Origin of the sequence: Paenibacillus swuensis (genome assembly GCF_001644605.1) — a bacterium.
Classification (GTDB): Bacteria; Bacillota; Bacilli; order Paenibacillales; family DY6; genus Paenibacillus_N; species Paenibacillus_N swuensis.
Genome location: NZ_CP011388.1, coordinates 582,501 through 813,186 on the forward strand (window position 1 = coordinate 582,501; position 230,686 = coordinate 813,186).

At 49.9% G+C, this 230,686-nt stretch carries 189 protein-coding genes, 1 pseudogene and 3 riboswitches (2 of these 193 only partly in view); of the genes and pseudogenes, 57 read left to right on the forward strand and 133 right to left on the reverse strand.

Annotated elements, in window-relative coordinates:
* Positions 1 to 1,508, reverse strand: partial view of a hypothetical protein gene (locus SY83_RS02560; protein ID WP_068603972.1) — the 5' portion only. The gene continues 232 nt to the left of window position 1, outside the view; the window shows 1,508 of its 1,740 coding nt (coding positions 1–1,508); its start codon is at positions 1,506 to 1,508; the stop codon falls past the left edge of the window.
* Between the two features lie 145 nt (positions 1,509 to 1,653).
* Here SY83_RS02560 and SY83_RS02565 point away from each other — a divergent pair, with 145 nt between their 5' ends.
* Positions 1,654 to 2,418 (forward strand): helix-turn-helix transcriptional regulator, encoded by a 765-nt coding sequence (locus tag SY83_RS02565; RefSeq protein WP_068603974.1) that lies wholly within the window; start codon positions 1,654 to 1,656, stop codon positions 2,416 to 2,418.
* A 63-nt stretch (positions 2,419 to 2,481) separates the two neighbouring features.
* On the opposite strand, the gene SY83_RS02570 is transcribed toward SY83_RS02565, so the two are convergent.
* A complete protein-coding gene (locus SY83_RS02570) occupies positions 2,482 to 3,873 on the reverse strand; it encodes an NCS2 family permease (RefSeq protein WP_068603976.1) in 1,392 nt (463 codons plus the stop codon).
* A 122-nt stretch (positions 3,874 to 3,995) separates the two neighbouring features.
* A riboswitch (purine riboswitch) is annotated at positions 3,996 to 4,095 on the reverse strand.
* A gap of 114 nt (positions 4,096 to 4,209) precedes the next feature.
* Between SY83_RS02570 and SY83_RS02575 the strand changes: the two genes are divergently transcribed.
* Together SY83_RS02575 and SY83_RS02580 are read left to right on the forward strand one after the other, a co-directional pair.
* On the forward strand, positions 4,210 to 5,142 hold the full coding sequence (locus SY83_RS02575; RefSeq protein WP_068603977.1) for a helix-turn-helix transcriptional regulator: 933 nt from the start codon (positions 4,210 to 4,212) through the stop codon (positions 5,140 to 5,142).
* Between the two features lie 110 nt (positions 5,143 to 5,252).
* Positions 5,253 to 5,756, forward strand: a complete 504-nt coding sequence (locus tag SY83_RS02580; protein WP_068603978.1) for a DinB family protein — start codon at positions 5,253 to 5,255, stop codon at positions 5,754 to 5,756.
* A 49-nt stretch (positions 5,757 to 5,805) separates the two neighbouring features.
* On the opposite strand, the gene SY83_RS02585 is transcribed toward SY83_RS02580, so the two are convergent.
* The 7 genes from SY83_RS02585 to SY83_RS02615 all read right to left on the reverse strand — a co-directional run bounded on the left by SY83_RS02585 (position 5,806) and on the right by SY83_RS02615 (position 12,659).
* Positions 5,806 to 6,378: a hypothetical protein gene (locus SY83_RS02585; protein ID WP_068603980.1), complete on the reverse strand. Its 573-nt coding sequence runs from the start codon at positions 6,376 to 6,378 to the stop codon at positions 5,806 to 5,808.
* A gap of 69 nt (positions 6,379 to 6,447) precedes the next feature.
* Positions 6,448 to 7,986, reverse strand: a complete 1,539-nt coding sequence (guaA, locus tag SY83_RS02590) for a glutamine-hydrolyzing GMP synthase (RefSeq protein WP_068603983.1) — start codon at positions 7,984 to 7,986, stop codon at positions 6,448 to 6,450.
* A 138-nt stretch (positions 7,987 to 8,124) separates the two neighbouring features.
* Complete coding sequence (locus SY83_RS02595; protein ID WP_068603985.1) at positions 8,125 to 9,411, reverse strand: polysaccharide deacetylase family protein; 1,287 nt, start codon at positions 9,409 to 9,411, stop codon at positions 8,125 to 8,127.
* Positions 9,412 to 9,547: 136 nt separating this feature from the next.
* Positions 9,548 to 10,027 (reverse strand): thioredoxin-dependent thiol peroxidase, encoded by a 480-nt coding sequence (gene bcp, locus SY83_RS02600; RefSeq protein WP_068603987.1) that lies wholly within the window; start codon positions 10,025 to 10,027, stop codon positions 9,548 to 9,550.
* Between the two features lie 36 nt (positions 10,028 to 10,063).
* Positions 10,064 to 10,849 (reverse strand): ABC transporter permease, encoded by a 786-nt coding sequence (locus tag SY83_RS02605; RefSeq protein ID WP_068603988.1) that lies wholly within the window; start codon positions 10,847 to 10,849, stop codon positions 10,064 to 10,066.
* 6 nt (positions 10,850 to 10,855) lie between these two features.
* Positions 10,856 to 11,650: an ABC transporter permease gene (locus SY83_RS02610; protein WP_068603990.1), complete on the reverse strand. Its 795-nt coding sequence runs from the start codon at positions 11,648 to 11,650 to the stop codon at positions 10,856 to 10,858.
* Entirely contained in the window at positions 11,643 to 12,659 is a 1,017-nt protein-coding gene (locus SY83_RS02615) for an ABC transporter ATP-binding protein (protein ID WP_068610791.1), read from the reverse strand. The genes SY83_RS02610 and SY83_RS02615 overlap by 8 nt, the downstream gene beginning before the upstream one ends.
* Positions 12,660 to 12,794: 135 nt before the next feature.
* Between SY83_RS02615 and SY83_RS02620 the strand changes: the two genes are divergently transcribed.
* Positions 12,795 to 13,823 carry an LCP family protein gene (locus SY83_RS02620; RefSeq protein ID WP_068603992.1) on the forward strand — a complete coding sequence of 343 codons (1,029 nt, stop codon included), beginning with the start codon at positions 12,795 to 12,797 and terminating at the stop codon, positions 13,821 to 13,823.
* Positions 13,824 to 13,886: 63 nt separating this feature from the next.
* On the opposite strand, the gene metE is transcribed toward SY83_RS02620, so the two are convergent.
* From metE to SY83_RS02635, 3 genes are all read right to left on the reverse strand, one after another.
* Positions 13,887 to 16,169 (reverse strand): 5-methyltetrahydropteroyltriglutamate--homocysteine S-methyltransferase, encoded by a 2,283-nt coding sequence (metE, locus tag SY83_RS02625; protein ID WP_068603994.1) that lies wholly within the window; start codon positions 16,167 to 16,169, stop codon positions 13,887 to 13,889.
* Positions 16,170 to 16,285: 116 nt separating this feature from the next.
* Positions 16,286 to 17,197: a LysR family transcriptional regulator gene (locus tag SY83_RS02630; RefSeq protein ID WP_068603996.1), complete on the reverse strand. Its 912-nt coding sequence runs from the start codon at positions 17,195 to 17,197 to the stop codon at positions 16,286 to 16,288.
* A gap of 21 nt (positions 17,198 to 17,218) precedes the next feature.
* On the reverse strand, positions 17,219 to 17,737 hold the full coding sequence (locus SY83_RS02635) for a GNAT family N-acetyltransferase (RefSeq protein WP_068603998.1): 519 nt from the start codon (positions 17,735 to 17,737) through the stop codon (positions 17,219 to 17,221).
* A gap of 138 nt (positions 17,738 to 17,875) precedes the next feature.
* Between SY83_RS02635 and SY83_RS02640 the strand changes: the two genes are divergently transcribed.
* On the forward strand, positions 17,876 to 19,189 hold the full coding sequence (locus SY83_RS02640; protein WP_068604000.1) for a glutamate-1-semialdehyde 2,1-aminomutase: 1,314 nt from the start codon (positions 17,876 to 17,878) through the stop codon (positions 19,187 to 19,189).
* A 72-nt stretch (positions 19,190 to 19,261) separates the two neighbouring features.
* Here SY83_RS02640 and SY83_RS02645 read toward each other — a convergent pair whose 3' ends face one another.
* The 6 genes from SY83_RS02645 to SY83_RS02670 form a co-directional block, all read right to left on the reverse strand.
* Positions 19,262 to 20,689, reverse strand: a complete 1,428-nt coding sequence (locus tag SY83_RS02645; protein ID WP_068604001.1) for an ADP-ribosylglycohydrolase family protein — start codon at positions 20,687 to 20,689, stop codon at positions 19,262 to 19,264.
* Positions 20,690 to 20,722: 33 nt separating this feature from the next.
* Positions 20,723 to 22,888: a glucosidase family protein gene (locus SY83_RS02650; RefSeq protein WP_068604004.1), complete on the reverse strand. Its 2,166-nt coding sequence runs from the start codon at positions 22,886 to 22,888 to the stop codon at positions 20,723 to 20,725.
* Between the two features lie 164 nt (positions 22,889 to 23,052).
* Positions 23,053 to 23,934: an AraC family transcriptional regulator gene (locus SY83_RS02655; RefSeq protein WP_068604005.1), complete on the reverse strand. Its 882-nt coding sequence runs from the start codon at positions 23,932 to 23,934 to the stop codon at positions 23,053 to 23,055.
* Positions 23,935 to 23,960: 26 nt separating this feature from the next.
* Positions 23,961 to 24,899: a DMT family transporter gene (locus tag SY83_RS02660; protein ID WP_231891360.1), complete on the reverse strand. Its 939-nt coding sequence runs from the start codon at positions 24,897 to 24,899 to the stop codon at positions 23,961 to 23,963.
* Positions 24,900 to 24,991: 92 nt separating this feature from the next.
* Positions 24,992 to 25,855 carry an inositol monophosphatase family protein gene (locus SY83_RS02665; RefSeq protein WP_068604008.1) on the reverse strand — a complete coding sequence of 288 codons (864 nt, stop codon included), beginning with the start codon at positions 25,853 to 25,855 and terminating at the stop codon, positions 24,992 to 24,994.
* Between the two features lie 97 nt (positions 25,856 to 25,952).
* Positions 25,953 to 26,774 carry a sulfite exporter TauE/SafE family protein gene (locus SY83_RS02670; protein ID WP_068604010.1) on the reverse strand — a complete coding sequence of 274 codons (822 nt, stop codon included), beginning with the start codon at positions 26,772 to 26,774 and terminating at the stop codon, positions 25,953 to 25,955.
* 189 nt (positions 26,775 to 26,963) lie between these two features.
* Between SY83_RS02670 and SY83_RS02675 the strand changes: the two genes are divergently transcribed.
* The 3 genes from SY83_RS02675 to SY83_RS02685 are packed head-to-tail and all read left to right on the forward strand — an operon-like array spanning position 26,964 to position 28,921.
* Entirely contained in the window at positions 26,964 to 27,536 is a 573-nt protein-coding gene (locus SY83_RS02675) for a hypothetical protein (RefSeq protein WP_068604012.1), read from the forward strand.
* A 27-nt stretch (positions 27,537 to 27,563) separates the two neighbouring features.
* Complete coding sequence (locus SY83_RS02680) at positions 27,564 to 28,268, forward strand: YveK family protein (protein WP_068604014.1); 705 nt, start codon at positions 27,564 to 27,566, stop codon at positions 28,266 to 28,268.
* Between the two features lie 11 nt (positions 28,269 to 28,279).
* Complete coding sequence (locus tag SY83_RS02685; protein ID WP_068604016.1) at positions 28,280 to 28,921, forward strand: CpsD/CapB family tyrosine-protein kinase; 642 nt, start codon at positions 28,280 to 28,282, stop codon at positions 28,919 to 28,921.
* Here SY83_RS02685 and SY83_RS02690 read toward each other — a convergent pair.
* From SY83_RS02690 to SY83_RS02760, 15 genes are all read right to left on the reverse strand, one after another.
* On the reverse strand, positions 28,905 to 30,074 hold the full coding sequence (locus tag SY83_RS02690) for a DegT/DnrJ/EryC1/StrS family aminotransferase (protein ID WP_068604018.1): 1,170 nt from the start codon (positions 30,072 to 30,074) through the stop codon (positions 28,905 to 28,907). The two genes, SY83_RS02685 and SY83_RS02690, sit on opposite strands and share 17 nt — an antisense overlap.
* A complete protein-coding gene (locus tag SY83_RS02695; RefSeq protein WP_068604020.1) occupies positions 30,067 to 30,732 on the reverse strand; it encodes an acetyltransferase in 666 nt (221 codons plus the stop codon). Before SY83_RS02695 ends, SY83_RS02690 begins: the two co-directional genes overlap by 8 nt.
* Positions 30,729 to 31,340: a sugar transferase gene (locus SY83_RS02700; protein ID WP_068604022.1), complete on the reverse strand. Its 612-nt coding sequence runs from the start codon at positions 31,338 to 31,340 to the stop codon at positions 30,729 to 30,731. The genes SY83_RS02695 and SY83_RS02700 overlap by 4 nt, the downstream gene beginning before the upstream one ends.
* A gap of 1 nt (position 31,341) precedes the next feature.
* Entirely contained in the window at positions 31,342 to 32,505 is a 1,164-nt protein-coding gene (locus SY83_RS02705; RefSeq protein ID WP_068604023.1) for a glycosyltransferase family 4 protein, read from the reverse strand.
* Positions 32,506 to 32,560: 55 nt separating this feature from the next.
* Entirely contained in the window at positions 32,561 to 33,568 is a 1,008-nt protein-coding gene (locus SY83_RS02710; protein WP_082882267.1) for an NAD-dependent epimerase, read from the reverse strand.
* A 10-nt stretch (positions 33,569 to 33,578) separates the two neighbouring features.
* On the reverse strand, positions 33,579 to 34,697 hold the full coding sequence (locus tag SY83_RS02715; protein WP_197479947.1) for a glycosyltransferase family 4 protein: 1,119 nt from the start codon (positions 34,695 to 34,697) through the stop codon (positions 33,579 to 33,581).
* The gene (locus tag SY83_RS02720) at positions 34,652 to 35,590 is read right to left on the reverse strand and encodes a glycosyltransferase family 2 protein (protein WP_082882268.1); all 939 of its coding nucleotides are present in this window, start codon (positions 35,588 to 35,590) and stop codon (positions 34,652 to 34,654) included. The genes SY83_RS02715 and SY83_RS02720 overlap by 46 nt, the downstream gene beginning before the upstream one ends.
* Positions 35,580 to 36,995, reverse strand: coding sequence for an O-antigen ligase family protein (locus SY83_RS02725; protein WP_068604032.1), 1,416 nt, complete (start codon positions 36,993 to 36,995; stop codon positions 35,580 to 35,582). Before SY83_RS02725 ends, SY83_RS02720 begins: the two co-directional genes overlap by 11 nt.
* Positions 36,992 to 38,488 (reverse strand): flippase, encoded by a 1,497-nt coding sequence (locus SY83_RS02730; RefSeq protein ID WP_068604034.1) that lies wholly within the window; start codon positions 38,486 to 38,488, stop codon positions 36,992 to 36,994. The genes SY83_RS02725 and SY83_RS02730 overlap by 4 nt, the downstream gene beginning before the upstream one ends.
* Before the next feature lie 29 nt (positions 38,489 to 38,517).
* Positions 38,518 to 40,350: a nucleoside-diphosphate sugar epimerase/dehydratase gene (locus SY83_RS02735; protein WP_068604036.1), complete on the reverse strand. Its 1,833-nt coding sequence runs from the start codon at positions 40,348 to 40,350 to the stop codon at positions 38,518 to 38,520.
* Positions 40,351 to 40,469: 119 nt separating this feature from the next.
* Positions 40,470 to 44,840 carry a GH85 family endohexosaminidase C-terminal domain-containing protein gene (locus SY83_RS02740; protein ID WP_068604038.1) on the reverse strand — a complete coding sequence of 1,457 codons (4,371 nt, stop codon included), beginning with the start codon at positions 44,838 to 44,840 and terminating at the stop codon, positions 40,470 to 40,472.
* A 300-nt stretch (positions 44,841 to 45,140) separates the two neighbouring features.
* Positions 45,141 to 45,908, reverse strand: coding sequence for an enoyl-ACP reductase FabI (fabI, locus tag SY83_RS02745; RefSeq protein WP_068604040.1), 768 nt, complete (start codon positions 45,906 to 45,908; stop codon positions 45,141 to 45,143).
* A gap of 85 nt (positions 45,909 to 45,993) precedes the next feature.
* Positions 45,994 to 46,980: a UV DNA damage repair endonuclease UvsE gene (gene uvsE / locus SY83_RS02750; protein ID WP_068604042.1), complete on the reverse strand. Its 987-nt coding sequence runs from the start codon at positions 46,978 to 46,980 to the stop codon at positions 45,994 to 45,996.
* 145 nt (positions 46,981 to 47,125) lie between these two features.
* Positions 47,126 to 48,235, reverse strand: a complete 1,110-nt coding sequence (locus SY83_RS02755) for a D-alanine--D-alanine ligase (RefSeq protein WP_068604044.1) — start codon at positions 48,233 to 48,235, stop codon at positions 47,126 to 47,128.
* A gap of 61 nt (positions 48,236 to 48,296) precedes the next feature.
* A complete protein-coding gene (locus tag SY83_RS02760; RefSeq protein ID WP_068604046.1) occupies positions 48,297 to 49,286 on the reverse strand; it encodes an amidase domain-containing protein in 990 nt (329 codons plus the stop codon).
* A gap of 220 nt (positions 49,287 to 49,506) precedes the next feature.
* Between SY83_RS02760 and acnA the strand changes: the two genes are divergently transcribed.
* The gene (gene acnA, locus SY83_RS02765) at positions 49,507 to 52,233 is read left to right on the forward strand and encodes an aconitate hydratase AcnA (protein ID WP_068604048.1); all 2,727 of its coding nucleotides are present in this window, start codon (positions 49,507 to 49,509) and stop codon (positions 52,231 to 52,233) included.
* Between the two features lie 326 nt (positions 52,234 to 52,559).
* Here the strand turns inward: acnA and SY83_RS02770 are convergent, their stop codons facing one another.
* Positions 52,560 to 53,306 (reverse strand): IclR family transcriptional regulator, encoded by a 747-nt coding sequence (locus tag SY83_RS02770; RefSeq protein WP_068604050.1) that lies wholly within the window; start codon positions 53,304 to 53,306, stop codon positions 52,560 to 52,562.
* Positions 53,307 to 53,588: 282 nt separating this feature from the next.
* Here SY83_RS02770 and SY83_RS02775 point away from each other — a divergent pair, with 282 nt between their 5' ends.
* Positions 53,589 to 54,590 (forward strand): alpha/beta hydrolase, encoded by a 1,002-nt coding sequence (locus SY83_RS02775; protein WP_068604052.1) that lies wholly within the window; start codon positions 53,589 to 53,591, stop codon positions 54,588 to 54,590.
* Positions 54,591 to 54,654: 64 nt separating this feature from the next.
* On the opposite strand, the gene folE is transcribed toward SY83_RS02775, so the two are convergent.
* The 7 genes from folE to SY83_RS02810 form a co-directional block, all read right to left on the reverse strand.
* Entirely contained in the window at positions 54,655 to 55,248 is a 594-nt protein-coding gene (folE, locus tag SY83_RS02780; protein WP_068610795.1) for a GTP cyclohydrolase I FolE, read from the reverse strand.
* Between the two features lie 75 nt (positions 55,249 to 55,323).
* Positions 55,324 to 55,563, reverse strand: coding sequence for a YneF family protein (locus tag SY83_RS02785; RefSeq protein WP_068604054.1), 240 nt, complete (start codon positions 55,561 to 55,563; stop codon positions 55,324 to 55,326).
* A 107-nt stretch (positions 55,564 to 55,670) separates the two neighbouring features.
* Positions 55,671 to 56,699, reverse strand: a complete 1,029-nt coding sequence (locus SY83_RS02790) for an HD-GYP domain-containing protein (protein WP_068604056.1) — start codon at positions 56,697 to 56,699, stop codon at positions 55,671 to 55,673.
* 92 nt (positions 56,700 to 56,791) lie between these two features.
* Positions 56,792 to 57,961, reverse strand: a complete 1,170-nt coding sequence (queG, locus tag SY83_RS02795; protein WP_068604057.1) for a tRNA epoxyqueuosine(34) reductase QueG — start codon at positions 57,959 to 57,961, stop codon at positions 56,792 to 56,794.
* 16 nt (positions 57,962 to 57,977) lie between these two features.
* Positions 57,978 to 58,580 (reverse strand): signal peptidase I, encoded by a 603-nt coding sequence (gene lepB / locus SY83_RS02800; protein WP_068604059.1) that lies wholly within the window; start codon positions 58,578 to 58,580, stop codon positions 57,978 to 57,980.
* Complete coding sequence (locus tag SY83_RS02805; protein WP_068604061.1) at positions 58,580 to 59,131, reverse strand: DUF402 domain-containing protein; 552 nt, start codon at positions 59,129 to 59,131, stop codon at positions 58,580 to 58,582. The genes lepB and SY83_RS02805 overlap by 1 nt, the downstream gene beginning before the upstream one ends.
* A gap of 217 nt (positions 59,132 to 59,348) precedes the next feature.
* Positions 59,349 to 59,771 (reverse strand): GNAT family N-acetyltransferase, encoded by a 423-nt coding sequence (locus SY83_RS02810; protein WP_068604063.1) that lies wholly within the window; start codon positions 59,769 to 59,771, stop codon positions 59,349 to 59,351.
* A gap of 284 nt (positions 59,772 to 60,055) precedes the next feature.
* On the opposite strand from SY83_RS02810, the gene SY83_RS02815 reads away from it, so the two are divergent.
* Positions 60,056 to 60,238, forward strand: a complete 183-nt coding sequence (locus tag SY83_RS02815) for a hypothetical protein (protein ID WP_068604064.1) — start codon at positions 60,056 to 60,058, stop codon at positions 60,236 to 60,238.
* Positions 60,239 to 60,356: 118 nt separating this feature from the next.
* A complete protein-coding gene (locus SY83_RS02820; protein ID WP_068604067.1) occupies positions 60,357 to 60,971 on the forward strand; it encodes a superoxide dismutase in 615 nt (204 codons plus the stop codon).
* A gap of 124 nt (positions 60,972 to 61,095) precedes the next feature.
* Here SY83_RS02820 and SY83_RS02825 read toward each other — a convergent pair whose 3' ends face one another.
* From SY83_RS02825 to SY83_RS02865, 10 genes are all read right to left on the reverse strand, one after another.
* Positions 61,096 to 61,473: a hypothetical protein gene (locus SY83_RS02825; protein WP_068604069.1), complete on the reverse strand. Its 378-nt coding sequence runs from the start codon at positions 61,471 to 61,473 to the stop codon at positions 61,096 to 61,098.
* 89 nt (positions 61,474 to 61,562) lie between these two features.
* Complete coding sequence (gene mutY / locus SY83_RS02830) at positions 61,563 to 62,693, reverse strand: A/G-specific adenine glycosylase (RefSeq protein WP_068610797.1); 1,131 nt, start codon at positions 62,691 to 62,693, stop codon at positions 61,563 to 61,565.
* Between the two features lie 189 nt (positions 62,694 to 62,882).
* Positions 62,883 to 63,275, reverse strand: a complete 393-nt coding sequence (gene acpS / locus SY83_RS02835) for a holo-ACP synthase (RefSeq protein WP_068604071.1) — start codon at positions 63,273 to 63,275, stop codon at positions 62,883 to 62,885.
* A 421-nt stretch (positions 63,276 to 63,696) separates the two neighbouring features.
* Positions 63,697 to 64,173, reverse strand: coding sequence for a DinB family protein (locus tag SY83_RS02840; protein WP_068610799.1), 477 nt, complete (start codon positions 64,171 to 64,173; stop codon positions 63,697 to 63,699).
* 35 nt (positions 64,174 to 64,208) lie between these two features.
* On the reverse strand, positions 64,209 to 65,018 hold the full coding sequence (gene nadE, locus SY83_RS02845; RefSeq protein WP_068604073.1) for an ammonia-dependent NAD(+) synthetase: 810 nt from the start codon (positions 65,016 to 65,018) through the stop codon (positions 64,209 to 64,211).
* 119 nt (positions 65,019 to 65,137) lie between these two features.
* On the reverse strand, positions 65,138 to 65,572 hold the full coding sequence (locus SY83_RS02850) for a BrxA/BrxB family bacilliredoxin (protein WP_068604075.1): 435 nt from the start codon (positions 65,570 to 65,572) through the stop codon (positions 65,138 to 65,140).
* Between the two features lie 92 nt (positions 65,573 to 65,664).
* On the reverse strand, positions 65,665 to 65,811 hold the full coding sequence (locus SY83_RS22975; protein ID WP_157279771.1) for a hypothetical protein: 147 nt from the start codon (positions 65,809 to 65,811) through the stop codon (positions 65,665 to 65,667).
* Positions 65,812 to 65,891: 80 nt separating this feature from the next.
* Positions 65,892 to 67,370 carry an Lsa family ABC-F type ribosomal protection protein gene (locus SY83_RS02855; protein ID WP_068604077.1) on the reverse strand — a complete coding sequence of 493 codons (1,479 nt, stop codon included), beginning with the start codon at positions 67,368 to 67,370 and terminating at the stop codon, positions 65,892 to 65,894.
* Between the two features lie 152 nt (positions 67,371 to 67,522).
* Positions 67,523 to 67,828: a thioredoxin gene (trxA, locus tag SY83_RS02860; RefSeq protein ID WP_068610801.1), complete on the reverse strand. Its 306-nt coding sequence runs from the start codon at positions 67,826 to 67,828 to the stop codon at positions 67,523 to 67,525.
* A 75-nt stretch (positions 67,829 to 67,903) separates the two neighbouring features.
* A complete protein-coding gene (locus SY83_RS02865; RefSeq protein WP_068604080.1) occupies positions 67,904 to 68,743 on the reverse strand; it encodes a phytanoyl-CoA dioxygenase family protein in 840 nt (279 codons plus the stop codon).
* Between the two features lie 129 nt (positions 68,744 to 68,872).
* Between SY83_RS02865 and SY83_RS02870 the strand changes: the two genes are divergently transcribed.
* From SY83_RS02870 to SY83_RS02880, 3 genes are all read left to right on the forward strand, one after another.
* Positions 68,873 to 69,799: an AraC family transcriptional regulator gene (locus SY83_RS02870; protein WP_068604082.1), complete on the forward strand. Its 927-nt coding sequence runs from the start codon at positions 68,873 to 68,875 to the stop codon at positions 69,797 to 69,799.
* A gap of 94 nt (positions 69,800 to 69,893) precedes the next feature.
* Complete coding sequence (locus SY83_RS02875; protein WP_068610803.1) at positions 69,894 to 71,156, forward strand: BaiN/RdsA family NAD(P)/FAD-dependent oxidoreductase; 1,263 nt, start codon at positions 69,894 to 69,896, stop codon at positions 71,154 to 71,156.
* A gap of 13 nt (positions 71,157 to 71,169) precedes the next feature.
* The gene (locus SY83_RS02880; protein ID WP_068604085.1) at positions 71,170 to 71,439 is read left to right on the forward strand and encodes an excalibur calcium-binding domain-containing protein; all 270 of its coding nucleotides are present in this window, start codon (positions 71,170 to 71,172) and stop codon (positions 71,437 to 71,439) included.
* Positions 71,440 to 71,453: 14 nt separating this feature from the next.
* Here the strand turns inward: SY83_RS02880 and SY83_RS02885 are convergent, their stop codons facing one another.
* The gene (locus tag SY83_RS02885; RefSeq protein ID WP_197479948.1) at positions 71,454 to 71,906 is read right to left on the reverse strand and encodes a hypothetical protein; all 453 of its coding nucleotides are present in this window, start codon (positions 71,904 to 71,906) and stop codon (positions 71,454 to 71,456) included.
* A 131-nt stretch (positions 71,907 to 72,037) separates the two neighbouring features.
* Here SY83_RS02885 and SY83_RS02890 point away from each other — a divergent pair, with 131 nt between their 5' ends.
* Entirely contained in the window at positions 72,038 to 72,433 is a 396-nt protein-coding gene (locus SY83_RS02890; protein ID WP_068604089.1) for a hypothetical protein, read from the forward strand.
* Between the two features lie 14 nt (positions 72,434 to 72,447).
* On the opposite strand, the gene SY83_RS02895 is transcribed toward SY83_RS02890, so the two are convergent.
* Positions 72,448 to 72,822 carry a GNAT family N-acetyltransferase gene (locus SY83_RS02895; protein ID WP_082882270.1) on the reverse strand — a complete coding sequence of 125 codons (375 nt, stop codon included), beginning with the start codon at positions 72,820 to 72,822 and terminating at the stop codon, positions 72,448 to 72,450.
* Positions 72,823 to 73,117: 295 nt separating this feature from the next.
* On the opposite strand from SY83_RS02895, the gene SY83_RS02900 reads away from it, so the two are divergent.
* The 8 genes from SY83_RS02900 (at position 73,118) to SY83_RS02930 (ending at position 77,154) form a co-directional block, all read left to right on the forward strand.
* Positions 73,118 to 73,570 carry a hypothetical protein gene (locus tag SY83_RS02900; RefSeq protein WP_068604091.1) on the forward strand — a complete coding sequence of 151 codons (453 nt, stop codon included), beginning with the start codon at positions 73,118 to 73,120 and terminating at the stop codon, positions 73,568 to 73,570.
* Between the two features lie 411 nt (positions 73,571 to 73,981).
* Positions 73,982 to 74,425 (forward strand): Hsp20/alpha crystallin family protein, encoded by a 444-nt coding sequence (locus SY83_RS02905; protein ID WP_068604093.1) that lies wholly within the window; start codon positions 73,982 to 73,984, stop codon positions 74,423 to 74,425.
* Between the two features lie 65 nt (positions 74,426 to 74,490).
* The gene (locus SY83_RS02910; protein ID WP_068604095.1) at positions 74,491 to 74,706 is read left to right on the forward strand and encodes a spore germination protein; all 216 of its coding nucleotides are present in this window, start codon (positions 74,491 to 74,493) and stop codon (positions 74,704 to 74,706) included.
* Positions 74,707 to 74,726: 20 nt separating this feature from the next.
* Complete coding sequence (locus SY83_RS23225) at positions 74,727 to 75,017, forward strand: hypothetical protein (protein WP_068604097.1); 291 nt, start codon at positions 74,727 to 74,729, stop codon at positions 75,015 to 75,017.
* 71 nt (positions 75,018 to 75,088) lie between these two features.
* A complete protein-coding gene (gene gerPC, locus SY83_RS02920) occupies positions 75,089 to 75,529 on the forward strand; it encodes a spore germination protein GerPC (RefSeq protein WP_068604099.1) in 441 nt (146 codons plus the stop codon).
* An 18-nt stretch (positions 75,530 to 75,547) separates the two neighbouring features.
* Positions 75,548 to 75,835: a hypothetical protein gene (locus SY83_RS22985; RefSeq protein ID WP_157279773.1), complete on the forward strand. Its 288-nt coding sequence runs from the start codon at positions 75,548 to 75,550 to the stop codon at positions 75,833 to 75,835.
* 121 nt (positions 75,836 to 75,956) lie between these two features.
* Positions 75,957 to 76,478 carry a type 1 glutamine amidotransferase domain-containing protein gene (locus tag SY83_RS02925; protein ID WP_068610805.1) on the forward strand — a complete coding sequence of 174 codons (522 nt, stop codon included), beginning with the start codon at positions 75,957 to 75,959 and terminating at the stop codon, positions 76,476 to 76,478.
* 157 nt (positions 76,479 to 76,635) lie between these two features.
* Positions 76,636 to 77,154: an SMI1/KNR4 family protein gene (locus SY83_RS02930; RefSeq protein WP_068604101.1), complete on the forward strand. Its 519-nt coding sequence runs from the start codon at positions 76,636 to 76,638 to the stop codon at positions 77,152 to 77,154.
* 64 nt (positions 77,155 to 77,218) lie between these two features.
* On the opposite strand, the gene SY83_RS02935 is transcribed toward SY83_RS02930, so the two are convergent.
* The 12 genes from SY83_RS02935 to SY83_RS02990 all read right to left on the reverse strand — a co-directional run bounded on the left by SY83_RS02935 (position 77,219) and on the right by SY83_RS02990 (position 88,126).
* Positions 77,219 to 78,346, reverse strand: coding sequence for a peptidylprolyl isomerase (locus tag SY83_RS02935; protein ID WP_068604103.1), 1,128 nt, complete (start codon positions 78,344 to 78,346; stop codon positions 77,219 to 77,221).
* Positions 78,347 to 78,491: 145 nt separating this feature from the next.
* Complete coding sequence (locus tag SY83_RS02940) at positions 78,492 to 78,959, reverse strand: hypothetical protein (protein WP_068604104.1); 468 nt, start codon at positions 78,957 to 78,959, stop codon at positions 78,492 to 78,494.
* Between the two features lie 105 nt (positions 78,960 to 79,064).
* Complete coding sequence (locus SY83_RS02945) at positions 79,065 to 80,219, reverse strand: cation:proton antiporter (RefSeq protein ID WP_068604106.1); 1,155 nt, start codon at positions 80,217 to 80,219, stop codon at positions 79,065 to 79,067.
* A 199-nt stretch (positions 80,220 to 80,418) separates the two neighbouring features.
* Positions 80,419 to 81,846 carry a DUF1835 domain-containing protein gene (locus tag SY83_RS02950; protein ID WP_068604107.1) on the reverse strand — a complete coding sequence of 476 codons (1,428 nt, stop codon included), beginning with the start codon at positions 81,844 to 81,846 and terminating at the stop codon, positions 80,419 to 80,421.
* A 26-nt stretch (positions 81,847 to 81,872) separates the two neighbouring features.
* Positions 81,873 to 82,238, reverse strand: a complete 366-nt coding sequence (locus SY83_RS02955; protein WP_068604110.1) for an Ig-like domain-containing domain — start codon at positions 82,236 to 82,238, stop codon at positions 81,873 to 81,875.
* 7 nt (positions 82,239 to 82,245) lie between these two features.
* The gene (locus SY83_RS02960) at positions 82,246 to 83,190 is read right to left on the reverse strand and encodes an NAD-dependent epimerase/dehydratase family protein (protein ID WP_068604112.1); all 945 of its coding nucleotides are present in this window, start codon (positions 83,188 to 83,190) and stop codon (positions 82,246 to 82,248) included.
* Between the two features lie 24 nt (positions 83,191 to 83,214).
* Entirely contained in the window at positions 83,215 to 83,640 is a 426-nt protein-coding gene (locus SY83_RS02965) for a hypothetical protein (protein WP_068604114.1), read from the reverse strand.
* A 77-nt stretch (positions 83,641 to 83,717) separates the two neighbouring features.
* Positions 83,718 to 84,326, reverse strand: coding sequence for a TVP38/TMEM64 family protein (locus SY83_RS02970; RefSeq protein ID WP_197479949.1), 609 nt, complete (start codon positions 84,324 to 84,326; stop codon positions 83,718 to 83,720).
* Positions 84,327 to 84,348: 22 nt separating this feature from the next.
* A complete protein-coding gene (locus tag SY83_RS02975; protein WP_231891361.1) occupies positions 84,349 to 85,299 on the reverse strand; it encodes a hypothetical protein in 951 nt (316 codons plus the stop codon).
* A gap of 21 nt (positions 85,300 to 85,320) precedes the next feature.
* Positions 85,321 to 87,540 (reverse strand): heavy metal translocating P-type ATPase, encoded by a 2,220-nt coding sequence (locus tag SY83_RS02980; RefSeq protein WP_068604118.1) that lies wholly within the window; start codon positions 87,538 to 87,540, stop codon positions 85,321 to 85,323.
* A 57-nt stretch (positions 87,541 to 87,597) separates the two neighbouring features.
* Complete coding sequence (locus SY83_RS23440) at positions 87,598 to 87,798, reverse strand: copper ion binding protein (protein WP_068604121.1); 201 nt, start codon at positions 87,796 to 87,798, stop codon at positions 87,598 to 87,600.
* Positions 87,799 to 87,811: 13 nt separating this feature from the next.
* Complete coding sequence (locus SY83_RS02990) at positions 87,812 to 88,126, reverse strand: metal-sensitive transcriptional regulator (RefSeq protein ID WP_068604123.1); 315 nt, start codon at positions 88,124 to 88,126, stop codon at positions 87,812 to 87,814.
* 106 nt (positions 88,127 to 88,232) lie between these two features.
* Here SY83_RS02990 and SY83_RS22990 point away from each other — a divergent pair, with 106 nt between their 5' ends.
* A complete protein-coding gene (locus tag SY83_RS22990) occupies positions 88,233 to 88,400 on the forward strand; it encodes a hypothetical protein (protein WP_157279774.1) in 168 nt (55 codons plus the stop codon).
* Between the two features lie 52 nt (positions 88,401 to 88,452).
* Positions 88,453 to 88,548: a hypothetical protein gene (locus SY83_RS23740; protein WP_407944623.1), complete on the forward strand. Its 96-nt coding sequence runs from the start codon at positions 88,453 to 88,455 to the stop codon at positions 88,546 to 88,548.
* Positions 88,549 to 88,571: 23 nt separating this feature from the next.
* Here the strand turns inward: SY83_RS23740 and SY83_RS02995 are convergent, their stop codons facing one another.
* Positions 88,572 to 89,945 carry an aminotransferase-like domain-containing protein gene (locus SY83_RS02995; protein ID WP_068604125.1) on the reverse strand — a complete coding sequence of 458 codons (1,374 nt, stop codon included), beginning with the start codon at positions 89,943 to 89,945 and terminating at the stop codon, positions 88,572 to 88,574.
* 120 nt (positions 89,946 to 90,065) lie between these two features.
* Between SY83_RS02995 and blaOXA the strand changes: the two genes are divergently transcribed.
* Together blaOXA and SY83_RS03005 are read left to right on the forward strand one after the other, a co-directional pair.
* A complete protein-coding gene (gene blaOXA / locus SY83_RS03000; RefSeq protein ID WP_068604126.1) occupies positions 90,066 to 90,887 on the forward strand; it encodes a class D beta-lactamase in 822 nt (273 codons plus the stop codon).
* Between the two features lie 90 nt (positions 90,888 to 90,977).
* On the forward strand, positions 90,978 to 91,505 hold the full coding sequence (locus SY83_RS03005; RefSeq protein WP_068604129.1) for a hypothetical protein: 528 nt from the start codon (positions 90,978 to 90,980) through the stop codon (positions 91,503 to 91,505).
* A gap of 963 nt (positions 91,506 to 92,468) precedes the next feature.
* Here the strand turns inward: SY83_RS03005 and wrbA are convergent.
* A complete protein-coding gene (gene wrbA, locus SY83_RS03010) occupies positions 92,469 to 93,098 on the reverse strand; it encodes an NAD(P)H:quinone oxidoreductase (protein ID WP_068604131.1) in 630 nt (209 codons plus the stop codon).
* Positions 93,099 to 93,343: 245 nt separating this feature from the next.
* On the opposite strand from wrbA, the gene SY83_RS03015 reads away from it, so the two are divergent.
* The 3 genes from SY83_RS03015 to SY83_RS03025 all read left to right on the forward strand — a co-directional run bounded on the left by SY83_RS03015 (position 93,344) and on the right by SY83_RS03025 (position 98,850).
* Complete coding sequence (locus SY83_RS03015) at positions 93,344 to 96,217, forward strand: DUF3376 domain-containing protein (protein ID WP_068604133.1); 2,874 nt, start codon at positions 93,344 to 93,346, stop codon at positions 96,215 to 96,217.
* A 79-nt stretch (positions 96,218 to 96,296) separates the two neighbouring features.
* The gene (gene namA / locus SY83_RS03020) at positions 96,297 to 97,310 is read left to right on the forward strand and encodes an NADPH dehydrogenase NamA (RefSeq protein ID WP_068604135.1); all 1,014 of its coding nucleotides are present in this window, start codon (positions 96,297 to 96,299) and stop codon (positions 97,308 to 97,310) included.
* 601 nt (positions 97,311 to 97,911) lie between these two features.
* The gene (locus tag SY83_RS03025; protein WP_068604136.1) at positions 97,912 to 98,850 is read left to right on the forward strand and encodes a heparin lyase I family protein; all 939 of its coding nucleotides are present in this window, start codon (positions 97,912 to 97,914) and stop codon (positions 98,848 to 98,850) included.
* Between the two features lie 86 nt (positions 98,851 to 98,936).
* Here SY83_RS03025 and SY83_RS03030 read toward each other — a convergent pair whose 3' ends face one another.
* The 4 genes from SY83_RS03030 to SY83_RS03045 all read right to left on the reverse strand — a co-directional run bounded on the left by SY83_RS03030 (position 98,937) and on the right by SY83_RS03045 (position 105,034).
* Complete coding sequence (locus tag SY83_RS03030; protein WP_068604137.1) at positions 98,937 to 99,791, reverse strand: AraC family transcriptional regulator; 855 nt, start codon at positions 99,789 to 99,791, stop codon at positions 98,937 to 98,939.
* Positions 99,792 to 99,809: 18 nt separating this feature from the next.
* Positions 99,810 to 101,456, reverse strand: a complete 1,647-nt coding sequence (locus tag SY83_RS03035; protein WP_068604139.1) for a response regulator — start codon at positions 101,454 to 101,456, stop codon at positions 99,810 to 99,812.
* Positions 101,449 to 103,179, reverse strand: coding sequence for a cache domain-containing sensor histidine kinase (locus tag SY83_RS03040; RefSeq protein ID WP_068604141.1), 1,731 nt, complete (start codon positions 103,177 to 103,179; stop codon positions 101,449 to 101,451). Before SY83_RS03040 ends, SY83_RS03035 begins: the two co-directional genes overlap by 8 nt.
* Positions 103,180 to 103,309: 130 nt before the next feature.
* Positions 103,310 to 105,034 (reverse strand): extracellular solute-binding protein, encoded by a 1,725-nt coding sequence (locus tag SY83_RS03045; protein WP_068604143.1) that lies wholly within the window; start codon positions 105,032 to 105,034, stop codon positions 103,310 to 103,312.
* Between the two features lie 278 nt (positions 105,035 to 105,312).
* Here SY83_RS03045 and SY83_RS03050 point away from each other — a divergent pair, with 278 nt between their 5' ends.
* Both SY83_RS03050 and SY83_RS03055 read left to right on the forward strand, forming a co-directional pair.
* Positions 105,313 to 106,230: an ABC transporter permease gene (locus SY83_RS03050; RefSeq protein WP_068610809.1), complete on the forward strand. Its 918-nt coding sequence runs from the start codon at positions 105,313 to 105,315 to the stop codon at positions 106,228 to 106,230.
* A 37-nt stretch (positions 106,231 to 106,267) separates the two neighbouring features.
* Complete coding sequence (locus tag SY83_RS03055; protein ID WP_068604146.1) at positions 106,268 to 107,146, forward strand: carbohydrate ABC transporter permease; 879 nt, start codon at positions 106,268 to 106,270, stop codon at positions 107,144 to 107,146.
* Between the two features lie 219 nt (positions 107,147 to 107,365).
* Here the strand turns inward: SY83_RS03055 and SY83_RS03060 are convergent, their stop codons facing one another.
* The 7 genes from SY83_RS03060 to SY83_RS03090 all read right to left on the reverse strand — a co-directional run bounded on the left by SY83_RS03060 (position 107,366) and on the right by SY83_RS03090 (position 126,856).
* Positions 107,366 to 108,412: a glycoside hydrolase family 88/105 protein gene (locus SY83_RS03060; RefSeq protein WP_068604147.1), complete on the reverse strand. Its 1,047-nt coding sequence runs from the start codon at positions 108,410 to 108,412 to the stop codon at positions 107,366 to 107,368.
* Positions 108,409 to 109,479, reverse strand: a complete 1,071-nt coding sequence (locus SY83_RS03065) for a glycoside hydrolase family 88/105 protein (RefSeq protein ID WP_068604150.1) — start codon at positions 109,477 to 109,479, stop codon at positions 108,409 to 108,411. The genes SY83_RS03060 and SY83_RS03065 overlap by 4 nt, the downstream gene beginning before the upstream one ends.
* 192 nt (positions 109,480 to 109,671) lie before the next feature.
* Positions 109,672 to 112,254: a heparinase II/III domain-containing protein gene (locus tag SY83_RS03070; RefSeq protein WP_068604152.1), complete on the reverse strand. Its 2,583-nt coding sequence runs from the start codon at positions 112,252 to 112,254 to the stop codon at positions 109,672 to 109,674.
* Between the two features lie 17 nt (positions 112,255 to 112,271).
* Complete coding sequence (locus tag SY83_RS03075) at positions 112,272 to 113,969, reverse strand: Ig-like domain-containing protein (RefSeq protein WP_068604154.1); 1,698 nt, start codon at positions 113,967 to 113,969, stop codon at positions 112,272 to 112,274.
* A gap of 870 nt (positions 113,970 to 114,839) precedes the next feature.
* Positions 114,840 to 116,939, reverse strand: a complete 2,100-nt coding sequence (locus SY83_RS03080) for a glycoside hydrolase family 52 protein (RefSeq protein ID WP_407944608.1) — start codon at positions 116,937 to 116,939, stop codon at positions 114,840 to 114,842.
* A gap of 46 nt (positions 116,940 to 116,985) precedes the next feature.
* Positions 116,986 to 118,842: a hypothetical protein gene (locus SY83_RS03085; protein ID WP_068604158.1), complete on the reverse strand. Its 1,857-nt coding sequence runs from the start codon at positions 118,840 to 118,842 to the stop codon at positions 116,986 to 116,988.
* A 160-nt stretch (positions 118,843 to 119,002) separates the two neighbouring features.
* Positions 119,003 to 126,856 carry a 5'-nucleotidase C-terminal domain-containing protein gene (locus SY83_RS03090; protein WP_231891421.1) on the reverse strand — a complete coding sequence of 2,618 codons (7,854 nt, stop codon included), beginning with the start codon at positions 126,854 to 126,856 and terminating at the stop codon, positions 119,003 to 119,005.
* Between the two features lie 182 nt (positions 126,857 to 127,038).
* Between SY83_RS03090 and SY83_RS03095 the strand changes: the two genes are divergently transcribed.
* Positions 127,039 to 128,157 (forward strand): HupE/UreJ family protein, encoded by a 1,119-nt coding sequence (locus SY83_RS03095; RefSeq protein WP_068604162.1) that lies wholly within the window; start codon positions 127,039 to 127,041, stop codon positions 128,155 to 128,157.
* A gap of 107 nt (positions 128,158 to 128,264) precedes the next feature.
* The gene (locus SY83_RS03100; protein ID WP_068604165.1) at positions 128,265 to 129,023 is read left to right on the forward strand and encodes an alpha/beta fold hydrolase; all 759 of its coding nucleotides are present in this window, start codon (positions 128,265 to 128,267) and stop codon (positions 129,021 to 129,023) included.
* Here SY83_RS03100 and SY83_RS03105 read toward each other — a convergent pair.
* From SY83_RS03105 to SY83_RS03150, 10 genes are all read right to left on the reverse strand, one after another.
* Positions 129,011 to 129,562 (reverse strand): DUF3299 domain-containing protein, encoded by a 552-nt coding sequence (locus tag SY83_RS03105; RefSeq protein WP_068604166.1) that lies wholly within the window; start codon positions 129,560 to 129,562, stop codon positions 129,011 to 129,013. The genes SY83_RS03100 and SY83_RS03105 overlap by 13 nt on opposite strands.
* 18 nt (positions 129,563 to 129,580) lie before the next feature.
* Entirely contained in the window at positions 129,581 to 130,834 is a 1,254-nt protein-coding gene (locus SY83_RS03110; protein ID WP_068604169.1) for an ABC transporter permease, read from the reverse strand.
* Positions 130,831 to 131,538 (reverse strand): ABC transporter ATP-binding protein, encoded by a 708-nt coding sequence (locus tag SY83_RS03115; protein WP_068604171.1) that lies wholly within the window; start codon positions 131,536 to 131,538, stop codon positions 130,831 to 130,833. The genes SY83_RS03110 and SY83_RS03115 overlap by 4 nt, the downstream gene beginning before the upstream one ends.
* A 320-nt stretch (positions 131,539 to 131,858) precedes the next feature.
* Positions 131,859 to 132,185 carry a DNA-binding protein gene (locus SY83_RS03120; protein WP_331709979.1) on the reverse strand — a complete coding sequence of 109 codons (327 nt, stop codon included), beginning with the start codon at positions 132,183 to 132,185 and terminating at the stop codon, positions 131,859 to 131,861.
* The gene (locus SY83_RS23230) at positions 132,185 to 132,457 is read right to left on the reverse strand and encodes a hypothetical protein (protein WP_197479951.1); all 273 of its coding nucleotides are present in this window, start codon (positions 132,455 to 132,457) and stop codon (positions 132,185 to 132,187) included. Before SY83_RS23230 ends, SY83_RS03120 begins: the two co-directional genes overlap by 1 nt.
* Before the next feature lie 166 nt (positions 132,458 to 132,623).
* On the reverse strand, positions 132,624 to 133,049 hold the full coding sequence (locus SY83_RS03130) for a hypothetical protein (RefSeq protein ID WP_068604173.1): 426 nt from the start codon (positions 133,047 to 133,049) through the stop codon (positions 132,624 to 132,626).
* A gap of 137 nt (positions 133,050 to 133,186) precedes the next feature.
* Positions 133,187 to 133,645 (reverse strand): hypothetical protein, encoded by a 459-nt coding sequence (locus SY83_RS03135; protein WP_068604176.1) that lies wholly within the window; start codon positions 133,643 to 133,645, stop codon positions 133,187 to 133,189.
* Positions 133,646 to 133,664: 19 nt separating this feature from the next.
* Positions 133,665 to 138,527, reverse strand: a complete 4,863-nt coding sequence (locus tag SY83_RS03140; protein ID WP_068604178.1) for a DNRLRE domain-containing protein — start codon at positions 138,525 to 138,527, stop codon at positions 133,665 to 133,667.
* Between the two features lie 225 nt (positions 138,528 to 138,752).
* Complete coding sequence (locus tag SY83_RS03145) at positions 138,753 to 139,232, reverse strand: FixH family protein (protein ID WP_068604180.1); 480 nt, start codon at positions 139,230 to 139,232, stop codon at positions 138,753 to 138,755.
* 15 nt (positions 139,233 to 139,247) lie between these two features.
* A complete protein-coding gene (locus SY83_RS03150) occupies positions 139,248 to 140,624 on the reverse strand; it encodes a PepSY-associated TM helix domain-containing protein (RefSeq protein WP_068610813.1) in 1,377 nt (458 codons plus the stop codon).
* 217 nt (positions 140,625 to 140,841) lie between these two features.
* Between SY83_RS03150 and SY83_RS03155 the strand changes: the two genes are divergently transcribed.
* Positions 140,842 to 141,357 (forward strand): hypothetical protein, encoded by a 516-nt coding sequence (locus tag SY83_RS03155; protein ID WP_068604182.1) that lies wholly within the window; start codon positions 140,842 to 140,844, stop codon positions 141,355 to 141,357.
* A gap of 28 nt (positions 141,358 to 141,385) precedes the next feature.
* Here the strand turns inward: SY83_RS03155 and SY83_RS03160 are convergent, their stop codons facing one another.
* Together SY83_RS03160 and SY83_RS03165 are read right to left on the reverse strand one after the other, a co-directional pair.
* Positions 141,386 to 141,838 (reverse strand): hypothetical protein, encoded by a 453-nt coding sequence (locus SY83_RS03160; RefSeq protein ID WP_068604184.1) that lies wholly within the window; start codon positions 141,836 to 141,838, stop codon positions 141,386 to 141,388.
* Between the two features lie 135 nt (positions 141,839 to 141,973).
* Positions 141,974 to 142,969 (reverse strand): ABC transporter substrate-binding protein, encoded by a 996-nt coding sequence (locus tag SY83_RS03165; RefSeq protein ID WP_068604186.1) that lies wholly within the window; start codon positions 142,967 to 142,969, stop codon positions 141,974 to 141,976.
* 251 nt (positions 142,970 to 143,220) lie between these two features.
* On the opposite strand from SY83_RS03165, the gene SY83_RS03170 reads away from it, so the two are divergent.
* Positions 143,221 to 144,501: an IS110 family RNA-guided transposase gene (locus tag SY83_RS03170; RefSeq protein ID WP_068604190.1), complete on the forward strand. Its 1,281-nt coding sequence runs from the start codon at positions 143,221 to 143,223 to the stop codon at positions 144,499 to 144,501.
* A gap of 596 nt (positions 144,502 to 145,097) precedes the next feature.
* On the opposite strand, the gene SY83_RS03175 is transcribed toward SY83_RS03170, so the two are convergent.
* The 13 genes from SY83_RS03175 to SY83_RS03235 form a co-directional block, all read right to left on the reverse strand.
* Entirely contained in the window at positions 145,098 to 145,442 is a 345-nt protein-coding gene (locus SY83_RS03175) for a DUF3243 domain-containing protein (protein WP_068604192.1), read from the reverse strand.
* Between the two features lie 107 nt (positions 145,443 to 145,549).
* Positions 145,550 to 146,722, reverse strand: coding sequence for a response regulator (locus SY83_RS03180; RefSeq protein ID WP_068604194.1), 1,173 nt, complete (start codon positions 146,720 to 146,722; stop codon positions 145,550 to 145,552).
* Complete coding sequence (locus SY83_RS03185) at positions 146,719 to 148,512, reverse strand: sensor histidine kinase (RefSeq protein ID WP_068604196.1); 1,794 nt, start codon at positions 148,510 to 148,512, stop codon at positions 146,719 to 146,721. Before SY83_RS03185 ends, SY83_RS03180 begins: the two co-directional genes overlap by 4 nt.
* Positions 148,513 to 148,583: 71 nt before the next feature.
* Positions 148,584 to 149,381: a carbohydrate ABC transporter permease gene (locus tag SY83_RS03190; protein ID WP_068610815.1), complete on the reverse strand. Its 798-nt coding sequence runs from the start codon at positions 149,379 to 149,381 to the stop codon at positions 148,584 to 148,586.
* Positions 149,382 to 149,501: 120 nt separating this feature from the next.
* A complete protein-coding gene (locus tag SY83_RS03195) occupies positions 149,502 to 150,392 on the reverse strand; it encodes a carbohydrate ABC transporter permease (protein WP_068604197.1) in 891 nt (296 codons plus the stop codon).
* 71 nt (positions 150,393 to 150,463) lie between these two features.
* Entirely contained in the window at positions 150,464 to 151,825 is a 1,362-nt protein-coding gene (locus SY83_RS03200; protein ID WP_068604199.1) for an extracellular solute-binding protein, read from the reverse strand.
* 239 nt (positions 151,826 to 152,064) lie between these two features.
* The gene (locus SY83_RS03205) at positions 152,065 to 154,008 is read right to left on the reverse strand and encodes an LTA synthase family protein (protein ID WP_068604201.1); all 1,944 of its coding nucleotides are present in this window, start codon (positions 154,006 to 154,008) and stop codon (positions 152,065 to 152,067) included.
* Positions 154,009 to 154,040: 32 nt separating this feature from the next.
* Positions 154,041 to 155,192 (reverse strand): Ger(x)C family spore germination protein, encoded by a 1,152-nt coding sequence (locus SY83_RS03210; RefSeq protein WP_197479952.1) that lies wholly within the window; start codon positions 155,190 to 155,192, stop codon positions 154,041 to 154,043.
* 41 nt (positions 155,193 to 155,233) lie between these two features.
* Entirely contained in the window at positions 155,234 to 156,571 is a 1,338-nt protein-coding gene (locus SY83_RS03215; RefSeq protein WP_068604206.1) for a spore germination protein, read from the reverse strand.
* Entirely contained in the window at positions 156,568 to 157,671 is a 1,104-nt protein-coding gene (locus tag SY83_RS03220) for a GerAB/ArcD/ProY family transporter (protein ID WP_068604208.1), read from the reverse strand. The genes SY83_RS03215 and SY83_RS03220 overlap by 4 nt, the downstream gene beginning before the upstream one ends.
* A gap of 16 nt (positions 157,672 to 157,687) precedes the next feature.
* A complete protein-coding gene (locus tag SY83_RS03225; protein ID WP_068604210.1) occupies positions 157,688 to 157,906 on the reverse strand; it encodes a hypothetical protein in 219 nt (72 codons plus the stop codon).
* 149 nt (positions 157,907 to 158,055) lie between these two features.
* A complete protein-coding gene (locus SY83_RS03230) occupies positions 158,056 to 159,660 on the reverse strand; it encodes a response regulator transcription factor (protein WP_068604212.1) in 1,605 nt (534 codons plus the stop codon).
* A 141-nt stretch (positions 159,661 to 159,801) separates the two neighbouring features.
* Positions 159,802 to 160,479 (reverse strand): AlkZ-related protein, encoded by a 678-nt coding sequence (locus tag SY83_RS03235; protein WP_068604214.1) that lies wholly within the window; start codon positions 160,477 to 160,479, stop codon positions 159,802 to 159,804.
* Positions 160,480 to 160,610: 131 nt separating this feature from the next.
* Between SY83_RS03235 and SY83_RS03240 the strand changes: the two genes are divergently transcribed.
* Positions 160,611 to 161,468, forward strand: a complete 858-nt coding sequence (locus SY83_RS03240) for an aldose epimerase family protein (RefSeq protein ID WP_068604216.1) — start codon at positions 160,611 to 160,613, stop codon at positions 161,466 to 161,468.
* Between the two features lie 997 nt (positions 161,469 to 162,465).
* The gene (locus tag SY83_RS03245) at positions 162,466 to 163,086 is read left to right on the forward strand and encodes a DUF2238 domain-containing protein (RefSeq protein WP_068604219.1); all 621 of its coding nucleotides are present in this window, start codon (positions 162,466 to 162,468) and stop codon (positions 163,084 to 163,086) included.
* A 564-nt stretch (positions 163,087 to 163,650) separates the two neighbouring features.
* Here the strand turns inward: SY83_RS03245 and SY83_RS03250 are convergent.
* The 7 genes from SY83_RS03250 to SY83_RS03280 all read right to left on the reverse strand — a co-directional run bounded on the left by SY83_RS03250 (position 163,651) and on the right by SY83_RS03280 (position 172,750).
* Complete coding sequence (locus tag SY83_RS03250) at positions 163,651 to 164,709, reverse strand: glycoside hydrolase family 76 protein (RefSeq protein ID WP_068604221.1); 1,059 nt, start codon at positions 164,707 to 164,709, stop codon at positions 163,651 to 163,653.
* Positions 164,710 to 164,795: 86 nt separating this feature from the next.
* Positions 164,796 to 166,337, reverse strand: a complete 1,542-nt coding sequence (locus SY83_RS03255; protein WP_068604224.1) for a glycoside hydrolase family 76 protein — start codon at positions 166,335 to 166,337, stop codon at positions 164,796 to 164,798.
* Between the two features lie 15 nt (positions 166,338 to 166,352).
* Positions 166,353 to 167,285, reverse strand: a complete 933-nt coding sequence (locus SY83_RS03260; RefSeq protein ID WP_082882281.1) for a carbohydrate ABC transporter permease — start codon at positions 167,283 to 167,285, stop codon at positions 166,353 to 166,355.
* A 13-nt stretch (positions 167,286 to 167,298) separates the two neighbouring features.
* The gene (locus SY83_RS03265; RefSeq protein ID WP_231891422.1) at positions 167,299 to 168,177 is read right to left on the reverse strand and encodes a carbohydrate ABC transporter permease; all 879 of its coding nucleotides are present in this window, start codon (positions 168,175 to 168,177) and stop codon (positions 167,299 to 167,301) included.
* Between the two features lie 91 nt (positions 168,178 to 168,268).
* A complete protein-coding gene (locus SY83_RS03270) occupies positions 168,269 to 169,564 on the reverse strand; it encodes an ABC transporter substrate-binding protein (protein WP_068610822.1) in 1,296 nt (431 codons plus the stop codon).
* 73 nt (positions 169,565 to 169,637) lie between these two features.
* Positions 169,638 to 170,930 carry a glycoside hydrolase family 125 protein gene (locus SY83_RS03275; protein ID WP_068604226.1) on the reverse strand — a complete coding sequence of 431 codons (1,293 nt, stop codon included), beginning with the start codon at positions 170,928 to 170,930 and terminating at the stop codon, positions 169,638 to 169,640.
* Positions 170,931 to 171,565: 635 nt separating this feature from the next.
* On the reverse strand, positions 171,566 to 172,750 hold the full coding sequence (locus SY83_RS03280; RefSeq protein ID WP_068604228.1) for a GntR family transcriptional regulator: 1,185 nt from the start codon (positions 172,748 to 172,750) through the stop codon (positions 171,566 to 171,568).
* Positions 172,751 to 172,972: 222 nt separating this feature from the next.
* Between SY83_RS03280 and SY83_RS03285 the strand changes: the two genes are divergently transcribed.
* From SY83_RS03285 to SY83_RS03295, 3 genes are read left to right on the forward strand one after another with little or no spacing between them, the layout of a single operon-like run.
* Positions 172,973 to 173,869: an ABC transporter permease gene (locus SY83_RS03285; RefSeq protein WP_068604229.1), complete on the forward strand. Its 897-nt coding sequence runs from the start codon at positions 172,973 to 172,975 to the stop codon at positions 173,867 to 173,869.
* 32 nt (positions 173,870 to 173,901) lie between these two features.
* Positions 173,902 to 174,762 carry a carbohydrate ABC transporter permease gene (locus SY83_RS03290; RefSeq protein WP_068604231.1) on the forward strand — a complete coding sequence of 287 codons (861 nt, stop codon included), beginning with the start codon at positions 173,902 to 173,904 and terminating at the stop codon, positions 174,760 to 174,762.
* Between the two features lie 20 nt (positions 174,763 to 174,782).
* Entirely contained in the window at positions 174,783 to 176,288 is a 1,506-nt protein-coding gene (locus tag SY83_RS03295) for an extracellular solute-binding protein (protein ID WP_068604232.1), read from the forward strand.
* A gap of 79 nt (positions 176,289 to 176,367) precedes the next feature.
* Here SY83_RS03295 and SY83_RS03300 read toward each other — a convergent pair whose 3' ends face one another.
* The 4 genes from SY83_RS03300 to pdaA form a co-directional block, all read right to left on the reverse strand.
* Positions 176,368 to 177,609 (reverse strand): sialidase family protein, encoded by a 1,242-nt coding sequence (locus SY83_RS03300; RefSeq protein WP_068604234.1) that lies wholly within the window; start codon positions 177,607 to 177,609, stop codon positions 176,368 to 176,370.
* Between the two features lie 6 nt (positions 177,610 to 177,615).
* Positions 177,616 to 177,993 (reverse strand): hypothetical protein, encoded by a 378-nt coding sequence (locus tag SY83_RS03305; protein WP_068604236.1) that lies wholly within the window; start codon positions 177,991 to 177,993, stop codon positions 177,616 to 177,618.
* A gap of 161 nt (positions 177,994 to 178,154) precedes the next feature.
* A complete protein-coding gene (locus tag SY83_RS03310) occupies positions 178,155 to 179,114 on the reverse strand; it encodes an alpha/beta fold hydrolase (protein WP_068604238.1) in 960 nt (319 codons plus the stop codon).
* Positions 179,115 to 179,223: 109 nt separating this feature from the next.
* The gene (gene pdaA / locus SY83_RS03315; RefSeq protein WP_068604240.1) at positions 179,224 to 180,006 is read right to left on the reverse strand and encodes a delta-lactam-biosynthetic de-N-acetylase; all 783 of its coding nucleotides are present in this window, start codon (positions 180,004 to 180,006) and stop codon (positions 179,224 to 179,226) included.
* 238 nt (positions 180,007 to 180,244) lie between these two features.
* On the opposite strand from pdaA, the gene SY83_RS03320 reads away from it, so the two are divergent.
* Positions 180,245 to 181,501 carry an MFS transporter gene (locus tag SY83_RS03320; protein ID WP_082882283.1) on the forward strand — a complete coding sequence of 419 codons (1,257 nt, stop codon included), beginning with the start codon at positions 180,245 to 180,247 and terminating at the stop codon, positions 181,499 to 181,501.
* A gap of 68 nt (positions 181,502 to 181,569) precedes the next feature.
* Here SY83_RS03320 and SY83_RS03325 read toward each other — a convergent pair whose 3' ends face one another.
* The 4 genes from SY83_RS03325 to SY83_RS03340 form a co-directional block, all read right to left on the reverse strand.
* Positions 181,570 to 182,808 carry a multidrug effflux MFS transporter gene (locus SY83_RS03325; protein WP_068604242.1) on the reverse strand — a complete coding sequence of 413 codons (1,239 nt, stop codon included), beginning with the start codon at positions 182,806 to 182,808 and terminating at the stop codon, positions 181,570 to 181,572.
* A gap of 534 nt (positions 182,809 to 183,342) precedes the next feature.
* Positions 183,343 to 191,484 (reverse strand): Ig-like domain-containing protein, encoded by an 8,142-nt coding sequence (locus SY83_RS22995; protein ID WP_068604245.1) that lies wholly within the window; start codon positions 191,482 to 191,484, stop codon positions 183,343 to 183,345.
* A gap of 139 nt (positions 191,485 to 191,623) precedes the next feature.
* Positions 191,624 to 192,583, reverse strand: coding sequence for an iron-hydroxamate ABC transporter substrate-binding protein (locus SY83_RS03335; RefSeq protein WP_068610826.1), 960 nt, complete (start codon positions 192,581 to 192,583; stop codon positions 191,624 to 191,626).
* A gap of 178 nt (positions 192,584 to 192,761) precedes the next feature.
* The gene (locus SY83_RS03340) at positions 192,762 to 194,000 is read right to left on the reverse strand and encodes an MFS transporter (protein WP_407944609.1); all 1,239 of its coding nucleotides are present in this window, start codon (positions 193,998 to 194,000) and stop codon (positions 192,762 to 192,764) included.
* A 259-nt stretch (positions 194,001 to 194,259) separates the two neighbouring features.
* Here SY83_RS03340 and SY83_RS03345 point away from each other — a divergent pair, with 259 nt between their 5' ends.
* The 6 genes from SY83_RS03345 (at position 194,260) to SY83_RS03370 (ending at position 201,311) form a co-directional block, all read left to right on the forward strand.
* Positions 194,260 to 195,576, forward strand: coding sequence for a sugar phosphate nucleotidyltransferase (locus tag SY83_RS03345; RefSeq protein ID WP_068604249.1), 1,317 nt, complete (start codon positions 194,260 to 194,262; stop codon positions 195,574 to 195,576).
* Positions 195,573 to 195,800 carry a hypothetical protein gene (locus tag SY83_RS03350; protein WP_068604251.1) on the forward strand — a complete coding sequence of 76 codons (228 nt, stop codon included), beginning with the start codon at positions 195,573 to 195,575 and terminating at the stop codon, positions 195,798 to 195,800. The genes SY83_RS03345 and SY83_RS03350 overlap by 4 nt, the downstream gene beginning before the upstream one ends.
* Positions 195,797 to 198,169: a cyclic di-GMP-binding domain-containing protein, MshE-related gene (locus tag SY83_RS03355; protein WP_082882284.1), complete on the forward strand. Its 2,373-nt coding sequence runs from the start codon at positions 195,797 to 195,799 to the stop codon at positions 198,167 to 198,169. Before SY83_RS03350 ends, SY83_RS03355 begins: the two co-directional genes overlap by 4 nt.
* 16 nt (positions 198,170 to 198,185) lie before the next feature.
* The gene (locus SY83_RS03360; RefSeq protein ID WP_068604253.1) at positions 198,186 to 199,235 is read left to right on the forward strand and encodes a glycosyltransferase family 2 protein; all 1,050 of its coding nucleotides are present in this window, start codon (positions 198,186 to 198,188) and stop codon (positions 199,233 to 199,235) included.
* Entirely contained in the window at positions 199,228 to 199,650 is a 423-nt protein-coding gene (locus SY83_RS03365; protein WP_068604254.1) for a GtrA family protein, read from the forward strand. Before SY83_RS03360 ends, SY83_RS03365 begins: the two co-directional genes overlap by 8 nt.
* A gap of 65 nt (positions 199,651 to 199,715) precedes the next feature.
* A complete protein-coding gene (locus SY83_RS03370; protein WP_068610830.1) occupies positions 199,716 to 201,311 on the forward strand; it encodes a hypothetical protein in 1,596 nt (531 codons plus the stop codon).
* A gap of 1,179 nt (positions 201,312 to 202,490) precedes the next feature.
* Here the strand turns inward: SY83_RS03370 and melA are convergent.
* From melA to SY83_RS03390, 3 genes are all read right to left on the reverse strand, one after another.
* Complete coding sequence (gene melA, locus SY83_RS03380) at positions 202,491 to 203,996, reverse strand: alpha-glucosidase/alpha-galactosidase (protein WP_068604258.1); 1,506 nt, start codon at positions 203,994 to 203,996, stop codon at positions 202,491 to 202,493.
* A 127-nt stretch (positions 203,997 to 204,123) separates the two neighbouring features.
* The gene (locus SY83_RS03385) at positions 204,124 to 205,005 is read right to left on the reverse strand and encodes an AraC family transcriptional regulator (protein WP_068610831.1); all 882 of its coding nucleotides are present in this window, start codon (positions 205,003 to 205,005) and stop codon (positions 204,124 to 204,126) included.
* Positions 205,006 to 205,143: 138 nt separating this feature from the next.
* Positions 205,144 to 205,578 (reverse strand): EamA family transporter, encoded by a 435-nt coding sequence (locus tag SY83_RS03390; RefSeq protein WP_068604260.1) that lies wholly within the window; start codon positions 205,576 to 205,578, stop codon positions 205,144 to 205,146.
* Positions 205,579 to 205,730: 152 nt separating this feature from the next.
* Here SY83_RS03390 and SY83_RS23235 point away from each other — a divergent pair, with 152 nt between their 5' ends.
* Positions 205,731 to 205,898, forward strand: a complete 168-nt coding sequence (locus SY83_RS23235) for a hypothetical protein (protein ID WP_197479953.1) — start codon at positions 205,731 to 205,733, stop codon at positions 205,896 to 205,898.
* A 188-nt stretch (positions 205,899 to 206,086) separates the two neighbouring features.
* Positions 206,087 to 206,725, forward strand: a complete 639-nt coding sequence (locus SY83_RS03395) for a metal-dependent hydrolase (RefSeq protein WP_068604261.1) — start codon at positions 206,087 to 206,089, stop codon at positions 206,723 to 206,725.
* A 22-nt stretch (positions 206,726 to 206,747) separates the two neighbouring features.
* Here SY83_RS03395 and SY83_RS03400 read toward each other — a convergent pair whose 3' ends face one another.
* From SY83_RS03400 to SY83_RS03425, 6 genes are all read right to left on the reverse strand, one after another.
* Positions 206,748 to 212,834, reverse strand: a complete 6,087-nt coding sequence (locus SY83_RS03400) for an NEW3 domain-containing protein (protein WP_068604264.1) — start codon at positions 212,832 to 212,834, stop codon at positions 206,748 to 206,750.
* Positions 212,835 to 213,435: 601 nt separating this feature from the next.
* Positions 213,436 to 215,067, reverse strand: a complete 1,632-nt coding sequence (locus SY83_RS03405; protein ID WP_068604266.1) for a response regulator transcription factor — start codon at positions 215,065 to 215,067, stop codon at positions 213,436 to 213,438.
* Between the two features lie 110 nt (positions 215,068 to 215,177).
* Complete coding sequence (locus SY83_RS03410) at positions 215,178 to 216,905, reverse strand: cache domain-containing sensor histidine kinase (protein ID WP_068604269.1); 1,728 nt, start codon at positions 216,903 to 216,905, stop codon at positions 215,178 to 215,180.
* Between the two features lie 53 nt (positions 216,906 to 216,958).
* Positions 216,959 to 218,536, reverse strand: a complete 1,578-nt coding sequence (locus SY83_RS03415) for an extracellular solute-binding protein (RefSeq protein WP_197479954.1) — start codon at positions 218,534 to 218,536, stop codon at positions 216,959 to 216,961.
* 28 nt (positions 218,537 to 218,564) lie between these two features.
* Positions 218,565 to 219,437, reverse strand: a complete 873-nt coding sequence (locus tag SY83_RS03420) for a carbohydrate ABC transporter permease (RefSeq protein WP_068604271.1) — start codon at positions 219,435 to 219,437, stop codon at positions 218,565 to 218,567.
* Positions 219,438 to 219,463: 26 nt separating this feature from the next.
* On the reverse strand, positions 219,464 to 220,465 hold the full coding sequence (locus tag SY83_RS03425; protein WP_407944610.1) for an ABC transporter permease: 1,002 nt from the start codon (positions 220,463 to 220,465) through the stop codon (positions 219,464 to 219,466).
* Between the two features lie 178 nt (positions 220,466 to 220,643).
* On the opposite strand from SY83_RS03425, the gene SY83_RS03430 reads away from it, so the two are divergent.
* Positions 220,644 to 221,291 carry a GNAT family N-acetyltransferase gene (locus SY83_RS03430; protein ID WP_068604273.1) on the forward strand — a complete coding sequence of 216 codons (648 nt, stop codon included), beginning with the start codon at positions 220,644 to 220,646 and terminating at the stop codon, positions 221,289 to 221,291.
* 4 nt (positions 221,292 to 221,295) lie between these two features.
* On the opposite strand, the gene SY83_RS03435 is transcribed toward SY83_RS03430, so the two are convergent.
* Both SY83_RS03435 and SY83_RS03440 read right to left on the reverse strand, forming a co-directional pair.
* Entirely contained in the window at positions 221,296 to 222,405 is a 1,110-nt protein-coding gene (locus SY83_RS03435) for a hypothetical protein (protein WP_068604275.1), read from the reverse strand.
* 108 nt (positions 222,406 to 222,513) lie between these two features.
* Positions 222,514 to 222,658, reverse strand: a riboswitch (cyclic di-AMP (ydaO/yuaA leader).
* A gap of 31 nt (positions 222,659 to 222,689) precedes the next feature.
* Positions 222,690 to 223,547, reverse strand: coding sequence for a helix-turn-helix transcriptional regulator (locus SY83_RS03440; RefSeq protein WP_068604277.1), 858 nt, complete (start codon positions 223,545 to 223,547; stop codon positions 222,690 to 222,692).
* A 138-nt stretch (positions 223,548 to 223,685) separates the two neighbouring features.
* Between SY83_RS03440 and SY83_RS03445 the strand changes: the two genes are divergently transcribed.
* Entirely contained in the window at positions 223,686 to 224,465 is a 780-nt protein-coding gene (locus tag SY83_RS03445; protein ID WP_197479955.1) for a phytanoyl-CoA dioxygenase family protein, read from the forward strand.
* 16 nt (positions 224,466 to 224,481) lie between these two features.
* Here the strand turns inward: SY83_RS03445 and SY83_RS03450 are convergent, their stop codons facing one another.
* A complete protein-coding gene (locus SY83_RS03450; RefSeq protein WP_068604279.1) occupies positions 224,482 to 224,973 on the reverse strand; it encodes a DinB family protein in 492 nt (163 codons plus the stop codon).
* A gap of 42 nt (positions 224,974 to 225,015) precedes the next feature.
* Entirely contained in the window at positions 225,016 to 225,507 is a 492-nt protein-coding gene (locus SY83_RS03455) for a DUF4362 domain-containing protein (protein ID WP_068604281.1), read from the reverse strand.
* A 404-nt stretch (positions 225,508 to 225,911) separates the two neighbouring features.
* Here SY83_RS03455 and SY83_RS23745 point away from each other — a divergent pair.
* A pseudogene (locus tag SY83_RS23745) lies at positions 225,912 to 226,043 on the forward strand (transposase); the annotation flags it as partial.
* Positions 226,044 to 226,115: 72 nt separating this feature from the next.
* Positions 226,116 to 226,823: a hypothetical protein gene (locus tag SY83_RS03460; protein WP_231891364.1), complete on the forward strand. Its 708-nt coding sequence runs from the start codon at positions 226,116 to 226,118 to the stop codon at positions 226,821 to 226,823.
* A gap of 392 nt (positions 226,824 to 227,215) precedes the next feature.
* On the opposite strand, the gene SY83_RS03465 is transcribed toward SY83_RS03460, so the two are convergent.
* On the reverse strand, positions 227,216 to 228,133 hold the full coding sequence (locus tag SY83_RS03465; protein WP_231891365.1) for a nucleoside hydrolase: 918 nt from the start codon (positions 228,131 to 228,133) through the stop codon (positions 227,216 to 227,218).
* A 12-nt stretch (positions 228,134 to 228,145) separates the two neighbouring features.
* Positions 228,146 to 229,075, reverse strand: coding sequence for a ribokinase (gene rbsK, locus SY83_RS03470; RefSeq protein WP_082882288.1), 930 nt, complete (start codon positions 229,073 to 229,075; stop codon positions 228,146 to 228,148).
* Positions 229,076 to 229,264: 189 nt separating this feature from the next.
* Between rbsK and SY83_RS03475 the strand changes: the two genes are divergently transcribed.
* Both SY83_RS03475 and SY83_RS03480 read left to right on the forward strand, forming a co-directional pair.
* Complete coding sequence (locus tag SY83_RS03475; protein WP_082882289.1) at positions 229,265 to 230,044, forward strand: AraC family transcriptional regulator; 780 nt, start codon at positions 229,265 to 229,267, stop codon at positions 230,042 to 230,044.
* A gap of 48 nt (positions 230,045 to 230,092) precedes the next feature.
* Positions 230,093 to 230,238, forward strand: a riboswitch (FMN riboswitch).
* Between the two features lie 137 nt (positions 230,239 to 230,375).
* Positions 230,376 to 230,686, forward strand: the beginning of a protein-coding gene (locus SY83_RS03480) for a DMT family transporter (protein WP_068604283.1). Its footprint extends 673 nt past the window's final position; 311 of the gene's 984 nt are visible here — the first part of the coding sequence; the start codon lies at positions 230,376 to 230,378; its stop codon lies beyond the right edge, outside the window.

The following is a 230,686-nucleotide window of genomic DNA, read 5'->3' on the forward strand; positions in this document are numbered from 1 at the left end:
TATCCCGAAACTTCAGCATCAACCAACGAATAACTATAGATCAGACCGCCCGCGGACAGTTCATAGTATTCTACAACTGCTCTACATCCCCGCAAGGTATTGCCATGGTAAGTGACAGTAAACCTCACCCTCTCCTTAGACTCTTTCTCTATATGTAGAGATGCCTTCAGATCGGTACACCTTGAAAAATAAAAAACTTCTCCTTCAGGCAGGCTCCACCCAGGTCCCATCGTTGCGTGGACGCGGCCAAGATCTGAATTGATTTCGTAGTACTCTCCCGCTGACAACGGCGTTGAAAGTGCCAGCTCCGTTGGAAATCCAGCCCGGTGAAGCCTGCCAAGACCTGTAGCGTCGTATGCAAGATTGGCTAATGAATCGATCTGAACCGAATACCCGCCCGCATTGGCTATAATCATGTGGAAATCGTCCGGAGCGCGCCACACATATCCCCCCGTCTCCGCAGGACATGCATATTCCTCTATATCTTCTTGAGCGAACCAATAAGCCATCCCGATAAACGCACCAAACGTAATCATATATTTATCATAATACCCGTAAGGTTCTGTGCCGTGTTTGCTTTCAATAGGAAAGCGGTTTTTAAGGTGTCTGGGCGGTTCCATATCCAACCACCTCACGACAGACTCTACCGCAAGACTGGCCGCTCGCTTAAACTTACGCGCGCGAACATGATCTCCATAAGAGAAGAATCTTTTGGCTTCATATTCAGCGTTGGCCGCAATTAACGCCTCATTAAACAGAAACTGACTGCTTCTACCCCCATAAGGGAATTCATAAGCTGCCGATTGGGCGTACAACGTTACATTCCCGCCCAGTCTTAATAAATGATCCAACTGGTTCGCATATGGGCCTTTGTAACCGAACTCAAGCAACATTTGAACATGACAACGGGTTGTAATGTCATACAGCATCGGGCATCCGGGGTCCCTGTACATACCGGTCTCCGTGTCAAAATGTTGTATTTGGGCAGGCCAATGTTCCGCAAAATAATCTTTCGTATCCGTCAGTCCCCATTGCTCCCTGAGAAATTCACCTATCATATTATAGATATTTATATTATGGAGCTTTTTCTTGGAAGCTTCATCTTTTGCAACATTCCTGTAATTCACATAGGGATCAAGTTGTATGAGGAGACGGTCCCATTGATGCAACTCCACATCACCTAGTAATGAAGCATCTTTCATAATAAACAGCGAAAACATCATTTCTTTTATAGCAAAATCAGCCATATCATCGGGACGGGGTTGTACGATTTCATGGCAACATTCAGTCATCATCTGTTTCCAAAGCGATAGTAAATGCAGCCTGCGACCGCCGTGCAGCAAACAGGACAACACCGTTGTAAGACGTGAATAAGCATGAAGGTCCAACTCGCGTAAACCGTCCGCAGATTTCCTTCCCCGAATCTGTTCCAGGGTATAAGCATCGAAAGCCTTCTCCATTAGATCAAGATATTTGACTCGAATAGGTACATTATTTTCCTCAGTCATTGAAGGCTCCCTCCATAAATTCATGGCGTTCTCTCTTATTATATGGCCGATTTTGCGCATACACCATAAACGATAATTCTTTTGCCTTAACAAAAGTTAGATTTGGTATTAAGATGGAGGACAATACGTTCACAAGGGGAGAACCATGCATATTATAAGTGCCACGTTGTATGAGGAGAATGAAGGATGGGGTCACGCTTCTTTTGTCCAGGATTATGATTTGTTGCTTCTGGTGACGGGGGGAGAGCTGATTTATACGATAAATGGTGACTCGCATCATCTTTCGGCAGGTCATGTGCTTTTGCTGCCCCATGGAACACGAAGAGAAGGCGCCGGGGTTCGTTCTAAATCTCACCGTAAAATGGCTGTCCGATTTCAACAAAATGACGCCTCTTCCGACCTGCCGATGATCGCCATGCGGAAGCCGATTGTTTATCCGACTGCCAAGTTAAGCTTTTGGAATGATCGAATGTATACCCTTCTTAAACACTGGAGCGAGAAACAACCGTATTACCCCTTACTCTGCACCAGCATCCTCAATGAGCTCCTCGTCACCGTATATAATGAACATCATACCCATACCCATACCGTTAAACCGTACCTTCGAATGGTCAGAGAATACATAACAACTCATTTTAACAGTCCCTTGGATATTGGTTTTTTGGCACAATTGGCGGATAAGAAGAAGTCTTATCTCATTACCAGTTTTCGCAACCACTATGGGGAGCCCCCTATAGCATATATGCATCAATTGCGGATTGCCGAGGCTGAGAAACTATTGATTTCAACGAATGCGTCGATTGAGTCGATTGCGGATCAGTTAGGGTATTGTGATGCTTCTTACTTTAATCGGATGTTCCGCCAACGAGTCGGTTTAAGTCCGGCCAAGTACAGGTTGCAGCATAAATAGAATAAAAAAAAAGCCAACCCGGTTAAGAACCGAATTGGCTTTCTTCTATAACAATGCTATTTACTAACCCGCGCTTCCGAAGAAAGCATAACGTAATACAACCAGAATTGCCAGAACCCACATCAACCAGTGTACCTTATACTGACCTTTACCGCTGATGCTCGCTACCGATGCCAGAATCACGTAAGCCACGATCCCGAACGAAATTCCGTTAGCAATGTTATAAGTGAAAGGCATGAAGATGATCGTCAGGAACGCCGGAATCGCAACAACGTAATCTGTAAAGTCGATCTCTTTAATCGCTTGAAGCATGAGCAAACCTACAATGATCAGGGCCGCTGCCGTTGCGGAGCCCGGAATGATTGCCGCCAATGGCGCAAGGAACAGGGAAAGCAAGAACAGCGTTCCTGTTGTAACGGATGTAAGTCCTGTACGTCCGCCCTCAGCAATACCTGCGGAGCTTTCAACATAAGCGGTAATTGTGCTTGTCCCTAACAGCGCCCCGCCGGAAACACCGATTGCATCCACCATCATCGCTTTACCTACACGCTTATTGCCTTCTTCTTTGTTCTTCATCATGCCCGAACGGTTAGCCGTACCTACCAATGTACCGAATGTGTCAAACAACTCTACAAAGGTAAACGTTGCGATAACCGAGATAATACCTGCCGTCATCACACCCTCGAAGTCGAAATCCGCAAAGTTCAACTGTGTGAAGTCCGGAACCCAAGGCGTCATCTCCGTGGAGATTGGATTAATGTGACCCATTAACGCCGCAACGACTGTTGTTCCAAGAATACCGAACAGAATCGCTCCGCGTACTTTCAGAACCATCAGGATGGAAATCAGTACCAAGCCGATTAACGCCAGTTGAACATCTTTATTATGAAGATCTCCCATATGAAACACCGTTTCAAAATATAACAGATCCGTAAATTTGCCCTGCTCGATATCCTTCGTTGATTCAACCGCAACGGTCAGAAGTCCGCTGTTCTTGATTCCGATCATGGTAATGAAAAGACCGATACCCACCGTAATCGCATGCTTCAAGCTGTCCGGGATCGCGACAAGCATCGTTTGACGGAACTTGGTAACCGTCAGTAGAATGAAGATAATACCTGAAATAAAGACAGCGGTTAGAGCCATCTCAAATGTGAAAGTACCTTGTGAACCTAAGATAACTGCCGCAAAGTAAGCATTAAGACCCATACCCGGAGCCAAGGCTACCGGAAAATTCACGAACAAGCCCATAGCAATGGTCATAATTCCCGCCGCAATGGCCGTTGCCAAGAAGACAGGATACCACTCTACTCCTGTTGCTCCCGATCCGAATGCGCTCAGAATGTTGGGATTGACCGTAAGGATATAAGCCATAGCCATAAACGTGGTCAAACCTGCCATAATTTCCGTTCTTACGTTCGTACCGTGTTCTTTGAGTTTAAAGAAACGATCCATTGTTTTCTGTTCCCCCTGTAAAATAAATATATTGAAAACGCAAAAAACCGGAGTGCACTATATTGCTCTCAGGTTCCGAATAGATGGAAGCTTAAAACCGCGCACAAATAAGATGCACAACAGTATAAGACTTCCCCAATCGTAGCCAGATCATTACGGTGACCTTGTAGAAACTCCCGAGCCAATTCCCAGGATTATACGAAAGCTTTATGCAGTTATGAAGACCTATTTATCATAGTGCCGGTGTCGTATTTTGTCAACCTAAAATAACGAAATATGAGCATAGGAAAAGCAATTAATGTTCGTCTTTAGGTACTATTTGGAAGGAGGATTCTGTTGAAGATTCAAAGATTGCTAGGCATTACCATGCTGTTGCTCAGCCGCAAGAGAGTAGGCGCTCAAGAACTGGCTCACCGGTTTGAGGTCTCGCTGCGTACCATATACAGAGATATTGAGGGTATTAATGCTGCCGGTATCCCTATTGCCTCGTTTGCGGGGAGTGATGGCGGATACGAGATTATGGACGAGTTTCGTATAGAGAGACAGCTTGTCACCTACGATGATCTGTCGTTCATTGTAACGGCATTGAAAGGGATGCAGTCTACATTGCAGGACCAGCACATGGACCATTTGCTGGCTAAGATCAGCGCGCTGTTCGACAAATCCGACCGACAACGTTTGGAGGAGGAGGGAGAACAGCTGATGATCGGCGTGAACCCGTGGATGAGTGCGGTTGGGGATCAGGACAAGCTGGCCACGCTTCGGTTGGCCGCCCGGAACCGGAATGTGGCTTGGATTACCTATACAAGTTCGGAAGGAGTAACAGAGCAGCGAGCCGTAGAACCAATTGGGCTTGCCTGGAAAGGAAGCGCTTGGTATCTATACGCTTACTGCAGACTCCGAACGGATTGTCGAACGTTCAAGCTGTCCCGCATTCGTCACCTTCAGGTCGATATGGAAGTATTCCCGCGCCGAAAGGAGCGTTTGGAAGACCTCGATGCCAAGTGGGGGCAGAGGGAGCGCTCCTGCATCACCATGGTACTCCGCTTTCATCCGAGAGTCCGTGTTCGGGTTGAGGAATATTTTGGCCAGGAGCAAATTACGGTGGAGGAAGATGGATGGCTGCTTGTAAGATCGGAGCATCCTGAAGACGCATGGCTCCATGGGATGCTGCTTAGTTACGGACCGGATGTACATGTCCTGGAGCCGGAAACCCTGGCCGAGGAAATCAGCGGTCAAGCCAAACGTGTTGTTGAGCTGTACAAATAATTTTGAATAACTTGATATTTTCTGCTGACAACATGCTGTCAGTGGTTACATTGCATACTATACTTGTTGGACGAGTTTAGTGTTCATTGAATAACCAAGGAGGAATGATGATGTACACATCAGTGCAAAATTTTATTGCGGATTATACTTACGAGGCGGAGGGCACCCAGAAACTGCTGAATCTCTTGACTGACGAATCTCTTAAGCAAGAAGTGTTACCCGGTTATCGGACGCTTGGAAGATTGGCCTGGCATATCGTCACTACCGTTCCGGAGATGCTTCACAGAACAGGTCTGAAATTCGATGCGCCCTACATGGAATCCGATTCGCCGACGTCTGCTGCCGAAATCGCATCTACCTACCGGACGGCCGTTTCATCCATGCTGGAAGCCATTCGCACCCAATGGACGGAGGAGAACTTGCTGGAGGAAGTTAATCTGTATGGGGATTTGTGGAAGAACGGATTCACCCTGGATGTATTCCTGAAGCATGAAATTCACCACAGGGGCCAATTGACGATTCTGATGCGCCAAGCGGGTCTGACGATTCCGGGCATTTACGGCCCTTCCAAAGAAGAGTGGGCCGCGATGGGCATGGACGCTCCGGTTGTTTGACCGGGAGACCTCGAAAGAGGTCTTTTTTTGTTGCGGTCTATCCGTTAACTTATTTAAGAGTGGATACGTATTTCTTTAATGTTTCCCTGAACTTGACTAACTCTTCTTTGTGATTAACATTTAAAGTTACTTTTGGACCATAGCGATCGGAAACATAGTAAACCTTATCGATCAGAGGGATTAACGCTGTGATTTTTTTGAGTAGAGTCTGGTATTTAGTTCCGTCAGCTTCAGTAAACTGTTTATTTTCTATATAGCTTTGTTGCATATTTTCACTTATGGTCTTCAGGTCTTTAGTTATAGGGGTTAACAATTGCGTATTCACCGAACGTCCTACAGTATCCGAATAAGCTTCAATGACAGACAGTTTAGTATGAATCTCACGGATATGCTCAATCGTCAACGTGCCTGTTTCATTCTCAAGTATAGAGTCATAAGTACTCCTAACCATGAATAGGGAATGTCCCGCTATGCTTTCGACTGTCATTTTCATTCCATGATCTACTTTATAACGGTAGTTATTAAACATATTGGTCAGACCAATGAACAACACAATCATTAGCACGACTATGATTACTCGATTTTTCTTATCCTTATTTGTTAACGTTAGCAAGCTTGTCAAAAAATCGCCTCCTGAAATAAAAATACTCCCTTTCATCTTAACAGATAAAAGAGAGTATGATTACACTACCTATTCCCACTCAATCGTAGCCGGCGGCTTCGACGTTACGTCGTACACGATGCGGTTCACGTTGTCCACTTCATTGACGATGCGTACGGAAATCTTCTCAAGCACATCCCAAGGGATGCGCGCCCAGTCGGCGGTCATGCCGTCGATGGACGTTACCGCGCGGATACCTACGGTGTAGGAATACGTTCTTGCGTCGCCCATGACACCTACGCTCTTCATGTTCGGAAGCGCGGTGAAATATTGCCAGATCTCGCGGTCCAGTCCGGCTTTCGCGATCTCTTCACGCAGGATGTAATCCGAATCGCGAACAATCGTTAACTTCTCCTCCGTCACTTCGCCCAGTACGCGAATCGCTAGACCGGGACCCGGGAAAGGCTGACGCCATACGATTTCGGCAGGTAATCCGCACTCTTCGCCGACTTTGCGCACTTCGTCCTTGAACAGAGTTTTCAAAGGCTCCACCAGTTTAAACTTCATATCTTCAGGCAATCCGCCAACGTTATGATGTGATTTAATGGTTTGCGCTGTAGCGGTGCCGCTTTCCACGATATCCGTGTACAGGGTCCCTTGCGCCAGGAAATCGAAGTCATCGAACTGCGTAGACTCTTCTTCAAATACGCGAATGAATTCCGTACCGATAATTTTCCGTTTATGCTCGGGATCATCAACACCCTGAAGCTTACCTAGGAAGCGTTCCTGGGCATCGATTTTGACCACTTTCATATCAAATTTACCGACGAAGGTTTCCATGACGCTCTCGGCTTCGCCTTTGCGCAACAAACCATGGTCGATAAACATACATGTGAGTTGATCACCGATCGCTTTATGGATCAAGATCGCTACAACCGATGAATCCACACCGCCGCTTAACGCGCACAGCACTTTACGGTCGCCGACTTCCTCGCGGATTTCACGAATCGTGTCATCGATGAAAGTTTCCATAGACCAGTTGCCTTCACAGCCGCAAATCCGGTAAAGGAAGTTATGAATCATTTCGTTCCCTTGCACGGAGTGACGAACTTCAGGATGGAACTGCACCGCGAACATGTTCTTCTCCGGATGACTCATCGCCGCAATCGGGGCATGCTCGGTGGACGCGTCTACGACAAATCCCGCAGGAGGCTCAACCACCAAGTCCGAGTGACTCATCCACACGGTTTGTACCTTCTCCAGGCCATGAACCAGATGAGATGCATCTGTAAAGGAAACTTCCGCTTTGCCGTACTCGCGTTTACCCGCGCGTTCCACTTTACCCGATAACTGGTGAGACATCAGCTGCATTCCGTAGCAAATACCGAAAATCGGTATGCCCAGATCATACACGGCCGGATCCACCAAAGGTGAATTTTCTTCGTACACACTGGCAGGTCCGCCTGAGAAAATAATTCCTTTAGGATTTAATTCTTTTAATTTCTCCGCAGTTGTATTGAAAGGCAACAGTTCACTGTATACGCCCATATCCCGAATCCGGCGAGCAATCAGCTGATTGTACTGTCCCCCGAAATCCATAACGACGATCATTTCATTTGGCTTGTCCATCGGAGTCTCCTTCGTAACATTACTTGTTCTCTAATTTAATTGTTAATTATATAAAAGCCTGACGGACCCCGTCAAGGAACAGTTCTGAAGTAAGGACTCAACAGAAATTAATATGCTCTACATATTGGATAATTATGTTTATATCGAAGCAAACAAAGAATCCCCGTTCAAAATACTAAGAACTTCTGTCAGCGGAACATAAAGGCGGCCATCTTTCAGAATTCCATCCGTCGGACCTTCCCAGACCGAATCTGCTGAGTCTAGGGTATAACGCATTTCTTGTTCCCCATAATGCCAACTCACCTCATCGGTATCGGAGTTCCAAGTCAGATTGCCTTCCGTTTCGTTGGCTATAGATCGCAGCGCAACGAAGGCTTGTTCATTCTGATAGATCACCTCGGATTTCGGGAAACGAACCGATGCATCCCGCCACTTCGTCTCTAGATATCCTTTTGCCGGAGGTGCCGCCTGAATTTTTTCACGGACCGATACAGCGAGGTTGGGACCCTGGCTTTCTTTTTTCACTATGGGAGCAAAAGAACTCTCTCTGAGGAATTCCGCATACGACGTCGTCCGCTTCCACTTCGTCTGGGGACCAACCGCAAACACCACGGGCTTTACTTGTTCCGTCATGGCCGCGAAGTGATATCCCTTCTCTTTCAACATCTTGATAATGGCGGGGAGTGCCTTTACCGATTCCTCATGGCCTGTCCCGTCATGCATCAGCACTACCGCTTCATGCCCGAACTTGCTGGAGCGCACAGCTTCCACAATCTCGGATGCAGGCACATTGCGCCGTTTGGCATCCCGGCTGTCGATATTCCAGTCATGCACCTGATAACCTGCCTGGTCCATAAAGTAGAAATAGAAAGCATCGAAGTTCCGATACGTGCCGCCAGGTGCGCGCACCAGCTTCGGCGCCTCGCCTACCGCTTTCACAAAGGCGCGTTCCGTCCTTTGAATCTGCTCCCAGAACGCCGCGAAATCTCCATATATATCACTATATTCATGGTCATAGGTGTGGTTTCCAAGCGCGTGACCTTCCTTTAGCACACGACGCACATAGTCCGGATGCGCTTGGACCGCTTCGCCTAATTGAAAGAAAGTAGCCTTCACATCCTCGGCCGCCAGAATGTCCAGCACTTGCGGCGTCAATGCGCTTGGACCGTCATCAAAGGTCAGATACACCGTCTTTTGCTCCGGAACAACATAGGATTGCTCCTTCAGAATTCGTTCCCCGCGCGCTAACTGCTTGTATAATTCCTCACCCGACGCAACCGTTCTCCGCTGTTCCGCACGGACGCTGTCTTTCATAGCCGACAAAGCGATTACTCCTATACATCCAATCCACAGCAAAATTCGCAAAACGAAACCCGCAACCCCTGCCGCGCGCTGTAACTTCCGCAACCATCCGTTCCCGTCCATTCATCCATCCTCCGTTAATCGCTAAAGTCGTTTTACTAGAGGATATGGAAGAATCACAATAAATATACTATTGCATCTCTCATGCCAAAAGAAAAACCTCTCAGAGTCCGCTCTGAAAGGTTTAGTAGATGTGAATTTACAAGGCTTGAACAGCTTCCAATACATCGGCAATATGGTTCTTAATCTTCACCTTGCGCCATGCTTTTACTAGATTTCCTTCGGCGTCTATGAGGAAGGTAGAGCGCTCCACACCCATGTACTCCCGGCCATATAGCTTCTTTAGCGTCCATACGCCGTAAAGTTCACAAACCGCGTGATCCGCATCCGATAACAAAGGAAACGGCAGATCATATTTGGCGATAAACTTTCCGTGCGCCTTCAAATCATCCGGGGAGATGCCAATGACCTCGGTGTTGTGCTTACGAAACTGACCGTTAAAGTCTCTGAAATCACAGGATTCCTGCGTACAAGTCGGGGTGTTGTCTTTGGGATAAAAGTAAAGCACCACATGCTTGCCTCGGTAGTCACTCAGTTTAATGTCCGCCCCGGTAGAAGACGGCAATGTAAAATCCGGAACGGGCTGACCCGCTTCAAGCGGAGTCTGGGTTTGGGACATGCTGATTCACCTCTTATGTTATCATTTCGTTTCCAATTATGAACCTGCACCGCGGTAACGTTTCACACCGTATTTCCAGACCGTCAGACCGATCCATAGAAATACCAGTCCTACCACAGGCGTCAACAACGAGAAGCCGCGGGACACCTCTTTGTGAAGGAAGAACGCAGCCGGGTAAATGCCGACAAAAGCAAACGGCAGAATCCAAGTAAGCAAGATCCGAATCGCTTTATTATAGATGGTGACCGGGTAACGGCCGTAGTTCTGGATATTCCACATCAGGGGCAAAATACCGGTCGGCGCGTCCGAGAAGAACGCGATGGCCGTCAAAGCCGTATAAATGCCCATATAGATCATAGATGCCCCCAACACCATCACGATAAACACGAGAGGATCATACCACATCATCTGCAGATCCATCTGTGTCCATGCCCACCCCATGATGATCAGCCCCATCAGGGAACCGACCAGCGAAGGAGGGTCCATGTTCTCCAGCGTCACTTGAAACAGATTGTGAGCAGGACGGGTTAACACCCGGTCAAATTCGCCTTTCACGATGTATTTCTCGCTAAAACCCCACAGGTTAAAGAAACATGAGAATATGCCGTAAGGCACCATGAAAAATCCGTAAATGAAAATAATTTCTTCCTGCGTCCAGCCGCCCAAGAGCGTTGTGTGCGTAAATACAATCAGGATAAAGAATAAGTTCATCCCTTGAAACATCAGATCGGCGAGCAACTCCACCGCTAAATCCGCGCGATAAGTCAACTTGGTTTTTACATAGTTTTTGAAATATTCACTGAATAATTGAACGTAAAACATCTCTCGTTACCCCCCTTGCACGAACAGGCGCTGTCTGGCCGTACGCCATGTCAGACCGATCGGAATAATCAGCACCGCGAACCAGATAACCTGGATGCCCAGAACCTGCAGCGCGGCTGTACCGACCGTCTTGCCCGTGAACACAGAGCCCGGCAAATACGTGATGGCTTGAAACGGCAACCACTCCATCAGCGGCTTGAACCACCCCGGGAAGAACGAGATCGGGACAATTAAACCCGAGAATAAATCGACAATGACCCGCTTCATGCGCATCATGCCTTCATTATTCTCCACGAAGAAGGCGAACAATCCTGTAAGAATGTTAATTTGTGAATTAATCAGAAAACTGAAGAACAACATGACTAAGAAGATCGCCCAAGTGGCCGGGTCCGTCGGCAGCCGCACCGGAAACAGGAGCGTCACGAGCGCCATGCCCGGTATCATGAACAACAGGAAGCGGAAGAGGCCTTCGCCGAGTCCTTGCATCATTTTGACCAAAAGATAGTTGTACGGCCGGATGAACTGAATAGCCACGCTCCCGTCCCGGATATCATTCGCGATTTCCCGGTCCAGGTTGTTAAAGTAGAAAGCGCGGGCCATCCAGGATACAGCCACGTAAGTGGTCATCTGCCCCACAGACAGGCCGCCGAGCTGCTCCTGCGTTCCGTATATGGCTTTCCACAAGAAATAGTAGGCGCCGATATTAATGGCATAAATTAAAATACCGGAATAATAATTAACCCTGTACGCCAGCATCATCAGAAACCGGATCCGGATAAAGTCGGTATAGGCGCTAAGCATGAATCGTCTCACCCGCCGTACCTGTTCGGTAAATTTCGCGTACGATGTCGTCGGTATTGGTTTCAATGATCTTGATATCGCGAATATCGGTTGAACCTACGACACGGCTTAGCACATCGGATACATTCACTTCCAGCGGAATCCACACTTTGGCTGTAACTTCATTCTCCGGAGACCATTCCACGTTCAAGCCCGCAGTTAATAGTCTTAATTTCTCCAGCTCGTAATGCCCCGCGAATTGGAACTGAACTTCTTTCCCCTTGCCCCACTTCGCCTTCATATCGTCCAGTCCGCCGTCATAAATAATCTGACCGTCATCCAACATGATGACGCGGGAGCATAAAGCTTCGATATCTTGTAAATCATGGGTGGTAAGCAGAATTGTGGTTTCATAGCGTTGGTTCAGAGATTTCAGGAATTCCCGGATTTCTGTCTTCACCACAATGTCCAAGCCGATGGTAGGCTCATCCAGAAACAGAATGGCCGGATTATGAATAAGCGAAGCCGCCAGCTCGCAACGCATCCGCTGTCCAAGACTTAGCTTGCGAACCGGCCTGTTCAACAGTTCCTGAAGCTGCAGACGTTCCACAAGCTCGTCCAACCGGAGCTTAAACTCCCGTTCTCCCACACGATACACTTTACGCAGGAGGTTGAATGACTCAATCACGCCGATATCCCACCACAGCTGACTGCGCTGCCCGAAGACGACGCCGATATTCTGCACAAACTTCTCTCTGTCCTGATGAGGCACGAACCCGTTTACCCGGACGTCTCCCGAGGTAGGCACCAGAATGCCTGTAAGCATCTTGATCGTTGTGGACTTCCCGGCGCCGTTCTCGCCGATATACCCGCATATTTCCCCCTTCGGAATTTGGAATGAAATATCTTTCACCGCGGAGACATGCGTGTATTCCCGTTTGAATAAATCTTTAAGAGCGCCTGAGACACCCTCCCGATTTTTCTGAATCTGAAAGTCTTTTCTTAACTCGCGCACATCTATTGCATGCAACATTTGCAGAATCCTCCATCTTTCGACATATATTGTTTATCTTTTGTGGAAAAAAATTGCTCGTCCCCGTATAATAAGTGGGTATATGCATTTTACAGGTATCATTCGTGAACATCAAGGAAGGGAAGATACACTATGCGCAGAACGATCAAGTGGGGAGTTTCCATCCTATCCCTCATTATTATAGCTTTTGTGGCCTATTACGGGTATGGATTGTATAATGCTGCAGACAAGTTCAGTAAAGACCCGGATACATCCCGTTTCGGAGACTTTATACCTGTGAAGGAGCAGGAGCCGCCGAAATGGGAAGGCCAGGAGCGCGTGAACATTCTGATTCTCGGCGGGGATGAAAGAGGCTTGCGCGCAAACGAAACGCCTCGCTCGGACTCCATGATGGTCGCTTCCCTGGACCCGGTGACGAAGAAGGGCTTCATCTTCTCGATTCTGCGGGATACTTACGTTGACATTCCGGAACATCGGGATAATCGGGTGAATGTCGCGTTAACGCTGGGCGGTCCGGAGCTTGCGATGAAGACGGTCAGTGACTATTTGGGCATTCCCATTCAATACTACTTGTATACCGATTTCCAAGGCTTTATCGCATTGGTGGATTCCATCGGCGGGATTGATCTGGATGTGGAGAAAGATATGCATTATGTGGACGCTGCGGATGACCATGTTTACGATATTGATTTAAAGAAAGGCCTTCAACACTTGGACGGCAAAAAATCCCTTCAATACGTTCGCTTCCGCCACGATGCGCAATCCGATTTCACTCGTACGGAACGGCAACGTAAATTCCTGAAGGCTGTCGCCGATAAGATGCAAACGACGACATCGCTGATGAAGCTGCCGGATATTATGAGCGATATCGCACCGTATGTTGAGACGAATCTGTCGGTAACCGATATGCTCAAGCTGGGACGGCTGGGCTATGAGAGCAAGGCTTCCGGTGTGGAAACCGTGCAGATCCCGCCGTCAGAGCTTATCTATGATGACCGTGTAGGCGGCGCTTCCGTCTTACGGGCCGATGAGGACAAACTGCGCGATTATGTGCAGGAGCTGTTCGAAGCCGCACAGACGCCACCGGAGACGGAGCCCGCTGTGATGGGCGGCAATGACGGTGTGGACATCGTGGACACGGTGGGAACTTTGGCAGAGTAGGCACGGTAGAATGGTCAAAAAAAAAAGCAATCTCGCTGCGAGCGGGATTGCTTTTTTCGTATTCTATGAGTGATGCACACGGGCGAATTTCGTCGCCGCCACCATATTGCGCAAGGATGCAATCGTTTCACCGGCTCCGCGGGTTTTCAAACCGCAGTCCGGATTAATCCAGAACAAGCCTGGATCCAGCACACGTAAAGCGCGGTCAATCATGCTTGTCATTTCTTCCACGGCCGGCACCCTCGGACTGTGGATATCATATACGCCTAATCCGATACCCAACGGGTAGGTGTTCGATTCGAAGCTATGAATCAGTTCGCCATGGCTGCGGGAAGATTCGATCGAAATAACATCGGCATCCATCGATTCGATCGAGTTCATCATGTCATGGAATTCGCAATAGCACATATGCGTGTGTATTTGCGTGGAAGGCTGCACTGTGCAGGTGGTCATCCGGAAAGCTTTCACCGCCCAAGTCAGATACTCGGCTTGATCCTTCTCCTTCAACGGCAGCCCTTCGCGAACCGCCGGCTCGTCAACCTGAATCATGCCGATACCCGAGCGCTCCAACGCTTCCACTTCCTGCCTCAAAGCATAAGCCAACTGATAAGCAATCTGTTCCCGCGGCAGATCTTCACGGGTAAAAGACCAATTCATAATCGTAATCGGTCCGGTCAGCATCCCTTTCACCGGCCTTTGCGTCAAAGATTGCGCATACCTCGTTTCTTCAACGGTCATGCTCTCCGTAAAGGCCACATCTCCGTAAATAATAGGCGGCTTTACACAACGGGAACCATAGGATTGGACCCAGCCGTTCTGCGTAAACGCGAAGCCCTCAAGCTTCTCGCCAAAAAACTCAACCATATCCGTCCGCTCAAACTCCCCGTGAACGAGCACATCCAGTCCGATGTCTTCCTGCTCCCGAATCCATTCTCCAATCTGCTCACGGATGAAGTGATTGTACCGGTCAGGAGACCACTCTCCTTTACGCCACAACAAGCGGGCTTTACGTACTTCAGCTGTTTGAGGGAAACTGCCGATTGTCGTGGTCGGAAGAAACGGCAGCTGCCATGTATCCCGTTGAATCGCATGGCGTTCTGAGAAAGGCAGACTTCGCACGAGAGGTTGCTTTAATATGCCTTTCACCGCCTGATGGATGTCGGCTCGATTCCGTTCGTCGGACAGTTGAATAGCCTTATGCGCTTGTTGACTTCTATCCATATGCTCACTAGTTAATGTGTCACTGTCGGCGGAAGCGGCCTTTGTCAGAAGGACAAGCTCGTCCAGCTTTTCGTCCGCAAAAGCCAGTGCGTTCTTGAGATGAGAACCAAGCTTAGCTTCATGGTCTACGGTCACGGGAACATGAAGTAAACTGCAGGACGATTGGATGATCAGGCTATCCTCTGAAACGTAACGGCTGATCTCATCGATGATTGCCTTCTTATCGTGAAGCGATGCCTTCCAAATGCTGCGTCCGTCGATGATGCCTGCGCCAAGTATTTTGCCTGTGGGAAAACCGTGAACTTGTAGCGCCTTCATATTTCCGGCATACCCGTGAACGAAGTCCAGCCCGATCCCTTGAACAGGTAACGCGACGATGTCGGAGTAATGTTCCAAGGACTCAAAGTACGTCTGCAGCATCACGTTCAAGTTTGGAGCGGAAGCCGTAAGCGTCTCATAAATTCGCTTGAGCCTCGTCAAGTCGTCTTCGTCCAGCTTCGTTACGAGAATCGGCTCGTCCACTTGTACCCACTGCGCGCCTTCCGCGGACAATTCCTGAAGAACCCGCACATAAAGCGGGAGCAGCCGGTTAAGCCAGGAATCGATCTCGGAGGGATTGTATCCCTTGGACAACTTCAAGAAGGTTAACGGACCCAGGATGACCGGTTTACCCTCGATGCCAAGCTTCTCCTTGGCTTCACGGTAAGCGATCAAAGGTTTATTCTCTGTAAGCAGAGGCGATGTCCCGTTCAATTCCGGCACGATATAGTGATAGTTCGTGTTAAACCACTTCGTCATTTCACTAGCGGCCGCATCCTGCGTTCCACGGGCGATTCCGTAATAGACGGACAGGGGGACCGCTCCGCCCTGATATGAAAACCGCTCGGGGACAATCCCGAACATCGCCGCTGTATCCAGCACATGATCGTAATAGGAGAAGTCATTGACAGGAATGAAATCCACTCCCTTCTCCTGCTGTTTACGCAAGTGTCCCAACCGAATGTCCTGCATCTGTTGTTGAAATTCATGTTCTTCAATCCGGCCCGACCAGAACGCCTCAAGCGCCTTCTTCCACTCCCGGTTCTCCCCGATCCGCGGATAGCCTAACACACTGCTTCTAACCATCTTGTATACCCCTCTTCGAATGATTTTGATAAAAAAGGTAGTTGTTACAAGAAAGATATCACGGAATGCCGGCTATAATGTAAATCCATTAACCTATATCTGATTATAGCTTCAGACTATACCAAAGCGGGATGCAAAACCTGATGAAGCTCCTCAATATACGCCAGACCCAGCTTGGAAAGCGAGGCATTGCGATGGGAAATCCACCCGACATGAATCGTTTCATTGCAATCCAGAGGAACCGGAATAATCTCATTGCCATTCAGATCCGCGCTTAGCACCCCTGTGGAAATCGTGTACCCGTTCACGCCGATGAGCAGGTTAAACAGCGTCGCCCGGTCGTTGACACGAATGCTTTTCCGATGGGTTAATGTGCTGAGAATTTCCTCCGAAAAATGAAAGGAATTGAAGTCTCCTTGGTCAAAAGAGAGATAAGGATAATCCTCGAGCTGCTCGATGGTCACCACGGATTGCTTCGCGAGCGGATTGCGGATGCTGATGAATATATGCGGTTTGGCCGTAAATAAGGGGGTGAATTGCAGATTCTCGGTGCGCAGCAGCTTGTTGATTACTTTCTCATTAAACTCATTCAGGTAGAGGATGCCGATTTCACTGCGTAAACTTTTGACATCCTCAATGATTTCGTAGGTCTTCGTCTCCCGCAATGCAAACTCATATTCGTCTTGGCCGTGATCCCGCACCAAATTTACAAAGGCGTTCACCGCGAACGCATAATGTTGTGTAGATACGGAAAAATGCTGCGCTGAGGGCTTGGCATTAAGGTAACGGCTTTCCAGCAGCTCTGCCTGTTCGACGACCTGACGCGCGTAGCTTAGAAATTCCACACCCTCCTTGGAGAGCGAAATCCCTTTATTCGTGCGGTCAAAAATCGTAATGCGCAGCTCCACTTCCAGATCCTTGATGGAGTTGGACAGACTGGGTTGGGAAATAAACAGCCGCTTGGATGCCTCGTTGATGGATCCTCTGTTCGCGACCTCGATCACATATTTGAGCTGTTGCAGCGTCATTGGATATCCCCCTTTGGCGATCTAAATTAACTGTTTTATTAAATACAACAACAATTCATCATCCACCCTTACTGTCTCTCCCGGTCGGACTGCATTATTTCCATACATCAGCCCCTCACCATCCAAGACATAACCTCTTTGACCGTACATTCTTTGCGCATTGCCGTAATCTTTATAAAGCCCTACACCTAGCCCAACATAACTTGAATTCTCTGCCGCAATACCTTCTAATCTATCAAAAAGTGCTGATGCTATTCGTTTATTTCTGTACTGGGGAAACACGTTTAAATCGTTAATCTCGGGAATTTCCCTTGATACAAAATGAGGATACTTCGATATGTAAAGTAAATGACAGCAACCTGCCAGAATTCCGTCATAATAAGCTAATAGGGTTACTCTTGTGCCATTCTGATTTTCTTCTAGGCAACTCTCGTGATACCTGCTTTGCGTGAACCATGGATAATATTTTGCAAATTCCGTATTCAACATCTTTACTTCATTCATCTCTGAAAGTTGCTTTATAGAAATTCTCTCATTCATGAAGGCACTCTCCTTATATGAAGTGACTAAAATGCACCTCATTATAGCATTTTTTGCTAATTGGTATGGCGCGGTGGGAGAGGACTGTTCTTTTTGATACAATGAAATACAGCAGGTCAGAGGAAGGATGTTGTCACAATGATTCGCACGCAATCGGAAAAACTGTATTCACAGGCATTGGAACATATCGTCGGCGGGGTTAATTCCCCTTCCCGTTCCTTCAAGGCGGTGGGCGGCGGCGCCCCCGTCTTTATGAAACGCGCCCAAGGCGCCCACTTCTGGGACGTGGACGACAACAAATACATTGATTATCTCGCCGCTTACGGGCCGATTATTACAGGACACGCGCATCCGCATGTTACGGAAGCGATCGTGCGCGCGGCGCAGAACGGGACGTTGTACGGCACGCCGACGGAACTCGAAGTCGTGTTCGCGCGGATGCTGAAGGACGCCGTCCCGTCCATGGACAAGGTCCGCTTCGTCAACTCCGGCACGGAGGCCGTCATGACCACAATCCGCGTGGCCCGCGCCTATACGAAGCGGCACAAGATCATCAAGTTTGCCGGGTGTTACCACGGCCACTCGGACCTGGTGCTCGTCGCCGCGGGCTCCGGCCCGTCCACGCTGGGCATCCCCGACTCCGCGGGGATCCCGCCAAGCATCGCCCAGGAGGTCATTACGGTGCCCTTCAATGACCTGGACGCGCTCCGCGAAGCGCTTGAGCGCTGGGGCGACGACATTGCCGCGGTGATGGTCGAGCCGATCGTCGGCAACTTCGGCATGGTCATGCCCCACGTCGGTTACCTCGAGGGGCTGTGCCGGCTGGCGCGTGATAACGGCTCACTTGTCATCTACGATGAAGTGATCAGCGCGTTCCGCTTCCATTACGGCACAACGCAAACCTATGCCGCGGCGTTCAGCGATTTCGCCGCGATCGAGCCGGATCTTACCGCGCTCGGCAAGATCATCGGCGGCGGACTGCCGATCGGCGCTTACGGCGGCAAGAAGCACGTGATGGAGCAAGTGGCGCCGCTCGGCCCCGCGTACCAAGCAGGCACGATGGCCGGCAACCCGGCCTCCATCTCGGCGGGCATCGCCTGCCTGGAGGTGCTGGGGCATCCGGGCGTGTACGACGCGATGGAAGCGTTGGCCGCGCGGTTGGCCGGCGGCATCGCGGAGTCTGCGCGCCGGCATGATGTGCCGCTGACGGTCAACCGCATCGGCGGCGCGTTCTCGACGCACTTCTGCGCAGGCAGCGTCACGAACTACGAGGAAGCGCAGGCTTCCGACGGGGAGCAGTTCGCCCGCTTCTTCCGGGCGATGCTGGAGCGGGGCGTGTGCCTCGCCCCGTCGAAGTATGAGGCGTGGTTCCTGACCACGGCGCATACGGATGCGGACATTGATTACACGCTGGAAGCGGCGGATCAGGCGTTTGCTTCGATGCGAGGATAACAAAAAAAAGCGAGTCTCCGGGTTTGTTTAAACTTCGGGACTCGCTTTTCTAGTTAAACTCTGCCTATTCGACTAGGCTTTCACCGTGAAATTCTGGGTATCCCCTTGCACGCTTCTTTCACGTACGGCATCCTTTGGAACGGAGGCGCGCACAATACGGCTCATCTGGTACATTCGTTCGGCAAACGCGCTAATTCGGGTCTCTTTCTCACCGGCAACTGTAGTATAGAACGTATCGTTGACCGGCTTTAGCCATTTATCAGGAATATTGCGGTATCCGGCCATGACGCCTGCCAAACAACCTGCGGTTGCTCCCGCACTGTCACAGTCCCATCCCTGCATAACCTGTGTGCATATTATTTTTTCGAAATCAACGTGTCCATACGAATCGACCCCATGAACCAAGGAATTGACGACAGAACAGCTTTCGTTAAATGTGCCGTTAAAGCCAAGATATCCCCATTTTTGATCAATTCTGTCGTACACTTTATGCCAATCCTTCTCTTCTATGGACCATTCCAAAGCCTCTCTCATACAAGCTGCATACCGGGAATGCCGCGGTAATTGATTGATGCCTGCTTGCACGACCTTAACCGGGTCTTGTTCATGAAATGCTGCGGCAAGGGAAGCCGCAACCCACATTTCGGCGTACAAGCCTGTCTTGGCATGCGTAAGGCGCCCGTCCCGCCAGGCCATATCTGCCGCCAATGCCATCCTTCCGGGATTCACAAGACCGAAGGAATCCCCCCGAATCATCGCGCCGATCAACTCCTCGCCGTCGTTAAACAAAGCTACAAATTGATCCCATTCCTTCCCTACAGGCAAACTGTTGTAATGGTTCCACCATAAATTGGTTAATAGGCAGTATCGCGTATGCTCCGGCCCCCAGTTCCAGCCGTAAGGGATATTCTCCTTCCACAATGAGGCCATATCTTGTGTCCGAAATGCCGCGCCGTATTGCTCCAGCACTTTTAATCCCAACACCATATAGTTCAAATCATCGTCAGCCTGCACATGGGTCACGAAACCCTTCGTACTTTCCATGCAATCACGGCGTACCGGGCTTACTTGACTAGGGCTATAGGCAGGGACGAAATCCCGCAACGGCCATGCGTCAACCCCTTCCAGGTAAGAGCGGATGTCCTTTAAAGTCCAGCCCATCTCCAATGGCTTGCCTAGAATGCACCCCAACATTTTTCCATATACGCCGCCATAGATCTTATCCCGTATTTCCATCTCATTAATATAAAGTGTTGCTTCGTCCTCTCGGTTCAGCGGTCGTTCCTCCCGGATTTCTTCCAGATGGTTTGGTTCATGATATGGAAAGTCTCCGCGCATCGGTACGTCGATGATTGAATTTCCAAATTCGAGTAATGCATCGTAACTGTCGGGTATTTGGTCAAGCTTCTCCTGCAAGCCTAGTATTTCATGACCTTGGGTTTCAAGCATGGAGATTCGATTGGAGCATGTTTTGCGAAGCTCAGAATATGGGATTAACAATAGTAACGCCTCCTATGAAATATATAGTTAATGTTATTGAACCGTAATTTTTACATCACCGTGATCTCTGTAGTGTTGAGCCCCAATGATGAACGACTCTCGGTGTTTAAGTCCGATACTCGTATCCATCTCAACCTGTTTCCAAGGAAGCCTCACATCAATCTCCTCCGGCAAACGGCCCTTCTCATGAAAATGAATGAAGAGTTCAACTTTACCTTCATCAACGCAATGAATTTGAACATCGACCGGTCCGAAGCTTGTTGGCATTTTTAACACTTCAATCGGAGACGTAAGCTCCATCCATTCAGGAGGAACCCCTTCCCCCACGATAAGCGTCCGATCTTTCTCATACAGGATCAGATCACGGAGCAGCAAGAAAAGTTCTGACGATACCCATCCGTGCGGATGACGGGAAGGCAACTTGTACCAACCTTCAATGGTGCTCCAAAACTCGGCTACATCATGATTGTCTTCGAGCCAACCGAATAAATTATTCACATAATGGTGCTCCAAATAATAATGGACTGTCTGCAGCGCCTTCTCCGCATCACCTAAAAGCAGATAATTATGCGCCTGACCTAGTTCAAAATATTTCCATAACGGTTCCGGATTATAGGCGGCTTTCCCTTGCAAACGGTTTTTCTGCCACCAGGATTCAAATTTCTCCTGCACAAACACGTCGTCAGGCGAGAAGGCTTGGGTTGGCCAAATCGCGCACGTGACATCGCGCTCATTGTCTCCGAAAGCAGAACGTCCATATTCGCGCAGCGCTTCCTGAATCTGAATTGCCTCTTCCTTGTATCGCGCGCCGTCATCTTTCAAACCTAATGCCTCTGCCAATTCGCTGATTGCCTTAAGTCCGAGATGAGCAAACCCGTTTACCCATATGACTGGAATATGTCCATCCATCCGTCCTTGAATTAATCCGTCTTTGGCAGGCTCGCAAACCAAATCCATATTGGCAGAACTTCTTTGATTCGGCAAACGCATTTCCACATCATAATAGTGATACTCGGTTGTTTTCCTAAGCTTGACAATCCATTCGGCTCGCTCACGTAACGAAGGATAGACTTCTTCCAGCCATACCCTGTCCCCCCTTAGCAGATAATGCGTATAGTACGGCCAAATTCCCTCTCCGAAAGCGTCCCCTTCCGCACCGAATCCTCCCGCGAAGATTCGATCCTTCATACGTTCCAATTGTATTCTTACTTCATCGTGGAAACCTGCTTTATCCAAGGCATTCACTATATACACGCAGTCCCTTAACCAGAATAACGGATAAGTAATCGTAGCGATTCGGGCATCATGATCCACGCATGCAATCAACATTTGTGCCAAAATAGAATAGTACGCGTTAGTGTAACGAGCATCTGGAAGTTGAACCGTAACCTTCTTCAAGTTAGCTTCCCAATATTGCTTTACTTTCCCAAGCTTCAGTTCATACGGCTGTTCATGGTACTGTTCAAAACGTGAAAGGTAATCGTATTCCATCGGATGCACAAAGAAATTAAATTCAAACTCCTTCTCTTCCCCGGGTTTTAATTCAAGTGAATACCTAAATGCGCCGCTGCACAAGCCTTGTGAGTCCTCAACCCGGTCTTCAACCGGAAGCGTTCCTCCGCGGAGGAATTCCGAAATCTCCTTACCATCCCGATCAAATCCGCTGGTACCTATGTCTATCGGGGGCTGGTCAGCCAGCATCACGGTGTAACCGTTTATATCCGCTCGGCCCTTCATGTTCATAGCCATGCTTCTGATTTGGCCGCCTGCCGGGCCGTAGCAACGCAGCACAACAAACATAGAAACTTTCGAGACCGCTTCACCCTTGTTCGTCACGTGAATTTTCAACGTATTAACGATATTTTGCAAATCATACACGCTCTCCGCAAATAGCTGTTGCTGAACTTGGATGCCCGCGGCTTTCCATGTACTGTTGAGAATTGGCAAATAACCATCTTCCCACGCCCAATGCAGCCGATCCAGGGAGAATTCCTCCGGGGCATGTAATTTGTCGGCCATAGGGTCGTATATCCACAGGCTTACTCCGAATGTGCCGGCACCGGGAGAGAAACTGCCTCCAGGCTCGACAAACGTCTTCCTATGATCACGACTGTGCGGCAATCCAATGACCGTGTGCTGATCGGATCTCGGCGGAATCCAATTCGGGTGCGAATCCAGCAAATCCTTTAGACGACTCATTATTCTACATCCCTTCTTCACGCTTCTGCGTTAATTCGTATCTCTGTTATCAATGTACAAGAAGACGTGCAGGAACACAGTACGCAAAAGGCAGAAGTTATTATCATATCGGAACAAAAAAAAGGACCCTGTTGATTACAGGATCCCGGTGGTCATATCATGCCTTATAATGGTTCTTTGGGCGCCAAGCTTATCTGCATTCGATACTCCAACGGCGTAATACCCATCTCCTTCTTAAACCATTTATAAACATATTGAATGCTGGACAGCCCCAACAGATCAGCCATTTGTTCAATGGGAATGATTGTATCCGCCAGTAATAATTTGGCCTTTCGCAGTCTAATGCTGGATATCAATTCCGCTAATGTTTCCCCTTTCTCTTCCTTATACAAACGAGATAAATATTTAGGATGATAAAAGAAATGCTGTGCCACCAACTCTACGGTAATTGAATTGGAAATATGCGCCTCTACATACCGCTCAATTTCGGATAACACTTGACGGTTACGTTCTGATTTGTTCCAACTCGCGGGGATTTGTTTCGACGGGTTATCATTTACTTTACGATATAACTTAATATAAATTTCGCGAAGAATTCCGTCGATTACTGACAAATATCCTGCCTGCTGGGCCACAATTTCCCGACAAATGTCCTCAAACCTAGTTTGGATTCTTGAATGTCGATGAAATGAATGCCGGCCCTTCCACTCCTTCGTAAACGCATTTAATCGTTCTGCTCCCGCTCCATCATGTCGGATCATTAGAAACATTAACTCAAACGGAACATCCGCATCGTGTGTTTCAAAGTGAGGTGTGCCGGGAGGGATGACAAACAGATCACCGGCATGGGCCTCATAAGTCTCTCCGCCGATCTGATAAATGCCCGTTCCTTGAAAGACATAGCCGATTTCCAACTCCTCATGGGTATGCATCTCACATTCCCACCGATCCTTGGCTTCCGCCAAATGCATATAGATGCATTGAAGCTCAGTCCCCCAGAAACATTCGTCCAGTTCGGACGACGTCAGATGAGTTTGTCTAATCATGTTATCTCCCTCCTTGTGCTTGGAGCTTAAGCGCTCTCCTTCGTTACTGCGTCAACCTCATGCGGTACCGCCTGTTGTCCGTTACTGCGGATAAACAACCAAACGCCGCCGATCAATAAAACACCCGCACCCAGTTGAATAGCGGTCAACGCTTCGCCCAGCAGGAAATACGCCAGAATCGTCGCCCCGATCGGCTCTCCCAGAACGGACATGGACACTGATGTGGCATCCATATATTTCAGCAGCCAATTAAAGATGTAATGTCCCAAAATCGTCGGAACTACAGCCAAAAGGGCGAATACGCCCCAGTCGACCGCCTTATATCCAAAGAAGGCGTAACCCTGTATCAGGCTGTAGAGCGCCAGCACTCCGCCCGCCACCGCAAACACAGCAAAACTGTAGCTTACAGAAGACAGCTTGGAACGCAAGCTTTGCCCCAGAATCATATGCAGCGCGACAGCCGCCGTTCCGAGCACGGACAGCAAGTCACCTTGGAGTGCCTGGGGAGACAGTCCCCAATCCCCCCAACCGATGGCAATCGCGCCAACGACAGCAACAGCCATCCCTATGATTCGGGATAAGGAAGACCGTTGTTGAAATGCCCAGTACGAACCCAGCATCACCATGACCGGCTCCAAAGCCATAAAGGCGGTAGACGAGGCGACTGAGGTATATCGAAGCGATTCCATCCATAGCAGAAAATGAAGACCCAACGCGGCGCCGGATCCAACCAACAAACCGGTCGCTTTCCCTCCGAGAGTGAACATTTCCGAACCTTTCCTCCATACAAAAGGGAGCATCAGCACATTCGTCATCCACAGACGGTACATCGCCATGATGGCTACCGGCGCGGCGGACCATTTTACAAAAATGGAAGAAAAGGAAATGGCAATAATAGCTACGGCCAATATGAACATTAAAAGTAGAGGATTTAATCTGGACTGAGGTATAGAATTAGGTTTCAAAATGTGCGCTTTCTCCTTCAGATCACTTAGATTCCACTATTGTACTAAAAAAAGCGCTCATCGGGGAGATGAACGCTTCACATTATATAAAATTAGGATTTCGTTGCATCCTGAAGGGCTTGTGATAACGAGTCATGAATGCGGCCATTCGTGGTCAGAATGTTACGTACGCCGAGATGGTACGGATTGCCCTCAATATCGGTCACCTTGCCGCCCGCTTCCTGGATGAGCAGCGTACCGGCAGCCAGATCCCAGCTGCTTAGATTCATCTCCCAGAACCCGCTTAATCGTCCGGCAGCTACATAAGCCAAGTGCAAAGCGGCCGATCCTCCCGCCCGGATGTTACGGACTTGCGGGGCCACCGCTTGCAATTGCGCCATGTTCGCCGGATAGGCTGTGACAGGGTCCGCCGGAAATCCGGTTGCAAGTAAGCTGTCACTGAGCGTTGTTTCCTCTGAAACAGCTAACGTCCGATTACGAAGATAAGCTCCCTTGCCTTTCTCCGCCACAAATAATTCATCTCTTGAAGGATCATAAATCACGCCTACAATGACTTCGCCTTTATGGGCAAGCGCGATGGAGACCGAGTAGAACGGAAATTGGTGAACGTAGTTGGTTGTACCGTCAATGGGATCGACAATCCATAAATATTCCGCGGCGCTTACCTTCTCCAAAGCTTTCCTTGAAGCTTCCGGTCCCGCCTCCACCCCCTCCTCGCCAAGAAAAGCGTGATCGGGAAAGTGTGTCAACACCAGGTTGCGAATCAGCGCTTCGGCCCCCTTATCCATTTCCGTAACCAGATCCTGCCGTGAGTATTTCGTATCTAAATGGGTGTATGTGCCCAGCTTGCTCTTGATCCATTCTCCGGCTTTGGCCGCGCAGTTAACCGCAACCGCCGTATAGCTCTTGCTGCCGACTACATAAGGTACGGCCTTCTGATCCCCTACAGGTATCATTTACATTCCCCCTTCCACAAGTTTTACATCGTAATGTATACGCCTCAAACAGCAAATCGTTTCATTTCTATATATATCGGATGCTTTAAACTGGAAATTAAGCCCAATTCAAGCCTTCCGCGATCGTTTTGGCCGCAACACCCAGCATGGATATCCGCAATATCCATAGGAGTCCTTTGCCGCTCATCTTTCCAGCAATCCATGCGCCCAGCTTCCCTCCAAGCCATGCCCCCGGTGCAAGCGCGGCTACGCTCAGCCAATCCACGTCCCCGTTAAACATGTGCACGGAGCTGCCCAGAATGGAGGAGAAGAAGATGACGAACATGGATGTGGCCGTGGCAATATGAGCCGGGTACCCGAACAGGATTACCATGACCGGCACGAATAAAGAACCGCCGCCGATTCCGAACAGGCCCGAGACCAACCCTACGAAGAATCCCAGAATCAGAGCGGCAGCCACGGAATAACCGTAGGTGTACGTATGATTTTGGGCATCCGTAAACGATCTCTTAATGCTCCAGTGAATGTCCAAAGGCTTGATGTAATCCCTGGCGATGAGCAGTCCTGCCATAGTCAGCATAAAAAAACCGAAAATTAATTGAAACCGATCGGGATTCAGCACGCCGGTCAAAGCCGCACCCACCATGGATGCCGGTCCGCTTGCCGCAAAGTAGAGCCAACCGCCCTTATAGTCGATTTTCTTCTGTTTGCGAAATACCAGTGTCGATGATAAGGCGGTGATAATCAGCACCGTCAGGGAGGTGCCCACGGCTTCGGTTGCCGTATAAGCGCGATTCAGCAGTGAGGGGCCCAAATACATGAGCGCCGGCACTGTAATGATTCCCCCGCCCAGCCCCACAACACTGCCAAACGTCGCTGATAGGATGCCGATAAGTAACAGGAGCAGTATGGTAAGCATGAGGGACCTTCTTTCGGGATGAATGATTATGTTTATAGTACCATAGCAAGGGTTTGCGCGGCTGAATTTTACAGTATATCCGTATCTTAAAGCCTATACCGCTGTTTTGTGCCTATGATATAATAATAGTTAGTAAAATTTAGTGAATTGCTTAATGTTTATTCCAGAAACTAGGAATGGGGTGTGGACATGTTCGGAAACTATAAGCGACTGATTGAACGTTATAGAGAAGAGCGTATTTACATCTCTGAATTAGTATTCTCCCGTCTGGATGAGCCTCATGAATTTTATTTATTTCTGGCTGATTTCCATTGCGAGATCCGGGTACCTGTAGAATCGGTATTATCGATGAAACGTATACGTTCACGGGAAGAGACGCTCTATCATATCTCCGTAAGCCACGGAGGGGATCTGCTATTGATTGTTGATCATAACCGGGGCAACCATTATATATATTGCAAGCGCGAGAGTTATACCCGCTTATTGAAGCATCATAACCTCGGCACGGACAGCATTCAAACTGGCGCCCTGGCTTGGGTTGCAGTTTCCCAAGAGCCCGTTGAGGCGAATTCTAACAACTTTCCTTCCAATGAACCGGTTACCGAGAACCAGGTGTTCCAAGAGGAGCCGACGGTTAGCACGGGATCCGCCTCTAACCGTTTGCCTTTACCTCCAAGAGCGAACAGGCACAGCAATGACCGAATGCTCTCCTTTCGTACAGCCACTCAATATATCCAAAGCTTTTTTACTTATTTTTTCTAAACAGCATGTTGTGATCGGGAGAGAGTTATGAAAGCTATTCAAGTAAGTGAATTTCTGGCCCTGATTAGAAAGCGACTCGGGCTCATCGTTCTTGTGACCGTTATAAGTTCATTAACATCCGCGTATATCACTATGTTCCACATTACGCCTATATACTCTAATAGCTGTACCCTACTCGTAAATGAACAGAGTAATTCAACCGACAGCGCTCTTCGTTTCGATGATATTCTCCTTTATGAGAAACTGTTGGGTACGTACAAGGACATTCTTAAGAGCAACCGGATTTTGAAACCTGTCACCCAATGGTACGGCCATGGTTTGACACCGGAAGAACTGGCGAGTTTAACTCAAATTACCACGAATGTGAATTCCCAGGTCATTACGATCTCTGTCCGGTTCCATGACTATAAAGCGGCAACCGACTTAACGAACTACATAGCATTAACCTTTAAAGATAATCTGCAAGACATTATGTCGGTGGATAATGTACAGATTTTAGATGAAGCCGAACTGAGAGACAACCCTTCTCCTGTAAGTCCTAACTTTATTCTAAACATGGCGGCCTCGGTGTTCCTGGGCTTGTCCACATCCGTTGCGTTCATTTGGCTCAGCTATGTCATGGATTCCAGAATTAAGAGTGAAGATGATTTAAAGGACTTATTAAGTTATCCGCTTCTGGGTTCTGTGCCTTCCTATCCGAAATCCACCCGTAATCAAACCATGCATCGCTAACAGGAGCCCTCATGAGACGAAACAATACACTATCAAGTTCGCTTCACCCCAACGATTACGAAACACCTATTACGGAAGCTTACCGGACCATACGCACCGCCATTAAATTCGCCGCCGAAGATCAGAGCCGTAAGGTTCTGTTATTCTGCAGCTCTATTCCCGGTGAAGGCAAGACTTCCATTATAGCGAATCTGGGAAGGTTGTTTGCCCAGGATCATAAAGCGGTTCTGTTGCTGGACGGCGATTTGCGTCGGCCCCATCTACATTCCTTATTCGCGTTAAATAACCGTACAGGGCTGAGCTCTATATTATTGGGTTATTCCAACCCTGAAGAATCCGTGCAGTCAACACAGATTCCTAATCTGTCCGTTCTGACCGCAGGTCCGATCCAGCCCAATGCCGCCGAGTTGTTAGGCTCGCCTCGGTTAGAAGAAACCCTTTCCCTGCTTAAAGATGCCTATGACATTATCCTTGTTGATGCTCCCTCTTTATTAACCGTTTCCGATGCTCAGTTGCTGGCTCAGGTAGCCGACGGCATCGTTCTCGTCATCAGAAGTCAGGTCACCCACAAAGAACAACTAATAAAGGCTCAACAGTTTCTTGAGCCTTTCCGTCCTAAAGTATTGGGCGCTATCCTTAACGACCGCTCTTAATCTCGCTTCTCCGCCTCTTATATATGGTCTTCATGCTTTCGATAACCCGCTCCATATCCGCATCGGTCATCCCCGTCCCGGAAGGGAGGCACAAGCCTGTGTGATAAAGCCGATCCGATGTTCCGGTCTGTCCATGACGGTAATAGCGGCATCCTTCGAATAAAGGTTGCGCATGAAGCGGTTTCCAAACAGGTCTGGACTCAATATGGAGTTCAGCCAGCGCATGAACGAAATCAAGCGCGGTTAATCCGCATGCTTCGGGATCGATGGTCAGCGTAGTCAGCCAGCGGGTGCTCCGCCCATAGGAACATTCGGGCATAAATATGAAGCCGTCCAACTTGCCCAAGGCTTGTCGGTAAGACTCGAAAATCTCCCTTTTGCGCGCGACACGATCATCCAGCACTTTCAGTTGACCTTGACCTACCCCCGCCAACACATTGCTCATTCTGTAATTGTAACCTGATTCCTTGTGCTCATAATGAAGACATTGCTCTCTGGCTTGTGTAGCCCAGAACCGGGCTTTCTCCAGGTCCTCCAAGCGATCCGATACCAGCATGCCTCCGCCTGAGGTGGTTATAATCTTATTGCCGTTGAAGGAATAGATGCCGTATCGCCCCAAGGTACCGCTGGCTTTTCCTTTGTAGTGAGCGCCCAGAGACTCAGCCGCATCTTCAATAACAGAAACTCCGTACCGGTTACAAAGCTCCAGAATGGGATCATAATCCGCACTCTGCCCATATAGGTTCACCACTACCACCGCTTTAGGCAAGACGCCTGCTCGGTACGCATCATATAACGCTTCCTCAAGCGCAACTATGGACATATTCCACGATTCCGGATCGGAGTCGATAAAGACGGGAGTTGCGCCTAATTGAACAATAGGATTGGCGCTTGCGACAAACGTAAGACTGGAACAGAACACGGTATCCCCGGCTTGTACGTCCGCTAACCTTAGCGCCAGATGTATAGCCGATGTGCCTGAGTTTAAAGCAACGGCCCCCGCGGCACCTGCATACTCCGCAACCGCTTGTTCAAACGCGTTTAACTGTGGACCGACCGTAGAGATCCAATTCGTAGCAAATGCCTTTTGCACGAACGCCTCTTCATATCCGCTCATATGGGGAGCCGATAAGTAAATCCGGTTCTCATGCATCCGCTTTCCTCCCATTCTCTTGCCGAGTCTTGATGACCTTGGCCGGTACCCCGACAGCTATGGAATGAGCCGGGATGGGTGTGGTCACGACAGCTCCCGCTCCGATGACAGCCCCCTCATGGACGGTCAGTCCCGGAAGAATGACGGAGCCTGCACCAAGCTCCGCTAACGCCTCTACTGTGACCTGACCGGAAACCGAGGTTCCCGGCATGATCGAAGCATAATCATGAATAAGGCTGTCATGTCCGATGGTGCTTCCGTAATTAATCAGCACATGCCGGTCCAGTCGGACATCTGTACTGATGACCGTATGCGGGGCGACCAAGCATCCGGAGCCAATCTTAGCGGAGCCCGCTACGACCGCACTGGGATGGATAATCGTCGCAAACTTGCATGCGGGCCGTATGGATTCCATGCGCTCTACCAGATTCTGACGAACCGCCGAATTGCCGATGGCACAGATGAAATACACGTTCTCATCCACGTTGGCACAGACTTCATCCACGTTTCCCAATATGTTCATATGTTCATTTGCGGCATGATCGTCAGCGAATCCTAACAACGCCCATGGTTCTTGAAGGGTTTGGTTTACATCTTCAACCCATTGAGCCGTCTCCCTCGCTTGTCCTCCTGCACCTATTATAATCAATGGTTTCATAGGTCACGCTCCAGCCTGTTTGCATTCCCTGTAAATTTGGGCATGGTTACATGGGTTTCGTTAGCCACATTCTCTCTTCTTACCACAATGTTTATCGTTCGCAACATAATATAGAAATCAAGCTTCAAGGAGTGATGATCCACATACCAAAGGTCGTGTTCAAACTTCGTTTCCCACGTCAGCCCGTTCCTTCCGTTAATTTGTGCCCAGCCTGTAATGCCTGGCTTCACATCATGTCTCCGGTGCTGCTCCTTGGTGTATAAACTTAAGTATTCCATAAGAAGGGGGCGGGGTCCTACCAGACTTAAGTCCCCTTTAAGAATATTTATAAATTGCGGCAATTCATCGATACTGGTAGACCGTATAAATTTCCCGAACGAAGTCAGACGGAGCTCATCGGGAAGCAGTATGCCCGAAGCATCCTTGTTGTCGCTCATCGAGCGAAACTTGTAAAGCCCGAACGGTTTTCCGTACCTGCCGGGGCGTTGTTGTTTATACAGCACCGGCGAACCTAAGCGATAACGAATCAACAGAGCTACAAACACCATTAACGGCATGGCCAACAACAGAATCACAAGCGCTACACTCAAGTCTATTATCCGTTTCATCCTATGAAGACTCTTTGGTCAGAGAGTTGAACAGAGACAACTGCTTGCGAATCACTTCCTGTTCATTGAATCGTTCCACAGCGATTTCCCGTCCCTTCTTCCCATATCTGATCCGCATATCCTTGTCTTCAGTCAGCAGGTGCAGCTTTTCATATAAGGCATCCGCGTTTCGCGCCTCCACCAAGTATCCATTCATCCCGTTGAATACTTCTTCCCGGCAGCCCCGGATGTTTGTCGCCACCACGGGGAGTTCCATAGCCATGGCTTCAATAATCGAACGCGGCAGCCCTTCGCGATAGGAGGGTAATGTAAAGATGTCCGATACCGACATGATTTCAACAATATCCTTCCGGTAACCGACCGGCATAATCCCGGGATGCTCCATTTGCTCCCTTAACAAATGGATGCTTTCCTGATCGGGCTCGCCCTTAAATAATTCCCCGATCAGAATCAGCTTCACTCTCGGATTATGCTCGTAGAGTCTTTTGAATGCCTCGGTGATTTCAAAGATACCTTTTTCACGCACAAGTCTGCCTATGAATGTAATGACGATATCGCCCGGTTCAATTCGCAGCTCGGCGCGAAGTTCCTTCTGTGCCTCCGGATCGACCAAAGCTCTATTAAATTTGCCAAACAGATCTACCCCGTTACTAAGATGAATGATTCGTTCTTCACGCATGAAACGGCTTCTCTTGCATAACTCATAATCCTCTTCGCTTTGCAACAGAAGCCAGTTGGTGCAGAATCTCGCCATCCATTTCTCCAGTTGAAAGAAGAAGGTGTAGGTGGATTTGGACATCCCCTCATGAAAATAAAAGCCGTGGGCTGTATATAGAATATGACGTACGCCGGCAAGTTTGGATGCGATCCTCCCCAATACGGCAGCCACTGGTGTATGTACGTGTACCACTTCATAACGCTCTTTGCGAATGAGTTTGTAGAGTTGGTAGGTTGCTTTGATATTAAGGAGCGAGAATATTTTCCTTTCAAAAGGGATTTCGCGCATTTCCAAGCCTTCCTGGCGCAGAGCGGCAAACTTCCCGGTGTCGTTACAAGCGTTGTGTACCTTAAATCCGGCTTCCATCGATTTCAAGACCATCGGCTTCAGTAAAGCATCTGTAGAAACATCAATCGCACAAACTTGTAGTATCTTCGCTTTTCGCATTTCTTGTATCCCCTTAGCGTAGGTGTAGCCTCTGACTTGCTCTTCTTGCTCTTGGTCAAGTTGTGTAATACGATTTGTACCATTCTACGAATTTGCCGATCCCGTCTTCGAGTGTTGTTCCCGGCTGGAAATCGATTTCGCGGATAAGCTCTTCCACATCGGCAAACGTATCGGTTACATCGCCATTTTGCATCGGAAGAAACTCCTTGTTCGCCTGTTTGCCCAGTTTGCGTTCCAACGTTTCGATGAAATCCATGAGGCGGACCGGTTGATGGTTCCCGATATTGTAGATGCGATAAGGCGCCTTGCTTGTGCCGGGATGTGTTCCGTCGTCCTCCGGGTTGGGGGCAGGCTTCTTCGCCAACAGACGTACCATGGATTCAATGATGTCATCAATATAAGTAAAGTCCCTGCGCATGTTGCCATGGTTAAATACCTTTAGCGTCTCCCCCGTAACGATCGCTTTAGCAAATAGGAACGGCGCCATATCGGGCCTGCCCCAAGGTCCGTAGACTGTAAAGAAACGCAGTCCCGTCGTCGGTAATCCGTATAGATGGCTGTAGGAGTGCGCCATGAGCTCGTTGGCTTTCTTCGTCGCGGCGTACAGGCTCACGGGATGATCCACATGGTCTTGCACTCGGAAAGGCAATTGTTCGTTCGCGCCGTACACGGAGCTGGAGGAAGCATAGATCAGATGGGGTAAACCATGCGACCGGCAGGCTTCCAGAATGTTCAGAAACCCTACTATATTCGAATCGACATACGCCCTCGGATTTTCCAGACTGTATCTGACCCCGGCTTGGGCCGCAAGGTGAAATACGGTATGGACCGGATGATCGGCCAGAACAGATTCCAACCCTTCCCGATCCTCCAGGGACAATTCCATAAATGTAAAATCAGAAAACGGGAATAATTCATTTAATCTGGCCTTCTTGAGATTCACATCGTAATAATCGTTCAAGTTATCAATACCAATGACATGATGACCGTCCTTCAACAGTCGTAAGGACAGATGATATCCGATAAATCCGGCACATCCTGTAACGAACATTATTTTGCTCATAAGAACCTCCTTATTGGCTTGCCCGGCAATCCTCTTTGGCGACATTCCTTATCAGTTCCAAGAGAGATGCCGAGGTTTGCGTTAAAGCGTAGCTCTGCTCCACCCTGGCTCTTCCAAGGATACCCATAGTATGACGCATCGGGCCGCTCTGAAGCAATTGCCTTAATGCATGTTCCCACTCATCCGGGGATGAAGCCAGAAAACCGTTCTCCCCATGACTTACGATGTCCTTGTTCACGCCAACGGGTGATGCCACCACAGGAAGGAAACATCCCATATACTGTATCAGCTTAAAACCGCATTTCCCTTGTTCCCACGGGTTATTTTCCAGCGGCATGATGCCGATATCCATATGAATCAATTCGGAAATTTCCGTTTCCTCCGACCAAGGGATGACCTCAAAACAATCAGGTAAAGGTATGGCGGGTTTAGCTCCGACCAGTCTCACTTTGGAACCATACCGATCACACAACTTGTCCAAAAGATCCACGTAAGGATAGAGATACTTCGTTGTGGACGGACTGCCAATCCAGCCTATGGTCAGAGTCTCCGAGGAACTTTTCCTTTCCACAGGATATTTATCCAGATTAATAACCGTAGGTAGGATGTGACTGCGCCCGCCTGATTGTTCGGCGAATGCCGCAAGATAAGGATTACCCGCCACCACGAGCGCTGCCTTCTTCATGAGCTGCGGAATTTTACGCGATAACAAGGTTCGGACCCACTTCTTGGGGTGATGGTCGTAGTTGTGAAATATGGCATCATCATAGTCCAAAATATAAGGCGTACGCCCGTTCAGTAACATTTGTTCAATGGGGTGAGGAATCCACGGTAACGCTTCTTTCTCAATCCATATCAGATCATAGGAACGGGACCGCAACAACATGGTGATGCGCTTAAAGTAACCTCTCATACGCTCCAGCGTAACGGATTGACCGGCATATAGCCTATGAATATACCCATTACTCATCAGCGGGCTGATGGTCGCTTCAATCCCGTTCTTCTTGAGATCGTCCAGATACTGAAAGGTCCGATACCGGCTGCTGGCGGCTTGTTCGCCATATTTTGTCAGGAACAGTACGTTTAACTTCTCCATTGTCCCCTCGCCATTCCCGGAACTCTCTTCCACAGCCTGATATAAGCTTCCGTCGTTTCTCGTACCGTGGTCCATGATCCCTTAATCAATGCGTGAAAGCAACGAATGAGGGGTTCCCCAACTAACGTGCCGACCGTAATGAAGATGGCTTGTCCTATGGCAAAATGTTTAAATACATACCGAATCCGACTCCGCAACGAATACATCAACCGGGTGGCCTTCACCTGCTCCGAGGTCCCCCCGCCTTTATGATAAGCGTTCGCATCCGCCAGAAAGTAACTCGCATAGCCCGCATCCGCTACGCGCTTGGAGAAATCCACATCTTCCAGATACACAAAGAATTGTTCGTCAAATCCGTTTAATTGATGAAACAACGGTCTGGGCACCAGATAGAACGCCCCCATAATATGATCCACGCGTCTGTTGGTATCATGAGGCCATTCCGTCATCAGGTAATGATGAAACTTGCCGGGAAGCAACTTGTCTAAACCCAGAATCTTTACCCCCATCGATGCGAAGGTGGGAAAGCGGGCACAGGTATGTGAAACCTTCCCCTGCTCATTTCTCAATTGAACACCGACCACACCGACAGGTTCCGTTGTTGCGTCAAGGAATTGAGTTACCTTGTCCAACGTATCCGCATTTAATATCGTGTCGGGATTCAGAAACAACAGGTAGTCGCCGCTTCCTGAAGCGGCGCCTTGATTACATGCCGCGCCAAACCCGGCGTTAACGGTATTGCGTACGATCTGAAGCCGATAAGGAAGGGAACCGAGACGCTCCAGCGAGTCATCGGTGGAGTGGTTATCCACGACCGTGACGTTCTGCACTTGTTTACGGCCGGCATCATGCCGGAAGATCGACTGGATACAGTCGTAGATTTGAGCGCCTGCGTTCCAATTCACAATTACAATGTCAATGCCCATAATATCCTCTGTCCTTTGCCGGTCGTAAAGCCGTGTCGCGATCCAACCTAATTTTGTTAGCGTAAGAGATGCCGAATAACAACCAATATGTTAATACAATGGGCGTACTGGACATCTGAGCGAACATGTTGTCGATCAGGAACCCCAACATGCCAATGGCGCTGCCGAAGCTGTATCCTTTGACGAGCGAAGATGCCGTTCTGGTAAATACATAGTACGTGTTATAGAAGAAGAGGATCCAGATAGAAATATAAGTCAGGAAGAAGATGAGGCCATTCTCCACAAACAGCTCAAGAAACGTGTTCTCCGCGGTAAACGTGGTGGCATCTTGGCTTGCATAGGATTTCATATAAGCCGGGTATTCATATTTAAACCGGCCGGGACCGACGCCGAAGAACAGGTTCTCCTTAATCATCTGGAGCGCTGTGTCATATACATAGAAACGCTGAATGACGCTGCGGTCTCCGAAATCGGTCGTTTGCTGCAGCCTGTTCTGGAAGATGTCCGGAAGTAAAGGGAAGGCAACCGCAAGGAGCACGACAATGCCGATGCCCATCCATTTCACCCGTGGCTTAGTACCGAAGAAAATCAGGGTAATAAAGCTGATCCCAAGGCCGATCCACGCCCCTCTGGAGTAGGTGAACACAAGAGAAGGCAGAGCTCCAATCAAAAACAGGCACAATGTCCATTTCAGTTTACGATCCGGGTTGTAGAAGAGCATACCGATTGCAATACCAATCATAATAATTAAATATGCTCCGAAGTAAATCGGGTTATCGAAGGTTGAATAGACTCTTATTTTGCCAATCGTATACTCAAAGCTCGGTCCCCATGGTTGCAATGCCGCTATACTTGTGCCCACAACATACTGAAGAACTCCGTTATACGCGGTCACGATGGCTGAAACTAGCAATAGCAGAATGACTTTCCTTAATCGAGCCTCATGAGTTACATAGAACAGACCGATGTAAAACGTCATGAAATATACAATACTTTTGATCCACTCTTTCACCATGACCGAAGGGTCCACATTCGCATTAAAGATCAGGGATGACGTGGAGAATACAAACAACATGATAATGAAGGTATTACCTGAAGTTGAAGTCTGTTTATCCTGTTCAAACCAGAGGAGCATGATAAACGCATAGATGACCATGAGTTCATTGAGACTCAGACCTACACTGTAATAAATTTTAAATATCGAAAAGAACGGAATGAGCAAGAGCGTAACTCCCGTAAACGTTTCCCGGTAAAATAAGGATAACAGCAACAGTACACCCGCAAGCCACAAGACCGAAGTAACCAGGTTCACCGAAAGCAAGCCCAGGAACGGACCGGCGATATAAAGCCACTTCACGGAGATGATCCTGGAAGAAGACAGCGCCCCACTCCCGGCTAGCTTCATCCCGTAGCCCCCTCGTTCGCAGGAATTCTACGTGCCTTGCGAACATAAGGAATAACCATGACAGCATAAATCATGAGAATCAGTATGTAGAGAGAGACTTTCACCCCGCTGTGCAACTCCAACATGAACAGAGTGAAGAATCCCAGTAGGATGAACAGAGTGATGTAAAATGAGCGGATTCCCTCGACAGGTCCCGCCAATCTAAGCACAAAGCCCTGCAGGAGCATCAAGTCCGTGCCTACCCTCAGCAACCATGCGATAGCTGCTCCAACCGCCCCGAAGTTTAGGATGAGCATACAGCAGATCGGAAGATAGCCGATAATCTCCGCCAAATGCGCCTTGGCTGTCAGATCAGGCCTTCCTAGCCCCTGCACAAGCGCGTAAGGAATGTTGGCGATCCCGTTGAGGAACACGCCCATGGCCAGAATTTGCATCACGCGGTAACTTTGATCCGCAAACTCGACATTGAGCCAGATCTCCATTATTCCATGGGCAAAAGTGACGACAGTCAAAATCACCGGAAACATAGCCAGCATCGCGGCCGTCACACCTCTGAGATACAACGGGCCGATTCTGTCCGCCTGATGGCCCTTCATGCCGCTAAACGCCGGAAACAGTACACTGGACAGCGCGCTTGGAATCATAAGTATCTTGGTTACCATCTCATAGGGTGTGGCGTAGTAGGCCACTGCAGCGATTGAGGTTAAACCGCCCATTAACAACCTGTCCATGTAAACCATCATAGGGCTTAGCACATTCGAAACGGTCATCCACCCGGCAAAATGGAGTACTTCCCTGATCCGTCTGAACCGAATATGGGAAGGGTTGAGCATCTGAGCATTCAATCGTCGGCATAACAGGTATTGGACCATAAGAAATCCAAACCGGACGGCTACTAACAGACCGACAACGTCAACTAAGCGGTTGGAGTATGTAAACACCACGAACAGCGGTCCAAGGAACGTAATTAACCCCAACGGAAGTCGGATGGCATTGACGAGATCAAACCGCTCATACGCCTCCATGATCCCCTTGAGGGAAGCGGACAGTGTTAGAACCGGAATAGATACTGACAGGATATACATACTGTGGAGCGCTTCTTCTCTTAGGGCATCGGGTAAACGCATGACCGTATTGGCAATCCAGGGAGCCGTCAGAAACAGCACGGCGGCCCCCGTAAAGCCGAGCAACAGGATGACCGTTGTCGTTGTAGAAGCTAACTCGGCGATGTCCTGCTTGTGATTCAAGGCTCGCTTCTCGGCAATGATTCGTGTTAACGCTCGGCCCAGTCCCAGATCGAAGATACTGAAATACCCAATGATCACCCAACATAAGCTGAGTAGTCCAAAACGCTCCGTACCCATCCTCTCTATCAACAACGGAATGGAGCCGATCGCGACTAGTACCGGAAGTCCAATGCCCAACAAGTTATATATCGTGTTTTTGGTTATGGTTTGGGTACTCAGGTTATTCGGTCGGTTGACTTCGTTCATATGTATTTACCTTCTCCCCCTGAGAACAACTAGTTGCTTTGCAGTGCCTGATTACGATAGGAAGGCACGATGTAGTTCAGCGCGTCTTTAATCTGGTCGGCGTTCCCGTCAAGCAGCTTCTCCAGTCGCTTAATCTTCAGTTCCAGCTCGGAGACGCTCAGGTTCCCGGGTAATCCGATAAAGATCTGGTTATGCACCGTCTTGGAAATTCCTTCTTCGTTGGTCAACAGCTCTTCGTACAGCTTCTCCCCGGGCCTTAATCCCGTGTAAACAATATCAATGTCCCTGCCTTCCTCAAGTCCGGATAGTCGGATGAGATCTCTGGCCAAATCCACAATCTTCACAGGTTCTCCCATGTCCAAAATAAACACTTCGCCGCCTTTCACTAACGAACCTGCCTGAATGACAAGTTGGGAGGCTTCGGGTATGGTCATGAAGAAGCGATACATGCGGGGATCGGTTACGGTCACCGGGCCACCGCCCAGAATCTGTTGTTTAAAGAACGGAATCACGCTGCCCCGGCTTCCGAGTACATTGCCGAAGCGAACGGCGGCATACTTGGTCTGGCTGTGCGCACCGATCGTCTGGACGATCATCTCCGCCACACGCTTTGTCGCGCCCATGACACTGGTGGGGTTTACCGCTTTATCCGTAGAGATCAGCACAAACCGCTCCACTCGATTACGATCCGCGCATTCGGCCATAATCTTGGTGCCGATAATATTGTTCTTAACGGCTTCCGCCGGGTTGCTTTCCATTAAGGGCACATGCTTATGCGCAGCGGCGTGAAAGACGACCTGCGGCCTGTATAGTTGAAATACATTCTCTATTCTTGTCGCATGCTGAATATCGGCAATCACCGTTTCAATGCGGATGTGAGGCACAAGTCTCCTCAATTCGGTTTCAATGGAGAAGATGCTGTTCTCCCCATGACCCAACAGAACAAGGGAGCTCGGATGAAATTGAACGATCTGCCGGCATAACTCCGAACCGATCGAACCGCCCGCGCCGGTAATCAACACCGTCTTCCCCTCGATGTAATTGGAAATTTGCCGTTGGTCCATACGAATCGGGTCTCTCTGCAGGAGATCTTCCACATCTACATCTTTAATGGTGTTAATCGTAACTTTGCCGTTAATCAGATCGTCAATTCTCGGAATAATCTTTAGTTTGGCGGTTGTAAGCTTCGCCTGTTCAATGATGTCATGAATCGCTTTCTGAGGCGCGGAAGGGATTGCGATAATGATGTCATTAATGCCGTAAAGCTCTACAGCGGCCTGGATCCGCTCCCTGCCTCCAAGTACAGGGATCCCGCTGATCCTTAATCTGTGTTTTCTGGGATCGTCATCGATATAAGCAACTGGTTGAAGGGTGCGATGTCGTTTAAGCTCTTCGCATACCAACGTTCCGCAGCTGCCCGCGCCGATGATGAGCGCTTTTCTTAGCGTAGGGTCAGGAGTGTTGCGACGGTTTAACTTCACATGGACTCTCCAGAACAGCCTGATGGTTCCCGTTAACAGAATCATCGTTTCGAAAGAGAGGACAAATACCGAAAGGGGCACGACATAACCCAATATATAATAAGTGAATATGTAAGACAGCGCATTCCCGGCCATAACCGCACCAAAGATAAGCAACACATCCTCTACATTCGCGTATTTCCACATCCGATTATAGAAGTTAAATGCTATTAACAGCGCCGTACATATGCAAACCGTTAACAAGGCATTGATATAAAACTGATCCAAATAATGATCCGGAATGTCGCCGTAAAAGCGGAAAAAGTATGACAAAAAGATACTAAGTGTAACAATGAAAATGTCGACAATTAATAAGCTTAAGAAACGATAACGGTAAGTCATTAGGATCCACTGCCTTCTCTGGGGGAATTATGCGCTATTCGAATCCATGATATGAGAATGTAATAAACAATCATCCTCCCTCTGCCGAGAGGATGATTGTCCGGCTAATTCATTAAAGGTTACTCAAATAAAATCTGATCCGCATACAACGCTCCCGATCCGTCGCTCCCTGTTCCTGTGAGAAGCACGTATACCCTCGCGGTTGTAGTCCCGGCAGGAATGATACCGGTTTTGTCATAGCGGACATAGCCGCCGTTGGGTGAAGTAATGTCTATATATCCGCTACCTACAACTTGATTTACATTGTTATAGAAGTTAACAAATAATTGGGCTTTGGCATGATGCAATGACGTTACGTTCAGATCGCCGCCCAGTCTGTAAGGCCTGCCCGCTTCGGCCGTGACAATTTGCGAAATCATGACGGTTGCTCCGGGATAGAGGTCTGTCGCCGCCAGGGATTGCGCAAACTGACCGGATACAACCTGGCCTTCCGCCTTGTTCCATTGAGGGCCAGTCACCCCTTGCGACGCGTAAGGGATCCATGAATCCGCGGTTCCGTTATTGGCAGTATACTGTTCAAAATCTTTGTTCTTAAGCATCCATTTGGTTGTTGCGAAGTGGAGATCATCGACAACGACAGAACCGGAACCATGCTCCGATCCAGATCTGAGTATGGCGTAAACTCTCGCCTGAACCGCGGTTAACGGAATCGTGCCGCTTTTCTCCAGTGCCACAAACCCGTTCGTGGCAGAAACAACATCCACACTCGTGTTACCTACGATCTGATTGTTGCTATTATAGAAATTAATGAATAGCTGGGCCTGGCTACCTTGAATATGTTCCAGATTGAAGTTACCGGATAACTGGTACGGCTTTCCTCCTTGTACAGGAAGCAGCTGCCAAGCCATAATCGTATTTCCGCTTGCCATATTCTCCCCGGATAATCGGATGGCGGAAGTCCCTGAAGTGATCGGCGACTCCGTAGCATACACATTTCCGGTAACACCCGCGGGAATGAACTTGGTCCATCCTTCCGCAAACCCCGTCGTCGCGCTCATGTTCTCAAAGCTTCCGTTCATAAGCGGAATCCCTTCCGTAATGAACTTGAATTGATCCACAAACAGAGATCCCGATCCTTGCTCCGCGATTGCTCGGATCATGGCGTATACCCTTGCACTTGTAGCGGTTGCAGGGATTGTTCCAATCTTCTCAACCTTCCTATAACGTTGAGTAGGAGACAGAATATCCACATTGGCGCTGCCGACAACCTGGTTGTTGACGTCGTAAAAATTTACGAACAGCTGAGCTTTAGCGTTAGTAAGTTGCTCCGCCAGAAGTTGAGAGGACACATAATAAGGTTGATTCGGTTGCACATAGAACAACTGTGAAACCATGGCTGTTCCCTGGTTCGGCAACATGGAAGTGACGATCTTCTGCGCTTTGGCACCGGAGGCAACCTGTTCCCCCGTCAGCGCAAATTCAGTTAATGCTCCCGCGGGTGCAAATTTAGCCCAACCCTCGGCAACGTTATTGCTGCCTTCCGTTTCAAAGTCAGGGTTCAGCACAGCGTTGCGGCTAATGGCAAAAGCCATATTGTCCACGTATAATTTGCCGGATCCTTGATCCCCCGTAGCCCTCAGGATCGTATATACACGCGCGGTTGCGGCATCCTTCGGAATAAATGCCGACTTGCTTACCTTCGCGTAAGCTCCCGTGGCGGATTGGCTCTCCGCCGATGCGCTGGCAACGACCGCATTCTGCGCGTTGTAGAAATTCACAAACACCTGTACCTTGGCATTGGTGAGCTCCTCAATTCTCAGGGAAGCACTTAAATCATAAGGTTTGCCTGCGGGTACCGGAATCAGTTGAGAGATCATGACCGTTCCGTTCAAAGGGATGGCGGTGGCCGCAATCTTCATGGCATACTTGCCGCTGTCCACTGGCGCGATGGTTCTCTGGATATCCGCCGTCGCACCCGCGGCCGTGAATTTGGTCCAACCATCCGCAACAGACGCGTCCGTCAACAATTCGAACCCCGGGTTCACCAGATGATTAAACGGATCTTGCCCCGCGTTGGACGGCGGCAAGGTTACAGGCACGTTCAGGACCGCCTCAACCGGCGCCGAAGACGCGCTCTCTGTGCCGTAGGCATTGTTTGCCGTCACTTGATAATGAAGTTTGATCGGAGCGGTAATAGGCATATCTTTCAGGAAACTATCCGTAAAGGTTAGTGATGTGACCGGCCCATATACATTAGCCAAGACGGATTGGTCCGATCCGGGCAAGGTCCGGTAGATGTTATACGCCTGCGCTTGTTCGGAAGCGGACCAAGTCAACCTGACCTCCTTACCCGCAACCTCCGCCTTCAGATCGGCGGGAACGCGAGCGACGTTGGAATGCATGGTGAACGTCACCTTGTTGGAATAGTCCGATTCCAGAGCCTCTTCCTCCACTGCCGAAATGCGGTAAGTAAACGTGGTATCTTCAGTGTAAGTCGCGCCTATAATTTGCTCCAGCCAGCGCACGGAAGACGGCAGTTCCGCAATCAGCTGAAACGGCGCATCCTGTGTCTGACGGTATACTTTATAACCGACCGCGCCATCCACAGCGGACCAGTTAAGCTTTGCGACCGCCTGACTCAGCTCCCCTTCCAGCACGGAAGCACCCAAACTTTTCTTCAACGTTACTGATTGCGGCGTTGACATTAAGGATTCAGTTCCATAGGCGCTGATTGCTGTCACCGCGTAGTCATATAAGGTGTTCTCTGTATAAAATTGTTCTTTCAACGTGTTGTCAGTAAAGCTGGTACCGGCAATGACAGGTTCCGGAGTCAAGAGGACATAGTCTTCTGTCCCAGAGACCTTGCGATACACCTTGTAACCTGCTGCTCCATCGGAAGAGCTCCACGAAAGGCTTACAATTTTCTTGGATAGGGCCGCGTTAAGACTTAACGGGGAATCGGCCGTATTCTTGGGAAGCACTACTTCCGCCGGGGATGATTTCAACGACTCCCTTCCCTGTCCGTCCAATGCGGCAATGATGTAATATTGCTTCTTGTCCTTAGGTAAGCTGACGGCTACGGAAGCGTCTGTGTAAGGTGGCTCCAACACCCTGTCAAGCAATGTAAATCCTGTTTCTTTGGAGTCCGACCGATAAATGTGATACCCGGAAGATCCCTCCTTGGAACTCCAGTTTAATTCCACCTGATGATCCACCATCACTGCGACTATGCCGGAAGGCCCGGACGGAGGCTTAAGAACTACGCTCACCGGAGTTGATTTCGCGGATTCCGTTTGATACGGATTGACGCTGGAAATCGTATAATAATAGACTTTGTCTGAAGTTACATATAAATCTTGTAAGGAAGAATCCGCGAACTGATTGACCGCGACAGGCGCACTGTTCACCTTAGTAAACGGACCCTTGACGCTGCTCGATCGATAAACATTATACTGCGTGGCATTGGTCGCTTGCGCCCAGGAAAGGTGTATAACATTATTCTCATTCAACGCGGTTACTTTACTGGGAATCGCCGGCACATTGGATGGAATAACCACGGATTTCACGGCTGGCAGCGAGTTATTCTCCCATGCATCCACAGCCGTTACCGCATAGTAGTACCGTGTGTCTTTAATCACATGTTGGCGGTTGACGGGTACCGTAAATGCTGTGGACGTGACAGCATCGGACAGAAGGGTCTTCAACGGCGAAGACGCGCTTGTAGACCAGTGCACTTTATACTTTGCGGCGCCCGGTGAAGCCTGCCATTCAAGCTTCACACTTCCATCGGCATAAGACGCGCTCAGCTTCGCGGGAACTGCCGGCGGCAATTTCAAGATCATGACCGCCGCCGACTTGTTCGATTCCAGGTTAAATCGATCCACTGCAGTAACGAAGTAATACACAGGCGTCGAAGTCTTCACATTCAGGGAAGCGAAGCTGACATCCGTATAAGCCGTCGCTGTTAACGGAACCGGGCCGCTGATCAACTGCGCGTTGCCTGTCTTGCTTAAGGCTCGATACACCTTATAGCCTGTCGCATCCTTAGCGGAAGTCCAGGTTAACAGGATCTTGTCCGACGCGTTAACAGCGCGAACAGATCCCGGGACAGCAGCTGTATTCTTCGGGTAAACGGCGCTTACAGACACCGAACCCTTCGATTCCACACCGGCGGAGTCCGTGGCGGTTACATGATATGTAAACCTCGTATCCTTAGTAATCCCGCCTACGCCTACCAAATCCACATAACTCAGTTCTCCGTTTACTGGCGAACCGATGAATTCATATTTCTTGGTAACATTGGAGTATCGATACACTTTGTAGCTTTGGGCGCCTGCAACGGCATTCCAGCTAATGTTTAATTTGTCTCCGGTCAGCTTGGCTTGGACACTGTTAGGGGGTTGAGACGTAGTCGCGCCTGAAGCTGGCATTACGGCTAATAGCTGGACCGCCAATATTATTGAAAGGACTAACGAGAGCGTTTTCTTCATTCCATGACCTCCATAATAAGACTACTTGCAAAATATAAATAATATGTTGAAATATGATGTCGAAAGAGGATTGTAAAAGGTACGCATGTAGGACTAAAGTAGGGAACCTGTAGAGAGGATTTTAAATGTATAAATTTACTATATCATAGGCTAATCCTGGCGGTAAATACATATTTGGTCTCATTTCTGGCGTTATTCACATGTTTACATAAGCTTTAGAAACCACAAAAAAAATGCCTCCCGAATTGTCGCATTCAGCAACATTCGACAGACATTTATGAATCTCCTAGGTATTAAGAACTAACCCATAATGTGGTAGCCGCTATCCACATAAATCACTTCGCCCGTGATGCCGCGGGACAAGTGACTCAGCAAGAACATAGCCGTGTCCCCCACTTCAGCAACATCCGTAGTGCGGCGTAACGGCGCTTTCTCTTCCACTTGACGCAGAATCGAGTTAAAGTCCTTGATTCCCTTAGCCGCAAGGGTCCGGATCGGCCCTGCGGATACCGCGTTGACACGTACATTGTACTGTCCCAGATCCGCTGCCAGATAACGCACAGAGGACTCGAGCGCGGCTTTGGCAACGCCCATGACGTTATAATTCTTCAGCGCGCGTTCCGCGCCCAGATACGACATCGTCATGATGCTGCCGCCCTCGGTCATCAGCGGGTACATCCGTTGGGCGACCGCCACAAGAGAGTAGGCACTGATATCATGGGCAAGAGCGAAGCCGGCGCGGGACGTATCGACGTACAAGCCGTCCAGCTCCTCGCTCTTGGCGAAAGCAATGCTGTGCACAAGACCGTGCAATACGCCGAACTGTTCCTTCAGCAGACCAGCCAGAGCGTCAATGTTCTCATCTACAGTAACGTCGCATGGCAATACCGTGGAACCCGGAAGCGTATCCGCCAACTTCTTCACACGTTCTTGAACTCTCTCATTCTCATATGTAAACACAAGGCGCGCGCCTTGGGCCGCCAAGGATTGAGCAATCGCCCATGCTATGCTGCGATCATTGGCCACGCCCATTACAAGGATATTCTTACCTTCCAAAAGTTGACTCATATAGGTACATTCCCTTCTGTTGAAGTGCAGGATTTATGTAATTTAAGCTTTGTCCCCTTCAACGTACCCCATTTGAGCCTCAAATTCAAGCGAAAACTTCCACGGATGCTTGATTTATGCGTTTGATTCCGTCGATTTTCGGCAGTTCCTCCATCAGCCGGAATAACGCTTCATCCTTCATTTTGGCTTCAATCATAACATCCAGATAAGCCGTATCCGCCGCAATGTCCTTGAGGAAGGCTAATAATTGCTGCACATCCACATAGTCGGCATGACCGCGCGGATCTTTCTCGCTCTTGGGACTGGACACATGAATCTTAGGAGGAAGCGAGTCCATAGAAAACCCGCCCCTGTTCGCCTTCCAGGTTTCCAGCACACGGGTCCAGAAGCCGTAACCCGCATCACCCTCGTTATTAACGGCATGGTGGTGTATGTCCAGAACCATCGGTACGCCGACTTCCTCACAGACCGCGAGTGTCTCCAAAGCGTTGAACGTCTTATCATCGTTCTCAAGCGTGATGCGGCGAATGATGCGTTCCTCCAGCGCATTAAACTGCCGGACGAATCGCTTGCCCGCCACATCCTTGTCCCCGTAAGAACCGCCGATATGAATGTTGCACATCGCGGCTTCATCCAATCCCATCGCTTCCAGCATGCTTACATGACGGTCCAGGTCCTCCACCGATTTACGCAAAATATCTTCCCGGTGCGTGCTTAACACCGTAAAATGATCCGGATGAAACGATACCCGCATACCGTGCTCCTTGGCATAATCTCCTGTTGCCGCAAAGGACTCCGCAAGGGACGGGATCGGATTCCATCCTTCTAACAATTCATGGCCGAGCAACGGAATCAGCTTCGATGAGTATCGATAAACTTTGATATCATGCGCACGGTTGTGCTTCAGTAACCTTAAAGAATTGTTGATATTCTCCGCGGCGAGACGCTCCAGCTTACGAATGGCCGCTTCCCGATCATTGAGCTTGGCGAAGTTGGTCGCGGTCATGGTTTTGGAAGGTGAGGCGTTATGGACGACCGTCGACATCGCCACATAGCCAAAACGTACGATCATAAGTACCTCCGATTCAAGAGTAAGATAACGATATTTTGCCCGACAGAAGGAATATTTATTAAAGTTATACAGAAAGGGAATGAGATTCCATGCAAAAAAAGATCCGGAAGGTCACCCTCCCGAATCCTGTTATTCTGTATACATACTATTCATTCGTGTAATTAATTTTCTGTTTCTCGGCATGACGCTCGACCGCGAGACTGATTAATTGATCCAGAAGCTCCTGGTAGGACAAGCCGCTCTCCTGCCATAGGAGCGGATACATGCTGAACGGCGTAAAGCCGGGCATCGTATTCACTTCATTGATGTAGATATGACCGTCCGATTTACGCATAAAGAAATCCATCCGGGCAAGCCCGGAACCGTCAATGGCATGGTAAGCCCGAAGCGCCATTTCCTGAAGTTTAGCGGCGGTTTCATGCGAAATGTCGGCCGGAATGACCATAGCCGATTTGCCGTCGATATACTTGGCTTTGTAATCGTAAAATTCATTGGAAGAAACAATTTCCCCCACGACGGAAGCCCGCGGATCATCATTCCCCAGTACGCTCACTTCGAGCTCGCGCGCCTCGACATTCTCTTCAACGATGACCTTGCGATCATAACGGAACGCGAATTCCACCGCTTCAATGAACTCTTCACGGTTCCGGGCTTTGGAAATTCCCACGGATGAACCGAGATTAGCCGGCTTTACGAAACACGGATAACCGACGGAAACTTCAATCTCCATCAGGAAGAACGGACGGTCCTTCTCCCATTGCCTTCTTGTGAAATGGCGGTATACGACCTGCGGTAGCTGCTCATGCGCGAACAACTTCTTCATCGTTACTTTATCCATCCCCACAGCGGAAGCCAACACCCCCGCGCCTACGTAAGGAATATTCGCCATCTCGAACAGACCTTGTATGGTTCCGTCTTCTCCGAAGGTACCATGGAGCAACGGCAGCACTACATCCACTTTAGAGGCGACTTGCTGGCTGTCCGTACTGATGCTTTGATCCCCGAATAAGGACGGAATAGGCAAAACCGCGCCCTCTTGCGTATTCGCTTCAAATTTTAACAATGAAATATTCTCTACCGGCGCTGTCAGTTCGGCTCCCGTTCTCCACTCGCCCTCTTTGGTAATATAGAACGGTTGGATCTCATATTTAGAAAGGTCGAAAGCTTTAATTACGGCCAATGCCGTCTGCAATGAAACTTCATGTTCTCCCGATTTGCCGCCGTATACTAATCCGACCTTGATCTTTTTCCCCATCGGAACCTCCAAATGTAGTTAAAAATAATGTTGAATGTAAGTTGTTATAAACACAGATACTCTAAAAGAAATCAGCAATGTGAAAAAACCGGTATTGCGTACGGTCCGTCCAGGCGTAGGAATCCTTATAATCCCAGTAACGGCCTTTACTGTTGACCGTATGGGCATTCACAAGCGGCATGCCGTCAGCGTCCTTGCCTGTGACGAATGTGCTGTGCTGAAACCGCGAATCCCCTTCCCAGTCGTAGAAGATGACATCGCCGATTTCCAGCTCCTTGGCCGATGGAACCCGCTCCGCGCGGAGACCCCTGTTCTTGCCGCTTCCTCCGGTGTTCAGGTAGTTCTGAAGACTGTGCGAAACCGCCCAGCTGTAACTCCACAACTCCTGCTCTTTGTGCCGGCCGCGATACCACCAGCCCGTTCCTCTTTGTCCAGTATAATTCATCGGCGCCCCGCCTGCAAAGAGACATTGCGACACGAAACTTGTGCAATCCACCTCAAATGTAAGATATTCGGGATTCGGTTCATCCCAATAGCGGTCCGCATATTGTTTGGCAGCTTCACGGTTATAACGAATCGGCTCCCTAATTGCTCCTGAACGCGCAAGCGCAGAGGGGTTCATGAAAGGAACGGAAGCGGAACCGCCCATATCGGGAGGTGTCACCGTATTCTCCGCCGATAAAGCATCCACTCTCATAATCTTCCAACCAACCGAAGCTTTGACCATGTGCAAACGTTCAAGTTCATTCCTGAATTCTGTAATGGCCTGATCTTTATGTTCATATCTAAACTGTTGGGACAGTGCCAGTTTCACACGAACTTCCTGTGCCGAGGAAGAGGAGCTCACAATTCTGGCCCGCGTTTCCCTTTGCTTTAAAGTGACACCGCGTTTGGACGTGTTCTTACGAAGATTAAGCAAGCGGGCGGCGCGCTCTTGAAGATCGGCATCGTCGTACACCAGAGCGGTAAGTCCGTTGATTCCGTATTCCAATTCAGCCCTGTTCCTCTCTTGGACATAGCGGTACAACGTTGATTTCCAATCGGGTTTCATGCCTGTCCCTCCCGCTATTAATTAATAGAGTTAAGCATTTCATGAAAAAGTTACACCGCCGCATCTAAATATATGAACAAATCGACGCATTCATGATTAAAAATGGACTTTACTGCAGCCCCGCAAGAAGGTATACTAAAGGTAGTTGTTCATTTTGAAATCGTGTTTCATACAATGAAACAGGTGGAGAGCATTTTATTACTAGGAGGCCAAACTGTTTATGTCGAAAAAAGATCATTTTTCCGTACGGACTTCGTTGTCCGTAGGCGGCAAGGACTACCAATACTATCGTTTGCAAGGGTTGGAAGAGAAAGGCATCGGTCAGGTTACCAAGCTTCCCTTCTCTATTAAAGTGCTGCTCGAGGCGGCTGTGCGCCAATTCGACGGCAGAGCTATAACGAATGATCACGTGAAACAAATCGCCAACTGGGCGGACGGACGGGACAGCAACAAGGAAATTCCGTTTATCCCTGCACGTATTGTGCTGCAAGACTTTACCGGCGTTCCCGTTGTCGTTGATCTTGCAGCTATGCGGGATACCGTGAAACGCGCAGGCGGAGACCCGAAACAGATTAATCCTCTGGTTCCTGTAGATCTGGTTATTGACCACTCTGTTATGGTCGATGCTTTCGGCTCCAAAGACGCGCTCGAATACAACATGAACGTTGAATTCGAACGTAACAATGAACGTTACCGCTTCTTGCGTTGGGCACAAACCGCTTTTGACAATTTCCGCGCTGTCCCTCCGGCAACCGGTATCGTTCACCAAGTAAACCTGGAGTACCTGGCATCCGTGGCCGCTTGCAAGACCGTTGACGGCGAAACCGAAGTTTACCCGGATTCCCTCGTAGGTACGGATTCTCATACGACCATGATTAACGGTCTGGGTGTTGTAGGTTGGGGTGTCGGCGGTATCGAGGCTGAAGCGGGTATGCTTGGCCAGCCGTTATACTTTGTCACACCTGATGTTGTAGGATTTAAATTTAAAGGCCAGCTGTCTGAGGGCGCAACAGCAACAGATTTGGCACTGACAGTTACCCAGATTCTCCGCAAAAAAGGCGTTGTAGGTAAATTCGTAGAGTTCTACGGATCCGGTTTGGATTCCCTGAGCCTGGCTGACCGTGCAACGGTAGCGAACATGGCTCCGGAATACGGCGCAACGATCGGCTTCTTCCCGGTTGACGGCGAAACCCTTGCTTACCTGAGAGAAACAGGACGTACGGAAGAACAAATCGCTTTGGTTGAAGCTTACTATAAAGCACAAGGCATGTTCCGTGAGGAATCCACACCGGATCCCGTGTTCTCGGACACAATGGAGCTTGACCTTTCCACGATCGTTCCGTCCCTTGCGGGACCGAAGCGTCCTCAGGATCGCGTTGAGTTGACCAATATGAAGGACTCTTGGAATTCCATTATCCGCACACCGATTGATAAAGGCGGATACGGACTGTCTGACGAGAAGATCGAAGAGAAGGTCGAAGTGAAACACAAGAACGGCGATGTGTCCACGATGGGCGCCGGTGCCGTTGTCATCGCGGCCATCACTTCTTGTACGAACACGTCTAACCCTTCAGTTATGCTGGGTGCGGGCCTTGTCGCCAAGAAAGCGGTGGAACGCGGCTTGATGAAGCCGGGTTATGTGAAAACAAGCTTGACGCCGGGTTCCCTCATTGTAGCGGATTACCTAGACAAAACAGGCTTAATGGAGCCGCTTGAAGCGTTAGGTTTCCACGTGGCAGGTTACGGTTGCGCAACATGTATCGGTAACTCCGGTCCGCTTCCGGACGAAGTTAGTCAAGCTATTGCCGACAACGATCTGACCGTTGCTGCTGTGTTAAGCGGTAACCGGAACTTCGAAGGCCGCGTTCACGCTCAAGTGAAAGCGAACTACCTGGCTTCGCCGCCGCTGGTTGTCGCTTATGCGATTGCCGGTACGGTTAACATTGATCTGGCCAACGATCCGATTGGATACGACCAAGAGAATGAGCCGGTTTATCTGAAAGACATCTGGCCTTCCTCCGATGAGATTAAAGAAGCGATTCGCGTCGGTATGAGCCCGGATTCCTTCCGCGCCAAGTACAGCAACGTATTCAACGCCAACGAGCGTTGGAATTCCATTCCGGTGCCGACAGGCGAACTGTACGAGTGGGATAAGTTATCCACTTACATCCAAGAGCCTCCGTTCTTCCAAGAGCTTGGTACGGAATTGGATGACATTAAAGATATTCGCGCGGCAAGAGCGCTGGCCATGATGGGTGATTCCGTCACAACCGACCATATCTCCCCCGCGGGTAACATCAAGAGCGATTCTCCTGCAGGCAGCTACCTGATGGAGCATGGCGTGGCGAAAGCGGACTTCAACTCTTACGGTTCCCGTCGCGGTAACCATGAAGTAATGATGCGCGGCACATTCGCCAACATCCGGATTCGCAACCAAGTGGCGCCGGGCACAGAGGGCGGCGTTACGACTTACCTTCCGACAGGCGAAGTGATGTCCATCTATGATGCATCTATGAGATATCAGGATCAAGGCACGAACCTGATCGTGATCGCGGGTAAAGAGTACGGGACAGGAAGCTCGCGTGACTGGGCGGCCAAAGGAACTTTCTTGCTGGGCGTCAAGGCTGTTATCGCGGAAAGCTTCGAGCGGATTCACCGCAGTAACCTTGTGGGCATGGGCGTTCTGCCGCTTCAATTCCACGAAGGTATGGGTTGGAAAACGCTAGGGATTACAGGAACGGAAACGTTCGAGATTCAAGGTCTGGGTAATGCCGTTCAACCCGGCCAAAATGTGAAAGTCACCGCAACACGCGAAGACGGAAGCACATTCGATTTCGACGCTATCGTTCGTCTGGACAGCATGGTGGATGTGGATTACTACCGGAACAGCGGTATTCTGCAAACTGTCCTTCGTCAAATGATCGCAGGCAGCAAACAGTCCGTGTAATCATAAATTATCAAGCCCCGCGGGGTGCGCATCAGGCGCGCCTCGCGGGGCTTTTATATGTATGTGTGCGAGGCGGTTGTTAGTGGGATTATGGCAAACATTTACGTTGAGGAGCATTCTAATTTCGTTGAATTTAGGACTATATAAGACCATCTGGACAAATAAGGAAGCGATTTACCTTCGTGTGTTGTGAAGAGTGCACACGAAGGTAGTTCGCTTCCTTATTTCCGTTATATCATAGGATTGGCCTGAGATTAGAGTAATGACAATGGACCTCAAAGTAAAGTGTTACCGAGTGCTATGCGCTTCGGAGAAGCTTGCCGCTTTTAAGCTTTAACCATTCGGCCCAAGCGGGCCGCCGTTTCCATAAGAACCGGCGCTTGCTCCCTCATCACTTCAGGCGTCATGCGGCTGGAAGGGCCGGACACGGCCAGGACAGCGATTAGCTGCTGCGACCGATTCAACACCGGAACAGCGACCGCAGCCGCTCCGGGTTCCCGCTCCGCGACGCTGGTGGCGAAGCCAAGGCCGCGAATTTCATCCAACTGTTCGAGAAATTCGCTATGGGCTACATGCTCCGGCCAATGCTCGGAGCGCATGATTTCCGATCGGGTGCCCTCTTCTGCGAAGGCAAGCAAGATCTTGCTCGACGCCCCCACATAGAGGGGCATCCGGGCGCCGACAGGGGCTACCCGGCGAATCGCCTGATTGCTCTGTACAGCTTGAATCCTTACCCGCTCCTGACCGTCCCGTACATACAAACTAATGGTCTCCTCCAACCGGTCCCGAAGCGCCTCCATTTCAGGCAGCCATAGTTGGGACGGTTCGTCCGCATTCGACATATTGGCTGAGAGCTCCAGAATCCGCAAACCAAGTCGGTATTTGTCCGTAGAATCATCCCTGATGACAAAGCCTCTGTTCTCAAGAGATGCCAACAATCGATGAACCGTACTCTTATGTAACCCGACTCTGCCGGCAATCTCGGTCAGGCCAAGCTCCGTGTCATCCGTGAAACATATTAAGATATCCAAAGCGCGCTCTACCGCCCGCACCGTTAATTTCGAATCTTCCATCCGTATCTCCACCCTCCCGGGTTTGTTTCACTATATGAAACTGTGTACCATTAGTATAAACGATTTTTGACCGTAAAGTAAAGAAAATCCCTGTTAAATTACAGCTATATTACAAGCAGATTACATTTTTATCAGACCATTGACCCACGCGACTTTAGACCCTATGATTGAGATAATACAAACTACTAAAACGCTTTCATTCATAACTTATACATCTTTCTTCCCAGAAAAATGTCCCTTGCACCCAGGAAGCCGACTTAGCAACAGACAGGGGGATTCACCATGAAAACCATCATCTTTTCTCCGGATTTCACGCCGATTCATGATCTGTTCGACATCGTTAACGCACGCGTGCGCAAGCAGCCATTGCTGTTGGCATCTGCCTGCCTGATCCTGTTACTGAGCAGCTGCGCTATCGCATTTCACGCGTTTATCGCTTACCGTTTGCTCAACCCGATCGTTGCGCCTATCGCCTCCAATCCACTGCTCGCCAAGGGAATGCCCTATGAGGATGTCACATTTCCAAGCGTTAACGGAAAGACGCAGGTGAACGGTTGGTACATACCCTCTGAGAATTCGACACAAACCGTAATTTTCAGTCATGGCTATGGCGCTAACCGCGAAGAGTACTGGGTACCCATGTATGATCTGGCTGAAAAACTGCACCTGCAGAATTACAATGTGGTCATGTTCGATTACGGATTCGCCTCATCCGTCAGTAAACAAGTGGTGACCGGGGGCAGACAAGAATCGCAAGAACTGCTAGGCGCCGTGAAATTAGCCAAGGAGCGCGGTGCGGATAACATATATATCTGGGGCTTCTCTATGGGCGCAGGTACCGCATTGCAGGCCGCGCTGCAGACAAACGCCATCTCCGGGATGATACTGGACAGCACGTTTATTCTGGATCCTGACACGTTATATCATAACCTGAAGAAATACATTAACGTTCCGAAGTATCCTTCGCTTTCCTTGGTGCGCTGGTCCTTCCCGTTCTTGAACGGCCCGAGAATGAATCAGATTCCGTATGAGCGGGTGAAGTCGACGAATTACAAGATGCCGATCTTCATGATCCACAGCACGCAGGACGAAAAGGCTCCATACAGCATTGCGCAAGGCATTGCCAAGAATCAGAACGTAGAGAAAGACTCCAACTTCTGGCTTGTGGATGACTCTATGCACGAGCTGATCTACCGGATGCACAGCGAGCAGTATCTGAAGAAGACATTCTCCTTCTTGCGCGGAATATCGGATCCGGATGATGTGCAGTTGGCTTTGAAATAGGTTATACAAACAAAACAGCACCTTACCGCCATCTGGCGACTAAGGTGCTGTTGTTATGTTCTTGCTAATCCCTGATCAACGACAAGAACTCCGACCGCGCCGCCGGGTCCGTACGAAACAGACCGCGCACCGCCGATGTCATTGTCCTGCTTCCCGGCTTCTTCACACCGCGAGCGCACATGCACAGATGCTCGCCCTCGACCACAACCATGACGCCGTGCGGCTGCAACACCTCGTCCATAATGTCGGCGATCTCCGACGTAATGCGCTCCTGCACCTGCAGCCTGCGCGTCACGGCTTCAACAAGGCGCGCCAGCTTACTTAATCCCGCGATTTTGCCGCTAGGAATGTAACCGATGTGCGCTTTCCCGAAAAACGGAGCCATATGATGCTCACACTGGCTGTAATACACGATATCCTTCACGATGACAAGCTCTTCGTGCTTCTCGTCGAATGTAACCCCAAGCACATCTCGAGGGTTCACGGAGTACCCGCCGAAGATCTCTTCGTACATGCGAGTTACACGGGCCGGCGTCTCCAGCAGCCCCTCACGGTCCACATCCTCGCCGATCAAACGCAGAATCTCGCGAATATGCCCTTCAATCGCTTCCCGGTTCTCACCGACTTGATCATTCAGATAATCTTTAACTCCCGCCATCATTCAAAACCCCCTCCGGCTGCACCGTTGTTACCAATGCCTTCACAGAGGCCTTGTCTTGGCAGCTTGCATGATTTATTTAAATTTCTTATTATTGTTCTTCATAAAGTTCTGATTCTTCATCATACCCTGCATTTTGTTCATCTGTTGCTTGTTGAGGTTGTATCCCATCTGCTTCGCCATCTGTTGGATCATAGCTGGGTCATTCTGCATCTTCTCCATCTGCTTGCGGAGATACCATACGCCAACTAAAAACCCGACAACTCCGCCCACCAACAACGTCACGATCGGAATTACAATGTTGTACCATTCCACGGCTCGTTCACTCCAATTAATGTGTAATTAAGAAATCATAGCTATCATAGCATGTCCGTTCGCAGGAAACAATTCACGAATTAAGGGCATCTGTGCCCTAAACCCGTTTAAGCAATAACACTTTCGATGAAAATCGTCGTATGTTTGGCCAAATCTATTTCTTTCACTTCAAAATCATCATCCGTCCCGTTCACAACACGCACAATCGGCCGAGACGGCAACCCTCTGTGTTGTCCCACGACGACCCCCATCTCCCGCGAGGAAAGCCTTACCGAAACACCGGTCGGATACACCGAAACGGTTCGTAAGAAGTCGATTACTGTTTCACGGTCCAACCTCGATTCCGCCAGCGCCATCATATGCTCGCAAGCCTCATGGGGAAGCATCCGCTTGCCGCCGACACGCTCATCGTGCAACAAATTATCATACGTGTTCGCCACGGCTACAATCTTCGCATACAGATGAATCTGATCGGAACCCACCTCGCGGGGCACGCCCGTACCGTCCTCGGATTCATGATGTTGAAAGGCCACATGCGCAATCAGCAAATTGTACTCACGCTTGTTCTTCAGCAATTCAAATCCCCGCCAAGTATGATGCCTGCGCATATCCTCGCCGTCGTCGTTATAGCTGCCTACCTTGCCGATATCATGCAATAATGCGCCGATGGCCAGCTCCTTCAGCTGCCCCGCATTCAGGTTCCGGTTTAACCCCATCAGCACCGACATCATACACACATTCATCGCGTGGACGTACATCTTATTGTCCTCCGTACGGATATCGGTAAGATGGACCAGCAACTCCCGGTTCTTCATCACGTCATCCAACAACTGGTCCATCGTGAGGCTGACCGCCTTGGTGCTGAAATCCTTGCCGGAACGGAGCGCTTCCATCGTCTCGGCCATCCGCTTAATAACCGCGCGTTTCGTCTCGTCCGATATCATCTCTTCGAACTCGATATCTTCAAAGTTCGGATCCTTGATATACACCATCGTTACACCAATCCGCTTAAGCGTATTGATCATAAATACCGTTAACTGCACACCTTCCGAAAGCAACACCGTACCTGAGCTGGAATAGATGGTTTTACCCAGAAGATCGCCTTGCTCCACCGACTCAATATGAACACATTTCATTAGGTCCACTCCATGAATGACTTATTTACACAGATGTCTAAACTTTATGACAAAATAATCTAATTTCATCATAATACAAGTTCCCTTCGGAATCACCCTGTTTTTAGTTTATTTATAGCTTTGTGTAAAGCTTCGGTAACCTGCGGATCTTGCTCTGTAGCAACAGCCCGTTCTAACGAGTCACGGGCTTCCGCGGTACCGATTTTCCCGAGCGCCCAGGCGCAGGTTCCCCGAATCTCCGGCCGCACATCCTTCATCAGCATGTCCGTCAGCGCCGGAACGGACGTCGGGTCCTTGAAGTTGCCCAGCGCGATCACCGCATTGCGCTGGATTGGCTTCTTCCCTCGCCACGAGGCGGAAATTCCGCCGAATCGATCCTTAAACTCCTTGTTGGTCATCGTAAGCAACGGAACAAGCAATGGCTTGACCAACTCGGGATCCGGCTGCATATCCTCATGATGCGTCCAGTTCTTCTTCCGATTCTTCGGACAGACGATCTGACACGTATCACAGCCATACAGCCGATTGCCGATCTTCTCCATCATCTCTTCGTCCACCCAGCCCTTGGTCTGGGTGACGAAAGACACGCAGCGGGAAGCGTTCAGCTGCCCGGGGGCCACCAGCGCGCCGGTAGGGCAGGCGTCGATACAGAGCGTGCAATCGCCGCAATCCTCCGTAATGGGCGTGTCGGGGGCGAAGGGGAGATTCGTAATCATCTCTCCCAAGTACACCCACGATCCCCATTCCGGCGTGATAATGGCGCAGTTCTTGCCGCTCCAGCCTACGCCCGCCCGCGCCGCCACCGCGCGATCCACCAGAGCTCCGGTATCGACCATGCTTTCAAGGCGCGCCCCGGGAACCCGTTCCCGGATGAAGGCTTCCAGCCTTGAAAGGCGGTCGCGGAGCACCTGGTGGTAATCCCGGCCCCACGAGGTCCGGGAAATCATGCCGCGGCGCGCGCCCGGCTCGGACTTCGGCGGATTCGCCAGTTTGGACGGATACGCCACCGCTATCGAAAGGATGGATCGCGGTTCCGCGAAGCTGAGCTCCGGGTATACACGCTTGTCCAAATCCGGCTCCTCAAAGCCCGATTCATAGCCTTGCTCCCGGTGGTTCCGCAATATATCCTTCATCTCCAGAAACGGATCGGCCGTCGTAAACCCAATGGAATCGATGCCGAGTCCGGGAGCGGCTTTCTGGATGTCTTCTTTCAGCGTATGCCAGAACGCCGCCTCCTCAGGCACGCTCCCGGTCGTTGTCATGATTCTCACCTCGCTTCTACAAACTTCCAATTTGCCTCATTGGCCACAAGATAAAGTCCGCGCGCCCCTTAATCAACTCTTCGGAAACCGGCCCAAAAAACCGGCTGTCCTTGCTGGCGTAAAGATGACGATTATCTCCCATGACAAAATAGTGCCCGTTCGGCACGGTCATCGGCGGCACGTCATTCCCTTCCACTACAGTATCCGTATAATGTTCCATCGTTGTGACACCGTTAACCATCACCCTGTGGTCGGCAATTTCAATAGAATCCCCGGGCAGTCCGATCACACGCTTTACCAAAAACTTCTTCTTCGGGTCGGCGGGCGAAGGATCCTCCAGAATCACGACATCACCGCGGCTGGGACCGTCCCAGAGATACACCATCTTGTTAACGAAAAGCCATTCCTTCTCCTTCAGGGTAGGTTCCATGGAATGACCCAATACGGTTGAAAGGTTGAACACGAACAGGTGTAACGCAATAACCAAAAGCAGGGCGAAACCGATCGATTGAATCCATTCCGCCGCACTCTTCAGCGCCCCGTACTTGCCTGATTGCGCGCTTGGGGTTTCCTCCGCGGATTGCAGCTGTTCAGCACCGTCCGCCGGTCTGTAGTCCATCAAGCTTCCCCTCCGCTTAGCTTCCATGTGTTGTAATAGTGCTGCACAATATCATCCTGAAACGGCGGGATGCGATTGTTCACGCGCTCAAGCAGCTGTTTAAGCCCTTCTTGCACCTTATGCTCCACAACTTCGGAATAGTGCAATTTCAGTCGATGCGTGTCATATTCATCCTGATCCACAACCTGGATATCTCCGTTCGAGTGGCGAATGACATCCAAGTCATAATCGATATACGTAATGACATTCCCGTTCTTGTAGGGCGGTGAGGCGACGTTGCAATAATAACGCACCCCTTGATCTTCTATAAGCGCAACTACGTTAAACCATTGTCCGGGTATAAAGAAGGATACAGCCGGAATTCGGCTTACCCATTGCTTACCGTCGGCTTCCTGTATTTTCGTTTGGCTGTTGATCAGCACCAGCATGGATTCCGACGCATGGTCCTTATGCAGCATTACTTCGGGCACCAGCCAATTTTCCAGCCACATGCGGTGCAGATGACCGTCGTGTTTAAAACTCTTGATCACGGAAGACGAATAGGTTCCCATATTGTTAAAGCCCTCTATCTCTATAAGTTATAGCTATTATAGCACAAAACCATACCCTTTTGGGGTCTGCGACCCTTGCGTAAATCCCATAAAAACTTAACCCGGAGCCCTTTTATTTCATAACAAAAAAAGCACACCTGACAGCCCGTAAGGCTTAAGATCTGCTTAAACAATTCAAACCATTTCACGTTATTATTTCCGGCAAAAGCCGCACATGCTATCCAGTAATGATACTCAGCTTCTTAAACGATCTGAGAAAATCACTCGCCCGGTACCCCAAAGACTCGTAAAGCGGCAACAGAAACTCGTTATGGCTGTCAACGGACACCAAGATCCGACTTACCTTGCGTTGCACAAACTTCTGTTTCAGGTTTGCAATCAGTGCTTTGCCGATGCCTTTACGCTGGTAGGCTTGTCCCACCGCAATCCGGTAATAGTAGCCTTGATTGTTGTCAATCGTACCGATAATAATCCCGACAATTTCCTCATCGGACTCGGCTACGATCACAAGGTCGCTGTCCCATTTCAGTTGTCTCGCAAAAGCTTCCATCGTCTCGTCGTAACAGCTTTCCGTCAATACTTCAGACAGCAATTCCGTTACCGGAGCGTAATCTGATAATTGAAACGTTCGTAATAGCATCCTAGTCTCTCCCGTACTCTGGATATAGTGATGTCATGCGACAATACGACAAATCTCGATGATACATTCTAATTGTAAAAAAAACAGCGGAAAAGTCAAGAGAATGTTAACTAGAGGTTAATATACTAGTGAAAACGCTTTATTTTGACGTAAATGGGCGCAATTCGGCTGTTTTTGACTATATTTAAAGTTAATATTTTCAGAAAAGAATAAATTTCCTACTAATTTCACATGCTTTAATGTAGATTTTGATTCAATATGCCCAGGGAGGTGTAATTAGTACGATGTACGAAGGCAGGCCTTTTCAAGAGTTGATGGACACGCAAATGGAAGAATGGCAGCAGCATGAATTGGAATATCACCACAGTCAGATGAGTGATTACTCTCCTTGGCTCAATGCGCAAGGGACGTCCCTTCACGGGCAAATTATTAAAGAAATCGTAAATCGCGGCGGGATCGAGGATTAGCCGCCGACTTTAGAAACATACATGTTGATTTATTATATTAATTGGGTGATAATGTTGTTGAACGTCGAGCAGACGATTGTTTGCCCGGCCATTACATATTATTGGGAGGTAGTTTATTATGGCATTCGAATTACCGGCATTACCTTATCCGAACAACGCGTTGGAGCCTCATATCGACGAGCAGACGATGATGATTCACCACGACCGTCATCACAATACGTATGTAACCAACCTTAACGCGGCATTGGAAGGTCAAGCTGACCTTCAGAATAAATCCATCGAAGAGCTGATCTCCGATATTAACGCATTGCCTGAAGGCATCCGCAACGCGGTTCGCAACAACGGCGGCGGCCATGCGAATCATTCCCTGTTCTGGGAAGTAATCGGACCGAACGGCGGCGGCGAGCCTGCGGGAGCATTGGCTGATGCGATCGCAAGCGAACTTGGCGGTTTCGCGAAGTTCAAGGAAGATTTCGCGAAAGCGGGCGCTACTCGTTTCGGCAGCGGTTGGGCGTGGCTGAGCGTAACTGAAGGCGGCAAGCTTGAAGTTTCCTCCACTCCGAACCAAGACAGCCCGATTATGGAAGGCAAGACGCCGATCCTGGGTATGGACGTTTGGGAGCATGCTTACTACCTGAAGTATCAGAACAAACGCCCGGATTACATGAACGCGTTCTTTAACGTAATCAACTGGGACGCGGTTTCCGCTCGTTACGAAGCGGCTAAGAAGTAACTTGGATTTGACGAAGCGCCTCTTCACCTTTGGTGAGGGGCGTTTTTTTGATGCTTAGATAGGGAGCGGTACCCTAACCCAACAAAAAACCAGCCCGATTGTCGGACTGGTTCAGTCGTATATCTTAAGGGATTGGCGTCAATTGCGGGAGAAATGTCATTTCGGATTGCAGCGCTTTTTGGTTGGCGATCAGGTTGCCGTTAATGTCCAATGCGAATACGGTGGCCACCACTTCATTCGGCGTCGGTGTTGTCGCTTGGTATTGCACTTCATACCCGATAAATCCGAATACGCTGAAGTTCCGCAAATCAATGGTGTTCGCCGGAACGAAGAACACGAATTGATACAACGGCTCACGGATTAGCAGGTTATTTACATAGAACGCATGCATCTGGATGGTCGCACCGTTCACCAGGCTTTCATTGCTGATGCTCAAGGTATAACTCGCCGCCGTATTGCCGTAAACCCCGCCGTTGACAATAATGCCTGTTGTAAATGCCATGAAACTCACCTCGCTTTTACACATCTTATGCGAAGGTCACTTCTTGCACTTGGACAAAACAGGTATCCGCCCCGCAGGCGGTCCCCCATTTATTTCAAGTATTCCTTCACGATGCGAAGGAATACGTTCGGGAACGCGTACTCCCGCCAGGACGCGGCATCCACCCAGGCGCAGCCCGGGGGCGGCCCGCTGTCCCCGGCGCCCGCCGCGGCCGCGTCGGGGCCCGGGGCGAGCTCGCACACATACACCCCCATATTCCAATGAATATGGGAGAATGTGTGCTCCGCCAACATCAGCCAGCGCAGCGGCTGTATGTCCAGCCCCGCCTCCGCGGCCAGCCCCGCGCGCAGCGCCTCCCCGGCAGCCTCGCCGCCTTCGGCGAAGGCCATGCCCGGCTCCGGCGCCGCGACGTGCGGCAGTTCCCACATTCGCGCGAGCAGCCCGGTGTCCGGCCGCCTGCGAATGAGGAACTGACCGGCGCGCTCGCCGGTGCCGGCGATGACGGCCGCCAAGCGGTGCTCGGGGCGGGGCGGCTTAGCCTTCGTCTTGACGGGCAGGGACTCTTCCATGCCCTCAAGACGGCCGGCGCATTGCTCCATCACCGGACAGGTGAGGCAATGCGGCGACTTCGGCGTGCACACCATGGCGCCCAGCTCCATGAGGGCCTGGTTGAAATCGCCCGCGCGCCCTTCCGGGATGAGCTGATAGATCAAGCTCTCCATGTAAGCCCTTGTGCTGCCCTTCATGATATCTTCCTCGATCAGGAAGTATCTTGACAGCACTCGCATGACATTGCCGTCTACGGCCGGCTCAGGCTTGTTGTACGCGATGCTTAAGATTGCGCCTGCCGTGTAAGGCCCCACGCCTTTCAAGCCGGAAATTTCCGGCTTCGTATCCGGTACAATGCCGCCGTAGGTCTCCATCACTTCCCGGACCGCGGACTGCAAATTCCGTGCCCGGGAGTAGTACCCGAGGCCCTCCCAGGCCTTAAGCACCTCATCCTCAGGCGCATCCGCCAATGCTTCAATCGTCGGAAACTTCTCGATAAACCGATGCCAGTACGGAATCACCGTGTCGACCCGAGTTTGCTGCAACATAATTTCGGAAATCCAGATATAGTAAGGATTTTTGTTGCGCCGCCAGGGCAAGTCCCTTTTGTGAACATCATACCAAGCCAGTAAATTTGTACTGAAAAATCGTTGTCTCTGAGCTAAATCCATCATCTATTGTTACGGCATGCCTTGTCCCGACAAGCCTCTCCCTTATGATTTAATGTTTGTACTTAACGCAAATGAACCCGGCCGCCGCGGCTCGGGCTTGGAAGGTTGCAGGTGCTGAAACGGTTGCTGCGCAGTAGCTGTATCCATGGTGATGATAATCCTTTTTTTATCCAAGTTGAGTGTACGTGTTTAATTCTTCTCAATTACCGAGAAAGCCGAAGCGAGTGATTCGCTGTGCGTGATGCTGATATGAATATGCAGCGGCACGTTCGCCATACCCAGTCGCTGCAAGGCGCTTTCACTTAGCGTGCAAACGGGTTTACCCTGCTCGTCGGGCATAATTTCCACATCCTGAAACCCGGTCTTGCGTCCAATGCCGGAGCCAAAAGCTTTCACAACCGCCTCTTTAGCCGCAAATCGTCCCGCAACGAATTCCGTCAGTCTCCCGTTCGCCTTCTCTTGCGCATAATCATATTCAGCCTGGGTCAGCACTCTGCGCATGAACAGGTCTCCGTAACGTTGCTGCAGTGTTCTGTCTATACGCCTGATCTCGATCACATCATGACCAATTCCGATAATCATCCTGCATCCCGCCCTCTGGTAGTCTGATCGATTCCACTATACTTAAGTTTACACGATTTACCCGGCAAAATGAATCTTTCGTCCCCCCGCATGCCTATATATTGTTTCCAATATTCTAACGAATCAAGGAAGTTCTTAGAAGTTAAAAACGCCCGCTATGAATTTCTAACGAATCGTAAACGTGTTTAAGTATGGAATGAGCAGGAATTTTAGTGTTTTTAGACCTTTAAGCGTGAATACGATTCGTTAGAATTCATGATTTGATCATTTAGTGCTCTAAGGCTTCGCTGAGTTCGTTAGAACATATTACTTTTAATCCGTTCACTAAAAGAACGCCTCTGTGAAGAGACGTCCTTAACTTGTGTTCATCCAGTAACTTTATGATGTGTTTAGTTTAGCGGGATACCAAAAACCAATCCGATTACTTGCCCGCTACCAGTTTCTTATACACCTTAATCATGCTGATATGCATACCCTCATGGTACAGATTAAACGTGAGGAATTCTTCTATCGAACCTAAACGCATGCCCGCGGAAGTAACGTAAGGCGGATCAATCGTCTGATGCACCCGCTCCGGCAATGTCGTCTGGATGCGATGAAGCTGCTCTTGCAGCAACGTCTCCAGCTCCTGCAGCGTCGGCACGGGGTAATTAGTAGGGGTTTCCGGCGAAGTGCCGTTCCCAAATTGCTCGGAGAATCCGTCGGGGAGCACCATCGGCAGTCCCGCGAAATAGAAAGCGAATCGCTCCGTCACCGTATAAATATGTCCCAGCTGCCAGCGAATATGGTTCCGAAACCCTTCGGGAATCCGATTTCCCTCATCTTCACTCACACCTTGCATAAACTTCAACGTCTGTCCTCTTACAAAAGCCAGCTGTTCGAACAAATAATTCCCCATGTCCATCGTCCTCTCCCTGATTGGTTCTTACAAACCTAGATTCCCGGGATTGCCGTACGTTTGTGCTCCGTCTTGAGGTAATGGCGCTCCAGTTTCTCACGTGCCTCATCGTTGATGGTCTTGCCTTCAAGATAATCGCTGTTATCTTCATAGCTGATGCCGAGTTCTTTCTCATCGGTCTGACCCGCCCATAGTCCTGCGGTCGGCGCTTTGTCCAGAATGCTCTGCGGCACGCCGAGTAAAGCGGCAAGCTGTCGCACTTGACGTTTGTTCAGGGTGCTGAGCGGCGTAATATCCACGGCGCCGTCACCGTATTTGGTGAAGAACCCGGTAATCGCCTCAGAAGCATGATCGGTTCCGACTACAATCAGATTGAGGTCAAACGCCAAAGCGTATTGCATCACCATTCTTGTTCTGGCTTTCGTGTTGCCTTTGGCTTCCTTGCTGATGTGGCGATGGATGCCGAGCTTTTTGTACCCAAACTCCACTTCGAGCGCGATCTCATTGACTGTATCCTCGATGTTCGTCTCCACGGTATGCGTCAGGTTGAACGCCTCGGCCACCGCGTAGCTGTCCGCGATATCTTCCTGCTCCCCGTAAGGTTGAAATACGCCCAGCGTCATGTAATCCTGACCGCTTTCCTCTTTAAGCTCGTCCGTGGCTTTCTTGCACAACGCCGCCGCGACCGCGCTGTCAATTCCGCCGCTAATCGCAATGAGGAGGCCGCTGGTACGGGAATTCTTCACATAGTCCTTGAGAAAATTCACCCGCTTGCGGATTTCCGCTTCCGGCTCGATCGTCGGTTGTACGCCTAATTTGGCAATAATCTCTTGTTGCAGACTCATGGGTTCAGCACCTCTATTCTTGTTTTTCTTATATGTATTTTTTTTATGAATGCAAAATAGATAAAGAGAAAGCGAGCAGCTCAGATATAATCTGAGCGAACTCGCCTAAGGCAGCAGGCTTAATCGCAGTGTTTATCGAAAGCTTGCTTCAATTCCGCCGCGATTTCATCCGCACCGCGGTTCTCAATCATGTGACGCTCGATGAAATGAACCAGTTCACCGTTCTTCATCAGAGCGATGGATGGTGACGACGGCGGGTAAGGCGCGAAATATTCTCTCGCTTTCGCCGTTGCTTCTTTCTCCTGTCCGGCAAAAACCGTGTAGAGATGTGTAGGTAGCTTCTCATTCTCCAAAGCGCGTGCCACGCCCGGACGACATTGTCCAGCCGCGCATCCGCATACGGAATTCACGACAACCAGCGCCGTTCCTTCCGCGTTCGGCAGGGATGCTTCAACTTGCTCCGGCGTCAACAGCTCGGTGATTCCGAGTCTGGTCAGCTCTGTGCGCATAGGTGTAACCATATCCGCCATGTAACGTTCGAAAGACATTGACATCTAACTTTCACTCCTTCAAGGGAATAGGATTAGATCATAATAATTCTTATCTCCCATTATACATCCCCCCAGAATGAAAGCAAAGCGGGGAGTTAAACGGATGGGCGATTTTCGCCGTCCAGCTTCTTATCGTAGCCCGCATCTCCGGGTTGATGCTTCTTCGTAACTTGCTTGGAGTTTTCGCGGGCTTGCTCTTTTTCGGCTTTGGATGATGAATCGTTGGAATTGGTTTGTGCCATGGAAAATACCTCCCTTCTTCCTGGTAGGGTTCTTCCGTAGTATGGATCTTTTTGGCATAAAATATGTGGAAGACGCAAGCTCAAAGTTCAATCGTCTTGGTAGCTATGTTCTCGCAAAACTCACGATCATGCTCTACAAAAAGGATCGTCGGCGCGTATTCCAGCAACAGCTCTTCAATCTGCATACGTGAAATGACGTCAATGAAATTCAGCGGTTCATCCCATATAAACAAATGGGCGGGCTCGCAGAGGCTTTTGGCCAGGAGCACCTTTTTCTTTTGGCCGCCGCTGAAAGAGGAAATGTCCTTCTCAAATTGCAGTCTGGAGAAATCAAGCTTCCTCAGAATCGCTTTAAACAGGCTCTCATCAATCCCGTGATGCCTGGCGTATTCCGTCAGATCTCCCTGCAGATGGGAAGTATCCTGGGAAACATAGGAGATCCGGAGCTGGCTTCCCATCCGAAACGTCCCGGTATGAGTTATATCTTCACCGATGATCATTTTAATGATACTGGATTTACCCGAGCCGTTCTTCCCGTACAATGCAATGCGATCCCCCTGATCAATGGTAAAGATTATATCGGAGCACACTTTTCTGTTGCTGTATAAGATAGATACTCCTTCCAGTTCAACTAACTGGTTCTTATGATAAGAAAGTTGGGGAATCTTTAAGCTGTCTGAGCTTTCCACATTCTTTAGTAGCTTCGACTTTTCTTCCATGGCTGATTGCTGCCGTTGTTCGAGAGATTTGGATCGTTTCATCATTTTGGCTGCTTTATGGCCGATGTATCCTTTATCCACCTTGGAGCCGGAGTTTCTGGTGCCGTTCTTCGTCTTCTCCACCTCGTCCGACCAGTTGCTCGTTCTTTTGGCGGATTCCGCGAGGCGTTTCATATCCTTCTTCAACTTCTCATTCTCAGCCAGCTCATATTGATCCTGCTGTTCTTTGTTACGCCACCAATCGGTGAAATTGCCTTTTTGAATCTCAATGCCCGTTTTGTTAATGGAAAGAATATGGTCTATACAATTATCGAGAAACGCCCTGTCGTGGGACACGAGGATAAAGCCTTTTTTGCCGCGAAGATAGCTGCTCACCAACTCCCTTGCTTCCATGTCCAAATGGTTGGTCGGTTCATCGATTAAGAGAAAGCTGTTCTCCTTAAGAAATAGCGCGGCCAGCATCACTTTCGTCTGTTCCCCGTTGGATAAAGAGCTGAAAGGCCGGTACAACACATCCTCTGACAATTTCAAAAGCGACATTTCCCGCAGCAATTCCCAATGCTCATAGTCCGGACCCATATGCCTGATCACATCCAGCGTATGCTCCTCGGTATGTTCTACATGGAATGGAAAATAATCGAACGCCACGCTTGCCGTAATGTGTCCGCTGTAATCATACTTCCCTTGCAACAACTGAAGGAAGGTGGTCTTACCCCGGCCGTTCCTCCCCGTAAACCCTAGCTTCCAGTCCGAATCTATATGAAAACTTACGTTCTCAAAAATGTTATCGTAGCTCCCGTCATAGGCAAACGTTAAATCTGTAACCTGAATCAATGACATCAACGCATCCCTCCTACCCTTGTAGCTTAGCATAGCGGGCAATTGTCATAGTAGAGACTGTTCATCTATAGATAAAGTATCCGTTAACTGCGCATGCAAAAAAAAAAGGCCAACCAGTTAGAACTGGTTGACCTTTGTATCACCGTATACGATTAGCTCAACTTCGCAAGCAAAGCTTCCTTGCTTTGTAAGCCGACCAGTTTATTCTGGAGCTCGCCGTCTTTGAAGATCAGCAGCGTCGGGATGCTCATGACGTTAAATTGGGAAGCCAGTTCAGGCTGATCATCCACGTTAACCTTCGTAATATTCGCGCGTCCTGCCAGCTCGCCTGCCAGTTCATCCACAATCGGAAGTTGAATCTTGCAAGGTCCGCACCAAGGCGCCCAGAAATCTACCAAAGTTGTACCGCTGGCAATGGTCTGATCAAATGTTTCTTTCGTTAAGGCTGTTGCCGCCATGTTCATCATCCTCTCCAATGAGTATGATTTCATTATGCGGCATACACTTACTTTTGTCAAGTAACTACTTAATAGTTAACGCTTATAGATGACCGGGAAATATTCGCTATCGAACTTCTGGCCGTCATATGGACGAGGACCTAACAAGCGAACGTTGTCATGGCGCTGTACACCCGCGCGGTAGGCGGTGCCTCCCGGCATGACATGCGCGACGACGGACAGGCGCGGATCGTTCGTGCGGTTCGGACCCGAGCCGTGGAACGTTAAGCCGTGATGGAAGCTGGCTTGGCCCGCCTTCAGGATACAAGGCTCCTCCACCCATTCGCGATCGGCGGCATACTTCGCCTTCAACTCCTCCATATTCTGATTGAAGAAGGAATCGCTGTCCGGAATCAATCCCCACTTATGTGAGCCTAAAATCGTCATCATACCGCCGTTCGTCAGATCGGTATCCTGCAGCGCCACCCATACCGTGATCATGTCCGGCCGGGATGAGCACTGCCAATATCCGTAGTCCTGGTGCCAGCCTACGTTGCCGTCATTGGACGGTTTGTCGCCGATGCCCGGCTTATAGATGACCTGATCATGCCACAACCTGATCTCATCTTCGGCAAGCAAGTCCGCGCACAGCTCACCGATGAATGGATCCGTCACCGCCTTACGAACTTCATCGTTAATCCACCAACCGTTATCCAGCTTCCGAAGCGCATCCGGGTTCGCGCTCAGCCGGAACGGATTCATGGAATATCCGTCCCCGTCATAATCCCCAGCCCATACCCGCTCATGCGCCTGACGCAAACGCTCGATCTGCGCATCGTCGAACAGCTTAGGCGAAATCCAGTAGCCGTCCCGGTTGAAGGTTTCTTTGTCCGCATCGGTAATCTTGTATTGACGTTCTGCTTGTAGTTGAGTCATGATATTGCCTCCTCGTGTGGTATTGATGTCATCATACCGCAAGTAAAACATAGTTGACGTTCTGTTCCATACCGAGTAGTATCAGAAACATTCAAACGCACACAGTAACATAGAGGGGTGATGCTAATCATGAGTTCTGACGAATTAAACTCTTCCCCGCGTGCTCTTCCTTCCGGCGAATCCCGAGGCACTCGGTGGACTTACAGCATCGAGTACAATCCTTCAATCCCCTCAGTCCCTGAGTTTTTCATGCTTGGGTACGATGAGATTCGCAAAGCGCTGCCCCTGTTCCATCATGAACATCCGGGTTGCTACGAATTCGTGCTCGTGGAACGAGGAAAGGCCAATTGGGAGCTGGACGGGAAGGTATATGAAACCCAGGCGGGTCAAGTCTTTCACACCCGGCCCGGCGAGAAGCATCGCGGAGAATTCAACGCCATTGAACCCTGTGTGTTATGGTGGGTTATACTTAAAGCTCCGCAAACCAAGAACTGGCTGAGGCTGCCGATGCAAGAAATTGAGCGTATTGATGAGAGGTTGAAGCTTTTGCCCAGAATTATTCAAACAGGGCTGGCTCCTGTAGATGCGCTGCGTAAACTTAAGCTCGCCCTGAACCCGGAACATCCATACCGCAGCACAGCCATTCGGCACGGTTTACTGGACATTGTCTTATCCATTATCCAGCCCGTCACTTCTGATCAGGAAGTAGCCGAAGATCTCTCGCGCCAGTATGACCGTCTTATCAGCCAAATGGTTCATGAACCGGAGTGGCGTCCGTCCGTTGACGAATTAGCACGCGCCGCGGGCGTTAGCCCCTCTCATTTCTACCGCACTTTCCAAAAGCATACCGGCGAAGCCCCCATCACTTTCGTGGAACGCTTACGGATTAAGAGCGCTTGCCGTCTCCTCTCCGAAAGTCAGGATCCGATTACGGCGATTGCGTTCCGCTTGGGGTATCCGTCGAGCCAGCATTTTGCCACCGTGTTTAAACGATTTATGGGGATGACGCCAACGGCATGGCGCAAGCTGCTTCATGAACAAGGAGTTCAGGAATAATTATGTTGGTTGTGTGCGAGTCTCGATATTTTGATATTGATGAACAAATGAATTATTGTAGAGGTACCATTATGTAAGAATAGGAAGATGCATGTTGAATTATGATGTGATTGTGATTGGCGGCGGATCGGCGGGTTTGATGGCGGGTATTGCTGCAAGCGCGGGCGGCGCCTCGGTGCTGTTGATCGATAAAGGCGATAAATTGGGGCGTAAACTCGGGATCTCCGGCGGCGGGCGCTGCAACGTGACCAATGCCAAGGAATTGGATGAGCTCATTAAACATATCCCGGGGAACGGCCGGTTTCTGCACAGCGCGCTGGCGACGTTCAGTAATAAAGATATTATGGCTTTCTTTGAAGGTCTCGGCATACGGTTAAAGGAAGAGGATCGCGGGCGGATGTTCCCGGTCTCGGATCGGGCGAAGACGGTCGTGGATGCTCTGGTGAGTAAAGTGAAGGCGCAAGGCGTGAGTATTAAGACGAATCAGCCGGTGAAGGCGGTAATTTATGAAGGCGGCGCGGTGGCTGGGGTGAAGCTGGCTGGCGGCGAGGTTATCGGGGCGCGAGCAGTTATTATCGCGAGCGGCGGGAAATCCGTGCCGCATACGGGTTCGACCGGGGACGGTTATGCCTGGGCTGAGAAAGCGGGGCATACGATTACGGAGTTGTTTCCGACGGAGGTGCCGATGACTTCAGGCGAGAGCTTCATCCAGAGCAAGGAGTTGCAGGGACTGTCGCTGCGGGAAGTGGAGCTGTCCGTGTGGAATCCGAAGGGCAAGAAAGTGATTACGCATGACGGGGATATGATTTTTACGCATTTTGGCATATCGGGGCCGATTGTGTTGCGTTGCAGTCAGTATGTCGTGAAGATCATGAAGCAGTTTGGCGTGACCAAGGTGCCGCTTACGATTGACTTGTTTCCGGAGAAGAGCGCCGATGAAGTGTATAGTGAGACGCTGGCGCTGGCCCGGGCTGACGCGAAGAAACTGATCCGCAACGTGCTCAAGGGTTACCTGCCGGAGAAGCTGGTGCCGCTCATGTTACGCAAAGCGGGTTTGGACGGGGAGCTCACCTATGATAACATTCCGAAGGCGTTGTGGGTCGAACTGTCGAAGCTGATCAAGAGCTTTCCAATCGCGGTCAACGGGACGTTGTCGATTGAGGAAGCTTTTGTCACCGGTGGCGGCGTGAACCTGAAGGAGATTGATCCCAAGACGATGGAGTCGAAGTTGATGCGGGGCTTGTTCTTTTGCGGCGAGGTGCTGGATATTCACGGGTACACGGGCGGGTATAACATTACGGCGGCGTTCTCGACGGGGTATACGGCAGGGAAATGTGCGGCGGAGAGTTTGACATAGGAGGTTTCTGATTATGAAGAAGTTTACAGCAATGTTGGTTTCGGCGATGGTTGGTATGAGTGTGTTTGCGGGGTTTACGGATTCTGCGGAAGCAGCTCCTAAGATCGTTGAGTACAAGAACTGCACGGAACTGACCAAGGTGTACCCTGGCGGTGTCGCGCGTACTGCGTCGGTTAAGAATAAAGGCGGGAAGACGAAGAAGAAGCCCTTCGTCTCCAAAGAGCTATACGATGCGAATGATAAGAGCGATAGGGATAATGATTTGATTGCTTGTGAGCGATGAAGTATGGGATGTTGTTACTTATAACCTTCCTGCTGGTCGATCATAGTTAGTTTATTTAACTCTAAGTTATATTCTACCTTTGTAAATCCGTCTCCATAATAATCAATATAGAAAATAATCTTATTCCCTTGCATGATATTTCTGTATTCTTTCTCGCCGATTTTTATGATTTGCAACTTCTCTGTTTTTGTATAATTAGTGAGATTCTTAAAAAAGTAGATTTGTTGATTTTCATGGTCTAATTTAAAATTTTTAATTCTGTATCCTTTAGGATTGATGATATATAAGTCTCCATCGGCCGTCGTTGTAATTAACGTGTTTAAAATAATTTTATCTGTATTCTCTTCTTGTTTAGCAACAATTGTTGGGACGCCGTCGTTAAGTTCTACTGTGAACTCTTGAGATATTGTATCAGGGAGCTTAACGTCTTCGTTTAACCTTTTGTCTTTGGACAGGGTAAAACTCACGAACATTATAATAACAACTATCATAAGCCATGTTAACTTTTTAATTAAAAGTCGCCCCTTTAAGAAATGAACTCAACAGATCGTACGCATACTTACAGCATAATTTAAGACTACATAAGGAGTTTGTCCCCGTGAAAAAGAAGTTGCTTCCAACCCTTGCGGCCATGCTTGTATTCACAACACTTAACACATCTACGACGGCTTCACCCAGCAGTTGTTATAACAAAAATAAGTTCTTCGGCATTAACAGTAACGATCTCGACCAATATCCTGACATTGAGCAAATGATTAAGGATAAAGGCCAAGAAAAGTATGTTATTCGTGATAATAAAATCTCCGATTTTATGAAGAAAGAATTAGGGATTGAAGATAGGTTTACTCCGAAAATTAGCAATATTGAGAATAAGATAGGTAAAGAACAAGTTGACCGTATCCGAAAGGAATATGGCCTCGGAGATCCTCCCGAACCTAGAGTAAGTATGGGGCAAGTTATTCTAGTAGAGTTGGATTGCGGGAGAATAGAGTGAGGTTTCCCTCAACATTACAAATCTTGCGACAACCGAATCATATCTCGGCAATGGATGCCGTTCTCGTAAATGACCTCAGGATAATGTCTGACAAAAAAGTCTCTATCCACGCCAACGATTCTGAACCCGCATTTTTGATACAGATATAGTTGCCCCACACTGGAGTTACCGGTTCCGACTTCGATAGTTTTGTATCCACTTACCTTCGCGGTTTTAATGGCGTGTAACACCAGTTGCTTCCCAATTCCTTGCCCGTGCCTGGATTCCATGACCGCAATGTTGACAAGTTCAACCGTTTCCGGCCGAGTCGGAAGTAACACATACACCCCGATAATTTCATGATTTAGTTCAGCAACATAACATTCACCCCGCCGCAAATAAGTCTTCACAACCTCCTCGGAAGGGTGCCCTCATTTGGCACCTTTCAATATCTAACGAATGCTCATAGCACTATTCTAGGTAATTCGGCTACTCTCGGCAACATTTGGATGCAATAGTGATACTGCGATTCGTTAGAATTCACTAAACCCTCTTATTGGCCTTCTAAGGCTGTGAGGATTCGTTAGTAGTCAAAATGATGTAATCTATTAGTCAACACACAATAGGTGGCAGTACTTTTTTAGTTGTAATGAAACAAAATAGCATCCGCACTCGTTAGTACTGTAACGCTAGGGGGAGATGCACATGAAATTCAAGCTAGGACTACTATTGCTACTGAACTTACTGCTGCTAACAGGTTGTTTCACGGGGGAAAGTGGGCTATCCATCTCCAAAGAGAATCTAACCTTGGATAAAGTAACGAATGCCCTCAATGCAGAAGGTATTGAAATGGTCCCCGAGGATATCGAGAAAGACTGGAAATTACATCGTATTAAACCACACAGATTTTCTGTGACTCAACCGACCGAAAAAACAATAAACAAAGAGTATATCTCCGTTTACATCTATCGTTCTGAACAAGCCCGTATAAAAGGACTTCAGGATCTTAATCACCAAAAGCAAAAATATGATATGCAAATACCCCTCATTTACGAGCACAAAAATGTGCTCATCCTCTACTGGCATCACCAGAACGTAGACGATGCAGAGAACGCCAAGTTTAATGTTCAAATTAAACATGCCCTCCAAGGACTTTGACCTATACGGATGCCCTAGTCCTTGGAGATCAACTTGACCTTGGCGGCATCTGACATTTCCCCATCGTCCGCGCTAACGAATCCGTATATCACTATTTGTTCCTAATTGGCACTTTTCGAAATCTAACGAATGCTCATAGCACTATTCTAGGCAAAATGGCCATTATCGGCAACATCTGGGTGCGATAGTGATACTGCGATTCGTTAGAATTCGCTAAACCCTCTTATTGGCCTTGTAACGCTGTGAGAATTCGTTAGAATCCCCAGGTTACCGAATGTCCAGCAAAGTTACTTGAAGTCATCGCTCCACTGGAAGCTCACAGATGTTAATGCCACTGGGGCTTTTCTCCCCCGCACGCCCAGCCCGCCCAGCGAATATACTGCCCTTATGAACCCAGACGGAGGTCCCGCTATGAGTCCGTTCAATGAGAATAACCCCTTGCAGCCTTGGGCGCATTTTGAGCAGATGTTCGGGATGAAGCTTCCCCGCTTGCCCGGCGGCACGGAGCCTGAGGCGATTGAAGCCTATGTGAATGAGGTCATCGACCGCTCCCTGCCCTTGACTGCACCTGTGTATCCCAGAGCGCTGCGGGCCGAAACCTTCGAAACGCATAACAGCGTGATTGTGAAGATTCGTATTCCGCCCAAAATAAAACTGAGAAACCTGCGTGTGCTAATCCATCCCGGGCATATCAAGGTGGAAGGTCTTCATCGTTCAAGGCCTCAAATCATCAAGCTGCCCACACTCGTGAACAAAAAGCGCAGCAAAGCGGTCTACCGCGACGGCATCCTGCAAATTCAAATCCGAAAGCATACGGCGAACGGCGGAGGATATCACGAAGTTTATATTCGTTAAAGTCACATGTTCTGGGCGTATGCCATACCATATAACAAACACGGTTAAAAAGAGGGTGTGACCGCATGCCGAATGTATTCAACATCTTCAATATTAAGATCAACAACGTCTCCAGCAACGGTTCGGTCAACATGGGGAACACGATTCTGCGGGGCAACTCGGCGGATTCGAAGGAAGTGGGCGGCAACAGCGTCATCGGCGACGCCAGCCCGGCCTATCAGGTGGACCGTAACGTCGTAAGCGACCCGGATCTGATTGACCAACCTACGAGCTCCTTGTGACCCTGGAAAGGAACCCGAACATGAATATATCGATCCTGAATATCAAGATTACATCGATTAGCAATGTAGGATCTTTCAATATTGGCAAAACCATCATTTCGCGCAATCAAAATACATCCGTCTCCACCGGCGAAAATGCGGATGGAGGAGACGGAGCTACAGATGAACCCGGTACGGTTCCCCCGAAGCCGACAATAGCCGGTGCTGGCGCATCCGGCGCAGGAGCTGGTGCTGGTGCTGGAGCTGGGGCAGGCGCAGGAGCTGGCTCCGGTGTAGGCTCCGAGCCGTCCGGGGCAGGCACGGGCTCTTAGCCAATGAAGCCGACGTTACTGGCTAAGCGATGGTGATGAGCTGCAATTTAGCAGAAGTGAGGTGAGTGCGAATGAACCCCTTTTATCCCAAATTTTACTCCTATCCTCAAGCGAATTACCATCCATACTACAACACCTATCCGACTTCTCATCCCAATAACAGTACGCAGAGTAACACCCAGCCGTATTCTAATCCCCAAAACAACCCGTATCTAGTCATGTTGGAACAGCGGATTCGGCAGTTGGAGGCGAAGCAGCAGTTTTTGGAACAAGAACAGGCCGTGTTGAAAGAGCAGCTGCAGTCGATCAAGCCCATACACATTGAGAACATCAATTACAAAATCCAGGAGCTTACCGTAAGCGAGCTTAGCGGCACCTTGAATATCGGCATGACCGCGCTGACCGACCATGAGCAATTGCAGAAATGGTTGTCGGAATCGTCGGAATCGGGCGAGCCCGTGAACATCCAAGGGTTGGACAGTTCGCAATCAGCGGAGGAAGACCCTAATTAAATCATAACAGGTGAGAACATGAGTGCGGAACGTTGTTACCGATGCGGGCATAGACCGAAAGAGAAGGAGAAATTCTGTACCGCTTGCGGCGCCCCCCTGCTTAATCGATGCTCCAGTGACGGCGGACCGCTAGGTGATCCGTGTAACAAAGTGAATGCGGATTCGGCGGTTTTTTGCGCGCATTGCGGGTCCTATACTAACTACTACAAGATCGGCATGCTCCACTCCCTGTATGGCGAAAACAAGCGCGAGGAGCGGCATGATCCGGAGTTTCGACATTTTGAACATAAATTCTTTAGAGACTGATTCGCTTAAATTTCGTGCAAAAGGGGTAAAGTATCTTATTCTGAGCATTCTATGAAGAAGTTTGCTTTTCGAGAGGAGCTAGAATAAGATGACGCAAAGTGACAATACGGTTAAACAATCGGTGAAAAAGGTGGCCTTTCTGCTGGCCGACGGGTTTGAGGACTCCGAGATGAAAAACCCTTATGACGCAATCGTGAAGAACGGCAATGACGCCGTCATTATTTCGCTGAAAGCCGGGGATGAGCTCAAAGGCAAGAAAGGCACAATCCAATATACGTCTCATCTGGCGGCATCCGAGGCGCGAGCTGAAGATTATGCGGCTGTTATTATCCCGGGAGGCAAATCGCCTTCGCATTTGCGGGAGGATAAAGACATTCAGGCTTTCGTTCAGGCGGCTGACAAAGCGGGGCTTCCCATCTCGGCGATCTGCCACGGACCGCAAGTGTTGGCGTCTGCAGGATTGCTGCAAGGCCGCACGTTGACGGGATACGCCGCAATTGCGGATGAGATCAAGCAAGCGGGCGGCAACTATGTCGACAAGGAAGTGGTCGTGGATCGCAATCTTGTGACTTCACGCACACCGGAGGATGAGCCTGCATTTATTGAAGAGACGATCAATAAATTAGGTGTTAGCGCCTATTAGAATTTATGAATACAATAAAGAACCCGCTCATGAAGCGGGTTTTTTCTGTTTATGGAGTTATATGTTATCCAATAACAGTTAGAAAACCTTACCAAAGACAGATTTGAACCTACTCCTCTAAAATGGTTAAATGACTGTACTAAGGGGTTTTGTAAAAGTGAGTTCGATTTCATATGAGAAAGCAATTAAATTGTTAACGTATTTTGAAAAGCGAGAAGATTTATGGGCAATAGGTCCGTGCTCTCTAGAATTAATTGAAGCTGCACAGAAAGCATTGGGATTGAGCATATCGGGTTGTTATCTCGAATTTGTCCTCGAATATGGTGCATTATCATTTGGTTCTGAAGAAATAAGTGGAATAGTTAACGACGATTTTAAATTAACTGATGACTTTACGAATTCTTTTCAAACAGACGCAGTTAGTCAAACACTTGATCTGAGAAAAACAGGGCTGCCCCATCATTTATTTATGATTTATAACACAACATGGGGAGAAATATTCTGTCTGGATTACAGCAATATAGATGCATTTTCAAAAGAGCCTACCGTTGTTACCTATTATCTTGGCTTTGACCATGAGGCACAGAATTATGAAATTATTGCTAGAAATTTTGGAGATTTCTTGTTGGATCGTGTGACCGAAGCCATCTGTGTTAATGAGTGTGATGAAGATTGAGGAAGAAATAAAAAAGAAACTTGGGTTCATTTCTAAACCCAAGTCTTCCTCTGATGCACATTTATTAATTGCCTATCGCGGATACTTTCAAGCTTTTGATTAACCCCGGTAATTGTTCGGTAGTAAACTCCCCATATGCGCGATTGATGGCGGCTTCGAGAAGTGTCTCCTTCGCTTGGTCAAATGTCTGTACATTTCGCGCCGATACCTTCATGAGATGGTAACCGAACTCAGTTTCCACAGGTTCGCTGATCGTTCCGATAGGTAATGTCACAGATGCGTTCTTGAATGCTTCAACATAATTGGCCGCCAATTGGTTTTCATACGTACCTCCGCTGTCCTTGGAGCCGGGATCATCGGAGTATTCTTTGGCTAGTATCGCGAAGTCTCCGCCGTTCATCAGTTTCTGCCGCACTTCGTTCGCACGGGCCAGGGCATCTTCTTTCTTGCGCAGCTCCTGGCCAGTTGAAGCGTCTTTCAGTCCGATTAGAATATGGCTGACCGTCACAACGGTGTAGTCTGCAGGCTTCGCCAGCAATGCGGCGTTAAATTCGGCTCGCAGCTTCGCATCGGTAATCGACTTCCGCAACACACCCTGTGCTTCAATCTGCATAGTGATATATCGGGCTATGTCCGCTTCAACTAGTCCGTCTTTTTTCAATATGTCCGCAAGCGCCCCGACGAGTTGTGGTTTCATCTGAACCATTCGGGCAGCACTGTCGGTCTTGGCTTTATTTTTCACTTCGGCATCGGCCTTGGAAGCAAGTACTTTTAATGTGATGTATTCTTTCAGCGTTTTTTCCAAAAAGTCAGTGTTCGTCAAGGGTATTTCCGAGGACATAAACAAGCTTGTCACATTGAGAAATTTGAGGATTTCCCCTTTCGTCACCTGTCCGCCCGTATACACCGCTACCACTTCGTTCAACCCGTTGTCGCCAATGCGAATCGTGTTCGTTTTGCCATCCCAAATAACCGGCTTGCCCATAATCTTCCCGACCGTGCTCAGTTGAGCGTAGGTTCGTCCTTCGTGAATGAGTATATTCCCCGGCGCTTGGACTTCGGTTCCGTTATAGATCATTTTCACTTGTTTCGTCAGGGCCTCGACCATACCGTTACCCGCATACGCGGCCGTTCCCGTCAACAATGTTCCCGCTAACGCGCCAATCAGCAAGCCTTTATATTTATCGTTCATCATACAACTCCTTGCGGTTTAATAAGTACAACGTACTTATTCCACTTTTTTGCGCCGAATCCTTGTGTGATCAACACAAAAAACCGAAAGACGGACACCCGTTTAACAGTGTCGATCTTTCGGGTTCAGGGAACTCTATTCCGGTTTACGCGTGAACGTCGCCGGACAGGTAATCATAGCTTTCTTCGTAAGGCATATATTCGCCATCCTCGCGGCTCTGCAAGGTGTTGTCACTGTCGCCGCTGATATAATCTTCGCCTAAATCCTCGTTCACGATATGCGCCGGTATCACAATCTGATTCTCGTCCTCATCTTCGTCCGGCAGCCTTTGATCCGCTGAATGCACATAGGGTGCGATGCCGTGCAGATTGTAAGCCGCGTCGTTCACACCGGCATCCGTGAGCCCGTTCGATTGTTCGACGAGTCTGCCGCCGTAAGCTTGCGTAATCTGTAGGGCGGAAGCGAGGTCGTCTTCATGTAAATGCAAATGCAGCGAAGGCGTCTGGGCACCCTCATGGAAAACCGCGGAGTAGTCCAATTCCGTCAGCGTGTCATACGCCTTGTGAGCGGACAATTCATCAGCAAATTCAAACATAATCGCGTTGTAATGCACAGGCTGCATCTCCCTCGTTGTCAATTTAAACCAACTTGTAACGATGCTAGGATGTCCATGGGCTCTGCAAATTATGCATGCTTGCCGCATGCTCAATTCCGCCGCTTAAACCCGCCCGCTCACACGTTCAGGACGGGAATCGCCAAGGAACAGCTTCATCATCGGCGGCGTTACGATGGTGGTGACAAGCACTACCACGATGAGCACAGCGAACAGATCGTCCTCGAGCAGTCCCGCGTCCAGTCCGATCGCCGCGATGATGAGCGCGACTTCGCCCCGCGACACCATGGCCGCGCCTATACCCAGCGCGTTGCGGTTCTTGAAGCCCGCGAGCCTTGCGCCTAACGCGGATCCGGCAAGCTTCGTCACGATCGCCAGCGCCGACAGCCAGGTAATCAGCCACAAATTGTCGGCGATACCGTCGAACTTCGCGCTCACCCCGATCGACGTGAAGAATACCGGCACGAAGATCGAATAACCGATCGTCTCGACCTTCTCAAACACTTCATGCTTGTATTCGGTTACCGAGATGGCGACTCCCGCAATATAAGCCCCGATAATAGCTGCGACCCCCGCATACTCCGCCAAATAAGCGTAGAAGAAGCAGATGATAAGCCCTGCCGAGATGACCGACTCGGTTACCCGTAACGGTGCGAACCGCTTCAGCGCCCATGGCACCAGAATCCAGCCGAGGAGGATGGCGACGGCGAAGAAGAGGAATTTTTTGAGAATAATGAATCCTAGGTTCACTTCCCCGCCCGCCAAACTCATTACAAAAGCCAGCCCCACAATCACCAGAATATCATCAATCACCGCCGCGCCTAAGATCGTGGATCCCTCTCTGGACTTGAGCTTGCCCATCTCCTTGAGCGCCTGTACGGAAATACTGACCGACGTCGCCGACAATAGCAGGCCCAGGAACACGGCTTCCAACGGCGGCAAGTTCAAAATCAACCCCGCCCCGTAACCAAGCGTGAGCGGAACGATAATACCCGCCATACCTACAAACAACGACGCCTTCCCCGTCCGCTTAAACTCTTCCGTATCCGTCTCCAAGCCGGCGATGAACATGAGCAAAATCACACCAATTTGACTAAGCTCCTCGAGAACCTCCGTCGAATGAATGAGCCCCAGCACGGACGGTCCCACCACAATGCCGATAAGCAACTTACCGAGCACTGAGGGCTGTCCGAGCCGAACGCTGATGTCACCCGCGATTTTGGAGAAAATCAGAATAATAGCCAATTGAAGAATAAGCATGGAAATTCCACCTTTCTTGTCTACCCTAGGTTTTGGAATAATTTACGAAAACATACATAAAGAAGCCTATCAACCAACCGCCGCCGCGCCGAGTAATTCGACATAGCTGGCCCTTGGTGACAGGCTCCTCCAGATGATGCGTATATTAAGTTAGATTTTCTTATGGGGAAAAATGGGGCAAATAATCCGTTTCATCATATCACGTGGCGGATTCGCGCGCAATAGCGGTTAGGTGTACGCCGCCTAGCCAGCGATCAATGCCGTTTAATGTAACGGCATCGGCTTCGCCGCGCAGCGCCTGCAGGCCAACGGCCGTGATCTGGACGCGGTAGTCGTCCAGATCGGGGGCGCGGCCGTAGCGCGGCAGCTCTGTCGGCCCGGCGATCTGCAGGAGTGGCTTTGGATCGGATCGCATTCGGTCTAGGTAGCACCAGTACTGCAAATCGCCGAGGCCATAGCCCGGGTTCAGGCGGTGAATAGCCTGGAACAAGGGTGCGAGTCCTTGCGGTTGCTGGGGGGCGTTGGTAACTCCGTTTGCCACATTTGGGCGATATCCCGTTGACTCAGCTGGTGATGTTGTTGGATCTCCGTTTGCCTCGTTTGGGCGATATCCCGTTGACTCAGCTGGTGATGTTGTTGGATCTCCTTTTGCCTCATTTGGGCGATATCCCGTTGACTCAGCTGGTGATGTTGCTGGATCTCCGTTTGCCTCGTTTGGGCGATATCCCGTTGACTCAGCTGGTGATGTTGTTGGATCTCCGTTTGCCTCGTTTGGGCGATATCCCGTTGACTCAGCTGGTGATGTTGTTGTATCTCCGTTTGCCTCGTTTGGGCGATATCCCGTTGACTCAGCTGGTGATGTTGTTGGATCTCCGTTAGCTTCATTTGGACGATATCCCGTTGACTCAGCAGCTGGGGTGGCCGCTGTGAAATCCGCGGCCGATTCGATCGGCACGCCCGCCAGCAGAGCCAGCGTCTGCCGCTCCACCACCCCCAGCCCGCCGGGCCGGCTGGGATAGCGCTGCAGATGCAGCGCAAGCGCCGCCGCCAAATACGGCAGCGGCGCAAGATCCCGATCCCGCAGCAACGCTGGCACCGCTGCGGGATCGGGCGAGGCGTAAGCCGCCCAGGCCTCGGCGGCCAACGCCAACTGCACCGGCGTGACGGGCCGTTCCGTGCCGACCAGTCCGGAGAGCTGCGCCTCCGTCAGCTGGCCGAGGCCGTAGAACGGCTCCACGCCGGGGAAGCTGCCGATCATCAGCAGCTTCAACTTCTCATGCGGCACACCGAGCCGCCGCATCCGGTCCAGCACATACAGCAGGAGCGTCTGATCGAACAGGTCATGTTCGAACCAGAGCACGATCTCGGCGTATGCCGACCCGTCGCCGAGAGTCGCTTGCTGCTCCATCTGAGTTGCAATAAACTCCGCCGCCGGCACCCCCATCTTCTCCTCAAAGTACGCCGCCCGCCGCTCTACAAATCCCGTTTCATCCATATCCGCCTGGATCGGCCCGTCAATTAACATTTCCCGCCAAGCCAGCACTACCGCCTCCGTAGATGTAATAATCATACGCAGTTTATCAGCTACCGAATCTCCGTTGGTTAGATGAAGCACTTTTTGACCCATAATATCGCCCGCCTTAGCGTTTCAGCTCAATTCTCTGCCGTAGTAAATGTAAAAGTATGATGCCGTCTTCCCGCTTCCACCGTAACAACCACTTCACGCCCGGGCGCCAGCTCCTGTTCCGGCTTAAAGGAGATCCCTTGCTGATTTGCAGTGGTAGCCCCCGGAATATACTTATCGGGTTCATTCGCGTAACGAACAGGTATGCCCAGCATGTTCACTCGCGATCCCTTCCAATCCGCCGTGATCTTTACATCTCTTGGAACTTTGGTCGCTCCGTCAGCTGGATATGTGTGAGCGATCCAATTCTTCGACTGATATGCATCCCATGCAAACCAACTTACAACTCCAATCATAATGACTGCAAGAAATCCGATTTTCCTGTTACGCATCATATCCACATCAACCTTTCACAGTCGACCCGTTCAATTCCGTAATCAGCGCCCTCAACCATGCATCCAGATGTGTAAATTGATAACCGGCCTCAGCGGCTTTCGTCGTGTCCATATACCAGTCGTCCGGCACGCCGAACGGGGAGTTGTTGGCCGAATCCTCCACGGTTGCGGCCGTCTGTGCGGATCGCCCCAGCTCGTCCTCGATCAACCGAATCACTCCGCCCACGGAAATCGAACCGGAAGCACAGGCGTTGAACGGCCCGCTAACGTCCTGATCTTTCAGCCACAAGAGGAAATTTGCCGCTTCATCCGAACGAATGAAGGACATTCGCGCATCCGGATTCGGGATACCGATCGGCACACCGTCCCGCACACGGTTCATATGAAATTGCATACGCAGCGTGTAATCATCTGTACCCAGCACGATGGGAAAACGCACAGCGCAGACTGGAAAGTCGGCTTGTCGCATAAACACGGCCTCCGCCAGACGCTTGCCTTCCGCATAGTTATAAACGGCTTCCTTCAAGGGTTTGCCTTCCCCAAAGGTGAAATCGTCTTTCCCGCGGAGCTTCACAGGATATGTATAAGGGTCAAAATCATGCTCGCGCCGCGCCCCGGCACCGAACTCATAAACGGATAGTGTCGAGGTAAAAATGTAGCGTTTCACCTTCCCGCCCGCAAACGCATCGCAAGCATCCGCCGCAGACCCGGGTGAGTAGCATATATTGTCATATACAACATCCCAGCTCTTGCCCTCTGTAGCTTTCAGCAATGCCGCACGGTCCTCACGGTCCAGCTGCAACCGGGTTACACGGTCACCGAAATCATCCGGCGTCGTTCCCCGGGTTGCGATGGTCACGTCGCATCCTTGATCTAACAGGCGTTCCACCAATCTTTTGCCAAAAAAACGGGTTCCTCCGAAAATCAACACCTTACTCAACTGATCTGCCATACATATACCCCTCCCAGGTATTTATCATAAATCCTTTATCGCATTCTCCAACTGCTTACCGAATCGAGTTTCATCAGTCTTCGCCACCGCCGTGTTTGGCACCTCCGCATAATTGTACAGCACCAGCACATTGTCCGTAAAATAAACGATCGGTGCATGGGAGCTCATGATTTTTGGAGAATCTTCGTATGCCTTGAAGCCCTCTTCTCTAGTCTTCGAGTCCTTATAAAGGTACACATTCACTGCGGCATTAGAGCCTAATGAGTACCCCTGGGGGGTAATTTCTCCAAGCGGACGTTCAGTAACAGATGCATCTTTAGTAATCACTAGCCCAACTTGCCGAAAGGCTTTCTCCACATCTCCGACAGTGTGAACTTTAGCGGCTGAATCATTATTGCAGGCGGTCGTGAACATCAACAACATGCTTAAAGCTAGTATCCATTTGGTCATCGGCATCAAACTCCTTGTACTATGTTCAGCGGGGTCGGCGTTCTTACATAATAGATACGTTTATATGGTTGCAAAAGTTACTCCCGCCATCGACGATAAATGAACCAGACCATGAGCAGAAACACAACATACACCGTCAGGACAATGACCGCGTTACGCCAATTGCTAAATAGCTGATCTCCGACAATGGCGAACGTGATCATCACCGGCACCTTTCCAATAACCGTAGCAGTCAGGAACGTCAGGAACGACATTCGGCTGATTGCCGCGTACGTATTGATGGCCTGGGCCGGGAGAATTGGAATTAGTCTGGCGAACAGCAACGGTAGGAAGGGTCTTGTTTCGAATTTCGCCGTAAGCTCGGACAACTTCGCAGAACGGGAAATTCTGCTCCGGGCAGCATTCGCCATAACGTAGCGTACAATCGCGAACATGATGACCGCCGCGGCAGTGGATGCGAACACATTCAACAAACCGCCCGCAAGGAAGCCGAACTTAGCCCCAATTACCGCAGCGATCACACCGAACGGAATAACGGGTACCAGTCCAAGAAGAATCGCCAACAGGGTGATGGGCAGCAACTGAACTTCTTCCTCCTGGCTTAGCCAAGTTACAATCGGCTCCCTATAGGCAATAGCCGCAACAATCAAAATGAAATAGCTTAAGATCAACAGCTTTTTGGTCACAATGAATCCTTTCCTGCCACAATTAAGGCACTTCTACCACAAACGGGACGACAAAGACCTCGCCTTGATGCTGAAATTGCCCCCATATTTTATAAACGCCGCTTTTTGGAAACGAGGTTGCGAAGTTAGCCTCCGGGCCTGTTGCCCGTTCGTCCGTAGGATGGACATGCAGATACTGCTCGGTGTCCGCGCTTAGAATGACGACATGGCCGACAGCCCCTAGGTAAGGTTCCAAATCCGAGACGGGTGTCTGGTCGTCCGCGCGCCGAATATGAAACGATAGATTGGCGTCCATTCCTGCCATGAGATGGTCGATGTTGAGGGCAATTTCTTTGCCGTTGACTACCTTCGTGAGCTCCGATTCCGGCTCCATGGCTTTCTGTTGGGGTGCTTCTCCCGCGACCGTGATCCATTCGGTTTGGGTCATGCTCCCCATCCCTGTCGGGATAAAATCGGCAATGACTTTATACTTGCCTGCGGCAGGGAGCTTGGTTGTCACTTCAAACGTCCCTGCTTCCTTGTACTCCGGATGAATATGGTCAAAATACGATAAATCTTCGCTTACAACGATCAGATGCATCTTTTTTTCGTGATTGATATCAAATTGTTCGATTGCCTTCTCTTCATGATCCCGCAGCTCTATGGTGAGGGTAAGCTCCTCTTGCGGCTTAGGTGAAGACGCCGAAAGCTTCCACACGGCATGAACTTTGTGCTCATCCGCAGGGGATTGCGTCCGCTCCGTATGGTTCCCATGCCCCGCGTTCTTCCCATCGGCTCCGTTACCGGTCTTCGCCTCTTCCGCCTGGTGACCGGTTTTCGCATCGTCTGCCCCATGCGTCCCTTCGGCTCCATGACCGGCATTCGTCTCTTCCGTGCCGTGTCCCCCGTGCCCTGTGCCGGATCCGTCTTCGGATTTACCGCATGCCGCAAGAATGGCTATGGAAATGAACATCAAGATCGCTATTCGTCTCATGGTTTTCTTTCCTCCTGTGCGTTAAAGTTTAACCCGTTGCAAACGCAGCGCGTTCAGAACAACGGATACCGAGCTCAGCGCCATGGCCGCGCCGGCCACCCACGGGGCAAGGAATCCCGCCGCGGCAATCGGTATACCCAGCATATTGTAGGCAAGTGCCCAGAACAAGTTCTGTTTAATGTTAGCCATCGTTCGGCGGCTCATCATGATCGCTTCCGGGATACTGTTCAGGTCCCCCCGCATTAACGTAACGTCAGCTGCTTCTATCGCAATATCCGTTCCTGTTCCAATGGCAATCCCGATATCCGAGGTGGCCAACGCCGGCGCATCGTTGATACCGTCGCCCACCATGGCTACTTTACGCCCGGCTTCCTGAAGCTTGCGAACTTCATTCGCTTTCCCTTCCGGCAGCACTTCCGCCAGCACGCGTTGGATGCCTGCTTGTTTGGCGATGGCCTCAGCGGTTCGCTGATTGTCTCCGGTCATCATAATGACATCGATGTTCATTTCGCGAAGGCGGCGGACCGCTTCTCTGGACGTCTCCTTGATCGTATCCGCAACAGCGACCAATCCGGCGAATTGTCCGTCAATCGCGATGAACATGGCTGTTTTGCCCGATAACTCAAGCTGCTCTGCCTTCTTAACAGCTTCGGCGAACATGACCTTATTTTGCTCCAATAATCTGCGCGTTCCTACCAGAACCTCTTTGCCCTCTACAGTCGCCTTTATTCCGTAACCCGGCACTGCCTCAAAATCAGTCGCAGCCCCAATCTCGATGCCCCTTGCCTGAACTCCTTCCACAATCGCCTCCGCCAAAGGATGCTCGGAAGATTTCTCAGCCGCAGCGACTAGTTGAAGCATGTATGTTTCGTCCAGATCCGCCTGGTGCACAATTACATCTGTCAGCTCCGGTTTGCCTTTGGTGATCGTTCCTGTTTTGTCCAAAACCACGGTTTGAACTTGGTGCAAGCTCTCCAGATGTTCCCCGCCTTTGAACAAAATCCCGAACTCCGCCGCCCGGCCGGACCCCGCCATAATCGAGGTAGGCGTAGCCAATCCAAGCGCGCAAGGGCATGCGATCACAAGCACAGCAATAGCTTTCTCCAGTGCCGAAGCGAACACGCCGGGTTCAACAGCAAAATACCACACCAGGAAAGTAACTACAGCAATGCCGACCACGATGGGAACAAAAATACCGGAAATGCGATCCGCGACTCTCTGAATGGGTGCTTTGGAGCCTTGGGCATCCTCCACCACTTTAATGATCTGCGCCAATGCCGTTTTGGAGCCTACCTGGACAGCTTTAATGCGGAGTCGGCCGTTCTTATTCACGGTTGCGCCGATCACACGATCTCCCGCTTTCTTATCCACGGGCAGACTCTCGCCTGTCAGCATGGATTCATCCACAGTCGAAGCGCCGTCTATCACTTCACCGTCTACTGGAATCTTCTCGCCCGGTTTGACGATCACAACATCCCCAACGATCACATCTTCTATAGGCACATGCAGCTCCTGCCCGTCCCGGAGGATCAGCGCGTTCTTCGCCCCAAGGCTCATCAGCTTCTTGATCGCTCCCGAAGTTCTGCCTTTAGCCAGCGATTCGAAGTATTTCCCCAGAATAATCAAGGTAATAAGGATTGCACTCGTTTCGTAATAAAGCGAAGGCATATGATGGCCCTCCCCGCTCCCCGCCCAATCCAGCGTCAGATACAGGCTGTAGAAGTAGGCGGCCGATGTCCCGAGCGCCACCAGCACATCCATATTCGCGCTTCGGTTGCGTAGCGCTTTATAAGCGCTGATGTAGAACGGGAGACCCACCCCGAACTGAACCGGTGTAGCCAAAGCCAGCTGTACCCATGGGTTCATCAGGAATTCAGGCAGGTAAATCCATGAGGTAAAGGAGAAGTGGGAAACCATGGCCCATAACAGCGGCAAGGACAATACAGCGGATATAAGAAGCTTTCGCTTATGCGAGGAAATTTCTTGAAGTTTAGTTGCGTCTTGGTCGGATTGATTTTCTTTCAGCTTGGCTCCGTAACCTAGCTTATCTACTTTAAGAATCATCCCTTCCACGTTAACTTCGGCTTCACTGTACTCCACGGTTGCCGTTTCCAGCGCTAGGTTAACTGTGGCTTTATGCACGCCGGGCGTCTTGTTCAGCCCCTTCTCGATTCTCGTAGCGCAGGCTGCGCAGGTCATTCCCGTAATTTGCAGCGTCGTTTGCTTATTCTGCTCTTCCATGATTCCGCCTCCTTACTTAAGACAGCAAAAGCCACCGCATGCAGTGGCCTCTTCCTTTTAAACGATGTCGTAACCTTGTTCCTCAATCGCTTCTTTAATGGTTTCCAGCGTAACCTTCGATTCTTCAAATTCCACGGACACCGTGTTGCTTGCAAGATCAACAGTTGCCGTTGCGCCTGCTTCTTTAACCGCTTTCTCCACCGAATTTACACAATGGTTGCAAGACATACCTTCTACCTTCAATTTTACCGTTTGCATCATGACATCTCCTTTATTTCATCAGTTTCTGTATCGTAGTTAACAGCTCATCAATGACTTCGTCTTCGCCGGCATGCAATCGCTCGGTCACACAGGTTTTCATATGATTCTCTAATAACAGTTTACCTACGCCGTTCAGGGCAGATTGGATGGATGCAAGCTGATTCAGGACATCATCGCAATACGTATCCTTCTCAATCATGCCTTTCACCCCGCGAATCTGTCCTTCGATCCGATTTAGTCGGGATACCAGATTGGCCTTGGTTTTGTCCGAATGATGGCTCTTGCGTTCTGTACCGCAGTGATCTTTCATGTCGTTGGGTTCCATATCATCCCTCCTGTAATGATAATTTACCATACCCCCCTACCCTATGTCAAATTTAAAATAAACTTTTTTGTTATTCATCACCAAGAATGGTCAGGATGACTTAGTTGTGATGAGTCACGCACTTTATGAAAGACAACAGGCAACTATTGAGTTATACCAACAACTCGCTGTTGCAGAGAAAGAAAGTTTAGATCCTGCAATTACAAAAATCAATCATACGGACTTAATGAAAAAACTAAGGAGCCGGATTCATGGAGAAACAAGTTCCGATTAATTACCTTCCCTCTGCCGAGCAGGATCTATCGGATATTATAGACTACATTATGATGGATAATCCATCTGTAGCAGTCCGCTTATTTAGCAGAATAGATGAGAGTATCTCTACTCTTTCGAAATTCGAAGAGTACTTCATGGCAAGATGAAATACAATTTTTTGTTAATATAATCACTTAAACACCACTACCTCATGCTTTCTCTCACACAACCCCCTGATCCCCTCCGCTATGTTGCGAATCCCCTGCTCAATCAAATCCTCACGTACTTGAGAAACACTGATGCGAATCATCGTATCTTTAGCGAATGCCGGCAGGAACATCTTCTCCACCTCATCCACTTCCACATTTTCTTGCATCAGGTGTTGAATAAGTTCCTTGGCTTTGATCCCGCGAGGCAGCTCAATGGTGGAATAAAACCCGGATAATGCTTCCGAATAGAGAGCGGACACAGCAGGCAAATGCTTCTTATAAGCCTCTTGTAAAAGAATAGCTTTCCCCCTGTACAACTCTCTCATTCGTTGAATATGAGCTTGGAACATGCCGCTTTTCAGATAGATTTCGAGCGCGCCTTGCATCAGCAAAGGCGTATGTAAATCCGCGGCAAACTTGGCCCGCCGGAATGATTCGTTCATCGCTTCAGGCAGAACCGCAAGCCCGAGGCGGAGTCCTGGCAGCATGACTTTCGAGAAGCTTTTGACATAAATGACCCGGCCCGAAGGTTCGTACGCATATAGAGGATCCTGCTTCAAATTCACATCCAAGTCTCCCATATAATCATCTTCAATGATGTAGACGTCATACTGGCGGGCGAGCTCGACGATTCTGCGTTTGTCCTCATTCGTGTAGCTGTGCCCGGTAGGGTTGTGGAACCGTGAAACCATATAGAAAAACTTGATCTGATGATGTGCAAAAATATGCTCCAACCGCTCCAAATCGACCCCCGCGCCCGAAACCTCAATGCCGTACGCCTCCACATCATGATGTTGAACGGATTGAATAAAGCTCATGTGAGTAGGCTGCTCGAGACAAATGTTCGTTCGGCCATTCGGAAACGGAAGAGAGACGAAGAGGTTCAACGCTTGCTGAGAGCCCGATACCACCCAGATCCGTTCAGGCACGGTAAACACCTGTAGATCCTGCAAATGACGGGCAAGCTGCTGACGTAATGAATACAGTCCCTGAGGCTCGGAATATGTAAACATCTCCTCTTGATACCGTTCAATTGCCTGATTCATACAATGCTGGAAATCCCGATAAGGCATCGCCTCCTTGTCCGGACCGGCTGAGAGGAAGTCAATTCGGCTGGTGTTCCCGTTGTCAACGGCTCCGGTTGAACCGCCCTCCACAACGTAGTAACCGCTGTTCGGAACCGCGTAGATTCGGTGTTTACGTTCCAACTCACTGTAGGCTTTGATTACGGTGTTCATGCTGCAATTGTAGTCGGCGGACAGCGTTCGGATTGACGTCAGCTTGTCGCCTGGTTTCCAGAAACCCTGCTGTATGCGTTCCTCCATATCACATATAATCTGCGCATATTTTCTCATCGGATGCTTGCTCCCTTCCTTAACTGTATGGGTACACTCCTTAAAAACGTACCTAGCGGCCTCGAATCGAACTGCCTATACTGAACCTGTGAAACATCAAATGACAGGAGGAATTTTGCTATGAAAAAGGTAAACTTGATGATCTTGATGTTGATTTCCCTCTTAGTGGTAAGCGTAATTCATCCGGTTTCTTCGAATGCCGGCAACGCCGAATCCAAGAGGCTTCAGGTCGATCATTTGTTCCAAACTACGGATGGTACCATCGTAATCAAGAATCTCAGAACGGACAAGACCTATACGTATAACCCGGAACGAAGCGAGACGCGATACACACCGGAATCTTCTTTCAAAATCCCCAATGCTCTAATCGGTCTGGAGGAACAAGCGGTAGCGGACGAATACGAGGTGAAACGGTGGGACGGTGTCGTGCGGGCGTTTGAGACCTGGAACAGGGATCACTCGTTAGCCTCCGCCATGCGGCAATCAGCGATCTGGTTTTATCAGGATCTGGCGCGGTATATCGGGCCTGTTGCCATGCAGCGGCATGTGGATGAGATGCAGTATGGTAACCGAGATATTTCCGGGGGAATCGATACTTTTTGGCTTAACAGCAGTTTGAAAATATCCGCACGAGAACAGGTAGACTTTATCGAAGATCTGGTCGAAGAAACGCTCCCTGTTCAGAAACAGCATATGAAGACGGTGAAGAGAATGATGATCGCGGAAGAGCAGGATGAGTACACGGTTCACGGCAAAACAGGTACCAGACTATCCGACATGGGCCTCGGCTGGTTTGTCGGTTATGTGGAAACAGACAAGGACACTTGGGTGTTTGCGACCAATGTGGACAGCAGCGGGACGGTGGCGAGGAATATTACGATGGATTGTTTGGAAGACCTATTTTTGAGTACAAATGCACAGGAAATAGCAGGAAACCTTTGATATAATTGCAAAAGATCATGAGACACAATCAGAGGATGAGACATGTTGATAAAGATTAGTCGTAGGAGTAATCGCAGGTTCGCTGGTATTTTGGCAGGCGTGGTGATACTTGCTGTTATTAGCGCCATTGTGGCGTTGTATATCTACATTACGGTGGCGCCTGAACAAATTGGCTATGCCAGAGTAGACAGTACCCCGCTCACGGAGGAACATATAGGTCCTTATAAAATCGGTAACAGCATTTATGACGGGAAGTCTCCTCCGACAGCGGCGGAACCAACGGCTAATAACGAGGGCAGAGATGTTTACGCGGCCGGTGACGGTCTATACCTATACACAACTACAGGCGATTATGACATTATGGATATGACTGTGCGCGATCCAGGTCACACCACATCCAAGGGAATTACCGTCGGCAGCACCCGGGAGGACATTCGTACCGCTTACGGTAGGGAATACTCTAAACGAAGTGAACAAGGCGCTGATATTATGGTTTATTACGACAAATCGCATGCTCAGGCGCTCGAATTCTGGTTGTGGGAAGACAAAGTTGCTGAGGTACGCTGGAAAACACATTATGTGTTTAAGAGTCCTCCGGCCATATTGCGTTATTTGTAATTACCTTGGGCATAACAACCTGACTATTCACGCAGTCACCCATCATGAGAACAGTGTGGCCACCTCTAAGGAACTCAGCACACGCTATTTTGACCATATGGGCTCTTATCCTGCGCTAAGGAACTGACAGAGCGCTATTCGCACGAAACACCCCACTAAAACCTGGATAGCAGGCAAATAGCGTTTGTGGGGTTCGTTAGAATTATAAACCAGCCAAAAATAAGTAATTAGCGTTAACTGAGTTCGTTAGAGGTAATTCGGTTTATGGAGAATAACAAAAATTGCGTTATTTGTAACCAACTTGAGCATAACTAACTATTCACGCAGTCAACCATCATGAAAGCAGTGTGGCCACCTCTAAGGAACTCAGCACACGCTATTATGACCATATGGGCTCTTTTCCTGCGCTAAGGAACTGACAGAGCGCTATTCGCACGAAACACCCCATTAGAATCTGGACTGCAGGCAAATAGCGTTTGTGGGGTTCGTTAGAATTTTAAACCAGCCAAAAATGAGTAATTAGCGTTAACTGAGTTCGTTAGAGGTAATTCGGTTATGTAAAACAACTAAAAGTGAGATGAAGACGTAGGTAGAGTATAAATAAATGTAGCGGCCATCGGTCCCATAAATGATAATACTTAAGGTTAAAACCATCCCGATGATATTAAAAAACAACACTGAGCGCTTTATGGAGCAAAATATATTCAACAAAAAGAAGAGCATAAGGTTCAAACTATTAAATATCACAAATGGTGCGAGTAATATGAAAGAATAGATTAACCAGTATTCTTTTGGACTCCATACTATAGTAGTAACTAGGGTTTGCAAGACACTCAACAGTGGAGAAAATAATAACAAACCTAAAATCAATAGATTCTTGTTCACATTAGCTACCCCCATAACAAAGAGGTTACCTTAGGTCATGTACCCGAGGCAACCTCTGTTTGTTGTTGTCCTATATAATTAGCTGTTCAATCCGCGCAATGCCTCGGCCACTTTCGCCACGCGCGCGCCCAGACGGCCGGCCATGGTGAACTCCGGTTCCGTCGTTTGGCGCTCGTCTTTCGGACCCGCCACTGTAGAAGCCGCATAAGGAGATCCGCCGATGCCTTCGGTGGTGAGCTGCTCCGGATTCTCGCCGTACGGCAGCCCCACATAGATCATGCCAAAATGCATCAAAGCGATAAACGTTGTCACCGCCGTCGTTTCCTGTCCTCCGTGGATGGAGCCTGTTGAAGTGAATACACCTGTAGGCTTGCCTTCCAACGCGCCGGATTGCCATAGCGAACCAGCGGCCTCCAACACACTTTTCATCTGGGAAGGCATGATACCATAGCGCGTAGGTACGCCCCACAATATCCCGTCAGCCCACTTCAAATCCTCATGCGTTACCTCCGGTATATCCGCTTGCTTCTTCTGAGATTGGATATACACATCATCCTTCGACATAGCTTCCTTCACGGCATCAAACTCGGGCACCTTCACGATGCGAACTTCCGTTCCTTGGACGCCTTCGGCCCCTTTGGCGACCGCTTTGGCCATTTCAAATACGTGCCCGTGGGCGCTGTAGTAGACGATTAGTATTTTGCTCATATGATGCTTCTCCTCCTCCTCTTTCTTGCGAAAATTGGGATTGATCGGCAAACAGACCTCGGTAAGCAAGGGTCAGGGTTTATTAACCTTGTCCGGCGCGGGCGAATCAGAATGCGTTGTATGCCGGGCGTTCCTGAGTCATAGGGATAAGAGAGCATGTGCGGCTTGGTATGCAAAAAAAGGAACCGAACCCTCCGCGCAGAATGTGTTCTACATTAGAAATACTGCCTGATTGGAGTGACGTCATGACCGGTTCAAAAAATTTGGCCCAAGGTGAGTTGGATGAGGCCGTTGCTAATGTCCCTCCCCGCGAGATTCGCATAGGTTTGGTGCTGTATGGGGGCGTTTCGCTCGCGGTGTATATGAACGGGGTGGTGCAGGAGTTGCTTGCTCTCGTTCGTGCGCGCAGAGGCGCGGAGGCGGACCAGGAAACAGCTGATGCCGGCTGCGCTTATGGCGAATTGCTGGATCGTTTGGGCAGCGAAGTCATCATCGACATAGTGGCGGGCAATTCAGCCGGGGGGATCAATGGGGTGCTGCTGGCCAAGGCGCTGGCGACCGGAACGGATTTAAAGTCGGTAAAGCCCCTATGGCGGGATGTCGCGGACTTGAAATATCTGCTGGATCTGCGCGGCGGCGAACAGGATGCTCTGTTGAACGGGGAGTACATGTATCAGAAGCTGCTGGGGTGCTTCGAGGAGCTAAGCCGTCAGGCGGAGCTTGAGCCAGGGCTTACCGCCGAGCGGCGGAAGCAGATTGCCATGCTCGACTTGTTTGTCGCGGCCAGTGATATCCGCGGGCGGCGCTGGAGCTGGACCGACGGCAAAGGACAGGAGATTGAAGGCTTGCGCCACGGGGTGACACTGCATCGCAAGTATCGTACATTGTACGGCGGGGATGACAGCGGGGACGCGGATTGCGAAAGTCGTAACGGAATTGACAGAGACGTGGTAAGCGAGGACTGCGGAGGCGGGGATGGCGAGCAGGATAGTGGCGGAGACGCGGGCTCGGGTAGCGGTGGTGATGTAGGCAGGAACAAAGACCAAGAAGGCAAACGGCTCGGGTATGGTCGAACACGCGGCTATATGCACAATGACTTTCAGGGCGCCGCTCAAGACGATCTCCTCGCCCGCATGGCCCGCGCCACTTCGGCGATGCCCGGCGCTTTTCCCGGTCAGGCGTTCACCATGGAGGAAGTGTATGGCGCGAAAAACACCTACGATCAGCGGGATACCGTTTATCTCCATGACGGATTGTTAACGGATAACCGCCCTTTTCGCCCGGTGCTGGAGACCGTTATGGGCCGCGCGGCGGACCGCCAAGTGGACCGCTGGCTGCTCTATGTCGATCCGACGCCGGTCGATACGCACCTCAGCATGACAATGGATGCTTATCGGGCGAAGCCGAATGTGATGGAGGCGGCTTTGAGTTATTTTGGCGTGCCGCGGTATCAGTCGATTTATGAGCAGCTGAAGGCGATTGAAGCGTATCAATGCGACGTGGATACGTTGGGCGGCGTGCTGGATTTGTTGGAGGGCAAGAACGCGTTGACCCGACGTGAAGTGGACGAGGGCAAGGGGACGATGAGCGGGAACGATGATGGCGACGGTGCCGGGGGCAAGGGGACGATAAGCGGGAACGATGTTAGCAGCGGAGCCGAGGGCACAAGCGCGAAGAGCAAGACAAGCATCGGTGTCGAGGCGCTCACCGCGCTGCCCGGGTACTTGCCGTACTGCAGACTGCGGATTGAACGCCTCGAGCAGGATCTGCTCGGGGGCGCGCGGGCGTACTTCGGCAAGCACGGCGATTTCCGGGAGGCCGCCGACCGGGAAGGAGCGCCGCTCGCGGCTCTGCGGGCCGCGCTTTGGCGCATGCGTGCCGATGCAGGCACGCTCGTCGCGGGCATGGCGATGCCGGATGTCGAGTTCTACGCGCGGTTCTTTCTTTACCATGTAAAGAAAATCAACCGCGCCCTCGACGACCCCGGCAACGCCGCGGCGGCGCAGCGAAAGCGCCTCCTGGCGCGCAAAACGGCGCTCTGGGGCGCCGTCGACAGCCTCCGCCAGCAGGCGTGGCTGTGGTGGCACCTCGAGCGCGAGCTGGCCGCGCTTCAGCGGCGGCTGGCGCTGGCGCCGCCGGGCAGCGCCTTGGCGGCGCAGACGCGCGCCGCGATCGACCGGTTGCAGGCGGAGCTGCCCCGCCACCGGCCGCTGATCGAGGCGCTGGACCGCCTGTACCGGGGGGATGATCCCCGGCAGGCGGCGGAGCAAGTGATGCACTTCGTGGAACACGCGGTGCATCACTGCTTGCTGAACCTGGAGCATCCGGCCTTGATTCTCGAGGCCGTTGCTCCCCAGACGCGGGACCCTGATGCCGGTCCCGCACCGCACGTCCACGGCGCCGAGTTCACAGAGCGCTTGCAAAGCGCGCTGCTCGAGTTCCTGGCCGTCGACCTGTTCCTGTACCCGCTGACCTACAACGCTGTCGGCGAACTCAACCCTACCGCGCTGGTCCGGATCAGCGCGGGGGATGCGGCTACCCTCGGGCTCTCGGGCAGCGACAAGCTGGTGGGCGAGGATCTGCAAGCCTTTGCCGGCTTCCTCTCTCCTCGCTGGCGCGCCAACGACCTGATGTGGGGCCGGTTGGATACGGCCGACATTCTGCTCAACTATATGGACCGCACGTTCCAGCAACGTCTCAACCCTGACGACTCGGATACAGGTGCAAAACTCGCGGACTGGAATGCGTTTTTGCTGCGAACGCGGTTGAATCATTTTGTAACCATCATTAAGGAAGAAATTCCTTATGTGGACCCTAAGCTTGCCGAGTTGTTCCACTCCATACTGGAAGCTTTCCCCGGTTTGTCCGATGATGAGGAACGCCTGCATGAATTACGCGTTTTTTTTGCTGAACGGTACAAGGTCGGTCGTGAAACATGGCTGCATCTGCCTCTCTCCGTAACGGCTGGGAATGCGATGGATATGTTACATAACGCCTCCGCCGCGCTAAAAGGTCACTTCCGGAAGGCCCCTATTCCTTTAATTCTCCTTTGGATCGCGGGAATAGGCATAGATTTGGTGCGGTTGTTGATTAGGATTATTTTGCCACGGAAGAAATAGGGTTGGTTTTTGCTTATGGACATAAATTTCGCTATGATGAATTCAGATTCAACCTATATAGAAACAGGAGTGTGGAGATATGAGCTTGCTGTTTGAACCTTATACCCTGCAAGGGATGACGTTGAAGAATCGGATTGTCATGGCTCCTATGTGTATGTATTCTTGTGAAGACCGGGACGGGAGAGTCACGAATTGGCATCGAACCCATTATACAGCGCGTGCGGTCGGGCAAGTGGGACTCATCATTGTGGAAGCATCCGCTGTAACGCCTCAGGGACGAATTAGTGAGCAGGACCTTGGCATTTGGAGCGACGAGCATGTGGACGGATTAAGAGAAATTACGAACATGATGCATGCATACGGGGCCAAAGCAGCCATTCAAATCGCTCATGCCGGGCGGAAATCGACAGTGGAAGGACCGATTATTGCTCCTTCGGCGATCGCCTTTGATGACAGTTACCGGTTGCCGGAGGCCATGACGACGGAGCAGATTCAGGAAACGCTCTTTGCGTTTCGCGAAGGAGCTCGGCGCGCCAAGGAAGCCGGTTTCGATTGCATTGAAATTCACGGTGCGCACGGATACTTGATCAATGAGTTTCTGTCGCCGTTAACGAATAAGCGTGAGGATGAATATGGCGGGGACCGGGATAACCGATATCGGTTCCTGGAAGAGACGATTCTTGCGGTTAAAGAGGTATGGGCAGGTCCGTTAATGGTGAGGATTTCCGCCAATGAGTATCATGCGGACGGGAACACGTTGGATGACTTTATCTACTACTCACAGCGTATGAAGGAACAAGGCGTTGATCTGGTTGATTGCAGTTCGGGCGGTGTGGTGCCGGCATCCATTCAACCTTACCCAGGCTATCAAGTGCCGCTGGCGGAGGCCATTCGCCGGGGCGCCGATGTGCCGACAGGCGCGGTCGGGCTGATTACGAGCGGTGTGCAAGCTGAGGAGATTCTTCGTAAGGAGCAGGCGGATTTGGTGTTGTTGGCGCGGGAATTCCTGCGTGACCCCTACTGGCCTCGCACGGCAGCCAAGGAGCTTGGTGTGGAGATTGAGGCTCCTAAGCAATATAGTAGGGGTTGGTAGTATAATTAGCTGAGTTAACGGATTCCCATCACGGTTCGCCGATTACTGTAATTTAACTGTATTCGAGTTGACTGTTGTGGTAAGAGAACGATATGGGCTCTCGTGTCATCTACAGACATGGGAGCGAGTATCGTTTCTTTAATTTATACGCATTGATCAAATTACCGCTACCGCTCCTTTTCACTTTTCCCCTTCCACTAATCTCGCCCTCAACAGTCATTTGTAGCGATAACGCTACTAATCCGCCTTGACCAAGTAACACCTAGGACATTTGTAGCGGTAACGCTACTATTTCGATTCTACCTTCCAGTTATCACGCACTCTCTGGTCATTTGTAGCGATAAAGCTACTAATCCAACCAACCCAAGTAACTTCTACGCCATTTGTAGCGTTATCGCTACTATTTTACTTATATCTTCGACTCTTCCCATCCACTTTCGCTCACATGATCCCCCATACCCTCCACTACCCATGTTAAAAAAACACTATACGAATGTTAACAACGAGCTATATACGGTCACCTTGACCTAAACTTATACTTATATTTGTAACCGCTTACAAGAAAGTGTATTACAAATCCACCATCCAAAGGAGGTCACTTATGAAAGCGTTAAAACGAACACGCTTCGCTTTAACCGCACTGACTTTACTCACCCTGGGCACGTCCATGACATCAGCAAGCAGCTATCAACTGCAAGACACCTTCAACACCGGAACGGTGAAAGATTACAATGTGCTTGAAGGCTGGTACCAGTACCTGGAGACGGATCCGAATCAACCTGTGCAGGCCATCGGCGCATCCGGCAGCAACACGATGGGTAGCTACAGCGTCGTACCCAAACCCGGAGATACCGGCACAGATAAGGCCTTGAAGCTAGTGCTGAAAGCGAATCAGGAACACCCGGCCGGGACTTATCCCAATGGCGACCCGAAGTACAAATCCCGCTTCGAGTTCCGTTCCAAAGGCATTGCTCCGAGCGACCCGACATCCACTGATACCGCGGAACGGTGGTACATGTTCGACTTCATGATTCCGACGGACTGGGATGAAACAGACGGATGGCAGAATTTCATCGTACAAGTTTACTACGGGGACGGCAGCATCGGGCGAGGACCTTCACTAGGCATCACTTTGAGCAACGACGATATGCGTATCAACGGTAATAATTTCTGTAATGAAGATACCTCTCCCGGAACGGCTGTAACCACTCTTTGCAGCGACCCCTCCGCAAGGGATGAGCGTGAACTGTACAGCGAACAGATGATTAAAGGCGTTTGGCAGCGCTTCTGGGTCCACATTAAATGGAGTAAGGTCAATCCAAGCAAGGGAATTATTGAATTAAAACGGTCCACGGACGGAACAGACCCGACGACGAAAGGGTTATTGTTCCCTGCGGTTCGCGGCGTAAATACCGTTGGAAGCAAGTCAAACTATTTCAAGATCGGCAATTATCTGGGTGTTGGCTGGAACGATCGCGATCCGGCGCTGAACAAAGACAAAGTGATGTATTACGATAATGTGCGCATTTCCAAACCGTAACATTGTGAGCTCCATACTCATATCAACATAACGCGTTAACGCGCAATAAAGACCTGCAACTACCGCAGGTCTTTGTTGTGTCCGTACTATTTGGACAAAAAATTCAATCGATACTGCTCCGGCGTAACCCCCAACGTTTCCTTAAACTTTCGCCCAAAATGCGATGAGGTCTGAAAACCCACTTCAAATCCGATCTCCTTCACCGTCATATCCTTGAGAACCAGCAATTGCGCGGCCTCGTGAATCCGTCTTTCCATTAAGTAGTGCTGGATGCTGATGCCCATTTCTTTTTTGAAAAAATGACAGAGATAATACTTGCTCATATGGAGCGCCTCCGCAATATCATCCAGTTGACAGGGAGAGTTCCACACCGCGTTTAAATGTTCAAGAATGCGGCTGAGCGTAATCCCGCCCGGTGCGTGTTGCCAAGGCTGCGCTCCTTCATTCCCCATGTGTTCTTTACGTCCGATAAACAATAACAACTCCATCAAATAAACCTGCATGGCCATCTTCCCGCCCCAGCGCGGAACCGCTTGCTGCTCGTTCTGTAAAGCATTGAACATGCGCTGACATTCGGCCGACTCTTGCTTCGACAAACGAACATGATGACAATGTGCCGTTAGTTGATCCAGTTCTTCCCGGAACACGCCTTCACCTCCAGGAATAAATTCCGGCAGGAAATGAATGATCTTCCGTTCATAACAGCCCCGGCCAAGCTTCTTTAACTTATGGTAGGTCCCCCCGCGGAACAGCAGCACACTGCCGGAGGAAATCTGAATCACCTGATCCTCCATCATAAACCAGGCATCCCCGCTCACGACCCAAATCAACTCATATCCCGGGTGCAGGTGGTAGTTTTCAGGATACGCGCCGTCCTTTTTGTGATCCAACATGAAAGCATGTCTGTACAAGTGTTGAAACGGTTCCGTTTGTGCTCTCATCCGCATGTCCTCCCGTTGTTAAGTTGGTGTATTCTCGCGGTATTCCTGAGGTGTCAGACCGTATTGTTTTTTGAACACTTTAATGAAATAAGGAACGTTCTGGTATCCCAAATCTTTGGCGATTTCGTATACTTTATCATCACCCTTTTTTAGAATCAGCGCCGCACGGTCCATCCGGAGACGGAAAATATACTCACTGATGTTCTCCCCGGTCTCCTGCTTATACACTTTCGACAAGTATACCGGGTGCAGCCCGATCCAATCCGCTATGCTCTGAAGGGAAATGTCCGCCAAGTGATGCTCGACGTATTCCTGTACCCGTTGAATGACGGATACCCGGGTGTCGCGGCTCTCGCGCTGCATACTTTCTTTAATGGCATGTATGGAGCGGAAGGACCATTCCTTCAACGGTTTCACATGGCGAAACGAATTGCCCGACAATACCTTCTCATAATCATGGCCGATAATCTCATGGAGCTGTGTACCGTTACGATGCGCAATATAAGAGAGGGAGGCCGATATGGTATGGAACACTTCAAATAAATGTTCTGTTGAATCCTGCCACTCCTGCTCCAACTCCTGAAAGACGGATTCTAATTTCTCACAAGCCGCATCCCAACGCCCCGCTTCGAACAGATGAATTAACAGCGGCGGCTCGTATAAGCTTTGCACGGCATTAATCGGAACCGGCACGGATTGATCGGGCAACGTCATGAAGAGATCACCACTGGTTCCGACACCTTTGCGCAAAGCTGATACGGCGGCTTGATATAATGCCGGCACATGCGCGGGAAAGCTGCCCCAACCGCCGACAATAACGGAGATTCCGCCCTTGAGATACAATTTCACATTCACTTGAAGTTGTTCCGCGATGCGTTCGATTTGACGTTGCCTTCCTGTCTCATCTCCCGAAGATTCCCCGCCGGCACCGCGTTGGTCGTCCCCTATGGACTTCAACACCATAACAAGATCGTCGTGCGCATCTTTACAGGTCCAGAGATGATAGTGCGACTTGGAAATTTCCTCGGCAATATTGGTTACGGCATATTCAAGTAACGCCAAATGGTATGCGTCATGCTGTTGAAATTCTTCACCCATCCGAATTAACAGGAGGGCGAACGGTTCTTCGGACTCGAACGGGATGTGCAACAGCCGCATTTTATCCGCCAAGGCATCCTGTGAATAACGTCTGCCCTGCAAAATGTCGTTCAACAGATTGCCTTTTAACAAAGGTAAGTTCTCGTTAATGGTATACACCGCTCTTTGGTGTGAAGAGATTTCTTCCCATTCCTGTTTCAACTGCGACGTTACTTTACGAACGGCAGCCATCACATCTTCATCGCTGACAGGTTTCAATAGATAGTCGGCGGTCTGATGCTGAATGGCCGCCTGGGCATAGGCGAAATCCGCATGTCCTGACAAGAGAATACATCTTGTTCGGTTCCAGTCTGTACTTATTCGTTCCAACAATTCAATGCCGCTCATGACCGGCATTCGAATATCGGAAATGACAATATCAATCGTATGCTGTTCCATGATAAGCAGCGCTTCATTAGCGGAGTAAGCTTTAAACACTTGAGAGACATCGAGGTCGGCCCAAGGAATCGTCACGGCCAAGCTGTCTACGACATAGGCTTCATCATCTACCATCAGCAAACTATACATGTTCCGGTCCCCTGTTCCATTGGAGTATAACTCGTAATCCCTGCGGATCGACCGGTTCCAACACCAAACCGGATCCCTCGCCAAAGCGATATATTAATCGGTGATGCACGTTCCACACGCCGCATCCCATCTCATCTTCCAGGGCGTCATTCAACCCGTCTCTCAACTCTTGAAGGCGATCGGGAGTAACCCCTAACCCGTTGTCTTCCACGATCAGCCGGTAACACTCCGCTTGGATTTCTCCTGTAATCTTAATCATGCCCGCGTTCGGATTGCCTTCTAAGCCATGAATAACCGCATTTTCTACAATGGGTTGCAACAACAGTCTGGGTATTTCCATGTTCAGCATATCTTCAGGTAGATCGGTCTCGAATTCGAACCGGGGTGAACGGAGCATTTGGATCTCAAGATAATTGGTTACTAATTTCAGTTCATCGGCAATCGAGGCATAATCCTTCTCCACACGGGTGGTATATCGGAAATACTCGCCCAGTTTCAATGACATGGAAATAACCGCCTTATCATTCCCCATGCTGGCCATGCTCTTAATAAAGAACAGGCAATTATATAGAAAGTGCGGATTAATCTGTGCCTGCAGCTGCTTCAACGTCGCTTCCCGCGACCGCAGCCGTTCCGCAAACACGTTCTCAATCAACTCCTGAATCTGCATCGTCATTTCGTTAAAGCGAAGGAACAGATAATCGAACTCATTATGGAACTTGTGCGTTAACCGAACGGAATAATCCCCGCGCTTTAAGCTCTGGACACCTTTCGTCAGTTCACGAATCGGGACCCTGACATTGCGATAAAGCAAGAATGCCGCAGTTAAACTCATCGTTAACAGTAACCCGGTCGTCATATAGAAATAATTGCGATTCTCAATTACAGGGGACAATATTTCCTGCACAGGCACATAATCCACCAGGTACCATCCCAAATCCGGCGATTTCACATAATACACTTGATATTCCTCGCCGCCGAGGTTTAAAGTGGTTCGGCCGGCATCCGTTAAAGACAGGATGTGCAGCTTTTTCTGAATATCGTAGATCTTATCCGCGTCAGAAGTATGATTCACAATAGGCGTATAGTCAGGATGATAAAAAAACGGATCGCCTTTGGCGCCTTTCTTAAAGTCATTCAGCATACGAACCAAATTATTCACGTAGAAGCTCACTTCCACCACTAAATCAGCTTTAGAGAAATCCATATAAGCGGAAACGGGATTCAGTGTAAATTTCACGAATTGCTGAATTTGTTGACCTTCTACTTCAGTCGTCCGTAACGTCCATCTGTCCGATACGTTCCTCTTTAAATATGCAGCGTCATAAATACGAAAGTAGGTTGATGTCACTTCCTGCGCAGGAATGGAATACACGGAAATCTGGTTATCCCAATTCACGGATGCGCTTTGAAGCTCCAGCTTCTGAGCAACCTCTTTCTGAAGTTCAATTCTCTTATAGACATTCTCCATTAAATGAATCGTCTTGTAATCGAGGATGCTTGTTTCCCTGCTCAAAATCGTAGAGAACAGACCGAATTGTTCCAGATTCGTTTCCACCTGATTCAGCAGAAACTGAAGCCGGCTCATGCTTGAGCTTTCCAATTCATCCTTGATGACTTTCACACTGACTTGATTGCTGTACGTGTACAATCCCAGAATCGGCAACAGCAGCAGCAGAATCAGAATCATGATTTTGTTGAAAATATTGTTAGTAACGTTCATGTCAACATCTCCCCAACCCAATCATAACCTGAGAACTTCATGTGCTGAAGTCATTTCTATACATTCCTTACGCATAAGGGCAGAAATACCCAGTCTGCAGCCCTCGGGCCGGCAAACTGGGTCACCTGATTTATTTCCCTTGAACGGAAGTATACCACTCGTTTACTTCTTCAGAAATTTGCTTCCCGCCGGAGGACATCCACTTCTCCGTGAAAGTATCAAACGAATCTACAGGTTGCTCACCGTAAATAATCTTGTTGATCGTCTCCAGTTCCAACTTATCGACAAAGTCGCCGCGCATCTTCTGCGTCTTCGTCGGAGGACCTACAAACAAGTTCTGTTTGGCAATGTCCTTCTGGGACAAGACAATGGTAGCCGCTTCGATGACGCCCTCCGGCTTCTTCAACAAGAAGCGCTCGACAGGTGAAGCTGGGGCAGGATCTTTCGCCAACTTGGCGTAAGTTTCCATACGAAGGGATGGAATACGGATGCCGTCCGGAGTCAGTAAATACTTCGAGACCGTTCCGTTACCGCCAGGGATTTCATCCGCCTTGGTAGTCGGTTCCCCATTCACTTTGGCCCAGTCATATCCTTCGGCTAAACCCCATTCGAATTGACTGCCGAATTCCGGATTCGCAAAGTTATCGAACAGGTAATTCTGATACTCGAAGAACGCGTCAGGATGTTTGAAGTCCTTGTTGATCAATACCACACCGCCGCCTGCCCCGGAGCTGGATCTGCCTGCCAGACCGTCGGGACCTGTCGGCAGCGGATAAGGTTTTACGACCGCGTCTTTATTGTTCTTATACAAATCCGGTAACGGGAATTCAGGCATGTAGTGAGGACCGGAGATGATGCCCACCTTACCTGAAGTAAACTCGCTGCCCGCTTCCATGGAGCCCAGCAATCCTGCTTGCTCCGAAAGATAACCCTTCTTCATCCACTCGCTCAGCTTCGTCAATGCCGGCTTCATCTCGGGCTGCACCGAACCGTACTCTAGCTTGCCATCTTCGTTTAAATTCCATTGGTTTGGAATCGTACCGTAAGCCCCGAAGATGAAGCGGGCTTCACCCATGTTCTGCTTCAAACCTTCTTTAATACCCAATGCCAGACCGTACGTGTCTTTCTTTCCGTTGCCGTCCGGATCCTGATTGACGAAAGCGTCCATGACTTTCTCCATCTCGTCAATCGTCGTCGGCGCCTTCAATCCAAGCTTATCCAGCCAGTCCTGGCGAACCCACAGAACCGCATCGTTATGCATCTCATATTCCAGATCGGGTATACCCATCTTCTTGCCGTCTTTCATATAAGGCAGCCATACATTGGGGTCATCCGCCATCGCTTTCTTGTATGTTTCGGAAGCGTATTTCTCGAACAGTTCATCCACTTCCATGAACTTGCCTGATTCGATCAACTCGCTGCCCATTTCCTGACCTACGACCAGAATATCCGGGAGCTCCTTATTTGCGGAAAGGGCTAACCGAAGCTTCGTGTTAAACCCGTCATTCGCGTAGTTGGCGGTCCAGAGATTCTTGATTTCGATGCCAAGCTTCTCCTTGGCCCACTTATAGTGAACGTTGTCATCCATCGTTTCATTATTCTTGAATTTAACGGAGGCATCGATGCCCCGGACCGTCGTTATCGTAATCGGCGGATCGTACTTTCCGCCACTAAACGGCGCGGAATGTTTGCCGTCACCCTTGGATGCGTTTCCATCATTCTCGGCGGCGGTGTTGCCCGGCGCGGTTTCCTTCGGTTGTTCCGAGCTGCTGTTCGAATTGTTACAAGCTGCAAGCAACCCTAGCATTAATACTAAACTCAATAATAGAATCAGCGATTTGTTACGCATTGCCATTGAACGTTCCCCCTGTATACATAGATTTGTTTGTGATCACATGTTTATCATAAGGCTACATATGACAAGTAGAAATAACACTTCTGCAACATCGATAGTCGATTGTTAGCATTGCCCGTTAAATGTTAACAAAACACTATAGGGTTAACAGAATGCTGTATAAGACCCCTCTCATTTTCTGCATAATGAAGCATAGAAGAACGACCAAAGGAGATGAAAAGATGGAAACAACCCTACAACGACAAGACATCCATGATCCCGCCGTTACCGCCAAACGGATGAAAACGGCACGCGTGAAACACCGCTGGAACTTCAAGAGCACCTGGCCGCTTCATCTAATGGTGTTGCCGCCGCTGCTGTTAATTATTATTTTTCACTATGTACCTATGTTGGGTCTCGTCATGGCCTTTCAGGAATATAAACCCTGGACCGGATTTACCGGTTCCCCTTGGGTAGGACTGGATCACTTTAAATTCATGTTGGAATATCCCGACAGCAAGCAAGTCATCTGGAACACCGTACTTATTGCTTCATTAAAAATCGTCACAGGATTAATCGTACCGATCATCTTCGCCTTATTTCTGAATGAAGTGCGCAAGATGGCGTTCAAGCGCGTTATTCAGACGTTGGTTTACCTGCCGCACTTCCTGTCATGGGTTATTCTGGGCGGCATTCTGATCGACATGTTATCGCCGGAAGGCGGACTGGTCAACCGGGCGTTAGGCTGGGTCGGCATTGAACCCATCTTCTTCTTAGGGAATGGCGACTGGTTCCGGTTTACGGTGGTGACCAGCGACCTGTGGAAAGACTTTGGTTTCTCCACCATCGTGTTCCTCGCCTCGCTGGCGGGGATTAACCCAAGTTTGTATGAAGCAGCCGAAGTCGACGGAGCATCCCGCTGGAAACAGACGCTGTATGTGACGATCCCCGCTATGATTCCAATCACGATTGTTGTGGGTACTCTTGCGCTGGGCAACGTATTAAATGCCGGTTTTGACCAAATCTTCAACTTGTATAATCCGCTTGTTTATGAGAAAGGCGACATCATTGATACCTTCGTCTACCGACTGGGTATTATCGACGGGAACATGAGCTTCTCCACCGCCATTGGGATGTTTAAATCGGTCATCAGCTTCGTACTGATTGTCATCGCATACCGACTGGCTTATAAATACGCTAATTATCGTATATTCTAGTCCGCTTACCGCAAATAAGGAATAGGAGGATTCGCTCATGTATTATAAAACACCAACGTACCGCTTGTTCAGCATTTTCAATTATACGTTACTTGCCATCATCGGTCTTCTGTGTTTGTTGCCGCTTGTTCATATATTAGCTGTATCTCTGAGCGGTAAAGCCGCGGCCAATGCGAATATGGTAGCTTTAATCCCTATTGACTTCACCTTGGATGCATACGCCAAAACGTTAGACAACGACAATTTCATCTCATCCCTGTGGGTGTCGTTCAAGAGAACCATTCTGGGCACGGCCTCGATCATGCTCATGATTACGCTGGCAGCCTACCCCCTATCCAAGGATGATTCCGTATTCAAAGGCAGATCCATCTACACCTGGGTGTTCGTGTTCACAATGTTATTTAGCGGCGGGCTGATTCCAAGCTATATTCTCATTCAAAAATTACACTTGATGGATTCCATCTGGGCTTTGATTTTGCCTGGCGCCGTCAATGTGTGGAGTATGATTCTGCTCTTGAATTTCTTCCGGGGTGTGCCTAAAGAGCTGGAGGAAGCGTCCAAGATGGACGGCGCCGGACACCTGCGTACGTTATGGAGTGTGTACCTTCCGGTTTCCATGCCCGCGATCGCTACATTGTCGCTGTTTAGCATGGTGTTCCATTGGAACTCGTGGTTTGACGGCCTGATCTATATGTCGGACGGGAGCAACTATCCGCTCGCCACCTTCTTGCAGACTGTAATCGTGCAACTGGACTTCGATAACTTGTCGATGAATCCGGAGGACCTTGAGAATATTTCCAACCGTACGGTAAAAGCCGCGCAGATCTTTATCGGCGCCTTGCCGGTGCTGCTGGTGTATCCGTTCCTGCAGCGGTTCTTTGTGAAAGGAATTGTGATGGGGGCGGTTAAGGAGTAGTTGCGATGAATATTTCTGCTGTAACGAATCGTCATCACGCTAATTGCCCCATTTCTAGCTTTTTGGAATTCTATATGAGGATTCGTTAGCTGTAATAACTCCTTATGCTTGAACAAAAGAAAGCCGGCGAGAACTCGCCGGCTTCTTCTTTATCCAATTCCAACCTTTAAGCGCGGTCGCCCAGCCTGAGAGGCCTCGATAGAGGTTATTTTATATTCGTTAGGATCGTTGATCTTCTATCCACTCCGTGATCAGATACAGCGCCAGACCCTGTCCCCATCCATGCGGCAAATGAATCGGAACCGCGTTGTAGTCGGCTGCCGACTCGTAAATATCGGTTCCCGCCGATACGCCGTGCACCGTTCCGTAATCGTCAATCTGATGATTCACCAGTTGATAGAATGTCGGCTCCACTACGCTCCGATAAGATTCATCCAGCAAGCCTGCGCGAATGCCTCTTAGAATGCCGTAGGCGAATCCGCAAGATGCCGAAGTTTCCAAATAGCCGGCCGGATCATCGAGCACGGTATGCCAGAAGCCGGTCTCCGCATCCTGCAGCGGAAGTAACGCATCCACTTGCTGTCTGTAACGCTCAGCTATTGTGCCGTAAAGAGGATGTTCAGGGGTCAGAATGTCGGTTAACACTTCCGCGCAGGTTACGGTAATCCACGCATTCGCCCGGGCCCATTTCACCGCGGACATATGATTCCGGTTAACCTCGTTCCATCCGTGATAGAACAAGCCGTCCGCTGCCGATAGGTAATCCAGATGGTACACGAATTGTTCCGCGCACGCATCCACCAGCTCCGTATTCCCGGTCAATTTACCGTATTTCCCGATGAAAATGCCCGCCATGAACAACGTGTCCGCCCATACCTGCTTCGGCCACACATTCAGCGTCACCGTATGTTCAATCGCTCCCTTGCCGACCCGGGACGCTTCATTCAAAAGGTAATTGATGTTTTCTTCGCAGGCGTTAAGATAACGCTCATCCTGGGTGATGGTGTACAGATGCAGGAGTGTGACAGACAAAGCGGAACGATTGACGTTCCAGACGGGATAGTTAAGGCTCAGTTGGTCATTAATCCAGCTTTGGGCGAACATCAGAGTCTGGTCCCCAGTCAGGGCATGGGCACGGGTAACACCGGCCAAAGCAACGCCTTCGCCCCAGTCCCAGCGTTTCACGATATCCGCGAAGATGGCACGCTCCGCCACTTTGCGCACCAACACCTGCAAATCGGTTGTTGAAGTCGTTAACACATTCATTGGGAACCCTCCTCATGCAAGCTCTCATTCAGCAACATCAGCACAATGCCATAGGTGTATTGCATCGGGAAGTACGGAACCGCGAAGTACCCTTCCTGGGTCTGGCAGTCTGTACCGCCCGAAGCATGCAGGATGGTCCCGTCCTCTTCGAGATGATCGCGCGTAATACTGGCAACGATCTGCTGTGCCCACGCCATGAACTTCGGCTCCAGCAAGCCTTGCTTCACCCCGCGGATGGCCGCGTAAGCGAACAGGGCGGAGGCGCTGACTTCCACATAGGAAGCTTCCTCCTGCACATCCAGCAGGGTACGCAGCATGCCGTCTTCCATGCGTAGGTCGTAAGCGCTGTTCATCAACCGTGTGAACATCTCTTCATAGCGGGAAAGATCGTAGCTGCTGCTGCTGGTTGCCACGATTCGAAGGAGTTCAACCAAGCTGACGGCGGCCCAACCGTTGCCGCGGCCCCAGTGCTGACCCAACGGCTTTTGCTCCAGACAATGGTAACCATGGTAGAACAGGTCGCAGGAAGGATCGAACTGACTTTCGATATGGATATCGAATTGACGAAGCCCCTCCTCCAAGCATGCCTGATCGTTGTCATACACACCCATATCCAACATGAAGATACCCGACATGAATAACGTATCAATCCACAGTTGATTTTTGTAATCCTCCTGGCCGCCTTTCCAAACGTGCGCGAACCCGCCGTTGCTCGTCCTGAGCGCCTGATGTACGCACCAATCCGAATACTCTCTGCAAGCTTCAATGTATTCTTCTTCGCCGGTTAGTCTGTGCATGAACAGCAACACATTCGCCGGAGCCACCCAATTGACGGAATAGAAACGGCGCTTGCCCTTATTCTCCGCAGCCCAATTTTTGATGTATTCAAGCATATCAGCGTTTTCCGAAGTCTCATACGCCTTAATCATGCCCATGAGTCCGACACCTGTTTCCCATTCCCAATAGTGAAGATTGAAATTCCATTCCTCATGCGGCTTCGACATTTTCTCCCACACGCGGTTAGCGCTTTCTTGCAAATCTGCCGGCTGCATAACATTTGCGTTCATTGTGATCTCTCCTTGTCTAATTTCAAAATAGTTCAAACCTTTGGCTACCCTAATTATATCTCCAGCCGATGCTCTCCCTGTGTTCCGGAATTGCCTCCGTCATGTTCTCTGCTTGTTGTTCAAGCATTTCCAGCACAATGAAGACAAGAGAAAGAGGCTAAGCAAGGAAACTTGCCTAACCTCCCGCAACGGTTATAGAGGGACCGAGTATTGTTTCATCAAAAGAGTTACATAAGCCGTCATCGCTTGGGCAAAAGTTCTATCGATCTTCGTACCCGCGTACAGCTTCAGCGTGTTGTTAATCTGCTTTAATCGGGTGAGGGCCTTCGCCGGATCTTGTGCTTCTTCCCTGTACTTCTGCACCTTGACCTTCAGCTCGTTCTTCACGACAGGATCGGTGACCCAGCCTTTGGCTTCCGCGATCGACAGATGCTCCTCCAGGCTTGGCGTTCGCAATTGCAGATGATCGAGGTTGGATGCGCCGTTCAGCGTCGTCGCCGTCAGACGAATTCGATTCGAACCTGTCTTCAGCAGTGCGGCAACATTCGTTCGCTGCCAGTTCGTCCAGAGGGTGGTTGTCGGCAAAGACAAGTTGGATTCCACAATGACTCCGTTGACCTGAACCTCAACCGGCCGGTCCACAGCGCCTCCGTTCGCATATTGAACTTCCAGCTTGTATAGACCCTCGCTCAGGACGTTGACATCCCACTCCACGTAACTGCCAACCATATTGTTATAGTCCACAAAGCCGCTGCCGGTGAACCCGGAGTGGATATTGTCGATTTTGCCTTGCGAGATGAAAGCTTCTTCCGCCTCGTACAACCCTGCTGTGTATTGGATGTAGTATCGGGTCGGTTTCCTTATCCCGGCAGGATCCGTTACCTTGATCACCGCAATCCCGGGAATTTGTGCCGGTTGCTCCACGGTGACGGTGTATGCGCTCGAGGCTTGGATGGCGGGCGCCTTCGTTGAACCATACGGCAGTTGTTTAGTATAGCTAAACGTGTTCGGCTGGAAATTCGCCAATGCTTCTCCGTTTATGGTTAATCCGTTGATTGTCGCAAGTTCACGCTCATCAATTACCCAATCGGCAATGGGCTTCACAGCAGGAAGCTCCGTTGGAATCGGTTCGCCCGCGCTCAAAGGAACCATGACCACGCTTAAAGTCGTTTCTTGTGTATTCGTCAAGTGAATGGCCAGCTTCTGCACGCCTTCATTCGTCTTCTGAACTTTACCTCTCTCCAGGTTATACGGGAACTGGTTCGGATCCGGCGAAGTCGGCAGCGGCTTGGCATCCATCACTTGGAAAGCGGCCGGTTGCGGCGAAATAATCTTTACCCACAGACGTTTGTCATTCAGCTTTAACGTGGCCGAAGTACCATCGGGACCAAGCTCAATGTCCTGTTCTGTGTGCATGAACCACCAAATATCGGACGGCGTCTTCAGTTTCATTTCATCTTGAACGATGAACATCCTGCGATTATCCGTCATGAAGTAACCGCGTTTCATCTCATCCGCTTGGGCATGATAGGTCGACTGCATATCCACTACACTGTAGGCGCCTTGCGGTTTACTCACAAATTCAGTGATGGTCGAAGTGGCTCTCACATCCTGCGAGGGTTCCAACCCCGGGTTAATGACGATGGTGTTGTGACCCTCTTCGCGCTTGCGATAATAGTCCCACCTCGTCCCGCCCGGGTAGTATTCGCCAATCCCGCCGATACTGTAATCCTCCGGACCGAGATCCGTCGCCCATCTTACCCCCAGCGCATCCAGGACGAACGTTCCTACATCCAGATCGCCATGAACATGTCCGTTATGTCCTCCCTTAAACCCGGCGAACATGGTCTTCGGATCATACCAAGCGCTTCGCATCGTGCCTACCTCGGTACCCGCAAACTTGCGGTCGAGCGGGAAGTAGTCCGTTTGCGGCGTTGTGTATTTCTTTGGATCGTACCAAGCCAAACCGAAGGTACCTCCCCCGTCATTGCGGGTTTTGCGGTAATACCAGAGCAGATCCGGCTGCTCGTATTTATAAGCCATATAAATCATCGGAGCTCCTGTAATCTTGAGGGGTCCCCCGTCGCCGTAGTTAAACAAACCGTTCGTGCCTTCAATATAAGCCGGGTAATACCCGGTTTCGGCCAGTCCCGGAGCATCCGACAGCCCGAAGTCGCTGCCCAGTGCCGTATCTAACGCGGATAACATATAAGTCAAATACTCGGTTCCATAGGCCCAGTAGACCGGACCTTCGAAGTAGCCGCCGGCCGGCGCGTACAGCGGCAGGTAGTATTCATCTACCGATTTCATGGCGCCGATAATGGTCTTGCCTGAAATCGATTCATAGCCCGGCTCATCTCCGATTGCCAGAGCGCCCAAGGTTAAACCGCCGTTTACAACAGAATTCTGATTGTTCTCTCGATTAGCGAACACCGTTAGTGACCGATAATTTGGTAATCCGTATTGTAACGCCTTGTTTACCATCGCTTCGCGAATGATTGCCTTCTGTTCCTCAGTCCAGGCGTCATACATCCAGTCATAGGCCAAGGCAAATCCAGCCGTAATTTCGCCGGCATCCAGGAAGTGCGTATGGCTCCAGTCCTTGAAGTTAGCAACGGCCTGAATCTCTGACCAAGCCCTGTTCGCATACTTCATATCCTGGGTGAGCATATACGCCATGCCAAGATTCTGCAGGCGGGACAATACGCTTCTCGCCACATCCAGCAGGTCGCCGTCTTTATTCAGCACATAGGTATTGGGTGCCGTGGCCAGCACGCCGTTGGCGTTAGCGACTACAGAATCCGTATTCTTGTTAAAAAATCGTCCTCCCCATACAATTCGCGTTTCAAAGCCATTTCTTCCGGGGTTACCATCAGTCTCGGATGTTGCTTGTTCGGATGCTTCTCGCGCAAGATCGCAATAGCTTCCTGCGGTGTTACACCGTTATAAGCCGGGTCATACGTAATGCTCTTGGTGTCGTTGATGAACACTTTCGCAATTTGCGGATCCGCCTGAACGGTACTCGGTTTTGTTGTGAACACAATTTTCAGAAAGCGCGTGCCTGCCGGCAAATTCTCGCCTTCATATGCGTACAGCGCAAAGTGTGCCCAACCGATCTTCCCGACATCGGTCTTTCTCGGCGTAATTTCTGTATACGTCACATCATCGGGGGAAACAAAGAATTTCAGCTCCGATGCCGCTTTGCTCCTCTGGGCGTGGGTATTGATGATAAATTCACTCATGTCAATAGTCGTCTTATACACCATGGAAGCCCCTGCCGGCGCACTGCCCATCGCCACGCGCGTGAGGTCGTAATCATACTCGTTCGGCTTCGTCTTGTCGCCAAATACAAGGCCGGGTGTATATCTGTACAGCTTCGAAAAGTCCTCAAGCTCGTCGAATATAGCTTGGTCGACCGTAACGGATACCGTTGCTTGAACTTTCGCGCCTTCGGCATCCGTCGCTGTTACTGTGAACGTATCGCGGCCGAGATAACCCGCCGCGGGCGAGTACGTGTACTGTCCGTACACATTCAGGGTCAGCGAACCATGCGACGGCTGGTTCAGAACCGCATAGCTGTACGGACGTCCCTGATCGTCCGCGAAACGCAGCTGACTGCCAAGCGGCTGATTCACTTGGGTAGAAACGCTGATATCCCCGAGCGGAGTTAAGCCTGCCGCGGCGGAAAGCAGCTCAATCGTTGCCGTGGCCCGGTTCGCTTGCTCATCCTTGACCTCCACCTGAAAGCTGTCATTCTGTTTCGCGCCCTGGTTCGGTGTATAGGTCCACTCCCCATAGACGGATAAAGTTACCGTCCCTTGAACCGGAGGCGTCTTTAAGCTGTATTGCAGTGGGCCGCCTTCCGGATCGCTTGCTTTCACCTTACCGGCCACCGGCGTGTTCGGTAAATACTCCACTTGATCATCCTGCGTTACCGGCGGCAAACCCGGATCCGCCGGAGCGGCATATTGGATCTGGATGGCGCCAAGATAAGGATTGTATCCGTTCGGTTTGCTCGAGTAGACGATCTTTAAGAAAACCGAATCGGCAGGTACCGCACTCGTACGGTAAGCCACTTGTTGCCACGTTGCATCCTTCACGATCGTCTCCGCAGCCGCAACTTCCTGGTACGCGACACCGTCCGCGGACGTGTAAAATTTAAGTACGGATGCCGCGGCGCTTTTCAGCCGGTACGTATTTAAATCGAAAGATTGTACCGGTCCCGGGAGCGCATAAATGAGATGAGCGCCCGCCGCCGCCGACCCAATCTTGATCAGGCCGGCGTTGCCCAGTTCCGTTTCTTTGCCCGGCTCAAACGCCATCCCCGGGGTATGAAACTGCGTCTTGCTCCAATCTGTAAACTCGTCCGTAAGCGTATGGATTACGGGCTCGCTTGCCGCCCATGCCCCTTGACTTGTCCATGGCGCCAAACCTGTAAGCATAACGGCAACCAGCAACCACACGATCCAACCGCGAATCCTCTTGTTCAACTTTAATTCCTCCTCAAATAGTTAAAAATGACCTTCATCTTTATTGCCGATCCTGTTCCTCCTCTCTTAGCAAGAAAGCGTTTACCAAATTCATTGTTAGTATAAAGGACGCTCGCTTTCACCGACATAGCTGATTATTAAGGTCCATAGTCGATTTCCAACATTTGCGAGGATGAGCTTAACTTGGGTCTGACTCCTTCGCATACCTATCTACATTTACCACGAGGATGGGCGACCGTGTATCATGTTGCTCGCTCAACTGCCAAGTATTAATTGCATTTCAGCGCCAATGCTGGGTTATCCCGAAGAATCAGGTGAACATTATATTCATTCCAATGCTGGGTTATCCCCAAGAATCAGGTAAAAATAATATCCTTATGCTCAAACCTGCTGTTACTTATAAACAACACATTTCACGCAAACCGATGTGCTTACATGAACAGATTGCCTGACTCACGGACAAACATTTTTCAATTTCATATTGCCTTCTCTAGACACATTCACCCTCATTTTTCCCAAAAACAAAAATCACCTCATTGCCTTATTCAATCACACCACTGAGCTTTCGGGATAACCCAGCATTCCAGTCTTTAATCACACCACTGAGCTTTCGGGATAACCCAGCATTCCAGTCTTCGATCACATCACTGAGCTTTCGGGATAACCCAGCATTCCAGTCTTTAATCACACCACTGAGCTTTCGGGATAACCCAGCATTCCAGCTCTTCAATCACACCACTGAGCTTTCGGGATAACCCAGCATTCCGGTTCAAAATATAAAGTTTATAAAATAACAACGAATGCCCGCATCTGTTAATCCGGTTAATCGTTAACCGGATTAACATTCATGCAGGCACTCGCATACTCCAGCTACTCTGCCAACCATAAAATACAAGTAACACCGCGCGGATAATACTTACTGCCGTGGATGCGGCCGGCTACAATCTGGTCGCTCCAGCTGAAATAGCTGAGCTCCGGGTGAACGAGCCAACCAACATGTGCCGCATCCGCAGCCGCCCCTTGTTCTTCCCATGGAAGACCCAAGATCGCTCGGGCGTTGAATTGGTTCAGGTATATTTTGCTTAGCCAGGAATTATCGCTTGTGGAAGACAGCTTCCAGCCCCCGTCCTCGAACAAACAAGTTCCCGGAACGAGAATCGTCTCCAGATGCTTCTTTAATGTCCGGATGTAGGAACCATAGACGCCCGTTTCTTCAAGCGTATCTCTGCGGTTCATGATCCACGGGAATACCAAGCCTTCAATGGCCGGGATAATGCGGGACTCGTTGTTATGCTCCAGCACAGCGGGAATATACCCTTCCGATGTCATCGCGGAGGTCATGGTTTCCGCGCTTTTGAGCGCCTGTTCCCGCGCCAGCTTCGACTCGGCCTCAAGCCCCAGCCGGGCGAAGACGGTTTCGAGCGCGATGTAGGACGCCCATGTTTTGCCGGCTAAGTAAATATTATTTCGTGCTTGCCCGAGGGAAATATCCAGACTGTCGTACGTCGTGATTTCAGCCCCGCCCATACAACGGCTGCTGTCGAGGGACATGATGCCGTTCCGTTCTTCCGCCTGAGGATGATCCCGGTTCACCAGACTCTCCAAACAGCGGACGAAGGTCGCCTGATGCTTGTCTAACCAGGCATGGTCTTGCTCCTGCTCAATATAAGCGGAGGCGCACAGCACCCAGTTCACCAGCTGCTCATGGGTCATGTGGGAGAAACACCCGTCTATGCCGTGACGCTCATAGGAAGAATAATGAGGCCTCGTGAACGTATTGGCGAAGCCCATATCATGCGTAAAGCTGATGCCGCCCGGATACGCGCGCTCGTCTCCCGGAAACTGCACCGTATCCGTGTAACTGTATCGGTCTACGAAGAGGTCCAGCACATTGCGCACGACCCACGGATTCATCTTCAACTCGTAGAAGAGATGATCCACCGTCAGATCGAACGTGTTCATCATGCGGTATTCCCCTTCATTCACCACCCATAGCGCCTCGCCGTCCTTCTCCAGCAGCTGTGTGCTGCCATAGTAGCTTCGAATCGCATGAGCCATCATCCACTGTTGATCAGAGGAAAGATGCGGAGCGTGGATCAACGTGTTATTCTTCACACACTCTTGGGTAATCCGTTCCGCATGCTCTACGGCGTAAAAGGCCGCTTGCTCGATCGTCTCGAAATAGCGGTTGTAATAATATCGGGTAGCTAAACCGGCCGTGGCCGTGCCTTGGCGATGAAAGCAAACGGAGAACCGGTAGGTTGCTTTCTCTCCCGGAGGCGTGTCCATGATCAGCAGCCCTGCGCCGCCAAGCGCAAGCGCCCAATTCTCGCTGATCGGCTCCGTCAGGATGCTGTCCAACGAGAATCCCAGCGCGGAGGAAACTCGGTTATCGTCCGTTACGATGGCGGAATGCAGCCCTTGGCCGATGCCGATCAGTTTCCCGTCTGTTGTATCGTCGAGTCTACGCATGGAGCTGTACGGATCATTACCCTGATAACCGAAGAAGGCTCGGCGCGTCTTATTTCCCCGGAAATTGTCGATCGTTACTTCCGCCCAAACCGCAGGCACAATCGCGGATTTCACGTCCTCTTCAACCGTTCCTGCTGCTCCCGGTTCCAGAACAGAACGAACTTGGGAGTACAAGGTAAAGGTTAAATTTCCCGCGATCCACGTATCCGTGCACAGATTAAAGTCCCGTTGTACCTCGTCCGGAGAGAACGCGATATTCCGTGCCTGCTTCGAATTGTAATCCGGCGCGGAATCATCCAGCGTAAAGCGTTTGCGTTCATCTTCCGCTCCTGTAAAGAAAGGAAGCGACTGGAAGAACCCTTCTTCCTGTTCGATCCCGATATATACGTTCTGGTTTGCGGGACCGCGCATTTCTTGATTGATTCCGCCCTTGGCCCCGGGAAATCCCAAGGTAAAGCTGGCAAATGCCCCGATCGGAGAATGATGAGCGTTGTACATATGGGAGCTTGATGGCATAACGATTCACCCTTTCTTCTGAATGTGGTTAGAACTGAAGCTGGACGACCTGTCCCTTCCAAGCAATCTCATATAAACCGCTGAAACGCTCCGTCTGGCAAAAAACATTATCAAACCTCTTATAGTTCGCAATCGGCCATTCCTCGTTATTCACAAGGAGAGGTCCATCCCACCCGAACTCCATTCGGTTGCCGGACGGGGCAGTGTACTTTACCGATTGTTCGCTGAATTGAGGCCCATTGCGCACCAGATATTCCGCAAATTGCCGGAACGAGCCATGCTCGGCCGCGCTGCCCGCCTGGCAGATCCATATGTTATGCAACGCGTCGCAGATAACCTCCGTGCCGGTAAGCTCCGGATCCTCCGCCCAGCGGTACCCGTTTTGAGAGTACAGTGCGACGTAGCCTTCGTTTTTGCGTCCAAAAATCCATCCTCCTTCTTCCAACACTTCATCGAATTTCATTCTTGGGAAGTAGGCATGGGAATAAGGCACCCGGCTGTCCGCCGGAATGTGGTGGATGGCCATGAGACTGTTCTCCACTTGAACCGCGCGCGGAAACACATCATTGCCTGCCCAATAATCCGGTCTGCCGGTCTCTTTATGGGGAGCCCCCGGATGATTAACGAACACGACCGCGCCCTCATCCAGCGTAGCCTGCCAGATATGCTGCTGAAATCCCCGCTCCCCTTTTCGATAATCCTGCGCGCAACTGAGCATGTAATGCGGCGTCTTGTAGGTAATCTTGTTCACTTTGCTTAAATATGTACAGCCTCGGCATGGTTCAGGCTCCACTTCATTCTCCTCGCAAGCCTCGAAATAATCGATTTCACGGTCCAGTTCGTGATTCACTTGGATGCCGTACTTCTCTTCGATCTGTTTGTTCAGTTGCACGAGGGATTGGTGGGTGTAGGCCATATTTTTCCAGAAAAAGACCGCATCCTCCTCGCTCACAGTCCCTTTACCGAATCGAGCCGCATCTTCCACGTTAAAGCTCTGCTGCTCCTTGCTCTCCACTGTCAGCTCCTGATCCTCGGCAATCTGAGTGATGACGTCCGGACACTCGTACTTGCTTGTAGCCAAACAAACCCCGCCCAAATCCAGCAAGTTATCCTTGTAGCCCCCAATTCCCCACAACAGGTATTGCAGCGCGCGTGTGCTTTCCGTCTCGGGATTCAACAGCAGATGCGAATACGTTCTTCCATGAGAACAACCGTACACCCCTTTATAGGAGTTGACGGCCATCCCATAGCTCATAAGATCTAGCATCTGGCGGGCCTGGTGCCGAAGCGGCTCGGACGTTGCGAAATCATGGACGTTCAGCAAAGACATATAATTCTCAACCATATAAGTGTTGGAGTCCCATTCGGAGAAACCTACCATCGCCTTGGTCTGAATCCACTCCAGAATCAAAGCCTCCGCCGATGCAATCCAGTCCCGGCCCGTCGTTCCATGGGCGCTAAACGTTTCATCCGGATACCGTTGCCCCGCGAGCAACTGACATACGCGATAGAGCAACACATGATTTTCCGTGACAAAATATTGCTCCCCCGAATACCCATTGCGCTCCGCATCATACCAGTACTCGAATTCCAGCAGCACCCGCTTTGTTTCTTCTTTCAGAGCCGCACTCCACAGGGGACTGTTTCCGTACAGATATAACGTCCTGAGCACGATGTTGAGCGTAAAGTCCCCGCAGTCCAGCCGCTGATCCACGGTTTCCAGCATGTCTCTGTACTCCTGTTCATCCACTTCCAAGCCGGAAGCCAGCCGACTCAACGCTTGCGCAGCGATTCTGAATCGGTGGTCGTTCGTCTCCTTGCCGGCGCTGTCTTGCAAATACACTTGATTGCGCTGTTGTTGCTGCTGCGTTACTGCGGTTGACATTAACATCCCTCCGTATAGCTCTAGTGTCTTTACTGTAGCAAACCGGTTACCTGCAGGGTGTTCGATTATTGTTGGTTTGGTGTTCTGATCTTGCTTTTTTACGCAAAAGAAAAGAAGACCCACGCTGAGGCATGAGCCTTCTACTTGTAGCACACTAGATTTACTTGCTGAAATCGATCTTACTCAACATCCGGTTCAATAAAGCCGCCGCTTCCGCGCGTGTTGATGCTTGCTTTGGCTTTACGTTGCCGTTCACGCCTTGCATAATTGAAGCGTCGTATAGAGCCGACACCGCTTGCTTGGCCCAAGGACTGATCTTGTCGGCATCCTTGGCGTTTATTGCATTGCTGTTGTTTAATGGTGTGTTGTTGGCTAAGAACATGGCGTTGTAGAGCATAACGGCCATTTCTTCTCTTGTAATCAGGTGATTCGGATTAAAGCTCCCCTTCGCATCACCTTTTACCAGACCGTGTCCCGCCGCGGCTTCAACCGCAGATGAATACCATTGACCGGACTTAATATCCGTAAACGTGTTGACTGTTGCAGCCGTAGTCGTTCCAAGACCCATGGCTTTGGCGATCATCATCGCGAATTCTGCCCGGGTAATATTTTGATTAGGCTGGAACTTCGTTGCGTTGATCCCGGACACAATCATTTTGCCCGCCATGGATTCAATATCCGCTTTAGCCCAATGGTTGGTTATATCCGCAAAGGTTCTTGCGTTCTCCATAACCACAAATGTGCTGTTCGTAAAGCTGAATAGGTGCACTTTACCGTCGATCCACTTGAAAGGTATAGGCTCGTAAGTAACCGTACCGTCCGGCTGGGTAACTACGCGTACAACGGCTAAGCTTGCCGCATTGTCCGGTGTTTTCTTCAGTTCAACCGTTCTTTCAACGTATTGTGTAAAGGCAGCGACTTCCCGCTCCGGACCGTTATTGACGGAAACCACAATTGAGAAATCCACGGCTGCCAGTACTTTAATTCCTTTAAGCATCGCTTGCTGCTCCGCTTGTTCGTTGCTCGTAAGCTTGAACTTCACGGTTACATTCTCACCTTGGCCAACCGCCTTCTTGAGCTCTTCGACCGGCAGGATATACTGGCCAACAGGCGTGCTGACAACAATCTCCTCCGCTTTAGTACTGGTGAATATTTGCTCCACTGCATTAGGCTCTAGTTTAACTTGGTAACCGTCAACAGATGAGTCTTCGGCCTTCACAACTAGTTGAATTACACCATCTACGGCTTCATTAATATTGGATACGCTCAAAAGAATTACATCTTTACCATTCTCTTTAATCTTTTCTGTTTTATCTTTGTTGCCGTTGTTTCCATTGTTTCCGTTGTTTCCGTTGTTTCCATTGTTTCCATTGTTTCCGTTGTTTCCATTGTTGCCGTTGTTGCCGTTGTTGCCGTTGTTGCCGTTGTTGCCGTTGTTGCCGTTGTTGCCGTTGTTGCCGTTGTTGCCGTTGTTGCCGGTACCTAACTCCCTTATAATCCGACCCTCTACCTTCGGGGCAATAACCCCGTTAAAGCTGTTCATATGCTCAATGAAAATCTCGTAATCCGCAAACCCTAAATCCTCGCGGTACGATGTGCTTCCAACCACCGGCTTGAAGGAATTATAACCGTCTCCGCCCAAGCCTACGAAACTGTTCGTAGCCACCCGATATGTAGCTGTAAGATCCAAAGCTTCAAATCCGGTTCCGTTATGGATCTGCACATCATACACCCAGTTCCCCGCGGTACGATCCGGACTCCATTTGAATTTCATGCCCGCCACTTGCGGGAACTTACCCGGCAAGGAAGCCAAGGCCGCGCCGCTGACGCCGTTCTCCAGGCCATCCTTCAGCTGCTGACCCGTAACATCCAGCACATACAGCGTGTTGCCGAAAGGCATGACGGTCCGAAGCTCACCCATCGTAATTTTGCCTATATCAATGGAGCCCCGAATCCCTCCGCCGTTCATAATGGCTACATCCGCTTGCTTCAACGCCTTAGCTTTGGCCAGCATGCCGTCCGCGATAAAGTTACCCAGATTGGTTTCCTTCGCTCTGACATTCTCCCGCACGCCATCAAGCACAACGGTTGTCTCGCCGATCTCCTGGTTCTTCACTGCTTCCAGCTTGCCGTTATAGAAGTTCAGCATGGACTTAGCCGTTGCATCTTCAGGCACAGCCGCGTCCACCTTCAGCAAATTTCCTTGCGTTTCCGCGGGCAGCACGTTTCCGTCCTTATCAAAAGTAACATCCAAACGCCCCAAGAACTTGCCCCACTCGTTCGCTTGCACAATAATTGTCGGTGTCTGGTGCTGAGCATCGGTCACCACCGTAGGCTTCTCCAACAGCGTATGGGTGTGGCCTCCGACAATGACGTCAATGCCTTCCACCGCTTTAGCCAGCTCTTCGTCTCTGGAGTACCCCAGATGGGACACCACGATAATTTTGTTAATGCCTTGGTTCCGCAGAACTTCAACCGTCGCTTGAGCCGAAGCATTCGCATCGTTAAACGTAATGTTATCGCCCGGACTCGAGGTCTCTACCGTATCTTCCGTCGTTAGTCCGATGAGTCCCACCTTTTGCCCGTAAACGTTCATGATCACTGATGGGTAAATTCCTGCAACGGCGGTCGTTTTGGCCGCATTCGCATCAATGGTTATCTGATTACGCAGCAATGGACTCGTCAAAGGCTCCTGAGCAAAATCAACATTGGCGCTAAGCAACGGGAACTTGGCCTTACTCACAAACTCAGCCAGCGCCGCAGGACCTTTGTCGAACTCATGGTTACCGAACGTCATCGCATCATAGCCCATGTAATTCATGAACTCCAGATCCGCGAGGCCCATCCATTCCGTGAAGTAGAGATCGCCCGAGAACACATCCCCCGCATCAAGCAAAAGGCTGTCGCTAACCTCGCTGCGAATCTGCTTCACCAGCGTTGCCCGTCTGGCCACATCCGCCAAGTGCGCATGCGTGTCGTTCGTATGCATCAACGTCAGCTTCCATGGCTGCTCCAGGGAGTTGTCCGTGGTCAGCTTCAAATCTTCACCATAAATAATCCGCAAGCGATTGCCCAAAGCCCCCACCGACGCGATTCCGGCAGCTTCAATCCAATCCCCAGTCTTGAAGCGTTTTAAATTCAAAGGCAGATAACCGTCTGTATGCAGACGCGCCTGAACCCCTTTGTGCTCCAGCAAGACGTAACTGCCCGCATCATTAATCTCTTTTATCTGACCGACCGTCTTCACATATTGACCTGTATAAGCGCCGTCGGCCACCTGCTTAATTGTAGCCGCTTTGGCTTCTCTCTTCGTGCCCGGACCGGCATACAGAATTTGATACTTGAAGTTCTCAAAGCTCAGCTCTTTCTCGCCTTCAAATTCCGTGATTCCGCCTGTCGCGATCACTACCGTACCTACAGGCAGATCCTTGCCGCTGGCTCCAAAGAGCGCGATCCCGCCTGTGTCATCCTGAATATACACGGTGTCGAAGAACTTGCCCGTAGGCGCCGTCACAACCCCTTGAACTGTAACGACTTCGCCGGGTTGCGTGTTCTGCCTAACGTCAGCGATCGTTTGAATGCGATTATGCTCGGTCGCCCAATCGACCAACCGCAGCAAGAATGCCGTATTACTTACATCATTCACAATTTCAAAATCGGAATACCAATGCCTTCCGGAAACAATGACTTTACCGTTGCCAATGGTTTCTTTGGCGATTAAAGGGATCTTGGCTCCATCCGGCCCTGAGGTTTGAGCAGGATCGTTCTCTCCCCCAATGGCGCTATTGTACGTGTAAGATCCCGGTTGAACATTAAAGTTGTAGGAAGTGGCATTCCCCGCGACCAGCACTTCCAGATCCGTTGCCGCGTTGTTCTCCAAAGCTTGCATATCCTTGTTGACCAGAGAGGCTCCGCTGAAATAACGGATTGCTTCCATATTGTTGTTTAGTCCGCTCACCGTTGTCGGCATCGTCTTGGCGTAAACGGACCATTTCATGCCGCCGCTAAAGCTATCAGAGCTGTTAGGCTCATAAACATTATCGTTATTGATCCGAATGTTCGAGTCCAACTTCGTGAGCAACGGATTCAACATTGTTGCGCCGTCCTCGAACGTATGATTGGATTTACCCGAAACCATCAGCGATCCGCCGGCTTTCACCCAATCCGAGATGGCTTGTCTCTCCGCTTCCGTCATATCATTGGCCAGCGCGGTAGGCGTGTTCAGGATGAATAAATCGTACCCGGCAAGGGTGGCGGGCGTGATGACAGCTTCATTCATTTTGGCCAAAAAGCCGTACCGTCTCAGCAGCTCCGTAATATTCAACATCGCGCCGGGAACGTCTGCATTATTATGAAACTTGTCAATCAGCACTTTCTTGTTGTTGGATTTCACGATTGTCACGGTTTTGTTAATCTGGGTCACCGTGGTGATGTCCGGCTGCTCCGTCAACTTCGTAATGATCTGGACCTGTCCATGGTTAGCCGGCGTCCACTTGGCCGATACAGACTTCTTCCGATTCGGCGCCAGATAGTCCACCGTGCCTGAACCGATCAGGTTCGCCGGTGAAACGGAACCTTGGTAGAATTGAACCTCCAGGTTATTCGCGGCGTAGACGCCCATATTGCTGAGCTCCGCCGTCAACGTCGTTTCTTGCCCCGGCACGGTAGGATCCGGATTGACCGTAACCCCGACCAGCTTCACGTCGTTCTCTCCGCCAATGGTGAAGATCGGACTGGCTGTCGTCCACTTATCGCCTTTATGATATACCTTCACGACATACCAGTTGGCACCGTCACCCTTGGTTACTTTAGGAGTCCACGTTTCTTCCGTTAACTCGGCCACATCTTTGCTGTCAATGACCATACCCGCATTCGTAATCAGCTCCATGCGAATAATCGGATCGTTGGCATCTTTAACATGCACCTCGAAGTTAATCTCTTCGCCCTTGCTCACATTCAAGGTACTGCCCATCCAGTGACCGTTCGCTTTCACCTTGAGTTCGGTATCGCGGGCTTCGGTAGAGTAGAATCTGCGGTTCCGAATCGCTTCATAGAAAGATTCACGGGACAGATCCTTGGCGATGACCGCCGTCAGATTGTCCGGGTCGCCCCAGTTGGTGCTGTGATTATCTTGAGCATTACTTGCTCCTACATGCCAACCGTTGTCCAATGCTTTAAAAAAGTGGCTTTCCGCACGCGCATAACTGTAAGGCGGCGCCCCGTTACCGACCTCGATCATCGACATCATGTGATCAATGTCAGGATCGTAAGAAAGGTTGTTGAACGAATCGTTCGGCCAGTTCGGATGATTGAACGCCGCGATCGCGCCTTCTTGCTCGCCAAGCCAATCGTAGAAATCGGCTAAATCCGTCATGGTTTTACGTTCAACATATTTATCGGTATTAAATACATTGGAGTGACCCACATTGCTGTACGTCATCTCAAACCCGCGAAGGGCAAGGAAGTCGCTGTTAGCGGCGTTAAACGCATCCGCTTGCTGCTTGGTCAGCGCCCACTCGGAATTCGTTTTCTCTTCATATTCATTCTTGTTGGTAACATAAGTGTCGCCTTCAAATTGATTCGAATGATCTGTGACAATCAGATAATCCAGGTTGTTCGCTTTCGCTTTGGCAAAAGCGTCGGTCGGCGTTCCTGCGCCGTCCGAATACTGAGTATGCGCATGAGGGATGCCGAAGAACGTTTTCAGTCCCGCATCCGCAACGTTTTCCTGTACGAAGAAGTAAGATTTGTAAGTATTCAAGTTTGCATTGGTATCCGCAAGCGCGATTTCGAGTTTATGCTCGCCGATGGACAGATCCGTTGCCGGCGTGTAGCTGATGGTTCCGGCGGCTTCATCTTTGATTACAGAAGAACTGACATCCGTCCCGTCCAACTTAACCAATAAGCTAGACCAGTTCAGATCATACGAGGTCTTCTCCACTTTGGCCGAAATGACAGGTTTCTTGTTGTAGGTGGATTCCATCTTGCCTGGCTTCACCTGATACACGAGCGGAACCTGATCAGCCGCAGGCAAGTCTTTCACCTTCATATCTTCCAGCGAGCGCGGAAAAATTTGATATCCGGTTTTACGAACATCACCGGCGACAAATTGTCCCAATATACCCGTGATCTCGTAGGTTTCATCTTTAGTCAGCTTGTCGGTTGAGAAGCCGGGAACGGTAGTCATCACACGCATCGTCATGGATTTTCCGTCCGGGTCGGCAACGATAATGTTGTAGCCTCCGCCTGCAGCTGTTGCAGGAATGGTTGTAATCTTTGCCTCTGTTTTCACTAACTTGCCTTCCAGAGATTCGGCTGTGTCATAGTTTGTTAATTCCGCTACTGTTTTGGAGACTGCCGTTGGTGCTGTCTCTGTGCTTATTTTGCTGACAACAGCCTTATCCAGTTCGATCAATCCATTGTAATCTGTAATCTTGCCTGTTACTTCAACACGGTCACCCGGAGCAACCATGAGGGAACTGCCGTATACGTTAATGCCCGCTTCCTGATCCTGAATGTAGATGGATTTGTTGCCGATGATATTGTTACTTACCGTGACAACACCTTGTACCTTGTACTTCAACCCGTTGCCGTCGAGAACAGCAATTCCGTTGGAATCTACCGCTCTCAGATCCTTAATGCCGTTAACGGATGTAATCTCAATCGACTGAGTTACCGCGACACCCGGGCTTTCCGCCTTGGTTAGTCCCGCTTCCGTTACCGTTTGCGTTACATAAACTTGAGAGAGTTGGAGTGCGCTGTTATCAAACTTGAACTCAAATTTCCCTGTGTTCCCTGTCGCAATGGATGTCATTCCGTCGGAAGGGGTACCTTTAAACATTAATTTGGACCCAGACGCGGCTGGATTTCCGTTGTAAACCGAGATGGTTACACTTGTCGATCCGGTTGTGGCCACCGCTGATTTCATTTGCCCTGTAACGATGCCGAGACCTGTCGCGGCTTCAGTGTAGAACGTCACTCTGGAGCCGTTCACATCCGGAGATTGCGAACTGCTGGTGCCTGTCGCCTGGACAAGCACAGGCGCGCTTTCCGCAAGGCCCGGTGCCGTTGCGGTTACGTATACGGCTGTTTTCGCGGCAGCCGCGTTATCGATCGGCGCGAATCCAAAGACGCCGTAAGTGTCCGCGGTAACCGTCTGTACCGGGTTGACGCCTGCACCAGGCATGTCCAGGTACAGCTTCACTTCGGAGGAAGCCGCAACCGCGTAGGTTGTGCCTGTTACCGTAGCTGCCGCAGGGTTGGTGTTGTTGAACACCATTTTGGAAGCGTCAGGTGTGGTTGTAATTGTTGGTGTAGGGTTGCCTCCGCCTCCGCTTGTGACGGATGAGTTCTTAGGCGAAGGTGCGCCCAATGTGAAATCCGCACTATTGTTATTCGTGTCCCAACCGCTTCCGTTGCTCGTGTCGGATACGGCGTCCGTACCGGAGTTTGTTTTGCGGTGGACACTGGTTGTATTGGAAAGAGCAGGCGTTGCGGCCGTTTCAAAGGCATTTGCCGTTCCCGCACCAACGAAATCAACCACATTTGCGTCCGTTGGACCGGTAATGTTTGAAGTACTACTTACCAACGCCAATTTAAACTCTGTTGCGCTCATACCAATAGTGCCGCCTGCTACATCAGGCGAATTTAAACCAGGTGCACCATGTGTATTTGTACCTTTTGCTTCTTCAACTAAGAAATAGCTGTACGGTGCAATGGTACCTGTCAAGTTCGTTTTTAGTGGGGAAGTGAAGTTCCCCGTTTTGCTCGTATATTGCACTGACCATCCTGTCAAATCCACGGGATTGCTTGTAGGGTTATATAACTCTATAAAATCGTTACTAAGCTGTGCCCCGCTATTCCCTCCTCCGCCATAGGCTTCACTAATGACGACGTGATCTGCCTGAGCAGCCTCTGCCTGACCCATGAAGCCTTGCGGTAACAATGTCCCCACGATCATCAACAACGCCATCAACGCGCTGATTGTTCTTTTGCCCCGATTAAACCAATTCACCAATCTCTTCTCCCCCTCAAATGGATGGTTATGGAATCACCTCTTAATCTAGCAATCATTCATCAACGGGGTGTCATGCTTTTCTTAAAATCTTGTAAATATTACATTATTCGATCAGATTTAACATACTTTACTTATAATGAACTCATGGAAAATCCTCTATCTAAGGTGGTCAAAAAAATATGAAACGATTACGACGTTTATCCCGTTGGTTCCGTTCTTTTCGCCCTTTAACTCTATGTATGTCTTTCATTTTCCTGTTCTCCCTGCCTTCCGCCGTAATGGCGCATCCGCTTTCTACGAGTTTTACCGAAATAAACGTTGACGAGAAACATGTCGACGTTTCCTTCGCGCTGGACGAGCTGTCGGTTCTGGAGCAACTGCAGATTGACGCGAATCAAGACGGTCGGTTGGACCCTATGGAAACGGAAGCTCAGGCCGCTAACATTGCCGGTATGATCGAGCAATTTGTTACGATTCAACTGGACGGAATGTCCCAACGAGGGGAATGGCAGTCCGTCGAATACCGACAAAGCCAGGATAAGTGGGTTGTAGAAACTACGGTGCGCTATGCATTACCAGCCAAGTCGGAGCAATTAACCCTGCAAGACCGATTCTATGAAAATTCGCAGGAAAGCGTGGCCTACACCAACTTCGTCTCCATTGCCAAAGAGGGCCAAACGACTGAAACCATATTGAAAGGCGACGACCGTTCCTGGTCCCTTCCGCTTCAACAGGCAGAAGCCATGAACAACTCTTCTTGGTGGTCCTTCTTCAAGCTGGGTATGGAACATATCCTCACGGGCTATGATCATCTGCTGTTCTTATTTGCGTTATTATTGGCAAGACAGTCTCTCAAAGAGCATATTCAAGTGGTCACCGCCTTCACCATCGCGCACAGTATCACCATTACGCTTGGGGTCATGGGTATTGTAAGTTTACCGGGCCGGTTTGTGGAATCATTCATCGCATTCAGCATCTGTTACGTGGCGGCCGAAAATATTTTCCGTCGGAAAATCCAGCTCCGCTGGTCGCTCACCTTCCTGTTCGGACTGATTCACGGGTTGGGCTTTGCCGGAATTCTGACCGAGATGAACATTCCGAAGAGTCATCTGGCGGTCTCTATGTTAAGTTTTAATCTCGGAATCGAAGTCATCCAGATCGCGCTGATCCTATGTGTCGTGCCTGTTCTGCGTTGGGTGCAACAGAAGCAGCTTTATCCGGTGGCCGCCAACATCGCTTCCTCTCTAATCATCGCCATGGGCGGCTTGTGGTTGTTCGAACGGATCTTCTCCTCCTAACAACGGAGCGTAACTCCTGCCGTGAGCGGGAGTTATTTTTATTTTGGAACACAGTTGGATAAAGCACGTAACAGTACATAAATTACTGATGAATGAGGTGGGATGTCATGCGTATTGAACAATCCATTGTGAAAACGTCCAAAGGAAATGTGCAGTACCATAAGAGCGGTAACGGCGAGTGCCGTGTGGTTCTGATCAACGGAGGTTCGGGGCCGATCGAAGGCTGGATGAGGGTTCTGACCGACATTTCGCAGGCATCCACGGTGTTTGCCTATAACCGGTTAGGGGTCGCAGGCAGCGACAAACCGAAAGAATCGCAAGACGGCATAACGATCGTGGAAACGTTAAGGGAGGCTTTAACGCTTGCAAATTTCCAACCTCCCTATGTGCTCGTAGGACATTCGCTTGGGGGATTATATGCTAATTTATTTGCGCGGATGTACCCGAGTGAGGTTGCGGGGATCGTCTTTTTGGAAGCCAGTCATCCGAAAGATTTACTCCTGAACCAGCATCAGGGCAAGGTCGTGCGATGGTTGAACAAAGCACTTTCGATGTTCGATTCCTTTTCTCCAAGCAAAGCATTTAACGAAGTTCATTATGTGAACCAGACCGCTGAGCAAATCCAGCAGCTGGATGCTTTCCCGGAGGTTCCGGTGTATGTGGTAACGGGCGGCAAGGAAAACCGAATGATGCCTGAGGAGGCTCGAAAACAACGGCTTGCGAATCAACGGGAGTTACTCTCTCTGTCCAAATATAGCAAACACATCATCGCGAACAACAGCGGACATTTCCCTCAATTAACAGAACCCGCGCTTGTCATTAACACCATTAAAGAATGTGTGGAACAAGTTAATCATCGCGCCTGATAAGGCTCTACGCTGGCATCCACCAGCCTGTACATGCTGATTAATCCTGTCGCTTCATCGGCCTCTTCGCCAATTTCGAGCTTCCCGTAGGCCCACAAGGCTTGATTCGTGAAGTCAACGGATGCTCCATCTTTCACGTACACGGCGATGGCTTCCATATACTTGGGATTATCCGTGGAACAGAACGGACAGGCGGCTCCGGCCGTCGGCACCAGATAGATGAAACGGTTATCGATAGGCGTTAACTCGGTCATGTAGCCGTGAATACCCACCATCTTGCCGTGAAGTTCCGCCATGTCCGGGTTAATTTGACCGTCCCCCGTGGCGGAGGAGGTAAAGAAATCCTTGAACTGGATTTCGGTGAGACCGTTATCGGATGTGGAGACGGATTTGGAGATGGGTGAGACGTTGTTGGCGATGCCTGAAGCGGCGGGCTCCTGTGGATTGACCGTTCTGTCGTCCGTGCCGCAACCGATGAGCAACAGGAGTAAGGCTAGCATGGTTATGCTTGTTTTGATAATAGTGGACCCTCGTGTCATATGATGTACTCCCTTTTTTCAGTGTATGGAACGGAATCTGCCTTGGATTTGTCGATACGTAACCATCATCGGAATTAAAGCGATGAAGAAACCTAGCAGCATGAACATCCCTGCCGAACGAAGCATTGCCGGGTTTAAAGTCCAGGGCGGCAAAGACAACCCGAACTGAGACTTACTGTATACATCGATTCCAAGCATGAGCAAAAATGAGACGATTCCTCCGCCCGCGGTGCCAATCACCGTAATCAGCAGTGTTTCCAAAATTAAACATTGTAGGATTACTCTCTTCGAAACGCCAATCGCACGGAGCACCGATGTTTCTGAGCGTCTACGCTCGTGCGCGTTCAGCATCGTAAGAATAACCAGAATCCCCGCCAAGGCAATGGATATCCCAGATAAAACATACACCAGCTGCTTGCCCCAATCGAGATTGGCGAGTAATTTACGGAACGTTTGCACGGTATAGACCGCTTGAACTCCCTCCGCCGCATCCAACTCGGACTTTAGCTGCGGGGCATATCCCAACTGCTCAGGCTTGATCAGGATGGCCGTAATTTCGCGTTCGTGTTCTGATGCGGGTTCTTCTGGAGTAGTTTCAGGTGCTGTATGCGTATCTGTGGTCGAGCTTGGCTCCTCTTGATGTTCATGGACATGCCACACGCTCTCTAATGTGGTGAATACCGTCAGATCATCCGCATTCCCTGTCGGACGTAGGATGCCGACTACTTGGTGTTGCAGTTGGTCGTGCACTTCCGAAGACAAATCTGTCCCGTGATTGGAGTAGAACGTATCTCCCACCTGCAGTTTCAAGGTCCGCGCCGCTTCTGATCCGAGAACGACTTCACCCTCTTGGTGAAACCAGTTCCCGCCAACCAACTGAAATCTGGTCTTCATGCCGGCTCTATAGGGTTGAAAGTAGGCTTTCGTCGTGCCCACAATCGGAACACCGAGATAGGAGTCACCAAGAGCGACGGGCACAGCTTGTAACACACGCTTGTCCTGTTGCATCTTTTCATAAAGCTCATAAGAAATATTGCCCAAAGGCACGTCCATGCGCATCAGACTGCTCAATACTAGTTGCATCGAGCTTCCCTCTGCGCCGGCGACAAGATCATAAGTGGCGGACTGTCTCTTGATCGTTTCATCCAACCCGTTAGATAGAATTAGGATGGTAAATACCAATGCCGAGGCGACCATCATCGAAATCGCTGTAATGGCGGTTGTCGCCCAGCGCCCGCGCATGCTTAACAAGGTGAACTTCCATAGGGTCATAGCGCTGCCTCCGCAGTTAGAGCGTTGGTCTTCGCTTCTTGGAGGCGGGACATGGATTCCCGGCGGGGAAACTGTGCGGCCAGATGCTGATCATGGGTCACCATCAGGAGGGTCTGACCGGTTGCATTGCAAAGCTCGCGCATTTGCTCCACAATCTCCGCTCCCATCTGTGCATCCAGGTTGCCTGTAGGCTCGTCCGCAAGAAGCAGCTCCGGCTCATGCAGCATCGCCCGCGCTATCGCCACGCGTTGTTGCTCGCCTCTGGAGAGCAGACCCGCCTTGGTGTGCATGCGATGACCCAGATTCATACGGGTCAGCAGGTCTTTGGCCCGCTGCTGCGCTATTCCCGCCGGAATACCGGCTGCCATGCGCTGAACGAGCACATTATCTATTGCGCTGAAATGCGGGAACAACAGGAAATCCTGAAACACAATACCTATCCGTTGTCCCCGAATGGAGTCTCTTTCCGCTTCTGACAGGCTGTGAAGGGCATGGTTAAACAACGTAACCTCCCCGGATGTGGGCAAGTCCATACCGGAGATTAATTGGAGCAGCGTCGTCTTCCCCGATCCGCTGGGGCCGGTTAACACAACTTGTTCTCCGCGCATAATGCGCAGCGCCTCAATCCGGAGAAGCACTTCTTCCTGACCGTTTACGCGTATGCTTTTGACCAGATTTGTACATTCTATTGCGGTTTCTTGCATCCTCATCACAACCTCCATACCCTTGACCATCGTTCTACTCTAGCAAAACACTGTTTTGGGAAATGAAGTATTGTGTAAAATCGTGGTTAAAACAAATATTAGCTAACTACTACGCGCACATCCTTTCGCTCACGGGCGAAAGTTTCCGTCTACAGCAAGCCATAGATTCACTGGCAGGTGACCTCGGCATTTTTAGGGATTACATGGATTACCCTTATTCTCTATATAAAATAAGGTTAACTCGGCACTAGGTAGCCAAAAAAAAAAAAAAAAAAAGAAACCTTGAAAGGCATAATTTCAGCCAATCAAGGTTTTGTCCGTTATTTATCAGAATATTTCTTAATCCAGTCTTCAAGGTCTCTTTCAACATGTAAATATTCATCTGGACTATCTTTTATATCGACCCCAGAAACAACTTGAAGAAAATCCCACACAATCTCATCTGCGATATTTGGTTCGTCTTGCATTACATATTCTGACGCCCAATCCGAAACTTCTTCTCTTGATAGTTTTCCTTGTAAAATCATATTTAATTTATATATAATTTCTTCTTTTGTTGGCTGACCCACTTTCTCACCACTTTCCAATATAAGTTCCACTACTATCAAATCTATAATGAACTTTTGACCCACCTGTAAATTTAACATCAGGCCTCCCACACAGCTGCAATTTCCATCCCCTCGCACTGTTCTTTAGTTGCTTCTAACATCTCACCCTTATAATAAATGAAATATTCACCCGAGATACTATCTATTATACAAGTAGAGGATGGCCATTTTTCGTTATCATTTCGGAATGGACGGCTATCTACCAATGGCCAGTTTCCCGATTTTAGTACATCATCGTAAACTCCAACTATAAATTGATATTCCTCAATGCTCGGTAAATCTCCAATATTCTCTCCAACATGTTTATACACTCCGATAGAAGCATCAAAAAACACTCTTCCAAAAGCAAATTTCCATTGGGTAAAGGTATTGCATGTACGTTACCTATTTCAATTCGCTTTCTTCGTTTAATCATCTCATACCAAACTCCTTATTTCGTCAAACAACTGATAACTTGATTTAATCGATAACTGACTGCTATTCAAGAAATCTTTGTTTAACTTTCCCAAGATCAATAAATAATTGTTCTTCATTAATGATTAATTTTTTCTCTTTTATCCTCAGCACTACTAACTCAAGAGCATAATGCATCCAGTTATATAGATAATTACGAATATCAGCATTACTTTTTTTTTGCCATTTTTCTTTTGGCATACCAATATCCACTGTAATATAACGTTGTTTTGTATATAGCTTTAGATATTTACAACCTTCGAATTCCCAATACCATATCTCGCCATCAATACGTCCAATCAATGCAATTTCATCTACATCCGGTGAATAAGAATGATTACAGAATCGTTTTAGTAGTTTTCTCAATTCAATTAAATGCGGTGAGACCGCAGTTGCTGAAGCCTCGTCACCCATTTGCGAGCCAAATGTTATATAGTTATTGGTAGTCAAAGTTGTCACCTCGTTTTTTTTGCAATTCTTATATGGTAATATTGCGAAGCATCTTATTTGGTTTTACATAGGTGAAGTGTGTGCTAGGTTACAACAAAGAAACCTTGAAAGGCATGAAGCCAATCAAGGTAATATAATTAATTTAGTTCCGATAAATCAAGATCAAAATCATCCTCTTCGTAATCATACGCACTATTACCAATAATCTCACTTTCCACACGAACTTGTATTTCTCGTATACGTTTTTCAGGAATTCCATAAGAACCCAATAATATTATCAATGCATCAAAATAAAACTGAAGATATGGAATAACTTGATTAGAGGAACTTACAATAGCTTCGTATGGTAGCCATAAGCCCCAGTTAATAAATTTGTCCTTCCGGTTAATTTCAGGACCTTTTACCATGACATTTAAAGTTGCTTTGTTTGTAGAAACTATTAAATTAATAAAATCCATATCTTTCTCTTTTGTATTTAGTTGTAGATCTGAACTAATCGTGTCATTTAACTCTTCCCTAATCTTCAAGTCAACTTTATGACTAATTGAAAAAAAACTATTTACTTCACTAAATAAACTGCTCGTTAATATCCTCAAGTTTTTCTACCTCCTTCTATTATCTTATTCCTGGATGATTCTGATTACCATTGGGATATTTCTTAAATTTATCATAGTAATTTTGAATAGCTTTTGTCTCAATTTTCTTAATGCCTCTTGTACTAATTGTTTTATTATGATAAATCACCCTACCAGTTACTTGTGAATTTGGATTCTGCCTCTGTAACTTATTAATTTGAGTTTGTAACCTTTTGGGATTCCCTGATCTAGCTAATTTTGTCATATCAGCCTTTCCATATTTGTACAGGCTCCCGTCAATATCTATCTTGTACACACCTTGATTACCAACGTAACTATTTGAATTTTTATGAACATTTCTTGTGCCTTTAGTTGCCTTTATTGCAGCTTTCATTACGTGTTTTTTCAACTGTCTCTTTAATACATATTTAGTACCTTCACGAGCTACAAATACTACAGCATAAACAATTAAGGGGTTATCCCCATCTGGATCAGTAATATTAACAGGATTACTAATACTGTAATTATACCCATTCTTACTCACTGGTATATCATTGTGACCAGGATGGCTGTCTAGAGTAATAAAGTTTCCGTGCAAAGCATTGTAATACCTTGAATTCAGGAAATACAAGCTAATTGCCTCATCAAATCTATATCCAGCATAACGATATGGATTTACAGACGCCAATGGTCCACTTTGTGTAAGTGTATTTCCCCAAGCATCATACTCATAATTCGCGACTACACTGCCGTTACTATCGGTAATAGACACGACATCGCCATGATTATTGGTATGATAATAGTAAGTTTGATTATTATAGATTAACCCAACCGGATTACCCTCATCATCCCAAATATACTCTAATGTTGCTCCGGTGGTTATATTCTTTTCAAAGATGACATCTGAGCCATCGTAGTAATAGTTGATAACCCCTTGGGCCGTTTCCGTTTGAGTTCGAAGACCCGCTTCTTCATACGTTGCTTTAAAGATGGTCTGATTCGTGGAGTTCTTCACTTCTGTGAGTTGGTCTAGAGCATCATATAAATACGTATATTTTCCATCTGAAGTTAGATTACCATTATCATCATAGGTGTAAGCTTGTCCATTTACTGTACTAATCTGATTGGCTTTATTGTAACTATAAGATGTCGTCGTATTGGAACCACCCGAAGTAACTATTTTTGCAATTCGGTTTCCAACTTCATCGTAGTCGTAATTAATGGAGGAACCGTTTAATAACGTCTCCTTCGTTAATTGTTCAAGTTCATCGTAGGTGTAATTAAATGTACCTTTACTTGTTTGAATAGAAGTGATGTTACTATTTCTATCGTATCCAAGGTCGTAAAACTCTAATGGAGTTCCATCTTGTTTAAGGTTTTTATAGATATCTAACCTATTCCCGGTATCATACATAACGGATGTTCGCAGTCCGTTTGGCCGATGGATGGTTTCCAAGTCATCCAGTTCGTTATAACTATAGCTAACTAACTCTACGCCATCTTTATTGATCTTTGAAAGCTGCTTAACTGGAGTATACTCATAATTTAATGACCTGGTTCCCGTGTTCACAGCATAGTTCATATACTTTCTTTCATCATCTGCATAGTACAGATAATTTACAGCTGTCCCGCGGTCAGTTACTTTTTGGACAGAATCATTTTTATAGTAATCTATATCCTTGGTAACGGTCCCTGAGGTTTTTACTGTATCCAGATTACCAAGAGCGTCATAGCTATAATCCCATTTAACAATCCCGTCTAAGAACACTCTGCTCAACTGGTTTAGTTGATTAGGTACGTTGGTAACAGTCTTTCCGTTTGCTTTTGTTGTTCTGGTGAGGTTGCCGTTCGTGTCATACTTGAAATTTGTTTCTTTTAATAACGGGTTGGTTATCTTCGTAAGTTGATTAAATCCATTATAATCGTAGTAAGTTATATTTCCCTTTGCGTCCTTAAAACTTCTTAAATCGCCGGAATCCGTATAACTATATTCAGTTAATCGTTGTTTAGCGTCCCTAACCTCTTTAAGTTGATTCAGCTTATCGTAGCCATACTTGGTTAGATGCTCTTCTCCATTTATTTCTTCCGTTACGTTTCCGACAGCGTCTGTAACGGTTTCAATAGTATTACCTGTAGCATCCTGTGCATAATTAACATGGTTACCTTTAGGGTCATAACTATAAGTTTCAGTGGTACCATCAGAATTTTTTACAGAGCTAATGTTTCCGTTACCATTATAAAAGTACTCTTTAATTTCGTTCTTTGCGTTTTTCGTTGTCCATAACTTACCATGCAAATAATAAGTATTAGTTATCACTTTATTTTCTGGATCGGTGATGGTTAAAACCTTGTTTAAGTTATTGTAAGTGTAAGTTGTCTTATGATTTTCTGGGTCCGTAGTTGTGAGTAAATTCCCCATATTATCATAGGTATTCACTGTTAATCCAGCATTGGGATCTAAACTCTCCAGAACGTTGTAATTCTCATCATAGGTATATATCCACGCTTTGTTATTCGCATCGGTTACCGTTCTAGGCATATAGTTCACAGTTAAACTATATGTTGTTGTTTGATTTAACGTGTCCGTCACCGTGGCTTCATACCCAAGTAAATTATAAGAATATACAGTTCCAACGCGTGAAGATAAATCATTACCTAGCGGATCATCCACCGGCTCCTGCACTTTATGAAGCACATCTTGATTGTAGGTATAGTCCGTTCTTCTACCGTTCGGATCAATGACTGCTTTAATTCTTTTATCCGCATTATACTCAAAAGTTGATCTTGAATATTTCGTTGGCTCTGAATATTTATCTACTGCGGTAAGTTTACCTTCCGAGTCATACGTGTAATCAGTCTTCTGACCTTCCAGTAAGCTGTAATCCACAAGCCCATTACTATCGTACGTGAACGAAATCAATCTGCCCGAAGGATCTGAAATACTGATTAACCTACCGTTGTTTGCATCATAGTTATATTTAATTTGATTGCCGTGAAGATCCTGTTCATATGCTATACGGGCCTTGGTAATATTGACAGTATCATCATATCCTACTGAATCGAATCGAGTTATAATTCCTTGTTTATCTTTAATTTCATATCCGCCTGTCACTTTACTAAGCGTAAGATATTTCCCGGGTGGTGAAATATATTTATCTGTTGGAGAATCGTATTTAAACTCAAAAGAAGTTCCGTCCGAGTCTGTAAATAATACAATTCCATCTCGATTAGCATCAATAATACTTTCATTTCCAGTGAACGTCCATCCATAACCGAAAACTGATTTCTCTATAGATTTAGAATTATATGTTCGAGTGAAGTCAATTCCAAATTCGCCTCGTCCATCTAGGGAATAATCCGTATATTGAATCACATTGTTTCCTGTACCTAGATTGGTATAGCTAGTTCCATCAACTAGGCCTCTGCTGTCATAAGTCCAGTATGGTTCTAGCCCCAAACGGCTTGCTGGATAGTAAGTAACGCTTAACAGCGGACCGTAACCCAACACGGAAGTTTCATCGCTTGAAATAAACCGCTTATAGCTTAGCGTAGTTTCATTGGTGCTTTTTAATAATAAACCGTTGTTTTTAGTTTTATCATTAATCCACTCATTCACTTTATTACTAGATACAGGCCATTGTAATTTGGAAGTTAATTGCCCTACACCAGAAACTGTGGATAGTGGTTGTGCTACAAAGTCCCCTCCAGGTTTAGTCCAAGCTTTACCATTATTAGCGATATTCCAACTAGCGTGATACTCCGACCATAAGGTTGTAGCTTCATGTAACGATATATTAATTGGTGTATTATTTGAAACAGAAGCCATCCATAAATTCATATCAGAACTTAAAACCTTTGAACCTACAGGAACAATACCTTCCAATTCAAAGCGCAACAGAGATCTCATAATATTCGGACTGCCTAAACCAGCAGTTAAAGTTGTTTCTGCAGCTGCCGTAGTTGTAGGTTGAGCACTTCGCAAATAGGTATCGGCAAGAGCATAATTAGGTTGAAGCTTTACTATAGTTGGATCCAGAGTTACAGGATAAACCCTGTTCTCGCTAAGCAACCATTCTTTGTTAGGGATTATCTCTATTAAGAGCGAGTCTCCGTCTTGTTTCACATCATACTTAATATCGTATGACAGAGCTTCCTCAGCATATGTAGTAATATCTTCACGTTGTTGATACCCTTCAGGTCTGTAAGAGTCAAACATGAATGGCTTACTTATTAAGTAGACGGGTTTATCTGTTGCGGAATCCAACAGTGTAATTGATCCGTCAGAGTTCTCCAGATATGTCAGGTTGGTTAAATTATATTTGAATTTGTAAGATAAGAGATCGTCTTTAGCAGGCTTTTTCTTAAGGACAATGCTCTCCTTGACCATGTTAGAATTAACTTCATACTCAAGAGAAGAATTTGGGAATAAGTTATCATAAATAAGTTTATTACTTTTGATTTTTTTAGCTAATGATTTACTTGGAGTAGATATAGGATTCATACCAATTGAATATTTATCTTCCTTTACCTCAAGTAAATCTTCAGTTGTAGAATGCCCCTTATCTAAACTTACTTTAAATTCATTCTTATTTGTGCGAAACTCTTCTTTATCTTCGATAAATGAGTTATCAATTTCAAGCCATATTTTCTTGTTTTCGTCAAAGTAATGGATGGGACTTGTTGATATTTCCGAGGTGTACGAGCCGTCTGGATTTTCATACGTTTTGGATTTTTCCGTTCTAAGTTGTGTTTTCTCTTTCTTTGTAAATTTTGCACTAATATCTTTTTTCTCCTGCGGGGCAGCAACAGCTGTATTAACTACTGCAGGTATTGGTAACAAACTACTAAGTAACGAAGTTACAATTGCCCAACTAATGACCTTTGTCTTGCTTTTTTTAAACATTATAACCAACACTCCTTATGTAATATCTAGTTAGCTTGGGTAATTTTACAGAAGTATTCATTTGAGAGCAAGAAATATTATGTAAATAACCAAAAGGTAAATACAGGTAAATTATATTTATTACTCTGCAGATTTCGTTAAAAAATAGCCCCTATCGAGACCTCTCAAAATGAGAGAACGCGAATAGAGGCCAGTTGTTACACATACTTCTATTGGTCAATCTAATCAATGATGCCCGCTATGCTGCCCTTCCTCAGGCTTGGCTTCTTCCAGCTCGATCAGCTGTTTCACAGCCTCCCCGCCAACCGCGATTCTTTTGATCGGAACCACCATTCCGCTAGCGGCCACAACTCTGGATTGAACGAGATAGATGCCTTCCTCCGCAAGGATATGCGAGACGGTGTACACGCCCGGGGACGATTCAGCCGCAGGTACAGTAACAGCCGAATTCCGCTTACCTTCCCGCCAGAACACAAACTCGACTTGTTCTGCGTCCGCCAGCGGTTGCTTGTTGTTGAACACTTCAACGGTATAGTGGCTTGATGCCCCTACTTCCAGTTGTTTTGGCAAATGAAGATCGACGGTCAGATGGGGTGGAAGTCCGCTTTCGTCGGTTTCGGCAAGGTTGGCCGTGCATCCGGAGAGCACCAATCCCAATAGCAGGAAGCAAGCCCATCGTGCGGACCATTGTAGTTTCTTATGCATATGTGTAATCCCCCCTTAAATTGAGAACCAGCGGCGTAACGGCTTCACCCTGCGAATGACCACCACGTCGAGCAAAAGAACCACGAGAATCGAAATACCCACAAGCGGCATGATAACTCCACATAATCCCATAATCAAAAGTACGCCCATCGTCACCTTGGCATGGTCTGGTTTCTTAGGCGCACCAAGCTTGCCGTCCGGCTTGCGCTTACGCCACATAAAGAAGGAGCTGACGGCTATGAGAATGAGGCCCAGACAAGCAATCAAGCCCAGCGCTTGGTTAAACCAGCCGAAAAGCGTGCCTTCGTGGAACGCGATCCCATAGGAAATCGCTTTGGCCATGATGCCATAGTCGGCCCAGCGAACATCCGTCAACACGGCGCCGCTATATTGATCCAGGTGCAATGTAGCATTCCGGCCCGGGTTAACATGAGCCGTCGAAGCGGTGAACACGCCGGTTTCCCCTTGCGGCATCGTCAAGGTATAGGGCTTGGCTACTTGCTTCTCATCCACAATGCGCTCCACATCATCCATGGAGATCGGAACATACCCGCCTGCCACGGATGCGGGAACGGGCAGCTTCTCTGCCGCCCAAGGTAAGTCTTCCGCAATATCTTCGGCCACCGTGACCGATTGCGGTTTCTCTCCGAAGCTGTAGGCGTACGGAGGAGTATTGGTATTCGTGGAATTTGCAAGCTTGTCAATCTGACCGCCCATAATACCGGACCATGGCAAGCCGCTTAGAATAATCACAAGAATCAGCAGTGATAGCCAGAAGGCCGGCACGGCGTGAAGATCACGCCAGAACATGCGGCTGCCCGGCTTACTCAAGCGCGGAAGCACCGTTCCCCAGATCGATGCCCGGTTCCTCGGCCACCATAAATACAAGCCGGTCAGCAGCAGAATAACAGCCCAGCATGCCGCCAACTCAACAATCCGATTCGCTAGTGTGCCTCCGACCACAAGCTCGCTGTGCATCTTCATGAAGAATGCGGAGAACGTTTTGTCGCTGTCCAGTTTTCCGAGGATTTCACCTTTGTAAGGATCCACATACATCGTTGTGGGCAGATCATTATCCATCACCGACAGCTTGTAGCTGGCGTTCTTTTGATCCGGGAGTGTAATGGAAGAGACCTTCAGACCCTCATGCTCCTTCTCCAGCTTCTCGATGATTGCGGCCGAAGGCATTACCTTCGTTCCGACCTCGCGCACAACCATCATGTCCTTGTAGAGATATCCTTCAATTTGAGGCTTAAATAAATACACCGCACCGCTGAAAGCGAGAATAATCAAGAATGGAGCAAAAATCAATCCCGCGTAAAAGTGCCACCTCCATACCGATGCATAGATCGCTTGGCGCAAGCCGGTGCGTGTGTTGTTGGGTTCATTCATGTCAAACATAACCTCGTCCTTCATCCAATTTCATAACTATTTAAAAGTACACGATGCGCACTGAAAAAGGATGACTCCTTAGAGCTATATCTGTGAAATAAATAAAACTCCTGCAATCGCAAGAGTCAGAAAAAATTTATTAAGTTGAACCCTACCATTAATTCTAATGCTATCATTATTGTACATTCACTAGACTTGGGAGGTATTCATTCTACTGATGCATAGAGATAATAATATAAACATGCTTATGGACAAGTTTGAACATATGAACCTTCCTCACCATTACTCATTAAGTGAAACCAATGCCATCTTAATATCTAAATTTAAAGCTGTTGAGAAAGAGAAAGCTCTATTCAATGAACTTAATAATGATCCCCATGTCAATTTTCTTGCTGTTCATAAATGTTATTCTATAGAGGACAATCTAGTATTGGACTCATTGTATAGCAGAGATGAGAAAATGATGCATGCACAATTTAAATCCATGCTCTGCGACAATAAAGAATTGTTAATCTCTGATGAAAGCAAAGCTATTAATCAAGGTAACATCATTAATATTATTATTGAAGGAGACATGAATAACAGAATCTCGGCATTTACTGTTCAAGGTCATTGTGAGAGACTGGTTGATGAGTTGACAATACTTAAGGGAATAAGTTCATATGATGTCAACTCTAAAACTGAAATTTATAGAGATTATATATTATTGCTTAATAAGTTCGAATATATTTAAACTGACCGATCACCGTATCTAGGATTTGTTAATTTTTATTTTTATCACTATCGATGGCATTTAACATTTGTATCAACATCCCCTGATTTTTTGAATACTCGTTTGGTGAATCCGGCAAGTTCAGCTCCCAGGTTTTTTTGGAACCATCGCCATTGTTCTTAAAACCTTGGGTGTTTTCAGTTCCCCAGAAAAAAATAGGATATGTTACTTTGTCATAAAAAGATACATATTTCTCCTGGTCTGCTTCCTGAAGACGGTCTTCCGCAATAATCAAACCGTCATATGGTTTACTGGCTGTTGCTAATGTATCTAAATCTTCAATCATTTCAAAATCAATATTTTTTAGATCTTGCTGTTTATTACTACTTAGGAGAGCGATTTTTAATGGACCCCCAATATAATCCTCACGAGGTTCATTTTGATCTGTACAACCAATAAGTATAAACATCGATGCCCACATCGTGAATAGGATTTTTTTCATTTAAAAACCTCCTAATTTCTGAACATTCACATATACCACATATTGTAATTAAAGAAATTCTCTATATTATGTTACTACATGGGCTATACACAGATAACAAAAGGGCCCCTGCGTCAGGAGCCCTCATTTCATAAGTTACTTATAAGCAGCGATCACATCATCCAGCCTGCGATCCATTGAAATCGGACCGGCGTTCATCCAGTGCGTTCCTGTCAGGAGCACGGCTTTGTCATTTTTAATAGCAGCTACCTTGCCAAGCAAGGGATCTTTCTTCCAATCCGCTAACACTTTGGCAGGATCTTTCGAGGAAAACAGGAGGATATTTTCCGGATTTTCAGTTACAAAAGCTTCCGTGCTCACCATACCCGCCCAACCCTCAGGAACGATGGGAGAAGGCTTGATGCCAAGCTCGTAATAGAGCACATCCGCGTAGCTAAGCGGTCCGCCAATGGCGAGTTCTTTAGCGGATAGATCCGTGTGAACCCATACCGCATCTGGAATGGTTACCGCCGCTTTACCTTGTTCTACCTTATCCTTAAGCCCGTTAAGGATCTCAGCTGCTTTCTCTTCTTTACCGAATACAACTGCTAGGTTCTGAAAGATTGTGCGCCAATCTTCTTTGGAACCATCTATTATAATGGTTGGCGCGATCTGGGTAAGCTTCTCATATTGGTCCTTCTGATCAATGGATGCGATGATCAGGTCCGGCTTCAGGCTGAGCACCTGCTCCAGGTTGGGACGATAATCGGTCATTGGAAGCGGCGTGACTTCGGAACCAAGTTCAAGATAAGGCGCTGTAGTCACTTTACCGGAACCTACCCAGTCAATGGCCGTCGCGCCAACAAGCGGTGCATTCAACGCCTTCAGGTAATCCGTTGCATAGCCCACATCTACCACACGCTTTGGCATAGCAGGTATTGTGGTTTCGCCCAAAGCATGTGTAATTTTCTTAGGATATACCGCAGCGCTATTCGAGCTGTTAGTGTCCGTCTCATCAACCGGCTTCGAGTCGTTGGCAGTATTGCCTGCATTGGCATTCGTGTTGGTCGCTGTATTCGTGTTATTGCCGTTCGCGCACCCTACTACGAATAAGATGGCTATTAATGTGAGGACCAGCAGTGTTCTCTTCATTGTAAAATACCCCTTTAATAATAATGATAATCAGTCTCATTATAAGGGTGAATGATGTACTTGTCTATGTTAATATTTTTATGCGCTAACGAATCCAATACACGCTAATTGCCCCTTTTCCGCCCCCTCGCCGTTCTAAACATTCCTGTATGAGCTAAGAAATGAGCTTGGACAAAAAACAGGAGCGCCTTGTATGATGGGGGTGTACGGGGTCATAGCCCTTAAGAAAACCCATCAGGAGGCGCTCCATAATGAATTTTACTAAAAAAGATCAAACAAATCAACGGATTGAACGAATCACCATGAAACATGCTGTCGTTGGAATCGACATTGCTAAAGATGCACACGCTGCTCAAATTACGGACTACCGCGGTCGGGCACTTACCCCTCGTCATCTTGCTTTTACCAATACCCAGGAGGGGTATGAGAGATTGCTTCGGTGGGTCAAGGATGTCCAGGCCAAGAAAGGGCTCTCCTATGTTGTTGTCGGGTTGGAACCTACAGGACATTACTGGTTTAATCTCGCCCATTGGCTTCGTGAGCAAGGTGTGAAAGTCGTTCTGGTCAATCCTGTAACGACTCATCGCAACAAGGAAAACCGCGACAACAGCCCTTCCAAGAACGACCCTAAAGACGCATTGGTCATCGCCGATGTGGTCAGCAGAGGATACTATACGGAGTACAACCCGCAAGCTGACACGTTTGAACAAATGAAGGCTATGGTAAGTCAGCGAGAGTTCTGGGTAAAGCAATCCGTCACTTACAAAAATCGCATCACGCGTTGGATCGACCTGTACTTCCCGGAGTTCAGTCAAGTGTTTCCCGACTGGACTCGCCTCCGTTCACTGGCCACGCTCCGTATTTATCCCTTGCCTTCTGACCTGGTAAACATTTCGGCGGATCAGATATTAGATACATGGCGCGAGCAAGGAATGAAGCGAGTCGGAGGTGTAAGTGGCGTAGCCAAGGCGACAGAACTCCTGTCCGTTGCTCAGAGAAGTATTGGTAAAGCGAATGTCCCTGAAGAAGCTCGCCTAGAAATAAAATGCTTGTTGAAAGCGTATGATGAAGCTGTAGCCGCGCTTGATGCCATAGAACTCCACATGGAGACGTTGCTAGAGTCTCTGCCCCTTACGGAACAGCTCCAGAGCATTCACGGGCTTGGTTCCATGACCATTGCAACAATAATAGGCTGCGCGGGCGATCTTCGCCTTTATGCTCATGGACAGCAACTCCTGCGGCGAGCCGGTCTTAATTTAGCGGAGTCAACATCCGGCAGGCATAAGGGTCAAATTAAACTTTCCAAACGCGGAGACGCAACCTTAAGAAAACATTTCTTTTTAGCAGTGCTATGCCTGATCCGACAGCACCCGGACTTTAAAAGGTTTCATGAACACAATGTTAAAGTCAAAGGGATGAAGAAAATGGTGTCGGTGTTTAAACTCATTGGCAAGCTTGCCCGTATGATCGTGGGCATGATTCAGCGCGGTGAGTCGTACCGTTCGGATTTACATTTCCAAGCAGTAGCCTAATTCACGAACACGCAACACTATGAATATTGACTCATTCGCAGGATCTTACAATGCATAGAGAACCAAGTGTGGGATTCGTAAGGGCTTTGACCCATCTTCTAAACGCGACTGGTCTCCACGCCTTGGACAGGCATAACGAAGGAATGTAAGGGCAGTGACCCGTTGAGACATGGGAGGGTAAGCCTCCAAGGGACAAGTGGAGTGTGCACTATATGGAAACACTATTCGTGACTTCTATTCCTGCATGCCCAAGTTCATGTTTCGAGGCTGATCGCCCCATATTCCTACAATGTTGGTTTGTTCAAAGCGATGATATCCTGCGAATGAGTGAGGATTTATGAGAAAACCCCTTAAATACGAGGGAGGAATCCCAGCCACCTTATTACTTCATTTAACCCCTCATATAGCCCATTTCGCAGAAATAGCGTTGTATGGATTCGTTACATTTCCAAAAGGGTTCATTTGGGCCCAATAGCGTTACCTCAGTTCGTTAGAGATTCCTAACCCTACCCTAGCCTACCCTACCGCACCAAAAAAGCCGAGACCTAAGCCCCGGCTTCCATTACAATTACTATAGTAGTCTCACCCGCAACAACTTACTGCTTCGCTTGCGCCAAACGTACAAGCATATGCGCCAGCATGTGGCGTTGCTCCTCGTTGCCGACTTTCCACAGCTCTTGCAGCAGCTGCTCTTCCGCGTTGCGCGGCTCTTCGTGGTTCGCGAGATAATCCGCTACTTTCTCCGCTGTTGCAGCCAGTTGCTCTTCGCTCAGTCCGATCGCCTCGCCCATCTTGATCCGCTTAGCGAGATACCCGCGAAACTCTTCGAAATCGGCAAGAATGCGATCCTTATCTTTGGAACCCATACGTTCTACAACTTCGGTTACCTTATTCGTTTGGAGATCTCCGTCTTTCTCAATCACATGGTTATGTTCAGACATCTTTAACGCCTCCTTCAGATTGGTGTAACACTTATTACCTAACCGCAAAGGACACGCTCTGAACCAATAATGAGAGTTCTTTAATAAAATTTGTATAATCTTTGTACTTAGTTTGTTTCCTTCAAAAGATTTCGATACTCCGTCGGCGTCATCCCGTATTTTTTGCGAAACACCTGGGTGTAATGCCGCATATCCCCATAGCCGATCCGCTCCGCCACGTCGGCCAGCTTCAGTTGGGAGTTCTGCAGCAAGCCTTTGGATTGCTCCATGCGCAGGTGAGTCACGTACTCCTTATATCCCTGTCCGGTCTTCTGTTTAAACAACTGGCTGAAATACACCGGGTTCAAAAAAACGACAGCCGCCACCTTCTCCAACGATAAATCATCATGGTAATGCGTCCGAATATACTGGAGCGCGATCTCGATGGCTTTATCACTGCCGCGAACATCATGATCATAATCGCGTAAAGCACAATCTTGGCGCATCTCGCGGACCTTATCCGGCACCCTTCGGTAATCCGAAATCAGATCCGAAACCATCACTTGGAACGGAACTTTCAGGTATCGTTTCAGATGAGCTTTCAACGCATCAGCCAGCACTTCCATCGTTGTTCCGCTCTCCAGCCGCACCAGACCCAGCAGGCTCTGATTGTCATAGGACGCCACGAAACCCGCCCCATGCAGTTCAATCAGCTCCGACAACACATTTTCGATAATATAGTGCTCCAGATGCACGTTCTTGTCGCTGTCCATCTTCACCATAATGAGGTGGAATTTCGGAAAATGCTTGATAAACTCATGCAGATCCAGCTTCCCGGTATCCAGTCCGGAGGCCCATCGCTGAAACACCGCTTCGCGCAAATACTTCAGGTTGCTCTTCCACAGATTCGCTTCTTTGTTCAGAGCACTCTCGCGCGCCAGCTCTTCACTGACACTCTCCACCAGCTCCACCAGCCGCTCTTTGCCTATAGGCTTCAACAAGTAATCTTTGGCCCCCAACCGCACAGCCTCCTGAGCATAGCTGAATTCGGAATGCGCTGAAACCACGATCCATTTCACATGCGGATACCGGTTCCGCGACAGACTCATCAGCTCCAGTCCCGTCATACCGGGCATCAGGATATCCGTCAGCACTACATCCACAGGGTGGCTGCGCAAAGCGGCCATCGCTTCTTCCGGTGAAGCCGCCAGCAAGATGGTATGCCCTGAATCGTGATGACTGATCGTGCGCTTGATCCCTTCGCGTATAATATGCTCGTCATCGACGATGAGAATGTTCATTCCGTCTCTCCTCCTCCAAGCGGCGGCAGCGGCATCGATACCGTAACCGTGGTTCCCTCGCCGCGCACGCTTTCTACTTGTAAACCGTAACCTTCGCCAAACATCAGGACGAGTCTGCGATGCAGATTGGTCAAACCAATCCCTTTCCGTCCCCGGCGAACAGCAACCTCATCCACGAGCGTTTCCCCTAAAGACTCGCGCAATCGCCGCAACACCTCGGCTTCCATCCCGCAGCCGTTATCGGTTATGACGATGTTCAACCGATGCCCGTCGATGACCGCGAACACCCGGATTTCCCCCGGTCTGCCGACCGGCTCCAACCCGTATTTGACCGCATTCTCGATAATCGGCTGCAGGGTCATCTTCGGCAGAATCATCTCGTTCCATCGCGCATCCACTTCAATCCTCGTCTGGATCCGCCCCTCTAGGCGGTAGCCGATGATGGATAAGTAGTGCTGAATCTGCTCCAGCTCCTCGCGCAAGGTCACATCCGCGCCCTCTTCCCAACGGGAGCTGTACTGAAACATGCGGGACAGCGATAACACGACCCGCCCCAGACGGTCGTTCTCCTTCTCATCCAGCATCCAATAAATCATATCCAGCGTGTTATACAGAAAATGCGGATTCACCTGGGACTGCAGCGCTTGCAATTGCGCGCTTTTCTCACTCATAGAGGATACCTTCACACGTTCAATCAGCTCATCCATCCGGTGCACCATATGGTTAAAGGAGGTCACAACGCTGTTGATCTCCTCATACGACCTCACGTTCACCATGCCCCGGAAGTTCCCGTTCTCCACTTGTCTCATCTGCCGAATGAGACGTTTGAGCGGATTGGAGATGGTACGCGATACGAACGTGGCGAGCAACACCGACAGGACAACCAACACCGAGACCACGAGAATGAAATACTGTTTCGTTTCGTTCAGCTCCACGTTCAGATCCTTGTTCGGCGTCACACTCAGCACGGTCCATGGTGCATTCGACGGTTTAGCCGCTACGATGAGCTCCTCCGGCCCCTGCTCCAGAAGCGGCTGGCGCCCGCCCGAATTGCGAATATATTTGCGCAATGCGGAAGGCACCTCCGTCGATGGTGTGTTGGAGGCCATAATTCGGCCATCCTCATCAATCACGTAGGATTGACTGCCCGGCCCCAGGCTCAGGTTGGACAACGCCGAAAGGATCGGCTCCGAGAACACCTCGAAGAGCACGACCCCTACCGGACGATTGTTGTACACATCATAAATCTGGCGGCCGAACGAGAACACGGAGCGATTCACCGACTTGTCGATTAAGGACGACTTGTTGACGCCCAACCACACCATTTCTCCGCCGGAATTCCGCAACTGGTCCACCCAAGGGGCGGATTTATAGTTGAGATCAATGACGTTCAGATAATTTTGGTAACTGTAGATGCGGTCCGAATTCGTAATGATATGAATGCCCAGTAAATCATCCCGGGAGAAATAAATCGTACCCAACATATTCGTAATCGTCCGCTCATTAATGACGCTAACCGCGGGATTCTGGTCCTTCGTTTCCCGCAGCAGCCGCTGCAAATCCACATTACCGCTGATGGATTTACTTAATCCGTCATAGCCGTTCAGCAGGAGATCGAACAGGCCTACCGTTTGGGAAATGCTTTTGCGCGAAATCTCGCCGATCTTGGATTGAATCTGATCCGTTGAAAATCGATAGAACAGCGCACTGATAATCATCAGCAAACCCAGCATCCCGAACAGAAATAAGAGAAATAAACGATTGTGTATCGTATGAAAACCGCGAATCATCGCTCTAACCCCTCTCGAACTGCTGTATCCGCCTCCCATCTTAGCATACACCTGTGAAGCTGGAAATAAGCCTACCCTTTCACCGCGCCCGCGACCATCCCTTTGGTGATTTTCTCCGACAACAAGAAGTAGATCAGGATGACCGGAGCCGCGCCCATCACGAGATACGCGCCAATCGCGCCATAATTGACCGAATACTGACTCACGAAGGAGAATACCCCGAATGGCAATGTCTTGAGCGACGCCGAAGAGATGAACGTGGCCGCCAGAATGTACTCATTCCAGATTTGGATAAACGTCAGGATACACACCGTCATCATCGGCGGAACCGAAATCGGCACGATAATGGAGAGGAACGTGCGATACGTATTGGCTCCGTCCATAACCGCCGACTCCTCGATCTCCGCGGGAATCGTGCGCATGAATCCGCTGAGGATAAACACCGCGATCGGAATCTGGAAGGCGATATACGGCAGGATCAGGGATAGATGGGTGTTGAGAATGTCTACTTTTTTGAACATGACCATCAGGGGCAGTAACGTTGCTTGTAACGGAATCATCATCCCGAGCAAAAAAATGATCATGATCAGGTTTCCATAACGGAACCGGAACCGGGTAATCGCATACGCCACCATGGAACTGAGAAGGATGACGCATACCATTGTAATGGAAGTGATTTTGATCGAATTCAGTAAAGATTGCAGGTAATGTCCGCCCTCGTATGCCGCTTGATAGTTGCTCCACAGAAACTCCGCCGGCAAGGCGAAGAAGTTTCCGGACAGGATTTCTTCGTTATTTTTCAATGAGTAGAACAAGAGCCATACCAGAGGGTAAAGCTGTGTAATGAACAACACCGTGAACAGAATCATCGCCGCGAGCTTTCCCAGGGACCAGGGTCCGCGCCGACGTGTAACGCTAGGTTGTTTCGCTGTAGAAGTAGTAGTTGCTGCAGTTCCAACGGTACCGTTCATAAATCGATGCTCCCTTCCTTAAGACAGTTTATTTTCCACGCGGCGGAACAAAGTGTTAATCAGAATTGTGGCGCTCAGGCAGAGCACAACCAGGAACGTTGCCAAGGCGGAACCGTACCCGTATTTCATGGACAAGAAGGACATGTTGTACATATGGGTGGCGATGACATCCGTAGCATGCGCGGGACCGCCGCCGGTCATGACCATAATCATATCGAACGACTGCAGGGAACCGATAAAGGCAAGCACGACCGAGATTTTGAAGATCGGCACCACCATCGGGAACGTGATGTAACGATCCGCTTTAAACCCGTCGGCGCCGTCGATCTTGGCTGCTTCGTAAATTTCAGCGGGAATGTTCTGAATACCGGTAAACTGAATGAGCAGGTGATAGCCGAGATACTGCCACAGCGCGACAAAATACAACGCGTACATCGCAACCTTCGGTTCGGTCAGCCAGGAATGCGTCCAGCTCTCAAGTCCAAAAGTGATGAGCACCTGGTTAAGCATACCGCCCATGGAGGCCGGATTATAGATGGTTTTCCACAATTGGCCGATAATGACCACGGAAAGGATGACAGGCATGAAATAACTGGATACCAAGAAGTTCGGGCGTTTAATATAACGGTTTAACAGAATAGCCAGCATCAGCGCCAGCGGAATCTCCAGCATGGAGAAGAGGGCGAACATCAATGTACGCTTCACCGAAGGCCAGAACACCGGATCCGCGGTAAACATGTGCTTAAAGTTATCGAGTCCGATAAAGGTGGAAGTACCGATGCCGTTCCAATCCAAAGTGGAGCTGTACATGGAAACCAAGATGGGTACGAATACGAGACATACATAAAGCAGCAGACACGGCAGCACGAACACTGCGATGGTCGCCTTGGAAACTTTCAACACGTTCATGGCAGTCCGCCTCCTGATCTAGAAATGAAAGTGAGAGAAGACCGAAGTCCCCTCCCACCTGTTGGTTAATCTTATTGATTGTTGGCGTCAAACGCGGTTTGGTGCTGTTTGGCTACTTCTTTAGCGTCTGTCTTTTGAACAAAAAGGTTCTGGATCGCCGTCAAATGCTCTTGGGATGTCGCAGGATTCATCGTGTTATCGAAGGAAAGGTCTCCGCCTTTAACGCCGCTGAACATACCGTTGATTTCAACCGCCAGATCGGAATAACCCGCAGCAGCGAAGTCGCCGTCCACTTTCTGGGCAACACCTACAGCGTCTTTGTTCTCGAATTTCACTTTAGGGTAGTTCGTCATGAAATAGTTCAGGAAATCCTTCGTTTCTTGCAGATGGTCGCTCTTCGCGGATACCGCGAAAGCGGATCCCGGCGCTAACATGAACTCATCCGGGTTCCCTTTACCATTAACCGTTGGGAATTTGAATACGCCAACCTTGCCTTTAACGGAAGAGTCATCGATGGAACCGGTTGCCCAGGATCCCATGAAGTACATCGCCGCTTTGCCAGTCTTGAACAGGTTCTCACCCGCGTTATAGTCCATGGAAGTCGCTCCTTCTTGGAACGCGCCTGCCTGAACGAGGTTCTGGAACGCGTCAACCGCTTCCACGAATGCCGGATCTTCAAACGTTTTCTTCTTATCCATAATGTCTTGCAGGAATCCAGGGCCGCTTGTGCGAAGCAGCACGTTCATGAAGAGGAAGGATCCGGTCCAAGTGTCTTTCTCCCCGATGACCATCGGCTGAATGCCTTTGGATTTCAGCGTTTTCACGGTTTCGACCATTTCTTCGAAAGTAGCCGGAATCTTCACGCCCGCTTGCTCGAACAATTCTTTGTTGTAGTACACGACAGCGACGTTGTTACCGTCCGGTACAGCATACACATTGTTATCGAAGCTGTAGAAGTCCAGGATGCCTTGCTGGAACGTGTCTTTCAGACCGTTCTGGTCCAGCATGTCGTTCAGCGGAGCCAGCAAACCTGCATCCACGTAAGGCTTCATCTGTGCTTTCGGATTCACGATCGTGATATCAGGCACTTCCTGGGAAGCCGCTTGTGTCTTGAGCTTAATTTTCTGTTGGTCTGTATTGAGGGAATCCAGTTCAATCTTGATGTTCGGATGCGCCGCTTCGTAGTCGCCTACGATCTTGTTCAGCGTGCGTGCCGAAGGGGTGTTCGGATCCGGATAGATGTTCTGGAATGTGATCGTGATTTTCTCGTCCGACGCTTTATTGCCGCCTGTGTTGGTTGTTGTGTTGTCCTTGCCGGCATTGTCCGTGCCGCCGTTGTTCGTAGCCGCGTTGTTTCCGTTCCCGCAAGCTGCCAGGCTTAATGCCATGACGCCCGCCAAGACGGTTGTTAACACTTTGGAGCTCTTAGCCATTTGTTCTATCCCCTTTATCTGTGAGAGTGGTGAAGCAACTCATGACTTTATTATGGTGGAGAAAGGGGATGAGAACAATGTGTGAACTTAGGGGGTTAGGTTTGATTTTTCTAGGGGGCGGCGCTAAGGTCGCATCATAATCCTATTTGAAAATGTAACGAATCCAGGTAACACTAACACGACGATATTGGGTAAATTAGGCTAGAAAACGGCAAATAGAGTGATACCGGTAAGTTCGCTTATTCCCTCTCAAACGAACGCTCCGGCAAGGTGCCCACATACCGATCCGACAGCTTTATTAACGCCATAATATGGTCATAATCTCTGCGGAGCGCCTCATTAACCTGAACAGGCTTCAGCGTTCTCAAGCTGGTCGCGCTCCCATCCTCGAAGCCTTTACCGGGCACGAACAACACTTCATTATTCATAAATGACCCAGTCGGCAAATAATATCGCACACCCAACACATTCCGATCCACGTTCATCAAGTCTTGCCCAAAGGCGGTGAATTTCTCTGCCTGAAGCGAAATGCCAAGCAGGTTCGCAATGGTCGGCAATAGATCCACCTGTCCGCCGGTTTGCTTCATTACTTTCCCCTGACCTTCGCTCTGCCCGGGAACATGGATAAATAAAGGCACGTTGAACCTGCTCACCTTCTCATCATAAGGGAACCCTAACAGCTGCTGAATTTCCTGCGGATCCGTCTTCTGCGGCTTCAAACCGAAATGATCTCCGTACACCACGACCAACGTTGAATCCCACACACCCGTTTTCTTCAGCCCCTCTATAAACTTTCCCAACGCCGCATCCGCATAATGAATCGACGTCAGGTAATCCCCCAGTTGTGTTCCCGCAGCCTTCTGGGGAATCTTCAACTTCCTGCTCTTTTTCGGTATGACAAAAGGGGCGTGCGAGGACGTGGCTATGAAATGCGCGTAGAATGGCTTCTTCGCGGCGGCCATGTCCGACAGCTTGTCCAAGCTTACCCGGTAAAGTTCCTCGTCGGACGCGCCAAATTTATTAAAGTGGTCGTTAGTGAAATAGCGGCTGTCATAGAATCGATCGAAGCCAAGCGCGGGATACAATTGATTCCGACTCCAATACTCCACATTGTTAATGTGGAACGTGGCGGATGCGTAGCCATGCTTGCCTAACAGACGCGGCAAACTAGGAAGCTGCTTCGCTCCGTATCCCTCCGACATAGCTACCTTACCGGTCGGGTACATGGACGTGTTGACCGTGAATTCGGCATCGGATGTATTGCCCCGTCCGATTTGCGTGAAGAAATAAGGGAAATAATAGCTATCCTTCATAAGCCGATTTAAATTCGGCGTAATCTCTTGGCCGTTCAACCTGGCCTGCACCGTGAAGTTCTGAAAGGATTCCAACTGAACCATGATGACGTTCATGTTCTTGGCCGCGCCAAATGCGGCGGGTCGGTAGTCTACCGAGGAAGATGCAGCTCGTTTATAGGGATAACTTGATTGCAGCCGCGCCGCTTGGTTCTCGGTTACCAACCGTGTTTCCGCATTCAACCTTTCCTGCTCCCGCGCTTGGCCGGTTACCGCAACAAACTGGTACTGAACCAGTCCCAGCTTGGCTGCACGCCCCGGATCATTCCATTGTCGGATTTCGTGCATTGCATACACACCCGTGAGAGCCAAACCTACACAGAACATCCCTGCCCATAATGCGCGCTTGCGTCTCGCTGAAGACGATGGATAGCCAAAGGAGAGCGAATACGGTTTATTCCAAATCCGCTCCCGATTTCGAATCATTCGGAACAAGCCTAGAATGCCCGCGATCAACAGGTCAACAAAAAACACAAACTGCACAGGCCGTAATCGCGGCCCTAACGTGGATTGAAGCTGGTTCCAGGATTCCAACTCCATAAATACGGTATATGTAGGCACGGTCCCGAAATAATGGTGATAAATCACCGCCGCGAACAACAACCCGGAAATGGCCAAGTTCAGCAATGCGTAGACCGTTTTTCGGAACCGTGGTACGCTCAACATTTCTACCAAACTAACGAGCGTCAGAACGAACAACACATCAGGAAACAGACCCGCGGCCGTAACGTTGCCGAACACCAGAATTCGAAAAACGATGATTTTCACAAATAGACATACGAAGAAAACTTGGGAGGGAAATATCCGTTCCCGCTTGGATCCGATTTGCATACTGCATCACTCTTTTCTAGAACATGTTAACTTCACTCTTTAAGCTCCATACTACCATAACGAATTCCGGCGCGTCGTAAGTTCAATCTCACTTTCACCTCTAGGTCGGCCGCCGCAAATTGCTCATTCCACTCGTTCTTTATCTTCTTATAGCTTTTGTTGTCCCGCTCCCTAAGGTTACTGCCGAACCCGAACATATCCGCCTTGAAATCCCTTTGCACTTTCTGAATGACTTTCTTAATCCTTGCGGTTATCACCTTCTCCCCTTGTTCCTCGATCTTCTCAAAATCTTCAGAACTTCCGTCAAAATAGCCCTTGCATTGCGACTCATCCAATCGGGCCGTCAAATCCAAATCCACGAATAAATGAGGCTCGCCTCTTCTCATCTCCACATGGATGTTCCCGTCTTGATGCTGCAAATAAAGACTGACGTATTTCCCTTTACCGCAGGGCATCTCCATCGCGCTTTCCTTAAACTGTCGATGGGTCAGCATGGCATCTCTGGTTTCTTCATTGTTCAGAATTCCCGCTAACTTTCCCTTTCTGAAGACGCCCATACCTGCGATTTCGACGACATCGTTGACTTCAATTTGCTTGGCAGCCTCAATGGAAGTCCCTTTCTCCGTTTCATCAGCTATGGTCACCATCGGCATGATTGGACTACGGCCGGATTCGCCTAAATCCCGGACAAAATGTTGCAGTTTAATAGGGTATGTCCCCCCATAGTCTCTGTAATACTCCTGAAGCTGTTCTCGGATCTTATAGGTGGATACACTGAGGTCCGGCGTTACGGTAGACATGACCGCCTTCACTTTGCCTTGTTCGGCTCCTACCATCAAGATATTATTACGGACTTCCCGGTATCTCTCGATGAAGTCCAGATAAGATAAATCACCTTTACGTAATAGCTCCTGGTCAATAACCAACAGCTGCAAGTGGCTGAATTCAATATGCTTATTCAGCTTCTTATTCAGAACCGTAACTCCGTCCGCTACGGTATTTACCTCTTCCTCCACAACATAGGAGCGCGCGCTGCCCAATCGCTTATCCGATACGAATTCAGCGGTTCTGATAATTTCGATATACAGACGATATTTGGCTTTGGTACCGGCCTCGATGCCCATACCTGAAACAATCTGAATTTCGCCCAGTTCCCGATAGTCCCAACATCCTGTTAGCATCATGCAACAAAGGAGAACCTGAAATACAGACGCCTTCATGCTTCTCATGAGTCGGAGGCTCCCTTCGGTTTAGAGGGAACCAGAATGTTATGTGTGGCTAATTGTACGGTTAAGGCAATGAAACCCAGAAACAGACCAAACAGACCCAGGAATGACGCGAGGAGTATAAAAACCAATCGGACAATACGAGCCACATTAATTAAATCGCTGTACGGCAAGGCAAACGTGGCCAGCATCGTAAGTGCTACAATAATCATCACAATATTCGTGACAAGACCGGCTTGCACCGCCGCTTGTCCTATGACAAAGGCTCCGGCTATCGTTAAAGTGGATCCGACCAGACGCGGCATGCGAATCGTTGTTTCACGCAACAATTCAAACAACAATTCTAGCAGGATTAACTCTATAACTGAAGGAAACGGCGCATCTGTCCGTTGACCCGAGATGGCGATGGCTAAAGAAATGGGGATGATCTCGACATTATAATTTGTTAAACCGATATAGATCCCCGGCAGAAGCACCGCCAGGAAGAATGCGAAGTAACGCATATTCTTCAACAGGAAGGCGTAGGGAGGAAATATATACGAATCTTCCTGGGCAATAAAGAAATCACTTAGATTTGAAGGAGCAACGAGCACAAACGGCGTCCCGTCCATAATAATCAGCAATTTGCCCGCCAATAAGGCTGAGGCTGCGGCATCGGTCCTCTCTATATATAACATGTAAGGTACGAGATGAAAGCCTCGTTGTCTTTGAATGAATTGCATGATTTGAGACGTATCCATTGCATAGTCTAATGAAAGATTGTTGAGTCGCTGAGTCATGGCCTCGACCATGGCCCCATCCGTAGTGCCTTCAATATACACCAGCACAGCCCGGGCTTGATTGACAGTCCCGATCTGCAAGGGGACGAACTGGAGCAGTGGGTTTCGAATTCTTCTTCGAATCAGGCTGATATTCGTTTCCATGGACTCGACAAAGCCTTCTTTAGGCCCTTGCAACACGTTATTGGTTTTCGGTTCTTCAAGAGAACGTACCGGATAGCCTCCAATGGAAACGGCTAAGGCTTCTTCTTCCCCTTCTACATTTATAATGGCGGAACCGGTGAGCAGTTCCTTCATCAGTTGCTCCCAAGTGTGGATATAAGCAAATTGCAAACCAGCCATATATCTTGAACGAAACTGCTCGACGGTGAGCGCACCCGATGTACCCAATGCGGAAGCATAAAGCATGAGCGGCTGCATGATATTCCGTTGGACCGCCTCCGGCACAGCAAGGGAAGAATAGTATATGATAGATCCTTGTCTCTCTCCAAGCTGGATGTCCGCCCAGATTACGTCATCGGAGCTTCCCAGCTTCTCTTTCAATCCATCCAGATTCACACGCTCTTCCCCCTTCTTCTGAGAATTACGGTTATGATTAATAGTAGGGCTGGAATAAGAATTTCCATGATTAACGCGTAGAAAGGAACTACTTCGTAAGATATTTCAAAGTGCTCTGCTGTATTCCCGGCTATAAAGAAGGCTTGTATACTCAACAGTCCCCCCATCGGAATCACCATCTCTCGGAACGAAAGACCCGTTAACATTTCCATCCCTTTAACAGACGCAAACAGAAACAAGGCTACTTTAACGGTCAGAGTGATTAGCATCACGAATACAAACAGGACTTCAACTCTTTCAATAAACATACCAACCGAAATATTGCGGAACGCGCCCAGCATCGGGAACGGTGAGCGATTCTTCACAGCGATACCCAATGTAATGACTTGCAAGGCCGTGCCCGCAGCCAAAGTGCACCCTCCGACAACTACAGCCCAAAGTGTAGCTTTCCTTGCTGATTTGAAATTTTCGCGAATCCATGGCAAAGCTCCAATCATGAAAGCAAGGGTTTCGCCGAATGGAAAAAACACGAGCTGGGTATAGGCGGGTTCCATGACGGGACCGATTCCGTATTCAAACACAGGAAGCAATTCCCCGAGATCATAATCCTTATTGATAAAAATCAGCGCGCTGATGAGAATGAATACGAAAGCGAAGAGGCCGAAGTAAAACGAGCTTATTCTCATTAAGGAATCCATTCCCAATAAGAGCGTATACACGACCACTATGGTGAAGGCACCCGCTATAAACGTTGTAGGCGTATCAACCAGCACGGCATTGGAAATCAGTTCAACCATATCCCGGACATCCCTGGATCCAAGGTATAGAAAATAAAGGACATACACATAGAGCACCAATCCTCCCGCGTAGCGGCCGAGATGCTCTTGAACCAATCCGTAATACCCGGTATCCGTGCGGTTCTTGATCAGGTTGAAGTATCCGTAGACTAATATATATCCCAATAAAGTAGCGGTTAAAATGGAGACCCAAGAGCTTCTGCCGGCGGAGGGTGCGATATTCAGGAGAATCGTGCTGCCTTGAATAAACAAAAACATAAGCGTAAACATCTTCACCCGAACAGGCGCTTCAAACAGTTTCATAGCAATTGCCTCCGTATTAGGTCTTGGTCCGCTTCTTCTTTCTCATGGTCCAATCGAAATAAAGGGACGTACACAGTCCCGCAAGAAACATAAACCACAAAGAAGAAAGCAAAGAACGGGGCGGCTGCAGCTCTCCCGCAACGGTAAGTAAACCATGGCGATTCTTCAGCATCTGTAAAACAAGAAGCACCGCAAAGGAACTTGAGGCTACAAGAATATACATCAAGGTACGCATACCCTATCTCCTTTCAAGGATGAATCGAATGACGTTTGCCAGTAGTATGGTAAATTATTCATAAAAGTATGCAAAACAAAACCCCGGCGCCAGATGCGCCGAGGTTTCATGTTTAATGCAACTCCCTAATGATCGTGACCAACGATCCATTACTTTTCCCCGTCGGAATTTGCTCTGTACTCCGAAGGCAGTTCACCCGTATACTTCTGGAACACTTTCGTGAAATAACGCCGCTCCGCGTACCCCACTTCCTTGCAGATCTTCGAGATGCTGAGTCCGCTCATAAGGAGTAGCGACTTCGCCTTTTCCATCCGTTGACGGGTCAAATATTCAATAAAAGTCTCGCCATGCGTTTGTTTAAACAACAGGGAGAAATAGGACGATGAGATCCCTAACATCTGCGCCAATTCTTCCACACAAAGATCCTTGGCCAGATTGCGGTCGATATAATCTTTGGCGGTAATCATGAGTACTTCGCTGGATTTCTTACGCACAAAACCCTCCACACTGTCCTCAATCAACTGCTTAATGGACGCTAGTAAGTCCCGCACACCGACGTTACGCTCCAGTTGCTTCCAAATCTGGTCTTCCTGTTGCTTCGTGACGACTTGCATCTCACGCATCTCCCGAAGGATGTGCAGGACGAGGAAGTTCAAAATCTGTTTCACCCGGTCCAGCGATTGCTCGGATATTGCTTGCAGCCGGGTATTCAACTCAACCAGCGCGCGGTCGGTCCCCGCACGGTCCCCTTTCTTGATGCCGGACACAATGTCCTCAATTAAACTCCACATTCCGAAATCCATTTCGTTCTTTTCTTGCGCTTCCGGATAATAAAGGGTGGCATGCCCGGTCTGCGAAGTCAGCTGTAATCCCCGTTGCACCGCCTTGTAGGCTTTGGAAAGCTGTGTGATCGCCAGAACATCACCGTAAACTCCCATGGAAACAGGAATCTTGGCATTCTCAAGCACCGCATGTTGCAGCTCTTCGGCCCATCCCATCACTTCATCCTGGTCCATGCCTGTCAGAAAGTCCGAGGTATATTCCAGAACGATACACCATTCCCCGTCACGCATCTGAATGACGGCGTGCCCGACGGACTTCTTCTCAAGCGTATCCTGTATCACGTTATTGACGGCGAAGTTCCACAGCTTACGTTCCCGGTCATCCCAGTTGCGAGCCCGTTGCGAGTAATGATCCATATCCGCGACGAATACCACGTACTGCTGATCCTGAAAAATATGCTCCACGCCGGCCAACATCAGATTCCCTTTGGACACTTGCGAGTAATCCATCAGAATGTCGTAAAGAATTTTTTCCGAAGCAAGGCCTACGATCCGCCCGATCTGTTTCTTCTCCTGATTCGATTGAATGGCTTTGGCCCGAATGCCAGCCACCACCCGTTCGACAACCTCCTGAAGCTCATCGTAGTTAATCGGCTTGAGGAGATAATCCTTAACCCCGTAACGGATCGCCGCTCTCGTATAATCATAGTCCTGGTACCCCGTCAGCATTATGATCTCACAGGCGGATTCTTCTTCGCGCAGCCTGCGGATTAATTCCATTCCATCCATGACCGGCATACGGATATCGCATAACATGAGGTGTATTTCTTCTTTGTTCACATGCTCCAGCGCTTCGACGCCGTTCTTGGCGAACCCGACAATTTCGACGCCTAGCGCTTCCCAGGGTATAATTTGTTCCAAATTCCTTGCGATATGAATCTCGTCATCGACCAGCAGCGCTTTAATTCTCATTTCATCACCCGGTTGTCATAGTGTCTCACCACAAATTATAAAGAACTTTATTAGCGGTCAAAAGGTGAACATTCCCCGAAAAAGGGGGTAAATTTGTCTTGTTGAAAGTTTGCTTTAGCAAGCTTAGTTCGGAAGCATAGGCTATACGCCCCAGGCTTTAGCGATGAAAGCTCTCGCTTTAGCCGGCAGCAACCCATCCAATTCTTCAGCAAGCTCTGACTTGGCTTCCGCCAACGATCCGCTATAGGGCTGAATCCCCTGCGATTCCATCCAGAAATCGGTCGTCTCAAAAGAAGTGCTGCTCCAACCGCTTTGCTCTCCGTCGGCATTCCGCTTGATTTTGACGCCGGAGATGACCACATGTCCTGTCGCCTGCAGCTCGGTAATGGCCGCTTCATAGACCTTCTTGGCTTCCGTTGCTTTCATACCCGCCTCAGCCCGAAGCTCTCGCGTATCAATGCCTTGCTGTTCGGCGATAATCGTGTACACCTGGTGCGCGTCGCGTGAGAGGTTGCCGTCGCGGTAAGCCTGTCCGGCCGATTTCCCATTCCGCAGCACTATGCTTACGAGCGGTGTCAGCCGGGCGGCTATGAAGATATTTTTCTTCTTCAGCAGCTTGCCGTAAGCCGCCGTCCCGTCGCCCGGAAAACGAACCCGCCATGCCCAAGGATCGTATTCGGTATCGGAATGCCAATCTTCTTTGGGCGTTAGAGAATCCAGCGAGGGATAATCCGGAATCAGGTTTGCCATAGGCAATAATCCGAGTTCTCCGATGCGTTCCGCCATTTGTGCATAAGTTAATTTGGACGAGTTGGACATGGTTATGAGCCTCCGTTTAATATCCATTTTTGAACCTATCATACCATAACTTGTCCCTCTGATTTGTGTTATGCTGTGGATGCGAATGTTGTGACATCACCCATATTTGGAAGAGAGGCGGAGGTAAGTTTATGTATAAAGTGTCTACATATGAGGATGTTTATCAAGTGTATGAATTGTCGGATGAGCTCACGGGCTCTTGGGTGAAAGCGGCGCCGGAGCGCGGGGGTATTATTATCGGCTGGGGCGCTGGCGGTGAGGAGCTTCTGTATCTGGATCGGGCCACTTATGAGGATCCTGTGGCCAATATCCGGGGCGGGAATCCGATTCTGTTTCCCATTAGCGGGCAGTTGGAGAATAAGCGCTACGAGTGGGACGGCGTGACCTATCCGATGGCAAATCACGGATTCGCGCGCAATATGGCGTGGGAGGTTGTGGCAACGGGTACGGATGACGGGGCGTGGATGACAATCAAGCTCGTGTCGAACGAGATGACGCGGGAGAGCTATCCGTTCGACTTTGAAATCGTGTATACGTACCGACTTCGGGACGGCGTGCTGGCGATTGAACAGGAATACCGGAACCTGTCCGAAGCACCGATGCCGTTCTATGCGGGTTTCCATCCGTATTTTGCGGCGGATGGGAAGGATTTGGCGTATGATACGGACGCCCGGACGTATCTGGACTACAACGACGGCGAGGTCAAGTCGTATACGGGCAGCCTGGATCTGACGCCGATGGTTGAATCGGCGGCGTTCCTGGATGCCCAGCGGTACGAGATCGGCTTTGAGCCGTCGGCGGGCCGGAGCATCCGGCTGGAATACAGCGACGACTTCAAGTACGTCGTGCTGTGGTCTGTGGCGGGACGCGAGTTCGTCTGCGTCGAGCCGTGGATGGCGCTGACCGGCGAGTTTCACCGGCGGGCGGAGCTGGTCTACGCGCCGCCGGGCGGTGCGGTCCGCGCGGAGCTGCGCATGCGCCGGGTTTGATGCAGGGGCGGGGCGCATGGGGCGGGTTTGATGAGGTAACTGCATGCGGAATTGCGCATGCGGACGACTGTGCGCGCAACGTTGCGCATGGGGCAGTTTGAGGAAATAGCATTCGAACAGCGTAATTTTGATTCTATGAAACGAGCCCGATTGGATGGACAGCGGAGAGCTTGCCAGACGGCAGGCTCCTTTTTTAATCACATGGAAAGTAAAAGTTTCTCGCCTCACGAAAACGGAACTCCAATCGGCATCATAACCTACCCCATAACGCGCCCGCTCAATCGGCAAGCGCTCGCCCTAACGGCCTTTTGCGCCGTTAGATGGCGGGGCGCTCGCCCTAACGGCCTTTTGCGCCGTTAGACGGCGGGGCGCTCGCCCTAACGGCCTTTTGCGCCGTTAGGGGGCGGGGCGCTCGCCCTAACGGCCTTTTGCGCCGTTAGACGGCGGGGCGCTCGCCCTAACGGCCTTTTGCGCCGTTAGATGGCGGGGTGCTCGCCCTAACGGCCTTTTGCGCCGTTAGCGGGCGGGGCGCTCGCCCTAATGGCCTTTTGCGCCGTTAGATGGCGGGGCGCTCGCCCTAATGGCCTTTTGCGCCGTTAGCGGGCGGGGTGCTCGCCCTAACGGCCTTTTGCGCCGTTAGACGGCGGGGCGCTCGCCCTAACGGCCTTTTGCGCCGTTAGGGGGCGGGGCGCTCGCCCTAACGGCCTTTTGCGCCGTTAGACGGCGGGGCGCTCGCCCTAACGGCCTTTTGCGCCGTTAGCGGGCGGGGCGCTCGCCCTAACGGCCTTTTGCGCCGTTAGCGGGCGGGGCGCTCGCCCTAACGGCCTTTTGCGCCGTTAGCGGGCGGGGTATTTTATTTCTAATAGTAGTGGACCAAATCGACTTCATCATTCCCCCTCCGAGCCGTTTGCATGGACCATCTGTAAGTTGAGTATAATACCATTTGTTACCTATGGAAATGGCAGATCATTGCATCGTTGGGAGGGAGGGGAATTTCATGTCTGAAACAGCAAACCGCCGTTTGGTCCTAACTTTGTTGTTGTTATTAGCTGCTGTGCTCCTATGGTCCGTTATAGATGCAAACCGCTATTATATCTGGTTCGCCGAGGCAATGCCTGCGCTTGCGATCGTTGCAATTCTAATTATTACGTACAAACGTTTCAAATTTTCTTCGCTATTCTATGTGCTTCTATTCGTCAGTTTCGTCTGGATGCTGATTGGTGCGCACTATACGTATGAGAGAGTACCCTTGTTTAACTGGATTCGGGATGAGTTTGGGCAAAACCGGAATCATTTTGATCGAATCGGACATTATTTCCAGGGGATTATCCCTGCGCTTGCGGTGAAGGAACTGGCGTGGCGATTGAACCTGATCCCGCACCGTAACGTTCGTGCTATCGTCGCCCTCTCCTTCACTTTGGCGGTCAGCGGCTTCTATGAAATCGTAGAATTTCTCGCCTACTTAGCCTTTGGGGGCGAAGCTGATGATTTTCTGGGTCATCAAGGCGATGAATGGGACGCCCAATGGGATATGATATGGGCCTTCTGCGGCGGACTTACCAGCATCTTGCTGCTCGATAAACTACATGACAAGCAGATCCGGAAGCTGAATCGATGACAATATGACCCCCATGTAATAACAACAAATAAGCGGCAACCTAGGAATAAAGCTTTCCAAGGTTACCGCTGTTTTTTATTGCAAATCCCATCACGACCAAGCCCAATGTCCGCCATAGATGGACAAATAACCTCCGAATGTCCTTCGTATAATGGACACCCGTTTTATTCAGATATAGTTCGGGGTCTAGCCTCAGATATCCATATGTGGTGTCATAAGAGTTCATCCTAATACTACTTGTAGATATCGGCAGCTTGATTTGAAAAACAACCCCGTGTCCACGCTATGAAGGACATTTTTCCATGCAAAGTTCCCCTGAGGTGTACATCTACAATAATTTTCGCCAAAAATATGGATATATACCTTTATAATATAAACATTATTGGAATGAGGGGTTTAGAACAACTTAAACTCTGCCCGATGTAATATATATCTTAGAACCTGGTACTAAGTAACGCGAACATAAATTTGAAATAGGTTGGAACATTTGCGCAGCAACGGGGAACGGTGTGTTCGACATTGGCGAAGCCAACTGACCTCGCTTCTTGAGCTCCACCGACCCGGCTACACCGTCTCCGCGGCAGCCAACTGCCCACGCTTCTCGAGCTCCGCCGCCCGCTCGAGCAACTTCACCCCGCTGAGCTGCGTGCTCAGCGTAACCCGCTCCACCGGCTGGGCATCCCAGCTGGTGGAGAACACGCCGCGGCGCTCACACCGGCCGCGGCTCCAAAGCGCGTCGGCGTTGTGCCCAAGCAGCACAGCCGCCTCCGCCAGCGACGGCTCCTCGTGCGCCAGTTCCGCTACATAGCGGACCAGCACGCCCTTGAACAAGCCGCCGTCGCCATCCTCCTCATCCGGTAACAAGCCCGTCTCCGGATGAACCAGCTCCGCCACTGCCGCATGATACGTGCGGATGGCGTCATCCAGATATCCGCGTTCGCCTGTGACGCGGAACAGCTCAACCCCGGCGCCGATCACCACCCCTTGGCAATAGGTGAACTTCCATTCCTTATCAATCGAACCGTCCCCGGTCCGGTTCATCCCGTCCCAGGCAAATCCGGTCTCCGGATTGATCAGATGCGCTTTTTGCCATTCATAAATTTTCACAGCCCATGCCAAATCTTCCGGACGACCGAACGCTTTGTACAGACGCGCCGCAAGGATGACCGCAGGTGCGTTGGCCGGGGTGTTTTTGTAATCCAACTGCGACTTCTGCCAAGCGATCCCGCCGCCCATATGGTCGTTCCAACCGGTTTGAATGTCCGTCCACAGGATGTCCGCCGCTTCTTTGTACTTAGTCTCGCCCGTCGCACCGTAAGCACGCAACCAGGCAAGAGCCATCCACTCCATGTCATCATAGAGCTCATTCGGCCACACGCCGCCGTTCCGCTCCAGCAATCCGTCATATAACGCGGCTAACCGTGCGGCATACTTGGCATCCCCCGTGCGCGTAAGTCCGTCCACCAGCACATCCACCGCATGCGCCATCCACCAATAATGAAAAATCGTATTACACGCCCCGTCCGGGCACGGAATTTCAATGTCATACAACCCAATCTGCTCATTCCAAAATAATTCATCCAACGCCTGCTGAGCCTCTTCAGCACGATTGTTCCACAACATGGTCAACACTCCTTATCTCTGTATGCTTGCTAAAATCAGGCCGGTCCCGCACATCCTTCCGGATATAACCGGACCGACCGTTATACTTACAGACCGTACATTTTATCCACATTCAAATAATTGGTATTCCCTTTGGAACTGTCATAACCGATTACGATCGTGTTGGATCCCGCGTTTAAATTGACGTTGAGCGTGACCGTACTCCATGAACCCCAACCGCCTGTTCCGTTGAAGGTGAGATTGTTGGATACTACGTTGCCGTTCACTGACACATACCGTCCGGCATTCCCCGCGCCCGCGGCATATCGAATCGTGATGGTACGCGTACTTGCCGAGTTCTGGTTTACATGGAACGTAATGTTCGTCCCGTTCGTATTCCAGCCGGCCACATACCCCCTCCCGGTATATCCCGCCGCGGTGCTTTCGTTTCCGATACCCCCGCCGCCTGATTTCACGAGCACGGCATTCTCCGCTTCATAGGTGCCGTTCCCCGCAATGTATCCCGTATAGTTGTCCGCCGGTGTCAGTTGCAGAAGGGAAGCTCCCGCCGCCGCGGCCATACTTTGGATGTATCCGCTGCCCGTTGGCGCCGTCCAGTCGCTGCCGATGATGTTATCCGAGGTTCGCCGGTGATTGAACGCCTGGGTCGCATTTTGCTGAAGGAAATTCAGATAGGTAGAACTGCCCGTTTCTTTACGCAGATTGTTTAAATTGCGCGCGAACACCATTTTGAACCCGGCCCCGTCATTCTCGCCTTCATACAGCAATGTGTTGGATAAGGTCAATTTACTGATCGCATAATCCGCTGCCGTTGTCGCGTCGGTTAAGTAGGATTGGGTTCCAGTCGCTTTGTACAACGCTAATGCCGCCCCTAAGAACGTTCCGTAGTTATACGTGAAATCCCAGTCAATCACGATCCCGTTGCCGCTGCCCTCCACATGATCGTTGATCTTGTTTCCCGCGACCAGTCTGCTCTTCATCCAGTTGTACAGATTCAACGCTTTGGTTTGATAAGTGCTGTCATTGGTGGCATTTTTCAGCTTCATGGCGGTCATGACCATCGGCGCGTTGGTTGCGATATTCTTCTGTTGCGAGGTGCCGTCGCGTTTCCACCAGATGCCGCCGCCGTAAGTACTGTCGTTAAAGTTATATATCTGATCAAAAAGGTATGAGGCCCGATTCCGATATTCCACCGTTCCTGTCAGCTCATAAGCCCGCATAGCCGCCAGCGCCCACCAGCCCAGGTCGTCATTGAAGTCATTATCCATCATGTTCGGATATTTACTGTTGAAGCCCGCGTAAATGTCGTCAATCATCGTCCGGTATGTCGAGCTTCCCGTACGTTCATAGGCATCCATGACCGTTTCCCACATTTGGGCTTCCCACCAGAAATCCGTGTACAATCCTCCGTTAGGTCCGTGCGCGTGCGTATGAATTTGATGATCGCTGTTGGTGTAGAAATACTTCGCGTTGGCGTCATAAAACGTATTCACGAAGCCGTTCATCGCTGTATCCGCGTTAGCTGAAGTGAAAGCATTGGCGTCCTTTATTCCGATTACAGGCGTGATGACCGCGGCCGCCAGCAAGATGCTTAACCATTTGGATGTTTTCTTTAACTTGTTCTCCATTACATACGCTCCCCCTTAACCCTTAGTACCGCTAAACGCAATGCCTTGGACAAAATACTTCTGCAACACCAAGAACAAAATCAGAATCGGCACAATCGCGATCAACGCGCCGGCCATCATGGGACCGAAATCGGTCTGATAGTTGTACGAGAACGCTTTAAGACCCATCTGAATCGTCGCTTTCTCCGGATCGTTAAGGACAATCATCGGCCACAGGAAGGAATTCCAGCCTGCTTGGAAGGTGAAGATCCCTAAGGTCGCCAGTGCCGGCTTGGTCAGCGGTAAATAGATGTTCCAGAAGATCCGGAACTCTTTACAGCCTTCGATTCGAGCCATTTCCATCATATCGGTGGGCAATGTCATGAAGAATTGGCGCATGAAGAACACCGCGAACGAACCCGATGCGCCCGGGATAATAACGCCCCAGAACGAGTTCATAAAGCCGTTGCCGCCCGAGCCGAAGATGTCGTTCCCGCCGATCAGAGGGAAGTTCTTCAACACGTAGAAGCTGGGGATCATCGTGACGATCCCGGGAATCATCATCGCCGCAAGCAGCACCATAAATAAAGGTTTATTCAGCCGGAAATTCAATTTCGCGAACGCGTACCCGCTTAAAGAACCGAAGAATAAGTTAGCGATTACGCCCCCGATCGCCAATACCAATGAATTCCAGAAATATAAGCCGAAAGGGACTGTGGTAAAAGCCGTTCGGTAATGCTCCCAAGAAATCGAAGACGGAAACCACCGGATCGGCAGGGAGAAAATTTCTTCACTCGGCTTGATTGAAGTCATTAAGCTCCAGAAGAACGGGAGGAACATGAACACCGCAATGGAAATGCTCACCGCGTAGAACAGGATGTTGCCTGCCCATTTGCGTGCCTTGTAACCTGGTGTATGCACGGACGTCTTGTAGGAAAGAGCGCCTCGGTTTGTTTGTGTGTCAGCCATGATTTGCTCCTCCTTACAGAATAGACTCTTCCGACTTGTTAACTTTCGTATTTATATAGGAGAACACCAGAATAACGATGGCCAGTACGAACGCCTGCGCGGACGCATAGCCCATCTGTAACTGATTAAAGCCTTGCTGGTATATCAGATATACCGGTGTTTTTGTCACATTCGCCGGTCCCCCTTGCGTCAGCACAAACGCCTGATCAAAGAGCTGCAGGGCTCCGATAATCGACATGGTGGAAACCAGGAATGTGGTAGGGCGCAGCTGCGGCCAGGTAATATAGCGGAACCGGTCAAACGCCGATGCGCCGTCCAGCTTCGCGGATTCATACAGGTAATCCGGTACGCCTTGCAACCCCGCGATATAGATCACCATGTTGGAGCCGATGGACTGCCACAGGGTAACGAGGATAATGGAGAGCATAGCCGTATTCGTTTGCGCCAGCCAAGCCGGACCCGTAATGCCCAGATAACCGAGCAAACCGTTGACCAGACCGAACTCCGGGTGCAGCAGCCAAATCCACACCGTTGCCGCCGCAACCGCCGAGGTCAGCGTAGGCAGGTAGTTCATCGTCCGGAACAGCTTGACGCCCGGTTTGTTAAAGTTCAAGAGCAGGGCAATCAGCAAGGAAATCAAGATGTTCAGAGGCACAAAGATGACGGAGTAGAAAATAACGTTCCGGAATGTTTGCCAATATAATGAATCTTGGAACAGTCTGCGGTAATTATCGAGTCCCACCCAGTCTCTCCTCGAGACCACGTCATAGTTCGTGAAGCTTAAGTACATGGCCATGACCACGGGAACGATGGTAAACGCCAAGAACAACAGCATCGTTGGGGTAATAAACAGATAACCCATTCTGGCTTGGTGCTTATGAAGCTTGTGCATGGAAGCCACGAATACTCCCCCTTTCATCAACACATATATGCTCGGATATTCGTGCAAAAGGGAGGTTGCCCTCCCTTTTGCGCTGTGGTGTCTATTGAACTGTCGCGTTATCCTTCAACAATTGATCGCCGCGTTGCTGCGCTTTCTTCAGCGTATCTTCCGCGCTTAGTTTGCCGTTCAGGAACAGATCGAGGTTCGGCAGTAACGCATCGTCTTCCATGACGGAGTATCCGGAATGCTGCGGACGAATTTTAGCTGTATTCAGCGTTTCAATAAACGGTTTAAGGTTAGGATCCTCTGTGAAGAACGGATCTTCTAAAGCCGGTTTGAAGCCCGGGATGTTCAGACTTGTTTTGGCCCATAGCAATGCATTGTCTTTGTTGGCTGTCCAGAACTTGATGAATTCCCAAGCTTCTTCCTTGTTCTTCGCTCCTGCCGGAATGACAAGACCGAATCCTCCCATGATGCTCGCTTGGTCGCCGTTAGGTCCCGCCGGAGGCGCTACAACGCCAAAGTCCAGATCTTTACCAAACTTCTTGTACGTGCTCAGATTCCAAGGACCGTTGTATTGCATAGCCAGCTTGCCCGTTACGAACGCGTCCGTACCTTCACCCAAGCCTGTTTCGAATCCAAGCTTATACACCTTGTCTTTATTCAACATACGATCCCAAAGATCCAGAACCGCTTTACCTTGCTCGTTATTAAAGTTCGTTGCTGTGTTGTCCGCGTTCAGCATTTGTCCGCCTGCTTGCTGCAGATACATGTTGAACAAACCTTTATCATTCAGGGAGAAACCGGCTACTTCCAGCTTGTTTCCGTTCCATTTCGTCAGTTTCTTCGCCGCGGCTTCAAGCTCCGCCCAAGTGGTTGGCGGTGTTACACCCGCGTCCGCAAGTAATTTTTTGTTATAAAATAAAGCCCTGGCATCTACCGTTAAAGGCAACCCGTATAATTTATCTTGGTATGATAACTCTTTCAATGCTTCGCCGTAGAAATCTTCTTTGTTCAGTCCGTCCTTAGTCACATACTCATCAATCGGGTGCAATACGTTCTTAGGCGCGTAAAGGGATGTGCGCCATCTGTCCCAGAACAGAACGTCCGGGGAACCGCCTGAGGTTGCCGCTGTCAGGAATTTCGTAATCATGTCCTGTTGCAGGACGTATTTCACTCGAATTTTGTCTTGCGAATTATTAAACGCGTCAACCATGGTTTCGAATTGCTTCTGCCCTTCACCGCCCCAGTCACCCCAGAACGTTACTTCTTTCACTTTGGCGGAACTCTCCTTGTTCCCGCCATTAGTTGGAGCGTTAGCGTTGTTATTCGCCGTATTCGCCGTGTTTCCGCAAGCCGCCGTGAACATCAATGCAACCAAGGTAAATACCGTCATCCATTTCTTCACTTGTATTGCCTCCCTTTTCTATAGTGAATGCTATTTCATAGGTCACCCTATTGAAATCGATCTATTTCTGTACACGGAATCCGCAATAATCCATAAGCAGCTCCGCGAACATCATGTTGGCCCAAGAGAACCAGGAGCGTGTAAACTCATGCGGATCATCGACATGAAAGCCTTCGTGCATCATCCCTGTATCTGCTTCTGTTGCGGCCAGTAATCCAAGCATCCGCGCCTTTTCTTCGCTTGTTGTCGCCGTTAAACCTTGCATGGCCAGTGCGATCGGCCAGATATACCGGTTCGGCGTATGGGGACTGCCGATGCCTTCCGCCGCCTTCCCTTTGAAGAAGTAAGGGTTGCTTTCGCTCAGGATGAACCGCCGGGTATTCTGATAGACGGGATCGGACGCATCCGTGTAACCAAGATAAGGGATGGAGAGCAAACTTGGCACATTGGCGTCATCCATGAAGTTGTATCTGCCCATCCCGTCCGTCTCGTAGGCATACATACGACCGAACTCCGGATGATCCACGATTGCATGTTCTTGAATCCCCTGATCAATCTCCTTGCGAAGCGCTTCCGCTTCTTCCACCAGGTTAGGATCGCGCAGAATTTCTGTCGCGATTTCCGTAACATATCTTAAAACGACCACCGCGAACATGTTCGCCGGAACCAGATAGCCGTATGTGCAGGCATCGTCACTCGGCCGGAATCCGGACCAGGTCATGCCGGTGTAGGCGGTTTCGCTGCCTTTGCCGTCCCGCGCCAAGGTGTCCGTCGGCGGACAATTCGCGCGTTGGAACGTGTACGCGGATTCCGTTTCGTGATGCTGTTCTGTTCTCCACAAGTTAAGGATCGTTCGCGTCGCCTGCAAGAAAGTATCGTTAAACTGCGATGTTCTGCCGGTATTCTTCCATAGAAGGTATGCTAATTGTAACGGATAGCACAGGGAGTCGATTTCGTACTTGCGTTCCCACAGCCAAGGTGTCATCTCCGTTGCGTCGTCCTGATGTCCCTTTCCGCTCGGTTCAATATTGAAAGCGTTCGCATAGGGATCCAAAACAATGTATTGCAACTGCCTCTGCACCAATCCTTGAATCATATCGGCCAGACCCGCATCTTCTTGGGCGAGGACTAAATAGGGTCTGACTTGAGCCGCCGAATCCCGAAGCCACATAGATGGTATATCACCTGTTATAACAAATGTGGTTCCGTCTTCCAACCGCCGGACTGTAGTCTGTAATGTATTGGTAAAACCGTTGTTGAAAATCTGTGACCAACGGGGATGGTCCTTGATCTTATCAGCAATTTCAGTTGCGAACCGCTGAACGGAGACCGGGTTTTCCGTTTGAGAAATCATGCTGATCTCCCTCCTCTGCTTCTGGATTAAATCATCTTGTTAACCGCTTACATTGATTATAGGAGGGATTAAACAACATGTCAATATGTTTTTTAATAACATTATATCATTCAATATACTAACCTATTAGATCAATAGTAGGGTATCACATCCTTTACGGGTGATCCAATGTGCATAGTTAGTGTGCACCGCCGTGGAGTAACCATTGTTTATGGTAACGAATTACGTTGATGAGTTACCGGTTTTCGCTATATTAAGGCACCTTTGTGGGGAATCGGACCATAAAGAAACAAAGTTCCTTCATGTGCAGTGACGAACGCACACGAAGGAACTTTGTTACGTTATAGATGGGCACAGCTCAAATTTCAGTGAAATTAGCCCAAATCGGCTGCAGCTCAAGGAAAATGGTTACCTTTCGACCAGCTCCCACCCCGCACGAGGTTTGACCGCCTGCGTATTTACCATCAAATCCGTTCGGTTCACACCACCTAAGCTACCGAGAACCGCGCGACGGGAATCGCACGTGGTGCGAACTGGGGTGAGCCTGAGTCTAATGGTGGTTCAACACCTGTGGAACAACAAAAAAGGACTCCCGAAGGAGTCTCTCAAACCATCCCATCACGACTCGAATCCCGTCAGCTCCGGCCCGTGGTCTTCGCAGGACCTGTGGACTGGCTGATGATCAGGGATGCGTCGAGCATGATTTTGCCAGGAACCGTTTCGCCCTCCCTCAGCTTCAGGACATGCTCGAACGCCAGCCGCCCCATCTCTTCCTGGTTCTGCTTCAGATGCGTCAACGGGAAATATCCGTTCGTTTCCGGACTGTCGAAGGAGATGAGCGAGATGTCCTCGGGAATGGACAAGCCCAGCTGCTTCACCGCTTTCTGCGCCAGCACCGCGATGTTGTACTCCGTTGCGAAGATGCCGGTAATGTGCGGATTCTCCTTCAGCCGCCGCTTGATCTTCTCAATATCCTGCTGCTTGTTCTCCTCGGTGTTAGCCGACGGGAGCGTGGACAGGATATCCTCGATCCACAGTTCCCGGTCAATCGCGATGCCCTGCTCGGCATGAGCCTGAATAAATCCTTCAATTCGATCCTCAATCGCCGTGGTATCGGCAGGAGGCGGCGTAACAAACGCGATATGCTGATGCCCCAGCTCGAATAAATACTCCGTGCCCCTCTTTGCCGCGGCAACATTGTCCGTACTGATCGACCCGGCGGAGATTCCCTTGAGATGACGATCTACCAGCACGAACGGGAATCGCCCGATCACAAGCTTGAGTATCTCCGGATTGAAATACTCCCCCTGGGCAGGGAAAATAATCAGGCCGTCGACTCCAAGCTCGAGCATGCCCTGGATCGCCTCCTCTTCCAAGGCGGGGATCCCGAACGTCCGGCGTATAACCAGATAGCTGTCCGCCTTGCGGGATGCCTCTTCCATACCGTATACCAAACCCATGCCGTAGCTGTCCCCGAAATCCGTAATAATTAATCCCACGAGAAGCTTGCTCGTTTTGCGGCGGTTGTACGCTCCCGCTCCCGTTCCCGATCCTACCCCGCTCACGTTTCCCGTTACACCAGCCGTTCGCTGCCCTTCGGCAACAAAGGACCCGCGCCCGGGCTGACGAATGATATAACCTTCATTCGCAAGAAGCTCCAACGCTTTCTTGCTTGTAATTCGGCTGACGTTGTACTCCTCCCCCAGCTCTTTCTCGGAAGGAACCCGTTGCCCTACTTTATATTGCTTATCTTCAATCCGTTCGCGAAGCGCGTCGAATATTTTCTCATACATCGGTTTGGATGGTGATTCATTTGCCATAGTACCGGACCTGCCTCTCCCTAACCTTCAACTTTATAATAATATATCATGATATATACACTTTGTGAAGAAGTGTTCTATTACTTCAATCAACCGCCCTTTTTAACCGCAAAACCTTCCCCAATGACAAGCTGCCTATACATCGCTCCCATGCTGAGAATACATTAGTTTAGCTGACAGAAGGCGAGGGAACGCGGCCGGAAACCGGAGGTGCACTTCGACATGCTTCGCAACCTGTACAACCATAGACTGTTGTTGTTCATGCTTTTGCCCGGACTACTCTACTTTATCGTGTTTCATTACATGCCTATGGCCGGTCTGCTTCTTGCCTTTACGGATTACACTCCCTCTTCAGGCCTAGCGGACAGCAACTGGGTGGGGTTGGAACATTTCAAGAGACTGGCTTCAGAGCCGACCTTGGGCATGCTGGTTCGGAACACGGTGCTGCTTTTTCTGTTCAATGTCCTCATCACGTTCCCCCTGCCGGTCATGCTTGCTTTCTTGTTTCACGAACTGAAGAAAGGACCCTTGTCCTCTTTTGTGCAAAACGCGCTCTACCTCCCCTATTTCTTGTCCTGGGTTGTGGTGGTCAGCTTGTTTTACGTTCTGTTTGAAGAAGCCGGCTCCCCCTTTCAAAAGGTGCTTGAAGCGTTCGGACTCGCTCCGGTGCACTTCATGTTGGAAGAAAGCTGGTTTCGTCTGCTTTACACGGGACAGAACCTGTGGCGGGAAGTCGGGTGGGAAACGCTGATTTACGTTGCGGCTATCTCCAGCATCAACAAGACGCTGTATGATGCGGCCAAGCTGGACGGAGCGGGGCGATATCAGCTGATGCTGCATATCACCTGGCCCGGTATACGCAACATGGTCTATATGCTGCTCATCCTCAAATGCGGCCACATCCTCGATCTGGGCTTCGAACATGCCATGCTGCTGATCAACCCGGTAAACCGAAGCTCGGCTGAGATTCTGGATACTTATATGTACACCGCGGGCATTCTGGGCGGACAGTTCGGATATACGACGGCCATCAGCCTGTTTAAATCCGCGGTTGGCGTCACGCTCCTGTTGTGCGGCAATGCCATCATACAACGAGTTCGGAAGGACGAGATTCTCTGATTACTTTCTCGGGTGAAGGGAGACGTGAAACCATGCTTAACCGTTACGGGGCACGTAGGAAGGGAATCTGGTTTGACTGGGTCAACCGGACCTTCCTGTTCTTGCTGGCGATGACAACCGTCATTCCGCTTCTCTATGTCGCATGGGCATCCGTTACCGTGCATGGCGCGTCCAATGCGGCCTTCCCCGGCTTCACGCTGGCTGCCTACAGATACCTGCTGGGTTCCGAAGGCATCGTGCGGAGCTTGGCCAACACCTTCTGGATCACAACGATCGGTACAGTTATCAATGTGTTGCTGACTTGTCTGACGGCGTACCCGCTGGCCCAAGCCTCGCTCCCGTTTCGCAAGGGGTTTCTGCTGTTCATCGCTTGCACCATGATCTGCTGGGGTGGCATGATACCGGATTACTTGGTCGTCAGTCAACTCGGTTTGTTGGATACGTATTGGGCGTTATGGTTGCCCGCGGGCATTCAGCCTTTGCTGCTGTTTGTGCTGGTCGCCTTCTTCCGCAAGCTTCCGTCGAACGTGACGGATTCTGCCAAGTTGGACGGCTGCGGACATCTGGATCTGTTGCTCCGCGTCATCCTCCCTCTGTCCGTACCGCCGATTACCGCGTGCGCGATGATGTATGCCGCCGCGCACTGGAACGATTTCATGAGTCCCCTGCTGTATGTGTCCGACGTGCATCGGTGGCCGATTCAAATCTGGCTTCATCAGGTCATTCTCCTGTCCGCGGGGGGGATTGAACCGCCCGCCGGGGCGAAGCCGCTGCCTCTCTACGCCATTCGTAACGCGTTAATCATTCTGGCCGTTATCCCCTTGTCATTACTCATCGCTTCCTTCCATTCATCCCTGTTGCACGCCCTTCCCGGCGGTTCGGTTAAAGAATAATGAAAGAGGTTGATTCAAGTATGAAACTCACGAAATTTCATGCCAAATGGTTCTTCCTGACGGCCCTCATCGCCGCTTTTGTATGGAGTACGCTGCGTTTTCCCGACACGGATCTGACAACAGAGAAGAAGCCGGGTAAAGCCGTAACCTCCTTCTCCATGATGTCTTTCTACAACGATGCCGCGCCACCGCCTGAGCCTATGGCCTTCTTTGAAGAGGTGCAGCAACGAACAGGTACGGATATCCGCATGATCTGGGTCCCGAAGGCGGCTTATACCGACCGGGTAAACCTAGCGCTTTCCTCGGGCGAGATGCCGGATGTGCTGTTCGTAAAGGACAACAAGCCCTCTCCCATCGTTGAGGCTGTCCGTAAAGGTCTGTTCTGGGAAATCGGCCCCTACTTGTCCCGGTTTCCAAACCTGCGTCAATTGAATCCGAAAACCCTGGAGAACCTCTCCATCGACGGCAAAATATACGGCATACCCCGCAGCAGACTCCTCGCCCGCGATGCGATTACCTATCGCAAGGACTGGCTGGATTCGCTCGGGCTGCAGGAGCCGCAAACGATTGACGAGTTGTATCGGATGCTGAAGGCCTTTACGTACGACGATCCGGACGGTAACGGAAAGCAGGACACGTGGGGACTGCTCTCCGCGAAGGACGGATACATGTATTTCCGTACGGTCGTCGGGTGGTTTGGCGGACCGAACCGTTGGCAGGTTCAAGAGGGACAATTCACCGCGGATCATGAAACGAAGGCCTATCTACAGGCTTTAAAGTTTATGAGACGGCTGTACAGCGAAGGGATTCTGAATCCTGATTTTGCCGTATTCAGCGAAACGAAGAAAGCCCTGCAAGAAGGTACAGGCGGCGCGAATATCGCCAATATCGAGAATGCGTATAATTACACGTTTTCCTTAGAGAAGGATTCCAAAGCCGTTTTTGACATATTGCAGCTCATTGAAGGTCCTCAGGGCATTCGCATTCCGGCCCTGCCGGGTTACGGCGGTACCTATCTGTTTCCGAAGAGCGAGGTTAAGACCGAGAGTGAGCTATTGAAGCTTCTGCAGTTTTTTGACACGTTCATGTCGGAGTCGATGATTAAGCTGTTGGATTTCGGAATTGAAGGGAAGCATCATACGGTGTTGGAGGGTGTTCCTACGCTGAATCGCGACATCCCTGAATCCATCGCCAGCGAGCTGCAGATAATTAAGGAACTGCGCATTGATCCAAGGTCTACACTGCCGAAGGGACGGGAGCCGTTGGCGCTCAAGATCAACCGGTTTTATGATGATCATGCTCAAAATACGGTGGAAAACCCCGCGGATCCTTTGCTGTCCGAGACGATGATTCTGCGCGGCGCAGAGTTGGACCAGATTGTCGAAGACGCTTATGTTAACTTTATTATGGGCCGAATCGACGAAGCGGGTTGGCGCGCTGAAATCGAGAAGTGGAGGAAGCAAGGCGGAAATGCGGTAAAAAATGAATTATCGGCCGCTTATGGTAAGCTTCAATCTCCCAAGTGACATAAAAGCCGCACCGGTTAGCTTCAGAGCTAACTCGGATGCGGCTTTTTTTTGATCCGTAATAAGGTGAGGTGTCGGCTCAGGTGCCAAAGAATACGTCCTGCTTACCGGTTCTTGTGTCCGTCCATACGGCGGCCAGCGTTTCCGGCGCGGTAGTGCGAGCGGTAATATAATCCGCCAGCAAGTTGATCGGAGGCGCGATGACGGGATTGAAGGACTGCAGGGAAACACGGCGGTTTATAAAGCTGTTGCCTCCGTCCGTGGATTCGGCGACATAGCAGTCCAACAGAAAACCGTTGGAAACGTTGGTGTAATAAATGCAGTATATTTTGCCTGTCGCGGGTGCCACGGTAATGGAGGGTTGAAAGCTCTGCGAGAAAGGGACTCCGTGCGAGATCGTTACAGGTTCGCTCCAAAGCTGTCCGTCCGGGGAACGGCAGAACAGAATTTCCGAATACCCTTTGCGGAAATCCTGCCAAGCGGCATACACATTGCCTGCCGTCGGGGTTGCCGAGACATCGGCGGCAAGACTGGCAATCGTCAGCACCCGGAATTGATAGCCGGGTACAGGCAACGGTGTGGGCGGAAGGACAACGCTTGATATACCAATGGCTCCCCGAAACGTAGGATCCGGAAAGAATGTAGCTCCGCCGTCATACGATATGCGCACAAAAAATTGCGGCATCGTCGGACCTGTTCGAATATAGCCGACATAAACTTCGCCGCTGACGCCTACTGCGATCGAGGCTCTGTCGGTGTAACCTCTGACACTGGAAATTCTGATCGGCGTCAGCCAGTTAAAGCCCCCGTCCACGGATCTTCGAAAGAATATCCCGGAATTACCCACACTGTACTCAATATCATACAACGGCGTGTACGTGGCGTAGGCATATCCCCTGTAGGGGCTGGCCGAGGTACGGTCAAATGCGATATAGGGTTCATCGTTGTGCAAATCGAATCCGAACCCTTGCGCAACAACAATAGGATCCGTCCAGGTAACGCCGTTGTCATCCGATACATAGACGAAGATGGAACCGTCCGCAAAGTTGTTAAACGCATGAACAATGACAATAAACCGATTCGGAAACGTATAATCGATTGAAGCCGCTTCCGCCCCTCCAAATCCTGCTGGTAAAGGCAGCAGTCCCGTAATCCAGGTCAATCCCCCGTCCGTGGATCGATACAGACCGGTGCGCGCCACACCGGTGCCGGTGTCGGTGGCAACCACGGCCATAATTTTCGGATTCAACTGGTTGACGGCGATCGAGGGTTCCTGATGAGCCCCCGGCAAGTTGGCCGTGATGTTCACATTGATTCCCATCCCTCTTCACACCCCCATTACTGTAAATCGGTCTATATATTGAAAATCATTTTGCAAGAAATACTGCGTAGAAATGGTACCTCCGGGACCGGCAAACCCGACAGCTGTTACTGCCGTATTCAAAGAGCTGAAAAAACTGAACTGCAATTCGAAACCGTAACCCGATAAAGGATAATTTCGAACTGCGAACTGAAGCGGGCGGATCGTGAACAATTCACGGATGACTACAGATTTAACCAGGGGATTTCCTGCGTATTGAAACAAGATAATCTCCAGATTGGACGGGACGGTATTGGAGTTATTGACTGCCGTGATGTTAAGGATCGTTGAGATGAAGTTATTTCCCTCGTCCACGTTCACGATGAATCCGCTTGTATAAGGCACTTACACCCCTCTTTTCATCCATTTAGCTTAGTGTATGAAAGAAGGGTCGGTGCCCGATTAGACGATTCCCCTGATTGAGTTTGTGAATTTAAACACAAAAAAGAGCCCGCTGTTAGCAGGCTCCTCAGGTCATGCATGGATGCGATTGTTGAAGGGTAACACTAAAGTTTTGACAAGAACATCATAGCCTTATCATTAAACCCCGGCAGATGCTCATGGCCGAAGTCCGGGAAGATTTCCAGCTGTTTCGGGGCTGTAATTTTATTGTAGGCCGCGAACTGTGTGGAAGGCGGGCAAATCGTGTCCATCAAGCCGACAGCCATCAGCACTTCGCCTCGGACTCTCGGCGCCAGGTACTGAATATCAATATAGCCCAGGCGCTTAAACACTTCTTCCTCCCGAACGTGCTGCGGATCATGGTGCCTGAAATACGTGCGCAACTCTGAATACGCATCCTTCGCCATATCCATTTCCCACACGCGCCGATAGTCGCTCAGGAAAGGGAACACCGGCGCCAGCCGCTTAATGCGGGGCTCTAACGCCGCGCATGCGATGGTGAGGGCCCCGCCTTGCGAACCGCCCATAGCGCCGACCCGATCCGGATCTACTTCCGGCAACTCCATGACGATGCCCGCAAGTTGAGCGCAATCCAGGAAAATATCCCGGAAGGCGAGCCTGTCTTCATGATCGTCCAATCCGCGAATAATATGACCCTGATGGGTGGTGCCTTTCACCCCGCCGGGGTCTTCACTGGTTCCGCCTTGACCGCGGCAATCCATGGAAACGACGGAGAAACCCAGCGCGGCGTAGTTTAATTTATCATTCCAATCGCCCGCGTTGCCGGTGTAACCATGAAATTGGACAACCGCGGGGTGCTTGCCTTCCGTATGTACAGGCTTTACATATTTGGCATGAATGCGGGCTCCCCTGACCCCTGTAAAATACAAGTCATAGCATTCGGCAAAAGGCACCTGAAACTTCGCTTTCACCAGCTCGACATTTGGATCAACCGCTTTCATTTCTTTTAATGCCCGATCCCAGTAAGCATCAAAATCATCCGGGCGCGGGTTAATTCCCTCATATTTCTTTAATTGTTCCAACGGCATATCGATTAACGGCATCTTCCAATCTCTTCCTCTCCACAGACGGTTTCCCCTATCATAGTCCAGATGAATTTCCGTTGTAAAGAGGGAGGTTGGTCGATTTACGAGAAGGTTTATAGTCCTGAACTTAGTGATACGTTCTCTTCGATAGTTGATCCAGCGACTTGAACTCATATCCTTGCTTTCTCGCATCGTCAATGATCGTCCCTAACGCGTCCGCATTATCTTTGGACACGCTGTGCAGCAGGATGACCGCGCCCGGATGCAATTGCGCCATCACTTTGTCATAAGCGTATTGCGCGCCTTTCTGCGCCTTCGTATCCCAATCCTTATAAGCGACGGACCAGAATACATTCGTATAGCCAAGCTCGCCGCTTACCGCCAATGTCCGCTCATTAAACACGCCCCGGGGCGCGCGCAGGTACCGCATTTCCTGTTGACCTGTCAGCTCCGCGGTCGCGGTCTTTACCTTCTCAAGCTCCTGGCCCAGCTTCTCGTTCGTCACCGTGGTCAAGTCCGGGTGGCTCCAGGAATGATTGCCGATCAGATGACCTTCGGCTTTCATCCGCTTCATCAGCTCAGGCTGATCCTTGATATAGTGTCCTGTGACAAAAAAAATCGCCGGCACCCGCTTCGCTTTCAGCACATCCAATACCTGCCGCGTGAGTCCGTTCTCATAGCCGTTATCGAAGGTCAGATAGAGCTCTTTCTTGGAGGTATCCCCCAGAAAGATGGCGCCATGCTTTTGCACGATGCTATAAAATCCTTCCTGTGCGATCGAAGGCAACTCTCCGCCCCGGCTGCGCTTGAACCCGAAACCGTAAGGAACATACCCCGCCCCGTTCGCTACGGTGAAGGTCGCCGTTAATAGCACAAGCAAGGTTGCGCCAATAATGGCTATTTTTCTCATGATGATCAGCACTCCTTGCCTTGTTGGGTTTATTGCATTCAAGGAATAATATGCCACCTGAAGATGGTTTTTATGCTTTAGACGGAATGAAGAGGCAATTGAAGGAGAATGAGGACGCATAGCGGCGTTTTTGTGCGGGGAATGGGGGATTTTTGCACTGGTCAAAACCTCACCTCCTCTGTTAATATTTTCATAATCTAATGGACCGTTCATGATATTAATTAAGAGGGGTGTTTCCATGTCAACCGCGCAAGTTACTCTACCTTCAGGGTTGCCGCCGTCCGGTGCCAATCTCAAACCGCAAGCAGCTCCGAATACGATGTTCACCATTCTGTTCGCGATCAGCTTCGTACATTTAATGAACGATATGATACAGGGTGTTGTGCCCGCCATGTATCCCATTCTTCAACAATCGCTGAAGCTCTCCCTGTCCCAGATCGGGTTTATCGGGTTCACATTCAACGTGACCTCATCGCTTCTGCAGCCCCTGATCGGCGCTTATACCGACAAACGTCCGATGCCCTATATTTTGCCCATCGGCACGCTGTTCTCCATGGCTGGAGTGGTAGGATTGGCTTACGCCTCTTCGTATGAGATGATCCTGCTATTTGTGGCCATTATAGGCATCGGCTCGGCTATTATGCATCCCGAGTCTTCCAGAGTCGCGCATATGGCCGCGGGACCCCGCAGAGGTATGGCGCAGTCGATCTTTCAAGTTGGCGGGAATGCCGGGCATGCCTTCGCACCGTTGATTGCGGCTTTTATCCTTGTTCCGCTGGGGATCCGGGGCGCCGTATGGTTCGGGTTCGCGGCTGCCATTGCCTTTGTGCTGCAAACCTATGTAGCCAAGTGGTACGCTTCCTCGCTGGACCGCCGAATCAAAAAAGCCAAAGCCTCCGGAAACGGAGAAGGTCTGGTTCGGAGCCGTAAGGCCTTAATATTCAGCATGGGACTCTTGGTGCTGCTCCTGTTCTCGAAGAACATTTATCTGGCGGGCATGAGCAATTATTACAGCTTTTATCTTATCGACCGTTTTCAACTGAGCATTGAGAATGCCCAATATTTTGTATTCGTTCTGCTGGCTTCAGGAGCCATCGGCGTGTTTATCGGCGGTCCGCTCGCGGATCGATTCGGAAGAAAGAATATGATTCTTTTCTCCATTCTGGCGCCCGCCCCGATTACCATTGCTCTGCCTTATCTGAATTTGGTCGGCGCTACGTTATGCACCATAGCGATCGGACTCATTCTGTATTCCGCATTCTCCATCATTGTCGTTTACGCGCAAGAACTGATGCCCGGGAAAGTTGGACTTGTTTCCGGTCTGTTCTTCGGCTTATCGTTCGGGCTGGGAGGCATCGGCGCCGCGTTGCTGGGCAACCTCGCCGATGCGACCTCCATTGAGTACATGTTCAAAGTCACGTCTTATCTTCCGTTGTTGGGGCTTGCCGCTGTCTTCTTGCCTAGTGACAGGAAGAAGGGCACCGTCGCCGCTTAAGCTATTAATCCGCGCACAAAGAGAGGGAAGTCATGTTCCGGTTGGAACGCGACTTCCCTCTCTTTATATTATTTCCGGACTCGGACCAATGTCAGGTAACATAGGACAGCCATTGCCTCCGCGGCAGCGATTACTGCGGCCATCGGCCATGCCGCTGCGTCTGTTCCGCCGATCATACCTACGAATGGAGCGAGCAAGCTGCCCAGAATATAGGAGAGCAATCCGAGCAAGGCCGATGCCGTTCCCGCATGGTGACCATAATTCTGCATCGCCAGCGGAAATCCTGAAGTACCGACAATGCCGACAGCGGCTACGATCAGAAACAGCGGGGGCAGCATCGCGTACAGCCCGCCTCCGGCCAAGTTAACCAAGAGCAATGAGGCTCCACCCGTTGCGGCGGTGGCGAGACCCATTGCGAATAAGGTGCTGTCCTTCAGCTTTCCCGACAATCTGCCGGTAAGTTGACTGGCCAATATAATCCCTGCCCCGTTTACGGCAAAAATCACACTGAAGAACTGGGGGGACTTGCCGAACACTTCCTGCACGACAAAAGGCGACCCCGCGATATAAGCGAACATGCCTGCTATAACGAACCCTTGCGTCAGGGCGTAACCCATGAACGAGCGATCCTTGAGCAGAAGGCCGAATGTGCTCAGCATATTACGAAAGCCTCCCGCTGAACGTCTAGCCTGGGGCAAGGTTTCCTTAAGACCGAACAAGGAACCCAGCAACAATAACCCGCCAATCCCGCTTAGCACCATGAATATGCCGCGCCATTCCATCACTTTCAGCAGTTGTCCGCCAATAATCGGAGCAAGAATGGGAGCGGCGCCGTTCACCAGCATGAGCATGGCATAGAACTTCGTAAGCTCTTTCCCCGCATACAGATCTCTTGCGATAGCCCTGGAAATTACAATTCCGGCCGAGCCTGCCATGCCTTGTATAAATCGGAGCATTAAGAATAATTGGATCGTAGGCGCCCAACTGCACAATATTGAAATCAGCGCATATAGAACAAGGCCGGCAATCAGCGGTCCTTTCCTGCCGCGAACATCACTGAGCGGACCCGCAAACAGCTGTCCCGCGGCTAGCCCCATGAGACAAGCCGTCAAGCTCAATTGGGCATAGTAAGCATTCGTGTGCAAGTCCTGAGCCAAAGCGGGCAAGGCGGGCAAATACATATCCAGCGAAAGCGGTCCGAAAGCCGACAAAGAGCCCAGTAACAGAATTAATCCGATTAAGGCGCCTCCCGTTTTTGAGCTATTTTTAGACAGTGCCCCGTCCGCAGAGTTATTCGTTAATTTCATCACATCATCACCTATTTCTTTAGTTAACCCTAGATATAGCAGGTAGCAGCAACATATTCCCTCAGTCTACGCCAGCCGATGTCTTCCCGCAAGCTTTGTCTGCGTCAGGAAGCAGTACCTGTTGGGACTATGCCGCTGCCGCTAAACGAATCGACAGTCTCCGTAAAGTAGTTGTAATGTAACTATAATGTAGCTGTAATGTAACTAACTTCTCTCAAGTGTTGCGAGTTTAGTCTATTTCCCGGCCCCCTTCGGTATTGGAGCGCTTACTAGGTAATGAATTTCCTTCATGTGCAGTCCCCGCAACACATGAGAGTAATGGGTTACTTTATTTACGAGTTTACTCTGACATCAGCCGAATATAGCGTAAATGGGTGACACCTCAGCGAAAACCGTTACCTTCATGCGCCTTGCTTCTCCACTAGGGCTCCGTAGGAGACTGCGATTGAATTCGGTTTCTTAGAATTAGACAACCAAAAAAAAAGACTGCCGAATATATCGACAGTCTCCGCAATTTTTCCTGCGCGATTACACTTACTCTTCCCCGTCAGGTTCAATAGTTATGGTCACCGTTGCCGTGGCCGTACCTCCGCGTCCGTCCGAAACCGTCACGGTAAACGTATCCGTCCCGGTGGTAAATGCATTCGGGATATACACAAAGGTTCCGTCTGCGTTTAGCTGCACGAATCCCAACCGAGGACCTTGCGTCAGCGAGAAAGTCAACGGATCGCCGTCCGGATCCGATGCGGACAGTTTCCCCCGAACCGGTGTATTTTCCTGGGTAACCAGCGATAGATTGTTGATTTGGGGCGCCCTGTTACCCGACGGATTTACTGGCCCGCCAATGACGTTGATCGTAACCGTGATGACGACAGAACCTCCGTTGCCCTCCGAAGCCAGGATTGTAAACCGCTCTGCTCCCACAAAATTCGGGTCAGGCGTATACGTAAACGTCCCGTTAGAATTCACAACGACCTGACCGTTAATCGGAGAATGCTGCAAGGCATACGTAATCGCATCGTTCTCCGGATCCGTCGCCTGCGCACGGCCGCTGACAGGCTGACCTTGGGGTGTGGTCAACGTGATGTTGTTGCCGTCGGGTCCCAGATTCGGCACCAGCGGCGATACATTAATGGCAACTTCCGACTGGGAAACTCCGCCGTAACCATCGTTTACCTGGAAGATGAAGGAGTCCCTGCCCACAAAGCCCGGATTGGGAACATACCGGAAGCCGCCGTTCTCGATATCCACTTCCACCGTACCGTTAAGCGGGTTGCGAATGACCGTATACAATAACGGATCGCCGTTCGGATCCGTTCCGGTCACTTTACTTATAATCGGTGTGTCAAAATACACGACAACCGCGGCCCCATCCGCCGTAGGTATCAAATTGTATACGTTGACGGTAATGGTTGATAAAGCCGTTGCTCCGTTTACATCGTTAACCAACACCGAGAACACGTCGGTTCCTACAAATCCGATATCCGGCGTATAGATGAAGCTTCCGTCCGCATTCAGCAACACCGTGCCCCCTTGCGGGAAGTCCTGAATGGCATACGTCAGAACATTGCCGTTTGGATCCGATGCTGTAACCTGACCAAGCATCCGGATGTTAGCCGGGGTAGAAATTAGAGAATTTTCCGCGAGCGGCGGAATGTTAAACACCGTTACGGTAACCGTTGATACCGAGGAGGCGCCCGCGCTATCGGTGACAAGCACCGTAAACGAGTCTACACCGACGAAACCGAACCGCGGTGTGTAGCTAAAGGTGCCGTCCGGGTTAACCGCAGCCGTACCGTCGGTAGGCGGCGCATTCAGGCTGAAAACAAGCGCCCCGCCATCCGGATCCGAGCCGACAACCTGACCGTTAACCGGTGTAGTGCCGGAGGTGGTTATTTCAAGGTTCTGCGCAACAGGCAGACGGTTAATGACACTCACTTGTACCGTGGAGACGGCTGTTCCGCCTGTAGGCGTAGAGGCAAGCACTGTGAATGAATCCAGTCCGCTGAAGCCCGGCGCCGGCGTGTAGAAGAATGTCCCGTCAGGCGCCACCGTCACCGTTCCGTTTAAAGGCTCTGAGTTGACGGTATAGGTGATTGGATCCCCGTTCGGATCAATGGCAATAACCTGGCCGTTTACCGGTGTATTCTGAAACGTTATGAATGAGTATGCCATAATGGTCGGCGCTTGGTCGAATACGTTGATCGTTACGGTGCTGACTGCTGATAAACCTGAAGGATCGGTAACGATGATCGTAAATCCGTCCACACCCGAGAATAGCGGATTCGGGGTGTAAGTGAACTGACCGTTCGGATTTAGGACCGCAGTGCCGTTCAGTGCCTGCGAATTTAAGGTGAACACCAACGGGTCGCCGTTCGGATCCGTTGCGCTGACTTGACCCTGAATCGGTGTGGATGCCGGGGTGTTCAAGGTAAGGTCCTGCGCGACAGGCGGCAAGTCGAATACATTGATGTTGACCGTCGCGATCGCGGATAAACCGTTCGGGTCGGTCACCAAGACCGTGAAGGCATTGCTGCCGACGAAAGAAGGATTCGGTGTATAGATGAATGATCCGTCCGCCGTATTCAATATAACGGTACCGTTAGCCGGGAATGAATTGACGGTATACGTCAGCGGGTCCCCATCTGGATCTGTAGCGCTGACGACGCCCGTCACCGCCGTGTTTTCCGGCGTACTCAAGCTAATGGCCTGGGCGACAGGCGCTTGATCGAATACGGAAATCGTCACGGTAGCTACCGAGGATTCTCCGAACGGATCGGTGACGATCACCGTAAACGAGTCCGTCCCCGCGAATTCCAGATTTGGGAAGTAGCTGAATGTTCCGTCCGGATTCACAACGGCCGTTCCGTTCACAGCCAACGAATTTAACGCGAACGTTAGAAGATCGCCGTCCGGATCCGTCGCTGTAACCTGGCCGCTGATCGGCGTATTTTCCGGTGTGCTCAGGCTTAAATTTTGGGCCGTCGGCGGTTGATCGTAGACCAGAACCGTAATGGTCGAGTTAGCCGACAAACCGGCAGGATCCGAAACGGTGACGGAGAACGCGTCCGTTCCCACAAAGTTCAGATTCGCCGTATAAGTGAAGCTGCCGTCCGCGGCAAGCGCGACTACACCGTTAACCGGGGCGTTGGTCAAAGTATAGGTTAAAGGATCGCCGTCCGGATCGGATGCCGCGACTTGCCCGGCGAACGGGATATTTTCCGGCGTACTGTAATTCGCGTTAAGCGCCGTTGGCGGCTGATCGAACACCGTCACTACTACGGTTGCAATGGCCGTCGCGCCTGCAGGATCCGATACAACCACCGTGAACGCATCCGTGCCGATAAAGCCCGTGTTCGGTGTATAGATCAAGCTGCCGTCCGGATTGACTACAGCCGTACCGTTCACCGGACTTGCACCCAATGTGAATGTTAACGGGTCTCCGTTCGGATCTGTAGCGTTAACCTGGCTGCTTACGGCAATATTCTCCGGCGTGCGTAATGCCAAATCGGATACGGTCGGAGGCAGATCATAGACCGTCACCGTCACTGTTGCTATGGCGGACAGACCGAACGGATCCGATACGATAATAGTAAATGAATCAATGCCGATAAAATTCAAGTTCGGCGTGTACGTAAAGTTTCCGTCCGCAGCTACCACCGCTGTACCGTTCGTAGGCGGGGCATTCAGCGTAATGGACAACGGATCGCCGTTCGGATCGCTTGCCGAAATTTGACCGTTGACGGCGAAGTTTTCCGGTGTAGATAAGGCAAGGTTCTGTGTGGATGGCGGCAAGTCGAATACCGTGATGGTTACCATGGAGGCCACGACCCCGCCAAAGCCGTCATTGACCAACAAGGTAAACGTATCCGTGCCGACAAAACCAATATTCGGTGTGTACGTGAAGGTACCGTCCGCGGCCACAACAGCCGCGCCGTTGGTTGCCGCGGAGTTTAACGTGAAGGTTAACGAATCGCCGTCCGGATCAAAGGCTGTTACCTGACCTGATGTGACAATATTTTCGGGCGTGCTGATGTTTAAATTATTCGTAATCGGCGGCTGGTTAAATACAGTTACTGTGACAACCGACGTCGCCGTTCCGCCTAAACCGTCGCTTATTGTTACCGTAAACGTGTCTGTTCCGATAAAGTTTAAGTTTGGTGTGTACGTAAACGTGCCGTCCGGATTAGCCACGGCTGTTCCGTTCGCAGCAGGCACCGTTACCGCGTAAGTGAGCGGGTTTCCGTCCGGGTCTGTTGCCGGAACGGGGCCGCTGACCGCGACATTTCGCGGAGTGGATGCGGAAGTGTCCTGCGCGACAGGCGGGATGTTGGAAACGTTAACGGTAACGGTTCCTGTTGTTGAAGCCCCGTTATTGTCCGACACGACGACAGTAAACGTATCCGTGCCAAGGAATCCCAGATTCGGCGTATACGTGAACGATCCGTCCGGATTCACAATCACCGTACCATTCGCCGGCGCGGCGCCGAGTGCGAACGTAATCGGATTCCCGTCCGGATCGGTCGCAATCACTTGACCGTTGACCGGAACATTCGTTGTCGTATTGACCGTCAGATCCTGCACAATCGGCGGCTGAGTTACAACATATACAGTCACCGTGGATACGGCGGTTCCGCCATTCGTATCTGTCACTAACACCGTAAATACGTCGCTGCCTACAAAACCGACATTGGACGTGTACGTAAACGTTCCGTCCGGATTCACAACCGCAACTCCATTCGCCGGCGCCGTATTCAATGTAAATACAATGGCATCGCCATTCGGATCGGTTGCCGGCACCTGTCCGTTGACTGGAGTATTTTCCTGCGCGTTGATAAATACGTTCTGGGTCACCGGCGGCAGGTTATACACCGTAACGGTTATATCCGATGAAGCGGAAGCCCCGAACGGATCCGACACGACCACCGTAAATGTGTCCACGCCTACAAAACCGGTATTGGGCGTGTACGTGAACGTACCATCCGGGTTTACAACCGCAACCCCGTTCACCGGCACGGAATTCAATGCGAACGTCAACGGATCCCCGTTCGGATCGGTTGCCGTCACCTGACCGTTCACAGGGAAATTCTCTGGGGTAGAGAGGTTAATATTTTGCGTGATCGGCGGCATGTTGAATACATCTATTCTCACAGTCGCGATGGCCGAAGCCCCTGCGGGATCCGAGACCTTATAGGTAAAGGCATCCGTTCCCACAAAGCCGGTATTCGGCGTGTAAGTGAACGTGCCGTTCGCGTTCATCACAGCAATTCCGTTCTCGGGAGCAGCATTCAACGTGTACGTGAGCGGATCCCCGTTCGGATCCGAGGCCGTGACCTGCCCCGACACAGCGATACTCTGAGGGGTAGTCAAGGTTAAGTCCTGGGCTACCGGCGGGTTGTTGATGACCTCAATCCGGACGGTTCCGATGTCAGACAATCCGGCAGGATCCGAGACAAGAACGTTAAAGGCATCTGAACCGACGAACCCGAGGGCAGGCGTGTAGGTAAACGTCCCGTCCGGATTCACCACAGCGGTGCCGTTTAACGGCGCGGTATAGAGCACGAAGGTTAACGGGTCTCCGTCCGGATCTGTGGCGTTGACCGTACCGCTGACCGGAAAATTCTCAGGTGTTGACAGAGCTACATCCTGGGCTACAGGCGGCTGGTCAAACACAGTGATCCGGATGGTTGCAATATCCGACAACCCAAACGGATCCGAAACGATCACGTTGATAATGTCCGTCCCGATAAAGCCCGCATTCGGCGTGTACGTAAACGTACCGTTCAGATTGACCACGGCCACACCGTTCGACGGCCCGGAAAATAAGGTGAAGGTTAACGGATCCCCGTTCGGATCCGACGCTGTCACCGTACCGCTGACGGGTATATTTTCAGGTGTGGACAGATCCATGTCCTGGGCCGCCGGAGGTTGATCGAAGACATCAACCGTCACGGTACCGATATCTGTTTCACCCGTAGGATCGGCTACGATATACGTGAAGGAAACAATGCCTACAAATCCGATAGCCGGGGTGTACGTGAACGTGCCATCCGGGTTTACAACAACCGTGCCGGATGTCGGAGCGGAGTTCAGCGCGTACGTCAACGGATCGCCGTTCGGATCCGTAGCCACAACCTTGCCGCTTACCGGCAAATTCTCCGGCGTACTGACACTATAGTCCTGCGCGATAGGCGGCAGGTCGAACACGGAAATGATTACGGTAGCGGAATCATTCTGTCCGAACGGATCGGCTACCAAAAATGTGAATGAATCACTGCCCACAAAACCGGTAGCCGGGGTGTACGTAAACGTGCCGTCCGCATTAAACAGAACGGTCCCGTTCGTCGGATTGGAACTTAACGAGAAAACAAGAGGATCCCCGTTCGGATCTGAAGCGGTCACAGTTCCGCTAATCGGAAAGTTCTCCGGAGTTGTAATCGTAAGATCTTGCGCAACCGGCGGCAGATCAAACACGTTGATTGTCACGGTGGAAATTACGGATGCGCCGTTGGAGTCTGTCACCAACGCCGTAAACGTGTCTGTTCCGACAAAACCAAGCGCAGGCGTATACGTGAAACCTCCCGTCGGTGTCACAATCACCGTTCCGTTAATCGGCGATGAATTTAACGTAAAGGTTAGCGGGTCGCCATCCGGGTCAACCGCCGTAATTTGTCCGCTGATGGCGATATTCTCCGGCGTCGAAATCGTAACGCTCTCCGCTGTTGGGGATTGGTTATAGACGGTGATCCTTACGGTGGATATGACGGCTGCTCCGTTCTGATCCACTACCGCGACGGTAAACGAATCCGTGCCCAGGAAACCCGCGTTCGGCGTATAATTGAACGTTCCGTCGGGATTTACAATAACGGTTCCGCTGGTAGGCGAGGAATTGAGTCTGAACGTCAGAGCGTCACCGTTCGGGTCTGTCGCTGTTACCTGACCGCTCAGGGATTGATTCAACGGCGTCTGAAACTCGAGATCGGAAGTAACCGGGGGCTGATTCGTCACCACAATGGTAATTGTCGAAATAGCCGTTCCGCCTTGCCCATCATCCACCAAGACGGTAAAGGAATCCATGCCGACGAAGAACGGATTAGGCGCATAGGTGAACGTTCCGTCCAGATTCACGGTGGCCGCACCGTTGGAAGGCGGTGTATTCAGCGAAAACTCAATCGGATCGAAATCCGGATCGGAACCGGTAACCTGACCGGATGCAGACAGGTTCTCCGGTGTTTCGAACGTGTAATTCTGCGTGACAGGCGGCCGGTTCCCGACTTGCGTATTCACGCCGTTGGATGCCCCGTTTCCCGGCGTGACAGGCGAGCCCGGAAAGCTCTGGTACGAATAGTTAATGAATGCGATGTTAGCCAGATTGGAGCCCGCAGGCCGGGATACAACGCTCACGCTGTATCTGACGGTCGCTGAACCTCCTGGCGCGATGGTACCCAAACTAACACCCGATTCGGGCGTTACTCCGGGTTGATTAACACCGTTAATGGAAAGGCTGTTAGGCACAAAATTGCTATTGTCAGGCAAGGAGTCACTTAACAGCACAAAGTCAGCCGATGCCGTTCCCACATTTCTTGCTGTAACGGTGTAGGTAATCGATTCTCCGACCAGCACCATGGCTGCGCTAGCTGTTTTTGTCGCCGTGAACAAAGGCGCGTTCACATCCACCTGAAGTCCCAGTCCGTTAATAACATAAACATCCCCCGTTGATGTCCCTTGCAGAGATGCGGAAGTCTGAGAATTTCTCAACAGGGCGCTGACGTCAACGTTTGTAATATCCCATCCTTGCCGCTTACCGATTTCATTCGTTCCAGGCGGATGATTTAAGTGGCCGAACGTACCGCTTGTGTCCAATAAACCGTTATCCCCGTTAATTTGCGAACAAAAGAAATTACTAATCGGATTATTGGGCCCAGCGATGGGCTGCAAACCGTTTGCATTAGGCCCGAAACGCATCTGGTCCCCCGTAATACCCGCATCTCCTTCTTGTGCGGAGACCATTAAGCGGCCTGTGACCGCGCCTGTGACCGGCGTCAAAAAGCCGCTGACGGTAGCGATATTCCCTGCCACCGCGTTCACTAGCTCCGCTCCCGCGAAGATGGTCATGTTGCGTGAGGGTAACGTAGGATTTGCATAGATGACTGCCAGCGTCCATCCGCAATTGTTCTCAGAATTGTTTAATGGCGCGACAATACCCGGAATGCTTCCGCAACGATAAGCACCCGGACCTCCTTGTTGCACAAGAGAAGTTACATTAGCTGAACGGGTATAATAGGTACGCAGCGGCGCTAGATTAAAGGCAGTCGCCGGGTCGGGAGCTACCGTAAAAATTCCTGATGGAGTTGTAAATCTGATAGAATCATTGATACGATCGAGCACTGTGACGTTCCCAAAGGCGTAACTTGCACCCCAGATTAACTCCGCGTATAACACGGTGCTGAGGGTTGGCATACGCAAGAAGGCCAGAGATTCATTTAATCGATAGTCCAGTGTGGTGCCTGCAGGAAAGTTGGTTGCCCGCAGCGAGGAGTTTAAAGTAATAAAAGCGCCTATGGAATCACGTAAACCCTGGTTGTTGGTGCTTAACTCCTTACTTAATCCCATCGTATTTCCGGTGAATGTCACCGCACCATTGCGTGTGGTGTTAAACCTCGTAATATAAGGCATGTGTTCCTCCCAGAATAAATTCTTGAAAATTATGGATAATGATACATACCTATTCGGAGGGCTTTTCCAATGTGTGCATAAAAAAACTCCCCTATCCGAAGATAAAGGAGTTCGTTTCATATGCTATTTTGCCAATAAATTACATCGGCTGTCCTGTCAGACTTTCTACAATAAATTTCAATTGACCTTCCATGGAAATCGGGTCGTTGAAGTAATAACCGATCGGGTGAATGTTGAACACGTTGCCGCTCTTGACTGCGGGAAGGTTTTTCCACACCGGGGTGTTGTACACTTCGCTTCCGTCCTTCTCCATCGACCAAGAACTGGTGAACATATAATCTCCGGCAAAATCAGGCACTTTCTCCAAAGAAACTGTCGCGTATCCCGGCCCTTTGTCAATCGTCTCCGCTTTCGTCAACGCGGTTGAGTTCAATCCAAGCTCACCGTAGATGATCTCGCCGCCGCGGCCGAATTTATCGCCGAACACATATACGTTCTTCGCGTCGATTTGCATAATGGAAATGGTCTTGTCGCCAACCGCTTCTTGAACTTTAGGCTTCACTTCGGCGATTTTCGTTTCCCATGAGGTCAGCCAAGCTTCAGCCTGATCCAGCGTTCCGGTCATACGCCCAAATTCCCGTAATTGCTCTTTATAGTTCAACTTACCGAATTCAATAAGTACAGTCGGAGCGATTTTCTTCATGGCCTCCACACTGTTGGGATCCCAAGTCAGGATGAGGTCCGGTTGCAATGCCAGGATTTTCTCCGCGGACTTGCCGTCTCCCAGGTTCTCCACGCCATCCAACAACCCTTCGTAGAAAGGATTCTGGAAAGAATAGTTGGATACCCCTACAGGTTTAATGCCAAGCTGTTGGAAATAACCGAAGTAGTCCGCCAATAACACAATTCTCTTCGGATTCTTGGGAATTTCAACATCGCCGTTGGCCGCTTTATAAACTACTGTGCCGGTTTCATCCCCGCTTTGCGCATTTCCGTTCGCTGCATTGTTACCGTTCTTTGCGCTGTTGCCATTCGTATTGTTCTTCTCGGCTCCCCCGCCGCAAGCGGCCAACACCAGGATTAGGATCAGGGTCAGCATGGTGCCGACGTAAGTTTTGTAAGTTCTTGTATTCGACTTGTTCAACGTATTCGCCCCTATTTCATCAAAGTATAATTGATAACAATTATCATTATCAACTGAATTGTACACGAACCGGGCGAATAGATCAAGCCCTAATCCGCCTGGGTAATTTTTACTTTAGCTTCCTTCATTATTCTTAGTCAAAATTTCGGATCGCCGGCACCCATAACGCGCAAGCCGCGATCAACAGACCGCCCAAAGCGAGTAACACCATGGTCGCCTGTCCGCCAATCCAATCCGCTAAACCGCCTACAGCCAAATACCCCAGCGGCAACAGCGCAAAGGAACCGAGCAGATCAATACTCGCTACCCGTCCAAAGGCTTCTTCAGGCACGAGTTCTTGCAGGCTCGTTTCCCAAACCAGTCCGAACAGCATCATCCCGAACCCTTCAACAGCCATGAGCGCTACCAAACCCGGTCCCCACGCCACGAACGGCAGGAACAGCAAAGCGACTCCGCTGATGATGACGCCTCCGTAAGCCAACCAACCGCGTTTGCGCCAAGACGTTCTGGATCCGAACAGCAATGCGGCGATCACCCCGCCCACACCTGCAAAAGTCACGCCTAATCCATAGAGGAAGGGAGTGAATCCATGATGGATTTTGAACAACCAGGGCACAAGAATCAGAACAATACCGCTGAAAAAAATGTTAAGCACAGAAAATACAGCAATCGTAATCCACAACCACGGATGACCCTTCAGGATGATAAATCCCGTCGCCAAATCACTCTTCCACCCTATCTTGGATTTGATTAGTCTTTTCGTCCCTAAATCGCGAATAAACCATAGGCAACAAAGAGAGATGAGGTATGTTATCGCGTCAATCCCGTAACCCACGCCTGCGGACACATAGGAAATTAACAATCCTCCGATGGCCGGCCCCAGAAGCCTGACCCCTTGATGACTGACCTGAGTGAGCGCATTGGCCGCGTTACGTATGTCAGGTGTAAACACCCTTGCGCGCATTGCGGAATAGGCAGGTTGAAACAGTCCTTCCATGAAACCGTACACCGCCATGAAGCTATATAACAGGGGTAAAGTCATCCGGTCTTGAAGCAGCAGAAACATCATCCCCAACATCATCACACAACGAACGGCATCCGCGGCAACCATGACTCCGATCCGGTTCATTCGGTCCACCATCAGTCCGGCAACGGGAAGCATCAATACATAAGGAAGCATGTAAACGGCCATCACGGTGCCCATAACCACTTTGGAACCTGTTAAAGCGTATACGACCATAGGCAAAATAACCATGGAAATTGAGCTTCCGAGCACCGAAAATAATTGACCCAGCCAAAGATACCTGAACGGTCTGGATTGTCTGACGGGTTGGAACAGGTTGTTGAAATAATTCAATGTGTTGTGACTCACAGGTATGTACGCCCCTCAATGTGTTTCCATTCACTCTACCCGCGAATGTATTCACGGTCAATCCTAGAGTTTAATCCCGTCAAATTATGCTTCGCATGATTCTTATAGGGTTAATTGTTTATGGTATTAACTTTTTGGTAAAATGATACATTATGTAGCAGTCAAAAAATAAATTATACTGAAAGTGATCCAGATTTCTGTTTTATACGAACTTACACATAATCGAGAACGTACGGGTTTTATAAAATAAGGAGACCTTATGAAAATTATTCTACTTTCAGGAGGAACAGGCAAAAGGCTTTGGCCCCTTTCGACTAAAGGTAGGTCCAAACAATATATGAAGCTGCTGACCGGTTCTGATGAAACCAGCCTCTCCATGGCTCAACAAACGATGCGACAGTTAGAGAAACTGGGGCTTGCCGAGGATGTCGTTGTCGCCACGACCAAGAACCAGCTAGGACTGTTGTATGAACAACTGGGTTCCGAAATCCGGACCGTCGTGGAGCCGGAGCGGCGGGATACCTACCCTGCCGTTCTGCTCGCCGCAGCTTATCTGCATTCTGTGCTTCACACCCCGGCGGAAGAAACGATCGTCGTTCTTCCCATTGATCATATGGCTGACGCAAACTTCTATAGAACCCTATATGAACTGGAAGCCGTCATACGTTCGGGAAAGGCTAATCTTTGTTTAATCGGCACGAAGCCAAGCGCCCCTTTGTCCAAATACGGTTACATGGTTCCCCTTTCCGCGGATGAGGACGAACGAACAGATAAGAATGACTCATGCTTTCCCATCCACAGCTTTGTGGAAAAGCCTGACGAAGACACAGCTGAACGTCTAATCGCCCAAGGCGCTCTGTGGAATTGCGGCATCTTCGCCTTCCGTCTGTCCTATATGATCAATCGTATTCCGCAGCATGATCTCGAGCCGGACTATGAAACACTAAAACTTAAATACCATCTGCTTCCCTCCGCCAGCTTTGATGTTCAGGTAGTCGAGCATGAGACCCGGTTGGCCGCGATTCGTTTCATCGGACGATGGGGAGATATCGGAACCTGGGATGCCCTTGTTGAGACGTTGGATCGTCCGGTGCTGGGTAACGGCCTGGTTACGCCGGACTGCGCGCAAACCCAGATCGTCAACGAGTTGTCGATTCCTGTACTCGTGAGCGGAATCTCCGATGCCGTTGTTGTAGCAGGCTCCCAGGGCATTCTGGTAACAGCCCGCAACGCCTCAGCCGCCCTTAAGCCCTGGATTGACGCGGTAACCCAAGCGTCCCCCGCCAAGGAGACGACAGAAACCGTGTGGCCGGAACATGTTAGCCCTGCGCCTTATCAGACCAATACGATTCATCTGTTCAAGGGACAGCTCCACGGTTTCAGCTTCTCCGACTCATGGATCACGATCGGAATCGTTGTATCCGGACAAGGCATCGCCCGTGAAGCGAAGGATATTCGTACCGTATGTACAGGGCAGACATTCTATCCAAGTCATTCATGTACATTTGAACCTGAAACAGACTGCATCATCCTTGAGGTTCTTATATTTAACGAAGATAGGGGGGAAGTTCGATGAGATTTCCACGCGCATGGATCGGTTACCGACGTGAGGAAGTTCACCAATACCTTCATTTCCTCCGCCTGGAACAAGAGATGATTCAGAATCACACCGCCAAGGAAAGCATTCTCTTTCAAGAAGAGATGAATACCAAAACAAACGAGGCCAAGCAGCTCCGCGCGGAACTCCGCGAAATTCTGGCTCTTGAAAGAACCTATATAGAAGGAACGAAATCGTCATGAAGCGGGATCGGCTGAAATTCCAATTCGGGGGATACCGGTGTTCCACTGTCAACCGGGCCATCCATAGCTCCGAAGTGAAGCTCGAACAGTGCAAACAACAACACACGGAACAACAAGAGTATCATCGCATTGAGTCGCAACGTCTTGATACGGAGATTGAAGAGCTCTATAAACGGATGTCGGACGCCCGGGATCGAATAGAACAGTTGAAGCTCGCGACTCTTGTTATGGAATCCTACGCGATGCATGAGGCTGACTCCGCCTCCAATGAAGTTGCAGCTACCGTCGCGGCTGACCTTTCCGCAACGCCCATAAGGATGGGAGACAGATTAGTCGCTTCCGGAATAGTTACCGCGGCCCAGTTGGACGATGCTATGACTTCCCAAAAATTAAACGGGGGACGACTCGGGGACATTCTAATAGATATGGGCTTCATTACCCAAGAGCAGTTCCTTCGTGTCATTCCCGAGCAACCGCCGAAAGGCAAGATTGGCGATATGCTGCTGGATTCCCGGCTTGTCACCGAGGATGAATTGAATAAGGCGTTGGAATCTCAACGTAAGAGCGGCGGCTTGTTAGGCGATGTATTAACCTCGATGCAATTCGTTGAACCGGAGGAGCTTGTCCGGGCCATAGCCAATCAGAACAATATCGGACGGATCGGCTCGGATATGACTGTAAACACCCCCGTTAGATTACCCGAGCAATTGGCCCGAAGTTATGGAGTGATTGTCGTACATCAATACATCAACCGGTTTCTCGTAGCGGTTAGCAGTCCCCTGGACGAAGAACAGATCGCTGTTATCGTTGAAGAGTTGCAACTGCCCATAGAGCAAGTGCTCGCCACGCAAGACGAGCTGGAGCAATATTGGCGGGACATCTACGGGACGGAGATGCTGCACGAAAGCACCTCTAAGCTGGCGGAGGAGCAACCCCATAATTCAGCGTTGGAGACGTTTACGAAATCACAACTGGCGGTCCTCGGGATCCTTGCTGTACTGATCATCATCGGGTTGTGCGTTGACTTCTGGAAAACAGCCTTATTCGTGAATCTGATCATTCAATTTTTCTACTTTGTCATGGCTGTGTTCAAATTCACGATTATCCTCATCGGTTCACGCAGAGAGGCGCAGTATCGTTTTACAGCTGAAGAAATTGAGGCCATTGATGAACGGGAACTGCCCGTTTATACCATTTTGGTGCCCATGTACAGGGAAGCACAAGTTGTTCCGCATCTGCTTCGCAATCTGGAGAATCTGGATTACCCGAAAGCCAAGCTGGATGTTCGTCTGCTGATTGAAGAAGATGATGACGAAATGCGTTCCCTTCTGGAAGAAATGAAGCTGCCGCCCTATTACACCGTACTTGTGGTTCCGGACGGACTGCCCAAGACAAAGCCCAAGGCTTGTAATTACGGGTTAATTCGGGCACGCGGGGAGTATGTTGTTATCTATGACGCAGAGGATCAACCCGATCCGGATCAGTTGAAGAAGGTGTTCTTGACCTTCAAGAATTCTCCTGAAGAATTCGTCTGCATTCAAGCCAAGCTGAATTATTTCAACAGCGATCAAAATCTCCTTACACGCTGGTTCACACAGGAGTACAGCATGTGGTTTGAGCTGCTGCTTCCCGGCATTATGCAACTGGATGTTCCGATTCCGCTCGGAGGCACATCGAACCATTTCAAGATGAAAGTACTTCAGGATTTAGGCGCTTGGGATCCCTATAATGTCACGGAGGATGCGGATTTAGGCGTCCGGCTATATAAGCACGGATACAAGACGGCCATCGTGGATTCCCGAACCTGGGAAGAAGCGAACAGCCGTACAGGAAACTGGATTCGTCAACGGTCCCGCTGGATCAAAGGATACATGCAAACGTGGCTTGTGCATATGCGCAATCCGTTCCAGCTCTATCGGGAAATCGGGCTGAAAGGGTTTGTCGGATTTCAGGTCATGATTTTGGCCACGCCGTTGTTACCCTTGCTGAATCCGATCTTTTGGCTGATGTTGGTGCTGTGGTTCGGTTGGGAGCTTGAGCTGATTAGTAAGTTTTTCCCAGGATTTATTTATTATTTAGCCAGTGTTGAGTTTTATATCGGAAATTTCCTGTTCGTATTCAGTAACATTGCCGGCGTTTATTGGGTCATTCGGGAACTTGAAACCCGCGGAGGACGGACGTTCTCGTATAAACTCGTACGTTATGCTCTGCTCACGCCAATCTATTGGGTGTTAATGAGTATCGCGGCGGTGAAGGCGGCTTGGCAGCTTGTAACAAATCCGTTCTACTGGGAAAAAACAACCCACGGTCTAACCGAACAGCCTTTGCCGGAAGGCTCCGGAAGAGATGTAAATACGTTTCAAGCTTAACTGGAGGTGAGTGGACATGAAGGAGGAGTTTCTCCCGGAAATTTCTGTGGTTATCCCTGTATACAATGAGGGAGAACTTATTTCGGATTCATTGCTTGTCATTGCGGACATGCTGTCCACGGTAACTTCTCGCTACGAAATCATTGTAGTGGATGACGGCTCCCAAGACGACACATGGAATCGCTTAACGTTGTTATCCATGGCATTGCCTGCCCTCTCTCCTCTGCGTCTCAGCCGTAACTTTGGCAAGGAAGCCGCGCTTTGCGCAGGACTTGAATGTGCGCGGGGCGCAGCTGTCATCGTTATGGACGGTGACCTGCAGCATCCTCCCGAGCTCATCCCGCGAATGGTGGAGCTTTGGCGGAATGAAGGCTATGAGATAGTGGAATGTGTTAAAGAAAGCCGCGGACGTGAACGGTTGGATAAGAAGTTGGGCGCCTCCGCGTTCTATGGCGCGCTTAATCATCTCTCAGGTCACGATCTCAGGGACGCTTCAGATTATAAGCTGCTGGACAGGAAAGTGATGGATGCATGGAGAAGATTGCCTGAACGTATTACCTTTTTCAGGGGAATGTCGGCATGGCTTGGCTTCAAGCGCATAACGTTATCGTTTCATGTCGCTCCGCGGAAATCGGGCAGCAGTCAATGGAGTGTGTTTCACCTGGCGAAGCTCGCGGTGAACGCGATCGTTTCTTTCTCCACGATCCCGCTGCGCATGGTCAGCATCGTAGGCATCCTGTTTCTGATCGGTTCCGTTGTTCTGGGTGTGCAGACCCTGATTCAGAAGTTTCAAGGCGTTGCGTTGACGGGGTTCACAACCGTCATATTACTTCTGCTCATTATTGGTAGCTTTGTTATGATTTCCATTGGCATTATGGGAGAGTACATCGCGGCGATTTATCATGAGGTGAAGGGACGGCCGCGTTATCTGATTTCGGAACGTATAGTGAGTTCTGAAGCTCAAGCGGCAGCTCTGGAACAGCATAATTTCATTTTGGACCAAAACATGAATCTCAGCACCCCCCGAAGAGAACCTCAGCATAGCAGGCATATGTCTCATGATTAAGCGGCTTCTGCGGTCTTCCGTTGTCAAATATGCTGTTGTCGGCGTGCTGGGCACAACTCTGCACTTCGGTTTGTTGTTGGCGCTGGTGGAATGGGCCGGAATGCATCCCGTTGCAGGTTCGGTTACCGGCTTTATCGCCGTCCTCATTGTATCTTATCTGCTGAACCGGCACTGGACTTTTGGTGAACTGAACAACGGTGAAGCCCGGCGAGGCGTATTTATTCGTTACGGAATCGTATCGGGTTTCGGATTGCTTCTAAATACGGTGATTATGACCGCCACGGTTTCATGGTTACACTTGCCTTACCTCATTGGACAAATTCTCGTCACTTTGATTATTCCGATACACAACTATTTGTTTAACCGCTATTGGACCTTTCAATATTCGGCCCCCTCTTCGGAGTCTCATTCTTAAACCACCTGAAGGAGGTGCCTTCTGTGCTTCGGAGTTTCCGTCTGGTCCTGTTGTTTCTGGCTGTCATGGCCGCCGAATTTACGCTGGGCTATTATTTAAACGTTATCGTAGGTTATATTCATTCGGATGCGATCAGCCGGGTGGCTAACGCGTTTTATGTTCTGTACAGCAGAGATCCGCACTTGGGCGCGATCGGTTTCGTCTGGAACCCGCTGCCGAGTTTAATTGAAGTCTTCATCCTGATTCTGTATCCGATTTTCCCTGCCCTGGCCCATGAAGGGTTGGCGGCGACCCTGCAATCCTCCGTGTTTGCGGCGCTGACGACGGTTCTTTTGTACAACGCCGGTCGTCGGTTTAACTTATCCCCTTGGCTCAGTCTGGGTCTGGCTCTCTCCTACAGCCTGAACCCCTTTGTGTTTCTGTTCGGGGCGAACGGGCTTAGCGACGCGCCTTATGTGTTCTTTTTGATGATGACGGTTGCTCATTTCAGCTGGTGGGTTTATTCCAAAGGGAGCAGCACGAGCGCATTGATTACCTCAAGCTTCGCGTTGGCTCTTGCGTTCTGGACCCGTTATGAAGCGGTGCCGTTCGGCGTTTCCTTGGCACTTGCGGTTATGATCGCGGTCTTGTTTATGCAACGGGAACGTGTGGCGGAATCCGCTATCTTGGATAACGAGGCGTCCCGCGCTCATCGCAAGCATATGCGTAAAGAACGCTGGTATAAGGTTGAAGCGACCTGGATTCTGTTGCTGCTGCCCGCGGTTTTCTCGGGGCTGCTGTGGATATTTTTCAATTACATCATTATGGATGACGCGCTTTATTTCCTGCGGGGCGAGTATTCAAACGTTGCCCAATCGGAAGCTTTGAAGAACGATCCTAAGTTTCAACAGTTGTTCGGGCATCCGTGGAGAATCTTTCTTTTTGCGCTGAAGAAGACGCTCTGGTTCTCCATTCCCTTGCTGTGCATTCTGTTTATACGGTTGTTAAACGGGCGGTTGTTGCGGTGGGATGTTGTCATTCTGATTGCGCTGATTTCGGCGGTTCCGGGGCTGCAATACATTCTCCTTCTGAAAGAGTCCTCGTTTGGCTGGTTCCGCTATTTCATGTATGTCTTTCCGGTTACGGTGGCGTGGTTGCCTTATGAACTGGGCTTATTAGCTAAGGGATGGAAACAGCGGCTTGGATTTACAGTGGTTATTGCGGGCATGCTGGGAACGGCGGGGTTGTTGACTTACGCCATGACGCAGCCTTCGATTGCGCCTGATGAAAACTATTTCCTGCAGTCGCGGGAGGACAATGGGCATTACGTGGAACAGGTTCAGGAACGGAACATTGCGGCCGCGCTGGACCGGGATTATAAGGATGCCACCATCCTTGTTGACTCTTATTCGGCTTATAATATTATCATCAGCAGCACATATCCGCGTAAATTTCTGATTACGAGCGACTACTTGTTCCAGACTGCGGCGGAAGATCCGCCGGGGAACGACATTGACTATATTCTTCTGCCAAAGCCCAAGGTCAATACGCCTACGAGCGAGCTGAACCGTCTGTATCCGGAGATGTATGACCGGGGCAACAGCTGGGCGACGCTGGTTCAGGAGTTTGAGGGGGATTGGCGGATGTATAAGGTGAAGAAGTGGGACGGTAAGAAGGAATGAGTGGTGGGAAAGAGCAGGAGTAATCTCGGTGAACCGCCATTTGGCGCGATATCGCTACTAATCCGGGGTTGAGGCGCCTTGGCTGGCCGAATTGTAGCGTTATCGCTACAATTGCTGGCGAAAGTGCCTGGAGTTTCTGGGGCACCGCCATTTGGCGCGATATCGCTACTAATCCGGGGTTGAGGCGCCTTGGCTGGCCAAATTGTAGCGATTTCGCTACAAATGCTGGCGAAAGTGCCTGGAGTGTCTGGGGCAACCGCCATTTGGCGCGATATCGCTACTAATCCGGGGTTGAGGCGCCTTGGCTGGCCGAATTGTAGCGTTATCGCTACAATTGCTGGCGAAAGTGCCTGGAGTGTCTGGGGCACCGCCATTTGGCGCGATATCGCTACTAATCCGGATTTTAGGCGCCTTGGCTGGCCGAATTGTAGCGTTATCGCTACAGTTGCTGACGAAAGTGCCTGGAGTGTCTGGGGCAACCGCCATTTGGCGCGATATTGCTACTAATCCGGGGGTGAGCTACCTGTGGAGGCCGAATTGTAGCGTTATCGCTACAGTTGCTGGCGAAAGTGCCTGGAGTGTCTGGGGCAACCGCCATTTGGCGCGTTATCGCTACTAATCCGGGGGTGAGCTACCTGTGGAGGCCAAATTGTAGCGATTTCGCTACAAATGCTGGCGAAAGTGCCTGGAGTGTCTGGGGCAACCGCCATTTGGTGCGATAACGCTACTAATCCGGGTTGAGTAACCGTTGGCATGCGAATTGTAGCGTTATCGCTACTAGTGCTAAGCCTGAGCTTTATCGCCTATTTTGACTAAAAATATATCCGATCAAGCTCAACCCACAGAACGCTAACCAAAACTCCCCTACATTATAGATATTCTGCGCGTCCATGGTCCAATATAACATGTATGTGACTCCCTTGAGGTCGGGACCAGCGATTAAAGCCACATAAGCTGCGTTGATCAATGAAAAAAAGATTAAACAAACAAATAGAAATTTCAGTCTAAATTCTTCTTTTTTGGCTAAACCGATTAGAATCGCTATCAATAACAGGAAATTGAGAATTAACCCCATTCATATCCCTCCTCTGCATGATTTATTTATTGTTAAACCAAAAATGGAGCTAAGCCAATAAATCGGCCTAGCTCCTTCTTTATTTGGCTCAGCTTTCCATCCGCTTAATTCACAGCCGCCGGACGCTCCAACGCTTTATCGGACTCACCCGCGTTCTTGTTCGCTTCCTCGCGGTTTTGCTGCATCTCCTCCACCGATTTCACCTTCAGACGCGCCGCGCCTTCATAGTTACGGGTCGGCAAGAGCGGCCCTTCCGCCAGACGTGCCTTAGCGGCAGCGATGGCCTCGCTGTATTGCGGCAGCCACGCTTCCTGCGCCACCAGCATTTCATCGACCATCTGCCAGATCTCCTTCGGATTGCACACCGCGCCGACCAGCGGATCCATCATCATCGCCTGGCGCAGCAACTGGTCATCCCCGTGAATGGCCGCCTCTACCGCCATCCGTTGGACAGAGATACTCACGTTGCACACCGCAGCGCATCCCAACGGCAGATCGCCAACGGTTGGCATTGAAATTCCGTTGCGATCCACATAACCCGGCGCTTCAATAATCGCGTCATCCGGTAAATTACTAATAATGCCGTTGTTTACCACATTGAAGTGGCCCAGATATACTCGGCCGGTCTCCAGCCCCTCGATGATATAGGAACCATGCTCTTCACCGCGGTTTTCGGGCCTGTAACGGACCGCGTCCTCCTTCATCCAGTTCGGAAAGTCTGTCTCAAACCAGTTTCGGCCCTCGGTGCATACGCGCAAATACCCGCCGGTTTCGCCGTTAATCCAGCTGCCCATGTCGATCCAATCCATAATTTCTTCCGGCCGCTTCCGGTACCAAGGCACATATTCGCTCAAGTGGCCGTTCGATTCCGTACTGTAGTATCCGAAGCGGCGAAGCATGTCGATGCGCACCTTCTCCGTCTGCCTATACTCCGGATGGTTCTCGAACGCTTCCAGCAGCTTGCCCGTCATGTCTTCTCCGTTATGCTGAACCTGAACGTACCAAGTCTGATGGTTAATGCCCGCGCAGATAATATCTACCTCAGATTTCTCCAACCCCAGCGCGGTGGCAATTTGCCGGTGACCGCCCTGTACGCCGTGACACAGACCAATGGTTCGCACGCCTCCGTATTTATTGCAGGCCCAGGTCAGCATGGCCATCGGATTGGCATAATTGAGCATGAGCGCATTCGGTTCCGCCACTTCACGAATATCCTTACAGATATTCATCATCTCCGCGATCCCCCGTTGACCGTACATAATCCCCCCGGCGCACAACGTATCGCCTACACACTGATCAATGCCGTACTTCAGCGGAATGTCCACATCCGTGGAGAAAGCCTCAAGCCCGCCGATCCGCACCACCACGAACACATAACGCGCATCTTTCAGCACCGCCCGCCGATCCGTAGACGCTTCGATCTCGATACCCAGACCGTTCTCCCGAATATCCCTTTGGCACAGCTGCGTCACCATGTCGAGATTATGTTCATTAATATCATTAAAAGCCACTTGAATATCCTGAAACTCCGGCACCGACAACAAATCGCGCAACAAACCCCTAGTGAAACCGATACTTCCCGCACCGACAAAAGCTACCTTAAAAGACATAATAAAAACGCCTCCTTCATCCCTAAGTGGAAAATAACAACTAACCACAGTGTAGCAGGGACGCCAAGGAAGCGTTATCAATATACCAACCTGATTCATGTCAAAATGTATAAAATCCTAACTTTGTCTAACGAGCCGGATGATGAAACAGCTCCCGGGATTTTCGGTAAGCGCCTGGCGCGAGACCGACACGCTTTTTGAACACGGCACTGAAATACTCTCTTGTACTGATCCCGATATACTCCGGAATGTCATGAACCGGCAGATCGGTATGCGTCAGTAACATCATCGCCTTATCTATTCTTAATCCCGTTAAATAATCCATAACCGTACAATCCATACTCTCTTTAAAAATACGCTGCAAGTAACTCGGATGCAAATTCACTTCGGCCGCGACGTCTTTCACCTGGATGGGTCTGTCGTAATTTTGATGAAGAAACTTCACGCAATTTCGGATGTAACTGTCGTATGGCCGCTCCTCGTCCTTCGCTTCCTTCACCAGCCTCGCGATCCGCACCAGTAGCTGGCTCATCAACAGATGAGTCATCCATTCGTCGCCCTCCTGTTTCTCGCCGAGCTCCAGTACCAGGCTTTTCAGAACTGTATAGGCTTCGCTGGAATCGCGGAGAACCACATAAGGTCTGCCAGAATCCAACAATTCGCCTAACGCGCCGTCACCGGCACAGAGCTCCTTTAAGGTTGGGTATGCGCCTTGCTGTTCGGTGAACGTAAATTCCACATTCAGCATCCGGCAAGGATGACTTTCTTCCACCTCTAAAGAGTGCCGGACCTCCGCATCGAGTAGGATCAGGTCGCCCTTCTTCAGGCGCAACGTCTCCGTGTCCGTCTCAATCTTACATTTACCGCTCATGACATACATAATTTCAACCGGTTTGTGCGCGTGCAAAGCCATCTGAAATCCATTCCATTGCTTGTAATAGTACGCCGCGATGCGGGGATGGTAGTCGCCCGTGCGCAGCTTGGCATCATAGAGTCCGTGCGGTTCCAAAGGGACACCGTCCTTTCCAAGCATCTCCCCCTAGTTTAGCGCAAAAAAGAGCGGCAAAACAACATAAGAATCCCCCGCGCTCAGGGACTCTTCTATCGAGGCTGGACGTACGCCAATCAGCAGCTGTTACCCTGCAAGTTAACCTAACGCGATCATGATCGCTCCGGCTACCATCAGTCCGGCGCCCATCACGCCCCACACCGAAATTTTCTCGCCGAGGAAAACAAACGCCAATCCAATTGCGAATACCACGCTAAGCCGGTCAATGGGCACCACCTGACTTACTTTACCTTGCTGCACGGCAAGGAAATAGAACAGCCAGGAGCAAGCGCCGGCCAAGCCGCTCAACGTAATAAACAACAGCGCCTTCCGATTGGCGATCATCTCCGGGATCAGGCTCAGCTTGCCTTGGACGGTTATGACAATGACGAGAAACACGGCCATAATGATGCCGCGGAGAGCGGTTGCGGCGTTGGAATCGAGGTGTTGCAGCCCTATTTTGCCAAAAATCGCGACTAAAGCTCCTGTTATCGCCGCTAACAGCGCGTAAACCAACCAGAGATATGTGGCCAAGCCGATTGCCCCTTTCGCCTGCGGGAAATGATTACATTTAACGGATAGTATTCCCTCCGGATGTGGTAATAAGCACTCCTTTTTTGAATGATTTTCAGGAGAAGGGACATTTTAACAATGAACTACAATAAGCTAGATGGAGGAAGGTTACCATGGAAAACAAATCCCACGAAGGCAACTATACCGGCAGTACGAACATGAAAGCGGAAAATCAGGACATGGAATTTGTCAACGACACACTGGAGAACGCCAAAAATACGACCCCATTCAATATTCAAAAAGACGATTTGAACAAAGGCCGTAACAAACATCAAAAGTAACGATCCAAATAAAACCCAAGGCTACCGGAGTTCCGGTAGCCTTGGGTTTTATTGAAGTGATTGCTCAAACCTTTAAATCATGGTAGGATAAAACAAGAACATATGTTTCCTTTTTCATCCAGTTAAATATTCCATTGCATGCACTCTTACATCACAACACATCACATCAGTCATCGGAGGAAACAAGCATGAAAGGCTCCACCCACCTGGCCATTGGTGCCGCTATCGGTATCGGGGCGGCAGCGTATTACCCCTTTACTTTACAGAATGCAGCACTTTACATCACAGTTGCCTCTTTCTCCGCCTTAAGCCCGGATTTAGACGGACCCAGCATGTTAAGCAGTCACCTAGGGAAGCTTTCCCGCTGGATCAATCTGCTCCTGATCGGCTTAGGAGCGGCACTCCTTGGAATCGTAGCGTACCAATACTTCTACCTGGATCATTTCCAGTTGAAATGGGCCTCCGTTGGGATTATGGTATTTCTGCTGGGCCTACTTGTCAGCCAGGGTACGCTTCGCAACGCGCTTGTCAGCCTTGTCGGTTGCGGTGTAATCTATGCCGCATGGACTATGGAAATGCATTGGCTCATTGGCTTCGGCGTATTTGTCGCCTGGGCGCCTTGGCTCAAGCACCGCGGACTTACCCATACATTATGGGCGTTGCTGGCTTGGGGTGCCATAGGATACGGTTTGGAGCAGCAACTGCATATAACCGGTCTGATGAACACCGCCTTTGTCGGCTACCTGTCTCATTTATTAACGGATACAATCACTCCTAAAGGCGTGAAGTGGCTGTATCCGTTATACAACAAGTCGTTTAAGGTTTGATTGTTCCGCCTATACAAGTCGTCTAAGGTGTTGTTGTACCCGCTAAATACGCTTCAATCTCGTATATCCGGGCATAGGCGTCTTTCGGGCTGCCTTTCGTAATGTGAAGTCGCAGGTGTGTGGCTGTCACGGGGCTTACCGTATGCTCCGTGACGGAGTCTGTATTTCCGACAATCGGCGCCGTCAAATTCGTCCAAGGCCCGCTCTCGCTGTTGGCATATTGCAACTGGAAGTCGGCGGTATTAAAGGATGGGTCGCCCGCCACCCCCATATGCCGAACAATTACCTTGTTTATAGTTCTGGGTTTGCCGAAGGCGACGGTGAGATCATGCTGCGTCATCGTATCCAGGCTGATCCACCGCTCCACTTGCGGTGAAGAGTAGCCGCCGTCAATGGCTTTCATTGCCGCGTTATTGCCGGTTAACTCGGTGCTCGCCGTTGCTATGCTGCCCAGTGCGGACAGTGCGACATTGCGTGTACCGTTAATCCGCCACAGCACTTTGGGCGAAACCGCGCCCCCGCCATCGGCATATACGAATGCACTCTCTTCCGACGCCTGAAGCTGCGCGCTCGGTTTAACCTGGACCGTACGGGTAACAGAGGTGCCTGGCGCTAAAGCCTCGAACGCCAGTTGCCCTTCCACTGTCCAGTCCGAAGGGACATCCACATGCAGTGTTCCGCTCATGGAGACAGCCCCATCGTTAAACAAGGTAACATCCAACGGTTTAGCCTCTCCCGCGAGCAGTGTTGAGCGATAGGAGGACAGTTCAAGCCTCAGTTTGGAAATCACATTCACTTTCAATGCGTTATTTCTTTCCATATGAGCAGTATTCGACATGAATTTCAAGGTGACAGGCAACATATAGGTTCCGGTTGGCGTTGCAGCCGTCGGGCGAACCATGAAGATCTGTTGCGCCGATTGACCCTGGAGCAGTTTAGGCAAGCTCCTGCTGCTCGTTCCGCTCTCCAGCGCCCATCCCTCCGGCAGTTGGAGCAAGACTTTTCCCTCAGCCATGGGAATACCCGTCGTGTTCTTCACATTCACTTTCAGTTGCAACACTTCACCTTGAAACAGACCGGTCCCTGAAGACAAGTTTGTCGTGATTTCCGGTTCAACAGGCATAAGTACAGCCAGCCGAAGGGACACGATTCGCTGTGTAAGCTTTATACACTCATGCAACGCTAGAGCATTGGCATGGGCTCCGGAAAATACAGGCAGATTCGTATTGAGCCATTCTTGTACTTTCTGTACCTCTCTAAGATAGAGAAGCAATGCCTTCGTCGTCTCCGGTGTCCCGTTAGCCGTATTCAACATGACTTGTTGTCCTGTTGATCTTAATTGTTTGATCGAGTTAATTAACGCGGTCCTCTTCGCTGCACTCAACGGGCGTCCCAGTTCAGAGCCTGCCAACGTTTCAGCGCGGGCCAAGCGCAGTTTTACCCGCTCCTGCTGCCAGCTTAATTCATCAGTAACAACCAAAGACTTCATTGCGGAGGAATGCACTTTCCCGGATAAGGTGCGTGTTTCCACAATATATTGGAAGGGCTGCTCTTGCGGAATCGGACCTACCGAGAATTCAAACGGGTATTCCCGCTTTAATTGGCGTTTCCACCCTTGCCCGTCGTTGTAATGAAGCACCGCTTCGGATACGACACTGTCCTTGACGGTTGAATATACATAAGCGTCATACTCTTGATTGTTATGAAGCAGCAGGGCGCCTTCTATGGTTCCCAGCTCCGGCGCTTCCTGAACATCCTTACTGTAACTAAGCTTCTGCTGATCCGGTTGCAAGCTGTTGCCTTTCCATTCCAGGGATTGCAACTTGACATTCAACCCGTCAAGGACCACCGTCATCATCCCCTTGGCCGGCAAAGTCAGCGTCAATTGTCCGTTACTCATAGACGCCAAGGTTTCTCCGCCGTCCGCATCGAACACTTTCACTGAACGAGTGGCTGCAGCCCCCATCCGTGCGGAATCCATCTTCACCGTTAGAGTCGTCGGCTTCTCATCATAATTCATCAGGGGAACCGCAACCGTCGACCCGTTCGTCGCCGCGATCCAGCTCACCTGAGGCGTTCCCGTGGTTACCAATCCTTTGGGCAGCCAAAGTTGCATCCCTTGCATTCCGTACATCTCACCCTGCTTGTGCGCGTAATACTTGTTCCTGAACCAGAGGAAGCTGTTGTTACCCACGCTTAGTCCGGGATCCGTCTCTCCCTCGAACCGGATCTTACCGCCCGCGCGGTACATCATGTCATTAATCATAAAGTCCAGTGTAAGCCCAATCTGAATGGGAATATGATGGTAATACAATTCCGTAATATCCGGGCCGTCATATGGATAACGCGGATCCATCTGCTGAACCGAATACTGGCGGTAATAATAACCCGGATAGTTGCCAAACCGGCCAACGACGGCGCTTCGGGCCGCATCCTTGTACAGCTCCTTACCCGTTAGTTGGGACAACCGGAGCAGATAGCCCGCCCAGTTCGGATTCATGATATTCCCGTTCCCGCCGAGATCTTCGTACGTGATGCCTTGCTCCAAAGTTAATCCGGCTTGGGACGGAATCCACCCTTCCACCTGACGCTGCATCGCCGCAATGTCATACGGCCATCCCAGTCGGTCGCCGGTCCAGTGCACATAAGGGGAACGATGGACGCTGGCCCCGGGCACCGTAATAATCTCTTTCCCCGGAACAGGCTGCATCCACACGGATGTTAAGAACTGATCCGCCGCTTTAACCACGCCCTCAAGATAACGCTCATCCAGAGTAAGCTCATACAGGTCCATCAACGCTTCCCAGTCCGGCCAATTGCTGAATACGAACGCTGTTCCGCTGAGCGTATACGTCTGACCCGGCTTGGTTTCCGAAGCGACAATCTGATCCCCGATCAGCTTCGCCTGGTTTAGCAAGTTAGGGTCTTTACTGGATCGATACCCGGCCAACACATCCAGCAAGCTTGCTTTGTTCCCGCTGCTCAGTTCTTGCAAGCCCTTGTTGTACAGCACGGCAGAACTGCGTTTACCCATCTCGTACATGGGCATCAGTGCCGCGGCGCCATAGGCTGCCCCGCCTAAGTCCGATACCGCGCCAGGGCCCTTCTTCTCCTCTGTCGGCGAGAACACACGATCACTGCGGGAAATCAGGGATTCGGTCAGCGGCAGCACCCTTTTGCGATAAATATTCTCGTCCCCTGTCAACAGGTAAGCTTCCCATGCGGCCAGACTGTTCCCGTGCTTCACCGCGTTCAGTATTTCAATATCTTTAAAGCCCTTGGCCCGCTCCCACCAACCGCTATGTTCATCGTCCATCATGAGTTCAATCATGTTGTGAACGGCATCTGTGAGCGAAGTTTGCCAAGAGGTTCTGTAGTCTTTGAAACCGTATAGCCGCCGAGCTACCTTCTCGTACACGGACGACCAGTCCCCGCGCTCCACTATATAGTGGTAATCGAACGTATAAGGCTTATCTATGGTCATTAGAGATCCTTCCGCGCCCAACAAAGGCGCTGCCAATCCCGGCTGTACGCCGCCGTCCGGAGCATTAATCAGCATGCCGAACTTGGAAGTTTCAAGCTTCGCCATGCGTGCCGGAATCTCTGACGCATCGGGGGCAAGCCCGAATTGGACCGGACCTGCGCCTTCCACGTTAACCTCGGCCATTGCGAGCGGGTTCGGCAGCTGATATTCAGGCACCATGTAAGGCTGGGAAGGCAGGCGTTTGTTATTAATCAGAAACCCTAACTGAATGTTATTAATTTCATTCAGCGGTTTACGGAAGAACGACTCCGCCACCACAGACCAGTGCCCTGTCTTCCGCGGCGTGAACGTTTGCTTCACTTGGGGCCAGCCGTCTTCGGCCAAAGTCCAAGTCCATTGAAGGTCATATTGCTCCGCCACGGAAGTTTGCAACACCACGCCTTGTTCCGTAATCTCAATCTCCGAAGGTCTAACCCAAGTAGTCTCCCCGGCGCTAAACACATTAGGTGTTTGATTCGCGGTTGTTGTGGACCACACCGGATGCGTTTGCTGATTATCCTCCTGGAATTGCAATTTACGGAGTTGAACATTAGCGGCATAAACAACGGCATACTTCTCATCCAGCGGATTCACAGGTGTGGGCAGCCATCCCCCTGCCCCGTCCGACAGAAAGATCCGCTTCCCGATAAACGTCTCCGTCCCCTCCGCGGAGGTCCGAACAAACTCCAGCTTGAGCTTATCATTCTGAAGCTCGGCGACCACTTCCTCCTGAAGCGGCGTGACTAAAGCGGGATTGGAAACGGAGAATACCCGCTGACGGACATCCGACACTTCAAGATAATAGGAATAGGTCGTTCCCGGCGTAACGTCTGTATCCATATACACCGTCTCGCTGAGCGGTCCTCCTAAGGCTGTATACTGAAACAATCCGGTAGCCGCATCCAAAGTACCGCGATAGAGTTGATACGACGCTGCTTCCGGCTCCAGCGAAGCGTTCCACTCCATGCTGATGCCTTCGGTGCCGGCTTTGGCGCGGATGTTGTAATTTTGCTCGGGCGGTGAGATTTTACCCGCTACTTCTACCCGGTCCGCTTCCATTTCTGTTAAATAAGAACGGAAACCGATCCCCCCGGTCAACAGCGGATCCGTTGTATCGTCCACGTTCGTGACCATTGTGCCGTTCAATTGAACTTGGATTTTGGTGCCTATGGCTGAAATTTTCACTTCATACCACGTGCCCTCCACCCAATCGAAGGGCTTCTGGGTCAAAGTGGTCAGCTTGCCGTTCAGCACTTTAAAGGTCTGGATCAGAAACGCGCCGCTTGTCGTTTTAACCAAACGAAACATGTAAAAATTTTTGTCTCCATTCGCCCGGAACAACACAGATGCGCTTCCGCCCGGAGATGTGTTTAACGCTCGCATGGTGAAGACGGCCGTATAATCGGTCCATGTGGCATTGCCGAGAAAAGTATATTCCGTTGTATTGCTGTTCTTACTTTGGGCCAGTGCAAACGTAGCCGGACTCGTTCCGCCTCCCGCCTCCCGGGTTACCCAGGACCCGCTGCCCAGACGCCAACCATCCGCGGTTCCGTCATTGAAGGAATCAATATACAGCCGTTCGATACCAGGCGTATATTCTCCTGTGATATGCTTGGAGGAGCTTATAGGCACCGAGGTTGCATCAAGCGCCTCGATGACGTACGAGTAAGGGCTGCCTTTAACCGCCTCCGCGTCCAAATACCCTTGACCATACACATCGGCTGCAACGGTGGCCAGGGGCACATAAACCAGTTCCTGCGAGTCCGGAATCGCGACTCCCTTCAGCACACGGTAAGCGGCCGTTTCCGGTTCCGGCCAGGCTCTCCAATACAGCTGGACTCCCTGGTCGAGCAATACCGACTCCCCGCCAAGATTCACCTCGGGGAGCTTGAAAGTTCCTCTGGCTTCAACACGGTCCACGTCCAACTCGGACAAATATGAACGAAAACCGATACCGCCGGCTTTCACTTCATCTGTGGCACCGGTATCCGTGTAAGTGAATTCATTTACACCGTTGACCGATATCGTCATTTTGGCGCCGAGTAAAGCAATCTTAATTTGATACCACCCACCGTCCTGCCAGGCATAAGTTTTTTGGCCCAGATTAGTCAGGGTGCCGTTCACGGAGCGGAACAGTTGAAGATATGTGGTTCCCTCCGCATTTTTGTAAAAGCGAAACCAGTAACCGTTCTTGTTGTCCGAAGCCCGAAAGAGCACAGCATTCCCGCCGTTCGCAGACGTGTTCTTCGGTTTCATGGTTACATCCAGTGTATAATCAGTCCACGTGTTATTGCCTATAAACGTATACTCGGGCGTGTTGCTGTTGAGCGTTTGCGACAACACTTGCGCCGTGCCGTAGACGGTGTCCTGAACGGTAACCGCCTTCCAGTTCGGACTGCCGAGCGTCCAACCTTCTGCCGTGCCGGAAATAAATGAGTCCACAAATCGTGCCTCGTCACCAGACGCGGCATAAGCGGGAGTATCCAGGTCCAGCCGATCAAGCGGCCAAGGCTGAAGCAGGGAGAGCAACAGGATCACGGCCATAAAGCCGGGAAGCTTGTGAAGCCATTTCGTCATGGAAGTCATTTCATCCCATCTCCTTATTAGGGATTTTTAGTGGTGCACCCGTGATGTCTGAACCGACGAATCCTTGGATAAATCACGCTTAACTCCCATTCTTTCCAACCTTGTCCGCGGCTAAAATGGTTCAAAGGCGGCACACTCTGGATAACTGTAAATGTAAGCGCTTTAATAATAGTATAGAAAGAACTCCTGCTTTTACCCTCTGACATCTTCGGCATTTCGTTTGCGATCTTCGGAGGTTGCTCAGGCTGTCCGGTACGCTAATCGCCTCTCGCAACGCTACACCGCTTGCCCGTACGCTAACGGCCCTCGGAACGCTACACCGCTATCCGTGCACGCTAACGAATCATGGTGACGCTTAGCAGTCTATTGATGTCGTTTGGAGCAACTTTTCCCCCGCTAAGCGTTCATACGATTCGTTAGAATTCACAAACAGCTTAAATGGGTCTCTAAGGATCATCAGGATTCGTTAGAGCATCCAGCCTCATCCACTTAAATTGCACGGTTCTTTACAATCTCCCACCACCTCATCAGCTTTCCACAATGTCGATCTCCCGCAAACGTAAAAACACGCCCCACCACAACCGCGGCGAGCGTGCTTTCTTCATCTCTTCATCGTCATAAACTTCTGCGGCGTGGCGCCCGCGTACTTCTTGAACAATGTGCAAAAGTACCTCTCGTTCGCTATACCCACCGCAAGCGACAGCTCCTGGTTGTTGTAGCGCCGCGTGCGCATCATCTCCATCGCTTTCTCGATCCGCATCCGGTTGACATAGTCGGTGAAACTTTCTCCGCACTCTTTTTTGAACATTTCGCTGAAATAGGTCATGTTTAACCCGACATGGTGCGCCACATCGCCCAAGGCCACTTTCTCCGCGAGATGATCCGCGATATACTTCTTGGCCTTCTTCAGCTCATCCCGTTCCAGCAAACCGTCGCGGGTGGCCGCTTTCAGGCGCAAAGCCTCCGACCAGATCTGTCCCAACTTCCGCACGAAGGAACTTAGGTTGTCGCCCCAGTTCACACCCGTATCCGCAACCACCAACAACCGATGCTTCCGTAACGTCAGCCCAAACTCCTCAGCCGCCTCGCAAAGCTTGGCCGGTTCCGTTTCCTTCCGCTCCAGCAGCGCCTGCAGCTCCCCCCAACCAAACGTCAGCGGTTTGTCGCTCACCGCATGCAACACAAGGTCGTCGAGCATCTCCCGAAACCGCGTCAACGCTTCCTCCCGGTAAACCAGCCTGCGCGCAGGTGTCACCACCGCCCGCGCTTCCTTGTAGAACGCGTCCTGCAGCGCGCCCGCCGCATCCCGGGAAGCCAAACCCAACCGCTCCCAACCCGTATAGCTCCGGCTAAACCCCGCGGATACCTGCAGCTTCAGATACTGGTTCACGTTCCGAACCAATTCCGTTCCGAACGCGTAGCACTGTTCTTCCAGCCGCTGCGCGCTGTTTACCTGCTTCCAGGACAGGAAGGCCGCGAACCGGCCGCCACCGCCGCCTGTCAGCTCAAACATAAACCCATGGCCAAACGCCTGCATCGTTTCCTCCGCGATATTGATGACGGCGTATCGCATACGCTTCTGATCCGTGACGTCGTATCGCCCCTGAAAGGCATCGAACGCATCAATGCGCAGATGCATGCAGCAATACGTCTTGGGTTCAAACCGGATCATCAAAGCCTCCCGGTTACGCTCCATTACCGAAGCTATGACGGATCCGGGCAGCGTAATGGACGCTCCCCCCGCTTCCAGCAGCTCCGCCATCACTTGCTTACGCAAACGGTAACTGTGTTCCCGCATCGATTGTTCAATCCGGCTCAGCTTCGAGCCTTGCTCCGAATTCGCCTCAATCGTCAACCTGGCGTTGTTCAACGCTCGCAGCAAATCGCGTTCATTCAACGGGACTTTCACCAGATACTCTGTCACATTCAACGCCATGGCCTGTTTGGCATAGTCAAAATCCTTGTACGCGCTCAAAATAACAAACACGGTTTCTTTCAGCCGGGGCTTCAGCGCTGTAATCAAATCAATGCCCGTCATATGAGGCATCACAATGTCGGTAATCACGATATCCGGCTTCAATTCCAGCGCAAGCTCCAAGCCCTCTTGCCCGGAACAGGCTTTGCCAATCAGCTTGTAACCGCCTGCGGCAAACTCCGGTTTATCCCAGAGACTCGCTAACCGCTGAACAATCAGCGGCTCATCATCTACAATGAAGCACGTCAACGTTCGCATACACGACCCCCTGGGAACCAACTTTATAACCACGTTAATGCCTTGCCTTGCACTACCCTGCCACGCCCTGCCTTACCTTCCGGTCCTTGCCTTACCCTGCCTGCCTCGCCTTACTCCATCACCCATCGAATCGTTACCGTTGTTCCTTCGCCCACCGCACTTCGCACCTCAAGCCCGCTGAGCTCATTTCCACAGTGCAATTGGATCCGTTTGTGGATGTTGTATAACCCGATACGCTTCCGGCGATGCGGAACGGTGCTGTACCGGTCCGGCGCCAACAAAGCTTCCACTTGTTCTTCCGTCATCCCCACGCCATGATCTTCAACGGAAATCAGAACCGCCTCCGCTTCCCGCCAAGCGCTTATGCGGATCGGCCCCATCCTACTACTCCCCCTGTACCCGTGAAAAATACTGTTTTCCACAATCGGCTGCAGCATCAGGCGCAGCACAGGCCAGTCCCACAATTCCTGATCCACCTTTGTCACGAACTCAAAGTGGCCGTCGTAACGAATATTTTGGATCAAAAGATAATGTTCCACATTCCATAGTTCATCCCGCAGCGTGACCTGATCCGAAGCGTCAGCAACCCCGTACTCCAGGATTGAAATTAAAGCGCCGATAATCGGGTCGACTTGTTCGGTTCTTCCCAGTTCAACCACATTGCTGATGGAGCCCAGCGTATTATACAGAAAATGAGGATTGATCTGCGATTGCAGCACCTGAAACTCCAGGTCCCGCTTCAGCTTCTCGCTGGCGTTCAGATTGTCGATCAGATGGCGAATTTTGCGAATCATATCCGAGAACTCCGAAGCAAGCTCGCCGAATTCATCCTTGCGGTCATCCCGTATAACGACGTTGAGATGTTGATCGGCTTTCATCTGCCGCATTACCCGCATTAAACGATTCAACGGTTTGCGGATAAACCGCGCAATCAACCATGCAGCCGCGAGACTGACCATGAATCCGAAAGCGATGAAATAAACGAGGTAATGCTCCAGCAAGTTGAGCGCATTCTCCACACGGCTTCCTTGCAAGACGGAAAAAGCCACCCAATTCAGGCGGGGAAGATACCTTTTGTCAATATACATGCGTGTCATCTGTTCAGTTCTGACGGTCAGCTGCTGATAAGGCTCATTGATGATATCCCGCGCTGTCAACGTACCTACCTTTAATTCCGGCGGCGCAACCCGTGATGAACCCGAACCCGCTTGCGCGGGCCAGGCAATCACATTTCCTTCGGCACTCAACAAACCCAATCGAATATCCTCGGTGCCGCTCAGTTCCAACATTCGGTTCACCAGCGATCCGATATTCAGATCCACGGCCACCACGACATAATCCTTACCCTGCCGTATGCTGCGGGAAATGGTTACCGTCCACCCGGAATACGGGGAGACATAAGGCTCGCTGATGATGGTCTCCGGCCAGGCCTCCACCGTTTCCTGATACAGGACTTGCCGGTTCGGGACGGCTTCACTAAACACTTTGGAATAGATATTGCCTCCCGTCACCGTCAGGTCCCGCTCAATCAGATAGATGTTGTTGATGTACTCCAGGCTGGAATCGTACAGATCGTCAACCTGGCTCTGCAGATGTTCATTCAATTCAACGCCGACCAGCGTCTCTACCGACGAGAGCAAATTACCGGCCATAGCCGAATACAAGTCGAGGTATTGCTCCACCTTGAGCAGAATCTGCTCCGTGTACACTCTCTCATGCTTCACCATCTCGCCCCGCATAAATTGATAGGACACCAGACTGATCAAGAGAATGGAACAGAGCAGAATCGCGAAGCATAACGTAAACAGTTTAAACGATATTCCGTGAATCCAGCGCATTAGACCTCACTCAAATCTACCAGCATTATACAATTAACATATGAGACTACTTTCTATTTCAGTATCCCCTGCTCCTGCAATTGCTTTGTGTTGATTTCAATGAGTTTGTTTAACTGGAACTTTTCATTCACCGTCTGGACAAAAGCATCCCAGTTCGTCAAAGGCTCCTTCCCTGTAATAAACTTCAGCATCATCTCTCTCATATACTTGGTGCGGTCCGCCGCAATCGTATCTTCCGGATCAGGAACGAGGAAAGGAATTACATTGTTCGGCTTCAAATATTTTTGGTTAAGTTCCAGGTTTTTGCTTGTATTCTCGTTTTTGAAATTAAAGTACACCGTGTCGTTCGCTCTTCTGACAAAAGCGTAATGGCGGGTCCAGCTGTAAGCCTTATCCACGAATTTATCCGTTACCGCGACCTGGTCCCCGGTCTGTGTCCATGTTACATCCTTCACACCGTAAGCCAGCCAAGGGTAAATTTCTTTGTCCGTGTACATGTATTGCAACAATTCCAGCAGCCGCTTCACTTTGTCCGGATCTTCCGCAGCCTTCTTGGAGATGACCCATTGGCCGTTCTGGAACACGTCGAGCGAGAGTATCTGGTCTCCGTTCGGGCCTTTCGGAGGTGCGATCTGGATCCAATCCGGCACTTCGCCGCCCAGCTCCTGCATCAGCTTCTGACCGTCCGGCTCCATCCGGCGCCAGTCCGCTACCACGACACCCACTTTACCTTTATTCATCTTCTCATCGAGCTGGGAGCGCATGTTAATGGTCACCCAGTCCGGATCAATAACCTTTTCTTTCACCATGCGATTAATATAAGCCAACGCGTCCTTCATGCGCGGATCTACATTGTTCACGGTCACTTTACCATCCACGACATCCATGCCCTCAGGGCTGACCCCGAACATCCAGAACAGATACTCGAGTCCGGAATCCAGCTTACCCTCTTTCGTCAAACCGCCGGCAAAACCGTACGTATCCGCCTTCCCGTTTCCATCGGGATCGTCAAACGTGAAAGCTTTCATGACAGTAAATAACTCTTCATGCGTTGTAGGCACAGCCAGCTTCAGCTTCGTTAACCAGTCATTGCGAATCCAGTAACCATTTACACCGCCAATCCCTTCCGTACCGGGGATACCGATGGTCTGGTTGTTATATTTCATGGCCGTCCAACGGGATTCCTCAAAGGCGCCCACAAGCTCCGGCGTATCTTTCAAGTAGTCATCCAAAGGTACCACAGCATTCTGATTAAACAGCTTGACGGCGGTGTCGCGGTCATCCACTGCGATTAAATCCGGCACGCTGCCCGAAGCAATTAATGTATTAATTTTCTGCAGCTTCTGATCCGGAGCGAAGACGAAATCCAGCTCGATGTTGAGTTTCTCCTCCAACAGCTTGCGCGCGGGGTCATTCTCCCGTTCCGGATGCGGGTTCTCCAAGCCGAAGCCCGGGTTGAACATCGTCACTTTATAAGTTTTGGCAACTTGCTCTTGCGGTTCGGGGGCATTATTGTTCGCGGGCTTCGCTTTATCATTCGCGTTCCCCTTCTCATCGTCTGTGGAACAGGCGACCAGAGCCGCTGTCATGCACAACACACCTAATGCGGTAATACACCATTTTTTCACCATACGCTTCATCGCTCCCCTAATTTTCATATTAACCTTTCACGGAACCCAGCAATACTCCTTTCGTAAAATGTTTCTGAATAAACGGATACACCAGCATAATCGGCAAAGTGGTTACTATGACAGCCGCCATCTGGATGGACAGCGGGTTAACCTTATCTTCGGCTTCCGGGATAAATTCACTGGTCACGTCCGTTGCGCCAAGCAAAATAAAGCGGAGAACCACCTGCAGCGGATACTTGTTCGGATCGTTGATGTACATGAGGCCGTCGAAGAAGCTGTTCCAGTGCCCCACGGCGTAAAATAATCCTAACGTTGCGATAATCGGCATGGATAAGGGTAACAGAATGGAGAACAGCAGCTTCATCTCGCCGGCGCCGTCGATTCGGGCGGACTCGAATATTTCCTCGGGCAGCTGTTCAATAAAGCCTTTCATGACCAGCAGCAGAAAGCCGCTCACCAGACCCGGGACGATCAAGGCCCACACCGTATCCAGCAACCCCAGACTCTTCACGAGCAGGAACTGCGGGATCATGCCTCCGCTGAACAACATGGTAAACAGGATGTAGAGCAGGAAGATGTTGCGGCCGGGCAACTGCTTGCGGGCCAAGGGGTACGCTGTCGTCAGGGTAAAAATCAGATTCAGCAGCGTGCCCACCACGGTAACGAATATCGTGATTTTGTAAGCATTAATGATCTGATTGCCCACCAGCAATTCCCGATAAGCGGCCAGCGTGACATGCCGAGGAATCAGAACAATACCCCGCTGCGCCACCTCGCCCATGGAAGTGAATGAAACACTGAGGACGTAGATGAACGGCAGCAAACAGCATAAGGCCAGTAAGGTCAGCAGCAAGTAATTGACGGCGGAGGCCGCTTTCTCACTCCAAGTGGGATATTCCATAGCTTGAAGTCTCCTTTCATAAGAGGTTACCAGATCTGGCCGTCGTAGCGTTTAGCCAGACGATTGGCGCCCAGTAACAGCGCGAAGCCTATGACGGATTTAAACAATCCGACCGCGGTAGCGAGCCCGTACTGCATCTCCTGCAGACCGACACGGTATACCCAGGTGTCAATAACATCGGAGCGGTCCTGGTTGAAGATATTCGACATCATGAACACTTGATCGAAGCCGACATCGAGAATATGACTCAAACGCAGGATAAACATCAGAATGATGACGTTGCGGATGCCCGGTAAAGTAATGTGCCACAAGCGGCGCCAGCGGGAGGCTCCGTCGACTTGAGCCGCCTCATAAAGCGAAGGATCAATGCCGGCGAGCGCCGCCAGGTAGATGATGGCTCCCCAGCCGATGCCGTGCCAGATATCCGAGGATACCAGCAGGAACCGGATCCACGAGGACTCCGTAAGGAACGAAATCGGATTGTATCCGTATTCCTTAAGCAGGAGGTTAAACAGTCCCTCTCCCGGCGCCATCAGCGCGAGCATGAGCCCGTAAATGATGACCCAAGAGATGAAATGCGGCAGGTACGTAATCGTTTGAATGGAGCGCTTGAACCATTCCGCCTTCACACTGTGCAGCATGAGCGCCAAGATAATGGGGGCTGGGAAGCCGAATACGATTTTGTAAAAAGCGATAATCAGGGTGTTCGTCATAATGTCCTTAAAGTAAACGCCTTCAAAAAACCGCTGAAAGTGTTCCAGCCCAACCCATTCGCTTGCCCAGATGCCGTCGGTGAGGTTGTAATCCTTGAACGCGATAATGACGCCGCCCATGGGCACGTATTTAAAGATCGTAAAGTAAAGCAAGCCCGGGATCAGAAGCAGATAGAGCGCTTTGTAGGCCCGTAGATTTTTGAGAATTCGCCGGGCAGGGCGTTTCAATTTTATGGATGAATCCATCGATGATCGTGAGCGTTGCTGTCGGCGTTGATGAGAATGGCCGGTCGTGGTGCTTTTCGGGACCTCCATAGGGGATGGCCGCCTCCTCCCTGTTGATTTGTTTTCAGTATAAGGGCTGGAGACTCAACGATTTTCTGCTATATACGGGAGATGGTTCAAAATTTTCGGGTGGGTGGCCGGGCATAGATTTCGCCTCGGGCAAGTATGTTTAACTGTAGAGTTAATTCGGGTTGAATAGGAGGACAATATGTACGAAGCCGTATTGCCAATGCAGAAGCATCATCACCGTCTGGCGGGGGACACATTGACGGAAGCTTTCAAGGATTCGCCGATGTTTGTTCACTTATTTCCGGAGCCCGTTAAGCGCCGCAAAGTGTTAAGCATGGTCTTTCCGATCATGATCCAGATGCTCCATGCGGTCGGTACCGTTTACGTGTCTTCGGATGAAGTGGAAGGTATTATTTGTGTACGCAAAGCAGGGACCATCCGCGCCCGGAACTCGCTCCCCCTGCTTGCGCTCAAGTTGCTTGTTCGCTTACCGCGTGTATTTCTGCAGGTTTCCCCGATTCAGTTTCATATGAAAGCAAAAGAGCTGAAGGAATTATCCTCAGCTCTCGATCCTTACTATAAACATCATCGCAATTTTCTGGTCCTCGACGCGGTAGCTGTTCATCCGCGCTATCAAGGACAAGGGAAAATCAGTCCATTAATTCATTCGGCTCTGCAAGAAGCCCGGGAAAGCGGAACGTTCTGTGTGCTGCAGACCGAAACGGAGTTTAACGCTTCACTCTATGAACATTTCGGCTTTAAGCGGGTCCGGACGTTTCCATGTATTAACGGTGCTTTCAACACCTATGTGCTGCTTTATGATCCCCATGGGATCGTGCAATCGTGAAATTCTAGAGAACCCCAATCTCAGAGGATGTCTCTGAATCGGAATTTTCAGATGCGAGCGGTTCTGTTGCCGCATTGCGCTGAAGCTTCCGCCGAGCCAACTCGTCATTTTGAAGCTCATCCAGCTCCGTGGCGCCCGGAGGGCAATCGAGAATGAGGATGCCCTCTTGGTCATTCCGGGACCGATAATACTTCAAGTATGCTTTCCCTTGATTAATCGCCATAATCTCCATTTTGCCGGATCGATGATTAATGGAAAGACGTACCCCTTTGCCGGAACCTACAGTCCGATACTTGGCCTCTTCCACGATCTGATACACTTCCTCCAGCGGAAGTACAAACTCGTGATTTCCCTTGACCTGCCGGTTGACGAAGAAGTCGTAAGGGGTTACTCCCGCGCCGGACAGCTTATCTAATAATTCTGCCAGTACAACGGGATCATCATTGACACCCTTAAGAATCGGAGTTTGGTTGTTGAGAATAACCCCCGCGTCATGTAGCGCCCGGAAAGCCCGGATCGCGTCCGTTGTAAGCTCCCGCGGGTGATTTACATGATTGGAGATGTAAATTCGTTGCTCCGGCGTGGAGAAATCATGAAGCGTGTACAGAAGCTCCATATCCTCCGAAATTCGCTTCGGATTGAACGACGTCATCTTCGTGCGCAGACGAATCACATGCACATGCTTCATGTCGCGCAGACGGCTAAGCAGCTGGTGCAACCGTTCCGTGGCAGGTCTGAAGCTGTCCGCGCCCGTAATAATGACGCTGTTGATTTCCGTATTCGCTGCGATATATTTCAATCCAGGTAACGTCTCTGCTCCGCAATCCTCTGTGATACTCAATAATGCCGTGGTTCGATAAATCACCATGCAGCCCGGCGCCTGTTCCAGGCTGTATCCCTTCGCATCCATCATCCCGTATTCGGACAGGATCTCGCTAGGCGTAACTAACAGCTTGCGGATCGGGTCCTTCGGGTCTTCCCACTGAATCAGATTTACATAGTAGTCGTTTAACCTGTAACTAAACTTATCTTGAATCTTTCGGAGCTGTTCCTTGTCCGGTTCGGGAATCATCGTGTAATTGTCGAAATTTGTTATCCTTTTCACCTCAGCCATAAGGCAAGCCTCCTTCTGTTCTGGATTCGATCTATGTTCACGCGTACGGGTCGTTTCAAACGCAAAAAGACCCTTAAAACAAGGGTCTCGGAGTTCAACTAAACATTAATCAGACCCATCTACTGCTGACGAGGTTAGCTGACGGACTCGGGTAAGATGGTACCCTACATTCAGGTCATGAATGATTCGCCCCACGTAATGGTTCCCCCGCTCTTCATGATCCATCGGACCAGAGATTAAGCGTATGTTTATATTAGAACGAATGGAATAGTATGTCAATCCTGCTATAGCCCTGTTTCCGATTGTAATTTGCGGTATTCGCCCGGTGTGAAACCGGTCCACTTCTTGAACGCGCTTTGAAAATAGGTGTCACTTTGGTAGCCGACCAGATCCGCGATTCGGTCCATTCGATAGTCCGTGTGGGTGAGGTATTGCTTCGCCACATCCATTCGATAACGGATCAAATATTGAATAGGGCTGATTCCGGTCTCTTCCTTAAATCGGTGGCACAGATGATGCGGGCTTAGAAAAGTCCTTCTCGCAAGGTCTTTCAGCGTCAGCGGTTCGTGATATTGCTCTTGTATGTAACGTTTCGCTGAAGCTACCGGATCTGTCGTCTGCTTATGATCTTGTGTTTGTGCTTGATGCTTGGCGTTATCGTGATGCATCCGCCGGCAGAGTGTCCCGATAAGCGTACCCATCCACTGATTCGAAATCCACTGTGCTTCAGGCATCATTCTGTTCTGTTCTTCCCATATTTGGTCAAAATAATGCCTTACCCGCCCCTCCAAACCAGCCAGAGGAATGACCGGGGACGTCTGGGTGTCAGCCAGATGATTCGGCGGCAATCCTTGCAGCTGCAAGCCGGAAAAGCCCAGATACATCATATGGAAGCCTTCTTCCCCGCGTGAAGCTTCTTCATGCCAAGCCCCTTCCGGATAACAAATGACCGTCCGGGGACCAACCGTATACTCCAGATTGTTCAATTTAAACGTAAGCCGGCCCTCCAGGATCAGAAGCAGCTCTGAATGATCCTCATGGCGATGCAACGGAAATATGAAAGGATCGCCCGGCTGCCGCTGGATGACACCTGCATAGATGACCTTGGGTTTGGAGCGCTCTTCAATCACGGATAAGTCCATCGGAGGGTCCACCTTACTTTATATAAATCGCAATAATCCATAGGAAGATGCGCAACAATCGAAATGGTCTGCGCCTCCTTCCCATTATATGATGAGATTAGATCAGGAATCCACTCAAATAGAAGGAGCGTGTCAAGCATGACTATGATTAACGGCATTCGCAATATTGAAGAGGCGCTGACATCATTAGACGTTACGGACCACACGTTAACGGAGCAGGAAAAGAAGCAACTGGACGAGCAAGGATTCCTGTTGCTCACGGGTATTATGGAGTCTGATTGGATTCATCAGGTGCGCGAATCTTATGAAACGTTAATGCGCAGAGAAGGCCAGTCGGCGGGGATGGAGGTTCATCAGGAAACCGGTACACGGAGATTAGCCGACTTGGTAAACAAGGGAGAGGTATTCGACCGGATGTATACCCACCCGAAGGTGTTGGCGGGGGTTTATCATATTCTGAAAAGAGAATTTAATCTATCTTCCCTGAATGCGCGGGATGCTGTTCCAGGTCAGGGTCATCAAGCGTTGCATGCGGACTGGGGTGCGAGGACGCAGGGCGAGCCTTTCCATGTGGTCAATTCCATCTGGCTCATCGATGAATTCACAGCCGATAACGGCGCCACCCGGGTCGTTCCCGGCACACAACACCAAGCAGGCTCGCCCGGTGACTACATGAGCGATCCGCAAGGTGAACATCCGGATCAGCAGCTGATTCTGGCGCCTGCCGGCAGCGTGGCGATTTTCAACGCGCATGTGTGGCACGGGGGCACCACCAATCGCACCGCGACTACGCGCCGGGCATGCCACGCCTACTACACCGCCAGCGAACATGAGCAGCAGTTAGACCAGAAGGAGTATATTCGCAAAAGCACGTACGACCGTATTACGGAGGCGGCCCGGTACCTTTTGAACGTGTAGATGTAATCAAATAAGGTTATAAATTTAGACTCGCCAAATCAGTGTCCGGAGGAATATAGCCCAATTGCCGAGCCATGGATGCAATCTGTCCCTTATGGTGAAATTCATGAGTCTCGGTGTGGGTTAACAGCCATAGCGGGGTTGTGCGGAAGGGTTCTTTTTGCCATCTGACTTGGTTCTCGATCGTTTCTTGCCAGCGGTCCTCGAATTCTTCGATGAACTTTAGAACAAGCTCGTCCACAGCTTTAAAACAAGCCCGTACCTGGTTTACATCATATTGTTGAATTTCCTCATCCGTTGCATATACAACTGTACGCTTAAGCCCGAACCGCTCCAGCCAGTTCCGGTAACAATCGGCCACGTGAACGTGGAGTGTAATGATGCTGTCTCTGCCGGAACCCGGCTCCGAATATTGCAGTTTCTCTAGGGGAATCTCCTCCAGAAACGCGAACAGCACTTCTCGGGTTAACCTGAGATATTCGTATTGTTGTCTGAGTACATTAGACATGGATTTGCTCCTTTCAGTTTTGGGAAGATCTTATAAACTTTTTTAATCGAAAAACCTATTAAATCCCAATTTATTTACACTTCGCCTAAGCACTTCATCCTTGCGGATTGAAAAAACCGTAAAAGACCCTTCATACCCATCATAGCATTCATCAAGCGTGTACTTATAAAATTCCTTGTCTGTATGCAAGCTTATACCGAGGCAGTTGAATGTTTGTTTCCCCCTGTCACGCTCCGAGCTCATGCCATCTCTGCTGTTGTCGATTGTCCAAGTAATGACCCTGCCGTTTGAATGCACATCATGAATTGAATATCCTCCATCAATAATAGGCGGAATTAGCATGAGATAGTCCCCTTTTCGGTTCGCATGTCTATGGACCATTTCGTTTAAACGATCTACGTCTGCTTCGTCAAAATCATACAGGATCGATCTTCTAGAAGTATCCTTCCTGTCCGACATCCATGTCACGAACAACACCCCAACCAATACAACGATAATGCCTACCAACGTTCCAATCACTATTTTTGTACGCAAAAAACATCCCCCGTTCCTAAACGGTAAGACGCAAAACCCTCTTGATTCGTTACAAGTTGCACGCACGAGGATTGTGTACATATACACACTAACACTCGCGAGACAGTTGCTTGGGGCGATTTGTGTACTTTTGCACATTAACCAGCCCGGAGCGCGCATCCCCAACCTCACTAGGAAAACCTTTATCGTGGCCTCTCAGAATAGGCAATTGCTTATCATGTTGCATGCTCCTGCTCAACTGCCAAGTATTTAATGCATTTAAGCCCCAATGCTGGGTTATCCCGAAGAATCAGGTAAAAATGATATCCGTTCTTTTCAAAAAAACACTTGTAATAAGAACATTTGTTTGGTATTGTATGACATATACAGAACGTGTGTTCCGGTAATACACAAGGGGAGTGAGGATGGTGTCTATTCATGAAGTAACTTTCGATCAATTCAGACGTAAGTATCATGATGAGGCTTCATGTCTGTCAATCCTGATCTCAACCAAGTGGCCCAACGGATACCGATGCCCACGGTGTGAGTGCGTTAAGGCCAATGTTATCACTACACGTCGACTACCTCTGTATGAATGCCGCAACTGCAAGTATCAAGCTTCCCTTCTCGTGGGAACGATTATGCAAGGAAGCCGCACTTTGCTGCATAAATGGTTTCAAGCTTTATTTCTCATTGCTAACCCTTCAGCTTCAATCAACGCGGTGCAACTATCAACCATTATTGAAGTCACGTATAAGACGGCTTGGTTGATCCTTCATAAACTTCGCCATGCCATTCAGCAAGGAGATGCAGAGCAGCTGCTCACCAGACTTGTCGAAGTGATTTCAGCTGCGTACAATCCGTGCAATTTCCATATTAAAGGCTTTAAGACGATGCGCAATGAGCAGCCATTTGTTGGAGGGGCCACTCTTAACTTTGGCGAAGTTGCCTATATTAAGCTGAAGCATGTTTTTATACCGAAACATCATCCTAACAAAGAACTTAGTTATTGGGATTATTCCAACTTCATTCAGAATCATGTCAGTCATTCGGTCCGAGTTCCTTTTGTTCATTACGGTTACAGAAAGTATAACGCTTGCGACACAATAAATATCATTTGCGATTCGGTTCCTGTTCGAATAAACGAGCGTTATTACGGAGTAAGTGACAAGCATTTACAATCGTATCTGGATGAAGTCTCCTATCGTATCAATCATTCGTTTAAAGCGAACCGCGCGGTATCGAAATTATTTCGGCTGTTCATAGGTACACCTGCTGTTACTTATAAACAACTCATTTCACGCAAACCGATGTGCTTACATGAACAGATTGCTTAACTCACGAACAACCTTTTTTTACAATTTTATATTTCCTTCTCTAGAAACATTAACCCTCATGTTACCTAAAAACAAAAATCACTTCATTGCCTTCTTCGATCACACCACTGAGCTTTCGGGATAACCCGGCATTCCAGTTCTTCGATCACACCACTGAGCCTTCGAGATGACCCAGCATTCCAGCTCTTCTGTCACACCACTGAGCCTTCGGGATAACCCAGCATTCCAGCTCTTCTGTCACACCACTGAGCCTTCGGGATAACCCAGCATACCAGTTCAAATAAGCATCAACCTCCCCACTAAAGAAGTGTAAACTCTATTTTTCGCCATATTTTAAATACTTTCTGTCATATCAAAAAAACAGACCGCTATCTCTAGCAGTCCGCCGTACGTCAACCCTTTAACTTCGTAAACAAATCCCTGAATATAGCGTTCCGGTCCACCGCATGCACATACCGGATCAAGTGGCGCGAGGTGTCCACACTCCACCGGAAATCTTCGGACAACCGCGGGCTGTGAACCAACGCGCTCGGCGTCCAATCCCCGTTATTGAGATAAGCGATGTTCGCGATATCCCAGATGACCCGCGAGTACGCGAAATGATCCGTGGAACAATCCCGAAACGTTTCGTACAAATAGTTGCCCGCCGGACCGCTGTCCTTCACATACTCTCTGATCTCCGACAAAGTCGTTTGCAAATGCGAAGCCACCCCGAAGCAAGGCACCAACACAAGCGGCACGCCGCTGTCCAAAACTACACGGGAGGCGTGAATATCCTGAAAGAGGTTGAACTCCTTCGTGTCCGCCCATTGCAAAGCATGCCCGCCAAGCCACACCACGACGATCTTCTCCACAATGCGCGGCTCCATCAAGATGGCGGAGGCTACATTCGTAATCGCTCCGATGGCTACCACATATAAGGGATCATCGTCAGGCGACGCCATGGCGCGTTCAACCAAGTTACGGGCAGCATCGCTTTCCACAGCCGTATCCGCCCCCGGCAAATACTCTGCCGATCCGCGATAAATCGGCATTTCCCCCATTTCCGGCAATAAACCTGAAATTTTCTCCAGCTCGTTGTAGCTTTTCTCCATCCCGTCCCGCGGCCCCGTGGACAGTTCATTAAAGAACGGCGCGGCGTAGAAGGCTTCCACCTGCATCCGCTCTGGAGATTTCAATGCGTAAATCACCGCAAACTGGTCATCAATTTCATTATAAGTATCCGTATCCAACACCATGCGAATTTTGCGGTCGGGATAGGCCAATCGCTCCATTCTCTTTGCATCCGTCAAAACAGGGAAATCCGTCACCTTACATTCCTCCTATGATATAGATACTTCTTCCAGGGTAGGCATTCCGTCCTGCGCACCGAACCGGGTCACAGACAAAGAGGCTGCTTTCACCGCAAAGGAAACGGCGCTTTCCAATGTATGCCCGCTTGCCACACAGTAGCTGAATGCGGCGTTGAACGCATCGCCGGCCCCGGTTGTATCCACGGCATCCACCACGGGCGCCGGAACGGTGCGCAGCTGAGCCAAGGGAAGACCCCCTTCAGCTTGCTCCAAGAACGACACACCCAACTTGCCGCGCGTGACCAGCAGCTTAGGCCCGTTCGCCTCTTGCCAACACCGCATCCCCGCCTCCAACGCTTCCTCGGAGGCATAGGCCTCCCCGGTCAGCGCCTCAAACTCCGTCTCGTTCGGCGTAATGTAATCGGCCAAGCCCAGCAGCTCGACGGGAAGCTCACGCGCAGGCGCGGGATTCAGCACGGTGGCCACACCGGCCTCACGCGCTAACTTCAACGCCTCCCGTACGGTTTCCAAAGGGATCTCCAGCTGGACCAAGACCAGATCCGCCCCCTGAATCAGCGATATGTATCCTTCTATAGATGCCGGCGTGCAATGCCCGTTCGCTCCGGGCACAATGACGATACAATTGTCCTCCGGCGTGTGAAAGATCGTAGCCGTACCGGTCGACGTATCCGTTAACCGCGCAATCGTATCCGTAGCGATGCCGTGCTTCTCCATCTGCCGGACAATCGCGTCTCCGAAGCCGTCTTCTCCCACGGCTCCGATCATGGTGACTTGCGCCCCCAGCTTCGCGCAACCGATTGCTTGGTTCGCACCCTTTCCTCCCGGAATGGTGTGAATTCCTTCACCCATGACGGTTTCGCCGGTCTTCGGCATCCGTTGCATGGAAACCACCAAATCCATATTCAGACTTCCGATGACTACAATGTGTGGCTTTTTCATCTGAAACTTCTCCTTCATCAGTTGATTCCTTGCTGGAATCGTTTTATGATATGGCTATACCTTGTAAGCGCGATCTTCGTAACTATCTAGAATTTTAAAGGATTATCCAACATTTCATTTATACGATTTGGCTTATTAACTTATAGGATTTGGCTAAGATAACGCATCATTAAGATTGGGGATGAAGATATGATTGCTCGTGTGGATTTTGTGTTTACCGCAACCCGGCCAGCCGCGACTTATGTCGGATTGCACCAGCACAGTTGTCATGAATTGGTTTACTATGCCTCGGGTACAGGCAAGACACAAATCGAGAACACAAAGCGCGAGTACCACCCGAATCACTATGCACTCGTTACCGCAGGAACGCCTCATGACGAGCAACGTTTTGAACATACGAACGTAATTTGTGTAGGTTTCCATCTGGAAGGCCAGGAGCTGCCCTTACTTCGCAATTCGCTGTACGCCGACATGACTCACCTCCCTGTTCTGCGCTCACTGCAAGACATGTTAACGGAAATGCAGTCGCAGCAAGCCTACCAAACCCATAAATTAAATGCCCTGATGAGCATGATCGTCATCGATCATTTGCGGATGGCCGCGCCAGCGGATTTCGGTCATAACCAGGATAACTTCGGGTACACCCGCAACTTTATGGACGAAAATTTCAACCAGAAGATGACATTGGAAAGTCTTGCGGCCATGGCTGGCTACAGTTCCGACCACTTTCGGCATCAGTTCAAGACCAAGTTCGGCCTCTCCCCCATGCAATACCTGCTCAACAAACGGCTGGAGAATGCCCGGCGGCTACTGCTCTATTCCAACTTGTCCGTGACTTCCATCGCAATGGAGTGCGGTTTTTCCACAGATGCGCAATTTTGTACTCTATTCAAAAGAGAGCAAGGCACCTCCCCGCGCGCATTCCGCCAACGGTCCGAGGAGAAAGAAGTGTGGGGCGGCCAGAATTAGCCTGTTGTGATCTTGAGTTTATTTGTGATATTATTCACTTAACTGAATATGAACCTTCGGGGCAGGGTGTAATTCCCTACCGGCGGTGAGGATGCGTTCGTGCGTCTAAGCCCGCGACTCCCGGTGTAACAGCCGGGACTGATTTGGTGAAATTCCAAGGCCGACGGTGAAAGTCCGGATGGGAGAAGGTTATAACAGCTTGTTGTTTATTGAATTTATTCAATGAACTGCAAGTTTGTTTGTCAATGCCCCTGCGGAATGCTTCATCCCGCGGGGGCTTTGTACTTCAACAGAAGGTTCAATTCGAATACATCCTTTAGGAGGTTACGAATTGGCAAACGCATCGAATGTCATTGGCAGCAAGAAAGGCACAGGCAACGCGTTCAACATCCGCGGGATCAACGGCATCTGGTATGTCGCGCTGGGTGCCGTCTTGTGGGGAGTGGATCCGCTTTTCCGGATTCTGTTGTTAAAGAGCTTCACCTCCGCTCAAATTGTGTTCATTGAACACGTATTATTGGCTTGTTACGCGGTGCCTGTGTTTATGAAATACCGTCATGCTTTAGCCGGCAAGATTACGCTCGCCGTGATCGGCGCCCTGCTCTTTATATCCTGGGGCGGCTCGGCCGTCGCCACCATCCT

Bases quoted from the DNA above. Each gene is read 5' to 3' on its own strand.
- SY83_RS03035 (WP_068604139.1), bottom strand. From the start codon at position 101,456: ATGTATAGTTTGCTGATGGTAGATGATGAAGCCTATGTCGTAGACAGC.
- SY83_RS03475 (WP_082882289.1), top strand. From the start codon at position 229,265: ATGATTGCTCGTGTGGATTTTGTGTTTACCGCAACCCGGCCAGCCGCG.
- SY83_RS02570 (WP_068603976.1), bottom strand. From the start codon at position 3,873: ATGGATCGTTTCTTTAAACTCAAAGAACACGGTACGAACGTAAGAACG.
- SY83_RS02975 (WP_231891361.1), bottom strand. From the start codon at position 85,299: ATGAGACGAATAGCGATCTTGATGTTCATTTCCATAGCCATTCTTGCG.
- SY83_RS03345 (WP_068604249.1), top strand. From the start codon at position 194,260: ATGAAAATTATTCTACTTTCAGGAGGAACAGGCAAAAGGCTTTGGCCC.
- nadE (WP_068604073.1), bottom strand. From the start codon at position 65,018: ATGAGTCTGCAACAAGAGATTATTGCCAAATTAGGCGTACAACCGACG.
- SY83_RS02950 (WP_068604107.1), bottom strand. From the start codon at position 81,846: ATGGGTCAAAAAGTGCTTCATCTAACCAACGGAGATTCGGTAGCTGAT.
- SY83_RS03025 (WP_068604136.1), top strand. From the start codon at position 97,912: ATGAAAGCGTTAAAACGAACACGCTTCGCTTTAACCGCACTGACTTTA.
- SY83_RS03065 (WP_068604150.1), bottom strand. From the start codon at position 109,479: ATGAACGCAAATGTTATGCAGCCGGCAGATTTGCAAGAAAGCGCTAAC.
- wrbA (WP_068604131.1), bottom strand. From the start codon at position 93,098: ATGAGCAAAATACTAATCGTCTACTACAGCGCCCACGGGCACGTATTT.
- SY83_RS03350 (WP_068604251.1), top strand. From the start codon at position 195,573: ATGAGATTTCCACGCGCATGGATCGGTTACCGACGTGAGGAAGTTCAC.
- SY83_RS02880 (WP_068604085.1), top strand. From the start codon at position 71,170: ATGAAGAAGTTTACAGCAATGTTGGTTTCGGCGATGGTTGGTATGAGT.
- SY83_RS03450 (WP_068604279.1), bottom strand. From the start codon at position 224,973: ATGTCTAATGTACTCAGACAACAATACGAATATCTCAGGTTAACCCGA.
- SY83_RS02740 (WP_068604038.1), bottom strand. From the start codon at position 44,840: ATGAAGAAAACGCTCTCGTTAGTCCTTTCAATAATATTGGCGGTCCAG.
- SY83_RS02620 (WP_068603992.1), top strand. From the start codon at position 12,795: ATGCGCAGAACGATCAAGTGGGGAGTTTCCATCCTATCCCTCATTATT.
- SY83_RS03165 (WP_068604186.1), bottom strand. From the start codon at position 142,969: ATGAAGAGAACACTGCTGGTCCTCACATTAATAGCCATCTTATTCGTA.
- SY83_RS03285 (WP_068604229.1), top strand. From the start codon at position 172,973: ATGCTTCGCAACCTGTACAACCATAGACTGTTGTTGTTCATGCTTTTG.
- SY83_RS02650 (WP_068604004.1), bottom strand. From the start codon at position 22,888: ATGAGTCGTCTAAAGGATTTGCTGGATTCGCACCCGAATTGGATTCCG.
- SY83_RS02710 (WP_082882267.1), bottom strand. From the start codon at position 33,568: ATGAGCAAAATAATGTTCGTTACAGGATGTGCCGGATTTATCGGATAT.
- SY83_RS03195 (WP_068604197.1), bottom strand. From the start codon at position 150,392: ATGAACGTGTTGAAAGTTTCCAAGGCGACCATCGCAGTGTTCGTGCTG.
- SY83_RS02960 (WP_068604112.1), bottom strand. From the start codon at position 83,190: ATGGCAGATCAGTTGAGTAAGGTGTTGATTTTCGGAGGAACCCGTTTT.
- SY83_RS02935 (WP_068604103.1), bottom strand. From the start codon at position 78,346: ATGAACGATAAATATAAAGGCTTGCTGATTGGCGCGTTAGCGGGAACA.
- SY83_RS03085 (WP_068604158.1), bottom strand. From the start codon at position 118,842: ATGTCAACCGCAGTAACGCAGCAGCAACAACAGCGCAATCAAGTGTAT.
- SY83_RS03045 (WP_068604143.1), bottom strand. From the start codon at position 105,034: ATGGCAATGCGTAACAAATCGCTGATTCTATTATTGAGTTTAGTATTA.
- SY83_RS03445 (WP_197479955.1), top strand. From the start codon at position 223,686: ATGACTATGATTAACGGCATTCGCAATATTGAAGAGGCGCTGACATCA.
- SY83_RS03225 (WP_068604210.1), bottom strand. From the start codon at position 157,906: ATGCGTACCTTGATGTATATTCTTGTAGCCTCAAGTTCCTTTGCGGTG.
- SY83_RS03110 (WP_068604169.1), bottom strand. From the start codon at position 130,834: ATGACCCTATGGAAGTTCACCTTGTTAAGCATGCGCGGGCGCTGGGCG.
- SY83_RS03050 (WP_068610809.1), top strand. From the start codon at position 105,313: ATGAAAACGGCACGCGTGAAACACCGCTGGAACTTCAAGAGCACCTGG.
- SY83_RS02770 (WP_068604050.1), bottom strand. From the start codon at position 53,306: ATGGAAGATTCGAAATTAACGGTGCGGGCGGTAGAGCGCGCTTTGGAT.
- SY83_RS03210 (WP_197479952.1), bottom strand. From the start codon at position 155,192: ATGATGCTAACAGGATGTTGGGACTATCGGGAACTGGGCGAAATTCAG.
- SY83_RS23225 (WP_068604097.1), top strand. From the start codon at position 74,727: ATGAATATATCGATCCTGAATATCAAGATTACATCGATTAGCAATGTA.
- SY83_RS02825 (WP_068604069.1), bottom strand. From the start codon at position 61,473: ATGGCATTTACAACAGGCATTATTGTCAACGGCGGGGTTTACGGCAAT.
- SY83_RS03080 (WP_407944608.1), bottom strand. From the start codon at position 116,939: ATGTACAACGCTCATCATTCTCCGATCGGGGCATTTGCCAGCTTTACC.
- guaA (WP_068603983.1), bottom strand. From the start codon at position 7,986: ATGGACAAGCCAAATGAAATGATCGTCGTTATGGATTTCGGGGGACAG.
- SY83_RS03295 (WP_068604232.1), top strand. From the start codon at position 174,783: ATGAAACTCACGAAATTTCATGCCAAATGGTTCTTCCTGACGGCCCTC.
- SY83_RS22995 (WP_068604245.1), bottom strand. From the start codon at position 191,484: ATGCCTTATATTACGAGGTTTAACACCACACGCAATGGTGCGGTGACA.
- SY83_RS03270 (WP_068610822.1), bottom strand. From the start codon at position 169,564: ATGACGGTATTTACCTTGGTTGCATTGATGTTCACGGCGGCTTGCGGA.
- SY83_RS02955 (WP_068604110.1), bottom strand. From the start codon at position 82,238: ATGATGCGTAACAGGAAAATCGGATTTCTTGCAGTCATTATGATTGGA.
- SY83_RS02990 (WP_068604123.1), bottom strand. From the start codon at position 88,126: ATGGAACCCAACGACATGAAAGATCACTGCGGTACAGAACGCAAGAGC.
- SY83_RS03430 (WP_068604273.1), top strand. From the start codon at position 220,644: ATGTACGAAGCCGTATTGCCAATGCAGAAGCATCATCACCGTCTGGCG.
- folE (WP_068610795.1), bottom strand. From the start codon at position 55,248: ATGGCGGGAGTTAAAGATTATCTGAATGATCAAGTCGGTGAGAACCGG.
- SY83_RS02665 (WP_068604008.1), bottom strand. From the start codon at position 25,855: ATGATACCTGTAGGGGATCAGAAGGCCGTACCTTATGTAGTCGGCAGC.
- SY83_RS03220 (WP_068604208.1), bottom strand. From the start codon at position 157,671: ATGAAACTGTTTGAAGCGCCTGTTCGGGTGAAGATGTTTACGCTTATG.
- SY83_RS02670 (WP_068604010.1), bottom strand. From the start codon at position 26,774: ATGCTTACCATACTGCTCCTGTTACTTATCGGCATCCTATCAGCGACG.
- queG (WP_068604057.1), bottom strand. From the start codon at position 57,961: ATGACAACGACCGGGAGCGTGCCTGAGGAGGCGGCGTTCTGGCATACG.
- melA (WP_068604258.1), bottom strand. From the start codon at position 203,996: ATGTCTTTTAAGGTAGCTTTTGTCGGTGCGGGAAGTATCGGTTTCACT.
- metE (WP_068603994.1), bottom strand. From the start codon at position 16,169: ATGGTTAGAAGCAGTGTGTTAGGCTATCCGCGGATCGGGGAGAACCGG.
- SY83_RS02995 (WP_068604125.1), bottom strand. From the start codon at position 89,945: ATGAGAAAATATGCGCAGATTATATGTGATATGGAGGAACGCATACAG.
- SY83_RS03185 (WP_068604196.1), bottom strand. From the start codon at position 148,512: ATGATTCGCGGTTTTCATACGATACACAATCGTTTATTTCTCTTATTT.
- SY83_RS03275 (WP_068604226.1), bottom strand. From the start codon at position 170,930: ATGATTTCTCAAACGGAAAACCCGGTCTCCGTTCAGCGGTTCGCAACT.
- SY83_RS02635 (WP_068603998.1), bottom strand. From the start codon at position 17,737: ATGAATGAGAGAATTTCTATAAAGCAACTTTCAGAGATGAATGAAGTA.
- bcp (WP_068603987.1), bottom strand. From the start codon at position 10,027: ATGTCCCAAACCCAGACTCCGCTTGAAGCGGGTCAGCCCGTTCCGGAT.
- SY83_RS03300 (WP_068604234.1), bottom strand. From the start codon at position 177,609: ATGGGAATCAATGTGAACATCACGGCCAACTTGCCGGGGGCTCATCAG.
- SY83_RS03200 (WP_068604199.1), bottom strand. From the start codon at position 151,825: ATGGCTAAGAGCTCCAAAGTGTTAACAACCGTCTTGGCGGGCGTCATG.
- SY83_RS02690 (WP_068604018.1), bottom strand. From the start codon at position 30,074: ATGCATGAGAACCGGATTTACTTATCGGCTCCCCATATGAGCGGATAT.
- SY83_RS03240 (WP_068604216.1), top strand. From the start codon at position 160,611: ATGTATAAAGTGTCTACATATGAGGATGTTTATCAAGTGTATGAATTG.
- SY83_RS02870 (WP_068604082.1), top strand. From the start codon at position 68,873: ATGAGTTCTGACGAATTAAACTCTTCCCCGCGTGCTCTTCCTTCCGGC.
- SY83_RS02725 (WP_068604032.1), bottom strand. From the start codon at position 36,995: ATGAAGCTAGCCGGGAGTGGGGCGCTGTCTTCTTCCAGGATCATCTCC.
- SY83_RS02865 (WP_068604080.1), bottom strand. From the start codon at position 68,743: ATGACTCAACTACAAGCAGAACGTCAATACAAGATTACCGATGCGGAC.
- SY83_RS03415 (WP_197479954.1), bottom strand. From the start codon at position 218,536: ATGGTGAAAAAATGGTGTATTACCGCATTAGGTGTGTTGTGCATGACA.
- SY83_RS03395 (WP_068604261.1), top strand. From the start codon at position 206,087: ATGAAAGGCTCCACCCACCTGGCCATTGGTGCCGCTATCGGTATCGGG.
- gerPC (WP_068604099.1), top strand. From the start codon at position 75,089: ATGAACCCCTTTTATCCCAAATTTTACTCCTATCCTCAAGCGAATTAC.
- SY83_RS02580 (WP_068603978.1), top strand. From the start codon at position 5,253: ATGTACACATCAGTGCAAAATTTTATTGCGGATTATACTTACGAGGCG.
- SY83_RS02605 (WP_068603988.1), bottom strand. From the start codon at position 10,849: ATGTTTTACGTTCAATTATTCAGTGAATATTTCAAAAACTATGTAAAA.
- rbsK (WP_082882288.1), bottom strand. From the start codon at position 229,075: ATGAAAAAGCCACACATTGTAGTCATCGGAAGTCTGAATATGGATTTG.
- fabI (WP_068604040.1), bottom strand. From the start codon at position 45,908: ATGAGTCAACTTTTGGAAGGTAAGAATATCCTTGTAATGGGCGTGGCC.
- SY83_RS03115 (WP_068604171.1), bottom strand. From the start codon at position 131,538: ATGCAAGAAACCGCAATAGAATGTACAAATCTGGTCAAAAGCATACGC.
- SY83_RS02820 (WP_068604067.1), top strand. From the start codon at position 60,357: ATGGCATTCGAATTACCGGCATTACCTTATCCGAACAACGCGTTGGAG.
- SY83_RS02630 (WP_068603996.1), bottom strand. From the start codon at position 17,197: ATGACGCTGCAACAGCTCAAATATGTGATCGAGGTCGCGAACAGAGGA.
- SY83_RS03170 (WP_068604190.1), top strand. From the start codon at position 143,221: ATGAATTTTACTAAAAAAGATCAAACAAATCAACGGATTGAACGAATC.
- SY83_RS02730 (WP_068604034.1), bottom strand. From the start codon at position 38,488: ATGAACGAAGTCAACCGACCGAATAACCTGAGTACCCAAACCATAACC.
- SY83_RS03420 (WP_068604271.1), bottom strand. From the start codon at position 219,437: ATGGAATATCCCACTTGGAGTGAGAAAGCGGCCTCCGCCGTCAATTAC.
- trxA (WP_068610801.1), bottom strand. From the start codon at position 67,828: ATGGCGGCAACAGCCTTAACGAAAGAAACATTTGATCAGACCATTGCC.
- acpS (WP_068604071.1), bottom strand. From the start codon at position 63,275: ATGATTATCGGAATTGGTCATGATGTGATCGAGATCAGGCGTATAGAC.
- SY83_RS03055 (WP_068604146.1), top strand. From the start codon at position 106,268: ATGTATTATAAAACACCAACGTACCGCTTGTTCAGCATTTTCAATTAT.
- SY83_RS02675 (WP_068604012.1), top strand. From the start codon at position 26,964: ATGTTCGGAAACTATAAGCGACTGATTGAACGTTATAGAGAAGAGCGT.
- SY83_RS03405 (WP_068604266.1), bottom strand. From the start codon at position 215,067: ATGCGAACGTTGACGTGCTTCATTGTAGATGATGAGCCGCTGATTGTT.
- SY83_RS03040 (WP_068604141.1), bottom strand. From the start codon at position 103,179: ATGAACGTTACTAACAATATTTTCAACAAAATCATGATTCTGATTCTG.
- SY83_RS02610 (WP_068603990.1), bottom strand. From the start codon at position 11,650: ATGCTTAGCGCCTATACCGACTTTATCCGGATCCGGTTTCTGATGATG.
- SY83_RS03140 (WP_068604178.1), bottom strand. From the start codon at position 138,527: ATGTTTAAAAAAAGCAAGACAAAGGTCATTAGTTGGGCAATTGTAACT.
- SY83_RS02565 (WP_068603974.1), top strand. From the start codon at position 1,654: ATGCATATTATAAGTGCCACGTTGTATGAGGAGAATGAAGGATGGGGT.
- SY83_RS03015 (WP_068604133.1), top strand. From the start codon at position 93,344: ATGACCGGTTCAAAAAATTTGGCCCAAGGTGAGTTGGATGAGGCCGTT.
- SY83_RS02760 (WP_068604046.1), bottom strand. From the start codon at position 49,286: ATGAAACCCGATTGGAAATCAACGTTGTACCGCTATGTCCAAGAGAGG.
- SY83_RS02655 (WP_068604005.1), bottom strand. From the start codon at position 23,934: ATGATTAGACAAACTCATCTGACGTCGTCCGAACTGGACGAATGTTTC.
- SY83_RS03245 (WP_068604219.1), top strand. From the start codon at position 162,466: ATGTCTGAAACAGCAAACCGCCGTTTGGTCCTAACTTTGTTGTTGTTA.
- SY83_RS02945 (WP_068604106.1), bottom strand. From the start codon at position 80,219: ATGCTTATTCTTCAATTGGCTATTATTCTGATTTTCTCCAAAATCGCG.
- SY83_RS02700 (WP_068604022.1), bottom strand. From the start codon at position 31,340: ATGAAACGGATAATAGACTTGAGTGTAGCGCTTGTGATTCTGTTGTTG.
- SY83_RS23440 (WP_068604121.1), bottom strand. From the start codon at position 87,798: ATGCAAACGGTAAAATTGAAGGTAGAAGGTATGTCTTGCAACCATTGT.
- SY83_RS02595 (WP_068603985.1), bottom strand. From the start codon at position 9,411: ATGGACGGGAACGGATGGTTGCGGAAGTTACAGCGCGCGGCAGGGGTT.
- SY83_RS23235 (WP_197479953.1), top strand. From the start codon at position 205,731: ATGGAAAACAAATCCCACGAAGGCAACTATACCGGCAGTACGAACATG.
- SY83_RS03370 (WP_068610830.1), top strand. From the start codon at position 199,716: ATGGCCGCCGAATTTACGCTGGGCTATTATTTAAACGTTATCGTAGGT.
- SY83_RS02640 (WP_068604000.1), top strand. From the start codon at position 17,876: ATGATTCGCACGCAATCGGAAAAACTGTATTCACAGGCATTGGAACAT.
- SY83_RS02900 (WP_068604091.1), top strand. From the start codon at position 73,118: ATGAAATTCAAGCTAGGACTACTATTGCTACTGAACTTACTGCTGCTA.
- SY83_RS02805 (WP_068604061.1), bottom strand. From the start codon at position 59,131: ATGGGAACCTATTCGTCTTCCGTGATCAAGAGTTTTAAACACGACGGT.
- SY83_RS03410 (WP_068604269.1), bottom strand. From the start codon at position 216,905: ATGCGCTGGATTCACGGAATATCGTTTAAACTGTTTACGTTATGCTTC.
- mutY (WP_068610797.1), bottom strand. From the start codon at position 62,693: ATGGATTTAGCTCAGAGACAACGATTTTTCAGTACAAATTTACTGGCT.
- uvsE (WP_068604042.1), bottom strand. From the start codon at position 46,980: ATGATCGTACGTTTTGGCTATGTGGCGATGTCGACGGTCGTCCATAAC.
- SY83_RS03320 (WP_082882283.1), top strand. From the start codon at position 180,245: ATGTCAACCGCGCAAGTTACTCTACCTTCAGGGTTGCCGCCGTCCGGT.
- blaOXA (WP_068604126.1), top strand. From the start codon at position 90,066: ATGAAAAAGGTAAACTTGATGATCTTGATGTTGATTTCCCTCTTAGTG.
- SY83_RS03255 (WP_068604224.1), bottom strand. From the start codon at position 166,337: ATGGAGAACAAGTTAAAGAAAACATCCAAATGGTTAAGCATCTTGCTG.
- SY83_RS03335 (WP_068610826.1), bottom strand. From the start codon at position 192,583: ATGCTGACCCTGATCCTAATCCTGGTGTTGGCCGCTTGCGGCGGGGGA.
- SY83_RS03095 (WP_068604162.1), top strand. From the start codon at position 127,039: ATGAAACGATTACGACGTTTATCCCGTTGGTTCCGTTCTTTTCGCCCT.
- SY83_RS03105 (WP_068604166.1), bottom strand. From the start codon at position 129,562: ATGACACGAGGGTCCACTATTATCAAAACAAGCATAACCATGCTAGCC.
- SY83_RS02755 (WP_068604044.1), bottom strand. From the start codon at position 48,235: ATGGGGAAAAAGATCAAGGTCGGATTAGTATACGGCGGCAAATCGGGA.
- SY83_RS03435 (WP_068604275.1), bottom strand. From the start codon at position 222,405: ATGGCTGAGGTGAAAAGGATAACAAATTTCGACAATTACACGATGATT.
- SY83_RS03425 (WP_407944610.1), bottom strand. From the start codon at position 220,465: ATGGAGGTCCCGAAAAGCACCACGACCGGCCATTCTCATCAACGCCGA.
- SY83_RS02695 (WP_068604020.1), bottom strand. From the start codon at position 30,732: ATGAAACCATTGATTATAATAGGTGCAGGAGGACAAGCGAGGGAGACG.
- SY83_RS02735 (WP_068604036.1), bottom strand. From the start codon at position 40,350: ATGACTTACCGTTATCGTTTCTTAAGCTTATTAATTGTCGACATTTTC.
- SY83_RS03205 (WP_068604201.1), bottom strand. From the start codon at position 154,008: ATGCAAATCGGATCCAAGCGGGAACGGATATTTCCCTCCCAAGTTTTC.
- SY83_RS03250 (WP_068604221.1), bottom strand. From the start codon at position 164,709: ATGTTGTGGAACAATCGTGCTGAAGAGGCTCAGCAGGCGTTGGATGAA.
- SY83_RS02855 (WP_068604077.1), bottom strand. From the start codon at position 67,370: ATGTCATTGATTCAGGTTACAGATTTAACGTTTGCCTATGACGGGAGC.
- SY83_RS02790 (WP_068604056.1), bottom strand. From the start codon at position 56,699: ATGAAATGTGTTCATATTGAGTCGGTGGAGCAAGGCGATCTTCTGGGT.
- SY83_RS03265 (WP_231891422.1), bottom strand. From the start codon at position 168,177: ATGCACAAGCTTCATAAGCACCAAGCCAGAATGGGTTATCTGTTTATT.
- SY83_RS03310 (WP_068604238.1), bottom strand. From the start codon at position 179,114: ATGCCGTTAATCGATATGCCGTTGGAACAATTAAAGAAATATGAGGGA.
- SY83_RS02850 (WP_068604075.1), bottom strand. From the start codon at position 65,572: ATGTCAATGTCTTTCGAACGTTACATGGCGGATATGGTTACACCTATG.
- SY83_RS02980 (WP_068604118.1), bottom strand. From the start codon at position 87,540: ATGGAAGAGCAGAATAAGCAAACGACGCTGCAAATTACGGGAATGACC.
- SY83_RS03150 (WP_068610813.1), bottom strand. From the start codon at position 140,624: ATGAATGAACCCAACAACACACGCACCGGCTTGCGCCAAGCGATCTAT.
- SY83_RS03030 (WP_068604137.1), bottom strand. From the start codon at position 99,791: ATGAGAGCACAAACGGAACCGTTTCAACACTTGTACAGACATGCTTTC.
- acnA (WP_068604048.1), top strand. From the start codon at position 49,507: ATGTCGAAAAAAGATCATTTTTCCGTACGGACTTCGTTGTCCGTAGGC.
- SY83_RS02840 (WP_068610799.1), bottom strand. From the start codon at position 64,173: ATGGGGAATTATTTGTTCGAACAGCTGGCTTTTGTAAGAGGACAGACG.
- SY83_RS02720 (WP_082882268.1), bottom strand. From the start codon at position 35,590: ATGGGCATTGACATTGTAATTGTGAATTGGAACGCAGGCGCTCAAATC.
- SY83_RS02705 (WP_068604023.1), bottom strand. From the start codon at position 32,505: ATGCGAAAAGCGAAGATACTACAAGTTTGTGCGATTGATGTTTCTACA.
- SY83_RS03160 (WP_068604184.1), bottom strand. From the start codon at position 141,838: ATGAAAAAAATCCTATTCACGATGTGGGCATCGATGTTTATACTTATT.
- SY83_RS03440 (WP_068604277.1), bottom strand. From the start codon at position 223,547: ATGGACTTATCCGTGATTGAAGAGCGCTCCAAACCCAAGGTCATCTAT.
- SY83_RS02910 (WP_068604095.1), top strand. From the start codon at position 74,491: ATGCCGAATGTATTCAACATCTTCAATATTAAGATCAACAACGTCTCC.
- SY83_RS03355 (WP_082882284.1), top strand. From the start codon at position 195,797: ATGAAGCGGGATCGGCTGAAATTCCAATTCGGGGGATACCGGTGTTCC.
- SY83_RS02965 (WP_068604114.1), bottom strand. From the start codon at position 83,640: ATGACCAAATGGATACTAGCTTTAAGCATGTTGTTGATGTTCACGACC.
- SY83_RS02775 (WP_068604052.1), top strand. From the start codon at position 53,589: ATGAAAACCATCATCTTTTCTCCGGATTTCACGCCGATTCATGATCTG.
- SY83_RS03120 (WP_331709979.1), bottom strand. From the start codon at position 132,185: ATGTTAAATTTACAGGTGGGTCAAAAGTTCATTATAGATTTGATAGTA.
- SY83_RS03100 (WP_068604165.1), top strand. From the start codon at position 128,265: ATGCGTATTGAACAATCCATTGTGAAAACGTCCAAAGGAAATGTGCAG.
- SY83_RS03365 (WP_068604254.1), top strand. From the start codon at position 199,228: ATGATTAAGCGGCTTCTGCGGTCTTCCGTTGTCAAATATGCTGTTGTC.
- SY83_RS03260 (WP_082882281.1), bottom strand. From the start codon at position 167,285: ATGGCTGACACACAAACAAACCGAGGCGCTCTTTCCTACAAGACGTCC.
- SY83_RS23740 (WP_407944623.1), top strand. From the start codon at position 88,453: ATGGATAATCCATCTGTAGCAGTCCGCTTATTTAGCAGAATAGATGAG.
- SY83_RS03180 (WP_068604194.1), bottom strand. From the start codon at position 146,722: ATGAACATTCTCATCGTCGATGACGAGCATATTATACGCGAAGGGATC.
- SY83_RS03280 (WP_068604228.1), bottom strand. From the start codon at position 172,750: ATGGCAAATGAATCACCATCCAAACCGATGTATGAGAAAATATTCGAC.
- SY83_RS02815 (WP_068604064.1), top strand. From the start codon at position 60,056: ATGTACGAAGGCAGGCCTTTTCAAGAGTTGATGGACACGCAAATGGAA.
- SY83_RS22975 (WP_157279771.1), bottom strand. From the start codon at position 65,811: ATGGCACAAACCAATTCCAACGATTCATCATCCAAAGCCGAAAAAGAG.
- SY83_RS03235 (WP_068604214.1), bottom strand. From the start codon at position 160,479: ATGTCCAACTCGTCCAAATTAACTTATGCACAAATGGCGGAACGCATC.
- SY83_RS02685 (WP_068604016.1), top strand. From the start codon at position 28,280: ATGAGACGAAACAATACACTATCAAGTTCGCTTCACCCCAACGATTAC.
- SY83_RS03290 (WP_068604231.1), top strand. From the start codon at position 173,902: ATGCTTAACCGTTACGGGGCACGTAGGAAGGGAATCTGGTTTGACTGG.
- SY83_RS03145 (WP_068604180.1), bottom strand. From the start codon at position 139,232: ATGCATAAGAAACTACAATGGTCCGCACGATGGGCTTGCTTCCTGCTA.
- lepB (WP_068604059.1), bottom strand. From the start codon at position 58,580: ATGGACTACAGACCGGCGGACGGTGCTGAACAGCTGCAATCCGCGGAG.
- SY83_RS03400 (WP_068604264.1), bottom strand. From the start codon at position 212,834: ATGACTTCCATGACGAAATGGCTTCACAAGCTTCCCGGCTTTATGGCC.
- SY83_RS03230 (WP_068604212.1), bottom strand. From the start codon at position 159,660: ATGAGAATTAAAGCGCTGCTGGTCGATGACGAGATTCATATCGCAAGG.
- SY83_RS03060 (WP_068604147.1), bottom strand. From the start codon at position 108,412: ATGAATGTGTTAACGACTTCAACAACCGATTTGCAGGTGTTGGTGCGC.
- SY83_RS03360 (WP_068604253.1), top strand. From the start codon at position 198,186: ATGAAGGAGGAGTTTCTCCCGGAAATTTCTGTGGTTATCCCTGTATAC.
- SY83_RS22985 (WP_157279773.1), top strand. From the start codon at position 75,548: ATGAGTGCGGAACGTTGTTACCGATGCGGGCATAGACCGAAAGAGAAG.
- SY83_RS03325 (WP_068604242.1), bottom strand. From the start codon at position 182,808: ATGAAATTAACGAATAACTCTGCGGACGGGGCACTGTCTAAAAATAGC.
- pdaA (WP_068604240.1), bottom strand. From the start codon at position 180,006: ATGAGAAAAATAGCCATTATTGGCGCAACCTTGCTTGTGCTATTAACG.
- SY83_RS03155 (WP_068604182.1), top strand. From the start codon at position 140,842: ATGCATAGAGATAATAATATAAACATGCTTATGGACAAGTTTGAACAT.
- SY83_RS03175 (WP_068604192.1), bottom strand. From the start codon at position 145,442: ATGTCTGAACATAACCATGTGATTGAGAAAGACGGAGATCTCCAAACG.
- SY83_RS02905 (WP_068604093.1), top strand. From the start codon at position 73,982: ATGAGTCCGTTCAATGAGAATAACCCCTTGCAGCCTTGGGCGCATTTT.
- namA (WP_068604135.1), top strand. From the start codon at position 96,297: ATGAGCTTGCTGTTTGAACCTTATACCCTGCAAGGGATGACGTTGAAG.
- SY83_RS03190 (WP_068610815.1), bottom strand. From the start codon at position 149,381: ATGATTCTGTTCACGGTGTTGTTCATTACACAGCTTTACCCTCTGGTA.
- SY83_RS02810 (WP_068604063.1), bottom strand. From the start codon at position 59,771: ATGCTATTACGAACGTTTCAATTATCAGATTACGCTCCGGTAACGGAA.
- SY83_RS02680 (WP_068604014.1), top strand. From the start codon at position 27,564: ATGAAAGCTATTCAAGTAAGTGAATTTCTGGCCCTGATTAGAAAGCGA.